Source organism: Pseudomonas sp. NFIX49 (assembly GCF_900115915.1).
Taxonomy (GTDB): domain Bacteria; phylum Pseudomonadota; class Gammaproteobacteria; order Pseudomonadales; family Pseudomonadaceae; genus Aquipseudomonas; species Aquipseudomonas pharyngis.
Map to the genome: position 1 here is coordinate 624,821 of NZ_FOYE01000002.1, position 224,523 is coordinate 849,343.

The 224,523-nt window shown below is 59.6% G+C and carries 183 protein-coding genes, 3 tRNA genes, 1 rRNA gene, 1 other RNA gene and 5 pseudogenes (1 of these 193 running past the window's edge); 75 read left to right on the plus strand and 118 right to left on the minus strand.

The window, feature by feature from the left end; translation table 11 throughout:
* A protein-coding gene (cysD, locus tag BMZ46_RS07345; protein WP_007912374.1) for a sulfate adenylyltransferase subunit CysD crosses the window boundary here: on the minus strand, positions 1 to 540 show its 5' portion. Its footprint begins 378 nt before the window's first position; the window shows 540 of its 918 coding nt (coding positions 1-540); its start codon is at positions 538 to 540; the stop codon falls past the left edge of the window.
* 135 nt (positions 541 to 675) lie between these two features.
* Positions 676 to 1,434, minus strand: a complete 759-nt coding sequence (locus tag BMZ46_RS07350) for a Nif3-like dinuclear metal center hexameric protein (protein ID WP_011332485.1) — start codon at positions 1,432 to 1,434, stop codon at positions 676 to 678.
* Between the two features lie 103 nt (positions 1,435 to 1,537).
* Between BMZ46_RS07350 and algW the strand changes: the two genes are divergently transcribed.
* Both algW and BMZ46_RS29305 read left to right on the plus strand, forming a co-directional pair.
* Complete coding sequence (algW, locus tag BMZ46_RS07355; protein WP_039769316.1) at positions 1,538 to 2,695, plus strand: Do family serine endopeptidase AlgW; 1,158 nt, start codon at positions 1,538 to 1,540, stop codon at positions 2,693 to 2,695.
* 240 nt (positions 2,696 to 2,935) lie between these two features.
* Positions 2,936 to 3,103 (plus strand): hypothetical protein, encoded by a 168-nt coding sequence (locus tag BMZ46_RS29305; RefSeq protein ID WP_160292523.1) that lies wholly within the window; start codon positions 2,936 to 2,938, stop codon positions 3,101 to 3,103.
* A gap of 356 nt (positions 3,104 to 3,459) precedes the next feature.
* On the opposite strand, the pseudogene BMZ46_RS29000 reads toward BMZ46_RS29305, so the two are convergent.
* Positions 3,460 to 3,567: pseudogene (locus BMZ46_RS29000) on the minus strand (hypothetical protein); the annotation flags it as partial.
* A gap of 149 nt (positions 3,568 to 3,716) precedes the next feature.
* Between BMZ46_RS29000 and BMZ46_RS07360 the strand changes: the two are divergent.
* Positions 3,717 to 4,097 (plus strand): hypothetical protein, encoded by a 381-nt coding sequence (locus tag BMZ46_RS07360; protein ID WP_039769315.1) that lies wholly within the window; start codon positions 3,717 to 3,719, stop codon positions 4,095 to 4,097.
* A 170-nt stretch (positions 4,098 to 4,267) separates the two neighbouring features.
* Here BMZ46_RS07360 and hisC read toward each other — a convergent pair whose 3' ends face one another.
* From hisC to BMZ46_RS07410, 10 genes are all read right to left on the minus strand, one after another.
* Positions 4,268 to 5,320: a histidinol-phosphate transaminase gene (gene hisC / locus BMZ46_RS07365; protein WP_039769312.1), complete on the minus strand. Its 1,053-nt coding sequence runs from the start codon at positions 5,318 to 5,320 to the stop codon at positions 4,268 to 4,270.
* A gap of 2 nt (positions 5,321 to 5,322) precedes the next feature.
* Positions 5,323 to 6,648: a histidinol dehydrogenase gene (gene hisD / locus BMZ46_RS07370; protein ID WP_039769310.1), complete on the minus strand. Its 1,326-nt coding sequence runs from the start codon at positions 6,646 to 6,648 to the stop codon at positions 5,323 to 5,325.
* 125 nt (positions 6,649 to 6,773) lie between these two features.
* On the minus strand, positions 6,774 to 7,409 hold the full coding sequence (gene hisG / locus BMZ46_RS07375; protein WP_007953554.1) for an ATP phosphoribosyltransferase: 636 nt from the start codon (positions 7,407 to 7,409) through the stop codon (positions 6,774 to 6,776).
* A gap of 127 nt (positions 7,410 to 7,536) precedes the next feature.
* Positions 7,537 to 8,802, minus strand: a complete 1,266-nt coding sequence (murA, locus tag BMZ46_RS07380) for a UDP-N-acetylglucosamine 1-carboxyvinyltransferase (protein ID WP_074691804.1) — start codon at positions 8,800 to 8,802, stop codon at positions 7,537 to 7,539.
* A 22-nt stretch (positions 8,803 to 8,824) separates the two neighbouring features.
* A complete protein-coding gene (locus BMZ46_RS07385; protein ID WP_074691807.1) occupies positions 8,825 to 9,064 on the minus strand; it encodes a BolA family protein in 240 nt (79 codons plus the stop codon).
* A gap of 115 nt (positions 9,065 to 9,179) precedes the next feature.
* On the minus strand, positions 9,180 to 9,485 hold the full coding sequence (locus BMZ46_RS07390; RefSeq protein WP_039769302.1) for an STAS domain-containing protein: 306 nt from the start codon (positions 9,483 to 9,485) through the stop codon (positions 9,180 to 9,182).
* Entirely contained in the window at positions 9,482 to 10,132 is a 651-nt protein-coding gene (locus BMZ46_RS07395) for an MlaC/ttg2D family ABC transporter substrate-binding protein (protein ID WP_074691810.1), read from the minus strand. Before BMZ46_RS07395 ends, BMZ46_RS07390 begins: the two co-directional genes overlap by 4 nt.
* An 11-nt stretch (positions 10,133 to 10,143) precedes the next feature.
* Entirely contained in the window at positions 10,144 to 10,611 is a 468-nt protein-coding gene (mlaD, locus tag BMZ46_RS07400) for an outer membrane lipid asymmetry maintenance protein MlaD (RefSeq protein WP_007953559.1), read from the minus strand.
* Complete coding sequence (gene mlaE, locus BMZ46_RS07405; protein WP_007953561.1) at positions 10,611 to 11,408, minus strand: lipid asymmetry maintenance ABC transporter permease subunit MlaE; 798 nt, start codon at positions 11,406 to 11,408, stop codon at positions 10,611 to 10,613. The genes mlaD and mlaE overlap by 1 nt, the downstream gene beginning before the upstream one ends.
* Positions 11,408 to 12,220 carry an ATP-binding cassette domain-containing protein gene (locus BMZ46_RS07410; protein WP_039769298.1) on the minus strand — a complete coding sequence of 271 codons (813 nt, stop codon included), beginning with the start codon at positions 12,218 to 12,220 and terminating at the stop codon, positions 11,408 to 11,410. Before BMZ46_RS07410 ends, mlaE begins: the two co-directional genes overlap by 1 nt.
* 275 nt (positions 12,221 to 12,495) lie before the next feature.
* On the opposite strand from BMZ46_RS07410, the gene BMZ46_RS07415 reads away from it, so the two are divergent.
* From BMZ46_RS07415 to BMZ46_RS07460, 10 genes are all read left to right on the plus strand, one after another.
* Positions 12,496 to 13,470, plus strand: coding sequence for a KpsF/GutQ family sugar-phosphate isomerase (locus BMZ46_RS07415; RefSeq protein WP_039769296.1), 975 nt, complete (start codon positions 12,496 to 12,498; stop codon positions 13,468 to 13,470).
* Positions 13,471 to 13,995 carry a KdsC family phosphatase gene (locus BMZ46_RS07420; protein WP_074691813.1) on the plus strand — a complete coding sequence of 175 codons (525 nt, stop codon included), beginning with the start codon at positions 13,471 to 13,473 and terminating at the stop codon, positions 13,993 to 13,995.
* Between the two features lie 8 nt (positions 13,996 to 14,003).
* Positions 14,004 to 14,576 (plus strand): LPS export ABC transporter periplasmic protein LptC, encoded by a 573-nt coding sequence (gene lptC, locus BMZ46_RS07425; RefSeq protein ID WP_007953568.1) that lies wholly within the window; start codon positions 14,004 to 14,006, stop codon positions 14,574 to 14,576.
* Positions 14,563 to 15,108 (plus strand): lipopolysaccharide transport periplasmic protein LptA, encoded by a 546-nt coding sequence (lptA, locus tag BMZ46_RS07430; RefSeq protein ID WP_074691817.1) that lies wholly within the window; start codon positions 14,563 to 14,565, stop codon positions 15,106 to 15,108. The genes lptC and lptA overlap by 14 nt, the downstream gene beginning before the upstream one ends.
* Positions 15,108 to 15,833: an LPS export ABC transporter ATP-binding protein gene (gene lptB, locus BMZ46_RS07435; protein WP_007953572.1), complete on the plus strand. Its 726-nt coding sequence runs from the start codon at positions 15,108 to 15,110 to the stop codon at positions 15,831 to 15,833. The genes lptA and lptB overlap by 1 nt, the downstream gene beginning before the upstream one ends.
* A gap of 187 nt (positions 15,834 to 16,020) precedes the next feature.
* Positions 16,021 to 17,514 carry an RNA polymerase factor sigma-54 gene (locus BMZ46_RS07440; RefSeq protein ID WP_011332472.1) on the plus strand — a complete coding sequence of 498 codons (1,494 nt, stop codon included), beginning with the start codon at positions 16,021 to 16,023 and terminating at the stop codon, positions 17,512 to 17,514.
* Positions 17,515 to 17,587: 73 nt separating this feature from the next.
* Complete coding sequence (gene hpf / locus BMZ46_RS07445; protein ID WP_011332471.1) at positions 17,588 to 17,896, plus strand: ribosome hibernation-promoting factor, HPF/YfiA family; 309 nt, start codon at positions 17,588 to 17,590, stop codon at positions 17,894 to 17,896.
* An 11-nt stretch (positions 17,897 to 17,907) separates the two neighbouring features.
* Positions 17,908 to 18,372 (plus strand): PTS IIA-like nitrogen regulatory protein PtsN, encoded by a 465-nt coding sequence (ptsN, locus tag BMZ46_RS07450; protein ID WP_007953580.1) that lies wholly within the window; start codon positions 17,908 to 17,910, stop codon positions 18,370 to 18,372.
* Positions 18,373 to 18,374: 2 nt separating this feature from the next.
* Positions 18,375 to 19,232 carry an RNase adapter RapZ gene (rapZ, locus tag BMZ46_RS07455; protein WP_039769291.1) on the plus strand — a complete coding sequence of 286 codons (858 nt, stop codon included), beginning with the start codon at positions 18,375 to 18,377 and terminating at the stop codon, positions 19,230 to 19,232.
* Between the two features lie 15 nt (positions 19,233 to 19,247).
* A complete protein-coding gene (locus BMZ46_RS07460; RefSeq protein ID WP_039769289.1) occupies positions 19,248 to 19,523 on the plus strand; it encodes an HPr family phosphocarrier protein in 276 nt (91 codons plus the stop codon).
* 37 nt (positions 19,524 to 19,560) lie between these two features.
* On the opposite strand, the gene BMZ46_RS07465 is transcribed toward BMZ46_RS07460, so the two are convergent.
* From BMZ46_RS07465 to pmbA, 6 genes are all read right to left on the minus strand, one after another.
* Positions 19,561 to 20,454 (minus strand): ZIP family metal transporter, encoded by an 894-nt coding sequence (locus BMZ46_RS07465; protein ID WP_074691820.1) that lies wholly within the window; start codon positions 20,452 to 20,454, stop codon positions 19,561 to 19,563.
* A gap of 29 nt (positions 20,455 to 20,483) precedes the next feature.
* Positions 20,484 to 21,095, minus strand: coding sequence for a superoxide dismutase (locus tag BMZ46_RS07470; protein WP_074691823.1), 612 nt, complete (start codon positions 21,093 to 21,095; stop codon positions 20,484 to 20,486).
* Position 21,096: 1 nt separating this feature from the next.
* Positions 21,097 to 21,537 carry a hypothetical protein gene (locus tag BMZ46_RS07475; RefSeq protein WP_039769283.1) on the minus strand — a complete coding sequence of 147 codons (441 nt, stop codon included), beginning with the start codon at positions 21,535 to 21,537 and terminating at the stop codon, positions 21,097 to 21,099.
* Between the two features lie 27 nt (positions 21,538 to 21,564).
* The gene (locus BMZ46_RS07480) at positions 21,565 to 22,941 is read right to left on the minus strand and encodes a class II fumarate hydratase (RefSeq protein ID WP_074691826.1); all 1,377 of its coding nucleotides are present in this window, start codon (positions 22,939 to 22,941) and stop codon (positions 21,565 to 21,567) included.
* Entirely contained in the window at positions 22,922 to 23,329 is a 408-nt protein-coding gene (locus tag BMZ46_RS07485; protein ID WP_039769279.1) for a hypothetical protein, read from the minus strand. The genes BMZ46_RS07480 and BMZ46_RS07485 overlap by 20 nt, the downstream gene beginning before the upstream one ends.
* A gap of 161 nt (positions 23,330 to 23,490) precedes the next feature.
* Positions 23,491 to 24,837 (minus strand): metalloprotease PmbA, encoded by a 1,347-nt coding sequence (gene pmbA, locus BMZ46_RS07490; protein ID WP_039769277.1) that lies wholly within the window; start codon positions 24,835 to 24,837, stop codon positions 23,491 to 23,493.
* A 108-nt stretch (positions 24,838 to 24,945) separates the two neighbouring features.
* Here pmbA and yjgA point away from each other — a divergent pair, with 108 nt between their 5' ends.
* Positions 24,946 to 25,470, plus strand: coding sequence for a ribosome biogenesis factor YjgA (gene yjgA, locus BMZ46_RS07495; RefSeq protein ID WP_007953598.1), 525 nt, complete (start codon positions 24,946 to 24,948; stop codon positions 25,468 to 25,470).
* A gap of 51 nt (positions 25,471 to 25,521) precedes the next feature.
* On the opposite strand, the gene tldD is transcribed toward yjgA, so the two are convergent.
* The 8 genes from tldD to mreB form a co-directional block, all read right to left on the minus strand.
* Entirely contained in the window at positions 25,522 to 26,964 is a 1,443-nt protein-coding gene (gene tldD / locus BMZ46_RS07500; protein ID WP_007953601.1) for a metalloprotease TldD, read from the minus strand.
* Positions 26,965 to 26,969: 5 nt separating this feature from the next.
* Positions 26,970 to 27,830, minus strand: coding sequence for a carbon-nitrogen hydrolase family protein (locus BMZ46_RS07505; RefSeq protein ID WP_074691829.1), 861 nt, complete (start codon positions 27,828 to 27,830; stop codon positions 26,970 to 26,972).
* Between the two features lie 58 nt (positions 27,831 to 27,888).
* Positions 27,889 to 31,692, minus strand: coding sequence for a YhdP family protein (locus BMZ46_RS07510; protein WP_074691832.1), 3,804 nt, complete (start codon positions 31,690 to 31,692; stop codon positions 27,889 to 27,891).
* Between the two features lie 75 nt (positions 31,693 to 31,767).
* Positions 31,768 to 33,225 carry a ribonuclease G gene (gene rng, locus BMZ46_RS07515; RefSeq protein ID WP_007953605.1) on the minus strand — a complete coding sequence of 486 codons (1,458 nt, stop codon included), beginning with the start codon at positions 33,223 to 33,225 and terminating at the stop codon, positions 31,768 to 31,770.
* Positions 33,226 to 33,282: 57 nt separating this feature from the next.
* Complete coding sequence (locus tag BMZ46_RS07520; protein WP_074691835.1) at positions 33,283 to 33,879, minus strand: Maf family protein; 597 nt, start codon at positions 33,877 to 33,879, stop codon at positions 33,283 to 33,285.
* A 63-nt stretch (positions 33,880 to 33,942) separates the two neighbouring features.
* Positions 33,943 to 34,434 (minus strand): rod shape-determining protein MreD, encoded by a 492-nt coding sequence (gene mreD / locus BMZ46_RS07525; protein WP_039769270.1) that lies wholly within the window; start codon positions 34,432 to 34,434, stop codon positions 33,943 to 33,945.
* A complete protein-coding gene (gene mreC, locus BMZ46_RS07530; protein ID WP_074691838.1) occupies positions 34,434 to 35,564 on the minus strand; it encodes a rod shape-determining protein MreC in 1,131 nt (376 codons plus the stop codon). Before mreC ends, mreD begins: the two co-directional genes overlap by 1 nt.
* Before the next feature lie 140 nt (positions 35,565 to 35,704).
* Positions 35,705 to 36,742 (minus strand): rod shape-determining protein MreB, encoded by a 1,038-nt coding sequence (gene mreB / locus BMZ46_RS07535; RefSeq protein WP_002555108.1) that lies wholly within the window; start codon positions 36,740 to 36,742, stop codon positions 35,705 to 35,707.
* Positions 36,743 to 36,953: 211 nt separating this feature from the next.
* Between mreB and gatC the strand changes: the two genes are divergently transcribed.
* The 6 genes from gatC to BMZ46_RS07565 all read left to right on the plus strand — a co-directional run bounded on the left by gatC (position 36,954) and on the right by BMZ46_RS07565 (position 42,170).
* Positions 36,954 to 37,241 carry an Asp-tRNA(Asn)/Glu-tRNA(Gln) amidotransferase subunit GatC gene (gene gatC, locus BMZ46_RS07540; protein ID WP_007953612.1) on the plus strand — a complete coding sequence of 96 codons (288 nt, stop codon included), beginning with the start codon at positions 36,954 to 36,956 and terminating at the stop codon, positions 37,239 to 37,241.
* A gap of 16 nt (positions 37,242 to 37,257) precedes the next feature.
* Positions 37,258 to 38,709 (plus strand): Asp-tRNA(Asn)/Glu-tRNA(Gln) amidotransferase subunit GatA, encoded by a 1,452-nt coding sequence (gene gatA, locus BMZ46_RS07545; RefSeq protein ID WP_039769267.1) that lies wholly within the window; start codon positions 37,258 to 37,260, stop codon positions 38,707 to 38,709.
* A 10-nt stretch (positions 38,710 to 38,719) separates the two neighbouring features.
* Positions 38,720 to 40,165 (plus strand): Asp-tRNA(Asn)/Glu-tRNA(Gln) amidotransferase subunit GatB, encoded by a 1,446-nt coding sequence (gatB, locus tag BMZ46_RS07550; RefSeq protein WP_074691841.1) that lies wholly within the window; start codon positions 38,720 to 38,722, stop codon positions 40,163 to 40,165.
* 145 nt (positions 40,166 to 40,310) lie between these two features.
* Positions 40,311 to 40,685: a septal ring lytic transglycosylase RlpA family protein gene (locus tag BMZ46_RS07555; protein WP_064593383.1), complete on the plus strand. Its 375-nt coding sequence runs from the start codon at positions 40,311 to 40,313 to the stop codon at positions 40,683 to 40,685.
* Between the two features lie 46 nt (positions 40,686 to 40,731).
* On the plus strand, positions 40,732 to 41,793 hold the full coding sequence (locus BMZ46_RS07560; RefSeq protein WP_074692037.1) for a calcium/sodium antiporter: 1,062 nt from the start codon (positions 40,732 to 40,734) through the stop codon (positions 41,791 to 41,793).
* A complete protein-coding gene (locus tag BMZ46_RS07565) occupies positions 41,790 to 42,170 on the plus strand; it encodes a carboxymuconolactone decarboxylase family protein (RefSeq protein ID WP_011332452.1) in 381 nt (126 codons plus the stop codon). The genes BMZ46_RS07560 and BMZ46_RS07565 overlap by 4 nt, the downstream gene beginning before the upstream one ends.
* Positions 42,171 to 42,179: 9 nt before the next feature.
* On the opposite strand, the gene BMZ46_RS07570 is transcribed toward BMZ46_RS07565, so the two are convergent.
* The 5 genes from BMZ46_RS07570 to kdgD form a co-directional block, all read right to left on the minus strand.
* Entirely contained in the window at positions 42,180 to 43,121 is a 942-nt protein-coding gene (locus BMZ46_RS07570) for an AEC family transporter (RefSeq protein WP_007953620.1), read from the minus strand.
* A gap of 184 nt (positions 43,122 to 43,305) precedes the next feature.
* Positions 43,306 to 44,859, minus strand: coding sequence for a galactarate dehydratase (gene garD, locus BMZ46_RS07575; RefSeq protein WP_039769258.1), 1,554 nt, complete (start codon positions 44,857 to 44,859; stop codon positions 43,306 to 43,308).
* 11 nt (positions 44,860 to 44,870) lie between these two features.
* Positions 44,871 to 46,235, minus strand: coding sequence for an MFS transporter (locus BMZ46_RS07580; RefSeq protein WP_039769701.1), 1,365 nt, complete (start codon positions 46,233 to 46,235; stop codon positions 44,871 to 44,873).
* 99 nt (positions 46,236 to 46,334) lie between these two features.
* Entirely contained in the window at positions 46,335 to 47,774 is a 1,440-nt protein-coding gene (locus BMZ46_RS07585) for an aldehyde dehydrogenase family protein (protein ID WP_074691844.1), read from the minus strand.
* Between the two features lie 61 nt (positions 47,775 to 47,835).
* On the minus strand, positions 47,836 to 48,747 hold the full coding sequence (gene kdgD, locus BMZ46_RS07590) for a 5-dehydro-4-deoxyglucarate dehydratase (RefSeq protein WP_011332448.1): 912 nt from the start codon (positions 48,745 to 48,747) through the stop codon (positions 47,836 to 47,838).
* A 235-nt stretch (positions 48,748 to 48,982) separates the two neighbouring features.
* On the opposite strand from kdgD, the gene BMZ46_RS07595 reads away from it, so the two are divergent.
* From BMZ46_RS07595 to BMZ46_RS07610, 4 genes are all read left to right on the plus strand, one after another.
* Positions 48,983 to 50,281 (plus strand): phospholipase, encoded by a 1,299-nt coding sequence (locus BMZ46_RS07595; protein WP_074691847.1) that lies wholly within the window; start codon positions 48,983 to 48,985, stop codon positions 50,279 to 50,281.
* A gap of 11 nt (positions 50,282 to 50,292) precedes the next feature.
* Complete coding sequence (locus BMZ46_RS07600) at positions 50,293 to 50,484, plus strand: hypothetical protein (RefSeq protein WP_039769250.1); 192 nt, start codon at positions 50,293 to 50,295, stop codon at positions 50,482 to 50,484.
* A 102-nt stretch (positions 50,485 to 50,586) separates the two neighbouring features.
* Positions 50,587 to 50,961, plus strand: coding sequence for a hypothetical protein (locus BMZ46_RS07605; protein WP_039769248.1), 375 nt, complete (start codon positions 50,587 to 50,589; stop codon positions 50,959 to 50,961).
* Between the two features lie 191 nt (positions 50,962 to 51,152).
* Positions 51,153 to 51,506 (plus strand): hypothetical protein, encoded by a 354-nt coding sequence (locus tag BMZ46_RS07610; RefSeq protein WP_039769246.1) that lies wholly within the window; start codon positions 51,153 to 51,155, stop codon positions 51,504 to 51,506.
* Between the two features lie 7 nt (positions 51,507 to 51,513).
* On the opposite strand, the gene BMZ46_RS07615 is transcribed toward BMZ46_RS07610, so the two are convergent.
* From BMZ46_RS07615 to BMZ46_RS07630, 4 genes are all read right to left on the minus strand, one after another.
* Positions 51,514 to 52,260 carry a FadR/GntR family transcriptional regulator gene (locus tag BMZ46_RS07615; RefSeq protein ID WP_175473381.1) on the minus strand — a complete coding sequence of 249 codons (747 nt, stop codon included), beginning with the start codon at positions 52,258 to 52,260 and terminating at the stop codon, positions 51,514 to 51,516.
* 131 nt (positions 52,261 to 52,391) lie between these two features.
* A complete protein-coding gene (locus tag BMZ46_RS07620) occupies positions 52,392 to 54,119 on the minus strand; it encodes an ABC transporter ATP-binding protein/permease (RefSeq protein WP_074691850.1) in 1,728 nt (575 codons plus the stop codon).
* Between the two features lie 96 nt (positions 54,120 to 54,215).
* Complete coding sequence (locus BMZ46_RS07625) at positions 54,216 to 54,776, minus strand: response regulator transcription factor (RefSeq protein WP_003221630.1); 561 nt, start codon at positions 54,774 to 54,776, stop codon at positions 54,216 to 54,218.
* Positions 54,769 to 56,031: an ATP-binding protein gene (locus BMZ46_RS07630; RefSeq protein WP_011332442.1), complete on the minus strand. Its 1,263-nt coding sequence runs from the start codon at positions 56,029 to 56,031 to the stop codon at positions 54,769 to 54,771. Before BMZ46_RS07630 ends, BMZ46_RS07625 begins: the two co-directional genes overlap by 8 nt.
* 278 nt (positions 56,032 to 56,309) lie before the next feature.
* Between BMZ46_RS07630 and BMZ46_RS07635 the strand changes: the two genes are divergently transcribed.
* Positions 56,310 to 57,026 (plus strand): SIMPL domain-containing protein, encoded by a 717-nt coding sequence (locus BMZ46_RS07635; protein WP_064593362.1) that lies wholly within the window; start codon positions 56,310 to 56,312, stop codon positions 57,024 to 57,026.
* A gap of 73 nt (positions 57,027 to 57,099) precedes the next feature.
* Here BMZ46_RS07635 and BMZ46_RS07640 read toward each other — a convergent pair whose 3' ends face one another.
* Entirely contained in the window at positions 57,100 to 57,459 is a 360-nt protein-coding gene (locus BMZ46_RS07640) for a DUF6124 family protein (protein ID WP_074691853.1), read from the minus strand.
* An 896-nt stretch (positions 57,460 to 58,355) separates the two neighbouring features.
* Here BMZ46_RS07640 and BMZ46_RS07645 point away from each other — a divergent pair.
* From BMZ46_RS07645 to BMZ46_RS07690, 10 genes are all read left to right on the plus strand, one after another.
* Complete coding sequence (locus tag BMZ46_RS07645) at positions 58,356 to 59,957, plus strand: ABC transporter substrate-binding protein (protein ID WP_074691856.1); 1,602 nt, start codon at positions 58,356 to 58,358, stop codon at positions 59,955 to 59,957.
* Between the two features lie 260 nt (positions 59,958 to 60,217).
* Positions 60,218 to 61,843, plus strand: coding sequence for an ABC transporter substrate-binding protein (locus tag BMZ46_RS07650; protein WP_064593358.1), 1,626 nt, complete (start codon positions 60,218 to 60,220; stop codon positions 61,841 to 61,843).
* A gap of 299 nt (positions 61,844 to 62,142) precedes the next feature.
* A complete protein-coding gene (locus BMZ46_RS07655; RefSeq protein ID WP_074691859.1) occupies positions 62,143 to 63,741 on the plus strand; it encodes an ABC transporter substrate-binding protein in 1,599 nt (532 codons plus the stop codon).
* Between the two features lie 177 nt (positions 63,742 to 63,918).
* On the plus strand, positions 63,919 to 65,355 hold the full coding sequence (locus BMZ46_RS07660) for an OprD family porin (protein WP_039769228.1): 1,437 nt from the start codon (positions 63,919 to 63,921) through the stop codon (positions 65,353 to 65,355).
* A 77-nt stretch (positions 65,356 to 65,432) separates the two neighbouring features.
* Complete coding sequence (locus BMZ46_RS07665; protein ID WP_074691862.1) at positions 65,433 to 67,028, plus strand: ABC transporter substrate-binding protein; 1,596 nt, start codon at positions 65,433 to 65,435, stop codon at positions 67,026 to 67,028.
* Between the two features lie 74 nt (positions 67,029 to 67,102).
* Positions 67,103 to 68,113 carry an ABC transporter permease subunit gene (locus BMZ46_RS07670; RefSeq protein WP_007953665.1) on the plus strand — a complete coding sequence of 337 codons (1,011 nt, stop codon included), beginning with the start codon at positions 67,103 to 67,105 and terminating at the stop codon, positions 68,111 to 68,113.
* An 11-nt stretch (positions 68,114 to 68,124) separates the two neighbouring features.
* The gene (locus tag BMZ46_RS07675) at positions 68,125 to 69,051 is read left to right on the plus strand and encodes an ABC transporter permease subunit (protein WP_039769224.1); all 927 of its coding nucleotides are present in this window, start codon (positions 68,125 to 68,127) and stop codon (positions 69,049 to 69,051) included.
* Between the two features lie 10 nt (positions 69,052 to 69,061).
* Complete coding sequence (locus BMZ46_RS07680) at positions 69,062 to 70,030, plus strand: ABC transporter ATP-binding protein (RefSeq protein ID WP_011332433.1); 969 nt, start codon at positions 69,062 to 69,064, stop codon at positions 70,028 to 70,030.
* Positions 70,030 to 71,010, plus strand: coding sequence for a peptide ABC transporter ATP-binding protein (locus BMZ46_RS07685; RefSeq protein ID WP_007953682.1), 981 nt, complete (start codon positions 70,030 to 70,032; stop codon positions 71,008 to 71,010). Before BMZ46_RS07680 ends, BMZ46_RS07685 begins: the two co-directional genes overlap by 1 nt.
* Positions 71,011 to 71,311: 301 nt before the next feature.
* The gene (locus tag BMZ46_RS07690) at positions 71,312 to 72,445 is read left to right on the plus strand and encodes an ATP synthase beta subunit C-terminal domain-containing protein (protein WP_074691865.1); all 1,134 of its coding nucleotides are present in this window, start codon (positions 71,312 to 71,314) and stop codon (positions 72,443 to 72,445) included.
* Between the two features lie 96 nt (positions 72,446 to 72,541).
* Here the strand turns inward: BMZ46_RS07690 and BMZ46_RS07695 are convergent, their stop codons facing one another.
* Together BMZ46_RS07695 and BMZ46_RS07700 are read right to left on the minus strand one after the other, a co-directional pair.
* On the minus strand, positions 72,542 to 72,802 hold the full coding sequence (locus BMZ46_RS07695) for a hypothetical protein (RefSeq protein WP_039769222.1): 261 nt from the start codon (positions 72,800 to 72,802) through the stop codon (positions 72,542 to 72,544).
* Between the two features lie 335 nt (positions 72,803 to 73,137).
* The gene (locus BMZ46_RS07700) at positions 73,138 to 74,721 is read right to left on the minus strand and encodes a peptide chain release factor 3 (protein WP_011332431.1); all 1,584 of its coding nucleotides are present in this window, start codon (positions 74,719 to 74,721) and stop codon (positions 73,138 to 73,140) included.
* A 356-nt stretch (positions 74,722 to 75,077) separates the two neighbouring features.
* Here BMZ46_RS07700 and BMZ46_RS07705 point away from each other — a divergent pair, with 356 nt between their 5' ends.
* The 5 genes from BMZ46_RS07705 (at position 75,078) to BMZ46_RS07725 (ending at position 80,521) form a co-directional block, all read left to right on the plus strand.
* Positions 75,078 to 75,767, plus strand: coding sequence for an ABC transporter permease (locus BMZ46_RS07705; protein WP_170844896.1), 690 nt, complete (start codon positions 75,078 to 75,080; stop codon positions 75,765 to 75,767).
* Between the two features lie 20 nt (positions 75,768 to 75,787).
* Positions 75,788 to 76,681: a glycine betaine ABC transporter substrate-binding protein gene (locus tag BMZ46_RS07710; RefSeq protein ID WP_064593352.1), complete on the plus strand. Its 894-nt coding sequence runs from the start codon at positions 75,788 to 75,790 to the stop codon at positions 76,679 to 76,681.
* Between the two features lie 13 nt (positions 76,682 to 76,694).
* A complete protein-coding gene (locus BMZ46_RS07715; RefSeq protein WP_007953690.1) occupies positions 76,695 to 77,348 on the plus strand; it encodes an ABC transporter permease in 654 nt (217 codons plus the stop codon).
* Entirely contained in the window at positions 77,345 to 78,499 is a 1,155-nt protein-coding gene (locus BMZ46_RS07720) for an osmoprotectant ABC transporter ATP-binding protein OsmV (RefSeq protein WP_039769215.1), read from the plus strand. The genes BMZ46_RS07715 and BMZ46_RS07720 overlap by 4 nt, the downstream gene beginning before the upstream one ends.
* Positions 78,500 to 79,357: 858 nt before the next feature.
* The gene (locus BMZ46_RS07725; RefSeq protein ID WP_007953693.1) at positions 79,358 to 80,521 is read left to right on the plus strand and encodes a type III PLP-dependent enzyme; all 1,164 of its coding nucleotides are present in this window, start codon (positions 79,358 to 79,360) and stop codon (positions 80,519 to 80,521) included.
* A gap of 60 nt (positions 80,522 to 80,581) precedes the next feature.
* Here BMZ46_RS07725 and BMZ46_RS07730 read toward each other — a convergent pair whose 3' ends face one another.
* Complete coding sequence (locus BMZ46_RS07730; protein ID WP_254778457.1) at positions 80,582 to 81,340, minus strand: tetratricopeptide repeat protein; 759 nt, start codon at positions 81,338 to 81,340, stop codon at positions 80,582 to 80,584.
* Positions 81,341 to 82,021, minus strand: a complete 681-nt coding sequence (locus tag BMZ46_RS07735) for a Fe2+-dependent dioxygenase (protein ID WP_039769208.1) — start codon at positions 82,019 to 82,021, stop codon at positions 81,341 to 81,343. It abuts the gene before it with no gap.
* Positions 82,022 to 82,228: 207 nt separating this feature from the next.
* On the opposite strand from BMZ46_RS07735, the gene BMZ46_RS07740 reads away from it, so the two are divergent.
* On the plus strand, positions 82,229 to 84,550 hold the full coding sequence (locus tag BMZ46_RS07740; protein ID WP_074691868.1) for a TonB-dependent receptor: 2,322 nt from the start codon (positions 82,229 to 82,231) through the stop codon (positions 84,548 to 84,550).
* Positions 84,551 to 84,682: 132 nt separating this feature from the next.
* A complete protein-coding gene (locus BMZ46_RS07745) occupies positions 84,683 to 87,211 on the plus strand; it encodes a PepSY domain-containing protein (protein WP_074691871.1) in 2,529 nt (842 codons plus the stop codon).
* A 54-nt stretch (positions 87,212 to 87,265) separates the two neighbouring features.
* On the opposite strand, the gene BMZ46_RS07750 is transcribed toward BMZ46_RS07745, so the two are convergent.
* Genes BMZ46_RS07750 through ptsP form a run of 4 tightly spaced genes read right to left on the minus strand, consistent with a single transcriptional unit; the run spans position 87,266 to position 94,414 of the window.
* Positions 87,266 to 88,807, minus strand: a complete 1,542-nt coding sequence (locus BMZ46_RS07750) for an alkaline phosphatase D family protein (RefSeq protein ID WP_074691874.1) — start codon at positions 88,805 to 88,807, stop codon at positions 87,266 to 87,268.
* A gap of 59 nt (positions 88,808 to 88,866) precedes the next feature.
* Positions 88,867 to 90,600 (minus strand): PTS fructose-like transporter subunit IIB, encoded by a 1,734-nt coding sequence (locus BMZ46_RS07755; RefSeq protein ID WP_074691877.1) that lies wholly within the window; start codon positions 90,598 to 90,600, stop codon positions 88,867 to 88,869.
* 11 nt (positions 90,601 to 90,611) lie between these two features.
* Positions 90,612 to 91,553 carry a 1-phosphofructokinase gene (gene pfkB, locus BMZ46_RS07760; protein ID WP_074691880.1) on the minus strand — a complete coding sequence of 314 codons (942 nt, stop codon included), beginning with the start codon at positions 91,551 to 91,553 and terminating at the stop codon, positions 90,612 to 90,614.
* A complete protein-coding gene (gene ptsP / locus BMZ46_RS07765; RefSeq protein WP_074691883.1) occupies positions 91,553 to 94,414 on the minus strand; it encodes a phosphoenolpyruvate--protein phosphotransferase in 2,862 nt (953 codons plus the stop codon). Before ptsP ends, pfkB begins: the two co-directional genes overlap by 1 nt.
* Positions 94,415 to 94,720: 306 nt before the next feature.
* On the opposite strand from ptsP, the gene cra reads away from it, so the two are divergent.
* Both cra and BMZ46_RS07775 read left to right on the plus strand, forming a co-directional pair.
* Positions 94,721 to 95,716 (plus strand): catabolite repressor/activator, encoded by a 996-nt coding sequence (gene cra / locus BMZ46_RS07770; protein WP_074691885.1) that lies wholly within the window; start codon positions 94,721 to 94,723, stop codon positions 95,714 to 95,716.
* Between the two features lie 3 nt (positions 95,717 to 95,719).
* Positions 95,720 to 96,496 carry a TatD family hydrolase gene (locus BMZ46_RS07775; RefSeq protein ID WP_074691889.1) on the plus strand — a complete coding sequence of 259 codons (777 nt, stop codon included), beginning with the start codon at positions 95,720 to 95,722 and terminating at the stop codon, positions 96,494 to 96,496.
* Here BMZ46_RS07775 and BMZ46_RS07780 read toward each other — a convergent pair whose 3' ends face one another.
* The 6 genes and pseudogenes from BMZ46_RS07780 to BMZ46_RS07800 form a co-directional block, all read right to left on the minus strand.
* A complete protein-coding gene (locus BMZ46_RS07780; RefSeq protein WP_074691892.1) occupies positions 96,497 to 96,886 on the minus strand; it encodes a hypothetical protein in 390 nt (129 codons plus the stop codon).
* Between the two features lie 154 nt (positions 96,887 to 97,040).
* Positions 97,041 to 97,754, minus strand: a complete 714-nt coding sequence (locus BMZ46_RS29760; RefSeq protein WP_371855252.1) for a methyl-accepting chemotaxis protein — start codon at positions 97,752 to 97,754, stop codon at positions 97,041 to 97,043.
* A gap of 144 nt (positions 97,755 to 97,898) precedes the next feature.
* Positions 97,899 to 99,038 (minus strand): annotated as a pseudogene (locus BMZ46_RS29765) (HAMP domain-containing protein); the annotation flags it as partial.
* Between the two features lie 190 nt (positions 99,039 to 99,228).
* Positions 99,229 to 100,062 carry a regulatory signaling modulator protein AmpE gene (gene ampE, locus BMZ46_RS07790; protein ID WP_039769185.1) on the minus strand — a complete coding sequence of 278 codons (834 nt, stop codon included), beginning with the start codon at positions 100,060 to 100,062 and terminating at the stop codon, positions 99,229 to 99,231.
* The gene (ampD, locus tag BMZ46_RS07795) at positions 100,059 to 100,619 is read right to left on the minus strand and encodes a 1,6-anhydro-N-acetylmuramyl-L-alanine amidase AmpD (RefSeq protein ID WP_074691898.1); all 561 of its coding nucleotides are present in this window, start codon (positions 100,617 to 100,619) and stop codon (positions 100,059 to 100,061) included. Before ampD ends, ampE begins: the two co-directional genes overlap by 4 nt.
* A 64-nt stretch (positions 100,620 to 100,683) precedes the next feature.
* On the minus strand, positions 100,684 to 102,873 hold the full coding sequence (locus BMZ46_RS07800; RefSeq protein ID WP_074691901.1) for a DUF1631 domain-containing protein: 2,190 nt from the start codon (positions 102,871 to 102,873) through the stop codon (positions 100,684 to 100,686).
* Positions 102,874 to 103,128: 255 nt separating this feature from the next.
* On the opposite strand from BMZ46_RS07800, the gene nadC reads away from it, so the two are divergent.
* The gene (gene nadC, locus BMZ46_RS07805; RefSeq protein WP_007953729.1) at positions 103,129 to 103,977 is read left to right on the plus strand and encodes a carboxylating nicotinate-nucleotide diphosphorylase; all 849 of its coding nucleotides are present in this window, start codon (positions 103,129 to 103,131) and stop codon (positions 103,975 to 103,977) included.
* Between the two features lie 88 nt (positions 103,978 to 104,065).
* Here nadC and BMZ46_RS07810 read toward each other — a convergent pair whose 3' ends face one another.
* The 17 genes from BMZ46_RS07810 to rlmE form a co-directional block, all read right to left on the minus strand.
* Complete coding sequence (locus BMZ46_RS07810) at positions 104,066 to 104,365, minus strand: DUF6388 family protein (protein WP_074692043.1); 300 nt, start codon at positions 104,363 to 104,365, stop codon at positions 104,066 to 104,068.
* Positions 104,366 to 104,599: 234 nt separating this feature from the next.
* Positions 104,600 to 104,675: transfer RNA gene (locus tag BMZ46_RS07815), tRNA-Thr, on the minus strand.
* Positions 104,676 to 104,804: 129 nt separating this feature from the next.
* Positions 104,805 to 106,910 carry a polyribonucleotide nucleotidyltransferase gene (pnp, locus tag BMZ46_RS07820; protein ID WP_011332410.1) on the minus strand — a complete coding sequence of 702 codons (2,106 nt, stop codon included), beginning with the start codon at positions 106,908 to 106,910 and terminating at the stop codon, positions 104,805 to 104,807.
* 194 nt (positions 106,911 to 107,104) lie between these two features.
* On the minus strand, positions 107,105 to 107,374 hold the full coding sequence (gene rpsO, locus BMZ46_RS07825; protein ID WP_011332409.1) for a 30S ribosomal protein S15: 270 nt from the start codon (positions 107,372 to 107,374) through the stop codon (positions 107,105 to 107,107).
* A 141-nt stretch (positions 107,375 to 107,515) separates the two neighbouring features.
* Positions 107,516 to 108,433 carry a tRNA pseudouridine(55) synthase TruB gene (gene truB, locus BMZ46_RS07830; RefSeq protein WP_007953739.1) on the minus strand — a complete coding sequence of 306 codons (918 nt, stop codon included), beginning with the start codon at positions 108,431 to 108,433 and terminating at the stop codon, positions 107,516 to 107,518.
* A 4-nt stretch (positions 108,434 to 108,437) separates the two neighbouring features.
* Positions 108,438 to 108,839 (minus strand): 30S ribosome-binding factor RbfA, encoded by a 402-nt coding sequence (gene rbfA, locus BMZ46_RS07835; protein ID WP_007953741.1) that lies wholly within the window; start codon positions 108,837 to 108,839, stop codon positions 108,438 to 108,440.
* Positions 108,840 to 108,998: 159 nt separating this feature from the next.
* Entirely contained in the window at positions 108,999 to 111,515 is a 2,517-nt protein-coding gene (gene infB / locus BMZ46_RS07840; RefSeq protein ID WP_074691904.1) for a translation initiation factor IF-2, read from the minus strand.
* Positions 111,516 to 111,542: 27 nt separating this feature from the next.
* Complete coding sequence (gene nusA / locus BMZ46_RS07845) at positions 111,543 to 113,024, minus strand: transcription termination factor NusA (protein ID WP_003221546.1); 1,482 nt, start codon at positions 113,022 to 113,024, stop codon at positions 111,543 to 111,545.
* 47 nt (positions 113,025 to 113,071) lie between these two features.
* A complete protein-coding gene (gene rimP, locus BMZ46_RS07850) occupies positions 113,072 to 113,530 on the minus strand; it encodes a ribosome maturation factor RimP (RefSeq protein WP_039769696.1) in 459 nt (152 codons plus the stop codon).
* A gap of 138 nt (positions 113,531 to 113,668) precedes the next feature.
* Positions 113,669 to 113,745 (minus strand) — tRNA-Met (locus BMZ46_RS07855).
* A 97-nt stretch (positions 113,746 to 113,842) separates the two neighbouring features.
* A tRNA-Leu gene (locus tag BMZ46_RS07860) sits at positions 113,843 to 113,928 on the minus strand.
* A gap of 22 nt (positions 113,929 to 113,950) precedes the next feature.
* Complete coding sequence (gene secG / locus BMZ46_RS07865) at positions 113,951 to 114,334, minus strand: preprotein translocase subunit SecG (RefSeq protein ID WP_011332406.1); 384 nt, start codon at positions 114,332 to 114,334, stop codon at positions 113,951 to 113,953.
* Between the two features lie 4 nt (positions 114,335 to 114,338).
* Positions 114,339 to 115,094 (minus strand): triose-phosphate isomerase, encoded by a 756-nt coding sequence (tpiA, locus tag BMZ46_RS07870; RefSeq protein ID WP_007953744.1) that lies wholly within the window; start codon positions 115,092 to 115,094, stop codon positions 114,339 to 114,341.
* Between the two features lie 65 nt (positions 115,095 to 115,159).
* Entirely contained in the window at positions 115,160 to 116,497 is a 1,338-nt protein-coding gene (gene glmM, locus BMZ46_RS07875; protein ID WP_039769173.1) for a phosphoglucosamine mutase, read from the minus strand.
* A 16-nt stretch (positions 116,498 to 116,513) separates the two neighbouring features.
* Entirely contained in the window at positions 116,514 to 117,365 is an 852-nt protein-coding gene (folP, locus tag BMZ46_RS07880) for a dihydropteroate synthase (RefSeq protein ID WP_074691907.1), read from the minus strand.
* 8 nt (positions 117,366 to 117,373) lie between these two features.
* Positions 117,374 to 119,281 (minus strand): ATP-dependent zinc metalloprotease FtsH, encoded by a 1,908-nt coding sequence (ftsH, locus tag BMZ46_RS07885; protein WP_011332403.1) that lies wholly within the window; start codon positions 119,279 to 119,281, stop codon positions 117,374 to 117,376.
* Positions 119,282 to 119,483: 202 nt separating this feature from the next.
* On the minus strand, positions 119,484 to 120,113 hold the full coding sequence (gene rlmE / locus BMZ46_RS07890; RefSeq protein ID WP_074691910.1) for a 23S rRNA (uridine(2552)-2'-O)-methyltransferase RlmE: 630 nt from the start codon (positions 120,111 to 120,113) through the stop codon (positions 119,484 to 119,486).
* 101 nt (positions 120,114 to 120,214) lie between these two features.
* Here rlmE and BMZ46_RS07895 point away from each other — a divergent pair, with 101 nt between their 5' ends.
* A complete protein-coding gene (locus BMZ46_RS07895) occupies positions 120,215 to 120,523 on the plus strand; it encodes a YhbY family RNA-binding protein (RefSeq protein WP_007953753.1) in 309 nt (102 codons plus the stop codon).
* Between the two features lie 9 nt (positions 120,524 to 120,532).
* Here BMZ46_RS07895 and BMZ46_RS07900 read toward each other — a convergent pair whose 3' ends face one another.
* The 8 genes from BMZ46_RS07900 to grpE form a co-directional block, all read right to left on the minus strand.
* Positions 120,533 to 120,937 (minus strand): hypothetical protein, encoded by a 405-nt coding sequence (locus BMZ46_RS07900; RefSeq protein WP_039769166.1) that lies wholly within the window; start codon positions 120,935 to 120,937, stop codon positions 120,533 to 120,535.
* Positions 120,938 to 120,965: 28 nt separating this feature from the next.
* Positions 120,966 to 121,442, minus strand: a complete 477-nt coding sequence (greA, locus tag BMZ46_RS07905; protein ID WP_039769164.1) for a transcription elongation factor GreA — start codon at positions 121,440 to 121,442, stop codon at positions 120,966 to 120,968.
* On the minus strand, positions 121,439 to 124,660 hold the full coding sequence (gene carB / locus BMZ46_RS07910) for a carbamoyl-phosphate synthase large subunit (RefSeq protein ID WP_039769162.1): 3,222 nt from the start codon (positions 124,658 to 124,660) through the stop codon (positions 121,439 to 121,441). Before carB ends, greA begins: the two co-directional genes overlap by 4 nt.
* A gap of 126 nt (positions 124,661 to 124,786) precedes the next feature.
* Positions 124,787 to 125,923, minus strand: coding sequence for a glutamine-hydrolyzing carbamoyl-phosphate synthase small subunit (carA, locus tag BMZ46_RS07915; RefSeq protein WP_064593337.1), 1,137 nt, complete (start codon positions 125,921 to 125,923; stop codon positions 124,787 to 124,789).
* 256 nt (positions 125,924 to 126,179) lie between these two features.
* On the minus strand, positions 126,180 to 126,986 hold the full coding sequence (gene dapB, locus BMZ46_RS07920; RefSeq protein WP_007953764.1) for a 4-hydroxy-tetrahydrodipicolinate reductase: 807 nt from the start codon (positions 126,984 to 126,986) through the stop codon (positions 126,180 to 126,182).
* Positions 126,987 to 126,995: 9 nt separating this feature from the next.
* A complete protein-coding gene (gene dnaJ, locus BMZ46_RS07925) occupies positions 126,996 to 128,120 on the minus strand; it encodes a molecular chaperone DnaJ (protein ID WP_039769159.1) in 1,125 nt (374 codons plus the stop codon).
* A 297-nt stretch (positions 128,121 to 128,417) separates the two neighbouring features.
* On the minus strand, positions 128,418 to 130,334 hold the full coding sequence (dnaK, locus tag BMZ46_RS07930; protein WP_074691912.1) for a molecular chaperone DnaK: 1,917 nt from the start codon (positions 130,332 to 130,334) through the stop codon (positions 128,418 to 128,420).
* A gap of 102 nt (positions 130,335 to 130,436) precedes the next feature.
* Entirely contained in the window at positions 130,437 to 131,006 is a 570-nt protein-coding gene (gene grpE / locus BMZ46_RS07935; RefSeq protein ID WP_039769154.1) for a nucleotide exchange factor GrpE, read from the minus strand.
* Positions 131,007 to 131,246: 240 nt separating this feature from the next.
* On the opposite strand from grpE, the gene recN reads away from it, so the two are divergent.
* Positions 131,247 to 132,920 (plus strand): DNA repair protein RecN, encoded by a 1,674-nt coding sequence (gene recN, locus BMZ46_RS07940; RefSeq protein ID WP_039769151.1) that lies wholly within the window; start codon positions 131,247 to 131,249, stop codon positions 132,918 to 132,920.
* Between the two features lie 75 nt (positions 132,921 to 132,995).
* Here recN and fur read toward each other — a convergent pair whose 3' ends face one another.
* Positions 132,996 to 133,400 (minus strand): ferric iron uptake transcriptional regulator, encoded by a 405-nt coding sequence (gene fur / locus BMZ46_RS07945; protein ID WP_039769149.1) that lies wholly within the window; start codon positions 133,398 to 133,400, stop codon positions 132,996 to 132,998.
* Between the two features lie 97 nt (positions 133,401 to 133,497).
* On the opposite strand from fur, the gene BMZ46_RS07950 reads away from it, so the two are divergent.
* Complete coding sequence (locus BMZ46_RS07950; protein ID WP_074691914.1) at positions 133,498 to 134,025, plus strand: outer membrane protein assembly factor BamE; 528 nt, start codon at positions 133,498 to 133,500, stop codon at positions 134,023 to 134,025.
* Between the two features lie 61 nt (positions 134,026 to 134,086).
* Here BMZ46_RS07950 and BMZ46_RS07955 read toward each other — a convergent pair whose 3' ends face one another.
* The 3 genes from BMZ46_RS07955 to BMZ46_RS07965 are packed head-to-tail and all read right to left on the minus strand — an operon-like array spanning position 134,087 to position 136,239.
* The gene (locus BMZ46_RS07955; RefSeq protein WP_074691917.1) at positions 134,087 to 134,401 is read right to left on the minus strand and encodes an RnfH family protein; all 315 of its coding nucleotides are present in this window, start codon (positions 134,399 to 134,401) and stop codon (positions 134,087 to 134,089) included.
* On the minus strand, positions 134,394 to 134,828 hold the full coding sequence (locus BMZ46_RS07960) for a type II toxin-antitoxin system RatA family toxin (RefSeq protein ID WP_003221509.1): 435 nt from the start codon (positions 134,826 to 134,828) through the stop codon (positions 134,394 to 134,396). Before BMZ46_RS07960 ends, BMZ46_RS07955 begins: the two co-directional genes overlap by 8 nt.
* Positions 134,829 to 134,835: 7 nt before the next feature.
* A complete protein-coding gene (locus tag BMZ46_RS07965) occupies positions 134,836 to 136,239 on the minus strand; it encodes a sodium-dependent transporter (protein WP_039769144.1) in 1,404 nt (467 codons plus the stop codon).
* A 119-nt stretch (positions 136,240 to 136,358) separates the two neighbouring features.
* On the opposite strand from BMZ46_RS07965, the gene smpB reads away from it, so the two are divergent.
* Positions 136,359 to 136,841: an SsrA-binding protein SmpB gene (gene smpB, locus BMZ46_RS07970; RefSeq protein WP_007953781.1), complete on the plus strand. Its 483-nt coding sequence runs from the start codon at positions 136,359 to 136,361 to the stop codon at positions 136,839 to 136,841.
* A 50-nt stretch (positions 136,842 to 136,891) separates the two neighbouring features.
* Here smpB and BMZ46_RS07975 read toward each other — a convergent pair whose 3' ends face one another.
* Positions 136,892 to 137,659, minus strand: coding sequence for an FCD domain-containing protein (locus BMZ46_RS07975; protein WP_039769141.1), 768 nt, complete (start codon positions 137,657 to 137,659; stop codon positions 136,892 to 136,894).
* Between the two features lie 262 nt (positions 137,660 to 137,921).
* Between BMZ46_RS07975 and BMZ46_RS07980 the strand changes: the two genes are divergently transcribed.
* The 9 genes and pseudogenes from BMZ46_RS07980 (at position 137,922) to BMZ46_RS08020 (ending at position 148,061) form a co-directional block, all read left to right on the plus strand.
* Positions 137,922 to 139,616, plus strand: a complete 1,695-nt coding sequence (locus BMZ46_RS07980; RefSeq protein ID WP_074691919.1) for a lactate permease LctP family transporter — start codon at positions 137,922 to 137,924, stop codon at positions 139,614 to 139,616.
* Between the two features lie 150 nt (positions 139,617 to 139,766).
* Positions 139,767 to 140,591 carry a (Fe-S)-binding protein gene (locus BMZ46_RS07985; protein ID WP_039769136.1) on the plus strand — a complete coding sequence of 275 codons (825 nt, stop codon included), beginning with the start codon at positions 139,767 to 139,769 and terminating at the stop codon, positions 140,589 to 140,591.
* Positions 140,588 to 142,042 carry a LutB/LldF family L-lactate oxidation iron-sulfur protein gene (locus tag BMZ46_RS07990; RefSeq protein ID WP_074691922.1) on the plus strand — a complete coding sequence of 485 codons (1,455 nt, stop codon included), beginning with the start codon at positions 140,588 to 140,590 and terminating at the stop codon, positions 142,040 to 142,042. The genes BMZ46_RS07985 and BMZ46_RS07990 overlap by 4 nt, the downstream gene beginning before the upstream one ends.
* Positions 142,042 to 142,713, plus strand: a complete 672-nt coding sequence (locus BMZ46_RS07995) for a LutC/YkgG family protein (RefSeq protein WP_011332385.1) — start codon at positions 142,042 to 142,044, stop codon at positions 142,711 to 142,713. Before BMZ46_RS07990 ends, BMZ46_RS07995 begins: the two co-directional genes overlap by 1 nt.
* Positions 142,710 to 145,532: an FAD-binding and (Fe-S)-binding domain-containing protein gene (locus BMZ46_RS08000; RefSeq protein ID WP_074691924.1), complete on the plus strand. Its 2,823-nt coding sequence runs from the start codon at positions 142,710 to 142,712 to the stop codon at positions 145,530 to 145,532. Before BMZ46_RS07995 ends, BMZ46_RS08000 begins: the two co-directional genes overlap by 4 nt.
* 130 nt (positions 145,533 to 145,662) lie before the next feature.
* Positions 145,663 to 145,941, plus strand: a complete 279-nt coding sequence (locus BMZ46_RS08005) for a hypothetical protein (protein WP_007953788.1) — start codon at positions 145,663 to 145,665, stop codon at positions 145,939 to 145,941.
* Positions 145,942 to 146,036: 95 nt separating this feature from the next.
* Positions 146,037 to 146,426, plus strand: a transfer-messenger RNA (tmRNA) gene (ssrA, locus tag BMZ46_RS08010).
* A gap of 182 nt (positions 146,427 to 146,608) precedes the next feature.
* Positions 146,609 to 146,947: an integrase arm-type DNA-binding domain-containing protein gene (locus BMZ46_RS08015; RefSeq protein ID WP_170844892.1), complete on the plus strand. Its 339-nt coding sequence runs from the start codon at positions 146,609 to 146,611 to the stop codon at positions 146,945 to 146,947.
* Positions 146,916 to 148,061: pseudogene (locus BMZ46_RS08020) on the plus strand (IS3 family transposase). The gene BMZ46_RS08015 and the pseudogene BMZ46_RS08020 overlap by 32 nt, the downstream one beginning before the upstream one ends.
* Before the next feature lie 38 nt (positions 148,062 to 148,099).
* Here the strand turns inward: BMZ46_RS08020 and BMZ46_RS08025 are convergent.
* Genes BMZ46_RS08025 through hsdR form a run of 5 tightly spaced genes read right to left on the minus strand, consistent with a single transcriptional unit; the run spans position 148,100 to position 156,982 of the window.
* Entirely contained in the window at positions 148,100 to 148,978 is an 879-nt protein-coding gene (locus BMZ46_RS08025; protein WP_074691927.1) for an HNH endonuclease family protein, read from the minus strand.
* Positions 148,975 to 150,726: an AAA family ATPase gene (locus BMZ46_RS08030; protein ID WP_074691930.1), complete on the minus strand. Its 1,752-nt coding sequence runs from the start codon at positions 150,724 to 150,726 to the stop codon at positions 148,975 to 148,977. Before BMZ46_RS08030 ends, BMZ46_RS08025 begins: the two co-directional genes overlap by 4 nt.
* Position 150,727: 1 nt before the next feature.
* Positions 150,728 to 152,752, minus strand: coding sequence for a restriction endonuclease subunit S (locus BMZ46_RS08035; RefSeq protein ID WP_074691933.1), 2,025 nt, complete (start codon positions 152,750 to 152,752; stop codon positions 150,728 to 150,730).
* Positions 152,752 to 154,530, minus strand: a complete 1,779-nt coding sequence (locus tag BMZ46_RS08040; protein WP_074691936.1) for a class I SAM-dependent DNA methyltransferase — start codon at positions 154,528 to 154,530, stop codon at positions 152,752 to 152,754. Before BMZ46_RS08040 ends, BMZ46_RS08035 begins: the two co-directional genes overlap by 1 nt.
* 25 nt (positions 154,531 to 154,555) lie before the next feature.
* On the minus strand, positions 154,556 to 156,982 hold the full coding sequence (gene hsdR, locus BMZ46_RS08045; protein WP_074691939.1) for an EcoAI/FtnUII family type I restriction enzme subunit R: 2,427 nt from the start codon (positions 156,980 to 156,982) through the stop codon (positions 154,556 to 154,558).
* A 641-nt stretch (positions 156,983 to 157,623) separates the two neighbouring features.
* On the opposite strand from hsdR, the gene BMZ46_RS08050 reads away from it, so the two are divergent.
* On the plus strand, positions 157,624 to 157,992 hold the full coding sequence (locus BMZ46_RS08050; RefSeq protein ID WP_074691942.1) for a DUF6124 family protein: 369 nt from the start codon (positions 157,624 to 157,626) through the stop codon (positions 157,990 to 157,992).
* Between the two features lie 95 nt (positions 157,993 to 158,087).
* Here the strand turns inward: BMZ46_RS08050 and BMZ46_RS08055 are convergent, their stop codons facing one another.
* Positions 158,088 to 158,666: a GNAT family N-acetyltransferase gene (locus tag BMZ46_RS08055; RefSeq protein WP_074691945.1), complete on the minus strand. Its 579-nt coding sequence runs from the start codon at positions 158,664 to 158,666 to the stop codon at positions 158,088 to 158,090.
* 143 nt (positions 158,667 to 158,809) lie between these two features.
* On the opposite strand from BMZ46_RS08055, the gene rimJ reads away from it, so the two are divergent.
* The gene (gene rimJ / locus BMZ46_RS08060) at positions 158,810 to 159,397 is read left to right on the plus strand and encodes a ribosomal protein S5-alanine N-acetyltransferase (protein WP_074691948.1); all 588 of its coding nucleotides are present in this window, start codon (positions 158,810 to 158,812) and stop codon (positions 159,395 to 159,397) included.
* A gap of 68 nt (positions 159,398 to 159,465) precedes the next feature.
* A complete protein-coding gene (locus BMZ46_RS08065; protein ID WP_074691951.1) occupies positions 159,466 to 160,899 on the plus strand; it encodes an ArnT family glycosyltransferase in 1,434 nt (477 codons plus the stop codon).
* A gap of 65 nt (positions 160,900 to 160,964) precedes the next feature.
* Here the strand turns inward: BMZ46_RS08065 and BMZ46_RS08070 are convergent, their stop codons facing one another.
* Both BMZ46_RS08070 and BMZ46_RS08075 read right to left on the minus strand, forming a co-directional pair.
* Complete coding sequence (locus tag BMZ46_RS08070) at positions 160,965 to 161,786, minus strand: phosphatase PAP2 family protein (RefSeq protein WP_074691954.1); 822 nt, start codon at positions 161,784 to 161,786, stop codon at positions 160,965 to 160,967.
* A complete protein-coding gene (locus tag BMZ46_RS08075) occupies positions 161,783 to 162,454 on the minus strand; it encodes a lipopolysaccharide core heptose(II)-phosphate phosphatase PmrG (RefSeq protein WP_074691958.1) in 672 nt (223 codons plus the stop codon). The genes BMZ46_RS08070 and BMZ46_RS08075 overlap by 4 nt, the downstream gene beginning before the upstream one ends.
* 244 nt (positions 162,455 to 162,698) lie before the next feature.
* Here BMZ46_RS08075 and BMZ46_RS29770 point away from each other — a divergent pair.
* The 7 genes and pseudogenes from BMZ46_RS29770 to BMZ46_RS08105 form a co-directional block, all read left to right on the plus strand.
* Positions 162,699 to 163,712, plus strand: a pseudogene (locus tag BMZ46_RS29770) (methyl-accepting chemotaxis protein); the annotation flags it as partial.
* 309 nt (positions 163,713 to 164,021) lie between these two features.
* Positions 164,022 to 164,618 (plus strand): annotated as a pseudogene (locus BMZ46_RS29775) (methyl-accepting chemotaxis protein); the annotation flags it as partial.
* A 226-nt stretch (positions 164,619 to 164,844) separates the two neighbouring features.
* Positions 164,845 to 168,165: a Tc toxin subunit A gene (locus BMZ46_RS08085; protein ID WP_074691964.1), complete on the plus strand. Its 3,321-nt coding sequence runs from the start codon at positions 164,845 to 164,847 to the stop codon at positions 168,163 to 168,165.
* A gap of 23 nt (positions 168,166 to 168,188) precedes the next feature.
* Positions 168,189 to 172,037 carry a Tc toxin subunit A-related protein gene (locus BMZ46_RS08090; protein WP_074691967.1) on the plus strand — a complete coding sequence of 1,283 codons (3,849 nt, stop codon included), beginning with the start codon at positions 168,189 to 168,191 and terminating at the stop codon, positions 172,035 to 172,037.
* Positions 172,034 to 176,563, plus strand: a complete 4,530-nt coding sequence (locus BMZ46_RS08095) for a SpvB/TcaC N-terminal domain-containing protein (protein ID WP_074691970.1) — start codon at positions 172,034 to 172,036, stop codon at positions 176,561 to 176,563. The genes BMZ46_RS08090 and BMZ46_RS08095 overlap by 4 nt, the downstream gene beginning before the upstream one ends.
* A complete protein-coding gene (locus tag BMZ46_RS08100) occupies positions 176,560 to 179,382 on the plus strand; it encodes an RHS repeat domain-containing protein (RefSeq protein ID WP_074691972.1) in 2,823 nt (940 codons plus the stop codon). Before BMZ46_RS08095 ends, BMZ46_RS08100 begins: the two co-directional genes overlap by 4 nt.
* 237 nt (positions 179,383 to 179,619) lie before the next feature.
* Positions 179,620 to 180,648, plus strand: coding sequence for an AraC family transcriptional regulator GliR (locus BMZ46_RS08105; RefSeq protein ID WP_074691975.1), 1,029 nt, complete (start codon positions 179,620 to 179,622; stop codon positions 180,646 to 180,648).
* Here the strand turns inward: BMZ46_RS08105 and BMZ46_RS08110 are convergent.
* The 7 genes from BMZ46_RS08110 to BMZ46_RS08140 all read right to left on the minus strand — a co-directional run bounded on the left by BMZ46_RS08110 (position 180,645) and on the right by BMZ46_RS08140 (position 187,624).
* Positions 180,645 to 181,013: a glyoxalase superfamily protein gene (locus BMZ46_RS08110; RefSeq protein ID WP_039769049.1), complete on the minus strand. Its 369-nt coding sequence runs from the start codon at positions 181,011 to 181,013 to the stop codon at positions 180,645 to 180,647. The genes BMZ46_RS08105 and BMZ46_RS08110 overlap by 4 nt on opposite strands.
* A 117-nt stretch (positions 181,014 to 181,130) precedes the next feature.
* A complete protein-coding gene (locus tag BMZ46_RS08115) occupies positions 181,131 to 182,588 on the minus strand; it encodes an N-acyl-D-amino-acid deacylase family protein (RefSeq protein ID WP_074691978.1) in 1,458 nt (485 codons plus the stop codon).
* Between the two features lies 1 nt (position 182,589).
* On the minus strand, positions 182,590 to 183,450 hold the full coding sequence (locus BMZ46_RS08120; RefSeq protein WP_039769047.1) for a MurR/RpiR family transcriptional regulator: 861 nt from the start codon (positions 183,448 to 183,450) through the stop codon (positions 182,590 to 182,592).
* A 15-nt stretch (positions 183,451 to 183,465) separates the two neighbouring features.
* Positions 183,466 to 184,815, minus strand: coding sequence for a GntP family permease (locus BMZ46_RS08125; protein ID WP_064384140.1), 1,350 nt, complete (start codon positions 184,813 to 184,815; stop codon positions 183,466 to 183,468).
* 249 nt (positions 184,816 to 185,064) lie between these two features.
* Entirely contained in the window at positions 185,065 to 185,958 is an 894-nt protein-coding gene (locus tag BMZ46_RS08130) for an NAD-dependent epimerase/dehydratase family protein (RefSeq protein ID WP_074691981.1), read from the minus strand.
* 103 nt (positions 185,959 to 186,061) lie between these two features.
* Positions 186,062 to 186,973, minus strand: coding sequence for a LysR family transcriptional regulator (locus BMZ46_RS08135; protein WP_074691984.1), 912 nt, complete (start codon positions 186,971 to 186,973; stop codon positions 186,062 to 186,064).
* 60 nt (positions 186,974 to 187,033) lie between these two features.
* Complete coding sequence (locus tag BMZ46_RS08140; RefSeq protein ID WP_039772912.1) at positions 187,034 to 187,624, minus strand: NADPH:quinone oxidoreductase MdaB; 591 nt, start codon at positions 187,622 to 187,624, stop codon at positions 187,034 to 187,036.
* A gap of 202 nt (positions 187,625 to 187,826) precedes the next feature.
* Between BMZ46_RS08140 and BMZ46_RS08145 the strand changes: the two genes are divergently transcribed.
* Positions 187,827 to 188,141, plus strand: coding sequence for a putative quinol monooxygenase (locus tag BMZ46_RS08145; RefSeq protein ID WP_007953825.1), 315 nt, complete (start codon positions 187,827 to 187,829; stop codon positions 188,139 to 188,141).
* Here BMZ46_RS08145 and BMZ46_RS08150 read toward each other — a convergent pair.
* The gene (locus BMZ46_RS08150; protein WP_074691987.1) at positions 188,131 to 188,895 is read right to left on the minus strand and encodes a sulfite exporter TauE/SafE family protein; all 765 of its coding nucleotides are present in this window, start codon (positions 188,893 to 188,895) and stop codon (positions 188,131 to 188,133) included. The two genes, BMZ46_RS08145 and BMZ46_RS08150, sit on opposite strands and share 11 nt — an antisense overlap.
* A 141-nt stretch (positions 188,896 to 189,036) precedes the next feature.
* On the opposite strand from BMZ46_RS08150, the gene BMZ46_RS08155 reads away from it, so the two are divergent.
* The 3 genes from BMZ46_RS08155 (at position 189,037) to BMZ46_RS08165 (ending at position 190,935) form a co-directional block, all read left to right on the plus strand.
* Positions 189,037 to 189,918, plus strand: a complete 882-nt coding sequence (locus tag BMZ46_RS08155; RefSeq protein ID WP_074691989.1) for a LysR substrate-binding domain-containing protein — start codon at positions 189,037 to 189,039, stop codon at positions 189,916 to 189,918.
* 172 nt (positions 189,919 to 190,090) lie between these two features.
* Positions 190,091 to 190,600, plus strand: a complete 510-nt coding sequence (locus BMZ46_RS08160) for a flavin reductase (protein ID WP_007953834.1) — start codon at positions 190,091 to 190,093, stop codon at positions 190,598 to 190,600.
* Positions 190,601 to 190,659: 59 nt separating this feature from the next.
* Entirely contained in the window at positions 190,660 to 190,935 is a 276-nt protein-coding gene (locus BMZ46_RS08165; RefSeq protein WP_074691992.1) for a helix-turn-helix domain-containing protein, read from the plus strand.
* Positions 190,936 to 190,988: 53 nt separating this feature from the next.
* Here BMZ46_RS08165 and BMZ46_RS08170 read toward each other — a convergent pair whose 3' ends face one another.
* The 7 genes from BMZ46_RS08170 to BMZ46_RS08200 all read right to left on the minus strand — a co-directional run bounded on the left by BMZ46_RS08170 (position 190,989) and on the right by BMZ46_RS08200 (position 200,183).
* The gene (locus BMZ46_RS08170; protein ID WP_074691995.1) at positions 190,989 to 191,546 is read right to left on the minus strand and encodes a chorismate--pyruvate lyase family protein; all 558 of its coding nucleotides are present in this window, start codon (positions 191,544 to 191,546) and stop codon (positions 190,989 to 190,991) included.
* A gap of 74 nt (positions 191,547 to 191,620) precedes the next feature.
* Complete coding sequence (locus BMZ46_RS08175) at positions 191,621 to 191,986, minus strand: ArsR/SmtB family transcription factor (protein WP_074691998.1); 366 nt, start codon at positions 191,984 to 191,986, stop codon at positions 191,621 to 191,623.
* A gap of 130 nt (positions 191,987 to 192,116) precedes the next feature.
* Entirely contained in the window at positions 192,117 to 193,568 is a 1,452-nt protein-coding gene (locus tag BMZ46_RS08180; protein ID WP_074692001.1) for an efflux transporter outer membrane subunit, read from the minus strand.
* Between the two features lie 9 nt (positions 193,569 to 193,577).
* Positions 193,578 to 196,655 carry a MexW/MexI family multidrug efflux RND transporter permease subunit gene (locus BMZ46_RS08185; RefSeq protein ID WP_011332346.1) on the minus strand — a complete coding sequence of 1,026 codons (3,078 nt, stop codon included), beginning with the start codon at positions 196,653 to 196,655 and terminating at the stop codon, positions 193,578 to 193,580.
* On the minus strand, positions 196,652 to 197,752 hold the full coding sequence (locus BMZ46_RS08190) for an efflux RND transporter periplasmic adaptor subunit (protein ID WP_039772925.1): 1,101 nt from the start codon (positions 197,750 to 197,752) through the stop codon (positions 196,652 to 196,654). Before BMZ46_RS08190 ends, BMZ46_RS08185 begins: the two co-directional genes overlap by 4 nt.
* 135 nt (positions 197,753 to 197,887) lie before the next feature.
* Positions 197,888 to 199,045 carry an acyl-CoA dehydrogenase family protein gene (locus BMZ46_RS08195; protein WP_039772926.1) on the minus strand — a complete coding sequence of 386 codons (1,158 nt, stop codon included), beginning with the start codon at positions 199,043 to 199,045 and terminating at the stop codon, positions 197,888 to 197,890.
* Between the two features lie 232 nt (positions 199,046 to 199,277).
* Positions 199,278 to 200,183 (minus strand): NAD(P)-dependent oxidoreductase, encoded by a 906-nt coding sequence (locus BMZ46_RS08200; RefSeq protein WP_256574431.1) that lies wholly within the window; start codon positions 200,181 to 200,183, stop codon positions 199,278 to 199,280.
* Between the two features lie 125 nt (positions 200,184 to 200,308).
* On the opposite strand from BMZ46_RS08200, the gene BMZ46_RS08205 reads away from it, so the two are divergent.
* Positions 200,309 to 201,445 carry an LLM class flavin-dependent oxidoreductase gene (locus BMZ46_RS08205; RefSeq protein WP_074692004.1) on the plus strand — a complete coding sequence of 379 codons (1,137 nt, stop codon included), beginning with the start codon at positions 200,309 to 200,311 and terminating at the stop codon, positions 201,443 to 201,445.
* Positions 201,446 to 201,481: 36 nt separating this feature from the next.
* Here the strand turns inward: BMZ46_RS08205 and rfbA are convergent, their stop codons facing one another.
* From rfbA to BMZ46_RS08230, 5 genes are read right to left on the minus strand one after another with little or no spacing between them, the layout of a single operon-like run.
* Entirely contained in the window at positions 201,482 to 202,405 is a 924-nt protein-coding gene (gene rfbA, locus BMZ46_RS08210) for a glucose-1-phosphate thymidylyltransferase RfbA (protein WP_011332341.1), read from the minus strand.
* Positions 202,406 to 202,447: 42 nt separating this feature from the next.
* Positions 202,448 to 203,530: a dTDP-glucose 4,6-dehydratase gene (gene rfbB, locus BMZ46_RS08215; RefSeq protein WP_074692007.1), complete on the minus strand. Its 1,083-nt coding sequence runs from the start codon at positions 203,528 to 203,530 to the stop codon at positions 202,448 to 202,450.
* A gap of 54 nt (positions 203,531 to 203,584) precedes the next feature.
* Positions 203,585 to 205,762, minus strand: coding sequence for a prenyltransferase/squalene oxidase repeat-containing protein (locus tag BMZ46_RS08220; RefSeq protein ID WP_074692010.1), 2,178 nt, complete (start codon positions 205,760 to 205,762; stop codon positions 203,585 to 203,587).
* 22 nt (positions 205,763 to 205,784) lie between these two features.
* On the minus strand, positions 205,785 to 207,035 hold the full coding sequence (locus tag BMZ46_RS08225; RefSeq protein WP_007953861.1) for a glycosyltransferase family 28 protein: 1,251 nt from the start codon (positions 207,033 to 207,035) through the stop codon (positions 205,785 to 205,787).
* Complete coding sequence (locus BMZ46_RS08230; RefSeq protein WP_254778459.1) at positions 207,032 to 207,931, minus strand: acyltransferase; 900 nt, start codon at positions 207,929 to 207,931, stop codon at positions 207,032 to 207,034. The genes BMZ46_RS08225 and BMZ46_RS08230 overlap by 4 nt, the downstream gene beginning before the upstream one ends.
* Before the next feature lie 639 nt (positions 207,932 to 208,570).
* Between BMZ46_RS08230 and BMZ46_RS08235 the strand changes: the two genes are divergently transcribed.
* A complete protein-coding gene (locus tag BMZ46_RS08235) occupies positions 208,571 to 208,915 on the plus strand; it encodes a cupin domain-containing protein (RefSeq protein WP_074692016.1) in 345 nt (114 codons plus the stop codon).
* A 94-nt stretch (positions 208,916 to 209,009) separates the two neighbouring features.
* On the opposite strand, the gene mmsB is transcribed toward BMZ46_RS08235, so the two are convergent.
* Both mmsB and BMZ46_RS08245 read right to left on the minus strand, forming a co-directional pair.
* Positions 209,010 to 209,897: a 3-hydroxyisobutyrate dehydrogenase gene (mmsB, locus tag BMZ46_RS08240; protein WP_039772935.1), complete on the minus strand. Its 888-nt coding sequence runs from the start codon at positions 209,895 to 209,897 to the stop codon at positions 209,010 to 209,012.
* A gap of 9 nt (positions 209,898 to 209,906) precedes the next feature.
* Entirely contained in the window at positions 209,907 to 211,433 is a 1,527-nt protein-coding gene (locus tag BMZ46_RS08245) for a CoA-acylating methylmalonate-semialdehyde dehydrogenase (RefSeq protein ID WP_039772936.1), read from the minus strand.
* A 149-nt stretch (positions 211,434 to 211,582) separates the two neighbouring features.
* Here BMZ46_RS08245 and BMZ46_RS08250 point away from each other — a divergent pair, with 149 nt between their 5' ends.
* Complete coding sequence (locus tag BMZ46_RS08250) at positions 211,583 to 212,530, plus strand: LysR family transcriptional regulator (RefSeq protein ID WP_039772937.1); 948 nt, start codon at positions 211,583 to 211,585, stop codon at positions 212,528 to 212,530.
* Here the strand turns inward: BMZ46_RS08250 and BMZ46_RS08255 are convergent.
* The 7 genes from BMZ46_RS08255 to rrf all read right to left on the minus strand — a co-directional run bounded on the left by BMZ46_RS08255 (position 212,527) and on the right by rrf (position 224,499).
* Positions 212,527 to 213,027 (minus strand): outer membrane lipoprotein YfiB, encoded by a 501-nt coding sequence (locus BMZ46_RS08255; protein ID WP_170844893.1) that lies wholly within the window; start codon positions 213,025 to 213,027, stop codon positions 212,527 to 212,529. The genes BMZ46_RS08250 and BMZ46_RS08255 overlap by 4 nt on opposite strands.
* On the minus strand, positions 213,027 to 214,295 hold the full coding sequence (locus tag BMZ46_RS08260; RefSeq protein WP_074692019.1) for a diguanylate cyclase DgcN/YfiN: 1,269 nt from the start codon (positions 214,293 to 214,295) through the stop codon (positions 213,027 to 213,029). The genes BMZ46_RS08255 and BMZ46_RS08260 overlap by 1 nt, the downstream gene beginning before the upstream one ends.
* Positions 214,292 to 214,867: a regulatory sequestration protein YfiR gene (locus BMZ46_RS08265; RefSeq protein ID WP_074692022.1), complete on the minus strand. Its 576-nt coding sequence runs from the start codon at positions 214,865 to 214,867 to the stop codon at positions 214,292 to 214,294. The genes BMZ46_RS08260 and BMZ46_RS08265 overlap by 4 nt, the downstream gene beginning before the upstream one ends.
* Positions 214,868 to 214,985: 118 nt before the next feature.
* Positions 214,986 to 217,094, minus strand: a complete 2,109-nt coding sequence (gene recD / locus BMZ46_RS08270; RefSeq protein ID WP_074692025.1) for an exodeoxyribonuclease V subunit alpha — start codon at positions 217,092 to 217,094, stop codon at positions 214,986 to 214,988.
* Positions 217,091 to 220,780, minus strand: coding sequence for an exodeoxyribonuclease V subunit beta (gene recB / locus BMZ46_RS08275; protein WP_074692028.1), 3,690 nt, complete (start codon positions 220,778 to 220,780; stop codon positions 217,091 to 217,093). The genes recD and recB overlap by 4 nt, the downstream gene beginning before the upstream one ends.
* Positions 220,777 to 224,229, minus strand: a complete 3,453-nt coding sequence (gene recC, locus BMZ46_RS08280) for an exodeoxyribonuclease V subunit gamma (protein WP_074692031.1) — start codon at positions 224,227 to 224,229, stop codon at positions 220,777 to 220,779. Before recC ends, recB begins: the two co-directional genes overlap by 4 nt.
* 154 nt (positions 224,230 to 224,383) lie before the next feature.
* A 5S ribosomal RNA gene (rrf, locus tag BMZ46_RS08285) occupies positions 224,384 to 224,499 on the minus strand.
* Positions 224,500 to 224,523: the final 24 nt, after the last annotated feature.

Genomic DNA, 224,523 nt, shown 5'->3' on the forward strand with positions numbered 1-224,523 from the left:
AATGGATTCGCCCTTGTTGACCTTGCCGTTGTAGACGTTCCACAGCTCGGGACGCTGGTTCTTCGGGTCCCAGCGGTGTTTGCTGTCACGGAACGAGTAGACGCGCTCCTTGGCGCGGGACTTCTCTTCATCGCGACGGGCACCGCCGAAAGCGGCGTCGAAACCATGCTTGTCGAGTGCCTGCTTCAGGCCCTCGGTCTTCATGATGTCGGTGTGCTTGGCGCTGCCGTGGGTGAACGGGTTGATGTTCTGCGCCACGCCATCGGGGTTGATGTGAGTGATGAGGTCCAGGCCAAGCTCTTCGACCATCTTGTCGCGGAACTTGTACATTTCCTGGAATTTCCAGCGGGTGTCGACGTGCATCACCGGAAACGGCAGTTTGCCCGGGAAGAACGCCTTGCGTGCCAGATGCAGCATCACGGCGGAGTCTTTACCGATGGAGTACAGCATCACCGGGTTGTCGAACTCGGCGGCCACCTCGCGGATGATGTGGATGCTTTCCGCCTCCAGCTGTTTCAGATGCGTCAGTTTGTCGACCATGGCTACTCACGAAAGCTTTCTTATGAACGGCCAGCGGGCCGTGTTCGAGCGGGGAATCCTAGCACAGCGACCCCTTCTAATCAGGACGCCAACTAGATCGAAAGGGTATATGAATATGCCTGCCTGTTCGGGCGCTCAGATCGGATTCGGGCAATCGATAAAGATGTGCTCCAGCGCAAAACGTTTCGCCAGATAATCGCCCAGCGCCTGCACGCCATAGCGTTCGGTGGCGTGGTGGCCGGCGGCGATGAAGCTGATGTCGTTTTCCCGGGCGCTGTGGAACGTCTGCTCGGAGGCTTCGCCGCTGAGGAACAGATCGACGCCGGCAGCGATGGCGTTGTCGATGTAGCCCTGACCGCCGCCGGTGCACCAGCCAACACGGCGGATCATCGCACTGCCTTCGACCAGCAGCGGCTCACGGCCCATGACTTCCTGCACTTTGCGAGCGAAGTCACGCGGAGTCATCGGCTCGCTCAGTGAACCGACCAGACCGACGATCTTCAGATTGTCCGGATCCAGCGGCCCTTCGACGGTGATGTCCAGCTGACGGGCCAGTTGCACGTTATTGCCGACGTCCGGGTGCAGATCCAGCGGCAGGTGATAACCGAGCAGACTGATGTCGTGCTTGAGCAGCGTCTTCAAACGGCGCTGCTTCATGCCGGTAATGCACGGGTTCTCGCCCTTCCAGAAATAACCGTGATGCACCAGCACCAGATCGGCTTCGGCTTCGACGGCGGCATCGAGCAACGCCTGGCTGGCGGTGACACCACTGACGATGCGCATCACCTGCGGACGGCCCTCGACCTGCAGACCATTGGGGCAATAATCGGCAATTTTCGCACTGCCAAGGTAACGGTCGGCTTCTTCGACCAGGGTGCTCAGGGCGACGGCCATGAAAGACTCCTAAATATCCCGTTCAGAGGCACGCGCGGCCTCGTATAATGCGCGACATTATGGGCGGTCTGACCCCGCCTGCAACTTTTCCAGGACGTGCTTAATGCTCAAGGCGCTGCGTTTTTTCGGCTGGCCGCTGTTGGCCGGCGTGCTTATCGCTCTGTTGATTATTCAGCGTTACCCGCAGTGGGTCGGGCTTCCGAGCCTCGACGTCAACCTGCAACAGGCCCCGCAGACCACCAGCGTGCAGCAGGGGCCGGTGTCCTATGCCGACGCGGTGAGCATCGCCGCGCCGTCGGTGGTTAACCTGTACACCACCAAAGTCATCAACAAACCAAGCCATCCGCTGTTCGAAGACCCGCAGTTCCGCCGCTTCTTCGGTGACAACTCGCCGAAGCAGAAGCGCATGGAATCGAGCCTCGGCTCCGGGGTGATCATGAGCCCGGAAGGCTACATCCTGACCAACAACCACGTCACCAGCGGTGCCGACCAGATCGTCGTGGCGCTCAAGGACGGTCGCGAAACCCTGGCCCGAGTGATCGGCAGCGACCCGGAAACCGACCTCGCAGTCCTGAAGATCGACCTGAAAACCCTGCCGTCGATCACCGTCGGCCGCTCCGACAACATCCGCATCGGCGACGTCGCACTGGCCATCGGCAACCCGTTCGGCGTCGGCCAGACCGTGACCATGGGCATCATCAGCGCCACCGGCCGTAATCAGCTGGGCCTGAACAACTACGAAGACTTCATCCAGACCGACGCGGCGATCAACCCGGGCAACTCCGGCGGCGCACTGGTCGACGCCAACGGCAACCTCACCGGCATCAACACCGCGATTTTCTCCAAGTCCGGCGGCTCCCAGGGCATCGGTTTTGCGATCCCGGTGAAACTGGCGATGGAAGTGATGAAATCGATCATCGAGCACGGCCAGGTGATTCGCGGCTGGCTCGGCATCGAAGTACAACCGCTGACTCAGGAACTGGCCGAGTCGTTTGGCCTGTCCGGGCGTCCGGGAATCGTCGTGGCGGGGATTTTCCGCGACGGCCCGGCCCAGAAGGCCGGCCTGCAACTGGGTGACGTGATCCTGAGCATCGATGGCGAGCCGGCGGGCGATGGCCGCAAGTCGATGAATCAGGTTGCACGGATCAAGCCGACCGACAAGGTCACGATTCAGGTGATGCGCAATGGCAAGGAGTTGAAGCTGACCGCCGAGATCGGTCTGCGTCCGCCGCCGGCACCGATGAAGGAAAAAGAAGAGTAAGACTCGCCCCAAATGGCTATGAAAGCGGGGGCGTTCGCGCCGCCCCCTCACCCAGACATGCAATGTGTCTGAATGTCCTTTGATTGCGTTCGCGATAACTTTCCAAACCAATGAATCTAGCTCACCTGTCAGATATGACAGGTGAGCTCGGTTCGTCTGTCTATTAATGTTGAGCTTCCGCAACTCGGCCACAGAGAGTTGAGTTTGATCCCATCAACTTCGTTTCTGAAAGGAAGAACCATGACAACTCAACAACCGTACGATTTCAAAAAACTACCAGACAGCAAGGATGAACCAAGCTTCGACATCGGAGAGGCCAACATCGAATGGCAGGGTAAAAGGCTTACGTCGAAAATTGTTTTCTTCAATAGCGGCTTGATGACCGCAAATTACATAAAAACCGGCTGACGGCTCACCCGAGGGGGGGGACAGACAATGATGTCTTTGTCGTTAGCCTGCTTGCCAAAACACAATATAACTTTCAACAGTTTTACGAACGCGGCGTCACAGACCATCATTTTGGCTGGGCTTTAAAGTACGAAAATAAACTGCACTATCCTAGAACCGGCTCGACCACCGGAACATTCTCAACTGGTTACAGAAGTATTGACGCAACCATTGAAATGATTTCCGAGAGCGGCGATGTTGCAAAAATTACATTCAAAGCCCAAAAACGTCTCGAATAAGTCTGTTCAAGAACAGAGCCATGACCGCTGATCCGCACAGTCCCCGCCGACAAAGCGGGAACTGTGCTTATTCAACAATCATAAATCGCCGAGCCCATCGATCAGCGCCTGATTCTGCTCCGGCGTGCCGATCGAGATCCTCAGGAACTGGGCAATCCGCTCCTGCCTGAAGCGCCACACGACTCCCTCTGATTGAGCGGAGAATTATCGCAAAAAGTTCTAAGAACCTGTCATTTCTGACAGTAGCTAACCGAATCACGTGAAACTAGCATCACCAATGCAACAAGTTTATTAAACGCCTCTTAAAAATAGCTTCTTACCAAGGAATGAAAATCATGGCTTCGGTTAAACAAGTCGGCCACTTTACTGTGCGAATTGACGGCAGCTCGCCCATATATTTCAACGATGTAGAGCGGCATGAATTTTCGGATGACTACGGCGGTTATTTAGCAGGAAGAAACAACGGAAAAGGTATTATCATCGGCTATGCCAAAAGCGCGAAGCCGAATACAGAGTCCACCTACCTCTACCCGATTGATTTCGAGAACAAACCCTACATCAATTGGACTTTGGACTATAACAACAAGCGTTATAGTGCAGTAACAGGACGAGTGACTGTAAAGTTCTCCCAAAATCTGAATACCTCCGGATCATTTGAATTTACCGATGGAAGTGGCAAAAAAATCGACGGGAATTTTGAAATCAACTGGAATTAGCGCAGTAATTCAGAAACAGACTTTGCATCAATCTGATTGGTACAACGCCTACTCTTCAGATCTAATCAGTACCCGCAAAGCACTGACAAAAAAAAAAGAAAATATAATTCTTAAAGAGGATTCCATGTTTATCCCTGCAACACAGAATCCTCTGCATTTTCTATAAAAATTTAGAGGTCGCCCAGACCGTCGATCAACGCCTGATTCTGCTCCGGCGTGCCGATCGAGATCCGCAGGAACTGGGCAATCCGCTCCTGCTTGAAGTGGCGCACGATCACGCCCTGCTCACGCAGCTTGGCCGCCAGCCCTGCCGCATCGTGTTGCGGATGCCGGGCGAAGATGAAGTTTGCCGCCGATGGCAGCACTTCAAAGCCCTTGGCCTGCAACTGTGCAACCACCCATTCCCGACTCTCGATGACCAGTGCGCAGGTCTTGTCGAAGTACTCGCGATCCTCGAACGCCGCCGCCGCGCCGACATTCGCCATGCGATCGATCGGGTAGGAATTGAAGCTGTTCTTGATCCGCTCCAGCGCCTCGATCAGGTCCGGATGGCCGACCGCCAGACCGACCCGCAGGCCCGCCAGCGAACGGGACTTGGACAGGGTCTGGGTCACCAGCAGGTTCGGATAACGGTCCACCAGGCTGATCGCAGTTTCTCCGCCGAAGTCGATATAGGCCTCGTCGACCACCACCACCGAATCCTGGCTGGCCTTGAGAATCTGCTCGACCGCTTCCAGCGCCAGCAGGCAACCGGTTGGTGCGTTCGGATTAGGGAAGATGATCCCGCCGTTCGGCTTGGCGTAGTCCGCCGGGTTGATCTGGAACTGCGCGTCCAGCGGCACCGAATCGAACTTGACGCCGTAAAGGCCGCAGTACACCGGATAGAAGCTGTAGCTGATGTCCGGGAACAGGATCGGCTGATCGTGTTGCAGCAGACCGTGGAAGATGTGCGCCAGCACTTCATCCGAACCGTTGCCGAGGAACACCTGATTGCTTTGTACGCCGTAGTACTTGGCGACGGCGTTTTTCAGCAGATCGCTGTTCGGGTCCGGGTACAGGCGCAGGTTGTCGTTGAGTTCGGTCTGCATCGCCGCCAGGGCTTTGGGCGACGGGCCGTACGGGTTTTCGTTGGTGTTGAGCTTGACCAGACGGGTCAGCTTCGGCTGCTCGCCCGGCACGTAAGGCACCAGATCCTTGACGAACGGGCTCCAGAATTTACTCATGCTCAGTTCCCCTTCACTTCGTCTTTGATGCGGTATTCGGCGCTGCGCGCGTGGGCGCTCAGCGATTCGCCACGGGCCAGGATCGAGGCGGTCTTGCCAAGTTCCGAAGCACCGTCTTCGGAGCAGAAGATGATCGACGAGCGTTTCTGGAAGTCATACACGCCCAGCGGCGAGGAGAAACGCGCGGTGCCGGAGGTCGGCAGCACGTGGTTCGGACCCGCGCAGTAGTCGCCCAGCGCCTCGGAGGTGTGGCGGCCCATGAAGATCGCGCCGGCGTGGCGGATCTGCGGCAGCCAGGCCTGCGGGTCGGCGACCGACAGCTCAAGGTGTTCCGGGGCGATGCGGTTGGCGACTTCGATGGCCTGGGTCATGTCACGCACGTGGATCAGGGCACCACGGCCGTTGATCGAGGTTTCGATGATGGTTGCGCGATCCATGGTCGGCAGCAGCTTGTCGATGCTCGCGGCGACCTTGTCGAGGAACTCGGCGTCCGGGCTGACCAGGATCGCCTGGGCGTCTTCGTCGTGCTCGGCCTGGGAGAACAGGTCCATGGCGATCCAGTCCGGGTCGGTCTGGCCGTCGCATACCACGAGGATTTCCGACGGGCCGGCGATCATGTCGATACCGACCTGACCGAATACGTGTCGCTTGGCCGTGGCAACATAGATGTTGCCCGGACCGACGACCTTGTCCACCTGCGGCACGCTTTCGGTGCCATAGGCCAATGCGGCAACGGCTTGCGCGCCGCCGATAGTGAACACCCGATCAACGCCGGCGATGCATGCCGCCGCCAGCACCAGCTCGTTGACTTCACCGCGCGGGGTCGGCACCACCATGACCACTTCGGTCACGCCGGCGACCTTGGCCGGAATCGCGTTCATCAACACCGAGGACGGGTACGACGCCTTGCCGCCCGGCACGTACAGACCGGCGCGATCCAGTGGCGTGACCTTCTGACCCAGCACGGTGCCGTCGGCTTCGGTGTAGCTCCAGGAGTCCTGCTTCTGTTTTTCGTGATAGCTGCGCACGCGGGCGGCGGCTTTTTCCAGCGCTTCGCGTTGCGGCACGGTGATGCGGGTCAGGGCCAGTTCCAGACGCTCGCGCGGCAGGATCAGGTCCGCCATCGAAGCGACTTCGAGGCCGTCGAATTTCTGGGTGAACTCGACCAGCGCCGCATCACCGCGCTCGCGCACAGCCTTGATGATGTCCAGCACCCGCTGATTGACCGAGTCGTCAGACACACTTTCCCAGCTCAGCAGATGATCCAGATGATGCGCGAAATCCGGGTCAGCAGCGTTGAGTCGGCGAATTGCAGTCGGTGCGGTCATAGCGAGAGCCTCATAGGAATGGCAAAAAACTCAGGCGCCCGAAATTACCATTCGATCCGCTTGGGCACCTGAGATTCTGGCTATGAGGCGGATAGACGGGCGCGACTTAACGTCGCGCAGGTACATCAGCCGCGGTGTCGAGACTCCACTGCCTTGCGCAGGGTGTCGATCAACGCCTGGATTCGGGCGTGTTGCATTTTCATCGAAGCCTTGTTCACCACCAGACGCGAGCTGATCGTGGCGATCAGTTCCTGGGGTTCCAGGCCGTTGGCACGCAGGGTGTTGCCGGTGTCGACCACGTCGATGATCTTGTCAGCCAGACCGATCAGCGGTGCCAGCTCCATCGAGCCATACAGCTTGATGATGTCGACCTGACGGCCCTGCTCGGCGTAGTAACGCTTGGCGACATTGACGAATTTGGTGGCGACGCGCAGGCGGCCCTTGGGCTCGACCGCGCCGACCTTGCCGGCGGTCATCAGCTTGCACTGGGCAATCTGCAGATCCAGCGGCTCGTACAGGCCCTGACCGGTGTATTCCATCAGCACGTCTTTACCGGCAACGCCGAGGTCGGCCGCGCCATGCTCGACATAGGTCGGCACGTCGGTGGCCCGCACGATCAACAGGCGAACGTCTTCCTGGGTCGTGGGGATGATCAGCTTGCGGCTCTTGTCCGGATTCTCGGTCGGCACGATGCCCGCTTCGGCGAGAAGCGGCAGGGTGTCGTCAAGGATGCGGCCCTTGGACAGTGCGATGGTCAACATGGGAAACGTCAGTCCTTATCAAGGTACTCATGCCCGGTCGCAATCGGCGCCGGACATACATCGAGGGCGTTGCCACCCCCGATCAAAACGAATTCAACGGACACTTCCCTGTGTCCAGATGCAGCGACTAGCCCGGAACGCGACGGATCCTGGCGCCCAGCATCTGCAGTTTTTCCTCGATGCACTCGTAACCACGGTCGATGTGGTAGATGCGGTCGATCAGGGTATCGCCTTCAGCCATCAGGGCCGAGATCACGAGGCTTGCCGAAGCCCGCAGGTCGGTAGCCATGACCGGCGCGCCCTTGAGGATTTCGGTGCCGGTGACGATGGCCGTGTTGCCTTCGACCTGGATCTTGGCGCCCATGCGGTGCAGTTCGTACACGTGCATGAAGCGGTTTTCGAAGATCGTCTCGATCACGGCACCGGTGCCTTCGGCAATGGCGTTGAGCGAAATGAACTGCGCCTGCATGTCGGTCGGGAACGCCGGGTACGGCGCAGTGCGCACGTTGACCGCTTTCGGACGCTTGCCGTGCATGTTCAGCTCGATCCAGTCTTCACCACAGGTGATTTCTGCGCCGGCTTCACGGAGTTTTTCCAGAACGGCTTCGAGGATGGTCGGATCGGTGTCCTTGACCTTCACACGGCCACCGGTAACCGCAGCGGCCACCAGGTAGGTGCCGGTTTCGATTCGGTCAGGCATGACCTTGTAGAAAGCCGACCCCAGACGCTCGACGCCGTCGATGGTGATGGTGTCGGTGCCGGCACCGGATACCTTGGCGCCCATGGCGTTGAGGAAGTTCGCCAGGTCGACCACTTCAGGTTCGCGAGCGGCGTTCTGCAACACGCTGCGGCCCTTGGCCAGAGCGGCAGCCATCATGATGTTTTCGGTACCGGTCACACTGACGGTATCGAAGAAGAAATGCGCGCCGCGCAGGCCGCCCTCAGGCGCCTTGGCCTTGATGTAGCCGCCTTCGACGTCGATGACCGCGCCCATGGCTTCCAGACCACGGATGTGCAGGTCGACCGGACGCGAACCGATGGCGCAACCGCCAGGCAGTGCAACTTCGGCTTCACCGAAGCGCGCAACCATCGGGCCAAGCACCAGGATCGACGCACGCATGGTTTTCACCAGTTCGTACGGAGCGATCAGGGTCTTGATGGTGCGCGGGTCGATTTCGACGCTGAGCTTCTCGTCGATCACAGGCTCGATGCCCATGCGACCGAACAGCTCGATCATGGTGGTGATGTCGTGCAGGTGCGGCAGGTTGCCGACGGTAACCGGGCCATCGCACAGCAGGGTGGCGGCCAGGATCGGCAGGGCGGAGTTCTTCGCCCCGGAGATGCGGATCTCGCCATCAAGACGAGCGCCACCGGTAATAATCAATTTATCCATAAGAATCTCGACGCCCTAGGGCTCAGGTGCGCTCGGCCCAGGCCGCGCTGCTGAAAAATTTCATAGTGACCGCGTGGATGCTGCCATCGGCGATCCAAGGGTTCAAATGGGCATAGATGCTTTGCTGACGCTTGACCGGGCTCAACGCCGCCAGTTCATCACTAATCACGTTCAGCTGAAAGTTGCAGCCTTCGCCTTCAACTTCCACCAGCGTTCCTGGCAGCTTTCCTTCAAGGAAGCTCTTCACTTCTATGGCCTGCATGCTCAACCTCAATCGGCGCCCTGTGCGCACGGGTCGGACATCATACAAAAAAGCCCCGCGCCTGCGAACCCCGCTGCGCAGGACTCTGACGGGGGGCTTCTCTATAGATGCGGGTTCAGGGTTGCGCCAACAGCTCGGTCAGTTCGCTGACCTGAGCAATTTCGCGCATGTCTTCAGGCATCCCGCGGATGCTGACCGCCTTGCCGGCAGCCTTTGCATCGCGAATGAAGCACAGCAGCAGCGACAGACCGACGCTGCTGGACTTCTCCACCGCCGAGCAATCGATCACCAATGCTGGCGCGGTGCACGACTTGATCAGCGCCCGGCCCTGCTCGCGCAGGTCAGGGCCGGTGCGGTAATCCAGGACGCCGCTGAGCTGCAGCTCACTGGCTTCATCCAGACGAATGGCCGACTCGGTCATTGGGCAGGCTTCTCGTTCTGCTCGGCCGACTGCTTGGCCTTGGCGACTTCACCGGCCCAGCCGTTGATGGTCTTGTCCAGATCGTTGCCATTGCGTTGCATCGCGTCGGCGAACTGGTCACGGAACAGCTTGCCGATGTTGATGCCGTTGATGATCACATTGCGCAGTTTCCACTCGCCGTTGATCTTCTCGAGGGTGTACGACACGGGATAGATCGCGCCGTTGTTGCCCTGGACGGTCATGCCGACGCTGGTGCGGTCGCCCGACTCATCCTTGGGCGCATCCACGGTGATGCCCTGGTTGTTGTACTCGAGCAAGGCGTTGCCGTAGAACTGGAACAGGCCGCGCTTGAAGTTTTCCTCGAAGGTCTTCATCTGCGCCGGGGTTGCCTTGCGCGAATACTTGACCGTCATGATGCTCTTGGAAATGCCCTCGGCATCGACCACAGGGCCGACGATGGTGTTCAGCGCCGTATAGAAATCCTGCGGATCCTGCTTGTACTTCTCTTTATTGGCCGCCAGGTCGGCGAGCATCCGGTTCGTGGTGTCCTGAACCAGATCGTGCGCCGATTGTGCCGCCACGGCGTTAGCCACCAGCGGCAGTGCCGCAAGCAACACCAACAGGCCACGTCGCAAGGTAGAGATCATTCAAAAGCTCCTCATTTGGCGTCTTTGCTAACGGTATTGAGCAGGAATTTACCGATCAGGTCTTCCAGTACCAGAGACGACTGCGTGTCGTGGATGGTTCCACCATCCTTGAGGCGGGTGTCTTCGCCGCCCACGCTGATACCGATGTACTTCTCGCCCAGCAGACCCGCTGTCAGGATAGATGCTGTGGAGTCGGTCGGCAGATTGTCGACGCTTTTGTCCACTTGCAGGGTTACCCGACCGGTGAAGCTGTCGCGGTCCAGATCGATCGCGGTGACCTTGCCGATGGTCACACCCGCCATGGTCACTTTGGCTCTGACCGTCAAACCGGCGATATTGTCGAAATACGCGTAAAGCTTGTAGGTATCGGTGGTCGAAGTCGGAGACAGGCCACTGACCCGCAGGGCCAGCAGCAACAAAGCCAGGATCCCTGCCAGCAGGAACAGGCCGACACCGATTTCCAGGGTGCGGTTTTGCATCAGAAATCTCCAAACATCAAAGCGGTCAGAATAAAGTCCAGGCCGAGTACTGCCAGCGAGGCGTAAACCACGGTCTTGGTGGTGGCACGGCTGATCCCCTCGGAAGTGGGTTCGCAGTCATAGCCTTGAAATACGGCGATCCAGGTGACGACAAAAGCGAATACTGCACTTTTGATGATGCCGTTGAGCACATCGTCACCGAAGCTCACGCTGTTCTGCATGTTCGACCAGTAGGAACCTTCGTAGACACCCAGCCAGTCAACGGCGACCCACGAACCGCCCCAGATGCCGACCACGCTAAAGATCATCGCCAGCACCGGCAGGGAAATGAAGCCGGCCCACAGACGCGGGGCAATGATGTACTTGAGCGGGTCGACCCCGATCATTTCCAGGCTGGACAGCTGTTCGGTGGATTTCATGTTGCCGATTTCCGCCGTCAGCGCCGAACCGGCACGACCGGCGAACAACAGCGCGGTCACCACCGGCCCCAGCTCACGCAACAGGGTCAGCGCCACCATCTGCCCGACAGCCTGCTCCGAACCGTAACTCGACAGAATGTTGAAGCCCTGCAGCGCCAGTACCATGCCGATGAAAATCCCGGACACCACGATGATCACCAGCGACATCACGCCGACGGAATGCAGCTGCTTGACCAGCAGGCCAAACCCGCCGCCGATGCCGCCTCGCCCGAGCAGGGCATGAAACAGGAACAGGGTCGAACGCCCGAACACTGCGACGCTGTCGATTCCGGCGAGGCCGAAACGACGCACACGCTCCATTAATGTAATTCTGCGCATCAGCGGCGCTTCCCCAGAAGATCTGCGCGGTAATCCGGCGCTGGAAAGTGATACGGCACCGGGCCGTCGGGTTCACCGGTCATGAACTGGCGGATACGCGGATCGTCCGAGCCCATCAGTTCGTCCGGCGTGCCCTGCCCCAATACCTGGCCATCACCGACCACATAGATGTAGTCAGCAATGCTCGCGGTTTCGGCGAGGTCGTGGGACACCACGATGCTGGTGATTCCCAGCGCATCGTTGAGCAGACGGATCAGGCGAACCAGCACACCCATGGCGATCGGATCCTGGCCGACGAACGGTTCGTCGTACATGAGGATCTGCGGATCGAGGGCGATGGCCCGGGCCAGGGCGACCCGGCGCTTCATGCCGCCGGACAGCTCGTCAGGCATCAGCTCGATCGCACCGCGCAACCCCACTGCCTGCAATTTGAGCAGGACGATGTCGCGGATCATCTCGTCCGGCAGGTCGGTATGAACACGCAGCGGGAAGGCGACGTTCTCGAACACATCGAGATCGGTGAACAGGGCGCCACTCTGAAACAGCACGCCCATGTGCTTGCGCGCATCGAACAGATCGCTGCGCGACAGCTTCGGCAGGTTCTGGCCGTTGACCCAGACCTCGCCCTTGGATGGCCGCAACTGGGCGCCCATCAGGCGCAACAGTGTGGTCTTGCCACACCCGGAAGGCCCCATGATGCCGGTGACCTTGCCGCGCGGGATGCGGATATCGACGTTATTGAAAATGCTCCGCGCACCGCGCTTGAAGGAGACTCCCTTCAGCTCGACCGCGTAGGCGTTATCGGCACTCATCTAAACTCCTTGCGATGCAGCCTCTCACTCGGACGCCTGGCTTTCTGAGGAAAGCCCCTACATCCCGGGCAGGCCGAACTGGCGGCGAACTATATCACTGCAAAGGGCAAGCGCCCAAGGCCTGCACCGGCCCGCATTCTGCGAGTTGAAGGGCTTGACGCCTTATTTGCAGAGATTTGGTAACGAGGAATGACAAAGCACGACGAACTTGCGTGAGGCTTTTCAACATAACCGCTATAATCGCCGCCTTTTCATCGGGCTATACGATTTCTGACATGAGCCAAACCAGCGACCTGATTCAATCGGCACAACGCACCATCCGCCTCGAAGTGGAAGCCGTACAAGGCTTGTTGCCCCATATCGACGCCGATTTCGTACGCGCTTGCGAGATGATTCTGGCCAGCAAGGGCCGTGTTGTCGTGGTCGGCATGGGCAAGTCCGGGCACATCGGCAACAAGATTGCCGCGACCCTGGCCAGCACCGGCACCCCGGCGTTTTTCGTACACCCGGCCGAGGCCAGTCACGGCGATATGGGCATGATCACCCGTGACGACGTGATCCTGGCCCTGTCGAACTCCGGCTCCACCAACGAAATCGTCACCCTGCTGCCACTGATCAAGCGCCTGGGCATCCAGCTGATCAGCGTCACCGGCAACCCACAGTCGCCGCTGGCCAAAGCGGCAGAGGTCAATCTCAACGTGCACGTCGAGCACGAAGCCTGCCCGCTGAACCTGGCGCCGACCTCCTCGACCACCGCCGCATTGGTCATGGGCGACGCCCTGGCCGTGGCACTGCTGGAAGCGCGCGGTTTCACCGCCGAAGACTTCGCCTTTTCCCACCCGGGCGGTGCATTGGGCCGACGCCTGCTGCTGAAAGTGGAAAATGTCATGCACGCCGGTCATGAGCTGCCACAGGTACAGCGCGGCACCCTGCTCAAGGACGCGCTGATGGAAATGACTCGCAAGGGTCTGGGCATGACCGTCATTCTTGAAGCGGACGGCAAACTGGCCGGGATCTTCACTGACGGCGACCTTCGTCGCACCCTGGATCGCAGCATCGATATCCACAGCGCCACCATCGACCAGGTGATGACCGTGCACGGCAAGACCGCCCGCGCCGAGATGCTCGCGGCCGAAGCCCTGAAAATCATGGAAGACCACCGAATCAACGCGCTGGTTGTCGTAGATGAAGAGGATCGCCCGATCGGCGCCTTCAACCTCTCCGATCTGCTGCGCGCAGGAGTGATGTAAATGAGCACCGATCTGCTGCAACGCGGCAAGGCCATCAAACTGGCGGTTTTCGACGTCGACGGCGTCCTCACCGACGGGCGCCTGTACTTCCTTGAAGACGGAAGTGAATTCAAGACCTTCAACACGCTCGATGGCCAGGGCATCAAGATGCTGATGAACGCCGGCGTACAGACCGCCATCATCAGCGGTCGCAAGACTCCGGTGGTCGAGCGTCGGGCGAAGAACCTGGGGATCCCGCACCTGTTTCAGGGTCGCGAAGACAAACTGGTCGTTCTCGACGGTCTTCTGGAGCAACTGGGCCTAAGCTATGAACAAGTCGCCTATCTCGGTGACGACCTGCCCGACCTGCCGGTGATCCGTCGCGTGGGGCTGGGCATGGCCGTGGCCAACGCAGCAGCCTTCGTGCGCGAACACGCTCACGGCGTCACCCACGCCCGTGGCGGCGAAGGTGCCGCCCGCGAATTCTGCGAACTGATCCTGCGCGCCCAAGGCAGCCTCGACGCCGCCAACAACGCGTACCTGTGAGTCCAACCATGTTTAGCAAAAAGTTTCGCAACATCCTGCTGTTCGGTTGCATCGCGGCGATTTTCGGTGCGGTCGGCTACTGGAACATCAGCCCGGAACGCTTCCTCGACAAACCGCCGGTTTCGGCAGAGGAAAGCCCGATCGACTGGTACGCGACCAATACGCACACGATCCAGTACCTCGAAGACGGCAAAGTGCAGTACGAAATGACGTCCGACAAGGCCGAGCACGTCAAGGCAACCGACATTACACTGGTCACCAAGCCCGATCTGAACATGTTCCGTGGCACCGACTTCCCGTGGCACGTGACCAGCGAACGCGGTGAAGTGAACTCCGGTGGCACCGAGGTCGAGCTGATCGACTCGGTACGCGTCAAGCGCACCGACGAAAAGAACCGCGACACCCTGATCACCTCCACTCGCATGACGGTGTTCCCGCAGCAGCAATATGCGCAGACCCAGCAACCCGTTAGAATCGACGGCGCTGGCGGTGTATCGACTGGCGTAGGAATGAAAGCGTATTTGAAGGAAAGCAGGATACACCTGCTATCGAACGTAAGAGGACAGTATGAGGCTCGTTAAAACCCTCCCTATTTTGCTCAGTCTGGGCGCAGCACTGGGAAGCGTGAGCGCCTGGGCTCTGCCGAACGATCAAGAGCAGCCAATCCGTATTCAGGCCGACGATGCCCAGCTGGACGACAAGAACGGCGTTGCTACCTATAAAGGTGACGTAATCATCACTCAGGGTTCGATGATCGTCAAAGGCAACACCGTGACCATCACCCGCACCCAGACCGGCGATATCGACGTCGTGACCTCGGTGGGCAACCTTGCCTACTTCGAGCAGTTGCAGACGGCGGGCGACACCAAGCCTGTACAGGGCTGGGGCGTGACCATTCAGTACCACGCCGCGCAAAACCGCGTTGTGCTGATCGACAAGGCGAAAGTCGTCGACAAGGACAACAACACCACTCAGGGCGAGAAAATCGTCTATGACACGGTGAAAAAGCTGGCCAGCGCTGGTCGTGCCACCGGCAACAAGGTCACCGAAGCGCGTCCGCGCATTGACATGGTGATCCAGCCGAAGAAGAAAACCGACGAGAAAACCCAGTAATGGCAACTCTGAAAGCTCAGCACCTGGCCAAGGCCTATAAAAGCCGCCAGGTCGTGCGCGACGTCAGCCTGTCGATCGACAGCGGTCAGATCGTCGGCCTGCTCGGCCCGAACGGCGCCGGCAAGACCACCTGCTTCTACATGATCGTCGGCCTGGTCCAGGCCGATCAGGGTCGCGTATTGATCGACGATCTGGACGTCAGCCATCAGCCGATGCACGGTCGCGCCAAGGCCGGTATCGGCTATCTGCCGCAAGAAGCGTCGATCTTCCGCAAACTGTCGGTAGCCGACAACATCATGGCCATCCTTGAGACCCGTCAGGAGCTCGACAAGGCCGGTCGTCGCAAGGAGTTGGAAAGCCTGCTGCAGGAATTCCATATCAGCCACATCCGCGACAACCTCGGCATGAGCCTGTCCGGTGGTGAGCGCCGTCGCGTGGAAATCGCCCGCGCACTGGCCACGGCACCGAAGTTCATCCTGCTCGACGAACCGTTCGCCGGTGTCGACCCGATCTCGGTCGGCGACATCAAGCAGATCATCCACCACCTCAAGGCCAAGGGTATCGGTGTATTGATCACCGACCACAACGTCCGTGAGACGCTGGATATCTGCGAAACCGCCTACATCGTCAATGACGGCCAGTTGATCGCCGAGGGCGACTCCGCGACCATCCTCGCCAACGATCTGGTGAAGGAAGTCTATCTGGGTCACGAGTTCCGCCTGTAAGCGCGACAGCATCCGACCAGCCGTCCGGGTGCTGTAACGTTGAAGCGCCTTTTTTCTACGCTTTTATTGTTACAGCGCTCTAGGCAAACACGACAGTTTCAGGCATATAATTTGCTTAAGTTTGGCGCTCCGGCGCCCTGTAGTGGATGGCGCATAGCGCCGGCGAATAAGGTGTTAAGCCCCTGCCATGAAACCATCGCTAGTCTTGAGAATGGGCCAGCAGCTGACGATGACACCGCAGCTGCAACAGGCCATCCGCCTGCTCCAATTGTCGACCCTGGATCTGCAACAGGAAATCCAGGAGGCTCTGGAATCCAATCCGATGCTCGAACGCCAGGAAGACGGCGACGACTTCGACAACTCCGATCCCATGGCCGACAACGCCGAACAGAAGCCCAACACCGAGATCCAGGAACCCTCCTATCAGGAGACCGCGCCGACAGTCGATAACCTCGAAGACGGCGAATGGAACGAGCGAATCCCCAACGAACTGCCCGTCGACACCGCCTGGGAAGACGTCTACCAGACCAGCGCCAGCAGCCTGCCGAGCAGCGACGATGACGAGTGGGACTTCACCACCCGCACCTCCGCCGGCGAGAGCCTGCAAAGCCACCTGCTGTGGCAGTTGAACCTGGCACCGATGTCCGACACCGATCGCCTAATCGCTGTCACCCTGATCGATTGCATCAACAATCAGGGCTACCTGGACGAAACCCTCGAAGAAATCCTCGACGCCTTTGATCCGGAACTCGACATCGAGCTGGACGAGATCGAAGCCGTCCTGCACCGCATCCAGCAATTCGAACCGGCCGGCATCGGCGCACGCAACCTGGGCGAATGCCTGCTGCTGCAATTGCGCCAGCTGTCGGCCAAGACCCCTTGGCTGGCCGAAGCCAAGCGCCTGGTCACCGATTACATCGACTTGCTCGGCAGCCGCGACTACAGCCAGTTGATGCGCCGCATGAAGCTCAAGGAAGACGAGCTGCGTCAGGTCATCGAACTGGTGCAGAGCCTCAACCCGCGCCCCGGTTCGCAGATCGAGTCCACCGAAGCCGAATACGTGGTGCCTGACGTCATCGTGCGCAAGGACAACGAGCGCTGGCTGGTCGAGCTCAACCAGGAGTCGGTGCCGCGCCTGCGGGTCAACGCCCAGTACGCCGGTTTCGTGCGCCGCGCCGACACCAGCGCCGACAACACCTTCATGCGCAATCAGTTGCAGGAAGCCCGCTGGTTCATCAAGAGCCTGCAAAGCCGCAACGAAACCCTGATGAAAGTGGCCACCCAGATCGTCGAGCATCAGCGCGGTTTTCTGGAGTATGGCGACGAAGCCATGAAGCCGTTGGTCCTGCATGACATCGCGGAAGCGGTAGGCATGCACGAGTCGACGATTTCCCGCGTAACCACGCAAAAATTCATGCATACCCCACGGGGCATATATGAGCTGAAATACTTTTTCTCCAGCCATGTGAGCACCTCCGAGGGCGGTGAATGCTCGTCCACGGCGATCCGCGCGATCATCAAGAAACTGGTTGCCGCGGAAAATCAGAAAAAGCCGTTGAGTGACAGCAAGATCGCTGGTTTACTGGAGGCACAAGGCATTCAGGTGGCTCGCCGCACGGTCGCCAAGTACCGCGAATCCCTCGGGATCGCGCCTTCGAGCGAACGCAAGCGGTTGATGTAAGCCACGTTACAGCGTTCCAGTGGCAGGCTCTTCGGCCTGCCGCTTTATGCACTGGCAACGAAGGAGAAGCTGTATGCAAGTCAACATCAGTGGACACCAACTGGAAGTTACCCAGCCTCTGCGCGAGTACATCGAGCTCAAGCTCAAGAAGCTCGAAGGGCATTTCGACAAGATCACCAACGTGCAAGTCACGATGTGCGTCGAAAAACTGAAGCAGAAAATCGAAGCCACGCTGCATATTCCCGGCAATGAGGTCGTCGCAAACGCGGAACATACCGATATGTACGCTGCGATCGACGCGCTGACCGACAAGCTTGATAAACAACTCAAAAAGCATAAGGAAAAGACCCAGAGCCTGCTTCAGGGCGCTACCGGTCGATAACCCCCACCCCCATGATCCGACTTGAAAGTATCCTGACCCCCGGCCGTTCCCTGGTGAACGTGCCGGGCGGCAGTAAAAAGAAAGCCCTGGAACAAATTGCCAACCTGATCGCCCGGGAAGTTCCGGATCTGGAGATGCAAGATGTATTCGAGGCATTGATTGCCCGTGAAAAACTGGGCTCCACCGGTTTTGGCAACGGCATCGCCATTCCCCACTGCCGCCTCAAGGGCTGCGAAGCGCCGATCAGTGCGCTGATGCACCTTGATGCCCCTATCGATTTCGACGCTATCGACGGCGCGCCCGTGGACCTGCTCTTCGTCCTGCTGGTGCCGGAAGCCGCCACCGATGCGCACCTGGAGCTGTTACGCCAGATCGCCAGCATGCTCGACCGCAAGGACGTGCGCGACAGACTGCGTAGCGCGCCTAGCAACGAAGCCTTGTACCAGGTTGTACTGGAAGAACAGAACAGGCCGTAACCATGCGCTTGATCATTGTCAGTGGCCGTTCCGGCTCGGGTAAAAGTACCGCCCTGGATGTCCTTGAGGACAACGGTTACTACTGCATCGATAACCTGCCGGCAGGTCTTCTGCCGGATCTGGCCGAACGTGCGCTGGTTCATACCGAAATGCTCCAGCCGCTGGTGGCCGTCTCGATCGACGCCCGCAACCTGCCGAGTCATCTGTCACGTTTTCCAGAGTTGCTCGAGGAAGTGCGCAGCCGGCATATCCAGTGCGATGTCCTGTACCTCGACGCCGATGACGAAACGTTGCTCAAACGCTTTTCGGAAACTCGTCGTCGTCACCCGCTCAGCAACGCCAACCGCTCGCTGGCCGAAGCCATCGACGACGAAACCGCCCTGCTGGGCCCGATTGCCGATCTGGCCGATCTGAAGGTCAATACCACCAATCTGAACCTCTACCAACTGCGCGACACCATCAAGCTGCGCCTGTTGAACCAGCCGGAGCCGGGTACCGCGTTTCTGGTGGAGTCCTTCGGTTTCAAACGCGGCATGCCGGTGGATGCGGATCTGGTGTTCGATGTACGCTGCCTGCCGAACCCGTACTGGAAACCGGAACTGCGCGCGCAATCCGGTCTCGATCAGCCGGTCGCCGAGTATCTGGCGGCGCAGCCGGAGGTCGAGGAGATGTACCAGGACATTTATACGTATCTGAACAAATGGTTGCCGCGCTTTGCGGCGAGCAACCGCGCTTACGTCACCATTGCCATCGGCTGCACCGGCGGGCATCACCGTTCCGTTTACCTGACCGAACGTCTTGGCCAGGCGCTGCAGAAGACCCTGAAGAACGTCCAGGTTCGCCACCGCGACCTCAGCTAAAGGATTCACAACGCGATGCCTGCTCGGGAAATAGAAATCATCAACAAGCTGGGCCTGCACGCCCGCGCATCGGCAAAATTCGTCGGAGTGGCGGGCCAGTTTCCCGATTGCACGATCAGAGTCGGCCGCACACCGGACACCACGGTTGACGGTAAAAGCATCATGGCGATGATGATGCTCGCTGCGGGCAAGGGCACCAAAATCCACCTGAGTACCGAAGGTCACCAGGAACAGGAAGCCATGGACGCGCTGGTGACACTGATCAACAACTACTTCGACGAAGGCGGTTGAAACGCCTGAGGCGAAGTAGCCCGCTCCCTCCCCCGGTTCATCCCAACGCCGTATCCATCACCATCATCAGACAGAAGCCGATCAGCAATCCCAGACTGGCCAGCTTCTCGTGACCATTGCGTCGCGACTCGGGGATGACCTCGTGAGTCACCACCAGCAGCATGGCACCAGCCGCCAGCGCCAACCCCAAGGGCAGCAACAGTTCGGCAAGACTGACCAGCCACGCACAGAGCAGCGCAAATACCGGTTCGACCAGACCTGACGCTGCGCCAATCAAAAACGCCTTGACCCGCGACATCCCGGCGCCGGCGAGCACCAGTGCAATCACCAGCCCTTCCGGCACATCCTGCAAGGCAATGCCCATCGCCAGACTTTCTGCGTCAGGCATTCCACCGCCCGCCGAGACACCGACCGCCATGCCTTCCGGGATGTTATGGGCAATGATGGCGAACACGAACAACCAGATCCGTGGCGGAATCACCGGATGTTCGACGGTGCCGATGAGCATTTCCGGCGAGGCCCCCGACACACGGCGATCAACCAGATACAGACCGAACGCCCCGAGCATGATGCCGAAGCAAATCAGGCCGCTGGCGCCCCATGGGCTCAGTCCCAGACTTTCGGCGGCGGCGATTCCCGGCACGATCAGTGAAAACGCGGTCGCCGCCAGCATTACACCGGCGCCAAAACCCAACAGCGTATCGCCCAGCGCCTGGGGCATGTTGCGGATTACCAGCACCGGAACAGCCCCCAGCGCGGTGCCGAGGGCGCAAATCGCGCCGCCCTGCAATGCCCGCGACAACCTCGGCTCCAGATTCAGCCAATCGAGTCCGTGTGCGACCAACAGGGACATGCCCGCCAACAGCAGCAGCGAACCGATTGCGTAACGAAACATACGCCCACTTCCGATCGCCAGTGTTTCAGTGCCCATAGTCAGCCTTGGATTGTTTTTATAGGGACTTAAACCATCGCGGCCTGATAGCGCGCAGCAACTTGCGGCCAGTTGATCACGTTGTAGAACGCGCTGATGTATTCCGGCCGACGGTTCTGATAACGCAGGTAGTACGCGTGTTCCCACACGTCGAGCCCGAGAATCGGCGTGTTGCCGTTCATCAGCGGGCTGTCCTGGTTGCCGCTGCTTTCCACCACCAGTTTCTTGTCGGGCATGACGCTGAGCCACGCCCAGCCACTGCCGAAACGGGTCAACGCGGCTTTGGTGAAGGCGTCCTTGAAGCTGTCGAGGCCACCCAGCTGCTCATCGATCGCCCTGGCCAGCGCACCGTCCGGTTTGCCACCGCCGTTGGGCACCATCACTTCCCAGAACAGCGAATGGTTGGCATGACCGCCGCCCTGGTTGATCACCGCCGCGCGGAGCTTTTCCGGCAGTTGCTGGACGCTGGCGACCAGCTTCTCCACCGGCCATTCCGCGAATTCGGTGCCCTCGACCGCAGCGTTCAGGTTGTTGATGTAAGTCTGATGATGCTTGGTGTAGTGGATCTCCATGGTTTGCGCATCGATGTGCGGCTCCAGTGCGTCGTAGGCGTAAGGCAAGGCTGGCAGGGTAAAAGCCATTTCAGTGGACTCCATGGTGATGTGGGGCAGGCACTCGGCGCGCGTTGCCGGTATCCGAGTGCAGCAAACGCTGGGTGCGCGGGTATTCGCCGTGTTCGCTGATGAAATTGAGCAGCTCGACGTAGGTCTTGCTGCTCTGGCGCAGCGCGGCTTCACGCAGGGCCGGACGCAGGCGCTCGTCCTGCATGGTCTGCAACAGCCGTTGATGAATCGCGCACAGGTACTCGGCGCTCTCCTCCGGCTGATTCAGGCGCAGGTGCAGATCGGCAAGGTTGTGATGGGAGATGACGCAAGCCGCCACCGCTTCGTCGGCATCGGCCCAGCGCTCGAACAACACCTGCGCCAAAGCCAATGCTTGCAGGTAGGCCTCGCGGGCATCGATCAGCTCGCCCAGGATGAAGCAGCGATTGGCCCGTTCGATCGTGCGTTTCCAGTGCTCCATGGTGAACCTCCAAAGCGGTTGCGGTGCTTACACGCCACCGGCGGTGAGTTTCTCGGGATTGAGCAACTCTTCCAGCTGGCTGCGCGACAGGTCGGTGTGTTCCAGCGCAACGTCGATCACCGCGCGACCCTGCTTGTAGGCCTGCTTGGCAATCTCGGCAGCTTTCTGGTAACCGATGATCGGGTTGAGCGCGGTCACCAGAATCGGGTTGCGCGACAGCGCTTCCTTGAGGCGCGACTCGTTGACCTTGAAGGTGGCGATGGCCTTGTCACCCAGCAAACGGCTGGAGTTGGCCAGCAACTCAATGCTGCTCAGCAGATTCTGGGCAATGATAGGCAGCATCACGTTCAGCTCGAAATTGCCTGATTGACCGGCGATGGTGATCACCGAGTCATTGCCGATCACTTGCGCAGCTACCATGGCGGTGGCTTCCGGAATCACCGGATTGACCTTGCCTGGCATGATCGATGAGCCCGGCTGCAGGCCCTCAAGCTCGATTTCACCGAGCCCGGCGAGCGGGCCGGAGTTCATCCAGCGCAGGTCGTTGGCGACTTTCATCAGGGACACGGCGGTGGCCTTGAGCTGGCCCGAGACGGCCACGGCAGTGTCCTGCGAGCCGATCAGGGCGAACAGATTCTTGCCAGGGGTGAACTGGACATTGGTCAACTGGCTGAGCTGGCGGCTGAACCGCGCAGCAAATTCCGGATGCGCATTGATCCCGGTACCGACCGCCGTGCCGCCCTGGGCCAGGGATTGCAGGCTTGGCAGCAAATCCTGCAGGTGACCGATATTGGCCTTGAGCTGCTGCGCCCAACCGTTCAACGCCTGACTCATACGCACCGGCATGGCATCCATCAAGTGGGTGCGGCCAGTCTTGACGTGGTGATGGACTTGCTCGGCCTTGCGTTCGATCACTTGCACCAGGTGCAGCAGTGCCGGCAGCAGTTGTTCGTGCAGGGCCAGCGCGGCGCTGACGTGGATAGTGGTAGGAATGATGTCGTTGCTGCTCTGCCCACAGTTGACGTGGTCGTTGGCGTTCACCGGTTCGTCGAGCAAGCGGCTGGCCAGGGTGGCAATCACTTCATTGGCGTTCATATTGGAGCTGGTGCCGGAACCGGTCTGGAAGATGTCCACCGGGAAATGCCGCATGAAGTCGCCTTCCAGCAACCCTTGGGCGGCATCGCTGATTGCCTTGCCCTGGGCGGCGCTGAGCTGGTTGAGTTCAACGTTGGCGCGCGCGGCGGCCGCTTTCGCCAGAATCAGGGCGCGGATGAACTGGGTCGGCATCGGCTTGCCGCTGATCGGGAAGTTATCCACTGCGCGCTGGGTCTGCGCGCCGTAGAGAGCGTCCACCGGCACCTGCAGTTCGCCCATGCTGTCGCGCTCAATACGTGTCTTGGTCATCTGAAAATCCTTGCACCAGTTCTATGAGAGGAATCGAGGGAAGCAACTCGCAGGTCGCCAATTGCCAGGTGTAGCTTTGCCAGCGCTTGAGCCGGCACTTGCACAGCGAGAGGCGCTCCATTTCACGCAAGGGGCGCCAGGCTTGATCGAGACACAGGCTGCGCCAGTGCCACGGCAGCGCGATATCGGTGGCCGTGTCGAGCAGCAGACGGAAGGAGGTTTCAGCGATCATCCAGGGCGAAGTCGCCGTGCAGCAGGCCAGATACCGGCCTTCGGCCAGGTAGTGTTCGATCAGTCGTGGCTCGTCGGGATCCATCGCGCAACGGATCCGGCGACTCATCCAGCGCCAGCTTTCGAGATACGGCTGCTCGTGCAAGGCAGAACTCATGATTCTGGGCCCATCCGATAATGAGATTTATTATTAGATGATAATGAGAACCAAAACAAGAGCGGCTTTTTTTGCTGCGTTCACCAACCCGACAAATTTGCGAACACAAAAAAGGCGCGCCACCCAATCGGGTGGCGCGCCTTTTGTGTACCTGTCTGGGCTTAGCTGCCCGCGACAGTCATCTTCTCGATCAACACCGAACCGGTGCGAATGTTGCTGCGCAGTTCCAGATCGTTACCCACCGCGACGATCTGCTTGAACATGTCCCGCATGTTGCCGGCGATAGTCACTTCTTGCACCGCGAACTGGATTTCACCGTTCTCGACCCAGAAACCTGCCGCACCGCGCGAGTAATCACCGGTCACCATGTTCAGACCATGGCCCATCAGTTCGGTGACCAGCAGGCCACGACCCATGCGCCGCAGCAAGGCGGCCTGGTCTTCATCGCCATGGGTGACGAACAGGTTATGCACACCGCCCGCGTTGGCGGTGCTCGGCATGCCGAGTTTGCGACCGGAATAGGTGCCAAGGATGTACGAGACCAGCTCGCCCTTCTCGACGAACGGTTTGGCATAAGTCGCCAGACCGTCACCATCGTAGGAAGCACTGCCCATGGCGCGCATCAGATGCGGACGCTCGTCGATGGTCAGCCATTCCGGGAACAGCTTCTGCCCCAAAGTGCCTTCGAGGAACGACGATTTGCGGTACAGACTGCCGCCGGAAATCGCCGACAGGAAGCTGCCGAACAACCCACCCGCCAGTTCCGCCGAAAACAATACAGGCACTTCGCAGGTCGGCACCGGGCGCGCACCCAGACGGCTAGCCGCACGCTGCGCCGCGCGCTGGCCAATGCTCACCGGATCCGCCAGCAAACTGCCCTGGCGGTTCACGTCATACCAGTAATCGCGCTGCATCTGGCCATCGGCCTCGGCGATCATCACGCAGCTCAGGCTGTGCCGGGTCGAAGCGTAACCGCCGATGAAACCATGGCTGTTGCCATACACGCGGCAGCCCTGATGAGTGCTCAACGTGGTGCCATCAGCATTCTTGATGCGCGCATCGGCGTCGAACGCGGCAGCTTCACAGAGCAACGCCTTCTCGATGGCCTGCTCCGGCGTGATGTCCCATTGGTGGAACAGGTCGAAATCCTGAATATCCCTGGCCATCAGCGCCGCATCGGCCAACCCCGAGGCTTCGTCTTCCGACGTGTGTTTGGCAATCGCCAGCGCGGCGGCGACAGTCTCGCGAATCGCATCCGGCCCGGTGGCGGAAGTGCTGGCCGAGCCCTTGCGCTGGCCGACATATAACGTGATGCCAAAACCCTGATCGCGGTTGAACTCGACCGTTTCGACTTCACGTTGACGCACCGACGTCGACAGGCCCTGCTCCAGCGACACCGCCACTTCACAGGCACTGGCACCCTGACGCTTGGCTTCGGCGATGATCTGTTCGACCTGTTCCTGCAGTGCCGGCAATGCCTGTGGGCCGACGCTTTCAACTGCACTCATGCTCATCTCCACTCAAATTCTGCTTTCGGCTGGGGCCTTCGAGCGACCGGGCCGGACAAGCGGCCCCCGACTGGTTATCATGGCGGCGTTTCTTTGCGGACTGCCACCATGGTTGATTCTTACGACGACTCCCTCGATACGGGAGAAAAAAGCAAATCCCAGGTCAAACGCGAGCTGCATGCTCTGGTTGACCTTGGCGAGCGCCTTACAACGCTCAAGCCCGACTTGCAGGCAAAACTGCCATTGACCGACGCTTTGCGCCGGGCCCTGGCCGATGCGCCCAAGCACACCGCGAACATCGCGCGTAAACGGCACTTGCAGTTCATCGGCAAACTGATGCGCGATCAGGACACTGACGCGATTCTCACCTTGCTCGATCAACTCGATGCCTCGACCCGTCAGTACAACGAGCGCTTCCACAACCTCGAACGCTGGCGTGACCGCCTGATCGCCGGTGACGATGCCGTGCTGGAGAAATTCGTCGTCGATTACCCGGACGCCGACCGCCAGCAACTGCGTTCCCTGATCCGTCAGGCCCAGCACGAGGTTGCGCAAAACAAACCTCCTGCCTCGAGCCGCAAGATCTTCAAGTACATCCGTGAGCTGGACGAGACTCAACGCGGTCTGCGCTGATATTCGCCACCGGGTGGTCGCACCGCGCGCCACCCGAAGCTCCATCCCTTCTTATGCGCCCGTGCCACCCACGGTGATCGCATCGATTTTCAGGGTCGGCTGACCCACACCCACCGGCACCGACTGCCCGTCCTTGCCACACGTGCCCACACCGCTGTCCAGCGCCAGATCGTTACCAACCATCGACACCCGGCTCATCGCTTCCGGACCGTTGCCGATCAACGTTGCGCCTTTGACCGGTGCGGTGATCTTGCCGTCCTCGATCAGATACGCCTCGCTGGTGGAGAACACGAACTTGCCGCTGGTGATGTCGACCTGACCGCCGCCGAGATTGGCGCAATAGATGCCCTTCTTCACCGAGGCGATGATTTCCGCCGGATCGCTCTGGCCGCCGAGCATGTAGGTGTTGGTCATCCGAGGCATCGGCAAGTGTGCGTAGGATTCGCGACGACCGTTGCCTGTGCGGGCCACGCCCATCAGCCGCGCATTGAGCTTGTCCTGCATGTAGCCCTTGAGTACGCCGTTTTCGATCAGCGTGGTGCACTCGGTCGGGGTGCCTTCGTCGTCGACGCTCAGGGAACCGCGACGACCGCTCAGGGTGCCGTCATCGACGATGGTGCAGAGTTTCGAGGCAACCATTTCGCCCATGCGTCCGCTGTAGGCTGAACTGCCCTTGCGGTTGAAATCGCCTTCCAGGCCGTGGCCGACCGCCTCGTGCAGCAGCACGCCGGACCAGCCCGAGCCGAGAACCACCGGCAAGGTCCCGGCCGGTGCCGGAATCGCTTCCAGGTTCACCAGCGCCTGACGCAGCGCCTCACGGGCATAGCCCATGGCGCGGTCTTCGGCGAGGAAATAACGGTAGTCGGTACGCCCGCCGCCGCCATGACCGCCGCGCTCGCGGCGGCCGTTCTGCTCGACGATCACGCTGACGTTGAAACGTACCAGCGGACGCACGTCGGCAGCCAGACCACCGTCGGTCGAGGCCACCAGAATGCGCTCCCAGACCCCGGCCATGCTCACGCTGACCTGCTGAATTCGCGGGTCAAGCGCGCGGGTCGCCACATCGATGCGCTTGAGCAGTTCGACTTTCTCAGCGCGGCTCAAGACTTCCAGCGGATTGTCCGGCGCGTACAACTGGGCGACATCCTGGGTGCTGAACGCCTGCACCGTGCCGTTCTGCCCGGCGCGGGAAATCGAACGGGCCGCACGGGCCGCCGCGCCCAGGGCCTCGAGGGTGATCGCGTTGCTGTAGGCGAAACCGGTTTTCTCACCGGACTGCGCACGTACGCCAACACCCTGGTCGAGGTTGAAACTGCCTTCCTTGACGATGCCGTCTTCCAGCGACCAGGACTCGGAAATCTGCCCCTGGAAATACAGGTCGGCCGCATCGATGCCTGGACCCGCCAGATCACCGAGCACGCCTTGCAGGCTCTCGATCGTCACGCCGCCGGGCGCCAACAGGTGATCACTGACTGAGGACAACAACTCGCTCATAGGTTTTACGCCTTAAATTCGTGTTCTGAAGCAGGTCGCTGTGCGCCCTGCGAAAAAAACCGCCGATGACCGGTCACCGGCATTCGCGCCCGGATGGACGCTTGTTCATTGCTGTCGCGCTCGGCCAGCAACACGGCTTCGCCTTGTTCCTGCTGCGCCAGCACGCGGCCCCACGGGTCGACAATCGCCCCGTGGCCAAAGGTTTCCCGCGGCCCCGGATGCGTTCCGCCCTGGGCTGCCGCCAGCACGTAGCACTGGGTTTCAATGGCCCGCGCGCGGATCAGTACATCCCAGTGCGCCGCCCCGGTCACCGCAGTGAAGGCCGACGGTGCGGTAATCAGTTCAGCCCCGGCAGCGCGCAGTTCGCTGTACATCTCCGGGAAGCGCAGGTCGTAGCACACCGTCAGGCCCAATCGCCCGACCGGCGTGTCCGCGACCACCACGCCACTGCCATAAGCATAGTCATCGGATTCGCGGTAACGGCCGCGATTGTCCGCTACGTCGACATCGAACAGGTGCAACTTGTCATAGCGTGCAACGATTTCGCCCTGATCGTTCACCAGCAGCGAGCAGGCATGGGACTTCGCCTCAGGCTGACCCGCCGGCGGCAACGGCAAGGTGCCGGCCACAATCCATAACCTGAGGTCGCGGGCGGTCTGTTTCAACCACGGCAGGATCGGGCCTTCGCCAAGCGCTTCGGCGCGGCCAATATCGGCGATGTCGCGACGGCCCATGGCCGCGAAGTTTTCCGGCAGCACCGCCAGCTTCGCGCCGGCGTTGGCTGCCTGTTCGAGCAAACGTCGGGCATCGCGCAGATTGGCCAGCACATCGCTCTGGCTGACCATTTGAATCACCGCTAAAGACATGGCGCACTCCGCAAGAGGTATGCGGCCATGCTACTCCATCGGTTCAGGGGCTGGCTGTTCAAAAAGGCTTGTCGAAGGTGATTTTCGGCTCTTTCCACGGGCCTTTCACGGTGTATTTGACGCTGGCGAACCGCGCCACGCGATCGCCGATCAGCTTGTCGATCAGGAACAACGCACCGCCGACGGCCGGCGCGCCGACAATCAGCGCGGCAATCGGCAGGTTGTTGGTCACAGGCAAAGTCACCAGCAATTTGGCATCCACCTTGTCGCCCACCAGATCCAGCGTGCCGTCCAGTTCCAGGTTGCTCGAGGGACCGGTCAACTTGATCGGCTCTTTCGTCACATACACGCCGTTGGTCGCCACCAGCAATCCCTTGACCCGGTCGTAGCTCAGGCCTTTGCCGAACAGGTCGGAGAAGTCGAGACGCAAACGCCGGCCAATCGAGTTGAAGTTGAGCAGACCGAACACGCGCAATGCCTGAGCGCCGCCCTCCACTTCAACAAACTGGCCTTTGTTGAGGGACGCATCGAGGGTGCCGGAGAAGCGCTTGGTCGCCAGCCACGCCGGCGAGCCCGGCCAGCGGCCATCGACATCCATGTGGAATTCTTCGCTGGTCACGCTCGGCGCAAAACCCCAGCCCTTGAGCACATCGGCGAGGTTCTTGCCGCCGATCCGGCCCTTGTACCAACTGGTCGTGGCACCGGGGGTTCCTTCCCAGCCGCCGCTGCCCTGCAGGAGGATGCCCTTGAGGCCCAGATCGAGGTTGTTCAGGGCGATGCCCTTGGCGGTCGGCCGAATCTTGAGTGACCAGCCACCGACCAAGTCCTGGCCCTGGAACAATTGATTGATGGTGATATCCAGCGCCGGGATCTTGCTCGGATCGACGGAAGCCAGCGGGTCCGGCGCGTTCTCGTCGGCCTGCACCGTCGGGTCCGGCGCTGGCAATCGCACGTATTGCAGGTTCACCGCAATCGGCGCGCCCTTGGCGTCAGGAATGCCCGCCGTGCCTTTGGCCTGCTGGCTGTCGAGGGCCAGCGCCCAGGCACCGGGCTTGCGATTCACCTGCACGGCTGCCTGATCCAGGGTGGTGCCGAAGGCGGTGAGTTTGCCGATCTTGAAATCTGCGCTGCTGAGCAACTGTTTGGCGTTGCCGCCTGGATCCTGGCCGGCGTATTTGTCCAGCAGATCCTGCCACGGCTTTACGTCCAGCTCCGACAACACGCCACGCACCCGCAGGCCTTTGCTGCCCGGCAACACCGCTTCGCCAGCGCCGAGGAACAGCTCACCCCGACCATCGGCAAAGTTGCCCGGTGGCGCGGCGAAGGTGAAGTTGGCCAGTTGATCGTAATTGACCCAGTAACGCCGCTCCTGCCCCTGCAACGTCATGCGGAACACCGTGTCACGCCCGACATCGGCGGCCATGCCGAACGGCGCCGGCAGATCCACCGCCACGCCCTTCAGACTGGAACTGACCATCAATTGGCTGTCGGCGCCGTCCAGATTCACTTGCAACTGATATGGGATGGTCCCGGACACCGGCAATGGCTGAGTCACGCCCAGCCAGTCGGTGAGTTTCTTGACCTCGACCTGCCCTGACGCCGCGATCCGGGTCTTGAGATTGCCGGGGGCACCGTCGGCGAAGATCTGCGCGGTCACCGGCTTGTCAAAAGCCCGGGCACTGATGTTCTGTCCGCTCAGCCCTTTTGCGCTGTCGAAGCGGAAGTCGCCCTTGAGCTGGCTCAATTCAAGCTTCGGCTCCGCCAGCTTCAAGCGCGCATTGGCGGTTTTGAAGTCGACGAGAATTTTCGGCTGATCGCCCTTGGCCAATGGCACATCGAGTTTGAGCTTGCCTTGCAGGTCACCCTCGCCTTCCCAGCCGGCAAAAGTATCGGCGGTGCCAATCGGCGCCTCCTGAAGAATCTTCAGGCCATCGCCCAGCCCGCCAGCAAAGCTGCCGTCGAGGAACATGTGGCTGTGCTCGCCGCTCGGCACATGGGGAATATTGACGAAGACGTCGCCGACCTGGGTATCGAGCAACTGGCCCTTGCTGGCGAGAATGCGCACGCCGCTGTCTTCGATGAATACGTCACCGTTGACCTTGCTCACGTGCGGCCAGCCCGGCTGGAAAGCCAGCTCGGCGTCGTGCACCTTGAAGAACAGACTGATGCTGCGATCCGCTTCCCCGGCGTTCTTGTTCAGCGAGCCTTGATACTGGAAGAACCCCTGATCCACCGCGCCCTTGAGAATCGCCGTACGCAGCCATTCGTCGAGGGCCGGGCTCAGGACTTGCGGCAGGTACTTGGCGGTGTAGCGACCGTCGCCATCCACCAGACCGACCCGTAGATCCATGTAGTCTTCCTGGCTGTGATCGAAATGCAGGCGGATCAGGAAGTCGCCGGCGATCTTGCCTTCCTCGCCGAGCACCTTCAGGTACGGCGCGATCAGGGTGAAACCTTCTTTATCGAGCTTCCAGGTCAACCGGGCGTTGGCCTGAATGTATTGCCACGGCTTGGCGAAAATCGGATCGAGGTGCAGGACGAAATCCTTGCTGTCCATGCGCAGTTCGCCCCCGCCGAGATTGCCGGTAAGACTGCCGCTGACATTCCGTGCGGCCGGCGCGCCGTGGTAGGCGTCGAAGCCGACTTGATCGAGGTTGGCGGCGAAGCTGAATTTGCTGTCGTCGGTGGCGTTCGGCCGGAAATCCAGCAGCACGTTACGCAGACCGCCGGTTACTTTCAGGCGCTCGACCACGGTGGCGACGCCTTGGGGCAACGGGCCGAGGGCATTGAGCAAAGGGGTGATCGGCGTCAGGTCGAGCCGGTCAGCCTGCAGATGCCAGAGTTCTTCGTTCTTGTCGGTGGCGGCAGTCTGTTTGATCTGGACATGGGATTCCCAGCGGGTTTCGCCGAAATTCATCGCCAGCGAATCAAGCGTGACAATGGCTCCCTCGGAACCGCGCTGGAAATAGCCATTGAGCGCCAGATTGTTGATCTGGATCGGCTTGCGTTCAGCGTAGGCGCCGGTCAGTTGCGGCGCATTGAGACGGATCGCAGCACTCTGCAACGCCCCCTCGCGCCAGTTGACCCACAGCTCGCCACCGGCCTTGATCTCGGAGAAATTCCATTGTTGGGTCAAGCGCTCGGGTAGCCATTTTGACCAGTCGCTCTGCGGCAGGCTGACATAACCTTCCACTTCGCTGCTCTGCCACTGATTCGGACGAAGTCGTGTGCGTAGGCTCAGCGCCACAGGCTGACCGTCGGGCAGGGTCAGGCGCGCATCGAGGCGTTGGCGGCTGGACCCGGTCTTCAGATTGAGGCCGACATAAGTGAGGGTCAGCGGCGCCTGCTCCAGCGGCTGCAACGTCACCTGACTGTCGAGCACCGACAGTTGCTGAATCATTTGCATGCGGTTGAACAGTTGCTCGGGATCCATGGGCTGATCCTGCTGCACCGGCAAGCCTTCCAGCGCCCACTTTCCGTCTTCGCCTTCCTTGAGGCTGATCTTCAGACCGTTGAGTTCAAGATGGGCGATGCGTACTTCCCGGGCGAGCAAACTGGCCCAAAGATCCGGCACCGCGCGCACCCGATCCAGGCGCAGGGCATTGGCGCCGCTGCCGACCATCACGTCGTGGGCCAGCAGGATCGGGGCAAACCCGCTCCAGTTGCCTTCCAGCTCGCCGATCTGCAGCGGCATGCCCAATGCGGCACTGGCCTTGTCTTCGATATCGGTGCGGTATTCGGCCACCAGTGGCGTGAGTTCCCGGCCGAGACTGACGTACAACGCCATCAATACCAGAACCAACGCGCACAGGCCCAGACCCCAGCGGGTCAGTGCGGCCAAAATGCGTGTCAGACGTTCCATGTCAGTTGGCTCCCATGGCAAAAATACTGCAAAAAGCTGAGGCCAGCCGTTTCAGGAAAAAGGTGATGCAGGGGTTCAGAGCAGCACCACGTCATATTGTTCCTGGGAATACATGGTTTCCACCTGGAAGCGTATGGTGCGCCCGATGAAACCTTCAAGTTCGGCCACGTTACCGGACTCTTCATCGAGCAGCCGGTCGACGACTTTCTGGTTCGCCAGCACCCGATAACCCTCGGCCTGATAGGCCCGGGCTTCGCGCAGGATCTCGCGGAAAATCTCGTAGCAAATGGTTTCCGGAGTTTTCAGCTTGCCCCGGCCCTGACAGCTGCTGCACGGTTCGCACAACACTTGCTCAAGGCTTTCACGGGTGCGCTTGCGCGTCATCTGCACCAGGCCCAACTCGGTAATGCCGATGATGTTGGTCTTGGCGTGATCGCGCTCCAGTTGTTTCTCCAGGGTACGCAGCACCTGACGCTGGTGCTCTTCGTCTTCCATGTCGATGAAGTCGATGATGATGATCCCGCCCAGGTTGCGCAGGCGCATCTGCCGGGCAATCGCGGTCGCGGCTTCGAGGTTGGTCTTGAAGATGGTTTCTTCGAGGTTGCGATGACCGACGAACGCCCCGGTGTTCACATCGATGGTGGTCATGGCTTCCGCCGGATCGATCACCAGATAACCACCGGACTTCAGCGGCACCTTGCGCTCCAGGGCTTTCTGGATTTCGTCTTCGACGCCGTACAGGTCGAAGATCGGCCGCTCACCCGGGTAGTGTTCCAGACGATCGGCGATTTCCGGCATCAGTTCGGCGACGAACTGCGTGGTTTTCTGAAACGTTTCCCGGGAGTCGATGCGGATCTTCTCGATCTTCGGGCTGACCAGATCGCGCAGGGTACGCAGCGCCAGGCCCAAGTCTTCGTAGATCACGCTCGGTGCGCCGATGGTCTTGATCTGCTCGTTGATCTGATCCCACAGGCGGCGCAGGTAGCGGATGTCCATCAGGATCTCATCGGCCCCGGCACCTTCGGCGGCGGTACGCAAAATGAAGCCGCCGGCCTCCTTGATGCCTTCTTTGGCCACGCAGTCGCTGACCACCTGTTTGAGGCGTTCGCGCTCGGCTTCGTCTTCGATCTTCAGGGAAATGCCGACGTGGGCGGTGCGCGGCATGTACACCAGATAGCGCGACGGGATCGACAATTGCGTTGTCAATCGCGCACCTTTGGAACCGATCGGGTCCTTGGTGACTTGCACCACCAGGCTCTGGCCTTCGTGTACAAGCGCACTGATGCTTTCCACCGCAGGACCTTCGCGCAGGGAAATTTCCGAGGCATGAATGAAGGCTGCGCGATCCAGGCCGATGTCGACGAATGCCGCCTGCATGCCCGGCAGGACCCGCACCACCTTGCCTTTATAGATGTTGCCGACGATCCCGCGTTTTTGCGTACGCTCGACGTGCACTTCTTGCAGCACACCGTTTTCGACCACCGCCACGCGCGATTCCATCGGCGTGATGTTGATCAGAATCTCTTCACTCATGGCAGGGTCTCGTTCAGGCATGTTCACGATAATGGCTGCATCTTGTCCGTTCGACGCTCATTGCGCGTTCAGGGTTTGCCAACAGGGTATGCCGAAATGGCCGAGCAGTTCTGCGCTTTCGCACACCGGCAAGCCGACGACCGCCGAGTAACTGCCGTTTAGGCCGGCGACGAACACCGCGCCAAGCCCCTGAATGCCGTAGCCACCCGCCTTGTCCCGGGGCTCGCCGCTGGCCCAGTAGGCGGCGGCTTCTTCGCGACTGATCGAGCGGAACCGCACCCGACTGCGCACCACCCGCGACTCGCAGCGCTCGCCGTCGAGCACGGCAATCGCCGTCAGCACTTCATGCTCCTTGCCGGACAACATCATCAGCATGGCGCATGCATCGGCTTCGTCCACCGGTTTGCCAAGAATTTTGCCGTCCAGCACCACGGCGGTGTCGGCGCCCAGTACGCAAAACGCTACGTCGCAGACGACGGTGCGCCGTCCGGCGTCTGCCTTGCCGCGCGCCAGGCGCTCGACGTAGGCCGATGGGGATTCATTGGCGAGAGGGGTTTCATCGATATCCGCGCTGATGGCGGTAAACGGGATGCCGATCTGAGTGAGCAATTCACGCCGACGCGGCGATCCTGAGGCGAGGTAAAGCGGCTTCATCCAAACATCTCCCTGTTGAGTGCCCTGCCTCATGGCACCGGTGGGGGCCCATGCCTGACCGAATCAGTTGATTTTGTAGCGCCGGCGCAATCCACGCAAAGCGAAGCTGACCCATGGCCAGAGCAAGGCACTGACCAGTGCCGGCAGGACCAGCGCAAGGGTCGGCTGACGGTTGCCGGTCAAGGCACTGAGCCAAAGCTGTACGAGCTGGGCGAGGCCGAAGATCACCAGAATCACCAGGCTCTGCTGCCACATCGGGAACATTCGCAGGCGTTGCTGCAATGACAGCACCAGGAACGTGATCAGTGTCAGGATCAATGCATTCTGACCGAGCAGATCGCCTTGCAGCACGTCTTCGGCCAGCCCCAGGCAGAAAGCCGTGACCATGCCGACCGTATGCGGCAGGTACAAAGCCCAGAAGGCCAGGAGCAAAGCCAGCCACAGCGGGCGCAGGATTTCCATGAAAATCGGCAATGGCGACACGCTGAGCAGTATGCCGACGATAAACGTCAGCCAGACGATCCAGCCGTTACGCGATGCGGTAGCTCCGACCATTATTCTTGCCTCCCGGTGGTCGCCGGCGCAGTGACAGGCGGTTTGGCTGCTGGTCGAGCAGCGGGCTGATTCGCCGGTGGCTTGCTGACCGCGGGTGTGGCTGCAGGCGGTTTGCTCGCAGCGGGTTTGGCCGGCGTGGTGTCGGCGGCAGGCGTAGCCGGCGCTGTCGTCGTGGCAGGGGTTGCGGCTGCGGCTGCGGCAGGCGGGGTGACGATTTTCGGCACCGTGGCCGGAACCACCGGACCGCCACCAAAGGCATCGAGGTTTTCCTGAGCCTGCGCGGCATCGTTGGCACGTTCTTCGGCGGTGCGGTTGTCACTGAATACCAGCAGAAGGTAACGGCTGCGGTTCAATGCGGCGGTCGGTACGGCGCGAACAATGGCGAATGGCTGGCCGGAATCGTGGATCACTTCCTTGACCGTCGCCACCGGATAACCGGCCGGGAAACGCTGGCCGAGACCGGAGCTGACCAACAGGTCCCCTTCCTTGATATCGGCGGTGTCGGCGACATGGCGCAACTCAAGGCGTTCCGGGTTACCGGTGCCGCTGGCGATCGCCCGCAGACCGTTACGGTTCACCTGCACAGGAATGCTGTGGGTGGAGTCGGTCAGCAGCAGCACACGGGAGGTGTACGGCATCAGTTCGACCACCTGCCCCATCAGGCCGCGAGCATCGAGCACCGGCTGACCGAGCACCACGCCATCACGCTCGCCTTTGTTGATGATGATGCGATGGGTGAAGGGGTTGGGGTCCATGCCGATCAGCTCGGCCACTTCGACCTTCTCGTTGACCAGCGCGGAGGAATTGAGCAACTCGCGCAGACGGACGTTCTGCTCGGTGAGGGCGGCAAGCTTCTGCATGCGACCCTGCAACAGCAGGTTCTCCGACTTGAGTTTTTCATTTTCGGCGACGAGCTCGGTGCGACTGCCGAACTGGCTGGCGATACCTTCCCACAACCGTCCGGGCAGGTCAGTAATCCAGTAGGCGTCCATCAGCACCAGCGAGGCCTGGCTGCGTACGGGTTTAAGCAGGCTGAAGCGCGCGTCAACGACCATCAGCGCGACCGACAGTACGGCCAGCACCAACAAGCGCACGCCCAGTGAGGGGCCCTTGGCGAAAAGCGGTTTAATAAGCCGCTCCTCCCAGGCAAATGTTCTGTTTATTCATACGGCATCAAACCGGCCTGGATGAAGACTGACAGAAGATAAACGCCAACAGGCAGCACTGCAAAGTGCTGCCTGTGCGCTCACCCACGTATTGCACCCGGCGATTATTCGCTGGAGAGCAGGTCCATGGTGTGCTTGTCCATCATTTCCAGTGCACGGCCACCGCCGCGAGCAACGCAGGTCAGCGGATCTTCGGCAACGATCACCGGCAGACCGGTTTCCTGGGCCAGCAGCTTGTCGAGGTCACGCAGCAGCGCGCCACCGCCCGTCAGCACCAGGCCACGCTCGGCGATGTCGGAAGCCAGTTCCGGCGGCGATTGCTCCAGGGCGCTTTTCACGGCCTGAACGATGGTTGCCAGGGACTCTTGCAGAGCTTCCAGCACTTCGTTGGAGTTCAGGGTGAATGCGCGTGGAACGCCTTCGGCCAGGTTGCGACCGCGAACGTCGACTTCGCGAACTTCACCGCCCGGATAGGCCGTGCCGATTTCCTGCTTGATGCGCTCGGCGGTGGATTCGCCGATCAGGCTGCCGTAGTTGCGGCGCACGTAGGTGATGATCGCTTCGTCGAAGCGGTCGCCGCCAACGCGTACGGATTCGGCATAGACCACACCGTTCAGGGAGATCAGCGCGATTTCGGTGGTACCACCACCGATATCCACGACCATCGAACCGCGAGCTTCTTCAACCGGCAGGCCGGCACCGATCGCAGCGGCCATCGGCTCTTCGATCAGGAACACTTCACGGGCACCGGCACCAAGGGCCGATTCACGGATGGCACGACGCTCAACCTGGGTGGACTTGCATGGAACGCAGATCAGCACACGAGGGCTGGGCTGCAGAAAGCTGTTTTCGTGAACCTTGTTGATAAAGTATTGCAGCATCTTTTCGCAGACGCTGAAGTCGGCGATCACGCCGTCCTTCATCGGACGAATGGCAGCAATGTTGCCCGGCGTACGGCCGAGCATGCGCTTGGCCTCGGTGCCGACAGCGACGACACTTTTCTGGTTACCGTGTGTCCGAATGGCCACAACCGATGGCTCATTCAGGACGATACCGCGCTCGCGCACGTAAATAAGGGTGTTGGCAGTGCCCAGGTCAATGGAAAGATCGCTGGAAAACATGCCACGCAGTTTCTTGAACATGGGAAAGGGACCCTAGGCAACGCGTGGGTAAAAAAGTGCGGCAAACTCTAACAACGACAGGGATTTTGGGCAAGGCGCCAATATGTTAAATTGGCCGCTTTTCTGTGCACCAAGCCCCACAATCGCGGCCTTATGACCGTAGAAGTGCGGTAGTGTTCCGACAATCTAACACACGGACGCCGTCCGTCCTGTTTTCCACTGGAGAAACCCGATGGCGCTAGAACGCTCCGACGTGGAAAAAATCGCTCATCTGGCCAGCCTTGGCCTGAATGACGCCGATCTTCCACACATCACTTCGGCCCTCAACAGCATTCTCGGGCTGGTCGACGAAATGCAGGCGGTCAATACCGACGGTATCGAGCCGCTGGCCCACCCGCTGGAAGCCAGTCAGCGCCTGCGCGCCGACGTCGTGACCGAAAGCAATAACCGCGAGGCTTATCAGTCCATCGCACCAGCGGTCGAAAACGGCCTGTACCTGGTTCCGAAAGTCATCGACTAAAGGGAAAGAGCCTGCAATGCACCAATTGACTCTGGCCGAGATCGCCCGCGGTCTCGCCGATAAAAAGTTTTCCTCCGAAGAGCTGACCAAAGTCCTGCTGGCGCGCATTACCCAGCTCGACCCGCAGCTCAACAGTTTCATCAGCCTCACCGAAGAGCTGGCCCTTGAGCAGGCGAAAGCCGCCGACGTGCGCCGGGCCAATGGTGAGAACGGCGCCCTGCTCGGCGCGCCGATCGCCCATAAAGACCTGTTCTGCACCCAGGGCATCCGCACCAGCTGCGGCTCGAAGATGCTCGACAACTTCAAGGCCCCGTACGACGCCACCGTGGTGTCGAAGCTGGCCGCCGCCGGCACCGTGACCCTGGGCAAGACCAACATGGACGAATTCGCCATGGGTTCGGCCAACGAGTCGAGCTGGTACGGCGCGGTGAAAAACCCGTGGAACCTGGAACACGTGCCGGGCGGTTCGTCCGGTGGTTCGGCTGCCGCGGTTGCCGCTCGTCTGTTGCCTGCTGCGACGGCCACCGACACCGGCGGTTCGATCCGGCAGCCAGCTGCATTCACCAACCTCACCGGCCTGAAACCGACCTACGGTCGCGTTTCGCGCTGGGGCATGATCGCTTACGCCTCCAGCCTCGATCAGGGCGGCCCTCTGGCACGCACGGCCGAAGACTGCGCAATTTTGTTGCAAGGTATGGCCGGGTTCGATCCGAACGACTCCACCAGCATCGATGAGCCAGTGCCGGACTACGCCGCTGGCCTGAATGGTTCGCTGCAAGGCCTGCGCATCGGTGTGCCGAAGGAGTACTTCGGTGCAGGTCTCGACCCGCGCATCGCCGACCTGATCCAGAACAGCATCAAAGAGCTGCAGAAGCTCGGTGCCGTGATCAAGGAAATCAGCCTGCCGAACATGCAGCACGCGATTCCTGCGTACTACGTGATCGCCCCGGCAGAAGCGTCCTCCAACCTGTCGCGTTTCGACGGCGTGCGCTTCGGCCACCGCTGCGCAGACCCGAAGAACCTGGAAGACCTGTACAAGCGCTCCCGTGGCGAAGGTTTCGGGCCTGAAGTACAGCGCCGGATCATGGTCGGTGCCTACGCGCTGTCCGCCGGTTACTACGACGCCTACTACCTGAAAGCACAGAAGATCCGTCGCCTGGTGAAGAACGACTTCATGACTGCCTTTAATGAAGTCGACATCATCCTCGGCCCGACCACGCCAAACCCGGCCTGGAAACTCGGTGCCAAGAACAGCGACCCGGTCGCTGCCTACCTGGAAGACGTCTACACCATCACCGCCAACCTCGCGGGCCTGCCGGGCCTGTCGATGCCGGCCGGTTTCGTCGACGGTCTGCCGGTCGGCGTGCAACTGCTCGCTCCGTATTTCCAGGAAGGCCGCTTGCTCAACGTTGCGCACCAGTATCAGTTGAACACTGACTGGCACACTCGCACCCCAACCGGCTTCTGAGGAGACACACATGCAATGGGAAGTCGTGATCGGGCTGGAGATTCACACCCAGCTCACCACCCGGTCGAAAATCTTTTCCGGTAGTTCCACCCAGTTCGGTTCCGAGCCGAACACCCAGGCCAGCCTGATCGACCTGGGCATGCCCGGCGTGCTGCCAGTGCTCAACCAGGAAGCGGTGCGCATGGCGGTGATGTTCGGTCTGGCGATTGACGCCGAGATCGGCCAGCACAACGTGTTCGCCCGTAAAAACTACTTCTACCCGGATCTGCCGAAGGGCTACCAGATCAGCCAGATGGAGTTGCCGATCGTCGGCAAGGGCCACCTGGACATCGCCCTGGAAGACGGCACGGTCAAACGCGTCGGTATCACCCGTGCGCACCTGGAAGAAGACGCCGGCAAGAGCCTGCACGAAGAATTCAGCGGTGCCACCGGCATCGACCTGAACCGTGCCGGCACGCCGCTGCTGGAAATCGTGTCCGAGCCTGACATGCGCAGCGCCAAGGAAGCGGTGGCCTACGTCAAGGCGATCCACGCGCTGGTGCGTTACCTGGGCATCTGCGACGGCAACATGGCCGAGGGTTCGCTGCGTTGCGACTGCAACGTGTCGGTACGTCCGAAAGGCCAGGTCGAGTTCGGCACCCGCTGCGAGATCAAGAACGTCAACTCGTTCCGCTTCATCGAGAAAGCGATCAACTCCGAGATCCAGCGTCAGATCGACCTGATCGAAGACGGCGGCAAAGTGATCCAGCAGACCCGTCTGTACGATCCGAACAAGGACGAAACCCGTCCGATGCGCAGCAAAGAGGAAGCCAACGACTACCGTTACTTCCCCGATCCGGACCTGCTGCCGGTGGTCATCGAGGACTCGTTCCTCAACGACGTGCGCGCCACTCTGCCGGAGCTGCCACCGCAGAAACGCGAGCGCTTCCAGAGTGCCTTTGGTCTGTCGGCCTACGACGCCAACGTGCTGGCCACCAGCCGTGAGCAGGCGGACTACTTCGAGAAAGTCGCGAGCATCGGCGGCGACGCCAAACTGGCGGCGAACTGGGTGATGGTCGAGTTGGGCAGCCTGCTCAACAAGCAGAACCTGGACATCGAGGATTCGCCGGTTTCCGCCGAGCAACTGGGCGGCATGCTGCAGCGCATCAAGGACAACACCATCTCCGGCAAGATCGCCAAAGTGGTGTTCGAAGCGATGGCCAACGGCGAAGGCAGCGCAGACGAGATCATCGAAAAGCGCGGCCTGAAGCAGGTTACCGACACCGGCGCGATCTCGGCGGTGCTGGACGAAATGCTCGCGGGCAACGCCGAGCAGGTCGAACAATACCGCGCGGCAGACGAAGCCAAGCGCGGCAAGATGTTCGGCTTCTTCGTCGGTCAGGCCATGAAAGCCTCCAAGGGCAAGGCCAACCCGCAGCAAGTGAACGAACTGCTGAAAAGCAAGCTCGAAGGCTGACGATGGCCCCGCGCCTGAGGATCGTTCCCACGCTCTGCGTGGGAATGCCGCCTCGGACGCTCCGCGTCCATTGCGGTGTGACGCAGAGCGTCACGGGGTGCATTCCCACGCCGGAGCGTGGGAACGATCACTTGGGAGCTTATGAATGAAACGTCTGCTCGGCGCCTGCGCCCTGCTTTCTTTGCTGGCCGGTTGCGCCAGCACCGACATCATCGACCCGCACGGTTACGACCAGACCGGCGTCGCCTCCTATTACGGAGCCAAACACCACGGTAAACGTACCGCCAGCGGCGAAGCGTTCAACCAGAATTCCCTGACCGCCGCTCACCGCCAATTGCCCTTCGGCACTCGGGTGAAGGTCACCAACCTGAAAAACGATGAATCCGTCGTGGTCCGCATCAACGACCGTGGCCCGCACACCCGTGGCCGCCTGATCGATGTTTCACGTGCGGCGGCCGAACAGCTCGGTATGCTGCGCAGTGGAACCGCCCGGGTTCGGGTGCAGGCCCTCGACGACTGATGGAGCGTCCACCATTTTCGGACTGACCGACTTGCCGCTGATCAGCGTGATCGAATTGCTCAGCGGGCTGTTCCTGCTGATCGCCGGCGCCGAGCTGATGGTGCGCGCCGCCGTGCGCCTGGCCGCGCGCCTGCATGTACGACCGCTGATCATCGGCCTGACCATCGTCGCCCTCGGCAGCAGCGCCCCGCAAATGGCGGTCAGCCTGCAAGCCGTGCAGGCGCACACGCCGGACATCGCGGTCAGCAGCGTGATCGGCAGCAGCATTTTCAACATTCTCGTCACCCTCGGCCTGTCGGCGCTGATCATTCCGCTGCGGGTGTCGCGGCAATTGGTGCGCCTCGACATCCCGTTGATGATCGGCGCCAGCCTGCTGGTATTCGTGCTGGCGTGGAATGAAGAACTCGGGCGCCTCGACGGCATTCTGTTGCTCGGCGCCCTGGCGCTTTATCTCGGATTACTGCTGCGCCAATCACGGCATTCGACCCGACCGCATTCCGATCAACCCCACGATCCGCAAGCCCCGTGGTTCACCAGCCTGCTGATGATTGTCGGCGGCCTGGGCATGCTGGTGTTCGCCGGACACTTGCTGCTGGGGGCGGCCGTGGTGGTGGCCACCGATCTGGGTTTCTCCGAACGGGTCATCGGCCTGACCGTGGTCGCGGTCGGCACCTCGCTGCCGGAACTCGCCACCTCGCTGATCGCTGCGTTGCGCGGTCAGCGGGACATCGCCGTGGGCAACGTGATTGGTGCCAACCTGTTCAACCTGCTTGGGGTGCTGGGCCTCACCGCTTTGATCGCGCCGACACCGCTGTCGGTCTCGCCCAATGCGCTGGATTTCGACCTGCCGGTAATGCTCGGCGTCGCGTTGCTATGCCTGCCGGTGTTCTATTCCGGCTACCGCGTGACCCGCGCCGAAGGTCTGCTGCTGCTGGGTTTGTATCTGGCGTACGGGCTGCACGTGGTGTCGTTCACCACCGGCATGCCACTGGCCGGCAAGCTCGAGCGATTGATGCTGTTTTATGTGCTGCCGACGCTGCTGGCGTTTCTGTTTTTCACGTCCGTGCGCGCCTGGCGCCGCCAACACCACAAGAGGGATGTGCCATGACCGAATCGAAGAAATCCGGGGTTGAAGTCCGCCGCCAGGTAATGGGCGACGCGTTTGTCGATCGCGCATTGGGCAACGCTACCGAGTTCACTCAACCGCTGCAGGATTTCGTCAACGAACACGCCTGGGGCGGCGTGTGGAATCGCGAAGGTCTGCCGCTGAAAACCCGCAGCCTGATCACCCTCGCCGCGCTGACCGCATTGAAATGTCCGCAAGAGTTGAAAGGTCACGTGCGCGGCGCGTTGAACAACGGCTGCACGGTCGATGAGATCCGCGAAGCCCTGTTGCATTGCGCGGTGTACGCCGGCGTGCCGGCGGCGATCGATGCGTTCCGCGCGGCGCAGGAAGTGATCGACAGTTACCAGAAGCCCGAGTAAACGCCGGCCTCAGATCCACCCGCCCCACTGCAAGAAGAAGATCCCGATGTTGGTGGTGATCGCCGCCATCAACGTGGTCAGCACGATGATCGCCGCCGCCAGTTCATGATTGCCCTGGGCCGCACGGGCCATGACAAAACTGGCGGCGGCGGTCGGGCTGCCGAAGTACAGAAACAGAATCCCCAGTTCCGCCCCGCGAAAGCCCCACAGCCATGCACCCAGCGTGGCGATCACCGGCAGGCCGACCATCTTCACCAGACTCGAACTGAGCGCCATGTTGCCGCTCTTGCGCAGCGCCGCCAGCGACAGCGTGCCGCCAATGCAGATCAGTGCCAGCGGCAGCGTGGTCTGTGCCAGGTACTGACCGGAGGTTTCCAGCCACCCCGGCAGACCGATCTTGAAATAAGCGAACGGCGCCGCCGCGATCACGCTGATGATCAACGGATTGCTGACCACGCTTTTGCAGATGCTCCACGGGTCCGACTTGATCACCGGGCTGTAGACCGCCAGCACGATGGTCGACAGGGTGTTGTAGAACAGGATCACCAGCGCCGCGAGAATCGCGCCGAGGGAAATTCCGTAGTCGCCATACATGCTCGCCGCCAGCGCCAGGCCGATCACCCCGTTGTTGCCGCGAAACGCGCCTTGGGTGTAGATGCCACGATCTTCACGCGGACAACGGAAAATCGCCCAGCCCCAGGCCACGGCAAAACTGACCAGCGTGGCGAGGGCGAAATAGATCAGCAGCGCCGGTTGCAGCGCGGCGTGCAGGTCGGCGTGCAGGATGCCGAGAAACAGCAGCGCCGGCATGGTGACGTTGAACACCAGCGACGAAGCGGTGTGGATAAAGTTGTCGTTGATCCAGTCGATGCGCTTGAGCAGCACACCGAGAAACAGCATGGCAAACACCGGCGCGGTGATGTTCAGGGTTTCGAGGAAGATAGCCAGCATGCCGGGGAGCCTTGGAGGTGAGCGTCGTTAGGGGGCTAATGATAAGCCACTTTCACCCTGATCGTTCCCACGCTCTGCGTGGTAACGTCTCCTGTGACGCTCCGCGTCACGCTGTTGGGACGCGGAGCGTCCCGGGCTGCATTCCCACGCGGAGCGTGGGAACGATCCATACCCCTCAAGCAGATCAAGTAATCGGCGCCGGATTGAACAACGTAATGTCGTTATGCAGCTTGTGCTTCTCCGCCCACGTCTGTTGCTTGCCGCTCGCCACATCCAGGTAGTAGTGGAACAACTCCCAACCCAACTCCTCGATGGACGCGCGTCCGGTAGCAATCCGCCCGGCATCGATATCGATCAGATCCGGCCAACGCTGCGCCAGCTCCGTACGGGTCGAAACCTTCACCACCGGCGCCATGGCCAGACCATAAGGCGTGCCACGCCCGGTAGTGAACACATGCAGGTTCATCCCCGCCGCCAGTTGCAACGTACCGCAGACAAAATCACTGGCCGGCGTCGCACAGAAAATCAAACCCTTCTGCTTGAACCGCTCCCCCGGGCCGAGCACACCGCTGATCGCACTGCTGCCGGACTTCACGATCGAGCCCAGCGACTTCTCGACAATGTTCGACAACCCGCCCTTCTTGTTGCCCGGCGTGGTGTTGGCGCTGCGATCCGCTTCACCCTTGGCCAGGTAACGGTCGTACCAGTCCATTTCGCGCACCAGTTCCTCGGCAACGGTTTTGCTCTGCGCCCGTGAGGTCAGCAGGTAGATCGCATCGCGCACTTCGGTGACTTCGGAAAACATCACCGTCGCGCCCGCCCGCAGCAGCAAGTCCGAGGCGTAACCCAGCGCGGGGTTGGCGGTAATGCCGGAAAACGCATCACTGCCGCCGCACTGCATGCCGAGAATCAACTCAGACGCCGGCACGGTTTCCCGGCGGCGCTGGTCGAGCTTCTTCAAGCGGACTTCGGCCAGTTCCATGATCTGCTCGATCATCTCGGTGAAGCCGTGACTGGAGTCCTGCAAGCGATACAACCATGGCTCGCTCAGATCTACAGAAGCATCGTCCTCGTGCATCACCTGCCCGGCCTGCAATTTCTCGCATCCCAGGCTGATCACCAACGCCTCGCCACCGAGATTCGGGTTGCGCGCCAGATTGCGCACAGTGCGGATCGGGATGTAGGCGTCGGTGGCCGTGATGGCCACGCCGCAACCATAACTGTGGGTCAGCGCCACCACGTCATCAACGTGCGGGTACTTGGGCAACAGTTCGTCCTTGATGCGTTTTACCGCGTGATCCAGCACCCCGGTGACGCATTGCACGGTGGTGGTGATCCCGAGAATGTTGCGCGTGCCGACGGTACCGTCGGCGTTGCGATAACCCTCGAACGTGAAGCCTTCCAGCGGTGCCTGGGCGGCCGGCACATCGGTGGACAGCGGCAGGCTGTCCAGCGGTGGCGCGGTCGGCATGCGCAGTTGATCTTCCTTGACCCAACTGCCACGGGGAATCGGCTGCAACGCGTAGCCAATGATCTGGCCGTAGCGAATCACCGTGCCCCCCTCGGGGATATCCACGAGGCTGACCTTGTGACTCTGCGGCACGAAATCCACCGTCACCAGGCCATCGGCAAATGCGGTGCCGGCCGGCACGCCCTGGTCGTTCACCACTACCACTACGTTGTCCCGCTCGTGCAGGCGGATGTAGCGCGGCGAGTCGGAATGTTCAATCAACTGCATGACGCCGCTCCTCAGGAATGCGCTTGAGACAATTTGCCGGTGGCTTCGGAACCGCCTTGGGTTGGCGGCTCTTTAAGGACCACACGTTTGATCGGGCCGACGATCACCAGGTAGCTGAACACCGCCACGAGTGCGTTGGCACCGACGAACACCAGCGCCCATTTGAACGAACCGGTGGAGCTGATGATGTAACCGATGACGATCGGGGTGGTGATCGAGGCGATGTTGCCGAAGGTGTTGAACAGGCCACCGCTCAGACCGGCGATCTGTTTCGGCGAAGTGTCGGACACCACTGCCCAGCCCAGAGCCCCCACGCCTTTGCCGAAGAATGCCAGGGCCATGAAGCCGACCACCATCCATTCAACGTCCACATAGTTGCACGCCACGATGCTGCTCGAAACCAGCAGGCCGGCAATGATCGGCGCCTTGCGGGCGAAGGTCAGCGAATGGCCCTTGCGCAGCAGGTAATCGGAAATCACCCCGCCGAGCACGCCGCCGATAAACCCGCAGATCGCCGGCAACGAAGCAATGAAACCGGCCTTGAGGATGGTCATGCCGCGCTCCTGCACCAGGTACACCGGGAACCAGGTCAGGAAGAAATAGGTGATGCCGTTGATGCAGTACTGGCCCAGGTACACGCCGAGCATCATGCGGTTGGTCAGCAGCTGGCGGATGTAATCCCATTTCGGGCCGTCTGCCTTTTTGCCTTGTTTCTGGTCCATGTCGACCATGCCGCCGTTGTCGGCGATGAACTTCACTTCCGCTTCGTTGGCCATCGGGTGTTGGCGCGGGCTGTGGATAACCTTGAGCCAGACCAGCGAGAACACGATGCCGAGCAGGCCCATGACGATGAACACGTGCTCCCAGCCAAAGGAGAACACGATCCAGCCCATCAGCGGCGCGAACAACACGGTGGCAAAGTATTGCGCCGAGTTGAAGATCGCCGAAGCGGTGCCGCGTTCGGCAGTCGGGAACCAGGCCGCCACAATGCGTGCGTTGCCGGGGAACGATGGCGCCTCGGCCAGACCCACGAGGAAGCGCAACATGAACAGCGCGACGATGGCCGTGGACATGCCGAACTCACCGACGAAGCCTTGCAGCACGGTGAACAGCGACCAGGTGAAAATGCTCAGGGCATAGACTTTTTTCGAGCCGAAGCGATCGAGCAGCCAGCCGCCGGGAATTTGCCCGGCCACGTAGGCCCAACCGAAAGCAGAGAAGATGTAGCCGAGGGTGACCGCGTCGATGCCGAGGTCTTTTTGCAAACTGGAACCGGCGATCGCGATGGTGGCGCGGTCGGCGTAGTTGATCGTGGTCACCAGAAACAGCATGAGCAGGATCAAATAGCGGACGTGAGTCGGCTTGGACGATTGCATGTAGATGTACTCCCACTGATTATTTTTATGCGGGTAAAACATTCTTTGGTCTTGTGCCGCGCAGGGCCTCAGGCGAAGGCCCGGCGCGGGTGCAGCGATTTACGAACCGATGTAGCTGGTCTTCACGACCGTGTAGAACTCTTGCGCATAGCGGCCTTGCTCACGTGAGCCATAGGATGAACCCTTACGGCCACCGAACGGAACGTGGTAATCGACACCGGCGGTCGGCAGGTTGACCATCACCATCCCGGCCTGGGAATGACGCTTGAAGTGGTTGGCGTACTTCAGCGACGTGGTGGCGATACCCGCCGACAGACCGAATTCGGTGTCGTTGGCCATGGCCAGTGCAGCCTCGTAATCGGCCACGCGAACGATGTTGGCCACCGGGCCGAAGATTTCTTCGCGGCTGATGCGCATCGACGCTTCGCTGTCGGCAAACAGGGTCGGCGCAAGGAAGTAACCCTCGGTGTCGCAGGTCACCAGAGCACCGCCGCTGACCAGACGCGCACCTTCGGACTGACCGATGTCGATGTACTTCATGTCCTGTTCAAGCTGCGCTTGCGAAACCACCGGACCGATATCGGTGCCAGCCTTCAGCGCGTGGCCGACCTTGATCGACTTCATGCGCTCGGCCATGGCTTCGACGAACTTGTCATGAATCCCGGCAGTGACGATCAGTCGGCTCGAAGCCGTGCAACGCTGGCCGGTGGAGTAGAACGCGCTCTGCACCGACAACTCGACCGCCTGCTTGAGGTCGGCGTCGTCGAGAATGATCTGCGGGTTCTTGCCGCCCATCTCCAACTGAACCTTGGCTTGACGCGACACGCAGTTGACGGCGATCTGACGGCCCACACCGACGGAGCCGGTGAAGCTGATGCCGTCGACTTTCGGGCTATTGACCAACGCTTCACCGACCACACGACCGCTGCCCATCACCAGGTTGAACACGCCGGCCGGGAAGCCTGCGCGGGAGATGATTTCAGCCAGGGCCCAGGCGCAACCCGGCACCAGATCCGCCGGTTTCAACACCACGCAGTTGCCATAGGCCAGGGCCGGGGCGATTTTCCACGACGGGATGGCAATCGGGAAGTTCCACGGGGTGATCAGGCCGACCACGCCGAGGGCTTCGCGGGTGACTTCAACGTTGACGCCCGGGCGCACCGACGGCACGTAGTCGCCGGACAGGCGCAGGCACTCGCCAGCGAAGAACTTGAAGATGTTGCCGGCGCGGGTCACTTCGCCGATGGCTTCGGGCAGGGTCTTGCCCTCTTCCCGGGCCAGCAGGGTGCCGAGCTCTTCGCGGCGGGCGAGGATTTCAGTACCGACTTTGTCCAGCGAATCGTGACGGGCCTGAATGCCCGAGGTCGACCACGCCGGGAACGCGGCGCGCGCGGCGTCGATGGCGGCGTTGACCTGAGCCAGGTCAGCCTTGGCGTAATCGCCGATGGTGTCGCTCAGTTCGGACGGGTTGATGTTCGCCGAGTAATCGTTAGCGGCGACCCATTCACCGTTGATGTAGTTGTCATAGCGCTTGGTCACGAATCATTCTCCTGACGCAAAAGGCCGCTGATTGCTCAGCGGCCTTGTTTATAGAGGTGTGTTACTGCGCACCTTGCTTGTCGATCAGCGCAGCGAGCATTTCGTACTCTTCGCCGGTCAGGTCGGTCAGCGGCGCCCGCACCGGGCCTGCGTCATAGCCGGCGATCTTGGCGCCTGCCTTGACGATGCTCACGGCGTAACCGGCTTTGCGGTTGCGGATGTCCAGGTACGGCAGGAAGAAGTCGTCGATGATCTTGCCGACGGTGGCGTGATCTTCACGGGCAATCGCGTGGTAGAAGTCCATCGCGGTTTTCGGGATGAAGTTGAACACCGCAGACGAGTAGACCGGCACGCCCAGGGCCTTGTAGGCCGCGGCGTAGACTTCGGCGGTCGGCAGACCACCGAGGTAGCTGAAGCGATCACCGAGGCGACGACGGATCGACACCATCAGTTCGATATCGCCCAGACCGTCCTTGTAACCGATCAGGTTCGGGCAGCGCTCGGCCAGACGCTCCAGCAGCGGCGCGGTCAGGCGGCAGACGTTACGGTTGTAGACCACCACGCCGATGTTGACCGATTTGCACACCGCTTCAACGTGGGCGGCAACGCCGTCCTGGCTGGCTTCGGTCAGGTAGTGCGGCAGCAGCAACAAACCTTTGGCGCCCAGGCGCTCGGCTTCCTGAGCGTATTCGATGGCCTGGCGGGTCGAACCACCGACACCGGCGAGGATCGGCACGCTGCTGGCGCAGGTGTCGACGGCAGTCTTGATGATTTCCGAGTATTCGCTGGCAGCCAGGGAGAAGAATTCACCGGTACCACCGGCGGCGAACAGGGCTGAAGCACCGTACGGGGCCAGCCATTCCAGGCGTTTGATGTAGCCAGCGCGGTTGAAATCGCCCTGAGCATTGAAATCGGTCACCGGGAACGAGAGCAGGCCGGCGGAGAGGATGGACTTCAGTTCTTGTGGATTCATTATTCGAACACCCTGGTAGCAACGTTTTTTTGTGAGTGGACCGTTCAGCCTTCGCCGAAGTTGTAGGTCATCGTACAACTTAAAATATAACCGTCAACTGCATTTCATCGTTGCAGGGCATTTTTTGTCGGACAAGATTTCTTTTTGACGTAGGAAATTTCTCGACTAGGCTGATTTTAACTGTATATACGTACAGTCAAATACAACCTGCCGACGACATATCAAGGAGAAAGAAATGTCCGGTCTACAAACAAAATGCCTCGAAAAACCTGCACCGGTCATCGCCCGTTTTGATGACTTGTTTACCCCCGGCGGCATCGCCTTCAATGCCGAGAACCCGCACTTGCTGTTGCACATCGCCGACTCGCACAGCGATGTCGAACCCGCGATCGCCCTGCCCGCTCAAGCCTTGAAAGGCAAGCCGCAACTGCGCTTCGAAGGTGCGGAACACACGGCTATCGGCGATAACACCCGACTGCGCTTCGTTGAAAATGCCGAGCCGCTACTCGCGCAAAACGTGCCCCTGCATCTGCCGAACGGATTGGCGCTGACCTACGGCCAGGTGCTGGCGCTGGGCGGTGATTTCTACGGAATCGTCGACCGCCCGATCAATGAAGGATCGACCCCGGCTGATCGCCTTCAGCGCTTCACGGCAGCCTTCGACAGCCTCGCAGCGCTGCCCGCTTCTAAAGTTGAAGCGACGCAAATTCTCGCAATCATGCAAAAGGAGATCGACGCGGTTAAACAGGCCATCAAGGATGGCAAGCAACCTCATGAGGCCTACGACGCGTTAGGAGATACGTTGTCGGAAGAGTGGAACAAAATCACCGGCGGCGGGAGTTTTGTCTCGGCCCTGTTCCCGCTCGGTCGCTATCTGAAACTGGCAGCGAACAACGCCGACCACTTCGGCGAATGGGCTCGCCAGGCCTACATCGCCGGGCACACCGCCGCCCTGCAAACCGCCGCTGCCGCCCACGCCAGTCAGGACGAACTGCAACTGGAACGGGCCTACGCGATGAACGCATTCGCCGACCACTACCTCACCGATCTGTTCTCTTCCGGGCATTTGCGAGTGCCGCGCAAAGCCATGGCCGCAGCGGTGACACCGAGCGATCTGGGCTCGCTCATCACACGTTTCATGCACGACGAAGACAGCAAGTTCGGCCTCAAGGTACGCAACGGACATGGCGAGCAATGGCGGGCATTCGGTGACAAGCGCTACTTCGACGCCACGGACGCTGACAACCGCAATCAGGTGAATCGGGCGGTACAGGATTCGGCGGACGAGGTGTACGCCGCGTATTCAAGCGGCAACGTGCCGACCACCTTCAACGCGCTGCAACGGTTGCCGGATCTGACGGCCGTGCTGGACCCGGCCAACAACTTCTCGCCACTGTTCCGCGTCGAGGGCAACAAAGTCCTGCGGCGCAAGGACGTCAACAACCTCAACGACACCGCCACCGTCGACGACTGGTGGGGCTGGAGCACTTACCTGCTGCTCAAGGACTATCACCCAACGGGCAACACGAATTAAGGAGCGATTCGATGACCATCAAATTGAAACTCGAACTGGCCTCGGGCCAATCGATGGAAGGTGCGCCGCTGCAATTGCTGCGCGATGGCGTGGCCATCGCCCGGGCGTCGGTGGATGCTCATGGCCAGGCGACGTTCGACGTCCGGCCCGGCCCCGGCAAACTCGCAGTCAGGGTGGATCGTTCGACTCTGCCCCAGAGCTGAAATGCCCGGACAAGATTGCCCCGGCGCGCCTCACCGATTCGCCGGGTAAAGTGCGACGACTGCCGCGAAGGATCGCGGCAGATCTTTTAAGGAGAGCGAAACATGACGTTTGCCGCTGCACACCTTCCGCAATTCCCCGACCACGCCAGCGACTCGATCATCCTGCGGTTATCAACTCTGGATGATGACTTGATCGTCCGTGTGCCCGACGGGCAGAACACACCGCCGAACTGGGATGTGTACCCGATCCTCGGTGATGATCCGGAGGAGCCTGAATGGCAGGGTTTGGCGGAGCCGACCGGCGTCTGGGATGACACACTGGATGACATGGTCGGCCTGACCGGAATCGAACTGAGCATCCCGAGATTCGAGCTGGAAAAGTACCTGAACAGCACCGTTGAACTGCGCTACAAGTTCGCTGATGAGGCCGGTCTCGAGCCTTGTTCGGAGCCGCTGAAACTGTACATCGAGTCCTGATCCTGCTCTTTCGAGTCCTTCCAAGACCGAGCCCACTACTACCGTTCATCGCAACTGTCATTTCTGACAGGTGCGAACGCTTGGCAGGTTCGGGCTTACTGACTTGGGAGTTAACGAACCGGCTCCATCGACGCAACACCATGGTTTGCGTTCTTACAACGGTTCAAATGGATGTGAAAAGGAGTTTGATCATGACTGCACAAGTCAAAACCTTGGTGGCACCTATTCTCAAGGAAGCCGAGAACGGTGTGCTCTTCCTTAGCAAACTCAAAGGAGACGCTCACGGTGATGTACCGCCTTACCAGCAGGCCGTCGCTGGCGACGTGATTACCATGAAAGTAGAGACCTCGACCGGTAACAAATGGGAAGCAAGACATACCCTGACCGCAGCCGAGGTGGGAAAGTCAGTGATCTTCGCCATCCCCAAAGATGTCTTTGAGAAAAAACTTGTTCCCGGTGCGAGGGCCGAACTGCATTACACCGTCACCATAAACAACGGTAATGCTTCGTCATCCCCATTGCTGACAGTTCAACTCGAACGATAAGCAACAATCACCCCTGCGCCTGTGCCTCTTCATGAGCCTGGCGCAGTCTTTCCCGGCTGTTGGTCAAATGGAGGCGCATGGCCGCACGGGCGGCATCGGAATCCTGACGGGCGATGGCGTCGTAGATTTCCTCGTGTTCGCGACTCAGGCGATTCATGTAGTGCTGCTGATCGTCATGGGCCAGGCGCGCCGAATTCAGCCGCGTGCGCGGAATGATGCTGGTGCCCAGGTGGGTCATGATGTCGGTGAAATAGCGGTTGCCGGTGGACAGGGCAATTTGCAGATGGAACTGGAAATCCGAGGCCACTGCATCGCTGGCGTGGGCCACGCTGTCATTCAGCGCATCAAGGGCCGCGCGCATCGCAGCAAGTTGCTCGGTGCTGCGGCGCTGCGCGGCAAGGCCGGCGGATTCGACTTCGAGGCTGATACGCAATTCGAGAATGGCCAACACGTCACGCAGGGTGACCACGGTGGCCGGGTCGATCCGGAAACCGCTTGGGCTCGGGGTGTCGAGCACGAAGGTGCCGATGCCATGACGGGTTTCCACCTGCCCCGCCGCCTGCAAACGGGAAATCGCCTCGCGCACCACGGTGCGGCTGACGCCATGGGCCTCCATGATCGCCGACTCGGTCGGCAACTTGTCGCCGCGCTTGAGCAGACCGTCGCGGATCTGCTCGGTCAGCACCGTCACCAGTTCCTGAGCCAGGCTGCGGCGCTTGCGAGGGAGTCGCGGGGTGTCGATCAGGTTTTCCATGGTCTGCATCTTGTCTCGAAAATTCGGCTTGTGGGCATCATAGCTCAAGCGGGTTGTACGATCACTTTCCGTTTCCACACAAACCCTGTGGGAGGCGGCAAGCCAGCCCTCACAGGGTTTGTGTGGACATATCAGGCGGTCACGTTCTGCTCAACCAGGTGACCACTGTCGATCCGCACATGCCGTGGATGGAAGCGCTTGAGGCTGCTGCGATGGCCGACGCTGACGATGCTCAGGCCGGGCAACTGATCGATCAGCGCCTGATACAGCGTGGCTTCATCCTCTTCATCCATTGCCGACGTTGCTTCGTCCATGTACAGCCATTGCGGCGCATAGAGCAGCGCGCGGGCGAAGGCCAGACGTTGCTGTTCACCCGGCGAGAGCATGCGCTGCCAGTGATTGGCCTCGTCCAGTCGAGCCACCAGATGCGGCAAACGGCAGATTTCCAGCACTTGTGCATAACGCTCGGGCGCGTAGGTGTCGCCCGGTTGTGGATAACTCAAGGCGTCGCGCAGGGTGCCGATCGGCAGATACGGTTTCTGTGGCAGGAACAGATAACGCGAAGCCGGCAATCGAATACTGCCGTGCCCGGCCGGCCACAAATGGCCCATCGCCCGCAGCAGCGTGGATTTACCGCTGCCGGAACGACCGCTGAGCATCACCCGATCGCCCTGCTCCACGGTCATGTCGGCGCTGGTCAGTAGATGACGACCGTCGGCCAGATCGAGGCCGAGGTTATGAACCTTCAGCTCATCACCCTGATTCTGCACGTCGATGGCTGGCGCACGTTCTTCGTTGTCGGCCATGGCCTGGCGGAAGCTCAGCAGACGATCACAGGTGGCGCGCCACGCGGCGAGATCCGCATAGGCATTGATGAACCAACTGAAGTTCTCCTGCACGTTGCCGAACGCCGAGTTGATCTGCATCAGCTCACCCAGTTCGATCTTGCCGGTCAGGTAACGCGGGGCCGCGACGATGAACGGGAAGATGATTGCGATCTGGCCGTAACCCGAGGTGAAGAACGTCAGGCGCTTGGACACCCGCATGATGTCCCAGAAGTTGTGCCAGACCAGACCGAAGCGATTGCTCAGACGGCGATTCTCGTTCGGCTCACCGTTGTACAGCGCAATGCTCTCGGCGTTCTCACGTACGCGGACCATGGAGAAACGCAGGTCAGCTTCGAAGCGTTGTTGTTGATTGTTCAGGCCGATCAGGCGTCGACCGATCAGGTGCGTCAGCCAACTGCCGACCGCTGCGTACAGCAGCGCACACCAGAACATGTAGCCGGGAATCTCGATACCAAACACTTCGATGCTGCCGGAGACGCCCCACAGAATGATCGAAAACGACACCAGGCTGACCACCGTGCGGATCAGGCCCAACGCGAGATTCAAGGTGTTGGTGGTGAAGGTATTGAGGTCTTCGGAAATCCGCTGGTCAGGGTTGTCGGTGTAACCGCCCTGCTCCAGCTGGTAATAGTTCTTGTGCCCGAGCCAGCGTTTGAAATGGTTCTCGGTGAGCCATGCCCGCCAACGGATGGTCAGCATCTGCGTCAGGTACAGGCGATACACCGCGCCAAGAATCGCCACCGCCGCAATGCCGCAGAAATACAGGATCAACTGCCAGAACGCCGCCTCATCCTTCTTCTGCAGGGCGTTATAGAAATCCTTGTACCAACTGTTGATCCACACCGAGATCGCCACGCTGAACAACGTCAGCGCAATCACGGCGATCAGCAACGTCCAGGCCTTGCCCTTCTCTTCGCTGCGCCAGTAAGGCGTGGTCATGGCCCACACCTTGCGAAAAAACTGCCCGCGCACAGTATCGTTGACCGCGGAATATTCAGCGTTCTGATTCATGGAAAAGGCTCGATAAAGAAAAGAACAGACACGCACCGATCATAGATGATCGGCGCGCTTTATCGCGAGGGCTGGCGATGGTCGTTCAGCGCAGGTTCAGCGACGAACCGGGCGCTTCTGCAGCTTGCGCTGCAGGGTGCGGCGGTGCATGCCCAGGGCGCGGGCAGTGGCGGAAATGTTGCCTTCGTGCTCGGTCAGCACGCGCTGGATGTGCTCCCACTGCAGGCGATCCACCGACATCGGGTTTTCCGGCACCAGGCTGTCGAGGTCGGCATGCTCGGAAAGCAGCGCTGCCAGCACGTCGTCGGCATCCGCCGGTTTGCACAGGTAATTGCAGGCGCCGCGCTTGATCGCTTCAACCGCCGTGGCGATGCTCGAATAACCGGTGAGGATTACTACGCGCATTTCCGGGTCCAGCTCCAGCAGCTTCGGCAGCAAGACCAGACCGGAGTCGCCGTCCATTTTCAGGTCCAGCGCGGCGTAGTCCGGCAGATCGGCCTGAGCGATGGTCAGGCCTTCTTCGGCAGAACCGGCGGTGCTGACGCGGAAACCGCGGCGGGCCATGGCACGGGCCATCACTCGGGTGAAGGTCGCGTCGTCATCGACCAGCAGCAAATGCGGCAGTTCTTCGCCTTCGACTTGGATTTCGTCACTCATGTTGCTCTCCTCGTGCGCCGTGGGGCAGGCGCAGCTCGGTGAGCGTGCCGCCTTCCTCATGACTATAGAGTTTCACTGAGCCGCCGGCGCGTGTCACGCTGGCCTTGCTCAAAAACAGGCCCAGGCCGAAACCTTTGCCCTTGGTGGTAAAAAACGGTTTGCCGATCTGCTCGGCGATGGCCAGCGGCACACCGGCACCATGATCGCGGATGCTGATGGTCAGGTCTTCGGCGGTCCAGTCCAGGGTCACCTGAAGGTTTTCCGGGCAGGCGTCGGCGGCGTTGTTCAACAGATTCAACAGTGCCTGGGTCAGATCCGGCGGCGGTGCCACACGCGGCAACGGGCCCTGGCCCAGACGCTGGAAGCGATAACTGGCCTCGGGACGCATCAGGTGCCAGCGATTGAGCGCTTCGTCGAGCCACTCGGTAACGTCCTGCATCTCCACCGCCATCCGGCGATTGGCCTCGGCGGCGCGCACCAGTTGCTGCAGGGTCTCCTTGCAGAGTTTCACCTGATCCTTCAGCACCTTCAGATCTTCCTGAAGCATCGGGTCATGATGATCCTGCTGCATTTCGTTGAGCAGCACGCTCATGGTTGCCAGCGGGGTGCCCAGTTCATGGGCGGCACCGGCGGCCTGAGTCGCGACGGCCAGCAATTGCTGATCGCGCAGGCCTTCTTCACGGCGGATCGCCCGTAACTCTTCCTGCCGGCGCAGCTCTTCAGCCATGCGCGCGGCGAAAAACGTAATCACCGCTGCCGCCAGGGCGAAACTCAGCCACATGCCGTAGATCTGCAGGTTCTCCCGGGCGACCGGCAGGGTCTCCAGCGGATAGAAGTGCGTCAGCATCAATGTGTACAAGGCCAGCGCAATACCGGACAGCACCACCGAATAACGCCATGGCAGCGTCACCGCAGCGATGGTCAGCGGCACCAGATAATACGAAACGAACGGGTTGGTCGAACCACCGGAGAAATACAGCAAGGCACTGTGGATAACCAGATCGCAGGCCAGTTGCAGCGCGTACTCGAGCTCGGTCACCGGCCACGAGGTACGCAGGCGCACAGCGGTGAACACACACAGCAGGATCGAACAGCCGAGGGTCATCACCAGTTGCACCCACGGCAACGGCAACAGATCCAGCCAGTAGGCCAGGCCCACGGAACCGGCCTGCGCGGCGAGCACCAGGGTGCGGATGAAAGTCAGCCGCCAGAGATTCTGGCGAGTGGCGGAAGTCAGTTGTACGGGGGCGAGCATGAGCTCTCCTGATGAGCGCTCCAGGCGGATCGCACGGAGTATAACCAAGGCGCGGGCTTGAGAGGCGAAAGTGCGGCAAACGACCACACCCAAAAGCAGTTGCAAGTTGCGAGCTTCAAGCTACGAGCAAAAGCTTGCGGCTTGCAGCTTGAATCTCGTCGCTGGCCTTGTCATCTGTATAGAAGTTGTAACTGGGCGAACCGGATCATAAAAGCTAGAGTCTGATGGTTTCACGCAGGCCCCCGAACCATCACCTGCGCCCTCATCAAGGAGCTTTCATGCACACATTTCGCCGCAGCGCCGCCCTTCTCGCCCTGACCGTCGGCAGCATCGCCAGCCTTCCGGCCCTGGCCGCCGATGAGCTGCACTACAACCAGATTTCCCTGCGCGCCGAAGTCAGCCAGGAAGTGGCCCGCGACCTGATGATCGTGACCCTCTACACCGAAGAACAGAACACCGACCCGGCCAAACTCGCCGCCGACGTCAGCACCACCATGAACAAGGCCCTCGCCCAGGCGAAGCAGGTCAAAGACATCACCCTGCGCCAGGGCAGCCGCAACAGCTACCCGATCTACGACACCAAGGGCCAGAAAATCACCGGCTGGCGCGAACGCGCCGAACTGCGCCTGGAAAGCGCCGACTTCGCCGCCCTGTCCAAACTCACCGGCGAGTTGCTGACCGACCTGAAAATGGGCGGCATGGACTTCGCCATCGCCGACCCGACCCGCAAGGCCAGCGAAGACAAACTGCTGAAAGAAGCCGTCACCGCCTTCAAGGCCCGCGCCCAACTGGCCACCGACGCCCTGGGCGGCAAGGGCTACAAAATCGTCAACCTGAACCTCAACAGCAACGGCTTCCCGCAACCGTACATGCGCGCCCCGATGATGATGAAAGCCGCGGGCATGGATTCAGCGCCCGTCACGCCTGAAGTCGAAGCCGGCACCAGCCAGGTCAGCCTGACCGCTGATGGCTCGATTGAAGTGTTGATGCAGTGATTGAATGACGACTGAATGAAAAACCGGCGATCAGTGATGATCGCCGGTTTTTTTATACCTGGGATTTGTGTTGTCAGGTTTGCGGATCAACCCGGTCCAGCGCGCGGTTCACTGCGAGCTCGGCCAGCATGATGATCTGCTGAATACCCAGCGCCGTACTGCGCTGCGGGCCCGAAAGCTCATTGGCGAAATTGCTGGCGATGGTATTGGCCGAGGCCAGGGATTCGCAGGCATTGGCCAGCAGGCTTTCGGTGTCGACGTTGGGCGTGACCATGTACATCGTGCTCGGGCGCGGTTTGGTGGGGTTGGGGCACAGGTAATAGTCGAGGGCGCGTTTGATGGCTTCGCGGTTGCGGGCGAGGTCTTCGGCGCGCATGGCTTCTTCGAGGGGTGTGGGTGTTTCGAGGGGTGGGTCGGGTACGGGCTTGTTCATGGAGCATTTCCTTATGAATTTGCGCCACTCATTTCCGATCTCACTCGAGAAATGAGGTGGCAACTATGTACGGAGTGAGATTACCGGTAAGGAAACCAACCCGGCCGGACCGAAGTCCGCCCGTACATAGCCGCCATAAAGAACTGCCGACAGCATGAACTGGCGGCGATTATGGGGCGGCTTGCTCTGGTTTCCAAATTCAGTAACCGGGAATCTCACCTCCCGATCGCAGAGTCTTCTGCGACAACCAAAGACTAGGGATCGTGGTTCCGACGGACAACCTGAAAAGCTTGTGGGAAGGTTCGGTGAATCCCACACATCTTTAAACATCCGAAAATGGAACGCGGAGCGTCCCGGGCTGCATTCCCACGCGGAGCGTGGGAACGATCAAGCAGTCCGCAGTTGCATTCAGCTTTCCGCTTTCCGCTTTCTGATTTCGGCTTCCCGCTTCTCGCTTCCCACCACTCAACACGATGAGCGTTAGCTCGAGTAAAGCTCTTGATCTTTTGGCGACGTCGGAAGGCTGAGTGGAGGGATTTATCCGGGGGTGGGAGCGTAGCGACCGTTTGGCGAAGCCAAACACATCGAGAGGAGGTGCAGCGAAGCAAACCGTAGGCGATGCCCCCGGATGAATCCCGTAACGAAGGAACCCCGAGCCCCAGCGAGGGGCCGAACGCAGGAGCAAAGCGTTTTTGGTTACTTTTTAGGCGTTTGTAAAAAGTGACCCGCCGTAAGGGCGGAACCATAAGAAGCCGTTACCGCAGCATCGGATATGCACACAATCACCCCAGATATACCGAGATAGACACCTCACCTAGAAAAACGATATTTCCGCGCCCACCGAAACCCCGGCTACCCTCCTCCCCACAACTACCTCCAATGCACCCGGGGACTCCATGGATCGATTCACCCTCAAACCACTTCTAATAACCCTGGCCCTGACCGCCATAACCCCACTCGCCAACGCAGCAACAACCCTCGTCTACTGCTCCGAAGCCAGCCCCGCCGGCTTCGACCCCAGCCAATACACCAGCGGCACCGACTTCGACGCCTCCGCCGAAACCGTCTTCAACCGCCTAACCCAATTCAAACGCGGCGGCACCGAAGTCGAACCCGGTCTGGCGACCAAATGGGACGTAAGCCCGGACGGCCTCCAGTACACCTTCCACCTGCGCCAAAACGTAAAATTCCACACCACCGACTACTTCACCCCAACCCGAACCTTCAACGCCGACGACGTCCTCTTCACCTTCCAGCGCCTGCTCGACCCGGACAACGCCTTTCGCAAGGCCTACCCCGCCGAGTCCCCGTACTTCACCGACATGGGCCTGAACACCACGATCAAATCCGTGGAAAAACTCGACGACAACACCGTGCGCTTCAACCTGAACAACGTCGACGCCGCGTTCGTGCAAAACCTCGCCATGAGCTTCGCCTCGGTGCAATCGGCCGAATACGCCGCCCAATTGCTGAAGGAAGGCAAAGCAGCAGACCTCAACCAGAAACCGGTCGGCACCGGCCCGTTCGTGTTCAAGCGCTATCAGAAGGACGCGCAGATCCGCTACGCAGCGAACAAGGACTACTGGAAACCCGAGGACGTGAAGCTCGACAACCTGGTGTTCTCGATCACCCCGGACGCCGCCGTACGCCTGCAAAAGCTCAAGACCGGCGAATGCCAGGTCAGCGGTTACCCGCGCCCCGCCGACATCGAAGTGATGGAAAAAGACCCGAACCTGCGGGTGTTGAAGCAGCCCGGTTTCAACCTCGGCTTCCTCGCCTACAACACCACCCATCCGCCGCTGGATCAGCTCAAAGTGCGCCAGGCGCTGGACATGGCCATCGACAAACCGGCAATCATCAAAGCGGTTTATCAGAGTGCCGGACAGCTGGCGCAAAACGCCTTGCCGCCAGCGCAATGGTCGTTCGATCCGAACATAAAAGACGCGCCGCACGACCCTGTGAAAGCCAAAGCGCTACTCAAGGAAGCCGGGGTTGCACCGGGTACAACCATCAACCTCTGGGCCATGACCGTGCAGCGCGCCTCGAACCCGAATGCGCGGATGTCGGCACAGATGATCCAGCAGGATTGGGAGAAGATCGGTATCAAGGCCAACATCGTCAGCTATGAATGGGGCGAGTACATCAAGCGCGCCAAGAATGGCGAACATGACGCGATGATCTACGGCTGGACCGGTGACAACGGCGACCCGGACAACTGGCTGGGCGTGCTTTACAGCTGCGCGGCGGTGAACGGCAGCAACTACGCCAAATGGTGCGATCCGGCCTACGACAAGCTGGTGCAGCAGGCCAAGGTGTTCACCGATAAATCGCAACGGGTAAAACTGTATCAACAGGCGCAACTCATCCTTAAACAGCAGGTGCCGATCACGCCGATCGCCAACTCCACGGTGTTCCAGCCGCTGCGCAAGGAAGTCACCGATTTCAAGATCAGCCCGTTCGGTCTAACCCCCTTCTATGGCGTGGGTATAAATAAGTAACACCCGGCCCCAATCCGGCGCGCACAGCGTGACCAATGCACCGTTTTGGGGCTCCATTTGCACCGTAAAAACCGGTCGCAAACGGTCAAATGCGTCAGAAGTTATACGGATGCGACATTAAGGTACGTTCGTGCCACGCTTTGAGGCCGCCGAGCGCTCTGGATCTTGCATTGGGTATGGGCCCTGCATAAGTATCCGCAGGCACGACTCACGAGGTCGTACCTCACTACTAAAAAATGACAACAAATCATGAGGCCAACATGCTTAAACACGCGGTCATTCCGTTTTTAGTCGGCGCAGGCTTGTTAGCCTCCGCACCTTTCGCCACCGCTGCGACTAACCTGGTGTTCTGCTCCGAAGGCAGCCCGGCCGGTTTCGATCCAGGCCAATACACCACCGGAACCGACTTCGACGCCTCAGCCGAAACCATGTTCAACCGTCTGACCCAGTTCGAGCGTGGCGGTACCGCCGTGATTCCTGGTCTGGCGACCAAGTGGGACATTTCGGATGACGGCCTGACTTACACCTTCCACCTGCGCGAAGGCGTCAAGTTCCACACCACCCCGTATTTCAAGCCGACTCGTGAGTTCAACGCCGACGACGTGCTGTTCACCTTCAATCGCATGATTAACAAGGATGACCCGTTCCGTAAGGCGTACCCGACCGAATTCCCGTACTTCACCGACATGGGGATGGACACCAACATCACCAAGATCGATAAAGTCGACGACCACACCGTCAAGTTCACCCTGAAAGAAGTCGACGCTGCGTTCATCCAGAACATGGCCATGAGCTTCGCGTCGATCCAGTCCGCCGAGTACGCAGCCCAGCTGCTGAAAGAAGGCAAGGCTGCCGACATCAACCAGAAGCCGATCGGCACTGGTCCTTTCGTGTTCAAGAGCTACCAGAAAGACTCCAACATCCGCTATACCGGCAACAAGGAATACTGGAAGCCTGAAGACGTGAAGATCGACAACCTGATCTTCGCCATCACCACCGACCCGTCGGTACGTATCCAGAAGCTGAAGAAGAACGAGTGTCAGGTCACCCTGTTCCCGCGTCCGGCCGACCTCGCGGCACTGAAAGCCGATCCTGCGCTGAAGATGCCTGACCAGGCTGGCTTCAACCTGGGCTACATCGCCTACAACGTGATGGACAAGGTCAAGGGCAGCAACGAGCCTAATCCGCTGGCCGACCTGCGCGTTCGCCAGGCGCTGGACATGTCGGTCAACAAGCCACAGATCATCGACTCGGTATACCAGGGCGCGGGCCAACTGGCCGTCAACGCCATGCCGCCGACCCAGTGGTCCTACGACACCACCATCAAGGACGCCAAGTACGATCCTGAGAAAGCCAAACAGCTGCTCAAGGAAGCCGGCGTCAAGGAAGGTACCGAGATCGTTCTGTGGGCGATGCCGGTTCAGCGTCCGTACAACCCGAACGCCAAACTGATGGCCGAAATGCTCCAGTCCGACTGGAAGAAAATCGGTCTGAACGTGAAGATTCAGAGCTACGAGTGGGGCGAGTACATCAAGCGTTCCAAGGGTGGCGAGAACCAGGGCATGCTGATTGGCTGGAGCGGTGACAATGGTGATCCGGACAACTGGCTCAACGTGTTGTTTGGTTGCGACTCCCTGAGTGGCAACAACTTCTCCAAATGGTGCGACAAGAAATTCGACGGCCTCGTGAAAGAAGCCAAGCGCACCACTGACCAGGCCAAGCGCACCGAACTCTACAAAGAGGCGCAGCACGTCCTCAAAGATGCAGTCCCTATGACACCTATCGCTCACTCGACGGTGTATCAACCCATGCGCGCCAACGTGCAGGACTTCAAGATCAGCCCGTTCGGCTTGAACTCCTTCTACGGCGTCAGCGTCAGCAAATAAAAGAGGCAGCGGCGACGTTTTCAGCGTCGCCGCTGTTTTTTTGCCGAGAAGTTAGGAATTTGCCTACAACTTTTTCCACCCCGTCTTACCGGGATGGTTTAGGACGTGTCGCCTTTTCCTACGAGTCTTTAGGACTCAGCGCATTTACTGCCAGACCCACGGCCCCTACCGTCGGGTTCTGACCAGTGACTGCGTGGGCTTTCGGTTTTGCTGTTCGTTTCGGTTGGAGCTCAATGCAGCCACAACGTCCCTGGACGGGATCGCGGCGCATTGAAAAACACTAAAAAAGAGGGAGCGTCATGCGCCATACCTTGGTTTTTTCCGCATTGCTGGGCGCCGGCCTGTTGGCCGCCACGTCCGCCAGTTTCGCCGCCAGCGACAGTCTGGTGTTCTGCTCCGAAGGCAGCCCGGCCGGTTTCGATACCGCGCAGTACACGACGGCGACCGATAACGACGCCGCCGAACCGCTGTACAACCGCCTGGCCGAGTTCGAAAAAGGTGCGACCGGTGTAGTACCGGGCCTCGCAACCAGCTGGGATATTTCCGAGGACGGCCTCAAGTACACCTTTCACCTGCGTGAAGGTGTGAAATTTCATACAACGCCGTACTTCAAACCTACACGCGATTTCAACGCCGACGACGTGCTGTTCACGTTTAACCGCATGCTCGATCCGCAACAGCCTTTCCGTAAGGCTTATCCGACCGAGTTCCCGTATTTCAACGGGATGAGCCTCAACAAGAACATCGCCAAGGTCGAGAAGACCGGGCCGCTGACCGTGCAGTTCACGCTCAACAGCGTCGACGCCGCGTTCATCCAGAACATTGCCATGAGCTTCGCCGCCATTCTGTCCGCCGAGTACGCCGACAAGCTGCTGGCCGAAGGCAAGCCGAGCGACATCAACCAGAAGCCGATCGGCACTGGCCCGTTCGTGTTCAAGAGCTACCAGAAAGACTCGAACATTCGCTACACCGGCAACCCGCACTACTGGGATCCGAGCCGGGTGAAGCTGAAGAACCTGATTTTCGCGATCAATACCGACGCCTCGGTACGTGTGCAGAAGCTCAAGGCCGGTGAATGTCAGGTCACCCTGCACCCGCGTCCGGCCGATGTGCCGGCACTGAAGAACGACCCGAAACTGCAATTGATCGAGAAACCGGGCTTCAACCTCGGCTACATCGCCTACAACGTCCGTCACAAGCCGTTCGACCAGCTCGAAGTGCGTCAGGCGCTGGACATGGCGGTGAATAAACAGGGAATTCTCAACGCTGTTTATCAAGGCGCCGGTCAACTGGCCGTCAACGCCATGCCGCCGACCCAATGGTCCTACGACGACACGATCAAGGACGCCGCCTATAACCCGGAGAAAGCCAAAGAGCTGCTCAAGGCTGCCGGCGTCAAGGAAGGCACCGAGATCACCCTGTGGGCGATGCCGGTACAACGTCCGTACAACCCGAACGCCAAACTGATGGCCGAAATGCTCCAGGCCGACTGGGCCAAGATCGGTCTGAAAGTGAAGATCGTCAGCTACGAATGGGGCGAGTACATCAAACGCACCAAGAATGGCGAGCACGACGTCAGCCTGATCGGCTGGACCGGTGACAACGGGGATCCGGACAACTGGCTCGGCACGCTATACAGCTGCGACGCCATCGGCGGCAACAACTACTCCATGTGGTGCGATCCGGCTTACGACAAGCTGATCAAGCAGGCCAAGGTCGTCACCGACCGCGACCAGCGCACCGTGCTCTACAAACAGGCCCAGCAACTGCTCAAGCAGCAAGTGCCGATCACGCCTGTCGCCCACTCGACGGTCAACCAGCCGCTGAGCGCCAAAGTCGAAGGGTTCAAGGTGAGCCCGTTCGGTCGCAACGTGTTTTCGGGTGTCAGCATCGATTAAACAAAAAACCGATTAGCCGCAATGCTGAGGGGGCCGTCTACCCCCTCACGCAAGCGCTTTGCCGAAATTCGCCAATCAGGCCTTTTGCAAACGTTTGCGATGTGTGAATGAGTTCTAAACCAATAACCGGCCAACCCAAAAAAGCCGGCATAAAAAGAAAGTAAAGGAGCTTCACCCATGAAACTGAGCAATACCGCGATACTGGCCCTGGCCATCAGCAGCATCACCGCCACGGCTTACGCGGAAACCCAAAGCCAGGCGTTCACCCCGGTGACCGTCAACACCAAGAGCGCCCAGGCAGAAGCCACCGGTTTCGTCGAAGGTCAGTCGATCACCGGCACTACCCGCAACTGGTACGCCAACGAACAACTGAAGCGCGGCGGCAAGTTTGCCTATAAGAAAGATGGTGCAATCGCCGAGACCGACCGTCGTATCAACTGGGTGCAAGGCACCATCGTCAAGTACAACTCGGGCTTCACCGAAGGCACTGTAGGGATCAGCACCGAAGTTGCGGCGTACAACGCCATCGCGCTGGAGCGTGATCGTGAGAATCTGGCCTCCGGCAACGGTGGTGCACCGAAGACCGGCTCCTTCTCCGGTAACAACCGTACCCTGACTCACAAGAACAACGGTGAAGCGGTCGATCAGTGGAGCAAAATCGGGCTGGCCAACATCAAGGCCCGTATTTCCAACACCACGCTGACCGCAGGTCGCATGAACTTCAGCAGCCCGCAAGTCGACGTGATCGGCAACCGTGCACTGCCTTCGAGCTTCGAAGGTATTTCCCTGCACAGTGAAGAGCTGAACAACCTGTCCTTCGACCTGGCCACGTTCGACCGCGTGTCGCCACGTTCGGAACAGAGCCTGCAGAAATTCCGCGCCGAATACGCCAACGGCCGTGTCGAATCCGATCACGTGCACACTGCCGGTATCAGCTACCAGCCACTTGAAAGCCTGAAAACCAGTGTTTGGGGCACTCAGGTCGAAGACCTGTGGAACCAGTACTACTTCGGCGCCACCCATGAACTGGGTGACAGCAATGTCCTCGCCCTGACTACCGGTCTTAACTACTACAAGACCGTTGATGAAGGCAAAAAACTGCTGGGCGATATCGACAACGACACCTACTCTCTGTCTTTCGGCCTGACCCACCAGGCCCACAGCCTGACGTTCTCGTACCAGCAAGTGAACGGTAACGAGTACTTCGACTACCTGCATGAAACCAACGGCATCTACCTGGCCAACTCCCTGCTGTCGGACTTCAACGGCCCGAACGAGAAATCCTTCCAGGTTTCCTACGGCATCAACATGGCCGAATACGGCGTGCCAGGCCTGAAGTTCAACATCTATCAGGCACGCGGCTGGGGCATCGACGGTACCCACTACAACGGCAACAAAGGCGTTGCCGGCAAGGGTTACGACGGTATCCAGGAACAAGATGGCGAGCACCATTATGAATACGGTATCGGTGCCACCTACGCAGTACAGAGCGGCCCTCTTAAAGCGACCACCATTCGCGGCACCTACACCGCGCACCGTGCGAGCGAATTCCAGTCGGACGGCAGCATCAACGAGTTCCGTCTCGTGACCACCATCCCGTTCAACATCCTGTAAAACCGCACGCCGACGGCTGACTCAGTGACGAGTCGGCCGTTCGGCTTTTGTCTTCAACCGATTGCAGAGGGTTCTTGATGAAAATGCTTCCCCTACGTGCGGCCATCGCGGCTGCGTTGCTGAGTGTCGCTGTCGGCGTCTCGGCCAAACCCTTGGTGGTCTGCACCGAAGCCAGTCCGGAAGGCTTCGATATGGTCCAGTACACGACTGCAGTCACTGCCGACGCGGTGGCCGAAACCATCTTCAACCGTCTGGCGGACTTCAAGCCCGGTACTACCGAAGTGATTCCGGCGCTGGCCGAGTCGTGGGACATCAGCGAAGACGGCCTGACCTACACGTTCCACCTGCGCAAAGGCGTCAAGTTTCACACCACCGAATATTTCAAGCCGACCCGCGACATGAACGCCGACGACGTGGTCTGGAGTTTCCAGCGTCAGCTGGACCCGAATCACCCGTGGCACAAGCTGTCGAGCGTGGGCTTCCCGTACTTTGAAAGCATGGGCTTCAAGGAACTGCTCAAAAGCGTCGAGAAAGTCGACGACAGCACCGTCAAGTTCACCCTGACCCGTCGCGAAGCGCCATTCCTGGCCGACATCGCCATGGCGTTCTCCTCGATCTACTCGGCCGAGTACGCCGACCAGTTGCTCAAGGCCAACAAGACCGGCGACCTGAACAACAAACCGGTCGGCACCGGGCCGTTCATCTTCCAGCGCTACAACAAGGACGCCCAGGTTCGCTTCAAGGCCAACCCGGACTATTTCCGTGGCAAGCCGCCGGCTGACGCGCTGATCCTGGCGATCGCCACCGACAACAACGTGCGCTTGCAGAAACTCAAGGCCAACGAGTGCCAGATCGCGCTGTACCCGAAACCGGATGACATCCCGAGCATCAAGAAAGACAGCAACCTGAAAGTCGACGAACTGGATGCGATGACCGTCTCGTACGTCGCCATGAACACCCAGCACAAGTACATCAGCGACGTGCGGGTGCGCAAAGCGATCGACATCGCCTTCGACAAGGAAGCCTACGTCAACGCCCTGTTCGGCAAAGGCAACGCCAGCGTGGCGGTCAACCCGTACCCGCCGACCCTGCTGGGCTACAACCACGAACTGAAGAACCCGCCACGTGACCTCGATGCTGCCCGCAAGCTGCTCAAGGAAGCCGGCGTACCGGAAGGCACCACGTTCACCCTGTTCACCCGCAACGGCGGCGGCCCGACCAACCCGAACCCGATGCTCGGCGCGCAGATGATGCAGGCCGACCTGGCGAAAGTCGGGATCAAGATCGACATCCGCGTGATGGAATGGGGCGAGATGCTCAAACGCGCCAAGGCCGGCGAGCACGACATGGTCTCGGCCGGATGGGCGGGCGACAACGGCGACCCGGATAACTTCCTGACGCCTATGCTCAGTTGCGAAGCCGCCAAGAACGGCGAAAACTACGCGCGCTGGTGCAACGAAAAATTCCAGGCCCTGCTCGACGAAGCACGGGCTAAAGTAGATCCGGCCGAACGCGCCAGGCTGTATGAGCAGGCTCAAGTGCTGTTCAATCAGGATCAGCCGTGGATCAGCATGGCCCACACCCGCATGTTCACCGCAATGCGCAACAACGTAGAGGGTTATCACATCAGCCCTCTGACAACCAATAACTTCGCCACCACCCAGGTGAAGTAGATAAGAAAACTCCCGGTTTCCCTGACCCCAGGGAAACCGGGCACGCCTAACCGGCTGATGAGGTACCACACACGATGTTTAGTTTTATTGCCCGCCGACTGGGGTTATTGATCCCCACGTTTTTCGGCATCACCTTGCTGACTTTCGCGTTGATTCGCATGATTCCCGGCGACCCCGTGGAAGTGATGATGGGCGAACGTCGGGTCGACCCCGAAATGCACGCTCAGGCAATGGAACGCCTCGGTCTGAACAAACCGCTGTACGCCCAGTACCTGGACTACATCGGCAAACTGGCCCACGGCGATCTCGGCGAATCCCTGCGCACCCGTGAGAGCGTATGGACCGAGTTCACCTCCCTCTTCCCGGCGACCCTGGAACTGTCCATGGCCGCCCTGCTGTTCGCCGGCATCCTGGGCCTCTTGGCCGGGGTGATCGCGGCCCTCAAGCGAGGATCCCTGTTCGACCACGGGGTGATGGGCATCTCCCTCGCGGGTTACTCGATGCCGATCTTCTGGTGGGGCCTGATCCTCATCATGTTCTTCTCGGTGAGCCTGGGCTGGACCCCGGTGTCCGGGCGGATCGACCTGCTTTACGACATCGAGCCGCGCACCGGCTTCATGCTGATCGACACTCTGCTGGCCGATGACATGGGCGCGTTCCTCGATGCCCTGCACCACCTGATCCTGCCGGCCATCGTTTTGGGCACCATTCCGCTGGCGGTGATCGCGCGGATGACCCGTTCGTCGATGCTCGAAGTGCTGCGTGAGGACTACATCCGTACCGCCAAGGCCAAAGGCCTGTCGCCGTCGCGCGTGGTGTTCGTGCACGGCCTGCGCAACGCCCTGATTCCGGTACTGACCGTAGTCGGCCTGCAAGTCGGCACCCTGCTGGCCGGCGCGGTCCTGACCGAAACCATCTTCTCCTGGCCCGGCATCGGTAAATGGCTGATCGAAGCCATCGGCGCCCGGGACTACCCGGTTGTACAAAACGGCATCCTGTTAATCGCCTGCCTGGTGATTCTGGTCAACTTCGTGGTGGACATCCTCTACGGCTTTGCCAACCCACGCATCCGTCATCAGCGCTGAGGTCAATACCCATGAGCACTCCAACTTCCTCAGTAGTCACCGCCGCCACCGCCGTGGATCAAAGTCTGCTGTATCCGTCACCGTACAAAGAGTTCTGGCAGGCCTTTGCCAAGAACAAGGGCGCCGTCGCCGGCCTGCTGTTCATGCTGCTGGTGATTTTCTGCGCGATCTTCGCGCCGTGGGTCGCCCCGCATAACCCGAGCGAGCAATACCGCGACTTCCTGCTGACGCCGCCGGCGTGGCTCGAAGGCGGGCAGATGCAATTCCTGCTCGGCACCGATGAACTGGGTCGCGACCTGCTGTCGCGTCTGATCCAGGGTTCGCGCCTGTCGCTGCTGATCGGTCTGTCGTCGGTGGTGATGTCGCTGATCCCGGGGATCCTGCTGGGCCTGTTCGCCGGTTTCTTCCCGAAAGTGGTCGGCCCGACCATCATGCGTCTGATGGACATCATGCTGGCCCTGCCGTCGCTGCTACTGGCCGTGGCGATCGTCGCCATCCTCGGCCCTGGCCTGATCAACACCGTGATCGCGATTGCCGTGGTGTCCTTGCCGTCCTACGTGCGTCTGACCCGTGCCGCCGTGATGGGCGAGCTGAACCGCGACTACGTGACCGCCGCGCGCCTGGCCGGTGCCGGTCTGCCACGCCTGATGTTCATCACCGTGCTGCCGAACTGCATGGCACCGCTGATCGTCCAGGCGACGTTGAGCTTCTCCTCGGCGATCCTCGATGCCGCCGCCCTGGGCTTCCTCGGCCTCGGCGTCCAGCCGCCAACCCCTGAGTGGGGCACCATGCTGGCTTCGGCCCGCGACTACATCGAACGCGCCTGGTGGGTGGTGAGTCTGCCTGGTTTGACCATTTTGCTCAGCGTGCTGGCAATCAACTTGATGGGCGACGGCCTGCGCGATGCGCTGGACCCGAAACTCAAGAACGCCGCCTGAGGAGATTCCCATGTCACTGTTAGAAATCAAGAATCTCAACGTTCGCTTCGGCGACAAGAACGCCACCCCGGTCGTCGACGGCCTCGACCTGAAAGTCGACAAGGGCGAAGTCCTGGCGATCGTGGGCGAGTCGGGTTCCGGCAAGTCCGTGACCATGATGGCGCTGATGGGCCTGATCGAGCACCCGGGGATCGTCACCGCCGATTCGCTGAGCTTCGACGGCAAGAACATGCTCAAGCTGAACAACCGCCAGCGTCGGCAGATTGTCGGCAAAGACCTGGCGATGGTGTTCCAGGACCCGATGACCGCGCTGAACCCGAGCTACACCGTCGGTTTCCAGATCGAAGAAGTGCTGCGCCTGCACCTGAAAATGTCCGGCAAGCAAGCGCGCAAACGCGCGATCGAACTGCTGGAAAAAGTCGAAATCCCGGGCGCCGCCAGCCGTATGGATGCCTACCCGCATCAACTGTCCGGCGGCATGAGCCAGCGTGTGGCAATTGCCATGGCGATTGCCGGCGAGCCGAAACTGCTGATCGCCGACGAACCGACCACTGCACTCGACGTGACCATTCAGGCGCAAATCATGGATCTGCTGCTGGCGTTGCAGAAAGAGCAGAACATGGGCCTGGTGCTGATCACCCACGACCTCGCCGTGGTGGCCGAAACCGCCCAGCGCGTTTGCGTGATGTACGCAGGTCAAGCCGTTGAAGTCGGTCAGGTGCCGCAACTGTTCGACATCCCGGCCCACCCGTACAGCGAAGCGCTGCTCAAGGCGATTCCGGAACACAGCCAGGGTGCCGAGCGTCTGGCCACGCTGCCGGGCATCGTTCCCGGCCGTTACGACCGCCCGCAAGGCTGCCTGCTGTCGCCGCGCTGCCCGTACGTGCAGGACAGCTGCCGCGCGCAGCGTCCGACCCTTGACCCGAAAAGCCACAGCCTCGCCCGCTGCTTCTATCCGCTGAACCAGGAGGTGGCGTAATGGCCGTCGTACTTACCGCCCGCGACCTGACCCGTCACTACGAAGTCTCCCGTGGCCTGTTCAAGGGCCATGCCACCGTGCGCGCCCTCAACGGCGTGTCGTTCGAGCTGGAAGCCGGCAAGACCCTCGCCGTCGTCGGTGAATCGGGCTGCGGCAAATCCACCCTCGCCCGCGCCCTGACCCTGATCGAGGAGCCGTCATCCGGCTCCCTGAAAATCGCCGGGCAAGAAGTGGCCGGCGCCGACAAGGCCCAGCGCAAGCAACTGCGCAAAGACGTGCAGATGGTGTTCCAGAGCCCGTACGCGTCGTTGAACCCACGGCAGAAAATCGGTGATCAACTGGCCGAGCCGCTGTTGATCAACACCAACCTGTCGGCCGCCGAACGTCGCGAGAAAGTCCAGGCGATGATGAAGCAGGTCGGCTTGCGTCCCGAGCACTACCAGCGTTATCCGCACATGTTCTCCGGCGGTCAGCGTCAGCGTATCGCGCTGGCCCGCGCCATGATGCTGCAACCGAAAGTGCTGGTGGCGGACGAACCGACCTCGGCGCTGGACGTGTCGATCCAGGCGCAGGTGCTGAACCTGTTCATGGACATGCAGCAGGAGTTCAACACCGGTTACGTGTTCATCTCGCACAACCTGGCGGTGGTGCAGCACGTGGCCGACGACGTGATGGTGATGTACCTCGGTCGCCCGGTGGAAATCGGTCCGAAGCACGACATCTATGCCCGCCCTCTGCACCCGTACACCCAGGCGCTGTTGTCGGCGACCCCGACCATCCACCCGGATCCGGACAAGCCGAAAATCAAGATCGTCGGCGAGTTGCCCAACCCGCTGAACCCGCCACCTGGCTGCGCGTTCCACAAGCGCTGCCCGTACGCCACCGCGCGTTGCAGCAGCGAAGAGCCGGCCCTGCGCCAGCTCGACACGCGTCAGGTCGCGTGCCACTACGCCGAGCAGTTCCTCGACGGCGCGGCATGAAAAAACCCGCCCCGTTTCCCGGGGCGGGTTGTTGATGAGTTGACCAAACCCCTTCTGCCCCGATTGCGCATCAGTCGAGAAAGAAGGGGTTTTCTTTTGCCCGGCGTTTACATCCGGCTGACCCGGCGTCGTTGGATATTCGGTGGGGTGACCAAAAAATCCCGGGCTATCGCGCAACGGTCTAAACAACTGTCAGTTATGACAGGTGCTCGATAGAGCGAGGCAGGCTTATGGTTTCACGTACTCAATACGCGTGACGCTGCACTCAATCCCTCTATTGTTGGATCTGGAGTATCGGGAAATGAACGATGAACACATCGCTACACCGCACCCTCGTGCGCTGCTGGGTCGGGTAGTTGACTTTAATCTCCAACCGCGGGACGGCAAGGGGGAGCTCACTGCCAGGGCTAGCAAAGACTACCCCATAGACATCACGTCAGAGCCAACGGATTCCCACACGCTGAAAACCGGGATCAAGACGATCGATCTGCTGTGCCCCGTTCTGAAGGGCAGCAAAATCGGTGTGTTCGGGGGAGCAGGGGTTGGCAAGACGGTATTGATACAGGAACTGATAAATAACATCGCAAAATCTCAGCAATCGTTTTTTGTTGTTTCTATAGAAAACGGGCTTGGGTCGAGCTACCCGAACTCCATAAGTAAGGACGCAAGTGATGACAAACGATTGAGATTGATCGGCTCGGAACATGACTCACAGGACGACTATCTAAGGGCGGTAAAAGTCGGATTGGCCGTGGCCGAGCATTTCCGTGACGAAGGTCGTAACGTTCTGGTGACAATCGATTCCTCCCCCCGATTCACCCAGGCCGGTAGCGAAGTCTCCGCACTGCTCGGTCGAATACCTTCGGAAGTCGCTTACCAGCCGACCCTCGCGACAGAGATAGGCGCCCCGCGAGAGCCGAGGGGATCGATAACTTCTGTACAAGCCATCTACACACCTGCGGAGGACCTGACCGACCCGGCGCCGTCGACCACTTTCGCCGACCTGGACGCCTCCTTCGTTCTGTCTACAAAACTGGCCGCCGACAATATCTATCCAGCGGTAGATCCACTGAGCTCGACTTCGCGCCTGCTGAACCCGGACGTGGTCAGTGAAGAACACTACAAAACAGCTAATAGCGTTCTGAACTTGCTGGAGAAATACGAACCACTGAAAGACATCATTGCAACACTGGGTATGGACGAACTGTCGGACGAGGACAAGCTGACGGTTAGCCGTGCTCGTAAGATCCAGTACTTCTTGTCGCAGCCTCGCTCCAAGGCTGGAACTCCGGGTGGATACTTTTTCCTGGAAAACACCATTGCTGTTTGCAAAGGGATTGTCAGCGGTATCTACGACCACATGAAAGATGAGTGGTACAGCACTTACGAAGTCCCAATCCTCAATTTCGGAAAGGCTCCAATCCAGCCACGCTAAGCACGCAGAGAAAACAAAAAGGCGAAGCTCCACGCTTCGCCTTTTCTCAACCCGTCCATCTGAAACCCGAATGCGTAGAAATGTGCCCTCCGCACACTAAGTTTGGCTGTCGCCTTCATCCGGATCATCGGAGTCCGGCTCGTCGGTGGTCGAGTCGTCATCGTCGGCGCTGCCACCCTGGCCCTTATCGCCCGGCTCGGACTCGGACTTGGCCAGCATCAGCGTGCTGTGCCCCACCTGCCCGCTGGACGCCTGGGTATCGTGATCCTCGCACTCGGCCCAGGCCGTCGCGGTGCCGAGGGACAGCATCACCATCACTTTCAACAGCAGCAAAATCCGTAGCAACCTGCTTTTCATAGCCGAGTCCATCCTGTTCCAAGTGAGAAATTCATGCTGACCTGACGCTGATTGAAATCTAGTTCCAATCCGCCGGGTTCACCAGATAGGACGTTGTGGAGCGGCTGGAAATGCCGTGACTGTAGAGACTGGTTGGAAATAACGCCTATACCCAATCCATCTAATGTGGAAGGTCTCCTAGGGGAGCGAGCCTGCTCGCGATGGCGATTGATGAGCCCGTCCAACTTCGGCTGACCATCCGCTATCGCGAGCTGGCTCGCTCCCCACAGGTATTTTCCGGCAATAAAAAACCCCGCAGCTTTCGCGACGGGGTTTTGGGTGCAGCCAATCAGCGCTTAGTGATGCTCACGCGTCGCACGGAATTTCACGTCCGGCCAGCGCTCTTCCATCAGGGCCAGGTTGACCCGGGTCGGCGCGAGGTAGGTCAGGTGACCGCCGCCGTCCAGTGCCAGGTTTTCCACGGCCTTGTTGGAGAATTCCTCGAGCTTCTTCTTGTCGCTGCATTCGATCCAGCGCGCGGAGTACACGGTGATCGGCTCGTAGGAGCACTCGACCTTGTATTCCTCTTTCAGGCGGCTGGCGACCACATCGAACTGCAGCACACCGACGGCGCCGAGGATGATGTCGTTGCTGCGCTCCGGGAAGAACACTTGGGTCGCGCCTTCTTCGGCGAGCTGTTGCAGGCCCTGGCGCAGTTGCTTGGATTTCAGCGGGTCGCGCAGGCGTACGCGGCGGAACAGTTCCGGGGCGAAGTGCGGGATACCGGTGAAGCCCAGGGTTTCGCCTTCGCTGAAGGTGTCGCCAATCTGGATCGTGCCGTGGTTGTGCAGACCGATGATGTCGCCGGCGTACGCTTCTTCCAGCTGTTCACGCTCGGAGGAGAAGAACGTCAGGGCGTCGCCGATGCGCACGTCCTTGCCGGTACGCACATGACGCATCTTCATGCCTTTCTCGTACTTGCCGGAGCAGATACGCATGAAGGCGATACGGTCGCGGTGTTTCGGGTCCATGTTCGCCTGGATCTTGAAGATGAAGCCCGAGAACTTCTCTTCCACCGGCTCCACGGTGCGCTCGTTGGCTACGCGCGGCAGCGGGCGCGGGGCCCAGTCGACTACAGCGTCGAGCACGTGGTCGACACCAAAGTTGCCCAGTGCGGTACCGAAGAACACCGGGGTCAGTTGACCGTCGAGGAACTCCTGCTGGTTGAACTCGTGGCAGGCGCCCTGCACCAGTTCCAGCTGTTCGAGGAAACGCTCGTACTCATCGCCCAGGTGTGCGCGGGCTTCGTCGGAGTCGAGCTTCTCGATGATCTTGGTTTCGGTGCGTTCGTGACCGTGACCGGCGGTGTAGACAATGATGTAGTCGTCCGCCAGGTGGTACACGCCCTTGAAGTCGCGGTAGCAACCGATCGGCCAGGTGATCGGCGCAGCCTTGATCTTCAGGACGGCTTCGATCTCGTCGAGCAGTTCGATCGGGTCGCGGATGTCACGGTCGAGTTTGTTGATGAAGCTGACGATAGGCGTGTCACGCAGACGGCAGACGTCCATCAGGGCGATGGTCCGTGGCTCTACACCTTTACCGCCGTCGAGAACCATCAAGGCCGAGTCCACCGCAGTCAGGGTGCGGTAGGTGTCTTCGGAGAAGTCTTCGTGGCCCGGGGTGTCGAGCAGGTTGATCATGTGTTCGCGATACGGGAACTGCATGACCGACGTGGTGATCGAGATGCCCCGCTGCTTTTCCATCTCCATCCAGTCGGATGTCGCGTGGCGGTCGGATTTACGGGATTTCACCGTACCGGCCACGGCAATCGCCTTGCCCATCAGCAAGAGCTTTTCGGTGATGGTGGTTTTACCGGCATCGGGGTGGGAAATAATGGCGAAAGTGCGGCGTTTCGCGACTTCGGCGGCCTGTCTGGTCATGGGAAATCGCCTGGCGGTGATTCAAAAAAGGGCGGCGATTATAGCCCAACTCGATTCAATAACCGAACCGTTGAGCACATTAAGGGTGGCCAAATGCTGCCTCAGATGGGAACCTTTTAAAGCACGGAGACGTCCATCCCCTGTTACGACAATTCGTCAGGGGCTGAAAAATCAGCAAGTTAGCCTGACGAGGCTGCGCTCATGGCTCGCTTTCAGACCGCTTTTGCCGGACTGAAAAAAAGCTGCTTCTCGCGAACGACTCTCCCGGCAGCCAAGGCTTGGCATGCCACACGGGACTGCGTTCGCCGACTAAAAAAAGGAGTCCGCCTGTGGCTATCCGCTATGGCAAAGGGCTGATGGGAGGTGCGGTGGTGATCGCGCTCCTGGCCCTGCTGGTCCACTGGATCGGCATCAACACGATCGAACACTACCGCGACGATTTGTTGTTTTACCTGCAAGCTCATCTGATTCTCGTCCTCGCCTCAATGCTGGCCGCCCTGATCGTGGGCCTCCCCGCCGGCATCTTCCTGAGCCGCCCGACCATGGTCGGCCGCGCTGAACGCTTCATGCAGATCTTCAACATCGGCAACACCGTGCCGCCGCTGGCCGTGCTGGCGATTGCCCTGGGGATTCTCGGCATCGGCAGCGGTCCGGCGATCTTCGCTTTGTTCCTCGCCTCGCTGTTGCCGATTGTGCGCAACACCTATGAAGGCCTGAAAAACGTTCAGGGTTCACTGAAAGAGGCCGCCGTCGGCATCGGCATGACCCCGCGTCAGGTGCTGTGGAAAGTCGAATTGCCCAACGCCGTGCCGATCATCGTCGGCGGTGTGCGGGTGGCGCTGGCGATCAACGTCGGTACGGCGCCGCTGGCCTTCCTGATCGGCGCCAACAGCCTCGGCAGCCTGATCTTCCCCGGCATCGCCCTGAACAATCAGCCGCAACTGCTGCTCGGCGCCGCGTGCACCGCGCTGCTGGCCCTGCTGCTCGATGGCGTGGTCACCCTCGCCAGCCGTCTCTGGCTGGAACGCGGTTTGCGCCCGTCTTGAGGCTTTGCGAAGGAATATTTATGAAAAGACTTAGTTTGATTCTGGGCTGCGTGCTGCTCTTCGCAGGCATCGCCCAAGCCGCTGACAAACCAGTGATCCGCCTTGGCGCCCGGGTATTCACCGAGCAGACCCTGCTCGCGGAAATCACCGCGCAATACCTGCGCAGCAAAGGCTACGACGCGCAGATCACCGGTGGTCTGGGCAGTAACCTGGCCCGCAGCGCCCACGAAACCGGGCAACTGGACATGCTCTGGGAATACACCGGTGTGTCGCTGGTGGCCTACAACCACGTCACCGAAAAACTCGACAGTGCACAGTCCTACGCCCGGGTCAAAGAACTCGATGCGAAGAAAGGCCTGGTCTGGCTCACGCCGTCGAAATTCAGCAACACCTACGCCCTCGCCCTGCCGAAGACCGTGGCCGAGGAATATCCGCAGATCCACACCATCAGCCAGTTGAACGAAGTGCTGCGCGCTGAAGCCAAAACCAATCATCTGGTGGCGCTGGACACCGAGTTCGCCAACCGCTCCGACGGTCTGGACGGCATGGTCAAGCTCTACGACATGAACCTGACCCGCAAGAACATCCGGCAGATGGACGCGGGCCTGGTCTACACCGCACTGCGCAACGGTCAGGTGTTTGCCGGTCTGGTCTACACCACCGACGGTCGTCTCAACGCCTTCGGCCTGAAGTTGCTGGAAGACGACAAGCACTACTTCCCGGACTACACCGCTGCGCCAGTGGTGCGTCAGGCCTACCTCGACGCGCACCCGCAACTGGCGGAGCAACTCAAGCCGCTGGCCGAACTGTTCGACGATGAAACCATGCGCCAGCTCAACGCGCGGGTCGATGTCGATCACGAGAGCCCGTCGAAAGTCGCTGCCGATTTCCTGCGCCAGCACCCACTGAATTAAAGGAGGAAAAGTCATGGAATTTTTGAACGCCTTTTCCCACCTCGACTGGCAGCAGGTGATGCACCTGACCTGGCAGCACATCACCCTGGTCGGCATCGCCGTCAGCCTGGCGATTCTTATCGGCGTGCCGCTGGGCATTTTGATGACGCGCTTCCCGAGCCTCGCCGGTCCCTTGCAGGCCAGCGCCACGGTTTTGCTGACCGTGCCGTCGATTGCGTTGTTCGGCCTGCTGCTGCCGTTCTATTCGAAATTCGGCCAGGGCCTCGGCCCGATGCCGGCGATCACCGCCGTGTTCCTGTATTCACTGCTGCCGATCATGCGCAACACCTACCTCGCCCTGACCGGCGTCGAACCGGGTATTCGCGAGGCCGCACGCGGCATCGGCATGACCTTCGGCCAGCGCCTGCGCATGGTCGAGTTGCCGATCGCAGTGCCGGTGATCCTCGCCGGAGTGCGCACCGCCGTGGTGATGAACATCGGCGTGATGACCATCGCCGCGACCATCGGCGCCGGCGGTCTCGGTGTGCTGATCCTCGCCTCCATCAGCCGCAGCGACATGTCGATGCTCATTGTCGGCGCGCTGCTGGTCAGTCTTCTGGCGATCTTCGCCGACCTCATTTTGCAGTGGCTGCAACGTTCGCTGACTCCAAAAGGACTCCTCAAATGATCGAACTTCAAAACCTCAGCAAGACCTTCCAAAGCAACGGCAAAGATGTGAAAGCCGTGGACTCGGTAAGCCTGACCGTCAATGAAGGCGAAATCTGTGTGTTCCTCGGGCCATCGGGCTGCGGCAAAAGCACCACGCTGAAAATGATCAACCGCCTGATCAAGCCGACCTCGGGCAAGATCCTGATCAACGGCGAAGACACCACCGACCTCGACGAAGTGACCTTGCGCCGCAACATCGGCTACGTGATCCAGCAGATCGGTCTGTTCCCGAACATGACCATCGAAGAGAACATTGTCGTGGTGCCGAAACTGCTCGGCTGGGACAAACAGAAATGCCACGACCGCGCCCGCGAACTGATGAGCATGATCAAGCTTGAACCCAAGCAGTATCTGCATCGCTACCCGCGCGAACTGTCCGGTGGCCAGCAGCAACGGATCGGCGTGATCCGTGCGCTGGCGGCGGATGCACCGCTGCTGCTGATGGACGAACCGTTCGGCGCGGTCGACCCGATCAACCGCGAGATGATCCAGAACGAATTCTTCGAGATGCAGCGGGCGCTGAACAAGACCGTGATCATGGTCAGCCACGACATCGACGAAGCGATCAAGCTCGGCGACAAGATCGCGATCTTCCGCGCCGGCAAGTTGCTGCAGATCGATCATCCGGACACCCTGCTCGCTCATCCGGCGGACGACTTTGTCAGCAACTTCGTCGGTCAGGACAGCACCCTCAAACGTCTGCTGCTGGTCAAAGCCGAAGACGCCGCGGACAACGCGCCGTCGGTGAGCCCGGAAACCCCGGTGGCCGATGCGCTGGAGTTGATGGACGAGCATGACCGTCGTTATGTCGTCGTCACTGACGCGGAGAACAAGGCTCTGGGTTATGTGCGCCGTCGCGACCTGCACCGTCAGACCGGCACCTGTGCGCAATTCCTCCGCGAGTTCAACGCCACCGCTGCCTACGACGAGCATTTGCGCATTCTGTTGTCGCGCATGTACGAGTTCAATCGCTCATGGCTGCCAGTGATGGATGCCGAGCGTGTGTTCCTTGGCGAGGTCACCCAGGAGTCGATTGCGGCTTACCTGAGTTCGGGCCGTTCGCGCGGAATGAAGACCAATATCGTGTCACCGGCCGAAGCGGTGGCCTGATCAAATGCAAAAGGGCTGTTCGACAGCCCTTTTTTTCGACCGCCGGAATCTGAAAGCCGTGATTAATTTGCCGACTATGAGCCGGCAAGAAATATCAACACGTCAGAAGGTTGAACCCGCCCGAAGATCTCTGCCTCAACCAGCAACTTCCCTCGCACCTCCCCTTCTCGCCGCCAACGTCGCCGATGTTGAAGTGAACGCACTTATCTGAGACTTGGCACACATCAGCGTCGAACGTGCAGGTATTTTTAACACCTGAAAATTATTGCGGAACATCTGGCCGTCATCTCGGTCGGGTACAAAGAGTGATATCCGCGACGTACGTCAGAAGCGTGCAAAAACGCGACATTTTTAGTTGATCTCAGGCCCCTCACGCCCTAAAGTTCGCGCCGAACGTCCATGCTGGAAACGATCCATCCGGCTCAAGTACTGACGACGAGACAGCAAGGCCAAGGGAAAGAAAGCTTCATTTCCCATGGCCTTTTTGCTTTCGGCGACATGCCTTGGGAAGTAGGCGAACCAAAGTGGGGATACGGAGGACGTTCAGGAGGGTGTGTCATCAATGAATTCACGAGTGCGCCGGGCATGCTTTTGCGCAGGGCAAGGCGCGAGGCCCGCAGTTTGGTTGTTCCAAATAAGGGACGAGCAACGCAGCCCTGCGCAAAAGCAGGCCCGGCCCTTCGGGTTGTGCCTGAGCGCGCGCCATGCTGCGTTGCAGGCCTTGCGAAGGGAGCAACCATTAGCTGCGGCCTGCGCCTTGCCTGGCACGCGCTCAGGCACAACGCACTCGCGAATTCATTGATGACACACCCTCGCACCCATTGATTAACTTTGTTTGCCAGTAGGAGAGTTCCCAGCATGTCGATCCAGGTCGAAGACTATTTCGCGCGCGAAACCTTTCAGAAAATGAAGGCGTTCGCCGACAAACAGGAAACCCCGTTCGTAGTGATCGACACCGCGATGATCGCCCAGGCCTACGATGACCTGCGCGCCGGTTTCGAATTCGCCAAGGTCTACTACGCGGTCAAGGCCAACCCGGCCGTCGAGATCATCGATCTGCTCAAAGAGAAAGGTTCGAGCTTCGACATCGCCTCGATCTATGAGCTGGACAAAGTGCTGAGCCGTGGCGTCAGCGCGGACCAGATCAGCTACGGCAACACCATCAAGAAGTCCAAGGACATTCGCTACTTCTACGAGAAGGGCGTGCGCCTGTTCGCCACCGACTCGGAAGCCGACCTGCGCAACATCGCCAAGGCTGCACCGGGCGCCAAAGTCTATGTGCGCATCCTGACTGAAGGCTCGACCACGGCCGACTGGCCACTGTCGCGCAAATTCGGCTGCCAGACCGACATGGCCATGGACCTGCTGATCCTTGCTCGTGACCTGGGCCTGGTGCCTTACGGCATCTCGTTCCACGTCGGTTCGCAACAGCGTGACATCAGCGTCTGGGACGCGGCGATCGCCAAGGTCAAAGTGATCTTCGAGCGCCTGAAAGAAGAAGACGGCATCCACCTGAAGCTGATCAACATGGGCGGTGGCTTCCCGGCCAACTACATCACTCGCACCAACAGCCTGGAAACCTATGCCGAAGAAATCATCCGCTTCCTCAAGGAAGACTTCGGTGATGACCTGCCGGAAATCATTCTGGAGCCGGGCCGTTCGCTGATCGCCAACGCTGGCATCCTGGTCAGCGAAGTGGTGCTGGTTGCGCGTAAATCCCGCACCGCCGTCGAGCGTTGGGTTTACACCGATGTGGGCAAGTTCTCCGGCCTGATCGAAACCATGGACGAAGCGATCAAGTTCCCGATCTGGACCGAGAAGAAAGGCGAGATGGAAGAAGTCGTGATCGCCGGCCCGACCTGCGACAGCGCCGACATCATGTACGAAAACTACAAGTACGGCCTGCCGCTGAACCTGGCGATCGGTGATCGCCTGTACTGGCTGTCGACCGGTGCGTACACCACCAGCTACAGCGCCGTAGAGTTCAACGGCTTCCCGCCGCTGAAATCGTTCTACGTGTAAGCGATGCTGGCGTAATGCAAAAAGCCCATGACGTGTCATGGGCTTTTTTGTAGCTGCGGTTCAGGTGTTCTGTAACTCGGTGCAACGGTGAGCGTAGGCCTGCGCCAGCGCCTGTATTCGCGGATCGGTTGCGCTCGCCAGCGTCTGGCTGGCCACGCGCAGAAAATTCAGGTTGCCGCCGGCCAGCGCTTTCTCCAGCCAGACCAACGCCTCATCAACGCGCCCCTCAGCCGCCAGCACCGCCGCATAACTGAACTGCCCACGAAAGTCTCCGCCTTCGGCCGAACGTCGATACCAGTCACGGGCCGCTGCCGGATTCGCCGGGCACACTTGCCCCTCTTCCAGATAACGCCCGAGCAGGTTCATCGACTTGGCATGCCCGGACTCTGCCGCGCGTTGATACAGCGCCATGGCCTGAAGATGATCGACCGCAACACCGCGCCCGGTTGCCAGCAGGTTGGCCAGGTTATACATCGCCCAATCCAGCCCGGCATCCGCTGCAACGCGATATTGCTGGGCGGCAATCGCTGCGTCGGCCACACAACCCCATCCGTGCTCATGGCAGCGACCGAGCATGTTACGCGCCATCAGATGACCTTGCCCTGCGGCGATTTCAAACCAGCGCAAGGCCAGCGGCTGATCCTGAGCAATCCCGTGACCATCGAGCAGGATCTGCCCAAGCAGCGCCTGCGCTTCCAGCACGCCCTCACCCGCCGCGATCAGAATCGCCTGAGCCGCGCGGGCAGGGCTTTCTTCGAGCATGGCCGTGAGGCGTTCGCCGTCGAGGACTTCCTCGCGGCGCAAACGAAAGTCCGCCACTTACACCTCGACCCAGCGACGCAGCAGGTTGTGATAGGTGCCGGTGAGGCGGATCAGCGAAGGGTGATCGGGCATGTCCTGGGTAAGCTGCTGGATCGCACCGTCCATCTCGAACAGCAACGCGCGTTGGCTGTCCTCGCGCACCAGGCTTTGAGTCCAGAAGAACGAGGCATAGCGCGCACCGCGAGTGACCGCGTTGACCTTGTGCAGGCTGGTGCCGGGGTACAGCACCATATCGCCGGCGGGCAGTTTTACCCGCTGGGTGCCGAAGGTGTCCTGGATTTCCAGCTCGCCGCCGTCGTAGTCCTCAGGTTCGCTGAAGAACAGCGTGGCCGACAGATCAGTGCGTACCCGTTCGATGCTGCCCTTGGGCTGGCGTACGGCATTGTCGATGTGAAAATCGAAACTGCCGCCCGCCGTGTAGCAGTTGAGTAACGGCGGGAACACTTTGTGCGGCAGCGCGGCCGACATGAACAGCGGGTTTTTCCACAGGCGTTCGAGCATCGCCGCGCCGATTTCCTTGGCCAGCGGATGGCCTTCGGGCAGTTGCAGATTGTGCTTGGCCTTGGCCGATTGATAGCCGGCGGTGATCTTGCCATCGGCCCAGTCCGCTTGTTCCAGCGCCTCGCGAATGCGCTGCACTTCGTCTTTCTCGAACAGCGCGGGGATGTGCAGGAGCATGGCGACGTCACCAGATGGCAAAAGGATGCCAATGGTATTGATTCTTATTGACTGTGTAAAACCCGCTAGACGAATGAACTGGTAAAAACCGTAAGGTTAAATTGTAAAGAATGTAAATTTGTCGCGAATAGTAATGTTTCGCAATTGATACGAATACCTGTTTACCCTATATTCCGCCGCCTCAAATCCTTGGGGAGGGGAATAAAAATGGCACGTCAACCAGCACAAGTACCGGTCAGTTCACCACGTCTGCTCGCTTCCGCCATCGGCGTGGCGATCACCGCCGGCTCCGCAGGCCACATGGTGTTCGCCGCCGAAAAAACCGACAGTAAAGCCACCGGCAATGCCATCGCCCTGGACGCCACCGCCATCACCGGCGAAGCCCAGGACTCGACCTCCTACCAGGTCGAGAAAGCCTCCTCGCCCAAGTACACCGCGCCGCTGGTCGACACGCCACGCTCGGTCACCGTTATCCCGCAGCAAGTGCTGAAAGACACCGGCGCCCTGAACATGCAGGACGCGCTGCGCACCGTGCCGGGCATCACTTTCGGTGCCGGTGAAGGCGGCAACCCGCAGGGCGACCGTCCGTTCATCCGTGGTTTCGACGCCCAGGGCGACACCTACCTCGACGGCGTGCGCGACACCGGCTCCCAGAGCCGCGAAATCTTCGCCGTGGAAAACATCGAAGTCAGCAAGGGCCCGAACTCCGCCATCGGCGGTCGCGGCGCAGCCGGCGGCAGCATCAACCTGGTGAGCAAGAAAGCCCACTTGGGCAACTCGTTCGACGGTGGCTTCACCTGGGGCTCCGACCAGACCCAGCGCTACACCATGGATGGCAACTACCAGTTCAGCGACACCGCTGCCGGCCGTCTGAACCTGATGAGCCACGAGAGCAACGTCGCCGGTCGCGACAAGGTCGACTACGACCGCTGGGGCATCGCGCCATCCCTGGCCTTCGGCCTGGGCACCGACACTCGCGTCAACCTCGATTACTACCATCTCGAAAGCAACGACACCCCGGATTCGGGCATCCCTTACACCATCCCGGCCGGTGGCTCGGCGGCGCGCACCAAGTCCAACCCGGACAAACCGTACGCCGGCGGCGATCACAGCAATTTCTACGGTCTGGACCGCGACTTCCGCAAGGGACGCACCGACACCGCGACCTTCGCCATCGAGCATGACCTGAGCGACTCGCTGACGATCAAGAACACCCTGCGTCACGGCACCAGCATGCAGGATTACATCCTGACCCAGCCGGACGACAGCAAGGGCAACGTGAACAACGGCAGCGTCTGGCGTCGTGCGAACACTCGCGTGAGCAACACCGAGACCACCACCAACCAGACCGATCTGTTCGGCAACTTCTACGTTGCCGGCTTCAAGAACAGCTTCTCCACCGGTGTCGAGTACACCCGTGAGGAAAGCAGCAAATCCTCGTACAACGTCAACACCGATACCACGCCGCGCACCTCGGCCGTGACCACCAACTGCAACCCGGGTCTGATCGGCGCCGCCAGCGGCTACAACTGCACCTCGCTGTCGAACCCGACGCCGAACGATCCGTGGAACGGCGCCATTTCGCGCAACTACGCCGGCACCGACACCCAGTCCGATACCTACGCACTGTATGCGTTCGACACCCTCGAGCTGTCCGAGCAATGGCTGGTGAACACGGGCCTGCGTTACGACCACTTCGAAACCGGCTACAAGACTTACACCAACGCTGGCCGCACCACCTCCAAGGGTTCGGACACCAGCGAGTTCGTCACCGGTCAGTTCGGCATCGTCTACAAACCGGCAGAGAACGGCAGCATCTATGCGTCCTACGCCACCTCCGCCACTCCGCCGGGCAACACCCTGGGTGAAGGTCAGGAAGGCAACCCGCTGGGCGGCACGCCGGATCGCAATGGCAACCTGCTCAAGAGCGACATGGAGCCGGAAACCACCAAGAACTACGAAGTCGGTACCAAGTGGGATCTGCTGAACGATCGCCTGTCGCTGACCGCCGACATCTTCCGCACCGAGAAAGAAAACGCGCGTGTCCAGGTCGATACCACCTCGTACGAAAACGCCGGCAAGACTCGTGTACAAGGTATCGAGTTGTCCGCCAGCGGCAAGATCACCGACAAGTGGCAAGTGTTCGCCGGCTACGCCTACATGGACAGCGAACAGGTGGACGGTGGTGACCTGCCAGCCAACAAGGCCAACAACGGTAACGAACTGCCCAACACGCCGAAGAACAGCGCCAGCCTGTGGACCACTTACCAGGTCACGCCGAAGCTGACCATCGGTGGCGGTGCGTTCTATGTGGATGACGTATTCGGCAACGTGGCCAACACCACCATGGTCGATTCCTACGTTCGCTACGACGCGATGGCGGCGTACAAGCTGAGCAAGAACGTCGACCTGCAACTGAACGTGCAGAACCTGACCAACGAGACCTACTACGACAAGGCCTTCTCGACCCACTTCGCCAATCAGGCGGCGGGCCGTACGGCATTGCTGAGCACCAACTTCCACTTCTGATCGAAGCGGGAAGTACCGAGCCCCGTTCATTCATTTGAGCGGGGCTTTTGTGCGTAATAAAGAACGTTTCTCGATAGGCCACGGCATAATGCACGCCGTGAACACAACCTCCGAACGGACAAGGCAAGCAACGTGTTGAAGAAAACCCTGTTCCAGTTGCACTGGTTTTTTGGCATCACTGCCGGGCTGGTGCTGGCCCTGATGGGCATCACCGGCGCTGCCTATTCGTTTCAGGACGAAATTCTCAAAGCCCTCAACCCTTCGGTGTTGCAGGTAGAGAAGCAGGTCGCCGGCGTGCTGCCCCCCGCCGATCTGGTGGCGCACATCGAAGCGGCCTCGGGCAAGAAAGTCTCGATGCTCTCGGTCGAGACCGAAAGCGGCAGCGCCGGACGTGTCTGGTTCACCCCGCCCAAAGGCGAACGCCGGGGCGAGATGCGCTACTTCGATCCCTACACCGCCGAGTTCAAGGGCGATGCCACGGGCCAGGACTTCTTTGGCCTGATGCTGCAACTGCACCGGTTCCTCGCCATGGGCGATACCGGTCGCAACATCACCGGCGCCTGCACCCTGATGCTGCTGTTCTTCTGCCTGTCCGGCCTGTACCTGCGCTGGCCGCGCCAGTGGCACAGCTGGCGCGTGTGGCTGACTCTCGACTGGAAGAAAAAGGGCCGCAGCTTCAACTGGGATCTGCACTCGGTGTTCGGCACCTGGTGCATGCTGGTGTATCTGCTGCTGGCACTGACCGGACTGTCCTGGTCCTACGAGTGGTACAACAAGGGCCTGACCCGACTGCTTTCCGATGCACCGCAAAACGAGCGCGTGCGCGGCGGTCGTGGCCCGGCCCCTGAAGGTCCGGCGCCGACTGCCGATTACGCCGCCATGTGGCTCAGCATCTACAGCACCGCCGGCCCGGGCCTCGCCGCCTACAACATCCGCATGCCGCCAGTCGCCGGTCAACCGGCGACCGTGTTCTACCTGCTCGACAGCTCGCCCCATGACCGCGCGCTGAACCAGATCACCCTCGACCCGGCCACCGGCGTGGTCAAGCGCGTCGACCGCTACGCCGACAAAAGCTTCAAGGCGCAATTGCTGACCAGCATTTACGCGCTGCACGTCGGCAGTTATTTCGGACTGGTCGGGCGGATCATCGTCACCGTCGCGGCCGTCTTGATGCCGCTGTTCTTCATCACCGGCTGGCTGTTGTACCTGGATCGCCGGCGCAAGAAAAAGCAGATCAAGGATGCCCGCAAAGGCCTCGACCAACCGGCCGGCGATACACCGGCGTGGCTGATCGGTTTCGCCAGCCAGAGCGGTTTTGCCGAGCAACTGGCGTGGCAGACCGCCGGGCAATTGCAGGCCGCCGGATTGCCGGTGAAGGTGCAGCCGCTGGCGAATGTCAGCGAGCAGGATCTGCGCGAATCGAACAACGCGCTGTTCGTGGTCAGTACCTTCGGCGACGGCGAAGCGCCGGACAGCGCGCGCGGTTTCGAACGCAAAGTGCTGAACAACGCCTCGACCCTCGACAGCCTCAACTACGCCGTACTCGGCCTTGGCGATCGGCAGTATCAACACTTCTGCGGTTTCGCCCGACGCCTGCATCAATGGCTGGGCGAACACGGTGGCAAGACCCTGTTCGCCCCGGTCGAAGTCGACAGCGGCGACCCTTACGCCCTGCGTCACTGGCAGACCCAGCTCGGCCTGCTCACCGGGCAAGCACCGGTCGACACCTGGCAGGCACCGAGCTACGAGAACTGGACACTGGTGCGCCGCGAGCTGATGAACCCGGACAGCGCCGGCGCCCCGGTTTTCCTGCTCGGCCTGACCGCGCCGACTTCTCGCAGCTGGCTGGCCGGTGACCTGGTGGAAGTGCTGCCGCGCAACTGCCCGTGGGCCATCGAGCATTTCCTCGACGGCCTCGGCATCCGTGGCGAAACCAGCGTCAAGGTCAACGGCCTGCAAGAGCCGCTGGAAGTGGCCCTCGCCAGCCGCCAATTGCCCGAGCACCGCGCCCATCTGGTGGGCCTGCACGCCCAGGCGCTGGTCGATGCGATGGTGCCGTTGGCAATGCGCGAATACTCGATCGCCTCGATTGCCGCCGACGGCGTGCTGGAGCTGATCGTGCGTCAGGAACAACACGCCGACGGCAGCCTCGGCATCGGTTCCGGCTGGCTGACCGAGCATGCTCCGGTCGGCGGCAGCATCAGCCTGCGGGTCCGCCGCAACAGCGGTTTCCACCTGCCGAACGCTCCGGTGCCGATGATCCTGCTGGGCAACGGCACCGGCCTTGCCGGGCTGCGCAGCTTGCTCAAGGCACGGATCGCCGACAATCAACAACGTCATTGGCTGCTGTTTGGCGAGCGCAATCGCGAGCACGATTTCCTCTGTCGTGCGGAGCTGGAAGAGTGGTTGATCAACGGCGATCTGGAACGCCTCGATCTGGCGTTCTCGCGGGATCAGGCCGAGAAGATTTACGTGCAGGATCGCCTGCGCGAATCGGCCGGCGAGTTGAAGAAATGGCTGGCGGACGGTGCAGTTATCTACATCTGCGGCAGCCTTCAAGGGATGGCGTCGGGGGTGGATCAGGTGCTCAATGAAGTGCTGGGCGCTGCCGAAGTCGAACGCCTGATCGAACAGGGTCGTTATCGCCGCGACGTTTACTGATTCACCTTGGATAACTGTGGGAGCAAGCTTGCTCCCACAGCTTCAGCGCTGCATTCAGACCGGCTGCAGCTTCTGCTCAAACACCGCCACCCCCTCCAGATCCCGCAACACCACGCTCATCTCCCCGCTCTGCCCCTCAATGTTCACCTCGCCGAAAAACTGAAAACCGGCAAACGGTGAAGCGTTTTGCGTCGGTGGCGCTTTCTGAAACACCACTTGCGGGCCGAAGGTCTTGTCCAGCGGATTGGGGCCGAAACTGCCGGCGTTCAACGGCCCTGCGACAAACTCCCAGAACGGTTCGAAATCCTGGAACGCCGCGCGATCAGGGTGATAGTGATGCGCCGCGCAGTAATGCACGTCCGCCGTCAGGAACACGAAATTGCGCACCTGATGTGCCCGCAGGAACCCGAGCAATTCGGCCACTTCCAGTTCGCGCCCCTGCGCCGGGCCGGGATCGCCGTTGGCCACCGCTTCCCAGCGCGCAACACCAGGACTGACTTCGCCGTCGGGCACGCCGAGACCGATCGGCATGTCGGCGGCAATCACTTTCCACTGGGCTTTCGAGGCCTTCAATCCACGCTTGAGCCAGTTCAGTTGCTCGCGTCCGAGGAACGGTTTTTCCGCCCCGAGATTGTCGTCGTTGGCGCCGCGATAACTGCGCATGTCGAGCACAAACACATCGAGCATCGGCCCGTAACTGAGCTTGCGATAAATCCGCCCGCCGCCATCGGCCGCCTGCAAACGCATCGGCGCATATTCGAGCCAGGCCTGACGCGCACGGCCGACCAGGGTGTGGATATTTTTTTCCTGATAACGCTCGTCGAGCTGCTTGCCCGGCGACCAGTTGTTGACCACTTCATGGTCGTCCCACTGCCAGATCTGCGGCACTTCGGCGTTGAAACGACGGACGTTTTCGTCCATCAGGTTGTAGCGGTAATTGCCGCGATAATCGTCGAGGGTTTGCGCGACCTTGCTCTTGGCTTCGGTGGTGAGGTTGCGCCAGATCCGGCCACCTTCGGTGGTCAGTTGCGCCGGCACCGGGCCGTCGGCGTAGATGGTGTCGCCGCTGTGGATAAAGAAGTCCGGCAGGCGCATGCGCATGGCTTCATAGATGCGCATGCCGCCGATATCGGGGTTGATGCCGAAGCCCTGGCCGACGGTGTCGCCGCTCCAGACAAAACGGAGATTGCGCCGCGCGGTCGGTGCGCTGCGCAAATGGCCAAGCCACGGTTCACTGGCGACGCCGGTGCGGGCGTCCTTGAAATACACGCGGTAGAAAATCGCCTGATCGGCGGGCAACCCGGTGAGCTCGACGCAGGCGGTGAAATCGCTGCGGGCATCGGCCAGCGCCGAGACCACGCGGCGCGGATGGCGGAACTGACTGCGAGTGTCCCACTCCACCACCATCTGCGCCGGGCGGTCGGCGCGGCTCCAGATCATCGCCCGGTCGCCCTGCAAGTCGCCAGATTGCACGCCGTCAGTCAGTTGCGGTCGATCCTTGACCGAGGCGATGACGGCCGGCGCCAGCCCCGGCATCAGCAGTCCGGCGCCGACGGCTTGCATCACGCGCCGGCGACCGGGATTGAAATCGCTCATGGTGTTCTCCCTGAAAAAAGGAAAACTTAAGCACCGCTAGATGAAAGGGGTGTGACACCTCACGCCTTCGCGGGCTCCAGCGCCAGTTCCACGGCTTCCGGCCGCTTGACCAGCGCATACACCACCGCCGTCAGCAGACTGCCCGCGACAATCGCCAGCAGGTACAACAGCGCATGGTTGATCGCATTCGGAATCGCCAGCACGAACAGGCCACCGTGGGGCGCCATCAGTTTGCAGCCGAAGTACATCGACAGCGCACCGGTCAGCGCACCGCCGGCAATGCTCGCCGGGATCACCCGCAAAGGGTCTTTCGCGGCAAACGGAATCGCCCCTTCGGAGATGAAGCACAACCCGAGCACCAGCGCCGCTTTACCGGCCTCGCGTTCGGTCTGGGCAAACTTGCGTCGGGCGATGAAGGTGGCGATACCCAGACCGATCGGCGGCACCATGCCGGCGGCCATGGTCGCGGCCATCGGTGCATAACTCTGCGAGGCGAGCAGCCCCACCGAGAACGCATACGCGGCCTTGTTGATCGGCCCGCCGAGGTCGACGCACATCATGCCGCCCAGCAGCACACCGAGCAGGATCGCGTTGGTGGTGCCCATGCTGTCGAGGAAATGCGTCAGCGCCGCAAGCATCCCGGCCACCGGTTTGCCGACCACGTAAATCATCACCAGTCCGGTGAACAGACTGGCGAACAACGGGATGATCAGAATCGGTTTCAGCGCTTCGAGACTTTGCGGCAGCGCCACATAGCGACTGATTGCTTTGGCGGCATAGCCTGCGATAAACCCGGCAACGATCCCACCGATGAATCCGGCGCCCAGGGTGCTCGCCAGCAAACCGCCGATCATCCCCGGTGCGAGTCCGGGACGGTCGGCAATCGACCAGGCGATGTAACCGGCCAGCAGCGGCACCATCAATTTGAACGCGGTCTCGCCACCGATCTGCATCAGCGCCGCCGCCAGCGTGCCCTCTTCCTTGAACGCGGTGATGCCGAACACGAACGACAAGGCGATCATCAGACCGCCCGCTACCACCATCGGCAGCATGAACGACACACCGGTCAGCAGGTGTTTGTAGACGCCGCTTTTCTCTTGTTTGGCCGGGGCCTTGCCGTCGCCGGCAGCGTTTTCAACGACACCTTCGGCCAGGGCTTTTTTCAGCGTGGCTTCGGATTGCTTCAACGCAATGCCGGTGCTGCAGCGGTAGATTTTCTTGCCGGCGAAACGCTCGGTGGCGACTTCAATGTCAGCCGCCAGCAGCACTACGTCAGCCTCGGCAATCGCGGTTGCGCTCAGCGGATTTCGCGCGCCGACCGAGCCCTGGGTTTCGACTTGCAGGTCGTAGCCCAGACGCTTGGCGGCTTGCTGCAAGGCTTCGGCGGCCATGAAGGTGTGGGCGACGCCGGTCGGGCATGCAGTGACCGCGACCAGACGCGGCGCTTGCGCGCTGGCAACCACGGGCGGCGTTTCGTCAGCGACGTAAACCTGCGCCTCGACGGCGCCACGCCGCAACACGTCTTCAACATCCTGCAGGGCTTGCGCCGGCGCAATCCGAAAGACTTTCTTGCCGATGAACCGGGTCATGTCCACCGGTCCCGTGGTCACCAGCAACACCCACTCGGCGGCTTCGATGGTGGCCGCTGACAACTCGCGTTCCGGGTGCGCCGCATCCACCACTTCGACGCTGGTGCTCCAGCCCTGACGCTGGGCCGCGGCATCCAGCAGCCGGGCGCACAGCACACTGGTGACCATGCCGTTCGGGCAGGCCGTGACAATGGCTAACTTCATGACAAACCCTCTTATTGTTCTGTCAGGGGGCGCACGCGCACACCCTGTTCGAGCTGCGTCAGTTGCGCAGCATCGTGAATACCGAATCCGATCTGGGTCACCGCCTGCGCCGCAATTGCGGTGGCCGTGCGCAGGGTTTGTTCCGGCGTGTCGGCGCTGAGCAGGCCGTGGAGCATGCCGGCCAGCAACGAATCGCCGGCACCGACCGTGCTTGCCACGCTGACCTTCGGCGGCGTCGCATGCAGCGCCGAGCCGACGCTGTACCAGTTCACACCCTCGGCGCCATGGGAAATCACCACATGCTCGATGCCTTGGGCGTGCAGCCGATTGGCCGCTTCAGCCTGAGACGCGTGGGACACCACCTCACAGCCCAGCGCATCGGCCAGCTCTTCGGTATTCGGCTTGATCAGCCACGGGCCGGCCTTGAGCGCTGCACGCAAGGCATCGCCGCTGGTGTCCAGGGCGACTTTCAGGCCCAACGTTTTCAAACGTTCGACCAGTTCGCGCAACCACTGTGCAGTGACTCCGCGCGGCAAGCTGCCCGCAACTACAACCGCGTCCTGCCCCGGCGCGATCTGCACCAGTCGATCCAGCAACGCCTGTTGCGCCACTACGCCGACCACCGGCCCAGGGCCGTTGATGTCGGTAATGCGGCCATCCTGTTCCGCGACCTTGATGTTGCTGCGGGTCTCGCCGGGCACCCGGATAAACGCATCGGTGAAACCGCGTTTGGCGAACAGGGTTTCGAACGCTTGCAGATTGTCTTCGCCGAGAAAGCCGCTGACCGTCAGTTGATGACCGAGGTCGGCCAGCACTTGCGCAACGTTGACGCCCTTGCCGGCGGCGTGGGTGTGCATCTCGTCGCTGCGGTTGACCTGACCGACCTCAAGACGAGGCAACTGCACCGTGAGGTCCAGTGCCGGGTTGAGGGTCAGGGTGAGAATCTTGGCCATTACAGGGCCTCCACTAATGCACGCACGTCGTTGGCGCTGCCCACGGCCAGGGCTTGTTGAGCAAGGGTTTGCGTTTGCGTCAGGCTGAGTTCGCGGATGCGCGCCTTGACCTCGGCGATGCTGCGCCCGGAGACGCTCAATTCATCCACACCGAGGCCGACCAGCACCGGCACCGCCAGCGGATCCGCCGCCAGTTCGCCGCACACGCCGACCCATTTGCCATGGGCATGGGCCGCGCGCACGGTGATGTCGATCAGTTGCAGCACCGCCGGGTGCAGGCCGTCAGCCTGGGCGGACAGGGTCGGATGACCACGGTCGATCGCCAGCGTGTACTGAGTCAGGTCGTTGGTGCCGACGCTGAAGAAGTCCACCTCTTTGGCCAGCACCGGCGCCAGCAGTGCGGCGGACGGCACTTCGATCATGATCCCCAGTTGCAGGTCGGCGACCGGGATTTCCAGGCGCAGACGCTCGGTCATGTCACGAGCTTGACGCCACTCTTCGACGCTGCCGACCATCGGGAACATGATCCGCAATGGACGGTTGTCCGCCGAACGCAGCAAGGCGCGCAACTGCGCTTCCATGATCTGCGGACGCTGCAAGGTCAGGCGAATCCCGCGTACGCCGAGGAACGGGTTTTCTTCCTTGGCGATCGGCCAATACGGCAGCGGTTTGTCGCCGCCGACATCGAGGGTGCGCACCACCAGTGGCCGACCGGCGAGACCGTCGAGGACGCGGCGGTATTCGGCTTCCTGAGTCGCCTCGTCCGGCGCCTGTGGATGAGCCATGAAAATCAACTCGGTGCGCAGCAGGCCGATGCCTTCGGCGCCCTGCTCCACCGCGCTGATCACACCGGCGCTTTCACCGATGTTGGCGAACACTTCCACGGCGTGGCCGTCGGTGGTGTGCGCCGGTTGATGGCGTTGTTCGGCGGCGGCTTTCAAGCGTTGTTCGCGGGTGTCGCGTTCTTCGCTGGCACGTTGCAGGGTCGCGGCATCCGCGTCCACATGCAGGCGACCGCGCTGACCATCGAGCAGCAACGGCGTGCCCGGCTTCAGCAGCAACACCGCAGCGCCCGCACCGACCAGCGCCGGAATCCCCAGCGCGCGAGCCACGATGGCGCTGTGAGCGGTGGCGCCGCCACGGGCGGTAAGAATCCCCGCGACCCGCGCCGGATCCAGCCGCGCCACGTCGGACGGGCCGACCTCATCCATCACCAGAATGTACGGTTGCTCGGGCTCGGCGGGCGTCTGCACACCACACAGTTGCGCCAGCACCCGGCGACCGATGTCGCGCAGGTCGGCAGCGCGTTCGGCGAGCAACGCGTCCTGCAACGATTCCTGTTGTTTTGCGGCGGCCTCGATCACGGCCATCCACGCCGCTTCGGCGCTTTCGCCCTGCTTGAGGCGGGTGTCGACTTCGTCGGTGAGTTCCGGGTCGTCGAGCATTTCCTGGTGGGTGATGAAAATCTCGCGGATCGCCTTGGCCTTGCTGCGCTCAATTAGGCCCTGAATGTCCTGACGCACGTCGGTCAGCGCTTGCTTGAGACGCTCGCGCTCGATGGCGGCGGACTCGCCGCGCAACGGGTAATCGATGGCTTGCAGGACCTGAATATGCGCCGGGCCGATGGCGATGCCGGGGGCGGCGGGAATCGCTTGCAGCAGGCTGCCGGAAGCCGGGGCGGTCAGCACTTCTGCAATGTCCGTAATCACTTCGCGCTGTTGACTGACTGCGGGCAACGGTTCGACTTCTTCGCCGAGGCCTTCTTCGATAGCGGCGAGCAAGGCCGGCAAGGCATCGGCGGCAATGCTCGGCTCGGCGATGATTTCCAGCACCTGGCCGCGACGGGCGCCGAGGCTCAGCAGTTTGCTCAGGCTTTTCACCGATACGGCGCTGTCCTGACTGTCGACGATGCGCACACGAATCTCGCCGTCAAAACTTTTCGCCAGTTGCGCGAGGATCTTCGCCGGCCGCGCGTGCAGACCATGGGCGTTGGCCAGTGCGATACGTGCGCTCGGCCAGTCGGCCGGCAACTCACCGCCAAGCACTTCGAGAACCTTGCGGCTGCTGGTGGCGCGGCCCAGTTCATGGCCGCGACCTTCGATCAGCAACGCGCACAAACGCTCGAGCAACGCCTGATGCGCTTCACCGAGGCTGGCCAGACAGAACAGACCGCTGAGCGGCTGGCCGAGGTAACGCATCGGTTTGTCCGGGGTGACGAACGCCAGGCCCGGACGCTTCACGGTCTGCTCGCTGTGCAGCCACCACAGGCCATCGCCCAGCGGCAGCGCTTCGACTTGCTGCAGCACGCCGGCGAAACCGTTGCTCACGCAATCGGCCTGGCGCAGCAGACGCGCACCACGCCAGACCAGTTCTTCGAAATCGTCGGCGGAGACCCCGAGGCCAATCATCTGCGCATCCAGCGCCAGTTCCTGCGGCGCGCCTTGCAGCAGTTTCAGCAATGCTTCGGGCGAACTTGAGCGGCGCAGGGCCTGGCCCAGATCGGTCTCGCCGAGGGCACGGGTCAGCAGCTGCAGCAGGCGCAGGTGTTCGTCGGATTTGGCGGCGATGCCGATGGCCAGATAGACGATCTGGCCATCGCCCCAGTCCACGCCGTCGGGGAACTGCATCAGGCGCACGCCGGTGGCGAACACCTGATCACGGGTTTCAGGGGTGCCGTGGGGAATCGCAATGCCTTGGCCGAGGAAGGTCGAGCCCTGAGCCTCCCGGGCCTGCAGGCCGGCGAGGTAGCCGTCGGCGACAAGTCCATCGGCGACCAGATGACTGGCCAGCAATTGCAAGGCGGCGGGTTTATCCACAGCCGACTGGCCCATGGATATCTGCTCTACAGTGAGCTCGAGCATGCGATCTCCTTTTTGGCGTCGTTTGACGCCAGGTATTGTTTTGAATGGTTGCAGCTTAGGCGCTGTAGGCCATCCTTTTCAGGAGGCAGTTTTGGCGGTTTCACGGCAGAACCGGCCAAAGGCGTCTAAAACGTAGAAAATACGCTTGCTGAAACGTTTAATCTAGATTGATCGGCACGTTACTCGATAATGTCCCATCCTTGAAGTCCAACTTGTCGGATGCGCTGAGACAATGGTCGCCTGCCTGAATCGGGTAGGATTGGCGAAAATGTCGCGGCAAGCTCGAAAAAACAAGGAAATCCCGGGTTGAAACTCAGTGATATCGCGCGGTTGGCCGGAGTGTCCGTGACCACCGCCAGCTACGTCATCAACGGCAAGGCCGAACAGCAGCGCATCAGCACCGCCACCGTCGAGCGGGTGCGAGCGGTGGTCGATCTGCACGGCTTTACCCCCAATCCACAGGCGGCCGGGCTGCGCAGTCGGCACACCCGAACCCTGGGTTTTATCCTGCCGGATCTGGAAAACCCCAGTTACGCGCGGATCGCCAAACTGCTGGAGCAAGGCGCCCGGGCGCGGGGTTATCAGCTGCTGATCGCCAGCTCCGACGACGCGCCGGACAGCGAGCGACAACTGCTGCAACTGTTCCGCGCCCGGCGCTGCGATGCGTTGATCGTCGCCAGTTGTCTCCCGGCCGGTGACGACAGTTATCGCCAGTTGCAGGCCAAGGGCTTGCCGATCATCGCCATCGACCGGGTGATGGATGCCGAGCATTTCTGCTCGGTGGTCAGCGATGACCGCGAAGCCAGCCTGCACCTGACCGAAAGCCTGCTCGACCCGCAGCCGAAGCAGATCGTGCTGCTGGGCGCCCGCCCGGAACTGAGCATCAGCCAGGAACGTGCGGCCGGATTCAAGCAAGCCCTCGCCGGATTCAAGGGCGAAGTGCTGATCGAACACGCCGAATCCTTCAGCCGCGAGTGCGGCAAGCAGTTGATGGAAGAACTCCTGCAACGCCTCGGGCATTTGCCGGATGCGCTGGTGACCACGTCCTACGTGCTGCTGCAGGGTGTGTTCGACGCGCTGCATGACTTCCCGCTTAAAAACCGCCCGCTGCGCCTCGGCACATTCGGCGACACCCAACTGCTCGACTTCCTGCCGCTGCCGGTCAACGCCATGGCCCAGCAGCACCAGTTGATCGCCGACAAGGCGCTGGAACTGGCACTCGCAGCCGTCGAGCAATCGGACTACCAGCCCGGCGTGCAGGCCATCGCCCGTACCTTCAAGCAGCGTATTCACCGGGACTGAGCCGTGGAGCTGATCGACAGCCACACCCATCTGGACTTCCCTGACTTCGACGCCGACCGCGCGGCGCTGCTCACCGAAAGCCGCGCCCTCGGGGTGCGGCGAATGGTGGTACTCGGGGTCTACGAGGGTAACTGGCAACGGGTGTGGGATCTGGTGCAAAGCGATGCCGATCTGTACGCGGCGTTCGGTTTGCACCCGGTCTATCTCGATCAGCATCGGCCTGAAGACCTGAATGCACTGGGCGATTGGCTGACACGGCTAAAAGGTCATCGGCAACTGTGTGCGGTCGGCGAAATCGGCCTGGATTACTTCATCGAAACCCTCGACCGCGAACGCCAGCAGGCGCTGTTCGAAGCGCAGCTGCAACTGGCGGCGGATTTCGAATTACCGGCGCTGATCCATGTACGACGCAGCCATGCGGCGGTGATTGCCACGCTCAAGCGCTTCAAGCTAAAGCGCGCCGGGATCATCCACGCGTTCGCCGGCAGCCGTGAAGAAGCGCGGGAATACATCAGGCTCGGTTTCAAACTCGGCCTCGGTGGTGCACCGACCTGGCCGCAGGCGTTGCGCATGCATCGGGTGCTGGCCGACTTGCCGCTGGACGCGGTGGTGCTGGAAACCGACTCACCGGACATGGCGCCCGCCATGTTTCCCGGCGTGCGCAATACGCCGGCGCATTTGCCGGCGATCTGCGACTCACTGGCCACTTTGATGAACATCAGTGCGCAACAGCTCGCTGCCGCCAGTACCGCCAACAGTTGCGAGGTGTTCGGCTGGTAGTCAGTCGGCGTGGGCCTTGGCCGCGTCGAGAATCAGCGTCAGGTGCTGGCGCTGCCGGGCATAACGAATCACCGCGAAGTACACGAAAATCGCGATCAGCGATCCGTTCAGCTGCTCGGTGACGCTGAGCAGACCCACCCATTCCATCACCAGGGCCACCAGCAGCGCGGTGCACACCGTCACCAGCGCACTGGCGCGCAGCAGGCCAAGTGAATCGAGCGAACGGAAACGTTTGATCTGCTTGGGGCAACGCAATTCCAGGCTTTTCTGGCAATTCGCGCAGGTGAACGCTTCGTGGATCGAAATGGCATTCAGTTGCCAGGGCTTGAGCACCAGCGTGGTCTGGCAGTGGGCGCAGCGGCCCTGGACGCCCAGGGTTGCGACGGACATGTGCGATCTCCTCCAAGTGGTCAATGAATTGATCTTGGTTCATTGAAGCCGAAAAACCAGCGCCTGGAGGAAAACAGGATTGGGCTTACAGATGTAGGCAAAAAAGTACTACAAGCCATTCCGAAAAAACCTGCCTCACAGGAGGCAGGTAGCTTCAAACCCGGAACGCGCTGATCAGCTGCTTCAACTCGACCACCTGCGCCGACAACGCACGGCTGGCGTCTTCGGTCTGATGCGCACCTTCTGCGGTGCGCTCGCCGGCACGGTTGATCTCGACGATGTTCTGGTCGATATCGTGGGCGACGGCGGTCTGCTGCTCGACAGCGGCGGCGATCTGCTGGTTCTGATCGACGATCATGCCGACAGCGCCGAGGATGTTTTCCAGCGCCTGCTGGACTTTCTCCGACTGCCCCACCGTGCCGTTGGCCATCTGATGGCTGACGCCCATGGCCTTCACTGCCGCGCCGACGCCGCCATGGAGCTTGGCGATCATCTGCTCGATTTCTTCGGTCGATTGCTGAGTGCGTTTGGCCAGCGTGCGGACTTCGTCAGCGACCACGGCAAAACCGCGCCCCTGCTCACCGGCCCGCGCAGCCTCGATCGCGGCGTTGAGCGCCAGCAGATTGGTCTGTTCGGCGATGCTCTTGATCACTTCCAGAACGCGACTGATCGACTGACTGTCGCTGGCCAACTGGTTGATCACCAGCACCGATTGATCGATTTCGCTCGCCAGTGCCGCGATGCTGCCCTGCTGCGATTCCACCAGTCCGCGCCCATTGATGGTTTCATCGTTCACGCTGTGGGCGCTGCTGACCGCTGCCGCCGCACTGCGTGCCACCTCCAGCGACGTTGCCGACATCTGGTTCATCGCCGTCGCCACTTGTTCGATCTGTGTGCGTTGCCCGGCGACCGCCTGATTGCTTCGCGCCGAGACGTTTTCCACCTGCCCCGCCTGTCGCTCGACCTCGCCAACGGTGTGGCCGACCCGTTCGATCAGGTCATGGATTTTCCTCACCGTACCGTTGAACACTTCGCCCAACTCGCCGAGTTCATCGCGGCTGTTGGCGTGGAAATTCACCGTCATGTCGCCCGCCGCGACTTTATCCATCATGGCGCCGAGGTTTTTCAGGGTGGCGCGGGTCGAGGCATAGAAGCCACCGTAGAGATAGAAAATCAGCACGAACACCAGCGACAGCGCCGCGGCTTGCAGCACCATGTGCGTGCGGTTTTGTCCCAAACGCTGCTGCAATTGGGTGTCGAGAAATTTCAGGGTGGCGTCGTTGAGCTGATAGGTCTGGTCCATCAGCCCGGTGAGCTGGTCATAAAAACCCTGCCATGGGGCGTCGAGAGTTTCGGCCATCACCACTTGTTCTTCGATCAGGGTGCCGGCCTGTTTCAGCGACGCCTTGCTGGCATCCGCCGGGGCACTCAGGGAGTCACGGGCGGCTTTGCTCGAACCCAGCGCGTCCTGCAATTTCAGGCCATATTCGGCCTGAAGCTTTTCGATCTGCACCAGCAACTCGTCGAAACGGGTACTCGACGAACTGTTGAGAAAGCCCTGGCCCAATGAATACGAGCCCATCGCCCGACCTTCGCCCAACGCCTGGGTGACGGCCGGCGTGATCGCGGTGATCAGCTCGCTGAGCTGGCGTATGTCGCTCTGGTTGTCGCGACTCAATCCGGCCTGACTGGCCACGATCTGGCTGAAAATCTGCGCATTGCCGAGCAATTTGCCAATCAGCGCACTTTTGCTTTGCAGAGAGTTTTCCGCCTGCTGGGCCTTGAAAGCGGCGATCATTTCATCGCGCTTGGCCTCGAAGAATTTGATCTGCTCCGGATCCTCGGTCATGGGCGTCAGCCCTTGCAGGCGCGCCAGAACGTTTTGCTCAAGACTGGTGATCTGCGCCTCAACATTGCCGGCCTTTCCGGACTGGCCGAGGGTGACATCGATCTGCACCAGATTGTTGAGGGTTTCCAGATCCCGGCGCAGGGTCAGGCTGCTGCCCAGCAGATCGAGGCTCTGCAGCTCGACCCGGGTGCCCTGGAATTCGCGGTAGGAATCGCGCACCAGATAGAAATTGGTCACCAGCATCGGCACCAGGAACAGCACGCTGATCAGGCTGAACTTCATGCCGAAGCTCAAGCGGTTCATCAGCGAGACGGCGGGATAGAGCAAGCTCTTCACTGGAAGGCTCCCTTGGTTTTTTCTTGTTTTTATTGGCAGGCGCGGGGCGACAGCAGATAGCCACTATCGGGCGCTATCTCTGTATAGCTCAAATCGAAGGGAGGTTTTGTAACTTAAGGTTAACGAGGGGGATTGCCCCCCTCATCACTCGAACGGCCTACGCCAGCACTGTCCACAGGGCAAATCCGGCATACCACAGCACCGCCGCCCGCAGCAGCAACTCCCACAGGCAGTCGAGGGTGTTGATGCCTTCGGGGCCGACAGCGGCCGGCGGGATTTCCCCGGCCGCGAGCCCGACCCTGTTGATCAGTTGCGCGGCGCTGATGTTCCAGTTCAGCAGCTCGTGCAGCATCACCCGACTGACCGCGACGAAATTGCCGACCAGGGCGAGGCTCGCCGCCAGCAGGCGCACCGGCACCCAGTCGAAGGCGTGACGCAGTTGCCCGGCCCGTTCGGCCACCGCCGGGTTCTGGGCGTTTTCCTCCGCCAGCGCCAGCAAGCGGTAACTCAGTGCCGCCACCGGACCGAGCAGGAAGTACCAGAAAATCACCGCAAAAAAGCTCTGGTAGGCCTGCCACAACAGATGCCGCTGCACTTGCTCCAGCAATTGTTCGCCGCTTTCGGCGCAGATGTTCAGATCACGCTTGGCCACATGGGCGGCGGCCTGCAGGTCCTCGCGGCGCCAGGCGTCGCGAAACGGCCCGAGCTCGCCGAGCAAGTCACCCCGCCCCAGGCTGTAAATCACCACCAGCAAATGCACCGGCAATGCCAGCAGACCATAGGCCACCGGCTCCAATACCAGCAGCAGCAAGCCCAGCAATGCCACCGGCAGCAGCACCAGAACAATCAGCACCAGCCACGGCTGTTTCGCCAGCCCACCAGTTTCAAGCTTGTGCAGTTCGCGGATCCATCCGCCATCGCGTTGCACCCGTTGGCGCAGAGCCGAGAACTTCTCGATCCATACCGCCAGCAGTAACACCAGAAAACTCATTGTCCTTCCTCTTGTGCCAGGGCGGCGCGGTAGCGTGCCCAGTCGAATGCGGGTCCGGGGTCGGTCTTGCGTCCGGGGGCGATGTCACTGTGCCCGCAGATGCGCTCGACGGTGATTGCCGGGAACGCCGCCTGTATCTGCCGGGTCAGCGCGGTCAGCGCCCGGTACTGCGCATCGGTGAACGGCAGATCATCGGTGCCTTCCAGCTCGATGCCTACGGAAAAATCGTTACAGGTTTCCCGTCCCTCGAACATCGAAACACCGGCATGCCAGGCCCGTTCAAGACAGGAGACAAACTGGGTGACCTTGCCGTCACGTTCGATCAGAAAATGTGCAGACACGCGCAGGTCGGCGATCCCCGCAAAGTAGGGATGTTCCGTGACATCCAGACGATTCTGGAAAAATTCCTGGACCTTGCCGGTGGCGAACTGCGCCGGTGGCAGGCTGATGTTGTGGATGACCAACAGGGAGACTTCGCCCGCCGGGCGTTCATTGAAGTTGGGCGAAGGGCAGACCTGCACCCCGTGACACCACCCGCTTGCGGGATCCAACTGCATACCGATTCCTTCAACGCCGACTGTGTTGGCGACCAGTATGCCGTGATCGGCCCCCGGCGCGCGATCACTTGCCGCGATTGAGCCGCCGCAGATTGCCGAGCACCGACTCGAGCGCCCGGTCGAACAGCAAGGTGTCGTCCAGCGCCCGCACCGCGCCGCGACGAAACGCCAGGGCCAGTTCCGTGCGGTCGCGCTCCAGCACTTTCATGCCGGTGCGGTCGACGAACACGTACTTGCCGGTCGCCTCGATGATCGCCGCCAGTTTGCAGCGCAGAGTGTGTTCTTCGTCCTCCTCGAACGCCACCCAGCTGCCCAGACGCAACTGTTCGACCTGCCGCAGACCGACATCGTCGGCTGGCAAACGCGCTGGCGTGCGTGGCTTGAGACCGTCGTCGGCCATCTGCAGGACAATCGTCTGCGACACTTCGATCATTTCCGGCAGCACGGACTGATCCGGTGCGCCGGACGGTTCGAGCAGCCGCACATGCAGCGCTTCCAGCTCACTGAAAAAGCCGCTGGTGGCAAACGGATCGAAGGCCGAAGTGCTCAGGCCGTCGCGCAATGACTTGAGCAACCCCGGCACCAGCGCCAGCAGACGCAGGCCGGCTTCGGCATCGTCGTGACGCTGCACGCTCCAGATCAATTGCTCCATGGTCTGCACGTCGGCCTGCCATTCGGCGGACTGATCGCCGTGCTTGAGGCAGGTCAGCAGCAACACCTTGCTCCAGGCGTCCTGCACGAACGTCACCACCGACGGTGGCAGGACCTTGCCCAGCAACGCCTGATTGAGCGCCTGCTCGACCCGCTGGCGAGCCAGTTCGGTTTTCGCCCGGCCCTCTTCGGCATCGCGCAAACGCTGTTCAAGCAATTCGCTGCGACGGCGCTCGTCACTGGTGAAGGCGAGGAAGTCCGCCAGCAACTCGGAAAAAATCGCCGGGTCATCGACGAAATCCGTCAGCAGGCGCTGCACCACTTGCTCGATGCGCAGGTACAGGCTGTCGCGCGCATTACCGTCGCACTCGCCCCAGCCCATCGCCGCCTCGGCGATTTCGTTGAGCAGGCGGCGCGCCGGGTGGCTGCTGCGGCTGAAGAAGCTCTTGTCGATCACCGCGACCTTCAACATCGGGATCTGCAACCGGGCAATCAGCGCCTTGAGGGAATCCGGCAGGTTGCGATCATCGAGGATGCAGTCGAAGACCATGGCCACCAGATTGATCACGTCCTCGTCAGCCCCGCCGACAATTCGCGATTTGCCGCTGCGTACGCTGACCCGCGTCAGCAGTTGTTCAAGCTGATGGCGCAGATCGAAGTCGTCCTGCACTGCCAGCGCCGGCACGTATTGCTGCAGGTGCGAGAGCAGGCGCAGCAGGTCGCGGGTGGAAATCGGCTGCGCCGGAGCGCTGGGTTCAAGGGTCGGCGCGACGGTGCCGCGCACGTGCAGCAGCAACTCCTGCAACGCGGCGAAGACCTCCTGCACGCCGGCATCGGTCTGGGGTTTGTCGACGCCCTCGAATTCGCTCTGCACGCTGGCCACGGCCTGATCGATGGCACGACGGGCCGGTGCCGGCTTGAGTTCGGGCAACACACCCGTGGCGATCAGCAGTTGGTTGGCTTCGGCGTAGAGTTGATCGGTATCGGCCAGCACATAGCGCTCGAACAATTTGAGCAGGATCAGCTTGACCTTGATCTCCACCCCCAGATTGCGCCCGGCCTGCAGGAAGTACTCGCAAAGCATCGCCGGGCCCAGCGGGTTGTAATGATCGCCCAGCGTCTTGCCCAACAACGCATTGAACCGCGCGGTCAGTTGGTCGAGGGCGAAGCCGTCGCGATTGAGCACGCGGCCGACCATGGTTTCGACCGCAACGCTGCGCTCCATGTCATCGGTGCGCGCTGTCGTGTCCCCGTATTGCAAGGCGTGCGAGAGGACGCCGGGAACGGGATCGAATTGAGTGAGGCCGACAAAGGCTTCGAAAAACTGCTCGAGAAAACCACGCTCGATGTTCTTGCGCTTGAGGCGCAGGTCGCGCATGGCTTCGAAAAAGATGTTCTGTTCGACGTCGTTACGTGCCCGGTCGGCCATTTCGAACAGGGTGTCGTCGGCGTTATCGAACAGCTCCTGCAAACCGTTGCGCAGGCGCTGGGCAGCCTTGTCGCGGACCTGAAGCAGAATCACAGGCAGGCGGGCGAGCGGCGAGTGAGGCGCCTGATCGGTAGTGGCCTTGTGCAGAGGCACTACATTCCCGTCGTTGTGCATCCAAGCCTCCTGAAACGGTGATTTGCCGACGTCAAAGCTATGGCGTCAAATGCAAGGCGGATTATCTTGCAAAAGATGTCTCCGGCGCCAGAGCCGTCAGGGTTTCCCCTATGCGCCGACACCTTGAAGTGACCACGACAGAATCGGGTTTGCTCAAAGAAAATCGACCGGATGCAGGGCTGCGTGGCTGTTCTCGCCTTGGGTTGGCCGACGCCATGCCCCTATAATCGGACCACTTAGTTTGTGGAGCCCGTTATGCCGAATCTACGTCTCGCCGATTTGACCGCCGAAATCGAAGCCAACGTGCGCCGTGCGTTGCTCGAAGACATCGGCAGCGGCGACATCACCGCGCAACTGATCCCGGCCGAACGCCTGGCCAAAGCCACCATCATCACCCGTGACGCCGCCGTCATCAGTGGCACGGCCTGGGTCGATGCGGTGTTCCGCCAGCTCGATCCGCGGGTGGCGGTGCATTGGCAGGTGCGCGATGGCGAACGGGTTTCGCCGAATCAGCCGTTGTTTCATCTGGAAGGCCCTGCCCGCTCACTACTGACCGGCGAGCGCAGCGCCCTGAACTTCCTGCAATTGCTGTCGGGCGTGGCGACCCGCGCGCAGTACCTGGCGGACTTCGTCGCCGAGACCTCGGTAAAACTGCTCGACACCCGCAAGACCCTGCCGGGCCTGCGTCTGGCGCAGAAATACGCGGTCACCTGCGGCGGTTGCCATAACCATCGCATCGGTCTCTACGACGCGTTCCTGATCAAGGAAAACCACATCGCTGCCAGCGGCGGCATCCCGCAGGCCATTGCCGCTGCGCACAAGATCGCCCCGGGCAAGCCGGTGGAAATCGAAGTGGAAAGTCTGGAAGAGCTGAAGGAGGCGCTGGCCGCCGGTGCCGACATCATCATGCTCGATGAGCTGAGCCTCGACGACATGCGCGAAGCCGTGCGCCTGAATGGCGGCAAGGCAAAACTGGAAGCCAGTGGCGGCATCAACGAAAGCACGCTGCTGCCGATCGCACAGACCGGGGTGGATTACATCTCGATCGGCGCGATGACCAAGGACGTGAAGGCCGTGGATCTGTCGATGCGACTGAGCATTTAAGGGCAGCGGCAAGATGCGAGCTACAAGCTGCAAGCCAAAGCGGTTGTGCTTTTACTTGTAGCTTGCGGCTTGTAGCTGGCAGCTCTCGTCAAACGACGAGATTGTTCATCTCGCAGTACTCTTCCCACTCGACGCCCAACACCTCGGCCGCTTCCTTGTGCAGCTCCAGGCGCTTGGCCTCGAACTCCTCAGGTGTGCTGGTGTACTTGAGGGTCAATTCCCACGGCTGCAGGCCCTGGGCTTCGGCTTCATCTTCGAACGCCCACTGGATCTGGTCTTTCTGATCACCGGGACTCAGGTCCTTGATCTCTTCCTTCAGATCCGGAACATCCAGGATGTATTTTCTAAGCGCTTCTTCGTGACGTTGCTCTTGAGTTAATTCGGTCATGGCGTTCTCGCTGATCATAGGAATGGAGGATGGATCTGGATCATCAAGGATCTCTCTGACGCGGACTGTCCGGCCTTCGGAACCATTCGGGATCATCTGAAAACTGCTGGGCGATGCTCATGCAGGCACCGAATATAGGACGTTTGCATGGCGAATTACACGGCTCTTTACATCTCTCCCACAAAAAGTTGACCTGTGGAACATAAATGCCGGTTCAAAAGGATTAGGGAGAGGTGGTGCCCGAGACAGGAATCGAACCTGCGACCTTCGCGTTACGAGTGCGCTGCTCTACCGGCTGAGCTACACGGGCGGTGGGCTAAACCTAGCACTGGTCTTGCAGGTCGGCAACTTCGCCGAATGACTCGATATTTCATGGACAAAAAAATGCCCCGCCGTTTTCACGGCGGGGCATTTTCATTGCGCTAGGACTGCGGGGTGATTAAACGCCCGAAGCCTTGGCAGCTGCCACGTCTTTGATGGACAGCTTGATACGGCCGCGGTTGTCCACGTCCAGTACCAGTACTTCCACTTCCTGGCCTTCTTTCAGGATGTCGGTCACTTTCTCTACGCGAGCGTCGCTCAGCATCGAGATGTGAACCAGACCGTCCTTGCCCGGCAGGATGTTGACGAATGCGCCGAAGTCGACGATGCGCTCAACCTTGCCGACGTAGATCTTGCCGATCTCGGCCTCTGCGGTGATACCCAGAACGCGCTGACGAGCTGCTTCAGCCGCTTCCTTGGTTTCGCCGAAGATCTTGATCGAGCCGTCGTCTTCGATGTCGATCGAAGCCTTGGTCTCTTCGCAGATCGCACGGATGGTCGCGCCACCCTTACCGATAACGTCACGGATCTTGTCGGTGTCGATCTTCATAGCGATCATGGTCGGAGCGTTGGCCGACAGTTCGGTACGCGACTGGCCGATGATCTGGTTCATCTGGCCGAGGATGTTCAGGCGCGCTTCCAGGGCTTGGCCCAGAGCGATTTCCATGATCTCTTCGGTGATGCCCTTGATCTTGATGTCCATCTGCAGCGCGGTCACACCTTTGGCGGTACCGGCTACTTTGAAGTCCATGTCGCCCAGGTGGTCTTCGTCACCCAGGATGTCGGTCAGGACGGCGAACTTCTCGCCTTCTTTAACCAGACCCATGGCGATACCGGCAACCGGTGCCTTCATCGGGACACCAGCGTCCATCAGGGCCAGGGAAGCGCCGCAAACGGAAGCCATCGAGCTCGAACCGTTGGATTCGGTGATTTCCGATACCACACGGATGGTGTACGGGAACACGTCAGCGGCAGGCAGCATGGCCGAAACCGAGCGACGGGCCAGACGGCCGTGACCGATTTCGCGACGACCGGCGCCACCCATGCGACCACACTCGCCCACCGAGAACGGAGGGAAGTTGTAGTGCAGCATGAACGGGTCTTTTTTCTCGCCTTCCAGGGTGTCCAGCAGTTGCGCGTCACGGGCAGTGCCCAGCGTCGCGACGACCAGAGCCTGGGTTTCGCCACGGGTGAACAGTGCCGAACCGTGAGTCTTCGGCAGAACGCCGACTTCGATGTTCAGCGGACGTACGGTGCGGGTGTCGCGACCGTCGATACGTGGCTTGCCGTTAACGATGTTTTCGCGAACGGTGCGGTATTCGATTTCACCAAAAGCGGCTTTGACGTCGGCAGCCGAAGGCTGGCCTTCTTCACCGGACAGCTTGGCCACAACCTGGTCACGCAGCTCGCCCAGACGCGCGTAACGGTCGGCCTTGATGGTGATGGTGTAAGCCTGGGAGATCGCTTCGCCGAACTCGGAACGGATAGCGGCCAGCAGCTCGGTGGCTTCTGGAGCAGGTGCCCAGGTCCAGGTTGGCTTGGCGGCTTCGGCAGCCAGTTCCTTAACGGCGTTGATCACGACCTGGAACTCGTCGTGAGCAAACAGTACCGCGCCCAGCATCTGGTCTTCGGTCAGCTCTTTGGCTTCCGATTCAACCATCAGTACGGCGTCCGAAGTACCGGCAACGACCATGTCCAGGCTCGAGGCAGCCTGCTGCTCGTAGGTCGGGTTCAGCAGGTAGCCGGTGCTTTCGTGGAAAGCAACGCGAGCGGCGCCGATCGGGCCGTCGAACGGAATGCCGGAGATCGCCAGGGCAGCCGAGGTACCGATCATCGCAGCGATGTCCGGATCGGTCTTCTTGCTGGTGGAAACGACGGTGCAGACAACCTGCACTTCGTTCATGAAACCTTCAGGGAACAGTGGACGGATCGGACGGTCGATCAGTCGGGAAGTCAGGGTTTCTTTCTCGGAAGGACGGCCTTCACGCTTGAAGAAACCGCCAGGGATCTTACCGGCAGCGTAAGTCTTTTCCTGGTAGTGAACGGACAGAGGGAAGAAGCCCTTGCCCGGATCGGCTTGCTTGGCACCGACTACGGTCACCAATACGCTGACGTCGTCGTCAACGGTGACCAATACTGCGCCGGAGGCCTGACGGGCGATACGGCCAGTCTCGAGGGTAACGGTCGACTGACCGAACTGGAATTTTTTGATTACCGGGTTCACGGTGTCCTACCTTCTTTGTGGCTCTTGGGGGAACTGGTTTCTTGCGAAATTCTTGGGCAATGCCGGGAATCGGCCCGACGCCTGTCCAGGGTAAAACGTGTATCCAGATAAAACTTGAGGCTGGGAGCCTGCCGGACGCCGGCGGAAACCCGCTGACGTCTGACAGACAACCAACCTCATAGCGCAATCGCTGATTAGCGACGCAGACCCAGGCGAGCGATCAGAGCGCTGTAACGGCTCACGTCCTTGCCTTTCAGGTAGTCCAGCAGCTTGCGACGCTGGTTAACCATGCGGATCAGACCACGACGGGAGTGGTGGTCTTTACCGTTGGCCTTGAAGTGACCTTGCAGTTTGTTGATGTTGGCGGTCAGCAGTGCAACTTGCACTTCTGGCGAACCAGTGTCACCAACAGCTTGCTGGTAGTCGGCAACGATTTGAGCTTTTTCTTGAACGTCGAGAGCCATGAGGCAATCCTTTTATCAGGAAACCGTTTCAAAAACGGTTTCAACAGGCCAGGGACAAATCCCTGTATCTATAAATGAGTAGTGACCGTGCCTGTTGACAGCCACACTCGCCGGCCTGCTGTTACACAGACCGGTTTCCGGTCATTCTGACCGAATCAGTCGACGCGGCGCGATGCGCCCGTCTTCGCTCACTTCACCGATACCGATGAAGCGACCATTGTGATCCTGTACCCGCACCATGCCGAACTTCGGAGCATCCGGGGCACGTACCGGCTGGCCGTTGAGCCAGTAGAACGCGCTCGCTTCCGAGAACTGCAGCAACGGCCAATCCTGCAGGCCGCTGTCCGATGGCATCAGGAAGCGGTCGACCGCTTCGTTGCCGCCTTCGGCATGTACCGCTTCCAGCTCTTCGAGGGTCACGGTCTGCGCCAGGGTGAAAGGCCCGGCCTGGGTACGGCGCAATTCAGCGACGTACGCACCACAACCGAGTTGCTCACCGATATCCTCCACCAGGGTGCGAATATAGGTGCCCTTGCTGCAATCCACCGCGAGTCGCGCAGTATCGCCTTCGAAGGCCAGCAATTCCAAGCGCGCAATAGTAACAGAACGCGGTTCGCGCTCCACTACTTCGCCTGCACGGGCCAACTTGTACAGCGGCTGGCCATCACGCTTGAGAGCGGAGTACATCGGCGGTATCTGACTGATTTGCCCGCGAAATTTCGGCAGAACCGCTTCAATGTCGGCCTGACCAACGGTCACCGGACGCTCCTGCAAAACCTCGCCTTCGGCGTCTGCCGTGGTGGTGGTCTTGCCCAGTTGCGCCAGGGTTTCGTAACCCTTGTCGGAATCGAGCAGGTACTGCGAGAACTTGGTCGCCTCGCCAAAGCACAGCGGCAGAACGCCGGTGGCCAGGGGATCGAGACTGCCGGTATGACCGGCCTTCTCGGCGTTGAGCAACCAGCGAACCTTCTGCAACGCGGCGTTGGAGGTGAACCCCAGCGGCTTGTCGAGCAGGATGATGCCGCTGACGTTACGACGGATACGTTTGACCTGAGCCACCGAGTTACTCCTTGGTGTCTTCGGGTTCTGCCGCAGCCACGTGCTGATTGTCCTCAGCCACGGCGCGCTCGATCAGGGCCGACAGGTGCGCACCCCGCACGACGCTTTCGTCGTAGTGGAAGTGCAATTGCGGCACGCTGCGCAGCTTCATTTCGCGGGCCAGCTGCATGCGCAGGAAACCGGCGGCAGCGTTGAGCACCTTGATGCTTTGCGCGATGTCTTCGGCGTTGTCCTGCCCCATCACGGTGATGAAGATCTTCGCGTGACCGACGTCACGGCTGACTTCCACAGCGGTAATGGTGACCAGGCCGACGCGCGGGTCTTTGACTTCACGACGGATCAGCTGGGCCAGCTCACGCTGCATCTGATCGCCGATACGTTGGGTACGGCTGTATTCTTTTGCCATGATTTGTTACCTGTTACTGCCCTGCGGTGAAACCCGCAAGGTCTGAAAGCGGCAAACGCCCGGCCTGACAAAAGCCAGACCGGGCGTTGCGTTTAGAGTCCTGACGCCGTGCCGCGCACTTGCATGCGGCGGCCCGACGTGGCCCTTGAAGTGCGCGAGTCAGAGGCTGCGAGCAACCTGAACCTTCTCGAAGACTTCGATCTTGTCGCCGACTTTGACGTCGTTGTAGCTCTTCACGCCGATACCGCATTCCATGCCGGCACGTACTTCGGAAGCGTCATCCTTGAAGCGGCGCAGGGATTCCAGCTCGCCTTCGAAGATCACGATGTCTTCACGCAGTACACGGATCGGACGGTTACGGTGCACAACACCTTCGATCACCATGCAACCAGCGATCGCGCCAAACTTCGGCGAACGGAACACGTCACGGACTTCGGCCACACCGAGGATGTTCTCGCGAACGTCGCTGCCAAGCATACCGGTCAGGGCTTTCTTGACGTCTTCGATGATGTCGTAGATCACGTTGTAGTAACGCATGTCCAGACCTTCCTGCTCGACGATCTTCCGGGCGCCGGCATCGGCACGCACGTTGAAGCCGAACAGTACAGCGTTGGAAGCCAGTGCCAGGTTGGCGTCGGATTCGGTGATACCACCGACACCGCCACCGACCACGCGCACTTGCACTTCGTCGTTGCCCAGGCCGTTCAGAGCGCCCTGCAAGGCTTCCAGCGAACCACGGACGTCGGATTTGAGGACGATGTTGAGCGTCTTCTTCTCTTCCTGGCCCATGCTTTCGAAGATGTTTTCCAGCTTGCCGGCGTGAGCGCGAGCCAGTTTGACTTCGCGGAACTTGCCTTGACGGAACAGAGCCACTTCACGGGCTTTCTTCTCGTCGGCAACCACGCTCATTTCGTCGCCGGCGTCAGGCGTACCGTCCAGGCCGAGGATCTCGACCGGAATGGCCGGACCCGCTTCCTTGATCGGCTTGCCGTTCTCGTCGAGCATGGCGCGCACGCGGCCATAGTTCGAGCCGACCAGCACCATATCGCCTTGACGCAGCGTACCGTCCTGAACCAGAACAGTCGCTACCGGGCCACGGCCCTTGTCGAGACGCGATTCAACCACGACACCGCGGCCAGGAGCCGAAGGAGTGGCGGTCAGCTCGAGAACTTCAGCCTGCAGCAATACAGCTTCAAGCAGCTCGTCGACGCCGGTACCCATCTTCGCGGAGACCGGAACGAATGGAGTGTCACCACCCCAGTCTTCAGAGGTCACGCCGTGAGCCGACAGTTCGCTGCGGATGCGATCGAGATCAGCACCCGGCTTGTCGATCTTGTTCACCGCAACCACCAGCGGAACGCCGGCAGCAACAGCGTGCTGAACGGCTTCGATGGTTTGTGGCATCACGCCGTCGTCCGCCGCAACCACCAGGATCACGATGTCGGTCGCCTTGGCACCACGGGCACGCATGGCGGTAAACGCGGCGTGACCAGGGGTGTCGAGGAAGGTGACCATGCCGCGTTCGGTTTCAACGTGGTATGCACCGATGTGCTGGGTGATACCGCCGGCTTCGCCAGCAGCTACCTTGGCACGACGGATGTAGTCGAGCAGCGAGGTCTTACCGTGGTCAACGTGACCCATTACGGTCACGACCGGCGCACGAGGAACCGCTTCACCTTCGAACTTCAGGGACTCGGCCAGGGAATCTTCCAAGGCGGTGTCGCTGACCAGGGTCACTTTGTGGCCCAGTTCTTCTGCGACCAGCTGGGCAGTTTCCTGATCCAGTACCTGGTTGATGGTGGCCGGGGTGCCCAGCTTGAACATGAATTTGATGATTTCGGCAGCCTTGACCGACATCTGCTGGGCGAGATCGCCAACAGTGATGGTTTCGCCGATCTTCACTTCACGCACGACAGGGCCGGTCGGGCTCTGGAAACCGTGGGCGTTGCGTTTCTTCAGCTTGGCCTTGCCGCGACCGCCGCGACGGAAGCCATCGCTTTCTTCGTCGGTAGTGCGTGGCGCCACACGTGGAGCCGGAGCCTTTTCCTTGACCGATGCGCGATGCGGAGCGTTTTTGCGCTCGCCATCACCACCGCCACGACGGTTGTTGTCGTCAGCACGTGGTTTGTCCGGACGGCGCTGCTCGTCACGCTTGCGAGTGTCGGAAGCTGGCGCAGCAGCCACAACCGGCGCAGCTTCGCGCACTGGTTCGGCCACTGGCGCAGGGGCAGCGACGGCTTCGGCAGGAGCGGACGGCGCAGCAGGCTGGCGACGCGCTTCTTCTTCGGCGCGAACGCGGGCTTCTTCTTCAGCCTTCTGACGGGCAGCATTTTCTACTGCGCGACGTTCATCCAGTTCACGCTTGCGCTCGGCTTCGATTTCTTCCGGGCTACGCTGTACGAAAACTTTCTTCTTGCGGACTTCAACGCTGATGCTTTTGCTGCCAGCCACACGCAGGGTGCTGGTGGTTTTACGCTGCAGCGTGATCTTGCGTGGTTCTTCCACTTTCGCCTTGTGGCTGCTTTTCAAGTGGGTCAGCAGGGATTGCTTCTCACTGTCAGTCACATTTTCTTCGGCGGCGGTGTGCGGCAGACCTGCCTCACGCATCTGCTGCAACAGGCGCTCTACCGGTGTTTTGACCTCATCGGCCAGTTGTTTCACCGTGACTTGCGTCATGCACTTCTCTCCTCAGGCCGCGCCTAATTACTCGAACCAGTGGGCTCGGGCGGCCATGATCAACTTGCCGGCACGATCATCGTCAATGCCGTCGATGTCGAGCAGATCGTCAATAGACTGCTCGGCCAGGTCTTCGCGGGTAATTACGCCGCGCACCGCCAGTTCCATCGCCAAATCCTTGTCCATACCCTCAAGCGAGAGCAGGTCTTCGGCCGGATGGGCGTCTGCCAGCTTTTCCTCAGTAGCGATGGCTTTGGTCAACAAGCGATCCTTGGCACGAGCGCGAAGCTCGTTGACGATGTCTTCGTCAAAGCCGTCGATGTTGAGCATTTCTTCCAACGGTACGTAGGCAATCTCTTCCAGGCTGGTGAAGCCTTCGTCTACCAGCACCTGAGCCAGTTCTTCGTCGACTTCCAGCTCGTCGATGAAGTTGCGCAGGATGTCGCCGGTTTCCGCTTGTTGCTTAGCCTGGATGTCCGATTCGGTCATCACGTTCAGGGTCCAGCCAGTCAGCTGGCTCGCCAGACGCACGTTCTGACCACCACGACCGATGGCCTGAGCCAGATTGTCTGCGCCAACGGCGATGTCCATGGCATGGGCATCTTCGTCAACGATGATGGCCGCCACTTCTGCCGGCGACATGGCATTGATCACGAACTGTGCCGGGTTGTCGTCCCACAGGACGATATCGACACGCTCGCCACCCAACTCGCCCGACACGGCCTGGACGCGCGAACCGCGCATACCGATGCACGCGCCTTGCGGGTCGATGCGTTTGTCCTTGGAGCGGACAGCGATCTTGGCGCGCGAACCCGGATCACGGGAAGCGGCCATGACTTCGATCAGACCTTCAGCGATTTCCGGCACTTCGATACGGAACAGCTCGATCAGCATTTCCGGCGCGGTACGCGACAGGATCAGCTGAGGGCCGCGGTTCTCGGTGCGGATTTCCTTGAGCAGCGCACGCAGACGCACGCCAACACGGAAGGTTTCGCGAGAAATGATGTCTTCACGGGCCAGCAACGCTTCAGCGTTATTACCCAGGTCGACGATCACGTTGTCGCGGGTCACTTTCTTCACGGTGCCGGAGATGATTTCTCCCAGGCGCTCGCGATAAGCGTCAACCACTTGAGCGCGCTCGGCTTCGCGCACTTTCTGCACGATGACCTGCTTGGCGGTCTGCGCAGCGATGCGGCCGAACTCGATGGACTCGATCTTTTCTTCAACGACGTCGCCAACCTTGGCGCCAGGATGCGTTTCAGCAACCTTGCTAGGCCAGGTTTCGATAGCCGGATCATCGAGATCATTCTCTTCGACGACCGTCCAGCGACGGAAAGTTTCGTAAGAACCGGTGTGGCGATTGATTTCCACACGCAGATCAACTTCGTCTTCAAAACGCTTTTTGGTAGCAGTGGCCAGAGCCAGCTCCAGCGCTTCAAAAATCACGCTTGCCGGTACACCCTTTTCATTGGATACCGACTCAACAACCAGCAGTACTTCTTTGCTCATCGTACGCCTCGCCTTTCGCAAGCCATTGGATCCGCGGGATCCGCGTCTCAGTCAAAACTGGGAATAATGTTGGCCTTGTCGATCATATCGATCGGCAACAGGAACTCATGGTCATCTACCTGCACCACGACGTCCTGCTCTTCTACACCGCGCAGAAGGCCCTGAAAGTTGCGTCGACCTTCAAAAGGCGAGCGCAGCTTGATCTTCACTTGTTCACCGACATATTTGGCAAACTGCTCAAGAGTGAACAGTGGGCGTTCCATGCCTGGCGAGGAAACTTCAAGGGTGTATTCAACGGAGATCGGATCTTCAACATCCAGCACACCGCTGATCTGACGGCTGACGATGGCACAATCGTCCACCAGTACGCCGCCTTCCTTATCGATATAAACGCGCAACATTGAGTGGCGACCTTGAGCCGAAAACTCAATACCCCAGCATTCATAGCCTAGGGCCACGACCACCGGGGCCAGCAAGGCCTGCAACTCTTCTAGCTTGCTCGACACCTGAACCCCCTCGTGCATGTATGTGCATGCTATGCAAAATAAAAAAATGGGCGAAACGCCCATCCTTGAAACGCCGTCGAACAGCGGCGTTGAAAGTGTCCAGCTAACAAAAAGCCCCTTAAAAGGGGCTCCTTAAACTGGTTGCGGGGGCCGGATTTGAACCGACGACCTTCGGGTTATGAGCCCGACGAGCTACCAGACTGCTCCACCCCGCGACAAAGCTGGGGCGGAAGTATACGACCGATCCCTTTTAGGGTCAATGTAACCTTCCACCTGCAAGAAAGCCCGCAACAGCGGGCTCTCCTGACTAATTGGTACCGAGAAGGGGACTCGAACCCCTACACCCTATGGGCACAACCACCTCAAGGTTGCGTGTCTACCAATTCCACCACCTCGGCAATACTACGTTTGAAACCCTTCTTACTTCTGCTCTTGAGCTGGAGGTACGTCAGTCGCTGGAGTAGCCGACTTTTGCTCTTGAAGCACCGGGACATCATCAGAAGCCGGCTGTTGCTTTGGAACTTCCAACACTGCCGGGTTTGGCAAACCTGCTTGAGTCAGCTGATGAGCCTTCTCTTTAGCAAAGTATCCTAACCCCAAGCTGGTTATGAAGAAACCGGCGGCAAGTATAGCAGTAAACTTACTAAGAAAGGTAGAGGAACCTTGGCTTCCGAACACAGTATTTGAAGCACCTGCTCCGAAAGACGCGCCAGCGTCCGCACCTTTACCCTGCTGCAGCAAAACCAGAGCAACTACGCCCAATGCACCCAGCAGATGAAAAACGACTACGACTGTTTCCAGCATTTTTTCAGTTTCCCGCGGCGCGACAAATCGCACCGAACTCATCTGCATTCAGGGAAGCTCCACCAATGAGCCCCCCATCGATATCCGGCATGCCGAACAGTTCGACCGCATTGGCCGCCTTCACGCTGCCGCCGTATAGAAGCCGCACACCTCGTGCCACTTCAGAATTCTCTGCCGCCAACTGCTCGCGAATGGCTTTATGCACATCCTGAGCCTGTTGCGGCGTTGCAGTCAGCCCGGTACCAATCGCCCAGACCGGCTCGTAAGCGATCACTGCGTTGGCAAAAGCACCGACACCCAGCTCCTCGATGATACTGCCTAGCTGACGCCCGACAACCTCAAGAGTCTTTCCGGCTTCGCGCTGCTCCAGGGTCTCCCCTACACACAACACCGGAATCAAGCCACATGCCTGTGCCGCTGCGAACTTGCGATTCAGCATTCCGTCTCGCTCGCCCATGATCTGGCGGCGTTCGGAGTGCCCGACAAGCACCAGGGAACAACCTGCATCCACCAACTGACTCGGCGCAATCTCGCCCGTCAATGCACCTTGCATGGACTCCACCGCAGAATTCTGCGCACCGACCGAAATCGATTTGCCTTTCAAGCCATCAATCACTTGATTGATATACAAGCAAGGCGGGAATACCGCGACATCAACACCGCTTGGCAAGGCCAGATGACGAAGGCCGTTGATCAGCTCAGCGACGCTGGCGCGGGTACCGTGCATCTTCCAGTTACCAGCTACCATAGGGCGACGCATGCTGTACCTCGTCGGTCAAAGTGGGCGCAGATGTTACCCAACACAATCATGGCTGGCAAGCCGAATCAGGCAGAAACTTCAGTTACCAGTTTTGCCAGTTCTTCGGCATAGCCACGAACCTGGATTTCGTCCTCGCCTTCGACCATCACACGTACCAGAGGCTCTGTCCCGGACTTGCGCAAAAGCACACGCCCGCGCCCCGCCATAGCCTGGGTTACGCGTGCGCTCGCCTCCTTGACAGCCGGGTGCTCCAGCGGGCTGTCGCCACCGCCGAAGCGCACGTTGATCAGCACTTGAGGACACTTACGCAGGGCCTGACGAGTTTGCGCCAGACCTTCGTTGCGTGTTTTCAACGCCATCAGCACCTGCAACGCCGCAATGATCGCATCGCCAGTCGTCGTGTGATTGAAGCAAACGACATGTCCGGAGTTCTCGCCCCCGACCAGCCAATCGCGCTCCAGCAACTCGGCAATCACATAGCGGTCGCCGACATTTGCACGCACAAAAGGAATACCCAGATCCGCCAGAGCCAACTCCAGGCCCAGATTGCTCATCAGCGTACCGACCACACCGCCCTGCAATTTGCCTCGCTCATGCAGATCGCGCGCGATGATGAAAATCAGCTCGTCACCATCGACTATCGCCCCGGTGTGGTCGACCATCAGCACCCGATCACCATCACCGTCGAAGGCGATACCCAGATCCGCATGCTCGGACAACACCGCCGCCTGCAATTGCCCCATGTGCGTGGAGCCACAGTTGTCGTTGATATTCAGACCATTGGGCTGCGCGGACAGAACCACAACTTCGGCACCCAGCTCACGGAATACGCTCGGCGCGACCTTGTAGGTAGCTCCGTGCGCGCAGTCGATGACAATCTTCAGTCCGGAAAAACTGGTGCCGGTCGGCACAGAGCTCTTGCAAAACTCGATATAGCGACCGGACGCATCATTGATTCGCGACACCTTGCCAATCTTGCTCGACTCTACAACAGTCATTGGCGTATCTAGCAATTCCTCGATCATCAGTTCCAGCTCATCGGGCAGCTTGGTGCCTTTGCCGGAGAAAAACTTGATGCCGTTATCGTCATGCGGATTGTGCGATGCACTGATCACGATTCCGGCCTCAGCCTGGAATGTACGCGACAGGTAGGCGATGGCCGGAGTCGGCATCGGACCGAGCAGCATTACATCGGCGCCCGCAGATGTCAGACCAGCCTCAAGGGCCGATTCAAACATGTAGCCGGAAATTCGCGTGTCCTTGCCGACCAGTACCTTGCAGGCCCCCATCTTGCGAAAGGCCATACCGGCAGCCCAGCCGAGCTTGAGCATGAAGTCCGGAGTGATCGGGTATTCCCCGACGCGACCACGAATCCCGTCGGTACCAAAATATTTCTTGCTCATAAGTGCTCCATCATTCTTATTCGGCTGATTCCACGGCTGCGAGCATTCGCACCACGTCCACCGTTTCTGCCACATCATGGACGCGCAATATACGCGCACCTTTCACCGATGCCAGTGCAGCCAGTGCCAAACCGCCATACAGACGCTCACCCACAGGGCGATTCAATGCATGGCCGATCATGCTTTTGCGCGAAACGCCCACCAATAGCGGCCGCCCCAACGCATGCAGGGCTTCCATATGCTTGAACAAGCTTAGATTGTGCTGCAGGGTTTTGGCGAAGCCGAAGCCCGGATCAAGAATGATCCGCTCGGCCGGAATGCCTGCCTCCTCGCACTGGGCCATGCGTTCGGCAAGAAACTCACCCACTTCCCGGGTGACATCCTGATAACGCGGATCATCCTGCATGTCGCCAGGCTCGCCGAGCATGTGCATCAGGCACACGGGCAATCCCGTGGCCGCCGCCGCATCAAGCGCGCCATCCCGCCGTAGCGAACGAACGTCGTTGATCAAGCCAGCACCCAAACGCGCCGTTTCGCGCATGACCGCCGGAGTGGACGTATCGACCGATATGACCACATCCAGTTCGCGATTTATAAGCTCGACGACGGGAGCTACGCGCTCCAGCTCCTCCAACGGAGAAACCGCCCGCGCGCCCGGGCGGGTCGACTCGCCGCCCACATCGATCAGCGTTGCACCCGCCGCAACCATGGCTTCGGCATGACGCAAGGCCGCGTCGAGCTGGCTGTATCGGCCACCGTCGGAAAAAGAATCAGGAGTGACATTGAGAATGCCCATGACATGCGTCCGGGCCAAATCAAGAACCCGGTTGCCGCAAGGCAACCGGGTCAGGGACTGTACAGAAGTCATTTCAAACCTTAAACGTCGGCAGCCGGACCGCCAATCGGTGTTTCCGGACGCTCGCCCTGAATGACAGGTGGCGTGCCAGTACCGGTGCCACCCGACCAATCGCGAGGCTCGCGAGGTGTACGACCGGCCATGATGTCGTCGATCTGCTCGGCATCGATCGTCTCGTACTTCATCAGCGCATCCGCCATGGCATCGAGCTTGTCGCGGTTGTCCGTGAGGATCTGCTTGGCCGTGCCGTAGCACTGATCAATGATGCTGCGCACTTCGGAGTCGATCAGCTTGGCTGTCTCACCGGAGAAGCTGGCATTCTGACCGCCACCGCCGCGACCGAGGAATACTTCACCCTCTTCTTCTGCGTACATCAACGGACCGAGTTTTTCCGACAGCCCCCACTTGGTCACCATATTCCGCGCAATCTGACTCGCACGCATGATGTCGTTGGAGGCACCCGTGGTTACACCGTCAAAGCCCAAAGTCATCTCTTCGGCAATACGGCCGCCGTACAGCGAGCAGATCTGACTGATCAGCGCACGCTTGGACAGGCTGTAGCGATCTTCTTCCGGCAGGAACATGGTCACACCGAGTGCACGACCGCGCGGAATGATCGACACCTTGTAGACCGGATCATGCTCGGGCACGACACGACCAACAATGGCGTGGCCTGCTTCGTGATAAGCGGTGTTCTGTTTTTCCTTCTCCGACATGACCATGGATTTGCGCTCGGCGCCCATCATGATCTTGTCTTTGGCCAGTTCGAATTCTTTCATTTCGACGATGCGCTTGCCGGCACGGGCAGCAAACAGCGAAGCCTCGTTGACCAGGTTTGCCAGGTCGGCGCCGGAGAAACCCGGAGTACCACGTGCGATAACAGCCGGAGCAACGTCATCACCCATCGGCACTTTACGCATGTGAACCTTGAGGATCTGCTCGCGACCACGGATGTCCGGCAAGCCGACCACCACCTGACGGTCGAAACGACCCGGACGCAGCAAAGCAGGGTCCAGCACGTCAGGACGGTTGGTCGCGGCGATGACGATGATGCCGTCATTCATTTCGAAACCGTCCATCTCCACCAGCAACTGGTTGAGAGTCTGTTCGCGCTCGTCGTGACCGCCGCCCATACCGGCGCCACGATGGCGACCAACGGCGTCAATCTCGTCGATGAAGATAATGCATGGAGCGTGCTTCTTGGCCTGTTCGAACATGTCACGAACACGGCTCGCACCAACACCGACGAACATTTCGACGAAGTCAGAACCGGAAATGGTGAAGAACGGGACCTTGGCTTCGCCGGCAATCGCCTTGGCCAGCAAGGTCTTACCGGTGCCCGGAGGACCAACCATCAGCACGCCGCGAGGAATGCGGCCGCCCAGGCGCTGGAACTTGCCCGGATCACGGAGGAATTCGACCAGCTCGCCAACCTCTTCCTTGGCTTCGTCGCAACCGGCAACGTCAGCCAAAGTGGTTTTCACCTGATCCTCGGACAGCAGACGCGCCTTGCTCTTGCCGAAGCTCATCGGCCCGCCCTTGCCGCCCGCGCCGCCCTGCATCTGGCGCATGAAGAACATGAACACCGCGATGATCACCAGGATCGGGAAGCTGGCCACCAGAAGCTGGGTCCAGATACTTTGCTGCTCAGGCTGCTTGCCTTCGACCACGACGTGGTTGTCGACCAGGTCGCCGATCAGGCCATTGTCCTGAATTGCCGGACGAATGGTCTTGAAGCTGTCGCCGTCGTTGCGCTTGCCGGTAATCACGTAGCCGTCGACGGCCACGCGCTCGACCTTGCCATCCTTGACCTGCTGGATGAAGTCGGAATAGTTGAGGGTCTGCGGCTCGTTAGGGCTGGAGAAGTTGTTCATCACCGTCACCAGGACTGCCGCGATGATCAACCACAGGATCAGATTCTTTGCCATATCGTTCAATTAACTACCCTCTGAAGCAAGCTCCGCTACTGGCGCGCGCTTCGCATGATATTCACCGGCCTAACTTACTACATTACCTACAGCTCTGGCAGGCGCCGTCTGTAACCCTTTGTGAAACACTTTCTACACAATATTCGCTTATGCGCGCGGGGCGAAATACGAAAAACCTATCACCCCGCCAAAAAACCTCGTTTTACTCGCTACGACCGCGGTAGCCCCAAGCCAGCATGTACTGCTCGCGAGAGCTGCCACGAGAGGAGTCCGGCTTGATCATCTGGATCTTGTCGAACTTCTTGCGAGCATCCTTCAGGTAAACATCGAACCCTTCGCCCTGAAAAATCTTGATCACGAAATTGCCACCCGGCTTGAGGATCCGTTCCGCCAGATCAAGCGCCAGCTCGCAAAGAAACATGGCTTTTGGCATATCCACTTCAGGCGTACCACTCATATTGGGGGCCATATCGGAAATCACAAGGTCCACCTGCGAATTACCCACAGCCTCAAGGATCTGAGCGAGCACTGCATCCTCGGTGAAGTCACCCTGGATGAAAGTCACGTCCGGAATGCTGTCCATTTCCAGGATGTCCGAGGCGATCAGTCGCCCCTGACCACCGATCAGGCGGCTGGTGACCTGCGACCAGCCGCCAGGCGTCGCGCCGAGGTCGACGACGTTCATGCCCGGACGGATCAGTTTGTATTTCTCCTGGATCTCCAGAAGCTTGTAACTCGCACGCGAGCGGTAGCCATCCTTCTGCGCTTGCTTCACATAGGGATCATTGACATGTCTTTTCAGCCAACCAAGGCTTGTCTTGGAACGCGCCATTGGGCACCTCGTTGATTAGGGTCGTGATTAATTGGGCGGATCCACGAGCCCTCGGGTAAAATGGCCGCCATTTTACAGAATCCAGACGAAAGGGTCAGATTATGCCGCTCACTCCAGAGCAGAAGAAACAGTACAAATCCATTGGCCACCACCTGAAACCAGTTCTGACTGTGGCTGACAACGGTTTGACTGAGGGTGTTTTAGCCGAACTCGAACGCGCATTGGCAGATCACGAGCTGATCAAGATCAAGCTCAACATCCTCGATCGCGAGGCGCGCCTGGCGTCCGTTGCAGAGCTGTGCAAGACCGGCAAGGCCGATCTGGTTCAAGTCATCGGCAAGATGGCACTGATTTACCGCAAGAACTTCAGCGTCAACAAGCAGCTGTCGAACGTCCATCGCTTCAAGTGATGGCAAGGGTCAAGGGTGTGCTTCGCGCACCCTGCCACTCCATCCCGGCACCGGCTGCAATACCAGCACCAATCCGGAAAAACCCAATACTAGAAAGCTGAACACCTGCCAGCGCTGCGCATCTGGCCAGCCGACACGCACTGCGACAAACATCGCACACGCATACAACGCCATCAGCAACACCTGCCCGCGAAAATCCCGCCATAGACTGGCAAGGCCCTCGGTCTGTATCAGCACCAAAGCCTGAAATATCACGCACGCGACGGCAAAACCCACCACCGCCACTTCAAACGTACTTGCAACCTCATCGATCAGCAGCGGAGCCAGGCCAATTTGACCCAGCACCGGCCGCAGACCGAGATGTACCAACCACAGGCCACCGACCCACAACATCTGGGCCAGTTGCCAGAGCATCGCGCCCGCATGCAGCGGGCGCCCACCCTCAGATGTGAAGGACTTTGACAATCTCGTACTCGATATCGCCACCTGGCGTTTTCACGACGACCGTATCGCCCTCTTCCTTGGCAATCAAGGCGCGAGCGATCGGCGAGCCGACCGAAATCTTGCCGAGTTTGATGTCCGCCTCATCCTCACCCACGATCTGGTAAGTCACGCTTTCATCAGTCTCGACGTTGGCGATTTCGACGGTAGTGCCGAAAATCACTTTGCCGGTGTGCGGAATGGTCGTCACGTCAATGATCACCGCGTTCTGCAGGCGACCTTCGATGTCACGGATCCGCGCCTCGACCATGCCTTGCTGTTCGCGCGCAGCATGGTATTCAGCGTTTTCTTTCAAATCACCCAACTCGCGGGCCGTACCGATGTCCTGGCTGAGCTTCGGACGAACGACCTTGGTCAGGTGAGCATGCTCTTCTTCCAGGGCCTTGGAGCCCTGGACGGTCATTGGGTATTTATTCATGCCTTCAATCCTGCGTGTAGATCCTGCAAGCGGCGTACGGTCTTCTCGGGACCGAACTTCAGCGCTTCGCAGATAGCTTCGCCAGCAGCAATGGTGGTTGTGCAGTAAATCTTGTGCTGCAAGGCGTTACGGCGAATGGAATAGGAATCGGCGATCGACTGACGACCTTCGGTGGTGTTGATGATCAGGGTGACTTCGTCATTCTTGATCATGTCGACCACGTGCGGACGACCCTCGGTCACCTTGTTCACGCGACGCACTTTCAGACCTGCGGCTTCGATCAGCTTGGCAGTGCCGGCAGTGGCGACGACTTCGAAGCCCAAGTTGATCAGATCACGGGCCACGCCTGCAACCAGTGGCTTGTCATCGTCGCGCACGCTGATGAATGCGGTACCGCCGGTCGGCAGCACTTCGCTGGCGCCCATCTGGGCTTTGGCAAAGGCTTCGCCGAAGGTGTCGCCGACGCCCATCACTTCACCGGTGGACTTCATCTCTGGGCCGAGGATCGGGTCAACGCCAGGGAACTTGGCGAACGGGAATACCGCCTCTTTCACGCTGTAGAAGTTCGGGATGATTTCCTTGGTGAAGCCGATTTCCTTCAGGGTTTTACCGGCCATCACGCGAGCCGCGACCATTGCCAGGGAAATACCGATGCACTTCGACACGAACGGTACGGTACGGGAAGCACGCGGGTTGACTTCGATGACGTAGATGTCCTCGCCTTGCAGCGCCAACTGAACGTTCATCAGGCCGACCACGCCCAGCTCCAGGGCCATTTTCTTGACCTGTTCGCGCATCTCGTCCTGGATGTGCGCCGGCAGCGAGTACGGCGGCAGCGAGCACGCGGAGTCACCGGAGTGAACGCCCGCCTGTTCGATGTGCTGCATGATCGCGCCGATCACCACGTCCTTGCCGTCGCAGACCGCATCCACGTCCATCTCGATGGCGCAGTTGAGGAAGTGGTCGAGCAGCACCGGGCTGTCGTTCGACACTTGAACCGCGTCACGCAGGTAACGCTTGAGTTCTTCTTCCTTGTAGACGATTTCCATCGCCCGGCCGCCCAGTACGTAGGACGGACGCACCACCAGCGGGTAACCGATCTTCGCGGCAGCGCGAACGGCTTCGTCTTCGCTGCGCACGGTGGCATTTGGCGGCTGACGCAGGTTCAGGCGCTCAACCATTTGCTGGAAGCGCTCACGGTCTTCGGCACGGTCGATGGCGTCAGGGCTGGTGCCGATGATCGGCACGCCGGCCGCTTCCAGAGCACGAGCCAGCTTCAGAGGCGTCTGGCCGCCGTACTGGACAATCACGCCTTTCGGCTTCTCGACGCGGCAGATTTCCAGCACGTCTTCCAGGGTCACTGGTTCGAAGTACAGACGATCGGAAGTGTCGTAGTCAGTGGAAACGGTTTCGGGGTTGCAGTTGACCATGATGGTCTCGTAACCGTCATCGCGCAGCGCCAGTGCCGCGTGTACGCAGCAGTAGTCGAACTCGATGCCCTGACCGATACGGTTCGGGCCACCGCCGAGGATGATGATCTTGTCACGACCGGACGGCGCGGCTTCGCACTCTTCCTCGTAGGTCGAGTACAGGTAGGCGGTGTCGGTGGCGAACTCGGCCGCGCAGGTGTCGACGCGCTTGTAAACCGGGAACACTTCCAGCTTGTGGCGGTGAGTACGCAGGTTCTTCTCGGTGACGCCCAGCAGCTTGGCCAGACGCTGGTCGGAGAAACCCTTGCGCTTGAGCTTGTACATCAGATCGCGGTCGATAGCGGACAGACCGAGGGTCTTGACCTTCTCTTCGTCCTTGATCAGATCTTCGATCTGCACCAGGAACCACGGATCGATCATGTTCATGCCGAAGATTTCTTCGACGGTCATGCCGGCGCGGAAGGCGTCCGCCACGTACCAGATACGCTCGGCGCCCGGCACGGTCAGTTCGCGCTTGAGCACACTCATGCTTTCCGGGTTGCTCAGGTCGACTTTCTCGTCCAGACCGCAAACACCCACTTCCAGACCGCGCAGGGCTTTCTGCAGGGATTCCTGGAAGGTACGGCCGATGGCCATGACTTCACCGACCGACTTCATCTGAGTGGTCAGGCGCGCGTCAGCGTTGGCGAACTTCTCGAACGCGAAGCGCGGCAGCTTGGTCACGACATAGTCGATGGACGGCTCGAAGGACGCCGGGGTACGGCCGCCGGTGATGTCGTTCTGCAGTTCGTCGAGGGTGTAACCGACGGCCAGCTTGGCCGCGATCTTGGCGATCGGGAAACCGGTGGCTTTCGAGGCCAGAGCCGACGAGCGGGATACACGCGGGTTCATCTCGATCACGACCATGCGGCCGGTGTCCGGGCAGATACCGAACTGAACGTTGGAACCACCGGTCTCGACGCCGATCTCGCGCAGTACCGCCAGCGAGGCGTTACGCAGGATCTGGTATTCCTTGTCGGTCAGGGTCTGAGCCGGGGCAACAGTGATCGAGTCACCGGTGTGCACGCCCATCGGGTCGAAGTTTTCGATCGAGCAGACGATGATGCAGTTGTCCTTTTTGTCGCGGACAACTTCCATTTCATATTCTTTCCAGCCGATCAGCGATTCGTCGATCAGCAGTTCCTTGGTTGGCGACAGGTCCAGACCACGGGCGCAGATTTCTTCGAACTCTTCACGGTTGTAAGCGATACCGCCACCGGTGCCGCCCATGGTGAAGGACGGACGGATGATGCACGGGAAGCCCAGGCGCTCGAGCACCGCGTTGGCTTCTTCCATGCTGTGGGCGATACCGGAACGCGGGCATTCCAGGCCGATGGCCTTCATCGCCTTGTCGAAACGCGAACGGTCTTCAGCCTTGTCGATGGTGTCGGCGTTGGCACCGATCATCTCTACGCCGAACTTCTCCAGAACGCCTTCGCGCTCCAGGTCCAGGGCGCAGTTCAGAGCAGTCTGGCCGCCCATGGTTGGCAGCACGGCATCCGGACGCTCTTTTTCGATGATCTTGGCAACGGTCTGCCACTTGATCGGCTCGATGTAGGTGGCGTCGGCCATGTCCGGGTCGGTCATGATGGTGGCCGGGTTGGAGTTCACCAGGATGACGCGGTAACCCTCTTCGCGCAGGGCTTTGCAAGCCTGGGCGCCGGAGTAGTCGAATTCGCAGGCCTGGCCGATAACGATCGGGCCAGCGCCGAGAATCAGGATGCTTTTAATGTCTGTACGTTTTGGCATGGGTTTGTCACTCAAATCCGCAGGTCAGTCGGCAAGCCGTCTTGATCGATTTCTGAAGTCCCGAGGGGGCCGCCGGTTCCGGGGCCGCCCTCGAGGGGCTTCTCGCTACAGTCTCAAGGCGAGCGCTTAGCGTCGCTTGGCCATCTCGTTGATGAAGCGGTCAAACAGGGGGGCCACATCGTTCGGGCCCGGGCTCGCTTCAGGGTGACCCTGGAAGCTGAACGCGCTCTTGTCGGTACGCTCGATGCCTTGCAGGGTGCCGTCGAACAGCGATTTATGGATCGCGCGGACGTTGGCTGGCAGGGTCGCTTCGTCAACCGCGAAACCGTGGTTCTGGCTGGTGATCATCACGACGCCAGTGTCCAGATCCTGAACCGGGTGGTTGGCACCGTGGTGGCCGTGGCCCATTTTCAGGGTCTTGGCGCCGGAGGCCAGAGCCAGCAGTTGGTGACCGAGGCAGATGCCGAAGACCGGAATTTCGGTTTCCAGCACTTCCTTGATGGCCTTGATTGCGTAGTCGCAAGGCTCCGGGTCACCAGGGCCGTTGGACAGGAACACGCCGTCCGGCTTCAGAGCCAGCACGTCGGCAGCCGGGGTTTGCGCCGGAACCACGGTCACGCGGCAACCGCGCTCGACCAGCATGCGCAGGATGTTGACCTTGACGCCGTAGTCGTAGGCAACCACGTGGTATGGCAGCTCGGAGGCTTCGATGGTCGCGTGGCTGTCGGTTTTCAGATCCCAGACAGTGGAGCGCCATTCGTATTGGGTCTTGGTGCTGACGACTTTCGCCAGATCCATGCCCTTCAGGCCCGGGAAGCCTTGCGCAGCGGCGATGGCCGCCTCTTCGGAGATGTTGTCGCCGGCCATGATGCAGCCGTTCTGTGCGCCTTTTTCACGCAGGATGCGGGTCAGGCGGCGGGTGTCGATACCGGCGATTGCCACAACATTGTTGGCTTTCAGGTAATCGGACAGGGACATCGTGTTACGCCAGTTGCTCGCTACCAGCGGCAGGTCACGGATGACCAGACCAGCGGACCAGACGCGGTCGGACTCGGCGTCTTCCGGCGTCGTGCCGGTGTTGCCGATGTGCGGGTAAGTCAGGGTAACGATCTGTTGGGCGTAGGAAGGATCGGTAAGGATTTCCTGATAGCCGGTCATTGCGGTGTTGAACACCACCTCACCAACGGTCTGACCGTCGGCTCCAATGGCTTCGCCGCGAAAAATGCTGCCATCAGCAAGGGCGAGTATGGCTGGCTTAGTCAAGAAGACCTCCCGTAAATAACGCATGAAAGGGCAATCGCAGGTTGTAAAAAAGCGGAGTGACGTATGGACACGTCACCCCGCTTCTTCACTGAATTATTCTGCGCGCTTTTAGTGGACACACTAAAGCTGTAGCTTACAGAAAAAGGGATTTTTGGTCTACCGCCAATGAGCCTGAAAGGCCGGAGAATGCGACAGGGCGTCGCTCAGCGGATTGAAACCGGCACAAACAGGGCGTTTGCGCCGGATTCAGAACATCTCAATGCAGGTCGAGCACGTCCTGCATGTCGTACAAACCAGGCTCGCGAGCATCCAGCCACAACGCCGCACGCACCGCGCCCTTGGCAAACGTCATGCGGCTCGAAGCCTTGTGTGTGATCTCCAGGCGCTCACCTTCGCAAGCAAACAGCACCGTGTGATCACCCACCACATCACCACCGCGAACAGTGGCGAAACCGATGGTTTCACGCTCACGGGCACCGGTGTGACCTTCACGACCATAGACCGCGACTTTCTGCAGATCACGATCCAGCGCATTGGCGATCACTTCACCCATGCGCAGGGCCGTACCCGACGGCGCATCGATCTTGTGGCGGTGATGAGCTTCGATGATTTCGATGTCCGCATCTTCCGCCAACACCCGTGCCGCCATGTCGAGCAGCTTCAGCGACAGGTTGACGCCGACACTGAAGTTGGCGGCGAACACGATCGGAATATCCTTGCCCGCCTCGGCCAGCAACTGCTTCTGCGCAGCATCCAGACCAGTCGTGCCGATCACCATCGCCTTGCCGGCCTTGCGGCAGAAGGCCAGGTTTTTCAGCATGACTTCCGGCAGGGTGAAGTCGATCAACACATCGAACTCTTCCGCCACCGATTCCAGATTGCCGGACAACGGCACGCCGATTCGACCGAGCGAAGCCAGCTCACCGGCATCCACGCCGATCAGCGTACTGCCAGGACGGACAATCGCAGCCGTCAAACCGGTCAGCGGCGCGCGCTGCTGCACCGCCTCGACCAGAATCTTGCCCATGCGCCCGGCAGCGCCCATCACAGCTATACGTCGCATGCCGACTCCTTACAGATCGCCGAAGAAGCGTTTTACACCGTCGAACCAACCGGTAGTTTTCGGGGAATGGCTGTTGTCGTCCGCCAGGGAGCTGCGGAACTCTTCCAGCAATTCACGCTGACGGCGGTTCAGGTTGACCGGCGTCTCGACGGCCACACGGCACATCAGGTCGCCCGCACCACCGCCACGCACCGGCGCAACGCCCTTGCCGCGTACGCGGAACTGCTTGCCGGTCTGAGTCCCTTCCGGAATCTTCAGTTTGACGCGACCATCGAGGGTCGGAATTTCCAGCTCGCCACCTAGGGCCGCGTCGACAAAGCTGATCGGCACTTCGCAGAAGAGGTGCTTGCCGTCACGCTGGAAGATGTCGTGTTCGCGGACGTTGATCACCACGTACAGGTCCCCGGTCGGACCACCCTGAGTGCCCGCCTCGCCTTCGCCGGACAGACGAATGCGGTCACCGGTGTCGACACCGGCCGGCACTTTGACAGAGAGGGTTTTGTACTCTTCGACGCGACCGTCGCCGTGGCAGGAATCGCACGGATCGGAAATGATCTTGCCCTGGCCATGGCAGCGCGGGCAGGTCTGCTGCACCGAGAAGAAGCCTTGCTGCATACGCACCTGACCGATGCCGCCGCAAGTCGGGCAAGTCGATGGCGACGAGCCTTTCTTGGCGCCCGAACCGTCGCATGGTTTGCAATTGACCAGCGTCGGAACGCGGATATTCACGGTCGTACCGCGTACCGCTTCTTCCAGGTTCAGCTCCAGGGTGTAACGCAAATCGCTGCCGCGCTGAGCGCCGCCACGGGAGCCGCCGCGACCGCCACCGAAGAAGTCACTGAAGACATCACCGAAGATGTCGGAGAAGTTCTGACCGCCGAAGCCTGCACCGCCGCCACCCATGCTCGGGTCGACGCCGGCATGACCGTACTGATCGTACGCTGCACGCTTGCTGGAATCGGACAGCACTTCGTAGGCTTCGTTGGCCTCCTTGAACAGATCTTCCGACGCCTTGTCACCGGGATTACGGTCCGGGTGGTGCTTCATCGCCAGACGGCGATAGGCCTTTTTCAGGTCTGCTTCGCTTGAGCCGCGCTCAACACCCAACACTTCGTAATAGTCACGCTTAGCCATAAGTTCTTCATACTCTTGAGGACGTTCGGCAAACCCCTCCTGAGCTTCGCCAAACTCGTTGAGCCCCAATACAGGCCCGGACCCAACTCACGTCAATTCAACGATCCTGGTCTTTGGTTCATGCGGTATTTACGGCGCGAAAAGCAGGAGCATTCCCGGCCATACCGCCAACACACGAAGCTTGTCGCATGCTGTAAAAATTCGCGTATTCCAGATACGCCAACGCGGGAGCAAGCTCCCGCGCGGCGACATCCTACCAGTCACCGCCGCAAGGCAGTCAACCGGGCGACCAACAACTTACTTGTGGTCTTTGACTTCTTCGAACTCGGCATCGACAACATCGTCAGCCTTCTCAGCCGATTCGCCTTGCGGTGCCGCGCCTTCAGCAGGCTGAGCCTGTTCGGCGTACATCTTCTGGGCAACCGGCGCAGAGACTTTCGACAGCTCTTCAACCTTGGCGTCGATGGCAGCCTTGTCGTCGCCTTTGACGGCGGCTTCCAGGGCAACCACAGCCGCTTCGATTGCAGTCTTCTCTTCTGCAGTCACTTTGTCGCCAGCGTCAGCGATCATCTTGCGAGTCGAGTGAACCAGTGCGTCACCCTGGTTACGGGCAGCGGCCAGCTCTTCGAACTTGCGGTCTTCCTCGGCGTTCAGCTCGGCGTCGCGCACCATTTTCTGGATTTCTTCATCCGACAGACCAGAGTTGGCCTTGATGGTGATCTTCTGCTCTTTGCCGGTCGCCTTGTCCTTCGCACCTACGTGCAGGATGCCGTTGGCGTCGATGTCGAAGGTCACTTCGATCTGCGGAACGCCACGTGGAGCTGGTGGAATGTCGGCCAGATCGAACTTGCCCAGGGACTTGTTCTGTGCGGCTTGCTTGCGCTCGCCTTGCAGGACGTGAATGGTCACGGCGCCCTGGTTGTCGTCGGCGGTCGAGAACACTTGCGATTTCTTGGTAGGAATCGTGGTGTTTTTCTCGATCAGCGCGGTCATCACGCCACCCATGGTTTCGATACCCAGGGTCAGCGGGCTGACGTCAAGCAGCAGAACGTCTTTCACGTCACCGGCCAGAACGGCGCCCTGGATCGCAGCACCCATGGCAACAGCTTCGTCCGGGTTCACGTCTTTACGTGCTTCTTTACCGAAGAAATCGGTAACTGCCTTCTGCACCAGAGGCATACGAGTCTGACCACCAACCAGAATCACGTCGTTAATTTTGCTGACGTCGATACCGGCGTCCTTCAGAGCAATACGGCATGGCTCGATGGTACGGTTCACCAGATCTTCGACCAGCGACTCGAGCTTGGCACGAGAGATCTTCACGTTCAGGTGCTTAGGACCAGTCGCGTCTGCTGTGATGTACGGCAGGTTGACGTCGGTCGATTGCGAAGAAGACAGCTCGATCTTGGCTTTCTCAGCGGCTTCTTTCAGACGCTGCAAGGCCAGAGGATCGTTCTTCAGGTCCATGCCGGACTCTTTCTTGAACTCGTCGACGAGGTAGTCGATCAGGCGCATGTCGAAGTCTTCACCACCCAGGAAGGTGTCACCGTTGGTGGCCAGCACTTCGAACTGGTGCTCGCCGTCAACTTCAGCGATTTCGATCACGGAAACGTCGAAAGTACCACCACCCAGGTCGTAAACGATCACGGTGTGATCGCCCTTGGCCTTGTCCATGCCATAAGCCAGAGCGGCTGCGGTTGGTTCGTTGATGATACGTTTTACGTCCAGACCGGCGATGCGACCAGCATCTTTAGTCGCCTGACGCTGACTGTCGTTGAAGTAGGCCGGAACGGTGATCACCGCTTCGGTCACTGCTTCGCCGAGGTAGTCTTCGGCGGTCTTCTTCATCTTTTTCAGGACTTCGGCGCTGATTTGCGGCGGAGCCATCTGCTTGCCGGAAGCCTCGACCCAGGCGTCACCGTTGTTGGCCTTGACGATCTTGTAAGGCACCAGCTTGATGTCTTTCTGTACAACTTCTTCGTCGAAGCGGCGGCCAATCAGGCGCTTCACTGCGAACAGTGTGTTGTGCGGGTTGGTCACAGCCTGACGCTTGGCCGACTGACCGACCAGGATTTCGCCATCGTTGGCATAAGCGATGATCGACGGCGTAGTACGCGCGCCTTCAGCGTTTTCAATAACTTTGGCTTTGCCGTTTTCCAGCACGGAGACGCAGGAGTTGGTAGTCCCCAGGTCGATACCGATAATTTTGCCCATGTTCACTCTCCCGAAACTTTGGATTTTTTTGCCGCAGCAGTGGTGGCTGACTGCGGTAATACTTAAACGCTTGACTTGTAAATGGGGGCCTTGCGGCTAATTTCAAGCCTTCTCGTCAATCGAAGGCGAAACTGGCGCCGGCGCCTTGCTGACCACAACCATCGCCGGACGCAGCAGGCGACCGTTGAGCTGGTAGCCCTTCTGGAACACCTTCAGAATGCTGTTCGGCTCCAGGACATCACTTTCCTGCATGGCCATTGCCTGGTGCTCCACGGCGTTGAACGGTTCGCCTTCCTGCGGGCTTACAGCGACAAGCTGGTAGCGCGTGAGGGTGTCGTGAAACATTTTCAGGGTCAGCTCGATGCCTTCGCGCATCGGACGGATGCTTTCGTCATCCGGGCTCGACAGCTCGAGGCCGCGCTCCAGGCTGTCGACGATCGGCAGCAGGTCGCCGGCGAATTTTTCCAGCGCAAACTTGTGCGCCTTTTCGACATCCTGCTCGGCACGGCGGCGGACGTTCTGCAGATCGGCAGCTACGCGCAGCGATTGATCCTGCGCGGCGGCCAATTGCTCTTCGAGCACTTGTACACGGGTCGCCAGGTCATCACCCGAAGTCTCGGGCGCCTGATTGGCTTCTGGGTTTTGCGTATCTACTGTCTGTTCGTCAGCCATGGAATTCTCCTTTCAATATCGTCCGCGAGTTCGATTCGCGCTTCTGCCCCGGTATATGGGGCCGCAAAATCAGGCTTCAAGGGCTGACAACGATTAACCCTACAAAAAAGTGCTGCATTGGCATTCCTGCGTGCGACAAGCATTTGATCGGATCATCCCCATTGAGCCGAGCGAGGGCATTGTCAGCTCGAAACAAAACACTGTATAAATAACCAGACCTAAAGTTTGGGAGCGGCCTTTATGCTGGTGCACCTGTCCGTACACAACTACGCCATCGTTGAACATCTCGATCTCGAGCTCGATCGCGGCATGAGCGTGATTACCGGGGAAACCGGCGCCGGCAAATCGATCATGCTCGACGCCCTGGGCCTGACGCTCGGTGATCGCGCCGACAGCGGCGTGGTGCGACCGGGCGCCGACAAGGCCGATATCCTGGCGACCTTCGATCTGGCCGATATTCCCGAGGCCAGTACCTGGCTGGCGGAACGCGACCTGGAAACCGACGGTCCGTGCATCCTGCGTCGGGTCATCACTTCCGAAGGTCGCTCACGCGGCTATATAAATGGCACCCCCTGCCCGCTCGGCGATCTCAAGGCGCTCGGCGAGCTGCTGATCGACATCCACAGCCAGCACGAACACCAATCCCTGCTCAAGACCGATACCCACCGGCGCCTGCTCGACGAGTACGCCGGGGCGACCGATCTGGCGCGCCAGGTACATCTGGCAGCCCAGCGCTGGCGCCAGACTCGCCAGGAGCTGGAGCGCCTTTCCAACTCCGGCGACGAACAGCGCGCGCGCCATCAGTTGCTCAGCTACCAGCTCGAAGAACTGGAAAACCTCGGCCTCGGAGAAAACGAGCTGGAAGAACTGGAGCAGGAACACAAGAACCTGACCAACGCCGAAACCCTGCTCGGCATCTGCCGACAAGTGGTCGAGCAATGCAGCGAAAGCGATTCCGGCAACGTTTTGAATGCCCTGACGGCCAGCCTCAATAGACTGTCGAGCGTGAACAACTCGGTCGGCGCGCTGGGTGAAGCGAGCAGCCTGCTGACCAGTGCGCAGATCCAGGTCGAAGAAGCCGTCGGCGAACTCAATCGCTTTCTCGACAACTTCGATGCCGACCCGGCGCGCCTGCAATATCTGGAAGAACGTCTGGACTCCATCTACACGCTGGCACGCAAACACCGCATTCAGCCAACTGAAGTGGCGGAGATGCAGCAGAAGCTGCTCGACGAGATCGAAGCGCTGGACGCCAACGATGAATCCATCGAACGCCTCGCCGAGGAACTCGCATCCTATGCCCGCCATTATCAGGAAAAGGCCCGGGAGCTGAGCGAGCTGCGTCATCAGGCAGCCGGCAGTCTGGCAAGCGCGGTGGAGCAGGAGATTCAACGTCTGGGCATGCCCGGCGGGCGCTTCACCATCGAATTGCGCGCCAACAACAGCAGTGAGCTGCAACCCAATGGTCTGGAACAAGTCGAGCTGCTGGTCAGCGCCAACCCGGGCCAACCCTTGAAGGCCTTGGCCAAAGTGGCGTCCGGCGGTGAATTGTCACGGATCAGCCTGGCCATCCAGGTGATTACCGCCCAGACCTCTCGCGTACCGACATTGGTATTCGACGAAGTGGACGTGGGGATTGGCGGTCCAACGGCTGAAATCGTCGGTCAACTGTTGCGCCGCCTCGGAGATCGCGGACAGGTACTGACGGTCACGCACTTGCCGCAAGTCGCGGCTCAGGGGCATCAGCATCTGTTCGTGCATAAAGTACGCGGCGAGCAGGCGACTCATACGGCCGTTTCGAAGCTGAGCAAGAATGACCGCATAGAAGAAGTCGCACGCATGCTTGGCGGCATCGATCTGACCAAAGAGTCTTTGGCGCACGCGAAAAAGATGGTCGTCACCGCAAAGGTTTAAGCACGCCAGAAAGCACGAAGGCGACCCTTGGGTCGCCTTCGCTCGTTTCGCGAACCTGAAATTCGCGCGACATGCTTACTTTTTGTTGCGTACGTACAGTACGAGATTGTGATCAACCATCTCGTAACCGTGCTTCTCGACGATCGCCTTCTGAAGTTTTTCGATTTCTTCGTCGAAGAATTCGATGACTTCGCCCGACTCCACGTTAACCATATGGTCGTGGTGGCCACCGTCGGCCAATTCGAATACCGCGTGGCCGCCGTCGAAGTTGTGACGGACCACGAGGCCAGCCGCTTCGAACTGGGTCAGAACACGGTAGACCGTGGCCAGACCGACGTCCTCGCCAGCTTCCATCAACGCCTTGTAGACGTCCTCGGCACTCATGTGACGCTGCTCTGTAGAGTCGAGCATTTGCAGGATCTTGACCCGTGGCAGGGTCACTTTGAGGCCGGCTTTGCGTAGTTCGCTATTTTCAACCATGGTCAGCTTTCTCGCGATGCTGCTTCGCAGCTTCTCTTAATGCGGGTATGATCGGCGTTTACGTTGTCCCAGCCAAGATAGTGGAAGTCGCCCACCGATGCAAAACACCAAGCTCTTGCTAACCAGTTTCACCTTTGTGGGACTGCTCGCACTCGCCGGTTGTTCATTCCCCGGGGTTTACAAAATCGACATCCAGCAGGGCAATGTCGTCACGCAGGACATGATAGACCAGTTACGCCCGGGAATGACCCGGCCGCAAGTACGGTTTATCATGGGCAACCCTCTGCTTGCCGACACGTTCCACGCCAACCGCTGGGATTATCTGTACAGCCTGCAACCTGGTGGCGGTGAGCGCCAACAGGAACGCATGAGTGTCATTTTCGACTCGAATGACCGCCTCGTCAGCCTGTCCGGCGACTTCATGCCGGGCGTCAGCCGTGATGAAGCGATTCTCGGCAAGGACAGCGGCACCAGCGTGACCGCTCCTGCTGAAAACGCCGAGCAGCCGAAACCGGAAAAACCGGCCAAGCCTGGCTCCTTGCTGGATCAGATCCAGAAGGACGTCGATGGTGTGGAAACCGTTCCGGTTCCAACGCCAGAACCGCTGGACACCTCGCCGCAATAAATTGCGACGCAATAAAAAACCCGGAAATTCCGGGTTTTTTATTACCTGCCGCTTGGCCAGCCTACTGATTTCGCGCCTTGGCTTCGGCAGCCTTGGCGGCACGAAGACGACGCACCTCTTTCGGATCTGCCAACAGTGGCCGATAGATCTCGATGCGATCGCCCTCCTGAACCCGTCGAGCATCCGGATCAGCAATCACTTTGCCGAAGATCCCCAAAGGACAGCTCTTCAGATCCAGCTCCGAAAATTCAGCATCAATCCCGGACGCCATCAGCGCCGCACGCACCGTCGTACCCTCAGCAACACTGATTACACGCAAAACCTGACGATCAACCGCCGCATACACCACTTCGACTTCGATCACCGGCTCAACCATGCATCTGCTTGGCGCGCTGGCAGAACGCGTCCACCAATGTATTGGCTGCCTGATTGAACAAAGGACCGAGCGTCGCGCGGACCAGCGGCCCGGCGTAGTCGAAGGACAGATCCAGACTGATCTTGCAGGCCTTCTCGTTCAGCGCCTTGAACACCCAGACGCCGTGCAGCTGATTGAACGGTCCCTCCTCCAGGTTCATCTCGATCGACTGCCCCGGCACCAGCGTATTGCGTGTCACGAAGTGCTGACTGAGGCCGCCCTTGGCCACGCCGACACTGGCGCGCATGTGCTCAGGCGAGCTTTCCAGGACTTCAGCAGACGAGCACCACGGCAGAAATTCCGGGTAACGTGCCACGTCATTGACGAGGTCGTAGAGAAATTGCGCCGGATAAGGCAGCAGCGCCGATCGTTGAATATGTGTCGTCATGTAAGCGTCACTTCCAGAGCTGGGCGGCAAACACTACAAGAATGCCGATGGGCGCCACATAGCGCATCAAAAACAGAGACAGGGCGAACAGCGCCGGGCTGCGAATCGACAATTCATCACGTACCGCCTCACGCCCCATCACCCAACCGGCAAACAGCACAAAGCACAGCCCACCGAGCGGCAACATGATGCGCGAGGTGAAGAAGTCGATCACGCCAAAGAAGTCCAGGCCACCTGCCGCACCCCACTGGTAGAGATGGAACACCCCACCATCGTTCACGAAAAATTTGGCTTCCTTCCAGATATTGAAGGAAAACACCGTGCCCAGGCCAACGAACCAGCAGGTGAACGCCAACCAGAATGTCACCCAGGCACGGCTGATTTTAGTCCGCTCGACCAGATAGGCGACCATTGGCTCCAGCAGGGAAATCGCCGAGCTCCAGGCCGCAATGGCCACCAGAACGAAGAACACCACGCCCATCAACTGGCCGAACAGCACGTTACCGAAAGCAAATGGCAGGCTGACAAACATCAGCCCCGGGCCTTCGCTCGGGTTCAAACCACCGGCGAACACAATCGGAAACAAGGCCAGACCAGCCACCAGCGAAACAAAGGTATCGAGCAGCGCCACACCGACGACCGTGCCCGACAGCGAGGCTTCCTTGGTCATGTAGGCGCCATAGATCATGATCGAGCCCACGCCCACGCTCAGGGAGAAGAACGCGTGCCCCATGGCCGGCAGCAAGCCGTCGAGGACTTTTTCCGGGTGGAAGTCGAACATGAAATGCACGCCTTCCATGAAATGCCCGGTGGTCATGCTGTAACCCAGCAGCACCAGCACCATCACGAACAGCAGCGGCATCATGATCCGCAGGCTGCGCTCGAGCCCGGCAACCACGCCCTTGGCGATCACCACCGCCGACAACAGCATGAAAACCGTGTGCCACAGCGTGATACGCCACGGGTCGGCGATGACATTCCCGAAGTACGCCCCGACCTGATCAGCCGTCGCGCCCTGGAAGTCTCCGCGCCCCATATCAATGATGTAATCCAGCGACCAGCCGCCGACCACACTGTAGAAAGACAGGATCAGCAGCGCCGTGATCATCCCGGCGAACGCGCCCCACGACCACTTGCCCGAGTGCCCGGCTTCACGCGCCAGCACCTTCAGGGCATTCGCCGGACTCTGGCGGGCACGGCGGCCGATCAGGGTTTCGGCGAGCATTACCGGGATGCCGATCAGCGCGATACATGCCAGAAACATCAGCACGAAGGCACCGCCACCGTAGACCCCGACCATGTAGGGGAATTTCCAGATGCTGCCCAATCCCACGGCCGAACCGGTCGCGGCGAATATGAAAACCCAGCGGCTAGCCCAACTGCCGTGGACAGAAACCTTGTCTGTCGACATCGTTTATCACGCCCAAGCGTTAGAAAAAGAGGCCGCATTGTCCGGGATTCACTCAACCTGCTCAAGCACGCAGCATCACCGTAGCCGACAGCCGTTTATCTCCATATAATGCCGCCCCTATGGCTAAACAGAAGAAACACCCAACAGGGACCATCGCGCAAAACAAAAAGGCGCGACACGATTACTTCATCGAGCACAAGTTCGAGGCTGGTCTGGTCCTGGCCGGCTGGGAAGTAAAAAGTCTGCGGGCAAGCAAGCTGCAACTGGTCGACAGTTACGTGCTGCTCAAGGATGGCGAAGCCTGGCTGCTTGGCAGCCATATCACGCCTCTGATGACCGCCAGCACCCATGTCATCGCTGACCCGGTGCGCACCCGCAAGCTGCTGCTCAACCGCCGCGAGCTGGACAAGCTCGCCGCCGCCGTGCAGCAGAAGGGTTACGCCTGCGTGTGCCTGTCCTGGTACTGGAGCAAGCACATGGTCAAGTGCGAGATCGCTCTCGGTAAGGGCAAGAAGGAATACGACAAGCGCGATACCGAACGCGAACGCGACGCCGGTCGCGAGTTGCAGCGTGCGGTGCGCAACAAGGGCAAGGAAGACTGATTCTTCTGCCTGAATGACCGTTCCCGCGCCTGGCACGGGAGCGGTCTTTTTTACATCCCTTTGCGTCGCTCGGCGCGAGCCATGCGCTGCACTTCCTGCCGCACTTCTTCCAGCACTTCCTGCACATACAGAATGTGTCGGCTGGAGACCTCACGCGCCTGTTCCGCGCGCCCCTCGATAATCGCCAGATACAATTCCCGATGCTGTGTGATCAGCATGTCGCGGGTTTCCGTGCGCTGCTTGTACATGCCACCGATGTTGGTCACCACGTTGCGCTTGAGCAGATCGAACAGCCCGCGAATGGTGTGCAGCAACACCGCGTTATGACTGGCTTCGGCAATCGCCAGGTGGAATTTCGCATCCGCCGCGCCCTCTTCCGCCCGGCTCACTTCATCGTGACGCGAATAGCAGTCCTGTAACTCTTCAAACGCCGCCGTCAGCCGTTCGCGGTCCACATCCGTGGCGCGCAATGCCGCGTAATAGGCGCACGATGCCTCCAGCGTGTGGCGAAATTCCAGCAGATCACGTTGCGCCTCAGGATTGCTTTCCAGCAGTTGCAGCAGCGGATCGCTGAACGTCGAACCGAGGCTTTCCACGACATAGTTGCCGCCGCCCTGCTTGCTGACCAGCAACCCCTTGGCCGCAAGCTTCTGAATCGCCTCGCGCAAAGAGGGCCGAGAAACGCCGAACTGTTCCGCCAGAGTCCGCTCGGCCGGCAGACGCTCGCCGGACTTCAGCGTGCCCTCGAGAATCATCCCTTCCAGTCGCTCGACAATGTCGTCAGACAAACGGCGCTGACGTATCTGATCAAACCCCATCACTCAACTCTCCACCATCCCGACCGCTCGCCGGGCTCTCTATTCTGGCCTATCGGCGCTGCGCCGACACCTGCCAGATGACGCCAATTCAACCGGTGCAATCCGACTCGCCGTCCGGTTGTTCGACAAAAGTTTTAGGGCGGCAAATTGACACACCGACATCAAGGCTTTTACCCTAGCCGACAGCACTTGTAAATTGGTCTTACCAATTAACCAAGTAAGCTGACAGTGCCTGACCAACAACAATTAGGGGCCACCCCATATGCAAACCTGGCAACAGCTCTACAGCCCGCTCGGCAGTCTCGGCGTGTCCGCACTCGCGGCCGTCATCCCCATCGTTTTCTTCTTCCTCGCCCTGGCGGTGTTCCGCCTCAAAGGTCATGTGGCCGGCAGCATCACGCTCGCCCTGGCCATCGCCGTGGCGATCTTTGCGTTCCAGATGCCGGTCGACATGGCGTTCGCCGCTGCCGGATATGGCTTCGCCTATGGTCTGTGGCCGATTGCCTGGATCATTGTGGCGGCGGTGTTCCTGTACAAACTGACGGTCAAGAGCGGTCAGTTCGAGGTCATCCGCAGCTCGGTGCTGTCGATCACTGACGACCAACGCCTGCAGGTGCTGTTGATCGGTTTCTGCTTCGGTGCATTCCTCGAAGGTGCCGCCGGTTTCGGCGCGCCGGTGGCGATTACCGCTGCGCTGCTGGTGGGACTGGGCTTCAACCCGCTGTACGCCGCCGGCATGTGCCTGATTGCCAACACCGCACCGGTAGCGTTCGGCGCGCTGGGGATTCCGATCATCGTGGCCGGGCAAGTCACCGGCATCGACGCGTTCAAGATTGGCGCCATGACCGGTCGCCAGTTGCCGCTGCTGTCGCTGTTCGTGCCGTTCTGGCTGGTGTTCATGATGGACGGCCTGCGCGGTGTGCGTGAAACCTGGCCAGCCGCACTGGTTGCCGGCCTGAGCTTCGCTGTCACCCAATACTTCACTTCGAATTTCATCGGCCCGGAGCTGCCGGACATCACGTCGGCCCTGGCCAGTCTGATTTCGCTGACCCTGTTCCTGAAGGTCTGGCAACCGAAACGTGCCGCCGGCCAGCACATCGTCGGCGCCGTATCCGCTTCGGTGGTCACCGCCAGCGTCGGCGGTTTCGGCCAGAAGCGCACCACCGTCGCTTCGCCTTACAGCCTTGGGGAAATTGTCAAGGCGTGGTCGCCGTTCCTGATCCTCACCGTGCTGGTGACCATCTGGACCCTCAAGCCTTTCAAAGCCATGTTCGCCGCCGGCGGCTCGATGTACGCCTGGGTGTTCAACTTCGCGATTCCGCACCTTGATCAACTGGTCATCAAGACTGCACCGATCGTTGCCGCCCCGACCGCGATCCCAGCCGTGTTCAAACTCGACCCGATTTCCGCGACCGGCACGGCGATTTTCTTCTCCGCGCTGATCTCGATGCTGGTGCTGAAGATCAACTTCAAAACTGGTCTGACCACTTTGAAAGAGACTTTCTACGAACTGCGCTGGCCGATCCTGTCGATCGGCATGGTGCTGGCGTTTGCCTTCGTCACCAACTATTCCGGCATGTCCTCGACCATGGCCTTGGTGTTGGCGGCAACCGGCGCGGCATTCCCGTTCTTCTCGCCATTCCTCGGCTGGCTCGGCGTGTTCCTCACCGGTTCCGATACTTCGTCCAACGCCCTGTTCAGTTCGCTGCAAGCGACCACCGCGCACCAGATCGGGGTCAACGACACCCTGCTGGTGGCCGCCAATACCAGCGGCGGCGTGACCGGCAAGATGATCTCGCCACAATCGATCGCCGTGGCCTGCGCAGCAACCGGCCTGGTGGGCAAGGAATCCGATCTGTTCCGCTTCACCCTCAAGCACAGCCTATTCTTTGCAACGATTGTCGGCCTCATCACTTTGGCTCAGGCCTACTGGTTCACCGGCATGCTGGTGCATTAAGACTACAAGCGACATGGAAATAACCGACGCCGGTCCGTGATTCCGGCGTCAGCAACTCACAACCCGGTCTGTAAGGCTGCTGAAAGCAATGCGCTCTATATTCGGCAGCCTCAACAGACGGATAACCGGGCCCACCCGGAGACACGCCTGATGAGCGAGCTTTTTTACAACGCTGTGCCCAACGCCACTCGCGTCGCACCGCCACTGCCCGAACCCCGGCAATACCCGAGCGAGAAACCGTCGCGGGTCTACCTGTTCGGTACGTGCGTGGTCGACCTGTTCTACCCGGAAGCCGGGATGGACGCGATCCACTTGCTGGAGCGCGAAGGCATCCGGGTCGACTACCCGCAAGGGCAGAGCTGCTGCGGACAACCGGCCTACACCTCGGGTTACACCGAGCAGGCACGGACGGTGGCGCGCTCGCAACTGGCGCTGTTTGCCGGGGACTATCCGGTGGTGGTGCCGTCGGGTTCGTGCGCCGGAATGATCCGCGAGCATTACGCCGACTTGTTCAAGGACGAGCCGGAAACGCTGAAACAGGTTCAGGCCCTCGCGGCCCGTACCTATGAGCTGGCCGAGTTTCTGCTGTTCGTCTGCAAGGTGCAGCTCAAGGACAGCGGCGAGCCGGTGAAAGTGGCGCTGCACACCTCGTGTTCGGCGCGACGGGAAATGAACACCCACCTGCATGGCCGCGAGTTGTTGGCGCAGTTGAGCAACGTGGAACGGGTCAACCACGATCACGAAAGCGAATGCTGTGGCTTCGGTGGGACATTCAGCGTCCGTATGCCAGACATTTCCGGCGCGATGGTGGCTGACAAGACCCGGGCGTTGAAGGAATCCGGCGCACATCAGGTACTCAGTGCCGACTGCGGCTGCCTGATGAACATCAACGGCTCGCTGGAAAAACAGCAGGAAGCGCTGCGCGGGCAACACCTGGCGAGCTTCCTCTGGCAACGAACCGGAGGTGCGCGATGAGCACTTCCACGATTATTCCTACGGTTGCCGTAGAAGAAGACTTCCGCACCCGGGCACACAACGCCTTGGGCGATTCGCAGTTACGGAACAACTTCCGCACTGCGATGGATTCACTGATGACCAAACGGGCAGCGGCTTTCAGCGATGCCCACGAAAGAGAACACTTGCGCGCCCTGGGCAACTCGATCAGGGCGCGTGCGCTCTCCAAGTTGCCCGACCTGCTCGAGCAACTGGAACAGAACCTGACCCGCAACGGTGTGACAGTGCACTGGGCGGAAACGGTGGACGAGGCCAATGGCATCGTCCTTTCGATCATCCGCGCTCACGAGGCGCGGCAAGTGATCAAGGGCAAATCGATGGTCAGCGAAGAGATGGAGATGAACCATTTCCTCGAGGCTCGGGACATTGAATGTCTGGAGTCCGACATGGGGGAGTACATCGTCCAGCTCGACCACGAGAAGCCTTCACACATAATCATGCCGGCAATCCACAAGAATGCCGGTCAGGTCGCGTCCTTGTTCCACGACAAACTTGGCGTGGAATACACCAAGGACGTTGACCAACTCATTCAGATCGGTCGCAGGGTCCTGCGGCAGAAATTCTTCGAAGCGGACATCGGCGTCTCCGGCGTCAACTTCGCCGTGGCCGAAACCGGCACCCTGCTGCTGGTGGAAAACGAAGGCAACGGCCGCATGACCACCACCGTGCCACCGGTGCACATCGCCGTCACCGGCATCGAAAAAGTCGTGGAAAACCTGCGCGACGTGGTGCCGCTGCTGTCATTGCTGACCCGCTCGGCGCTGGGCATTCCGATCACCACCTACGTCAACATGATCTCCGGCCCGCGCAAGGAACATGAACTCGACGGCCCGCAGGAAGTGCATCTGGTGCTGCTCGACAACGGTCGCAGCCAGGCCTTCGCCGACAGCGAACTGCGCCAGACCCTGAACTGCATCCGCTGCGGCGCTTGCATGAATCATTGCCCGGTCTACACCCGCGTCGGCGGCCATACCTACGGCGAGGTTTACCCCGGCCCGATCGGCAAAATCATCACCCCGCACATGGTCGGCCTGGCGAAAGTCCCGGATCACCCGAGCGCCTCTTCGTTGTGTGGCGCCTGCGGTGAAGTGTGTCCGGTAAAAATTCCGATCCCCGCACTGCTGCGCCGCCTACGCGAAGAAAACGTCAAAGCCCCCGACAGTCCTAATCAAGTAATGCGCGGTCAGGGCAGCAAATATTCGCGCAAGGAACGCTTCATCTGGAATGCCTGGGCGAAGCTCAACAGCTCGCCGACCCTGTATCGACTGTTTGCGTTTTTCGCCACACGCCTGCGCGCCATGGCGCCGAACAATGTCGGGCCGTGGACGCAGAACCACAGCGCACCGAAACCCGCCGCCCGCTCACTGCATGACATGGCTCGCGAACACCTGGCAAAACGAGGAGACCGTTGATGAGCGCCAAACAAAACATCCTCGGCAAGTTACGGAAGAGTCTGACCGGCACCACACCGATTGCCGACAACTTTGACGTCGATCTGGTGACCCAGCCCTACACCTACAGTGCCGAACAACGGATCCCGCAACTGCGCAAACTGATGGAAGCGGTGCACACCGAAATCCACCTGACATCCGCTGATGGCTGGCCGGCGCTGCTGGCGCAATTGCTGCGCGACCGTCAGTTGCCGAGCCTGCTGATCGCACCGACTACGCCTCACGGGCAGCGCATCACACAACACTGGGCGAACAATCCTGATCTGCCGGCGCTGAAATCCTACGACCGGCCGATGGAGGAATGGAAAGCCGAGTTGTTCAACGACACCCCGGCCAGCCTCACCGGCACCCTCGGCGCCATCGCCGCCACCGGCAGCCTCATTCTCTGGCCGACCCGCGAAGAACCGCGGCTGATGAGCCTGGTACCGCCAGTGCATTTCGCCCTGCTCAAGGCCAGCCAGATCCGCGACAACTTCTATCAGGTGCAGCAGGAATTCGAGTGGGCCCAAGGCATGCCGACCAACGCGCTGCTGGTGTCCGGCCCCTCGAAAACCGCCGACATCGAACAAGTCCTGGCTTACGGCGCCCACGGCCCGAAAGATCTGGTGGTGTTGATCCTGGAGGACCAATGACCTTACCGGCGACTTTCCTGCGCGATGCGCAGCAGCTGATTCCGGCTGAACGGCGTTTCGACGATCCGCTGTCGACCCTGGCTTTCGGCACCGATGCCAGCTTCTACCGGTTGATTCCGCAACTGGTGATCCGCGTCGAATCCGAAGATGAAGTGGTAGCGCTGCTGAAACTGGCCCAGCGCGATCAGGTCCCGGTGACCTTCCGCGCCGCCGGCACCAGCCTGTCCGGACAGGCGATCAGCGATTCGGTGCTGATCGTGCTTGGAGATAACTGGAACGCTCGCGAAATCCGAGGCCAGGGCACACAAATCCGCCTGCAACCGGGGGTGATCGGTGCCCAGGCCAACGCGTGGCTCGCTCCATTCGGTCGCAAGATTGGTCCGGATCCGGCGTCCATCAACGCCTGCAAGATCGGCGGCATCGTCGCCAACAACGCCAGCGGCATGTGCTGCGGCACCGCGCAAAACACCTATCACACGCTGGCCGGGATTCGTCTGGTGCTGGCCGACGGCACGCGACTCGACACCGAAGATGCCGCCAGCGTCGAGGCGTTTCGAGTCAGCCACGGTGACTTGCTGGAACGTCTGGCGAGCTTGGGCCGCGAAACCCGCGCCAATGCCGAACTCGCCGCGCGAATCCGCCACAAATACCGTCTGAAAAATACCACCGGCCTGTCGCTCAACGCCCTGGTGGATTTCGATGAGCCTGTGGATATCTTGAGCCACTTGCTGGTCGGTTCCGAAGGCACCCTCGGTTTCATCAGCGCCGTGACTTACGACACGGTGATCGACCATCCGAACAAGGCCTCGGCGCTGATCGTATTCCCGGATGTGGAAACCTGCTGCAACGCCGTCACCGTACTGAAAAGCCAACCGGTGTCGGCCGTGGAACTGCTCGACCGCCGCAGCCTGCGCTCGGTGCAGGACAAACCCGGGATGCCGGCTTTCGTACAGCAGCTGTCGAACAATGCCTGCGCGCTGTTGATCGAATCCCGCGCAGCTTCTTCCACTTTGCTGCAGGAACAACTGGCGCAGATCATGGCGTCGCTCAATGGCTTCCCGGTGGAAAAGCAGGTCGATTTCACCGAAGACCCGGTCGAAAACGCCCGCCTCTGGGCGATCCGCAAGGACACCTTCCCTGCCGTTGGCGCGGTGCGCAAAACCGGCACCACGGTGATCATCGAAGACGTGACCTTCCCGGTGGAACAACTGGCGATCGGCGTGAACCGTCTGATCGAGCTGTTCGACAAACATTCCTACGACGAAGCGATCCTTTTCGGACACGCGCTGGAAGGCAATCTGCACTTTGTCTTCACCCAAGGCTTCAACAGCCCGGAAGAAGTCGCACGCTATCAGGCGTTCATGGACGACGTGGCGCAACTGGTGGCCGTGGAGTTCGGTGGTTCGCTGAAGGCCGAGCACGGCACCGGGCGCAACATGGCGCCCTTCGTCGAACTGGAATGGGGCAGTGACGCCTATCAATTGATGTGGCAGCTCAAACGCCTGCTCGACCCCAACGGCATTCTCAATCCGGACGTGGTGCTGAGCGAAGATCCGCAGATCCACCTCAAGCATCTGAAACCGCTGCCGGCGGCTGACGAGATTGTGGATAAATGCATCGAGTGCGGTTTCTGCGAGCCGGTCTGCCCTTCCAAGGGCCTGACCCTGAGTCCGCGCCAGCGCATCGTGATCTGGCGCGATATCCAGGCGCGAAAGCGCGCCGGAATCGACACCACCGAACTGGAAAAAGCCTACGAGTACCAAGGCATCGATACCTGCGCCGCGACCGGTTTGTGTGCGCAACGTTGCCCCGTAGGTATTAACACCGGCGAGCTGGTGAAAAAGCTGCGCGGCCGTCACGCCACACATACGAAAACCGCCAACTTGATCGAAGGAAATTTCGCCACCACCCTGCAGGGTGCGCGTTTCACCCTGCACGTGGCCAACGGTGCGCGGATATTGTTGGGTGCACCGCGCCTGGCGAAGCTTTCGGCCACCCTGACGCGACTGTCCAAAGGTCAGGTGCCGCTGTGGACCAGCGCGATGCCGCAGCCGGAAAAAGCCATTCGCTTCAGCCCGGCCGTGTCGGACGAACGCCCGCGCGTTGTGTATCTGCCAGCCTGCGTCTCGCGGGTGATGGGGCCGGCGGCGGGCGACAAGGAGCAGATGTCGCTGTACGACAAAACCCGTGGTCTGCTGGAAAAGGCCGGGTATCAAGTGGTGTTCCCGGACAATCTGGACAACCTCTGCTGCGGCCAACCCTTCGCGTCCAAAGGCTATGCCGAACAGGCCGAACACAAGCGTCAGGAGCTGATCGGCGCGCTGCTCCAGGCCAGTCGCGGCGGGCTCGATCCGATCTATTGCGACACCAGCCCCTGCACGCTGCGGCTGGTGCAGGATGTGGGAAATGTTCGCCTGGATCTGTATGACCCTGTGCGCTTCATCCGTACGCATCTGATGGATCGTCTCGACTTCACCCCGCAGGAAGCACCGATTGCCGTTCACGTGACCTGCAGCACTCAGCACCTTGGGGAAAGCCAGGCGTTGATCGAACTGGCGCGCCAATGCAGCAAGACGGTAGTGATCCCGGAAGGCATTCACTGCTGCGGTTTCGCCGGCGACAAGGGTTTCACCACGCCGGAGCTCAACAGCCACTCACTGAGAACGCTCAAGGATGCGGTGCAACAGTGCAGCGAGGGGATTTCCACCAGCCGCACCTGTGAGATCGGTCTGACGCAACACGGTGGAATCGACTACCACGGTCTGGTGTATCTGGTGGACCGGGTGACCCAAGCCAAAGCCCCCGCAACCGCCCTCTGAAGAAAAATAGAACCCTTGTGAGCGACCGCAGTCCACAGAACAGGCCCCGAACAATCGGGGCTTGTCCTCCATTCGGTTGCCCGTCCTGACGGCCAGCGAAGTCTGGATCCCTCAGTTCAAGGAGATTCATATGAAACGTTCTGTACTGTTAGGTCTGTTCGTTACTGCCTCGATGATGGCGTCGGCTTCGTTCGCTGCCGACAAGCCCGCTGACCTGTGTGATGCCAATCTGCAAACCATCAACAACGCCAAGGCGCAGGCAATGGCCTCACCCGACCTGAATCAACGGGTAGAAGCCAGTGTGCAGAAGGCCCAGGCACTCAAGGCTCAGGGCAAGATCGACGAATGCGTGGCTGAAACCCAGCAAACCATTCTGGAAATCCGCAAAACCAGCGGAACCAACAACTGATCGAAGCTCAGGCCAACCTTCGGGTTGGCCTTGTGAGCCGTTTGGCGTACACTGCGCAGGCTTGTTGCTCATAAGCCACACAGAGCGCCAGGCTCGGGGCCGTTTAGGATTCGACGCCGGTTGCGAAACTCTAGGTGCATGCCGACTTGGTAACAGAAGTCGTAAATCCACTGTTGCAACTACTTATAGTTGCCAATGACGACCAATACGGTGCTGCTCTCGCTGCTTAATTGCAGCTGACATGCACTCCTGGTACCTTCGGGTCCAGCAATCATCAGGGGATGTCTGTAAACCCAAAATGATTGTCATATAGAACAGAATCGCCGTGCAGTACGTTGTGGACGAAGCGGCTAAAACTTACACAACTCGCCCAAAGCACCCTGCCCGTCGGGTCGCTGAGGGTTAACTTAATAGACACGGCTACGCATGTAGTACCGACAGCGGAGTACTGGCGGACGGGGGTTCAAATCCCCCCGGCTCCACCAAATAGACAAAAAAGACGTCCTTGGACGTCTTTTTTTGTGCCTGAAATCCAGTGATGACACGGGTTTAAGGTCCAACGGGGTCCGATGGTATCTGAGCTCATCCTACATTTCATGTATTCCACGTGTTATTCCAAGCCCACGATTGGTAATTTGTTGGAATACACACTCCATCGGGGTTCACCATGGGTGCCCAAGCCACGCGACTTTCAGACGTCAAAGTTAAAGCAGCGAAACTGAAGGAAAAAGACTACATCCTCAATGATGGCAACGGCCTTCAGATGAGGGTGCGGGCCAACGGCACAAAGCTGTGGAATTTCAACTACATTCACCCAGTAACCAAAAACGATCAACATGGGGCTTGGCACCTTTCCAGAGGTGAGCATGGCTCAAGCTCGAAAACGGACAGTAGAAGCCAGAGACCAAGTTGTAGCGGTCTAATGAAACCGGACACCCATTTAGGCGAGAATGCTCGCCAGATAGAAATGTCAGATGACCAAACAACGCCGCTCCTTTACTCCTGAATTCAAGCGCGAGGCTGCCGACCTTGTGCTCAGACAAAACTACAGCTACGTCGAAGCTAGCCGTTCACTCGGCATTGGTGAATCGGCATTGCGCCGCTGGGTTGACCAGATTCAGAAAGAACATAACGGTGTCACCCCGCAGAGCAAGGCGCTGCCCCCGGAACAGCAAAGATTCAGGAGCTGGAAGCCCGGATTGATCGGCTTCAGCAAGAGAAATCAATACTAAAAAAGGCTACCGCGCTCTTGATGTCGGAAGATCACGAGCGTTCGCGCTGATTGACCAGTTGAGCGCCCACGAGCCGGTTGATTGGCTGTGCAAGGGTGTTTGCCGTCACCCGCTCGTGTTACTACGCCCAGCGCCTGCGACGCCGCACGCCCGATGTAGAACGACTTCGATGCGTAGCAGCGTCAGTGAACTGTTCTCGCTAAGCCCAAGCGCTGCGTGCAGTCGCAACATCTTGTCGTTGATGCGTGAAGACGGTGAGCACCTTGGTCGATTCAAAGTGCGCAGCTTGATGCGCGAGCTTGATTTAGTTGCAAATAACCCGGCTCTCACACCTACAAACGAGCAACAGTAGAAAGACTCGATATCCCCGAGCACATTGAACCGCGAGTTCGATGTACCAGCGCCCAATCAAGTCTGGTGCGGCGATAGCACCTACATTGGGGCGCAAGGAAAGTGGCATTACCTGGCTGTCGTCTTGGATCTTTGCACGCGTCGAATCGTGGGTTAGGCGCTGTTGGAAAAGCCAGACGTTGAGCTGGTGATCATAGCGTTGGATATGGCCTACTAGCAGCGCGGCAGGCCTTCGGATCTGCTATTCCACTCGGACCAGGAATCGCAATATGCAAGCCGACTCTTTCGCCAGCGGTTGTGGCGATACCGCCTGCGCCAGAGCATGAGTCGACGAGGAAACAGCTGGAATAACGCACCGATGGAGCGCGTATTTCGCAGCTTGAAAACAGCGGCTATCGAACTGCGCAGGAAGCACAGCGCGATATCAGCCACTTTTTGATGCATCGCTACAACTGGATTCGGCCTCTCCAATCCAACGAGGGGTTGGCACCAGCGCGGGCCGAGGAAAAGCTTAACGTCGTGTTCGGGATTAGTTGACCACTGTATATCAACATCCAACTAGAGCCGGCGCATATCTAACTCAATAGCTTAGTAAGAAGCGGTTCGTTTCGAAAAAGTACGCACCAGCGAGCGACGGCCGATAATTCAGCAGTGCGGCTGGTCATTTCTCGAATCCTAGCGCGCACTTCTGATAGCTTTGCTTTGGCAGCTGGATTATTGCCACCACAGCGTGCTTTGGCGACTCTGAAATCTTCAATTAGCGCATCCACTCTCTGCCAAATTTTTCTACGCTCCTCAGCCAAAGGCACGTGTTCATTAAGCTTTAGACGACTAACGGTTTCTTGAACACGCTTTTGATCCCACTCGGATGAACCAGGCATAGGGATAACTTTTCCCTCTTCATCGAAAGCGATCAGATCCACATCGTCGTCATCAATAGGATCGAGGAGATAGCGTGTTTCCGACTCCTCACATGGATCAGCGAACGATGAACAAAGGGATCCATCCCTTAGCGGAAACCAGCCACCCTTTTTGCGGTTCCCCACATTACCGCAGGCACGGAAGTTCATGTAGTCGAATGCCAGCCACCAATAGCCATCACGCACGGTGGTATCTAGCGCCTTAGCCTCCTTTTTAGGGCGAAAGTGCTCGACGTCATAGTGCGAATACAATTCACGGACTTCCGAGAACCAGCATTTACCAGCTGACAAAGCCAACAGCCAGTCTTTCAATGCCCCCCAGTGAGCACTATTGGCATCTATCAGAGCATTTCTGGCCTCGCGGTTACCTACCGAATGTAGAGCCTCTAATTCAGCAACCAATTGATCGGACTTGGCTAACCATGCGCTCCACCTAGCCTGTGTCCAGGGAACCCACTGCTGAGTTGTCGCGGTTGGGTCCCAATTGGGTATGCTGGCAGTAGGCAATTTACTCCTGAGGTCGATCCAAATCATTGGGCGGCCTCCTCACGCAAAATCTCGTCAATGATCGAATCTGCAATCACGTCTTGCTCAGCTTGCTCTTCCGGAGTCAGCACCGGTTTCCGGAAGCGACGGTGCTGCGCCATCTTCCGAACGAACAGCGCGTAATCCGGATCACGGAAATCAGCCGTTGAAAAGCCCAAGTCGGCCAGTTCGGCGGACAACCGACTCAACTCAGCCTCTTCATCAGAGGTCCGTGGCAACTTCACGAACAACTCATTACGCCGGAATAGGCGGCGCTCGGTTTCGATGTCCAACGTGGACGACAAACCAAATAGTTCGCTTTTGAGCAGCCCGGTCACACCCATGCCCTGTGGGTGTTCATCAGGGATATCCACCACCGTGCGATTGCCATTGCGGCGTAGGATGTGAACCTGCTCGCGTTTGAGACTGCCGACCATCATCGGGTCGTGGGTGGTGATGAGGATTTGCGATTGACCCTGCGCAAACAATTCATCATCTGATGTCAGCACACCCTCAATGTCGTCAAAGTAGCGAAGCTTCCAGATTGGGTTCAAGTGAGTATCTGGTTCGTCCAGTAGGAACAGGCAGTGATTTTCCCGGGTGATGCGCATCAACCCTAGTACAGTGAGCATCTGCAGCTCGCCTTCGGAAAGCTGAGTGAAGCTCACCTTTCCACCGTGCTCGTCGCGCTTTTTGACGGTGATGCGCACTTCATCGATCAAATCGCCGATGTAAGCGCCTTCGGCATAACGGAAGAAGCTGTCAGTACCGCCCACCAACTCACCCAGTTGTTTGAGCTTGTGCTGACTCGGCACGAACAAATAAAGCTGCTTCTGTTTCTCGTTGCGGCCACGGAAGTCGATCTGCTTGGTGGCCTCCTGCTCGATCGGCGCCCAAGCTACTTGCCAAAGCTTATCGAGAAACTCACTCACCACATTGCCACGGGCATACCAGAAACGCGGATCGCCCTCGTTCAGTTCCTGCTCGTCGAACTTGCCGCCACGGCGTTTCTCACGCAGGCGGTGTGGTTCTTTCAACACAAACAATGCAGATTCCAGTGATTCGATGTGAAGATTCTTCAGCACTTTCTGAAACACCGGGTCGTCCGACAACAAACACGCTAGCAATACCAACTGGCTGTGCCCACCACGGCAATAGAACAGGCGTCGCAGGCGGTCGTCGCCCGCTTGCTTCAGCCTCGAATCGCGTCGGCGCTTGGCCTCTTCTACGGCACGAATATCAGACTCGGAGCCAGTGAAGTTATCGAGCAACTGCTCCGAAAGCACTTCATCAGTGGTGATTTCCTGACGCTGATTGAATCGGCGCTGGTGCTCCTGAAACAAAGTCTCGATGCGCTCGTTTCGGCCCGAGTAGTAGGCAAAGATATGCGCGGGCAATAGCTCGCGATTTTTCAGCAAATAGCCCTGCGTTTCAGCTTTGTCGTCCACCCATACAAAGGGGCGCCGCTGTTTAGCTATGTCAGCCTCAATGCGCACCGCGTAGCCGCGGATGCTGTATTCCAACGTGTAATCGAAAGCCGCTTCGCGGTCCAGATCGACGTCTCGAAAGATCGTGATCAGTGATTCGATCAGGTTAGACTTGCCGGTGCCGTTCTGACCGATCAGCGCATGACTACGAATTGGCTTGGGTGGTGCACCCGCAGGCTCGTCCGCAGCAAGCGGCAAGTGCACATCGAAGACGATGTCGAGATCGCGTAGGTTGCGGAAAGCAGGAATGCGGATGCGCTGCAGTTGCATATCAGGCACTCACCATGTCGGGCTGCTTTTCGCGCATTTCTGCTACAGCAGGTTCCAAAATCCAACCGTGCTCCACTTCGCTTTTTAATTGAGCGTAAAATGCGTCGATTTCACCCCCGAAGCGCTGCCATAAGTCCTTGGCGCTCATCTCTCCATTATGACGGGCTAGAATAGTGGCCAATGGTGCTTGGGCTTTGATGCCTGGCGCTGTGCCCAAACGTAGTGAAGCAATTAGTTCAGTATGTGGGACTTTCATGGATTGCTCTTCTTGTTCGATGGCAATGCCGGTGAGATCGGCAACCGCACTGGATGCAAGATTCGTCGCGGTACGCTGCTTATTAGACAGCTGCCCCTCAAATCGATCGCACACATGAAAAAGTGCGTCAATGATGGCGACCACACGATCTTGTTCAGGTTTCGGTGGGACTGGCACAACCAAATCTTCAACGCCACCGACGCGAAGGTGTTTTACCGTCATGCCAATCGCTGCTTCAACCATTCGGCTCTGAAAGCTTGGGCTTTGGATGACGTAAAGTAGATAGCGATTACTGAGCAATTCTGGAAACAGACGTATCAACATCGAGCGCTGTCCGAGGCATACCTTTTCGCCTTCGGGAACGATGGCAGCTTCGCCCATAGGCGCTTCTCGAGTGAAAAAAATATCTCCAGATTTAGGCGGCATACGTCTCGCCCAGTAGGCATAAGTTTCCTCTGAAATCTTTCGCGTATTGGCAAGATCCATTCGACCGTTGCGAATATCAGTGGTGCGAATCAGATGAATACCGTGGCTGACGTATGGTGCTGTTTTGTTGTGACAATCAACCACTGCTTGTGAAACTTGCAATAACGAAGCCCAGATCCAGTGTTCGGGTAAAGGAGCTTCGGGAACGTTCACTTGCTGAGTGCGAAGCTTCTTCAGCATCGCCAATGCTTCTTTTTGCTCTTGACCTACGCATTCCTTTGACCAAGCAATACGACGCGCTGCAATCGCATCGATTAGTTCAGCACCTGTCGAAGCGTGACGTTGCTCAATATCCGATAAGTGACCTGATACAGCCAAATCCAGAATAAGACCTTTAAATGCCTCTACATCTGCTGGCACATGAAACAGCCACCCAAAGCTGTCAGCCAGGCGACTCCACGTAGTTTTTAGTTCGTGCGGGCTGGTGGCGCCGGCAACTGCTTCCAACGTTGATTGGCGCAGGTTGTTTTGCAGTTTGCGGCGGACTTTCTGCCGCTCTTCCAACTTGTCGCACAAGGCCATCAGCTCATCGACTTTATCGACGATGCGGGATTGTTCTTCGATTGGAGGAAGTGGAATGGGGAGCGCCCGCGCAGTACTCGTATTCAATTCCACCTGCTGTGTGGTACCTGACACCAGTGAATCAGAATGTGACGGTTCAATACGTGATTGCACCCAAGGCGAAGCGATCACGCACCACAGGTAACGTGGGGAGCAGTTGGCTAGGCGAACAACTGTAATGTGTGAATCCGCTACAGCCGTGATGTTCTCTTCAGGCTGGTAAATTGCTACACGACCAGCGGTACCTGTACCCGTCGAATTCCACAACAAATCACCTGTGCAAAGAAATCGCTCTTTGCCATAAGAATTCAATGATTCGTCGGCCACAAAGCGCGCGGAAGACAAATCAAAGCCAGACCATTGCACACATTTTTGTGAGATTACGTGAGTCGAACTATTGTCCGCGTACTTAGGGCCCTTGCCTCGTTGAATGTAGAGACAGATTTGTTCGAGGCGCGTCCATTGCCAATGACCTGGCACCGAAAATGGCCGTAAACGCAATGGCGGTTGCATTCGGGTTGCTCGCAGGCCAAGGTCAGCTTCATACGTTCTACGTAGATCTGCGGCTGCTTCAATTGCTTGTGAAACAGGTGCTTCCGATTCAATACGCTCTACAAGTCGGCCTGAAATGGCCAATTGGATGACCAGTTCGCGTAGCTTACCAATCCCGCCAAGAGCATTCGAAATATATCCAAACTCCGCCAAAAATTGCTGCGCTTCCATCAGACTTCCTCGTCGACAAAGTGATGTGCTAGCGCGGCAGCGAGTTCGCTCTTGAGCTGGTTTTCAGTTTCTTCAATTTCGCCAAGTAGCTTTTTATATTTTTCAAGCAGCAGGTCGGGGTCGTGGGTTTCTTCTTCCGGCGCGTTGGGGTTCTTGATATCGAGATTAAAGATCGGCCAATAGATGCGGTCACCCGCCGTCTGCGCATCACGCGCTTGCAGACGCAGCAGCTCGGCCTTGGCACGCAGCTCGGTAATTTGGACGTCGATTTTTTCGCGGTAGAATACATCCGTAGTACCGACCAGGCTCTTGCGTAGGTCGCTAGCTTCGCCTTCCAGAGCTGCAACCTGGTTGTTCAATTCTTCTGCGCGTTGCCAGTGTGGTTCTGCTGCGGCCTCGGCCTGCTCGCGTTTGGTTTTGAAATCCACCTTCCAGGCAAATTCGTTTTCCACCCGATCGGCAAAGTCGTTGGCTTCTGTGCCCCACCATTCCTGCTCAGGTTTGAATTCTTCGAGGCGGATCGGCTTGGTTTTGGAATAGCTCTTATAGCCCGCTGGGTAGGGGTGCTCGTAGAACCAAATGGTGTCGGTGTGGAAGTGTTCGGTGCCATCGTCAACAATGGCGCCCTTGGTGAAGAAAAGCAGGTTGGTTTTGATGGTCGTGTAGGGTGCAAAAACGCCTTTGGGCAGGCGAATAATCGTATGCAGTTTGCAGTCGCGCAGCAGCAGTTTTTTCAGCGTGCCTTTGATGCCATCACCAAACAGAAGTCCATCGGGTAACACCACTGCGGCACGGCCGTTTTCTTTCAGCAGCTTCTTGATTATCAGCGCCATGAACATATCTGCCGTTTCGCGGGTGCGCAGGTCGGCCGGGTAGTCGCTGCCAACACCGTCATCCTCATAACCACCGAATGGAGGGTTGGTGATGATGCAATCAAGCTTGTCGTTGGCGTTCCATTCGTTCCAGCCAATCCCCAGCGTGTTTCGGTGCTCGATCTGGCTTGGTACATCGATACCGTGCAGCAGCATGTTAGTGGTGCATAACAGGTGGGGTAATTGCTTTTTCTCGATACCGTGGATCAACTCTTCAATTGCACGTTTGTCTTCGGGGCTGGATTTTGTGGTGAGCTGCTTGCGGAAGTGGTCGATGGCGGCGGTCAAGAAGCCGCCGGTGCCGCAGGCCGGATCCATAATCGTTTCGCGCTTGTCCAGACGCGGGTTGACGCGATCGACCATGAACGCGGTGATAGCGCGCGGGGTGTAGAACTCGCCCGCGTTGCCTGCCCCGCGTAGATCATTGAGCATTTGTTCATAGACATCGCCCAAATTGGCACGAGTTTTGAAATCGTGGAAGTTGATGGCGTCTTCGAGCTTCTCGATAACGGCCAACATCTGCGGGCCGGATTTCATGTAATTGTTAGCGTCTTCAAATACCTGCTTGATGACTTTATGCTGCGGACTTTTGCCCGCGTCGATTTGGTCTTTGAGGGCTGGAAACAATTCGTTGTTAACGAATGCGATTAGCTCACTGCCCGCAATTTGCGGTTTTTTCTTTCCATCAGCATCAGGCAGGTATTTGGCCCAATTGCGCCAGCGGAAACGCTCGGGAATAGGAGATAGGTATTGGCCGTTATCGTCCTCCCACTCTTCTTCGCGCTGATCGAAGACTTTAAGAAATAGCATCCATGTAATCTGACCCAAGCGCTGGGCGTCGCCGTCAACGCCGTCGTCCTTACGCATGATGTCCTGGATAGACTTGATGGTACTGCTGAGATTCATGAGTTGACCTGTTGGTGACTAGTCATCAAGCACTTTTATCTTCGTAAAGTGCTTTTTCGAGTTCTTGTATTGCTTGAGTATATTGCTCGACACTGCCGAAGATGCCGCGTCGGATTTGGGTTTTACTGCCAAACTGATCAAACGGCGGCAACTCCAGCACCTTGGAATCTTCGATGTCTTGCACACCGAGATCGGCAAATTTTTCGAGCAGTGCTTCGAGCACGGCGCGGGCTTGATTTCCGTATTTGCCGAATACATCGCGCTTCTTGACATTGTTGGCACGTTCGCGGCGGGTAAGTGGCTTTTGGTCAAAGGCAACGTGGGCAACCAGATCAAAAACATCCAGTTCACTGCCATTGGTAACTGCCTGCTGTAATATTGAGAATGGCACGCCGTGTTCGGCCAGCTTGTCCAGCACAGCCTGTTTTCGCTCCGCACTGTTCCAACGACGCAGGAAATGAGTCATCGTGCCGAATTCAGCTTGCAGCGCCTTTCTAATGTCGTCCTTGAGGAGAACGCGGTAATCCTCGGTGATGAGTTTGCCATCGGAATTGAGGTATTGCGAGCGTTCTACTGCCACGCATACGTTCACGTCATCGATTACGTACTTGGTGCGGCCTTCGCCGCCACCGTGGCCCGTATTACCGCCGGGCGGTGTGTCGTCACCGCCAACAGGGCCGGGGCCATAAGGTGGTGGCTCGGGCTCACCCACACCCGGCGGGGTTGTGTCTTCTGGTGGCACTACAGAATCGTCAGGCTTGGGCTCGTAAATCACGACCGGCTCACCATCAAAATCCGGGTCAGCGAACAAGCGCGTAGCACCCTTGAAGTCCATGATGGTGAAGTAGAGTTTCTGGTAGTCCTCGCGCAGGCGGGTACCTCGGCCGATGATCTGCTTGAACTCAGTCATCGAATTGATGTTCTGGTCGAGTACGATAAGCTTGCAGGTCTTGGCGTCTACACCGGTGGTGAGCAGCTTGGAGGTAGTGGCGATGACAGGGAACGGCTCGTCGTTATCGATAAAGTAGGACAGCTGAGCCTTGCCTTCGTTGTCATCGCCGGTGATCCGCATCACGTAACGGCGGTTACTGGCGGCGGCCGGAATCAGCTTTACCAACTCTTGCCGCATGCGCTCTGCGTGATCCTGGTCGTCGCAGAAAACGATGGTTTTAGCCATAGGGTCAGTGGCTTTGAGGTATTCCCACACCTTTTCTGCAACAAGCTTGGTGCGTTTTTCCAGCACCAGGGTGCGGTCAAAATCCTTGGTATTGTATTGGCGCTGCTCAACCGCCTGCCCAAGCTTGTCGACCTTACCTTTTTCTGGTGTGTAACCCACCGCATCTACATCGGTGGCGATGCGGATCACCTTGTACGGAGCGAGAAAGCCATCTTCGATGCCTTGCTTGAGCGAGTAGATATAAATGGGGTCGCCAAAGTAGTTGATATTGCTGACTTCCTTGGTTTCTTTGGGCGTGGCGGTCAGGCCTAAGTGGGTTGCGCTGCTGAAGTAATCAAGCACATCACGCCAAGCAGAGTCTTCGGCTGCACTGCCACGATGGCATTCGTCGATGACGATCAAATCAAAGAAGTCTGCCGGGAACTGGCGGTAGATCTGCTTCCACTCTTCCTTGCCTGTTACGGCCTGATACAAGGCCAGATAGATCTCGTAATTCCTTTTGATTTCACGGTTGGTGACCTTGTGCATTACCTCGCCAAAGGGAGCGAAGTCTTGCTGCATAGTCTGGTCAACCAGGATATTGCGGTCAGCCAAAAACAAAATGCGTTTCTTGGATTTAGCTTTCCAAAGCCGCCAGATAATCTGGAAGGCGGTGTAGGTTTTTCCTGTCCCAGTGGCCATGACCAACAGCACGCGCTGTTGCCCTTTGGCAATGGCTTCAACAGCGCGGTTAATGGCCACGCGCTGGTAGTAGCGCGGCTCGCGTCCGCTGCCATCGGTGTAAAATGGTTGCTCAATCAATTTGACCACTTCGGGGGTCGCTAGACCTTTCCACTGTTGGTACAGCGGCCAAATATCTTCCAGTGAAGGGAACTCGCTGAGCGGAAGCTCGCGTTCAATAGGCTGCGTTAGGCCGGTGCGGTCGTGGACCAGGAAGCCGTCGCCATTACTACTGATGGCAAAAGGAGCGTCCAGCATCTCAGCGTAGACCAATGCCTGCTGCATACCGTGGCCAACAGAGAATTTCGCCTGCTTAGCCTCAATAATGGCAATCGCAACGTTAGGGCGAGCGTAGAGTACAAAATCGGCGCGCTTCGGGCCCCCCTTCGCTTCGGGATTCTTGATGCGGGACGCCAGCTTGCCGCGCACCATCACGCGGCCATCAGTGAGATAAACTTCTTCACGGACCTGATGATGTTGCCAACCTGCCTGTTGGATAGCTGGAGTGATAAATTTTGTGCAAATATCCCGCTCAGACAGCTGCTTCTTGTCCATGAGGCACATCCAGAGTACGGACCGATTAAAATCCGAAACTATCGTGCAACCGGTCTCAAATGGCAATTAGAAACACCAGCTTGATAATCGCACACGCAAATGGCAACTGGGGGACAGCGAACTCAAGAACCAACATCCCCTTGTAAATACTGGCCATTATGAAAACATAACCCCGGCCACAAGCCGGGCTAACCTAACGCCGGATGGATAGGGCAGGAGGGATGGGCCGCCCCCCCCCCCAACATTAAAGGGATGTGATGAAGTCCTCCGGATTAGGAGGAACAACATCTGTTCCGCCTATGATGCCTCAGAGCATTGCAACAGAGCTCAGTATTCCAAAAAGCAATCCAAGTAAAAAAGTTAAAACCTTTGAAATTCAATTACTTATATAGCCAATTCGGATTAGCCCGGCCCACCCACTCTCAACTACAAGGCCCACCCCATGCGGCCCTTGGCGCATCTACAGTTCCGCATCCGAACAATACCCCCAGCGATCATCCTAGGAAATTTCCCGCAACCCGCGTCGACTTCCATGAACTGGTTCAAGATGCTTCCAAACGCTAGTCTTCGCGCTCCGCTGCAACCCGGCAGATGGTTTACCAAAGGGATTCGCCGGGAGCCTGAAACCATGGAGCCTCGTCATGAAAAAAGACACCCCAAGCCTGCCTGATCAAACACCGCCTCACGAGACCGAATCGAAAGAACCGGCTGTGCTTGCCCAGCCTCAGGAATACGTGAGAAAGCCGCGTCGCACCCTGCCGTTCAACGAGATTTTCTCCGTGCGCACCGATGTGGATACGGCCACTCTGCTGACTCATGCCTGTGAAACTCTGGCGGCGCTCAACATGATGACGGCGAACATCGCCGATGATTTCACAGGCTCTCAGCGCAGCCGGTTGCTGGCGATCCGGCAGCTGTCGATCATGACCGAAATGCTGGTCAATCGGGCCGTGGAGAACCTTGATCCGGTGAATCTGGTGCCTCGTACGACGGCGCCTGTCGTGCACTGAAAAACGACCGCTCGTCGGTGACGCAAGTCGTTCATCGACATGAACTTTTCTTCACCCCGGCGGCGGTGATGGCCGTGTACATTGGCCTCGCTCATTCAAGAAACTACGGTTCGCCCGCGCTCCTGCGGGCTTTTTTTCGCCTGCGCTTTGCCTGGCAGGCGATAGACGCAGGTGTCTTGCTCGCCGTGCCGTTCCGATTGCCGGGCCCCTGGATGGATCCTGATCAACACAAACCCGACAGCCTCGGCCAGACGCCGGCTTCGCGCATTGGCAGAGGACGCTGTCAGGTAAAAGGTGAATTCAGGAAGGTTGTTGAGCAGGTGCGTTAGGGCGGCGCGCATGTAGCCCTTGCCCGATTGCTCGGTGTTGGCCCAATAACCCACGACGTAGCGGTTGCGCGAGCGGGGCTTGAGTCCGATGCAACCGATCAGCGCTTGCCCGTCCTCGGTCACGATCAGCCATCGTCGCTCGCCGGTTTCACTGTTGAACTCTTTTCGGGCCTTCAGCAGGAACTCGAGCGCCTGCTCCGCGTTGGTGTACTCACGCGGCCAGGGCAGAAATTCCGAATGAGCGAGGTAGCTGGCGTTCAGCGCCTGCTGAAACAACGAATAAAACGCCGGATCCGCCGGTATCAGTCGCAGCGACTGCTCCCCCGCCTTGAATGCCCATTCCATCATGTCCTCCCTGAACAACGAATCTCATAACCGGATGTGGAGTGAATCAGGGAAATTTATAGTGCTCTGCGTTCGGCGATCCAGTTGTGTTTTCCGCCCGGCCGGACAATTCTGTCTATCACTTCATGCCTCCGGAGCACCCGATGCCGCTGCTGACCCTGCCCTGTCAACGCCTGACGCTCGCGGTACTCGACCCGGATCAGGCGCCGCTGGAAAGCGCGTTCTACCAGCGCAATCAACGCCACCTCGCGCCGTGGTCGCCGATTCGTACCACCGATTATTTTTCCACTGAACAGATCCGCCGGCGCCTTGAAATACAGGCCAGCGCCTTCGAAGCCGGACTGGCGGTGCATATGGCGCTGCTGACTCCGGACGGCGAGCAGATGATTGGCGCCTGCAATTTCAGCGGGATCATTCGCGGTGCGTTTCAGGCATGTTATCTGGGTTATCACATCGACGAGGCGCATCAGGGCAAGGGGTTGATGCAGGAAGCGCTGGAGGCGGCCATCGCCTATATGTTCGAGACCCAGAACCTGCACCGGATCATGGCCAACTACATTCCCGGCAATGAGCGCAGCGCCCGGTTGCTGGAGCGCCTCGGGTTTGAACGTGAAGGTTATGCCAAGGCCTATCTGAATATCGCCGGGCGCTGGCAGGATCATGTGCTGACGGCGCGGGTCAATCCGCGTTTCGAAACGTCGGAGCAACGCTGGTCGCGGCCGCTGTCCTGACGTTCACAAATTATTAAGGATTGGCCGCGTAAGCTCGGGTTTCCGCTCACTTCCGGTTGCCTGAACCCATGTCGCGTGCCGCCTCTTCCCTGCTTCTGCTTGCCGCCCTGCTGTTCTTTTTCGCCCTCGGCAGCCATCAACTGCAAGGCTCCACCGAGGCCCGGGTTGCGGGCATTGCGATGGAGATGCACCTGGATAACGACTGGGTGACGCCGCGCCTGTTCGGCGAGCCCTTTCTGGAAAAACCGCCCCTGAGCCTGTGGCTGGACGCCGGCGCCTTGCGGGTTTTCGGTGTCTCGCCCTGGGCGGTGCGACTGGCGTCGGCGGTGGCCGGGTTGCTCAGCGTGATGCTGCTGTACGCCATGTTGCGCCGCTTCGAACGCCCGAAGGCCATCGCCTGGACGGCGGGGATTCTGCTGGCGACCATGGCCAGTTACTGGAGCAACGTGCGTGGGGTCGGCGAGGATGCTTTGCTTGCCCTCGGCGTGACCATGGCGTTGCTGGCCTTTTTTCAGGCGCAGCGAGCATCGACCCCAGGCAACTCGTTGCTGTTTGTAGTCGGGATTGCGATCGCTACGTTGAGCAAAGGCGTGCTCGGGCTGGCGATGCCGGGCGTGGTGATTTTCGCTTTTCTGCTGGCCGACAACCTGATGGACAAGCGCTTCAAGCTGACGGACTGGCTGCGTCCGGGTTTGCTGACCCTTGTCGGCCTGATCCCGCTGATGATATGGCTCGCCGTGCTCTATCAGCGTGGTGGCATCCAGGCAGTCAGCGAAGTGTTGCTGACCAACAGCGTAGGACGTTTCAGCGGATCGTTCGTCGAAGCCGGGCACTACGAGCCGTTCTACTACTACATCGCCAAGCTGCCGCAGGCGTTCCTGCCGTGGAACATTCTGGTGTACCTGGGTCTGTGGCATTTTCGCAAGGAGCTGAAGGCCAACCGTTACCTCCTGTTTTTCAGCCTGTGGATCATTGCGCAGTTCATCCTGCTGACCCTGGCCTCAAGCAAACGCACGGTGTACCTGATGTCGATGACACCCGCAGCGGCAGTGATCGCGGCGGAATATGCGGGCGTACTGTTCGACAGATTGAAGGAGCACAGGAATGGTTTTGTCGGACGCATCGCCCGGCATCGTCAGACAGTGGCGGCGGGCATATTGGCGGTGGTCATCGCCAGCTACCTTGGCGCCGCGCAATGGGCATTGCCAAATGCCGATAAACACCTGTCGTTCCTGCCGCTGACCGAACACATTCAGGCCCTGCAGGCGAGCGGCAATAAGGTCGCGCTGTTTCAAGCCAACGAACGGGTCGGCGGCGCCAGCGTGTTCTACACCCAAAGCGTCCTGAAGGGCCTGGACACCGATGCACAGCTACGGGAATTTCTCAGTGCATCGCCCTCGCACATCGCCGTGATGTCGGGAGACAGCGAACCCGCCGCCCCGCTGAAAGTCCACAAGACCATGATGGTCGGGCGCCAGGCGTATTATTTCGTGGGCTATTGATGCCACGACAGTACAAACGAAAAACCCGCCGGTGATGGCGGGTTTCCCATTTCAGCGGCGAGGCCTCAGAGAGAAACCTCAGGCTGTGCGCCGAACACCTTCCGCTCTCGCTTGCTCAACACCGGTAATTCCAGACGAGCCCGTCCGTAGAACGCCAGCGCCGTCAGCAAACACGCCAGCCACACGAAGATCCCGGCCCAGAACGTGTGGGACATGTAGTGCCAGCCCTGTAGGACTCGCGTAGTACCGTAGACAAAACCGAGCAGCAGCGAGCCCCACAACAACGCGCCGGAGAAACGCCACTGATAACGACGCGCCACGAAATACAGCGCCAGCATGGTGAAACCACCGGAAGCATGACCGCCCGGCCAGCAACGCCCTTCACCCGCTTCGTGGAACAGCTGGAAATTGTTGTACCACTCGATGTGCGGCATCTTCCCGCCGTACAACGTGGTCTCGATCGGGCAGTAGACGCTGGTGTGCGCCTTGAGGAAATGGATCACCCCGGTGCAGACCGCGAAAGCCACCACCACAAACAGAAAATCCCTACGGTGATCGGCGGCAAATCGCAGCACCGGCGCGACTTTGCAGCGCTCGAGAAAACCGCCCAGTCGCGGATGCTTTTGCGGTTTCAGCAGCGGCCAGACAAACGACAACATCGCGCCGATCAAGGCAATTTCCGCCGTCCAGTTCGGAATGATCCGCGCCCACTTGTGGGTCAGTTTTTCGAAGAAGTGGACCTTGTCCAGCGGAAAGGTGTGGGTCAGTGGATCGAACAGTAGATTGCTGAACGCGATGTCGATACGGGTCATGTCGAACATCATAAAAACCACGGCTGCGCAGAGCAGCGGGATGCCGAAGTTGTAAGCGTAAAAGCGGGATTTCATCGGGTGTTCACCGTGCGCCAGTCGGAGGCTTCAATGAAGCCGAGCATCTGTGGGGCCGCCGGGCTGGCGGCGGAAACAAACAGCGATGCGCCGTACCCAAGAGTCGAGGCCGGCACCTTGAGGTCTTTTTCCAGCTGCGCCATGCATTCGCTGTGGGTCACCAGAATCAGGTTGCGTCCCGGGACTTTGTGCGCGAGCGCGTCCTGCAGTATCCGGCCCTTGCAACTGATCAGCCAGTCTTCGCCGGTCGCGGCCTTGTTGAACATGTAGCCGGCGGTCTGCACGGTGCGCATCATCGGGCTGTTGTAGACGTCAGCCTTGTCCAGACCCAACTGCTCGAACTGCGCGCCGACGCTCACCGCGACACTGCGCGAACGGTCGGTGATGCCATCGTGGCCGCTCAGGCAAGCGGCTTTCGAGTGGTCGCAGCGCTCGACGTGCCGCACCAGCACGATGATGTCGCCTTTGTTCCAGCCCTCCTTCAGCGCCTGCGCCCCGGCCACATTGCCATGGGCAAGGTCAGGCACCGCCGCCGGTGCCAGCAGCCAGAGGGTCAAAGGGATCACCAGCACCGAGGCCGCCAAGACCACCCAGGTGTTTCGAAAACGGGCCAGACCGCTCAGATCAATCGAGCGCTTGACGCCGAACAGACTCAGTCGCAATTCCACAAAAAGCCGCCATCACTTGTCATTCGATGCGGCGAGGTTAGAGAGCACGGCGTGGGCAGGCAGTGAAACCCATGTGAAAAAAGTCTTGTGAGTGCCTGTTACAAATTCCGTAGGACAAAATCCTTTCAGCTCTCGGATTTGCGGCCGATACAGTCCTGCTTACACCCTTGCTGGCGCAAAAAAACAACAATCTTCCAGCCTGACCGACGATCAAGACGCACAACGTTTTTCTGGAGGATTTTTGATGAATAGCTGGTTCGGCAACATCAGCGTGAACCTGAAACTGGGCCTCGGATTCGGCCTCGTCCTGGCCCTGACCTGCATCCTGGCGCTCACTGGCTGGACCAGCCTGGGCGGCCTGATTGACCGCAGCAACTGGATGAGCGACATCACCCAGCTCAACGCTGGCCTGACCAAACTGCGCGTGGTGCGCCTGCAATACATGCTGACCAACGGCGATGAAACCGCCGCGCAGAACGTGCAGACCACCCTCGACGGTTTTGCCGCCCAACAGCAGAAGCTGATCAGCAGCTTCAAGAGCCCGGAAAACGTCAAGCTGCTCAAGGAGCAGGCGGCGACCATCGCCGAGTACCAGACTTCGCTGAACAAGATGCGTAATGCCTATCGCACTGGCAACACCGCGCGCGACTCGATGGCCACCAGTGCCGCGACGGCCTACGGCCTGATCGAAGCGCTGAGCAACCGCGTCCAGCAAATGCCGTTGAGCGATGAGCGTTTCGAGCAGTTCCAGGCTGTCACCGCCGCCAAGGAAGCGTTCATCCTGGCGCGCTACGAAGTGCGTGGCTACACCGCCACCGCCAACGCCGAAACCGAGCAGAAAGCCGTCGGCCAACTGGACGTGGCCATCGCCAGCCTCAAGCCACTGAACATGCATTTCGCCAGCACCCAACAGGACGCCCTGCGTCAGCTGGAAACCGCATTGACCAACTACCGCAGCGCCTTGCAGGCCTTCAAGAACGCCAACACCGATGCGGTGCAGGCGCGCAAGGAAATGACCGATCAGGGCAACCTGATCGTATCGCTGAGCGAGCAGCTGTATCAGATCCAGCTCGATCGCCGTGACGCGGAAAGCGCCCAGGCCCGCACACTGCAACTGATCAGCACCCTGCTGGCGTTGCTGGTCGGCATCATCGCTGCCTTCATCATCACCCGTCAGATCACCCGTCCGCTGCAGGAAACCATGGCCGTGGTCGACCGCATCGCCAGCGGCGACCTGAGCCAGAACGTGATCGTCACCCGCCGCGACGAACTCGGCGTGCTGCAACAAGGCATCGCGCGCATGGGCGTGACACTGCGCGACCTGATCAGCGGCATCCGCGACGGCGTGACCCAGATCGCCAGCGCCGCCGAAGAACTGTCGGCCGTGACCGAACAGACCAGCGCCGGCGTGAACAGCCAGAAGGTCGAGACCGATCAGGTCGCCACCGCCATGCACGAGATGACTGCCACCGTGCAGGAAGTCGCGCGCAATGCCGAAGAAGCCTCGCAAGCCGCAGCCGCCGCTGACGGCGAAGCCCGTGAAGGCGACAAGGTAGTGAACGAAGCCATCGCCCAGATCGAGCGTCTGGCCAGCGAAGTGGTGCGCTCCACCGAAGCCATGAGCGTGCTGCAACAGGAAAGCGACAAGATCGGCAGCGTCATGGACGTGATCAAGGCTGTGGCCGAACAGACCAACCTGCTGGCCCTCAACGCTGCCATCGAAGCGGCCCGTGCCGGTGAGGCCGGTCGCGGTTTTGCCGTGGTCGCCGATGAAGTCCGTGGCCTGGCCCAGCGCACTCAGAAATCCACCGAGGAAATCGAAGGCCTGGTGGCCGGTCTGCAGAACGGCACGCAGCAAGTGGCCGCCGTGATGAACAACAGCCGCGCCCTGACCGACAGCAGCGTGGCCCTGACCCGCAAGGCTGGCGACTCGCTGGAAAACATCACCCGCACGGTGTCGAACATCCAGTCGATGAACCAGCAGATCGCCGCAGCCGCCGAACAGCAGAGCGCCGTGGCCGAGGAAATCAGCCGCAGCATCATCAACGTCCGCGACGTGTCGGAACAGACCGCGGCGGCGAGTGATGAGACCGCCAAATCCAGCGTTGAACTGGCGCGGTTGGGTGGGCAGTTGCAGCAGATGGTGAGTCATTTCCGCGTCTGATCACCCCTTTTACCCCGCTGGCAACGGCGGGGTTTCGGGTATCAAATGGCAAAGCCCAAGCCGCAAAGTCGCACTCAGCCACGGGGCGATCGGAATCCTACAGGTCTGCGGACTCTTTCACCTTTCCGAGAGCGACGCATCCATCTCCATGTGGCGGTCTGGCTGACAGCTTTCCACTTCGGGCACGCAGTAACGTCGATAGCTCCAACTCAAGGAGCTCCTCGGCATGAACGACAATTCGTTACTCAAGACTCTGATCAAAGAATACAGTCTCAACAACACGGTTGAGTCCCTAGCGCTGTTTAAAAAACTGGGGATCACCTCGGTATTTGATATCAGCGGATTGACCGAAGCCGACTTCAAGGATCGCGTAAGTAATGCGATCAAAAAACCCGACGATGCGCCAGAGGATGCGCTAAAGGAGGATTTTTCCAAAGTCCGACTCGGGCAGCTCTACGACAATGCCAAATGCCTGGCCGCCCAGATCAGCCAACTCTATCGGGAGAAACAGAGTTCAGGCGGCACGATTCAGGATCATTGGCATCTCCATGGCATTCGGGGTTTGAAGGGACATGGCCCGACCTACACCAATCTGTTCAAAGAAAACTGGAATGACGCCTGCAAAGTCGATTCGATCTCCGCCATCGACTCACCAGTAGCCTACCTCAGAGCGTTGTACCGATATGCCCATCAATTGGAGTCCTCTATCTCCACTGACGTCGGGGACAAAGCCAGCCGGATCCTGTTGAAAGATCGCCGGCCAGACCTGGCAATGCTGTCGATCGATCAGCAAAGTACCTTCACTGCTCAACCCATGCTCAAAATTGTCAATGACATCCTGGACACGAATATTCAGGAAGCGTTGAAAACCACCTCCGACAAACGCAAGACGACGTATGAGGTACTTGCTCAACATCGTTATCCCCTCACCCTTCCCTATGAGTTTTTCCATCACCAATGCATGTTGGGCCTGGCAGGGAAAAAGCCCGCGCTGGGGGAATTGAACTACCTCATCAGCAATGACCTTCCCATTACGGCAAGCGTGAACAGCCCGTATGGCAAGGTACTGGAATCCACCGCTGATGCAGCCCGACTCCTGATGTCCGGAATGGGTCCTAAACAGCAAGAGCTGCTGACAGAAGTGCCGCGGAACGAGGAACAGCCACATTTTCCGCCCGCGCAACATCAACAGGATAATGACTACTGGATAAACAACGTTGGCATTGCGTCATTCCTCGACCTGAAGGACGTGAACACGTTGCTGAAACGCACCGGACTGCACGCAGAACAGCTGGAGGCATTGATCGCTCAAGGGAAATACACACCCCGCCAATCATCACACTACCGGTTACCCAATCCTTTCACTACGCCCTTTGGAGCCCGCTATGTTAACGGCACCGCACCGAATGCCTCGATGAATTTGTCCCGGATCGGGAAAAATCAAAAGATCAACGAAGCAAACGAGTATCGAATCGATCGCCTGCATCGAATGATTCGTTTGCAACGCTGGCTCGGCATCCCCTTCGGCGCATTGGACACATTGATCTGCAGCATTTTTGAATCACAACACCCCCGTAATACTTCGATGCAACCCGACAGACACACCGTGCGATCCCTCGGGGTTTATCGCTATCTGAACCGTCTGTACTCGGTTACGGCTGAAGAGTTTGCAGCGCTGCTGCATCGGGTCTCACCCTCCGCCAACGGTAGCGACACTTCCCAGCTTGATCGGATCTTCAATCAGAGCCGGTTGTTCGAGAAACCGTTGCTGCTTGACGGTCGACAATTTCGGGCCGACCTGTCGGATCCTGAGTCGCACAGCGTACTTCAGCATTTGAGTGCAAATCTTGGCCTGCCTCAGACGGAAGACTCACTCCTGCTTGCCATCAACAACACGCAAAAATACCTAGGCTCACTGAAGTGTGACCTGCCGACCCTGTCTTCGATTTACCGACAGGCACGAATTGCCCGAATGTTCGACATTTCAATCACTGACACCATGACACTGGCCAATTGGCTTGGAGGAGAAAGCGTTCGTCGATGCCTGGTAAAAGGAAAAGATCTGGATACCAGCACCCTGCGCATCAAGGTCTCTCACGGTAAGCAGCACTGTGAACTGGTCGCCATAATCCAGTTACCGGAAGACGCCGATTCGTCAGCGTCTCTTCGACTTCTATCGGGATCAAGCCTGACTAACCATTCAACATGGTTTCCAGAGGGTAAGGCACCTTACGGACTCAAACTTGCCGCTAACGGGGACAACGCCCATCTCTTTATCAGCGGGATCCCGACAATTGCCGAGAGACAAACACACTCTCTGGAGGGACTTGTCATTAATGTAACTGCCCCTTCTCTATACCGCCTGTTACACCGAAAGCAACTTGTTGCTGAAATCACTTCAACCAAATCGAACGGGCTCGACGATGATGACATTCAATTCAATGCAACGCTCACCCATGACGAGCCTTCCATCAACCTGATGGATGTGCTGATGCAGATGGACTGGATGACTCGCTGGCTCAATGAATCTGCCTTGGACATCCCCATGCTGCGCCGTTTCCTCGTACCCACGAACAGCGATGATCATTCGTATCAGGACTTGCTGCCGCATCTGGACAAGCTGCACGAGGATACAAAGCGATGCGCAGTCACTCCCCAGGAGCTGGCAAAGTTGTATCTGCCGGAAAACATTGACTGGCGCGCAAAGCTTTCCGAGACATTGCTTGATGACAAAGGCCTGGTAAAGGATTTCGCCCCGTCACCCGACGACGATATACCTGGCAAGTTCGACGCGGCGCTGGCCATCGTCGTAGATGCGCTGACTCTGGATACAAATCCCGACAAAGACCTGAAGCTCAAGGTGGACTGCAAAAAGAAACTCAAGGCGCTGCTGCTATCGGCCCATGACCGACAGCTGCACCTGATGGAAAAATTCCTGCAAGAAACGTCTTCACTGCCCATGAATCGTGGCAAAGGTGTCGTGATCTGGAGTGGATCGTCGGTTTACCGGATTCTGAGCGCGGCCATACAGGATCAATACTCCCTCTCTCTTCCCCAGGTTATGCATCCGATTCTGCGCCATGCCGAAGCAAGCGTTCAATTGCGCCTGAGTAACAAGACCCTGTGCTTGTTCCTGAAGCACCCCGAGTGGCTGAGAAAGACAACCTCGCCCTTGAGGATGACGATTGACAGCCTGTACTTTCTGGATCGTTTCAATCATTGCATCGACACAAATTACGTCTCTGAAGAAAGCGTACTGAGCTATCTGGAACTCGCCAACGACTCTGCTAGCGCAACGACACTCAACAGTCTTCTGGCCCGGCTGCTGAACTGGACAACGGCAGAAGTCACCGAGCTGAGTGCAAAGCTGGAATCCGGAAAGGCCCAAACGCTGCAAGCCATTGATTGGATCATGCGCTGCCAGAATACCTGTAAATCCACGGGACTCAGCGCTCAAGCCTTGCTCAAGGCTACGGCCTTGAGTAACGAAAGCCCGGAAAACGCCTGGAAAACTGTCGGAGAAGCCGTGATGGCTGCCAGTCTCTGATCCCACATGCTCAAGGAATGAACATGTCTACTGCGATTGAAAAACAACTTAACGAAAGCTTGCGTGACGCGCAGCTCGGGTTCTACCTGTCGGCAATTGCCCCGAAAGACAAAACACTGGTGCGCCTCGGTATCGACAAGAATATCCAGACTGCCAATGACCTTTATCACTACTGGCTGCTGGATGTGCTGGTCAGCCAGGATGTACCGACCACTCCGGTGGCCTGTGCCATTGCCAGCCTTCAGCAATACATCAGCAGTATCCTGGCCGACATGGAGCCCGGGTACCACACCGCGCATTTTCCGGCGGACCACATCGAAATCTGGCACACCGTGATGCATCACTATCCTGCCTGGGCAACGCATCAGCGTTTGCACTACTTCCCCGCACTCTATCTTGATCCGACACTGCGCAAGACCAGGACCGCAAACTTTGAGCAACTGGAAAACGACCTCAACCAGAACCAGCTCACGGCCGAGTCCGTTGATACGGCAGTGCTGGCCTACCTGAGCAGGCTTGAAGAGGTGGCCAACCTGCAAATGATCAACGGTTATATCGACGGAGTCGATTTAGCCCACAGTACCTATTACTTCATTGCCAGGTCCCGGACTGCCAACACGTGGTACTGGCGTTCTCTGGACATGAAATGCCGCCCCTCACTATCTGGCCCACTGGCACAAAAATACGATGCACCGGAGCCGCAAGCGTGGTCCGATTGGAAACGCGTCGACCTGCCGGTTTCCGAAAGCACTATCGAACGTACCATTCGCCCGGTTGTGTTCAACAATCGTTTGTTTGTGATCTGGGCTGAGTGCATCCAGCAAGACGAGGCGGCTAAAAAAGATCAATCGAAGAAAGCAGCCGCCAATCCCCTGTTCCGTTTAAACATGTGCCACAAAAAATACGACGGCAACTGGAGCACGCCACGTACCTGCCTGCAAAGCTACTTTCCCCACGACGTCACCTCGCTGAAAGACAGAACGCATACCGTTGCAATGGTTGATAAATCGGGGCCTACAGAACGACTGTTGATTGGCCTGTATGTTGAAAAGCCAACTGGCGAGCCAACATCGGTTATCACTTTCGTTTTCGGGATGTCGGTTCACATAGACAAGGACTCTGTAAGCACGTCATCGGTCCTACTCGAGGAACTTAAAGTCAGTGAAGATAGTTATACACATCTGCAGCAGCTGGATGTTCGATCGCAGCCTCTCAAACGAAAACTCCTGTTCCCTTTATTGGCGCCTCACGCCACAGAAAGCAAGCAGACGCCACCCTGCCTTACCTCCCGTCAGGACACTGCACTGGGTACGATAGAACTCATCGACTTCTCAGGCTCATCAATCAAACAGAGCGACAGTTCACCAGAACAGCTTCGCAGCGACATCCGACTGAACATCACCTTCGCCAGACACCTGATCGAACGCGCAGAAAACGGTATGGACACACTGCTCGCCTGGAGCACCCAGTGTCTTGAAGAACCTGGCTTGAAGACCGGGGAGCAGGGGGAGAAGCTGGATTTCTATGGTGCCTACGGGCGCTACTTTGTCGAGCTGTTCCTGTACCTTCCCTGGCTGGTGGCCCACCGTTATAACCAAGAGGGTCAATACGGGAACGCCAAATCCTGGTTGCACTACCTGTTCAATCCCGGTCGGAAAAAGGTCGAAGGCGCCAACCCCGATTACTGGAACGCGGTGCCATTGATCACCGCCACCCCCACCCCGAGCCAGCCCAGCTTTGCCATTCAGAATCCACTGGATCCGCATCAGATTGCCATGAGCCATCCCGTGCACTTTCGCAAAGCCTTGTACATGCTCTATATCGATATTCTGTTCAACTGCGGCGACACGGCCTACCGCCAGTTAACGCCCGAGAGCCTGACGGATGCCAAGTTCTGGTACATACGCGCACTGGATTTACTGGGTCCACGGCTGGATATCAGGCAAACCGATTTGTGGGAGACGGTCTCATTGAAGGAGCTCAGTGAGAACAAGAATCAAGAGTTGCGTGATTTTGAGCAAAGTCTGATCGATGAGAGCAAACACATACCCAGTGACGCCAACCCCAGACAGCCCCCCCAAGTCTGCATACGCCCCTATGCTCCCCCACTCTCTGTACATACGATCGACACACCGCATTTGCGATTGCCCTTTAACCCCGTATTGATTTCACGGTGGGAGAAACTCGAAAGCCGTCTACACAACCTGAGACACAATCTCGATATCGTCGGCCGCCCGTTGAGGCTCCCGCTCTTTGCGCCCTCATCATTCTCTTCCGATATTCTTGCTTCCAGTTCCCCGCGTGCAGCGGAACCCGAAATGGCCCAATACCTGGGTTCAGAGATACCGCCTTACCGTTTCACTATCTGGCATGCCCATGCCATGGGCGCGGTAGACACGGTCATTCAACTCGGCAATTCCCTGATGTCGTTCATCGAACGCAGCGAGCAGTCCAGCTATCAGGAACTGCAACAGCACCACGTCTGGGATATTGCCAATATGGCAGTCGACCTTCAGACCCAGGCGCTGCAAGTCGACCAGAAAACCAGACAAGCGCTGCTCGCCAGTAAAGCCATTGTCGAGAACCGGCTGGACTACTACAGCCAACTGGTCCATGAAGTCGTCAATACTGACGAGGTGGCGGCCAGCGCGTCACACTTGAAGGGACGTATCGCTGAAAAAGTCGTCTATGCGGCACAGGCCGTTGGCGAGGGCCTGAAAGTCATGCCAAATATTTTTGGTCTGGCAGATGGCGGTTTTCGCCTTGAAGGCGTGCCCATGTCCATGGCAACGACCGCTCAAGGGGTGGCAGTCGCCGCCCATGGCATTGGCGACGCCCTCGATCGTGTCGCGCAGTATCGCCGCCGCCATCAGGACTGGAAGCTCGCCCGTGACCAGGCACGGCTCGAAATCGCGCAGATCGAGGCACAGCTGGAGCAGGAAACTGAAAAGGAAACCGCCTCGCGCCTGCTGTTGCAACAGACCCAGACCTCCCTGGCACATGCCCGTAGCTCCTACGAATTTCTCAGCAAACGCTTTACCAATTCGCAGCTTTACCAATGGTTCACCAATCAAATGGCCAGTTTCTACAGCCAGGTGTATGACTCGGCCCTTTCCATGTGCCGGCTCACCGAATTGAGCTGGCGCTACGAAACGATGGTCGACAACTCCACGCAGCCGTTCTTCCAGCATCAGACCTGGAACAGCACCTATCAGGGACTGGGCCCTGGCGAGCGAATGAAGATGAGTTTGCTGAAGATGAAAAACGCCTACCTGCTGGGCAACGAGCGCGAGCTGGAAATCAGTAAAACCGTGTCGTTGCGTCAGCTCAAGGCGAAAGACAACAACAAGAACGACAATAAGATATCGATCAATAAGAACTGGGAGGACTCGCCGCTCCAGGCAGGCGGCACGGAGAAGGTTGACGGGATCAAGTCCGACCTTGTGAAAACCGGCTCGTGCGCGTTCGAACTGACCCAGTCCCTTTTTGAAAATGACTACCCGGGGCACTGTCTGCGCCGAATCAAAAGCATCAGTATCTCTCTGCCCGCCATCCTCGGCCCATACGAAGACATCCGCGCCACGCTGACCCAGACCGACAGCGAAGTCGTCATGCCCGGTGATGGCAAGAGCGTCATGAAAAGTCTGCGCAGCAATCAGCAAATAGCCCTCTCCACCGGCGTCAACGATCACGGTCTGTTCACGCTGAACTTCCAGGACGAGCGCTACCTGCCGTTTGAATACACCGGCGCAGTATCAAAGTGGATACTGTCGTTTCCCAATCATGACGCGCAGAAGGCAATGCTCGAATCGCTCACCGATATCATCGTTCATGTACGGTACACCGCCAGGGTAAATGGAGGTGTGCAATGAGTGAACAATCCCTGGCGACCTACCTTCCAGCTCTGCCCAAGGGCGGTGGTGCGATCAAAAGTATCGGAAACGCAATAGGCTCTGTCGGAGTCACCGGTTCGGCCTCCTGCGAAATTCCACTCCCCGTGTCACCCGGGCGCGGGTATGCCCCGCCCCTTGCACTGCAATACAGCAGTGATCAAGGCAACGGGATTTTCGGTCTCGGCTGGAGGTTGTCCCTGCCCGCCGTTGCAAGACGAACCAGACTTGGTGTCCCAAAGTACGCCGACGATGATTTGTACATTGGCCCCGATGGAGAGGTCTGGATGCCTGAGCGCAATAGAACGACGGGGACCATCCAATCCAGCCAAAAGATGTGCAGCGACGGTAAACAGCAACTGAAGCATACTGTCGTGCGTTACCGACCTCGGGTCGAAACCCGCTTCGATCTGCTCGAACACTGGTCCAGCACAACGGACAAAGCCGGCTTCTGGCTGATGCATAGCGCCGATGGCAGCAAGCATCTTTTCGGAAAAACCCTCTCGGCACGTCGCGCAGACCCCGACACGCCGTTACGCGTCGGAGAGTGGTTGCTCGAAGAAAGCATGAACGCTCACGGGGAACATATTCTCTACGAGTACAAATCCGACACGTCCCCACCCGCGAGGGCTTCTGCCGACTATCGTGCCCAGCGCTACCTGAGCCACGTGCGCTATGGCAACTTCAACGCCGATTCACAGTTGTACCACTGCAGGACTGATGGACTCACGGCTGTGAAATGGCATTTCGAAATGGTCTTCGACTACGGCGAACGAGAGGTATCGCTCAGGGTTCAACCAGCCTATCGGGCGGAGCACCCGTGGCCGATACGCAGCGATCCATTCTCCGACTTCGCCTACGGCTTTGAATTGGGCACTCAGCATTTGTGCCGACAGGTTCTGATGTTTCATTACTTCCCCGAAGAACCATCGATGGGGAGTAAACAGGTACTGGTTCAGCGTCTCTTGCTCCAGTATCAGACCACCTCTTTGACCTACAACCTGCTGACCGCAGCATTGACCCAGGGCTTCGGCGAAAGTACCAGCCAATACCATCCACCCATTGAACTCACCTATACCGACTTTACCCTGGAGCCCGACCCTCGGCGTTACAAACCGTTCGAGGCCCTTTCCCGGCTCAACCACCAACAGCAATTTCAGTTTGTCGATCTGTTCGGAGAGGGACTGCCAGGCATCCTGAACCGAACAGACAAGAACTGGCGCTATAGCCAGCCCCTGCGGGATGAAAAGGGAGGGGACAGGGTCACGTACTCGCAATGGCGCGAGCTTCCACTTATTCCTTTGGCGGACAGCCGCGCACCCACTCGCCAGTTTCTCCACGGTATCGACGACAGCGGGCTCCCCGCCTGGCTGGTCGCGCAAGCTGGACTGAACGGTTTTTTCACCCTGGACCCAAAAGGCGAATGGTCGAATTTCACCCCTCTTGGCGCGGTGCCGACAGAGTTCTTTCACCCTCAAGGGCGACTGGCCAACCTGGCGGGCTCCGGGCTTCCAGACCTGGCCATGATTGGACCGCGCAGTGTGCGCCTCTATGCCAGACAACCTAACGGAGACTTCGCCCCCGCAACCGAGGTACCTCGGCCGATCGATGAAGACGATTTCCCTAAGCCTGGAAACTCGCCCGGCGAATTGGTGGCTTTCAGTGATGTACTGGGAAGTGGTCAACAACACTTGATCCGTATCCGCCACAATGAAGTGAAGTGCTGGCCCAACCTCGGCCATGGACACTTCGGCAAAGGCCGGGTGATCGCAACGCTGGATTTCTCCCATGAGACATTCGATGCCTCAAACATCTTGCTGGCCGATCTGGACGGATCGGGGGCTGTCGATCTTGTTTATCTGCAATCCACCTGCGCGCGTATTTTCATGAACCGGTGCGGGAATGGACTGAGTGATGCAATCGATTTGCCATGGCCCGACGGCCTGCACTATGACCGTTTCTGCCAGGTCAGTGCTTCGGATCTGCAAGGGACCGGCTGCTCCAGCCTGGTTTTCTGCCAGCCCGGTGAATTACGTCGCTATTGGCGCTACGACTTCGTTGACATCAAGCCGTACCTGCTCACGGCGACCAACAACAATATGGGAGCGAGCGGCAGTATCCACTACCGTAGTTCTGCGCAAGAGTGGCTGGACGAAAAGAGACAGTTGCTCAAAAACCAAAAAGACCCTGTTTCACGTTTGCCATTTCCAGTGTTTCTGGTCAAGAAACAGGTCCAGTGCGATGAAATCACCGGCAACAAGCTGACTCAGAGTTTCAAGTATCGACGCGGTTTCTACGATAGCGCCGAACGAAAGTTCCGTGGGTTCGGCCTTTTACTGACAACCGATAGCCCCAGCAACCGGAACAGCATCCGAACGGGTCCCGAAAGCTCTCCAACGTTGACCAAAAGCTGGTTCCATACCGGAAATACGATAGACCCGGTCAACGTCGATTACGACCGCAGCGATACGGCAGCCATCGCCCTCGGAACGACAATTCAGAACTACGGTGAGAGCTGGAGCCCACGCACACCCATTCATGCCCCGCACAGGACTTTTGTCGAAGCTCGCCGGCGCGAGCTTGCTCGGGCACTCAGTGGTCACATCTTGCGGGTGGAAACATTTGGCCTGGACAACGACACGAAAGCAAAACTTCCGTACTCGGTACTACAACATCGATACCTGGTACGTGAACTCAAAGGGATGGGTGAAAACAGCCCTTACTCGATCATGCAGCCCTTGCTCGTGGAGTCCATTCACTATCATTACGAGCGCACTCACGATGACCCTCGCTGCGACCACACAGTCAATCTGCAATGGGACCCATACGGTTATCTCACCCATAGCCTGAAGATCAGTTATGCACGCCGCAAAACAGCCACTGATAAGCCTCCGTTCACGGACACCTGGCAAGCCAAGTGGTGGAAAGATGCCCATGATGAGGATCAGCAGTATTACTACGTGAACGAAACACGATCTGAATTCATCCATGTACGCACGCAACAAGCCAGACACCTGGGCCTGCGTTACCTGCAACGCAGCAATGCTCTGAAGTTGCCGAAAGCTCCGTTGGACGCCGGCCTGGAGCTGCGCTCCATCAGCTATGAAAATCTGCTCAAACTTTGCGATTCAGCAGCCTGGAAGGCCAGGCGGGCCATGACAGGCCTGTCTTTACAGCGTTACCGCAAACCGGATGCAAGTGGCACCTTTAAAGATGGCCAGGCCAGCAACGAAGCCCTGGCTGATCATCTGGAAACTGCCGAACTCAATGATCTGGCACTCAGTGCCTACAACAAACTCAACCATCAGCCGGGCAATACGCCCATTGAAATGACAACGAAGCTGCAGAACGGCGGTTACCGGAAAATGCCCCTCGCATTACCCCCCGACAGCGAGGGGGACAAGCAAGGCAGACTTTGGTCGGTCAGGCGCAACTTCACCACTTACGCAAAACCGGATGGCTTTTTCAGGATTCAGAGTTTCCGTGAAAGCCAGCAGCACGATCCGACCACAATCACCCACGACTCTTATTGCTGCCTGATCAGCGCCGTCAAGCTGCCGGACAACTGCACCACCACGGTCTCTGGTATTGACTACCGGACACTCCAGCCCAAACAGATCACCGACCCCAACGGCAATGTCCAGGAAGCACTGTACGATGCCTTCGGACAAGTGCAGGCCACCACTTATCATAAAAGCAATGCTGACGGGGTAACCGGCTTCAAACCGATTGCCAGCTATATCCGGCGTTACGATGGTCGACCCGACATTGCCATCGAGCAACCGGCAAGAGGAATACAGGATGTCGCCAGCGCCTGCTTCTACGATACGCTCAGCTGGATGGGTCGTATTGCAGCCACGACCCCGGCCGAAATGGAATGGCGCAACCAGGCCGTCGAGCTTGGCGATCTGTTGCCTGGCGGCCATGTCCGCGCCAGTGCCCGGATTCGTCTGAGCAGCCTCGGTACCAAGACATCCTACGAGCAAGAACTCCAGAAGCGGATTGAAAACACTCAACGCGAGCCGGTTCACTGCGCGACGATCCAAGCGGACCGGTATTCCACCGACGTCGATAGTCAGTTCCGAATCACGATCGCTTGCTGGGACGGTTTCGGTCGACCATTGCAACGAAAACAGAAGGTCGACCCGGGGACAGCGTGGGTCGTCGACACGGATGGCGCGTTAAGGCAAGTCGGGAACAAACCGCAATCGCACGAAACCAGCCATCGCTGGCGCGTCAGCGAAAGGACTGAATACGACAGCAAAGGCTTGGTGATTCGCGCCTACCGCCCCTACTTCAGTGATCGTCATCGGTACATCAACGATGAGTCCCTGCGTCAATCAGGACTGTGCGATCAGCATTTCCACGACCCGCTGGGCCGCTCTGTCCGCGTCATCAATGCCAAAGGTGACGAGCGTCGGTACACCTATCACCCCTGGTACTCCATCACAGAAGACGAAAATGACACCCAGCCTGAGCAAGCCTCTCAGACAGGAGTCAAGCAATGAGCGCGAACACTCACCGCAACACTCCGACCCTGAGCGTCATCGACGGCCGTGGCCTGCAGGTCCGTGAGGTCACGTACCTGCTCAATGACTCCCTCAAAGAACCACAACCCCGTATCACTCGCTCCCGACATGACATCCAGGGTCAGGACATTGCGCACTATTCGCACCAGATGGAAACAGCTGACCTGCGGCAAGTCTGCAGCCTGTCGGGTGTGGCGTTACTGACCGAAAGCAATGATGCCGGCTGGCGCCTGGAATTCTTCGCCGGGGCGGGAAAAGCACTGGAGAAATGGGACTCTCGCGGTACTCACTGGCAGACCCGTTATGACAGTCAGTTACGCCCAGTGGCGGTTTACGAAAAGCCCAAGAATGAACCGCGCAGGGCAATCGAGCGTTTTACTTATGCAGACAGCTCGGACGGCTACGCCAACACGAATCGGTGCGGTCAATTGATTCGCCATGACGATCCAGCGGGAAAACGCCTTTTTTCCGGGTACGACCTGAAGGGAAAGTTGCTCAGCGAAACCCGACATTTGTTGAAAAACCAACAAACGCCTGACTGGCCGGAGGATCTCGACGAGCGCGACAAACAACTCGAAACAGGTGCCGGCTACACCACCACCTGGTGGTACGCGCCAACCGGAGAAACCCTCAGACAGAAAGATGCCAGAGGGAATACGCAACACTTCTGGTTCGATGTAGCCGGGCAGCTCAAGAAAGTTGCTTTGCAGCTCCATGGCAGAACCGAACAGCGGCTGATTCTCGACCGGACCCGATACAACGCTCAGGGTCAGATCGAGTCGCAGGTCCTGGGTGAAAAGATCAACCACACTGCCGAATACGCCTCTGAAAACGGGCGAATGAAAAAAATGAAAATTTCGCTCACAGACGGAGGTGTACTTCAGGAAATGCATTATGCCTATGACGCCGTCGGCAACGTCTTGAACGTCGAGGACCATTCAAAGCCTGTGCAGCACAACAACAATCAACAGATCAGACCGATCAATACCTATGTCTACGACAGCCTTTATCAGTTGGTTCAGGCTTCTGGTCGTGAGGAACAGGGATCCTGCATTCAAAGATCGCTGCCAGAGTGGTCCTCGCGCTCCGGTGATAGGAGCAGGTTGCTCAACTTCGTTCAGAAATATACCTATGATGCACGCGGAAATCTGATTCGATTGCAACACCAACGGGAGGGAAACAACTACACCCGTGAAATGCGCACCGCCCTTGCAAGCAATCGCGCGCTGGCCTGGAAGACCGGCGATCCCTCACCCGACTTTGCAGAGGGTTTCGACGCCAACGGCAATCTGCAGTTGCTGCAAGCCGGGATTCCCCTGGAGTGGGATGCACGTAACCAGCTACAACGCGTGACTCTGGTCGAACGCGCACAGCAAGAGGGGGATACGGAAAGTTACGTCTACGATGGCAATGGTCAACGTATACGCAAGCAACGCGCCACCCAGTCTCGTGCACTCACCCACATCGACGCCGTCATCTATCTACCAGGCCTGGAAATCCGTGAGAAAAACGGTAAACGACTGGACGTCATCACCGTGCAGGCAGGAGGTTGCAACGTGCGTTGCCTGCACTGGCGCGATGAAACCACGCCCGCAAAGATCACGAATGACGCCTTGCGCTACACCTTCAATGATCACCTGGGCGCCAACACGATCGAATTGAACGCTGAGGGGAATCTGCTCAGCGAAGAAGGCTATTACCCCTTTGGTGGCACAGCGTGGAGAGCGGCCCCTAACCACGTGGAAGCAAATTACAGAACCATCCGCTACTCGGGCAAAGAGTGCGATGCCAGTGGGCTGTACTATTACGGATCGAGGTATTACGCGCCCTGGCTGCAACGCTGGATCAGTGCGGATCCGGCGGGATTTGTCGACGGGTTGAATCTGTACCGCTTCGTTTCCAACAACCCTCAAAGATACAAGGATCATGCGGGACTCACAAAGTATGAGATCGGCGCCTACAGCTCCCATCCCGGCGTCCCGGCCCCGGCGTCGACTCGTGCGGCCGTACAGCATGACTCTTCCAGCGCTTTTCTGGACGCAAACGATCTGGAGCACTACAGGCTGGCTTATGACACGATCTGGACCACTCGCTCACTGCTTCACACAGGCGCCGGCAACCAGATCGGCAGCATTGTAAACAGCACTGGCTGGGCACCGGCACTTGTCGGTCGTCTTCGCTTCAATATCGGATCGCCCGCAACCACACCATCCCGGGCACAACACGCTGTTGCTGCAGGCACTGGCTACTGCGACGAATACGCGGCCGTCAGTTCAAGCCTGCTTTCATCGTCCGCCCGCAATTCTGCAATACACCCTGTAAACATCGCCGTGATCCCCGGTCATACATTCACGGTGCTGGGCGATCCGAATCAGGATCCACTGGTCATAGATCCATGGGTGACTTATCCATTGCCACATCTGCTCTCGGAAAGCCGATACCCCGCAACGCCCTTCTACTACAACGTAACCCCGCGCATGCCTCAGGATCCCACTTATGAAATCCGCACAGCCGATGTCAATGCGCTTTTACCTGTGTATATGCAAACGGTACTACCGAATACACCATTGATTATCGACATGCTGAATGATGCCCTTACGACTGGCGCCCCAAGCACGTGGGTGTGGAGTCAAATGACGTCCAGCCAACAGTCTGCCGATGTCAACTTCGTGGAAAATGGGCAGTTCTTCAACTTCGCCCATGTCCCACAAGGTCACTATCTTCAGATTGCCAATGAAACCCAATTTACCGAGGATTTCAGAAATCTGTTCCCGACTGGCTATTTCAGGCGGTTCTGAAAGAAGGGCAGCTTTTTGGCTGCCCTTCTTTTTGGCTGGGTGTCCCGTCCTGAATAAGGTTTACACCTATTTCAGGACTAGACAGACTTAAGGCTTGTCTCGCTCAAATTCTCCAAGGGCTGATCACCTCACCCCCCAACGTCGCGCAAGCGTCAGCCATTTACTTTATTCGCGGATTCAAATTACCTTTCAGAGCGCTCATCCGCCCACGGCGGCCTCGATCAAGAGGATTCGGTCATGCAATCGCTCGGCTTCACCTCCGTCCCACCACTGCTCAAGTACCTGCGCCATGCCGAACATCTGGGCATGGCCATCGAGCCTGCATTGGCGGCGGCGGGGTTGCAGGCGCAGCAGTTGAGCGACAACAGCCTGCGCCTGCCGGGTGAAACCCATGAGCGGTTGCTCGATTACTTTTGCGAACACTCGGGCGATCCGCTGTTCGGCCTCAACGCGGCGAATTTCGTCCTGCCCAACTCGTGGAGCGTGCTGGGTTACATCACCATGAATTGCGCGACATTGGGCGATGCCATGAGCCGCATCATGCCGTTCGAAAAACTGGTGGGCGACATGGGTGTCAGCCGCGCCGAGGTACACGACAGCCACGTACACCTGATCTGGAGCTGTCGCTTTGAGCGCCCGCGGATTCGCCGGCATCTGGTGGAAAACGTGCTTGGCTCCTGGCTGCAATACGCACGCTGGATCGCCGATACCCGACTGTCGCCCGCCGCAGTGTGGCTGGAACACTCACTCCCGGCGGGCACGACGCTGGCGCAGTACGAACAGTTTTTTGAATGCCCGGTACTGTTCGATCAGGCGTATTCAGCGCTGATCGTGCCGTTGCCGTATTTGCAGTTGCCGTTGCGCCAGGCCGATGCACATTTGCTGCGCACCCTGGAAGAGCACGCGCAGAGTTTGATGGCGACCCTGGAGGATGCGTCGCTGGAGCAGCGGGTCAAAAGCATCCTGCGCCAGTTGCTCAAGGAAGGCCTGCCGCGCAAGGAACAAGTGGCCGAACATCTCACCGTGTCGGTACGCACGCTGCAACGTCAGTTGCATCAGGCCGGCACCTCGTATCAGCAGATTCTCGATGAACTGCGCCAGGAACTGGCCGAGCATTACCTGCTCAACAGCACCCTGCCGATTCAGGACATCGCCCAGTATCTGGGCTTCAGCGAATCACGCTCCTTTCACCGCGCCTTCAAGAGCCGACGCGGGATGCCGCCCGGTGAGTTTCGGCAGATTCACCGGGTGTCGAACGACGGCTAGATGCTGATCGCGTTGGTGAACACCAGACGATTGCCGAACGGATCGGCGATGGTCATGTCCTGGCTGCCCCAGGGCATGGCCTGAATCTGTGGATGCGAAAACTTGTATTCCTTGGCCAGCAACTGCTGCTGAAACGCCTCCAGCTCATCGGTCTCGATCCGCAGGGCCGAACCCGGTGTTGCATCGCCGTGGTGTTCGGACAAATGCAGCACGCACTCGCCGCGCGAGACTTGCAGGTACAACGGGAAACCGGGTTCGAAACGGTGCTGCCAGTCGATCTTGAAGCCGAGGAAGTCGACGTAGAACTCCACGGCTTTGGCTTCATCGAAAATCCGCAGGATCGGGGTGGTTTTGCCGAAGCTCATGGGTTGCTCCCTGACTGATTGGCCCCAGAGTGTAGCCGGGGTGGATGTCAGCAATTCGGCTTGGTGATGGCTTTCTTTAATTGCAATGTGCCATCACCGTGACGCAGTCAGCAAAATTCAACGAAAGCCGTCGCGCAGATCGCCCTGGCGCGCCAGGAACCGCCCTGCTGTTTGCCCGTTGGCCCGGCCGTCGCGATAACTCAACACACCATTGATCCACACCCCGTCGATGCCTTGCGCGGCACGTTGCGGGTCGTTGAAGTCCGCCACGTCACGCACGGTCGCCGGGTCGAACAACACCAGATCTGCCCAGTGTCCTTCACGAATCTCGCCCCTTTCCTTCAGGCCGAATCGCGCGGCCGACAGACCGGTCATCTTGTGCACGGCGGTGTGCAGCGGAAACAGGCCGACATCACGACTGAAATGTCCGAGCACCCTTGGGAAAGCACCCCACAAACGCGGGTGCGGGAACGGGTCTTCCGGCAGACCATCGGAGCCGACCATCGACAGCGGATGAGCGAGGATCCGGCGCACGTCGTTCTCGTCCATGCCGTAATACACCGCGCCCGCCGGTTGCAGGCGTTTGGCGGCGTCGAGCAACGACAGGTTCCATTCGGCAGCGATGTCCATCAGGTCGCGACCGCCCATTTCCGGATGCGGCGTCGACCAGGTGATGGTGATGCGGTGGGCGTCGGTGACCTGCTTCAGATCCAGGGTCGAAGAACTCGCCGCATACGGGTAGCAATCGCAGCCGACCGGGTGAGTTTTCGCCGCGGCTTCCAGCGAGGCGAGCAACTGCGGACTGCGGCCCCAGTTACCGGCGCCGGCACATTTGAGGTGGGAAATGATCACCGGCGATCGGGCGTGGCGGCCGATGCGGAAGGCCTCGTCCATCGCCTCCAGCACCGGTTCGAATTCACTGCGCAGGTGGGTGGTGTACACCGCGCCGAACGCATTCAATTCTTCGGTCAATTGCATGACTTCATCGGTGGATGCCGAGAACGCACTCGCATACGCCAGCCCTGTGGATAACCCAAGGGCGCCCGCCTCCAGACTTTCACGCAACTGCTCGCGCATGGCGCTGATTTCATCGTCGGTCGCGGTGCGAAACAGATCATCCAGATGATTGCTGCGCAGCGCCGTATGCCCGACCAGCGCCGCCACGTTCAACGTGGGATTGGCCGCTTCCACCGCTGCGCGGTAGTCGCTGAAACGTGGATAGACGAACGCTGCCGCCGAGCCGAGCAGGTTCATCGGATCCGGCGGATCGCCGCGCAAGCTGACCGGCGCCGCACTGATCCCGCAGTTGCCGACAATCACCGTGGTCACACCCTGGCTGAGCTTGGGCAACATCTGCGGCTGACGGATCACCACGGTATCGTCGTGGGTGTGCACGTCGATGAAACCCGGCGCCAGCACACGGCCAGCGGCGTCGATTTCATCGGTGGCGTTGGCGTCGCGCAAGTCGCCAATGCGCGCGATGCGGCCATCGAGGATCGCCACGTCGGCGGCGTAACCGGGGCTGTTGCTGCCGTCGATGACCAGGGCGTTGCGAATCAGGGTGTCGTACAGCATGTCAGTCTCCCAGCGGCAGGTGATCATCGCCGCCACGGTATTCGTCGAGGGCGAGTTTGATCCGCCGCAGACGTTCTTGATTGTCTTCAGGATTGGCCAGCGCAAGCTCGGTGGCCAGCACGTCGATGGCGAGCAGCATGCCGTAGCGTGCCGCCGTCGGTTTGTAGATGAACGAGGTCTCGGCGCCTTGCAGCGGCAGGACGATGTCGGCCAGTTCCGCCAGCGGCGAGTCGGCGCGGGTGATGGCGAGAATCCGTGCGCCGTAGTTGCGCGCCAGCGCCACGGTCTCCAGCAATTCCGGGGTGATGCCGGTCAGCGAACAGACGATCACCACCTGCTCGGCGCTGAGGCTGGCGGCGGTGACGCGCATCATCACCGCGTCGTGGCACACCGCAATCGGGTAGCCGAGGCGCACCAGTCGCACTTGCAACTCATCGCTGCACAGGGTCGAGCAACCGCCGATGCCGAAGGCGTGGATCATCCGCGCCTGGCCCAGCAGTTTCACCGCATCGGCGAAGCGCGATTCATCGAACGCCGCCAGATGCTGACGCAGGGTGGTTTCGATATCGCCGACGATCTGCCCGTAAAACGCCGACTGCTCGGGCGTGCCCGCCGGGTCGAGGAAACGGCTGCCGACGCCGCTGGCCTGGGCCAGTTGCAGGCGCAGATCGCGCAGGTCGCGGCAACCGACGGTGCGGGCGAAGCGCGACAGCGTGGCGGTGCTGACTTCGGCCCGCTGCGCCAGGTCTTCGAGGCTGGCGGAGGCGGCAAATCCTACGTCGTCGAGCATCAGACGGGCGATGCGTCCTTCACCGGCGCTGAAGGAATCCTGACGGGCGCGGATCTGATAAAGGATGTCCATGGCGGATAACTCCGACTACAGCAGGTAAGAAAGACCGACGGTCAGGGCGAAAGCGACAATCGAGATCAGGGTTTCCAGCACCGTCCAGGTCTTGAACGTCTGGGCCACGGTCATGTTGAAGTATTCCTTGATCAACCAGAAGCCGCCGTCGTTGACGTGGGAAAAGATAACCGAGCCCGCGCCGGTCGCCAGCACCAGCAGTTCCGGGTGGGGATAACCCAGACCGATGGCCACTGGCGCCACCACACCGGACGCCGTGGTCATGGCGACGGTGGCCGAACCGGTGGCGATGCGCATCAACGCGGCGAACAGCCAGCCCATGATCAGCGGCGACAGGTGAAATTCGTGAGCGAGGCCGACGATCTGATCGGTGACGCCGGCGTCCACCAGAATCCGGTTCAGACCGCCACCAGCGCCCACCAGCAAGGTGATGCTGGCGGTCGGTGCCAGGCATTCGTTGGTGAATTTGAGGATTGATTCGCGGTTGAAACCCTGGGCAATGCCGAGCGTCCAGAAGCTCAACAGCGTCGCCAGCAACAGCGCGATCACCGAGTTGCCGATGAACAACAGGAATTGATTGAAGCCGCTGCCGGGCGTGGAAATCAGGTTGGCCCAGCCGCCGATCAGCATCAGTACCACCGGCAGCAGAATGGTCGCCATGGTGATGCCGAAACCCGGCAGGCTGTCGCGGGGTTCGCGTTCGAGAAATTGTTTTTCCAGCGGGTTATCCGCCGGCAACTGAATGCGCGGCACGATGAATCTGGCGTACAGGGGGCCGGCAATGATCGCCGTCGGAATGCCGATGGCAATCGCGTACAGCAAGGTCTGCCCGACCGACGCCTGATACGCCTGCACCGCAAGCATCGCCGCCGGGTGCGGCGGCACCAGCGCATGCACCACCGACAGCCCGGCGACCATCGGCAAACCGACCATCAGAATCGACACGCCAACCCGCCGCGCCACCGTAAATGCAATCGGCACCAGCAACACGAAACCGACTTCGAAAAACAGCGGCAGCCCCACCAGAAACGCAATGCACACCATCGCCCAGTGAGCGTTCTTCTCGCCAAAGCGCTCGATCAACGTGCGCGCCATCTGCTCGGCCCCGCCGGACTCGGCCATCATCTTGCCGAGCATCGTCCCCAGCGCCACCACCAGCGCAATGTGCCCCAGCGTCTTGCCCACCCCGGCCTCATACGCCCCCACCACCCCGGACGGCGGCATCCCCGCCACCAACGCCAGGCCGATGGAAATCAGGGTGATGACAATGAACGGATTGAGCCGGTAACGGGCGATCAGAACGATCAGGGCGATGATGGCAACGGCGGCGTACACCAGCAGCCAATAGCCGAAGGACGGTGTCATGCGGTACTCCTCGAAAGGGTCACGTTCGAATGGGTTGTGAAACTCATAAATCATTTCGAGATCGAGTTTTCAAACCAAGTGAAAGTAATTTTCGTGGAGGGATAAGGGTTGTCGTTTTTGGATATGTCTTGTCGCGAATAATGAAAATCGCGGGGTGGGATTTTCATAATCCTCGGGCACAAAAAAACCGGTGAAAACAAGCAAGCTTGCTTCCACCGGTCTCGGGAACGTCACCTTTTCAGCGTGGACTCACACCATTTCGTTACGAATCCATTCAACCACCGACGTGCGCTTCGGCGTCCAGCCGAGCAGTTCGCGGGCGTGTTTGCCGCGTACGCGGCTGTTGGAGCCGAGGCCGTAGTTGGCCATTTCGTAGCCCCACTCGGCTTCGGCATCTTTCAGTGGCCAGTCTTGTGGCTGGCCGAGGTTCAGGGCCTGGGCCATGGCGGTGGTCATGTCGATGAACGACGCTTCGCCGCTTTCGACGAAGTAGAAGGTGCCCGGGACGTTTTTGGTCAGGGCCAGCAGGTACAGCGCCACCACGTCTTCGATGTGCACGTTGGACCAGATGTTCTGGCCGGTGCCGACGTGACGCACCACGCCGCTTTTGCGCGCCTGTTTCAGCAGGCGCGGCAGTTGCACGCTGTCGCGATTGACGCCCAGGCTGTGGCCGTAAATCAGGGTATTGCAGATGACGGCCGAGTTCACGCCGTCCTGCGCTGCGGCGAGGATCAGGTTGTCGATGGCCACCCGTGCGGCCTTGTCGACGGTCGGCTCCGGCAGGTTGTCTTCGAAGTAGATGACGTCGCTGGATTTGCCGCCGGACGCATCGCCGACGATGCTCGAACCGCTGGTGTGCAGGAATACTTTGTTCGAGCCGCGCAGGGCATCGAGCAAGGCTTCGACCGCGCCGCGATGGTCGCTGCTGGCGGCGTTGATCACGGCATCGGCGGCGCGGGCTTGTTCGGCCAGTAGCGCGTTGTCGTCGAGGGTGCCGATCACCGGGGTGATGCCCAGTGCTTTCAGCTCATTGGCCTGTTCGGCGCTGCGCACCAGACCGGTGACGGTGTGGCCGGCCTGGATCAGACCGGTGGCGATGGAACCGCCGATAAAACCGGCAGCGCCGGTGACGAATACGTTCATGGAGAAACTCCCTGCGTGAGTAAGTGATGGAGCGAGTATCGACCGGCGAGTCCTGTGGAAAAACCCGCCCAAAACCAAATCACTGTTGCGCAGGGATCACGAATCAGCCCTTGAAATCAGCGCTGGCGTAAGCCGCCAGTTTGCTCTGGATGAAGTCCAGGAAGCACTGGATGCGCAGCGCCAACTGCGAGTTACGGTAGTACACCGCGTTGATCGGCTGGCGATAACCGCTGTTGAATTCCGCCAGCAACACCTTGAGGCGCCCGGCACGAATGTCGTCGATGGTCATGAAATGCGAGAGGCAGGCAATGCCCTGCCCCTCCAGCGCCAGATGGCGAACCGTCTCGCCGCTGGAGGCGCTGATCGCCGGAGTGATCGGCCAGCGGTCGCCGTGCACGTAACGCAGCGGCCACTGGTTGAGGCCTTCGTTTTGGGTGAAGCCAAGCAAGGTGTGCTCGCTCAGATCGGCCACTTCCAGCGGCGCACCGTGTTTTTCCACATACGCTGGACTGGCGACGATCAGCAGCGGACTGCAACCCAGCGAACGAGCATGCAACGTCGAATCGGCGAGGGTGCCGATGCGGATGGCAACGTCGGTGCTTTGTTCCAGCAGGTCAATGATCAGGTCATTGCTGTTGAGTTCGAGCTGGATGTCCGGGTACAGCCGGCGGAATTCGTCGATGTACGGCACGACGGCGTGGAGCATGAACGGCGACGCGGCGTTGATCCGCAGTCGTCCTGATGGCGTCTGCTGGCGCGAAGACAGGCGCTCTTCGAGCTGGTCCATCTGGTCGAGGATCAGCTTGGCCTGTTCGAAGAAGTACTTGCCCTCCTCGGTCAGGTCCATGCGCCGTGTGGTGCGGTTGATCAGCGTGGTATCGAGCTTGGCTTCCAGCCGCGACAGCGTGCGGCTGACGGCCGACGGCGTCTGTCCGACCTGCTCGGCGGCGGCGGAGATCGAACCGCATTCGATCACGCAGACGAAAATCTGCAACTCATCGGATCTGGCTTTCACGGGTGTCCTCGAATCGAAAGGCCTGCTGCGCAAGCTCAGGCCTTCGATAGTAGCCGAGCGTCAGGCCTTGAGGCCAAACACCTCGCTCAGATGCTGCTCGTAACGCGCCACATCCGCTTCGATGTTCGGGCGTTTCATCACGTCCACGCAGAGGAAGGTCGGCAGGCCGGTCATGCCGAGGAACTGGTTGGCTTTGTGGAACGGGAAGTACACCGCGTCCACGCCTTTGGCTTCGAAGAAGTCGGTCGGGTCATCGAACGCCTGCTGCGGTGCGTTCCAGGTCAGCGACAGCATGTATTGCTTGCCGTGGATCAGACCGCCGCTGCCGTACTTCTGCGAAGAATCCGAACGGGTGCGACCGTCGCTGGCGTAGAGGCTGCCGTGGCCTTCGGTGAAGACTTCGTCGATGTACTTTTTCACGGTCCACGGTGCGCCCATCCACCAACCCGGCATCTGATAAATGATCACGTCGGCCCAGAGGAATTTGGCCACTTCTTCGGCGACGTCGTAACCCTCGTCGATGAAGGTGGTCTTGACGTCGAGACCGCCGCGATCCAGCACGCTCAACGCCGCTTCGTGCAGGGTGGTGTTGTAGCGACCGTCGGAGTGGGCGAATTTTTTACCGCCATTGAGCAACAGCACTTTTTTCATGGGAGAGCCTCGATCGGATTCCGATGCGCAGCGCAGAGCGCTGGATGGAGAAGTGGAAAAATGGAATGGCGGGCAGATTAGCGATCCGCCTCGCGCGGAATAAGCACCGACGGCGCAAAAATCATTTGAGTAAAACGCACGAATCGATTGCCGATTGTTGCCGTAGGATTGGCCGCCATCTGAATCTGAGGAGTTTTTTGCGATGAGCGAACGCCAGGGTTTCATCCTGCACGCCAAGACCCGCCCGGAAAAAGCCGAAGCCTTCGAAGCGTTTTTCCGCGCCTACGTCGAACCGAGCCGCGCCGAACCCGGCTGCATCGAGTACCACATGCTGCGCGACAAGGAAGACCCGAGCCTGTTCATCTTCTACGAGATCTGGGAAAGCCAGGCGCATCTGGACGTGCACTCGAACCTGCCGCACATGCAGCAGTTCCTGGCCCAGCGCATGGAATACCTGGAGCGGGATTTCGATATCCGCCCGATTGAAATGCTCAGCGATTCGTCCGCTAACCGCTGATCAGCAGATGGGCGCCGAGCGCACCCAGACCGATAAAAAACACCCGCTTGAACAGCACAGCGCTGATGCGCTGACGCAGCCATTGGCCGAGCAGCATGCCGAGGACAGCGGGGATCAGCGCCAGCAACGAGGCGCTCAATTCTGCGCCGCCGAGCGACCCGCGCCAGAGCAATCCGCCGGCCAATGCCAGGGTCGATACGGTGAAGGACAGGCCCAGCGCCTGGACCAGTTCATCGCGGCTCAAGCCAAGGGCCTGCATGTACGGGACGGCGGGAATCACGAACACACCCGTGGCCGAAGTGATGACGCCGGTGATCACGCCACACAGCGGGCCGAGCCATGGTTCATGGCGGCGACTGACACTCAGCGTCGGCAGGAACAATCCGCTCAACGCATAGAGCAGCAGCGCCGCGCCGAGCCCGCGCACCACCCAATGCCCGCCGGCCATGCCGATCCACAAGGTGCCTACGGCCGTACCGAGGAAGATCGCCAGCAGCATCGGCCACAGCCGTTTCACCAGCCCCTGCAAATGTCCGCCGAACGCCAGTTGCCAGACGTTGGTGAGGGTTGCCGGAATGATCAGCAACGCCGCAGCCTGCGACGGTGCCATAGCCAGACCGAGCAGCCCCATGGCGACGGTGGGCAGGCCTAGACCGATCACGCCCTTGATCAGGCCGGCGACGATGAAGGTCGCGATTATCAGCAATGACAGGGCCAGACCGAGGTTTTGATAGAAATCTGCGAGTGCGTTCATGGCGATACTGTGCGCCTGCGCGGGTGAACTGAAAATCTGTCATACACTGAGGCAGCCTCTCGCTCTGCCTGAGGCTAGTAGATTTTTTGCGGCCACTGGCCTCTTCGTCGGAACCGACACCACTGATATTGAGGCTGCCCCATGCACTTCGACCTCACCGACCTGCGCCTTTTCCTGCACATTCTCGACAGCGGCAACATCACCGCCGGCGCCGCGCGCAGTCATCTGTCGCTGGCGGCGGCCAGTGCGCGGATCCGGGCGATGGAAGCTTCGCTGGGCACCGAGTTCCTTGAGCGCGGGCGCCGTGGGGTCACGCCGACGCCGGCCGGCAAGGCCCTGGCGCAACATGCGCGGGTGATGCTGCAACAGGCCGAACGTCTGCAACAGGATCTGGCCGAGTACGCCCGCGGCGTCAGAGGCCAGGTGCGTCTGCTGTGCAACACCACGGCGCTCAGCGAATACCTGCCGGAGGTGCTGGCGGATTTCCTGCGGGAGCACCCCAACCTCGACATCGATCTGCAGGAACTGCCCAGCGCTCGCATCACCCATGCCTTGCGTCAGGGCGCGGCGGATCTGGGCATTGTGTCCGATGCGATCGACACCGCCGACTTGCAGACCCGCGCCTTTCGCGATGATCCGCTGGTGCTGATTCTGCCTTTGGAACATTCACTGTCTGACGCAACTGAAGTCAGTTTCAGCGACGCTCTGCGCCAGGACTTTGTCGGGCTGCAGGCCGACAGCGCTTTGGCGATTTACCTGGAAGAGCAGGCGCTGCACAGCGGCTCGCGGATGCAGATCCGCATCCGTGCCGATGGCTTTGACGGGGTAATGCGCATGGTGGCCCGAGGTGCCGGCCTGGGCATCGTGCCGCTGGCGGCGGTTCAGCGCGCCGCGCCGCAAGCCTTCAAGACCCTGCCGATGAATGAAGGCTGGGCCAGGCGCAAACTGTTGCTGTGTGCCCGCGACATCGCCGCGTTGCCGCCCTATGCCACAGCCTTGTTGCAAGCCTTGGTACTCCCGTAAACATGTTTTTTTCTTCGGCAAATTAAGCACAAGGAATAGCTTGCAAGGTACGTATACATACGTACTATATCGCCAGAGCGAACGTGTTGCCCGATACCCGTTTTCGCACAACGACAACGGACAAGGAAGAACGGATCGGCTCCATTAAACCTACATGGAATGAGGTGACGCGATGGTTGATTCAACGGAGTTTCGTAATGCAATGGCGATGCTGGGGAGTGCCGTCACCATCGTCACGACCGATGGCCCTGCGGGGCGTTTCGGCTTTACCGCCTCGGCGGTGTGCAGCGTGACGGATTCACCGCCCACGCTGCTGGTGTGCGTCAATCGCTCGTCGTCCAATCACGAGCATTTCAAGACCAATGGCGTGCTGTGCGTGAACGTCCTGACCGGCGATCACCAGTCTACCTCCGGTGCGTTTGCCAATCGGCAGTTGAGCATGCAGGAACGTTTTTCCAGCGTGAATTGCCAGACCCTCAAGACCGGTTCGCCGGTGATCGAAGAGGCGCTGGTCAGCCTCGATTGCCGGGTCAGCAAGGTCGACGAGGTCGGCACTCACAGCATCTTCTACTGTGAAATCCTCGAACTGCAGCAACACAGCGAGGCCACGGAAGGCCTGGTCTATTTCAACCGCAGTTACTACCGTCTGAACGACGAACTGCGCCTGGCACCCGAGCAGTGAACCAGACACCCGCCGGCCTCGGCTGACGCCGGCCGGCGGGTCATGACAGGGATGTAACCATGCTATTCAATGAAGACAACTTCGCGGATATCGACCTGAACCTGATCATCATTTTCCTGGTGCTGTTCCGCGAACGCAGCGTGTCCCGCACGGCCGAGCGCCTACGCGTCAAACAACCCGCCATCAGCGGATCGCTGGCACGGCTGCGCAAGCGGTTCGACGATCCGTTGTTTCTGCGCTCGTCGCGAACCATGCGCCCGACCTCGAAGGCCGAGGAACTGGCGCAGGCACTGACACCGGCCATCAAGCAGATCGAAGCGGTGATCCGGCTCTGAAAAACCGGCGAAAAAAAACCTGCGGAAGTTCACTTCCCGCAGGTTTCATTTTTTCAGGCCGACTTGAGCGCCTGAGCGTACTCGACCCGGGCCCAGAACGCTGGCAGAAAGCACTCGCTGACCAGCAGCGCCGAGCCATTGCGGGTGAAGCGCGAACGCCGTGCCAGCAGACGTTTGGCCTGTGGCGCGAAGCGATAGGACAGCGCGGCCAACGGCGCACCGGGCGGCAGCAAGGCACATTGGAAGGGTTCGCGCAGGGTCTGCTCCGAGGTGTAGAGAATCTCGGCCAGCGGTCGACGGCCGTAGCCGTTCAGCTCCGCCCAGTCGCCATTCAGCGCCGACACGCTGGTCAGGCTGCGCGCGGTGACACATGCCTCGCCATCGAGTTTCATCACCACCTCACGCACCCAGCCAATGGTGTTTGGCGGCACGTTCAGCGCTTGCGCTTCTTCAGGATTGACCGGGCCATGGGACTGCTCGACGACTTCGATTGAATAATCGCCCATGGCTTTCAGACGTGGGGTCAGTGCCCCGGGCAAAAACAGCCAGTGATGCTCGGAGCCGGTCAATTCCGACAGCGGTCGCGATGACCAGTAATGACTTGTATCCATACCCGCTCACACCTTCCTGGTGATGGTGAATTGTTGGTTGCCGTGGAAGGCCAACCCTTCACCGGCGGTGTCTGTCACTCGGCTCCGTTTTCTTCGGTCACTTCGTGTTTGCTGATGACGCTGATGGTCTGTTCATCGGTCTTGACCGCCGACAGCAGCGAGTCGAGCAGGCCCGGAAAACGCACGTCCATGTCTTCACGACGCAGGGACAGCAGGTTTTCCCGACCGTAAGGGCGCTGCCAAATCAGACCGCTGTCACGCAGAACCCGCCAGTGGTGGGTCATGGTCGACTTCGATGCACCCTTGAGGATCCGGCCGCACGGATGTTCCTGGCCATCGGCCAATACTTTCAACACGGTCAGGCGCAGCGGGCTTCCCAATGCGGACAGCACATTTTCCAGAAGGATCTGATCCTGATTGGGATGATTCGGGACGTTCATAGGTAGGTACCCTTGATGATATAGGCGGGAAAAATCCGTCTTGTATTCGTCTATACGAGAACAGTAAGACTATACACAAGATGTTTTTCCCCCGCGACAGCCGCCCCGGAGGCGGCGTCCCGCAAAACAACTACAAATTGCTGCTCTGCGCGGTCTCCAGCGCAGGCGCCTGGAACCCGCCGCCCAGCGCTGCCATCAACGAAACCGAGCTGTCGATGTGCTTGCTGTTGAGGAAGGCCAGACGCATTTCGTCCTGAATCAATTGTTGCTCGATGTTAAGCGCATCGAGGAACGTGTCCTCCCCGGCCTTGTAGCGCGACTGCGACAGATCGTAAGACGACTGGGCAATCGCACAGGCATCGCGCTGCACGACGATCTGCTGCTCGAACGAACGCAACTGCGTCACCGAAATCGCCACCTCGTGCAGCGCCGAACTCAACACCCGGTTGTACTGCGCGATGGAGCTGTCGAGTTCGGCATTACCGGCCTTGAGATCCGAGCGCAGGCGCCCGGCATCGAAGATCGGCAGTGACACCGTCGGCGCCACGTTCCAGAATTTGCTGACCCCGGCGAACAGCGCATCACCGGTCAATGCATGGGACCCCGCCGCTGCCACCAGATTGATGTTCGGGTAGAACGTGGTCTTCACCGCCTCGACGTTTTTAGTCTCGGCCTCCACGCGCCAGCGTGCGGCGACGATGTCCGGACGACGGCCCAACAACTGGGCTGGCAACTGCGCCGGCAAGGCCACCACACTGGCTTGCAGATTCGATGGCCGATCAAGCGTGTGCGCACGGTCAACGCCCTTGCCGATCAGCGCCGACAGTTGAAGACGAGCAATTTCGATATCTTCGTTAGCGCCGATCAGCGTCGATTCCGAACGCGCCTTGAGGCTCTGCACCTGCTTGAGTTGCGACAGGTTGTCGAGGCCCGAGCCGTAACGTGAATCCGTCAGCTCCACCAGTTTGCTCAGGCGTTCGAGATCCCGTTGATTGAGCTCCGAGACCTGCCACGCATACGCCAACTGGTTGTAAGCCTTGACCACGTTGACCGCGAGAATCAGCCGCGACGATTGCAGATCGACTTCCGCCGCTCGTGCGCTGTTGAGCGCCGATTCCCAGGCGGCACGCTGGCCGCCCCAGAGGTCGAAGGTATAGCCGAAATTGACCGCCAGATTGCGTGCGGTGAAGTACTGGTGGCCCTCGCCGCTGTAGTCCTCGAAGCGCGACAGCCGACCGCGCGTGACACCCGCCGACGCGTCCATTTCCGGATAACGCTCGGCGTCGCGCAGGTCGAGAAATGCGTTGGCCTTGGCCACCCGCGCAGCGACTTCCTGCAAGTCCGGGTTGCTGGCGTAAGCCTCTTCGATCAGAGCACCCAGACGTGGATCGCCCAGCGATGTCCACCAGTCCGCACGCGGCCATTGGGCCGGCGGCAGTTTGTCTTTCAGGCTGTCGGACGGCGCATCGCCGACCGCCAGCAATTTGCCCTGATGATCGATCCCGGCGTAGTTCACACAACCCGCCGCCAACAGGATGGACGCCGCCAGCGGCGCCAGCATCAAACGTGTAATCGAATGCATGTCACGTCCTCACAGGATGGGTTGCGGCACACCGGCCGGTTCGGCTTCGGGTGCGTGGCTCGGTTGCTTGATCGAACTGAGCAGCGTGTACACCGACGGCAGAATGAACAGGGTGAACAAGGTGCCGATCAGCATCCCCACCACAATCACCAGGCCCAGGCCGAAGCGGCTGTTGGCGCCGGCACCGCTGGCGAACAACAGCGGCGCGAGGCCGACCACCATGGCAGCCGTGGTCATCAGGATCGGCCGCAGACGCACCTGCGCGGCGTGCTGAATGGCTTGCACGCGGTCCATACCTTGCTGGCGCTGCAACTCGTTGGCGAACGCGACCATCAGGATCCCGTGCTTACTGATCAGACCGATCAGCGTGATCAGGCCGATCTGGGTGTAGATGTTCATCGACGTCATGCCCAGCGCCAGCGGCACCAGGGCCCCGCAGATCGACAGCGGCACGCTGATCAGAATGATGAACGGGTCGCGGAAGCTCTCGTACTGCACGCTCAGAACCAGATAGATGATCACAAGGGCCAGGCCGAAGGTGAACGCCAGGCTGTTGCCTTCCTGCACGTATTGGCGGGCGTCGGACTGCCAGTCGAAACTGAAGCCGGCCGGGAAGCCTTCCGATTGTTTTTGCAGGAAGCCCACTGCATCACCCAACGTCACGCCCGGCGCCGGAATGGCCTGGAACGTGGCGGAGTTCTGCTGGTTGAACTGGGTCAGGCGATTCGGCTCGACCTTGACGCTGAGAGTGGCCAGCGTCGACAGCGGCACCGGATTGCCCTTCTGATCCTTCACGTAATACAGCTTCAGGGTTTCCGGGGTCAGGCGATCCGCCGACACCGATTGCGGAATCACGTCATAGGAACGACCGTGGAACGAGAACCGGTTGACGTATTTCTCGCCGATCAGGCTGTTCAGCGTTTCGCCGATGTCCTGCATGCGGATGCCCAGGGCGTTGGCCTTGGCCCGGTCAACCTGGATTTCCACCACCGGGTTGTTGAAGTCCAGATCACTGTCGACCACCGCGAACAGACCGCTGGCCTGCGCCGCCTGCTTGAGCTGATCCATCACGTTGTACAGCGCCAGGTATTCCTGATCGCTGCGGATCACCATCTGCACCGGCAGACCACCGGTAGAGCCCGGCAACGGCGGCATCTGGAACACGAAAATGCTCGTGCCTTCGATCTGGTTCACCCGCGCCTGCAAGTCAGGCTGGATGGTGTTGGCATCGCGGCCGCGCTTTTCCCAGTCCACCAGGTTGATCCCGCCGACGCTGTTGGACAGACCGTCGGAACCGTTCGCCACCCAGTTGCTGTAACCCTCGGGGATTTCGTTGAAGGTCTTGTACAACTCGTGGGCGTAGGCCTCGAGGTAATTCAGGTTGGCGTGCTGCGGCGCCTTGATCGCGGTCAGCAGGATGTTCTGGTCTTCCAGCGGCGCCAGTTCGGTCTGCGCCGAGCGATAGAGGAACGGCAAGCTGAAGAAGATCACCAGCGCCACGCTCAGACTGATCCAGCGCCGCGCCAGCGAACCGCCGAGCAGCGCGCCATAACGACGGGACAGGTACTGGAAGAATCGATCTGCCTTGACCGCCATGAAACCTTCGCTGGTTTTCGCGTCCAGCAGACGGGTACTCATGATCGGCGACAGGGTCAGCGCGACGATGCCGGAAATCACCACGGCGCCGGCCAGGGTCAGCGCGAACTCCTTGAACAGCGTGCCGGTGAGGCCGCCCATCAGACCGATCGGCGCATACACCGCCGCCAGGGTGAAGGTCATCGCCACCACCGGACCCGCCACTTCGCGCGCGCCGATCAGCGCCGCTTCGAACGGGCTCTTGCCCTCTTCGATGTGACGGTGGACGTTCTCCACCACGACGATGGCGTCGTCAACCACCAGCCCGATGGCGAGCACCATGGCGAGCAGGGTCAGCAGGTTGAGGCTGAAGCCGAACATCTGCATCAGCATCGCCGCGCCGAGCATCGACAGCGGGATGGTCACCAGCGGAATCAGCACGGTGCGGAACGTGCCCAGGCACAGGTAAATCACCAGCACCACGATCACCAGCGCTTCGAGCAGGGTGTAGCTCACCTCGTCGATCGACGACTGAATGAAATGCGCCACTTCGAACGGGATCTGCACGGTCACGCCCGGTGGCAGGGTTTCCTGGATCTGCGGCAGCAATTCACGCACGCGTTTGACGATCACCAGCGGGTTGCCGGTCGGCGCCGCGTCCAGGCCGAGGAACAGCGCCGGCACATCGCTCATCGCGCCACTGGTGTCGGTGGAGGCGGCGTTCAGCTCCACGGTGCCGACGTCACGCACACGGATGATGTGGCCGTTGTCGTTGCGCAGCACCATGTCGCGGAAGTCTTCGACGCTGTTTAGGTCGGTGTTGACCCGCAGGTTGCTGACCACGTACAGGCCTTTGACCTGACCCGGCGCCGCCTGGAAGTTGTTGCCCTCGATCGCCGCCGACACGTCCTGCCCGGTCATGCCGTAACCGGCCAGACGCTGCGGGTCGAGCCACAGGCGCATGGACAATTTCTGCTCGCCCATGATGTTGATCTTGGCCACGCCTTCGATGCCGGCGAACATCGGCTCGACGACGCGGGAGATGTAATCCGACATCTCCGGAATGGTCAGGTTGGAACTGGCAAACGCGACGTAGGCCACGCTGGTGAAACCGCCGGAAGTGCGCTCCACCACCGGGTCGTAGGCGTCCTTCGGCAGGCGGTATTTGATCTGGTTGACCTTGGCCATGACCTCGGTCAGCGCCGCGATGGAGTCACTGTTGAGTGCCATGCGGATCGTCACCTGGCTGCGGCCCTGGGTCGAGGCTGACGACAGATAGTCGATGCCCTCGACCGAGGCCACGGCCTGGCTGATCGGTTGCGTGACGAAGCCTTGCATCAGTTCCGAAGAGGCGCCGGGATATTGGGTCGTGACCGTGATGGTCGACGTTTCCAGCATCGGGTACTGGCGGATCGGCAGGTTCATCAGCGCGCGCACCCCGAACAGCAGGATCAGCGTGCTGACCACCACGGCCAGCACCGGGCGGCGAAGAAAGAGGTCGGTGAAATTCATTTTTCCAGCCCACTGAGTTTAAGAGCAATCGTGTCCGGGACACCTTCCACCGCCACGCCGTCGTGGAGTTTGAGCTGGCCGGACGTCACCACCTGCACGCCTTCGGTCAGGCCCTTGTCGACCACCGCCCAGCCATCGCGGCGCTCGCCGACCTTGATGCTTTCACGCTTGACCTTCTGCACCCCGGCCTCGTCGGTGTAGACCGAGAACACGCTCTCGCCGTAGGCGTTGTAGGTGATCGCGGTTTCCGGAATCAGCAGCTCGGCGGTCTGCGGCAGGGTCACCGAGACCCGTGCGTACATGCCGGGACGCAGGCGTTTTTGCGTGTCGGTGATGACCGCTTGAACGTTGATGGTGTGGGACTGATTGATCTGCGGATCGACCGCGACGATCTTGCCGGCGAAGGTCACATCACCCCAGGCATCGACCTTGGCCTGCACGGTCTGGCCCAGTTGCACTTGCGAGCCATCGCGCTCGGCGAGGGTGAAGTTGACGCGCAGCACGCCCGGATCGGTCAGGGTTGCCACCGCGCTGCCGGCCTGAAGGTATTGGCCCAGGTGCGCCTGGCGAATGCCTAGGGTGCCGGCGAACGGCGCGCGGATATGCCGTTGAGCGATCTGCGCCTGCATGCGCTCCATGTCGCCTTTCGCCGCGTCGTATTGAGCGCGGGCACTGTCGAAGGCGCGACGGCTTTCGGCGCCCGTCTTGGCCAGTTCCTGAACCCGTGCGAACTGGGCCTTGGCCGATTCGTACTCGCCTTTCAGGCGCACCAGTTCACCTTGCTCCGGCGCGTCGTTGAGCTTGAGCAGCACTTGCCCCGCCTTCACTTCATCGCCGGACTCGAAATCGATGTCCACCACTTTGCCGCTGACTTCAGCCGACACCAGCACCTGGCGCTGGGCTTCGAGTTTGCCGATGGCCTCGAGGTAGTAGGTGTAAGGCTGCTTTTTGACCACGGCCAGACCGACCCGGGTGCTGGGGATCCGTTGCTCGGCCGCCGCCGGTGGCGGCGACCAGAAACGCCAGCCCAGTGCAGCGGATAACACCACCACAAGAACAATAAAGATCAGCGACTTGATAATGTTTCGAGCAAGCATGTGGCACTCCCTTGACTCTTTGCTGCGAGCACAAAAGTTTGAGTTTTAAGAAAATAAAGGTGCAACTAAAGACGGGCGCGTTATCGATCCCTGTGAACTTTCACTTGTAAACGCGCCCGCTTTATTTATCCGCTGTTACGCCGCGGCCAGTACGTTGGTTTTATCCAGGTAATACTTGCCGATACCGTGCAAGTTCAAAGGCGACAACGTGAAGTGCTTCGAACCGGTGTGGATATCGCGGAAGCAACGCTCCAGGAAGTGCGACTTGTAGACGGCTTTGGAACCGGCCATCGAGTAGATCTGGTTGACCGCATTGACCGAGTTCTCGGTCAGCACCGAGGCGGCCAGGCCGACGCGGGCGCTGACCGGTTCGCCGATGGTTTCACCCCGGTTGATCACCTGATGGATCGCATCTTCCAGCAGCAGTTGTGCGGTATGCACCGAGGATATGGCGCGACCGGTCTTCTCGAAGATCACCCCTTCCAGGCCCGGATCGGTGTTCACGGCGCGGTCATTGCGGAAGTGATCGACCGCAGCCCGGGCCACGCCCAGCACGGTGGACATCGCCGCCAGGGTGCCGAACTCGTAGTAACCGGTGGCGTAGGCCCGTGAGGTGCGCGCTTCGGGGGATTGCTTGAGGGTTTCGACATCCAGCGAGAAAGACTTGTGGACGATCACGTTGGAGCACTGGAAGTGATGGCTGCCGGTGCCGCGCATGCCCAGGGTGTCCCAGGTCGGCAGGATGGTGCATTGGCTGGCGGGCACGAAGAACATCCGCACTTCCGGATTAGTGTTGTTTTCGGTGCCTTTGACGGTGGCGGTGCAGACCAGCCAGTCGGCGTGGGCCGAGCCGCTGGCGAACGCCCATTTGCCGCTCAGCAGATACTCGTCGCCCATCGGCAGCGCTTCGCCACCGGAGTGGATGGCGCCGATCACGAAACCGTCGCAGTGGTTGTAGATCGCTTCGGAAGTGGCTTCCGGCAGGTAGTCCGACAGGCGCCCCATAGCCACTTGCACCGCCAGCTGCCAGGACAGCGAGGCGTCAAACCGGGCGAATTCCAGCAGCAGGGCCGAGGTGGTCTGGATATCGACCTGGGACCCGCCGAACGCCTTGGATACCGAGGTGCGGCCAAAACCTTCCTTGAAGAATCGGGACATCACATCCTTGTGCGTCGCATTGGTCTGCTCGCTGTAATCGCGGTGCTGAATAATCAGCGGATTCAGTGCACGCACCTTCTCGAGCCATTCATTGGATTCGGAGGGAAGGCTGTTCCATTGCATTAGATTTTTCATAACGGCTCCTAGCTATTATTTATTTACGATCAGCAGACGAAAAAAACAGACAGAACTTTTTATTGTTGTTAAACCCCGATAAAAATGTACGTCTACAGTCGTACATTTTACAAGCACTATTATCAGACTTCTTTCATTTCCCAATAAAAGAGCAATCACTGTCCGACAATAACGCAAGGCGCAAAAGGCCAACGTAACTTGCGCACAAGTTACGTTGCTTGAAACTTTTGGATTACTTCACGCCGGCGCGCCGGTCACTGACTTTCGCCAGTGAAGCCCAGTCCTGATCGGCCTGACCATGGGCCATGCCGTCCAGCAGGTTGTCCTTCAACACGCTGGCAAACGGCAGCGGTACCTGCGCCGCTTCACCGGCTTCCAGCGCCAGGCGCACGTCCTTGAGACCGAGCGACAATTTGAAACCCGCCGGCTCGAATGTTTCATCGACCATCAGCTTGCCGTAGCCCTGATAGACCGGCACGGCAAACAGGGTCGAGGTGATCATCTCGATGAACGCCTCGCGACTGATGCCATAGCCGCCGGCCAGGGTCGAGGCTTCGGCCATGGATTCGATTGCCGAGGCGATCATCAGGTTGGCCGACAGTTTGGCAGCGCAGGCCACCTCGGCCGTGTCGCCGAGCGTCCAGGTCTTGCGCCCCAGCACATCGAACAACGGCTGTACCCGAGCCAGTGCTTCGACGGGCCCGGAGGCGAGAATGTTCAGATTGCCGGCAGCCGCCACATCGACTCGCCCCAGCACCGGTGCCGACACGTAACCGACGCTGCGTGCTTCATGCACGGCCGCCAGTTCCCTGGCCAGCGCCACGGACACCGTGGACATGTTGACGTGAACGCTGCCGGCCTGCAGACCGTCCAGCGCCTTGGCATCGAAGAACACCGAGCGGATCGCCGTGTCATCACCGAGCATCGAAATCAGCACCTCGGCCTGCGCTGCCAGTGCCGGTGTCTCGACAGCTTCGGCGCCGGCCGCAGCCAGTGCTTCCAGCGGTGCCGTCGAACGATTCCACACGCGGACCCGATGCCCGGCTTTCAGCAGGTTCAGCACCATCGGTGCGCCCATCGTGCCCAGACCGATAAATCCCAGTTCCATGTCGCGCTCCTCTCTCGATGAGGTGTTCAAAGCCGTTCAGACGATGATGCAGAATTGCGATTGTACGTGTACAGGCGTACATTTCAAGTGCCGCGACGATTCATTCTTCGCGGCAAGGGTTTCAAACACACCTTTACCCAAGGCAAGGAGGCTTTATGCAATTCGGGATCTACACCGTTGGCGACGTCACACAAGACCCTACCAACGCCCGTACCCCCAGCGAATCCGAGCGCATCCAGGCCACCCTGCAAATTGCGCAGAAGGCCGAAGACATCGGACTGGACGTGTTCGCCACCGGCGAGCACCACAATCCTCCGTTCATCACCTCCTCTCCCACCACACTGCTGGCCTACATCGCCGCCAAGACCCATCGCATCATTCTCTCGACCTCCACCACCCTGATCAGCACCAACGATCCAGTGCGTCTGGCCGAAGAATATTCGCTGCTGCAAAACCTCTGCGGCGGGCGCATGGACCTGATGCTCGGCCGGGGCAACACCGCGCCGGTCTATCCCTGGTTCGGCAAGAGCATCGCCGACGGTCTGCCTCTGGCGATGGAAAACTATCGCCTGCTGCACCGTCTCTGGCGCGAAGAAGACCTCAACTGGAGCGGACGCTTTCGTACACCGCTGAAAAACTTCACCTCGATCCCCAGGCCCCTCGATGACCTGCCGCCCTTCGTCTGGCACGGCTCGATCCGTACCCCGGAAATCGCCGAGCAGGCCGCTTATTACGGCGACGGTTTTTTTGCCAGCCACATCCTCTGGCCCCGTGAGCATTTCATGGCGCTGGTCGAGTTCTACCGCGCACGGTTTGCCCATTACGGTCACGGCACGCCGGAGCAGGCGATCGTCGGTCTCGGCGGGCATATTTTCATGCGTCGCAACTCGCAGGATGCACGCCGTGAATTCCGTCCCTACTTCGACAACGCCCCGGTGTATGGCCACGGCCCATCCCTGGAAGAGTTCATGGAAATGACCCCGCTGGCCGTCGGCAGCCCTCAGGAAATCATCGACAAGACCCTGACCTTCCGCGAGTACTTCGGCGACTATCAGCGCCAGCTGTTCCTGTTCGACCATGGCGGCATTCCGCTGAAAACCGTGCTGGAACAACTCGACATGTTCGGCAAGGAAGTGTTGCCGGTGCTGCGTGAAGAAACCCGCAAACGCCGCTCGCCGCTGGCGGCCGAAGCGCCGACGCATGCCAATCGACTGGCCCGTTTGCAAACTCCGTCGGCCGATCCACGCGCCACGGTCAAAGCTGCCCAACTCGACAGCGTGACCGGCCACTGAACCTGTGGAAGCGAGCAAGCTCGCTCCCACACTGGATCAGGCAGCGCCTTTCAACGGGCGCTGCGCATCCATCGCCACCACCACGTCATCGTGGATCAAACGGGCCAGATACTGACCGTAACCGGTCTTGCTCATGCTGCCCGCATGCACCAGCAACTGCGCGTCGTCGATCCAGCCCTTGTGGTAGGCGATTTCTTCGAGGCAGGCGATTTTCAGGCCTTGGCGTTTCTCGATGGCCTGGACGAAATTGCCCGCTTCCATCAACGCGTCGTGGGTGCCGGTGTCGAGCCAGGCCATGCCACGGCCCATCACTGACACGTTCAATTTGCCGCGTTGCAGATAGACGTTGTTGACGTCAGTGATCTCCAGCTCGCCGCGCGGCGACGGCTTGATGTCAGCGGCAATCTGCAGCACTTCGTTGTCGTAGAAATACAGGCCGGTGACGGCGTAGTTGGACTTTGGATCGCTCGGTTTTTCGCAGATGCTCAGGGCCTTGCCGGCAGCATCGAATTCCACCACGCCAAAGCGCTCGGGATCGGCCACGTAGTAGCCGAACACCGTCGCGCCTTCATCACGCGCCGCCGCTTGCAGCAGGGTTTCACCGAAACCGGCGCCGTAGAAAATATTGTCGCCGAGCACCAGGCAGACGTTGTCTTCACCGACGAATTCGCGACCGATGATGAACGCTTGAGCGAGACCGTCCGGGCTCGGTTGCACCGCGTAGCTCAGGCTCAGGCCCAACTGGCTGCCGTCGCCGAGCATGCGCTGAAAGCCCGGCAGATCTTCCGGGGTGGAGATGATCAGGATCTCGCGGATTTCCGCCAGCATCAGCACCGACAGCGGGTAGTAGATCATCGGTTTGTCATACACCGGCAGCGACTGTTTCGAGACGCCCAGGGTGATCGGATGCAGACGCGAACCGGCGCCGCCCGCCAGCAGTATTCCTTTGTACTTGGCCATGCTTTTTTCCTTTCAAGCAGTGAGATTTGAATGACTGAATGTTCAGGCCACGAGGGCTTCGTCGCGTTGCTCGCCGAGGCGCTCCAGTGCGTAGGCACCGGACATCACCCGCACCCACCAGGCGCGGTTGTCCAGATACCAGTCGACGGTTTTCTGCATGCCGCTTTCGAAGGTTTCCTGTGGCGTCCAGCCGAGCGTCGCGTGGATTTTTCCGGCATCGACGGCGTAGCGTTTGTCGTGGCCCGGACGATCCTTGACGAAGGTGATCAGGTCGCGGAAGTGCGCGACACCCGGCGGTTTTTCCGCACCGCGCGCTTCAAGCAGATCGCACAAGGTGTGCACCACTTCCAGGTTGGTCTTCTCGTTGTGGCCGCCGATGTTGTAGGTCTGCCCGACCTCACCGCGCGTGACCACCGCATACAGGGCGCGGGCGTGATCCTCGACGAACAGCCAGTCGCGGATCTGCGCGCCATCGCCGTACACCGGCAACGGCTTGCCTTGCAGCGCATTGAGAATGACGTGGGGAATCAGTTTTTCCGGGAAGTGATACGGCCCGTAATTGTTCGAGCAGTTGCTCATCACCACCGGCAGACCGAACGTGCGATGCCAGGCGCGGACCAGATGATCGGAACCGGCCTTGGTTGCCGAGTACGGCGAACTCGGCGCATACGGCGTGCGCTCGGTGAACGCCGGATCTTCGGGTTCCAGGTCGCCGTACACTTCATCGGTGGAAATATGATGGAAACGGAACGCCGCCTGACGCGACGCGTCCAGTCGGTTCCAGTAACCGCGCGCGGCTTCGAGCATCGTGTAGGTGCCAACGATGTTGGTTTCGATGAAGGCTTGCGGGCCATCAATCGAGCGGTCCACGTGGGACTCGGCGGCCAGATGCATCACCGCATCCGGTTGCAGGCGTGCGAACAGTTCGTCCAGCGCCGGCTTGTCGCAGATGTCGACCTGGCAGAAACGGTAACGCGGCGAATCGGATACATCGGCCAGCGATTCCAGGTTGCCGGCGTAGGTCAGTTTGTCGACGTTGATCACTTCACATTCGGTCTCTTCAATCAGAAACCGCACCACGGCCGAGCCAATGAAGCCCGCGCCCCCTGTCACTAAAATTTTCATCAGCGCCTCCCCTGGCAAAATGATGACTTAACGTCCTTCGATGCTGTGTGCGGGTCAGTTCAACAACGCGACCCAGTATGGCGACAGTCCTTGTTCGAGAATCAGCAGTGTCTGGATGCAGACGAAGCTTTCGTCAGTGGTTGCCGAGGTTGCGTTGAGCGGGCCGAAACCACCGTCCTGCTTCTGATGGGCAGCGATCCAGTCTTTCGATTCCTGCAGATACGTCGGCTGCGCGTCGAGCAAATACATTGCTGCGATGGCCATGTAAGTACCCACCAGGCTGACCGCTTTGCCCGGCCGGTAATGGAACGAGCCGTTGGCCAGTTGCAGCTTTTGCAGCCAGGCGACGGTCTGTTCGGCATCGACGATGCGTCGGTTGAGAATGAACAGCGTCGACACCACGCGGTACACCGAAAACGCGTCCGGCGGATAACCCGGCTTGTTTGCGAACCCGCCATCGACCGAGCGGCAGCGCAAGGCAAACGCCATCACGCCCTGCTCGTCCGGCGCCTTGGCTTCAAGGGCGTGCAGCGACAGCACCGCCAGGTTGGTGTGCCAGATGTCCGAGCCGAAACCCGGTACATCGCCGAACCCGCCATCGGGGTTCTGGCACGCTTGCAGGTAACGCACGCAACCACCGATATCGTTCGGCAACGCGCCCAGCACTCGCAGCGACAACACTGCGCAGTAGGTGGCGAACACATCACTCAGGTGACCCGGTTGCTCGGCAAATCCACCGTCGGTGTTTTGCGAAGCCCTGATGCAATCGATCAGGCTGGCCTTGTTTTCGATTTGCAGGCCCAGGGCGTGCAAGTCCGAAATCACATGCAGCCCGGAAAACACTTGCCAGGTCTTGTCGGCACGGAAACCCAGCGGCGTGGTTTCGGCGGTCAGCCCGTAAGGCGTTTCGTTCGACGCCCGAGCCTTGGCCAGCCACGCCAGATAACGCTGCAGATCGACATTGATGGTCGGCACGCCCTTCGGGTGAATGCGCTGCACATCACCACCGCCATCGATCACTTGCAGCTCCCGGTTTACCAGCGCCGCATCGTCATGATGAGTGACGGCAGCGACCGGCTCGATGGACTGCAAAGCGTGGGCAGCGGCGAGCTGGGTTTTCAGGCTTTTCAGGTGCAGCGGCAGGTACGTCAGGTTGCCGATGCTGAAGATCCCCGGCTGACGCGGCGGCGCCCAGAACTGGCGAATGAACGGCACGGTCGGGTCATCCGGGGTCGACCAGAAGTAGCCCTTGCCCATGAACAGACCGCCATTGCGCGCGTCATGAAACTCCAGCAACGCCGCCGTCACCGAAGCCCGATCCGCTTCGCTCGCGCCGGACGGCAAGGCCTGAATCGCCTGCAACAGCAACGCCACGTCATAGGCGGTCTTGATCGGGAATGGCGACTCGTGATTTTTGTACGAGGTGTGCCAGTCGCAACGCACTTTGCCGTTGATCCCGACCCGATCCCAATACCCGCCGTACGCCGGATCGCGGAACAGCGCCAGGGTTTGCAGCAGGAACGAACGGGCCAGATTCGACAACGCATTGTCGTCGCGCGCATCAGCCAGTTGCGCCAGCACCAGGCTGACCTGCGCACGCACACCGCAACGGGTCAGCGCCACATCGACACAGGATTGGCTGTCGCTGCCGGCCACCCAGCCGATCAGGTTCTCTGCATGAATCTGCAAGTGCCCGACCAACCCCAGCCCCAACGGCTGATTGTCGATACGCGCCAGCAACGCCGTGGCGCTGATGTCGAGATCGATCGAAGTCGCCAGCTCCAGCGGCGTCGACCAGTCGCTGCTATACAGGCCGGCGACGGTGGAACGGGCGTAGAGCGCTTCGACCTTTTCCAGCAGACCGTGGATCGCGGCATTGTTCGCCGCGTCCTGCGGCACCCGGCGCTGATAGGCAATCAATGCCGCCAGCGCGTCCAGTTGCAACGCCAGCGTGCGGCAGCGCCCGGAGCCGTGCGGCGTCCAGTAGCGGTCGGCCAGTTCGTGGAAACCGCCATTCGCCGCATCATGCAAACGCATCAGCCCGTCATGGGCAAAACGCAGTTCGACATCGTCGCCGTGCTCGGCCTGATAGAACGTCGCGGCGACCTGATCCTGCAACTGCTTGTCGCTGGAAATCGCCACCTCGCCACTGGCATCGGTCACGGCGAAAAAGCCGCCGTGCTCGATGTCCTTGAGGCCTTGATCAAATAGAAACTGCGGATGCAGTGACATGGTGAATCCCTCTTCCTTGAGGTTAAGCGGCTTTGCTTTCGGTCAGCGACACAACGCTGCCCTGGCACAACTCGATGATGCGCGTCGCGGCGCGGGCGGCACCTTCGCCATCCGGTGCGGCCACTTGCTGATGCGGTGCGTAATAGGTCGAAGCGTCGGTGTCTTTTTCCAGTTCGCCCTGGATCAGTTCGACGATCGCATCGCGGTCGTGGCCCAGATGCGTTGGGAAACCCAGCAGCTCCAGACGGCGCAGCGCCTCGAGTTCGTGGTACTCGGATTTGGACGGCAGCACGAACAGTGTCGGAATCTGCAGTGCGGCGATTTCCGTCACGGTGATCCAGCCCGGCGCCGAAATCAGCAGGCTGGCTTCACGCAGCAGGCCCATCCAGTCCGGGTAGTACGGCACGCAGACGACGCCGTCCTGAGCCTGGATATCCTGACGGCCCAGCAGCACCAGTTTCAGTTCCGGATTGCGCTCGCGCAGGATCTTGAAGCTGTCCAGATACGCAGCGAGCAGCGCGTCCTTGTTTTGCGCAAACATCGTAGTGCCGCTGATCGAAGCCACAATGAACGGCGAGTCGCCGAGGTTCAGTTGCTCGCGCACATTCAATCCGGTCTGCACATTGATGTCGCGGATCATCGGGCCGACAAAATGCGCCTTGCCGCTTACCAGTGCTTCGGCCACCGGCGTGCCCTGATCGAGGGAAGCCACGTACGGTTTGTCGGTCAGCACCAGTTGGCTCTGATTGATCATCCAGTTGAACTGGCTGTGCAGCGCGGTGCGGGCCCGGGCCATTTCCAGCGCGTTGACTTCGAATCCGCCGTCGGCCAGGTCATGGTCTTCGAGCTGGCACAGAGTGAAGTCGTAGCGCTCGGTGACGAACACCAGCGGCGTACCGCTGAAAATCGCGGCCAGGCAGGCGGCCATGTTGTAGTCCGACACCAGAGCGGTCGGCTTGTATTCGGCGATCAGGGCCAGGTAAGACAGAATCCGCTCGCCGGACAAGAAAGTATTGGCGATATAACCGCCAATGTAATTATTCCAGTCGAGTTCTTTCGACAAGTTGCTCTTCTTCGAGTAATCGACCAAACGACCGGCAATATCCACAACTTCTACGCCAGACTTTTCGAACATCGGCGTGAAGGTCGGCTGCAAGGAAGCCAGTGCCACGGTCAATGGCATGTCCGGACGCTGTTTCTTGATCGCCTGAGCGATGGAAAGCGCGCGCATGTTGTGACCGGAACCGGTTGGATTGGGGGCAAATAAAATCATTCTTGAATCTCCATTAGTTGAACAACGCCATGAACCACAGTGTTTTCCAATACATCCCTTATAACCACCGAGTACGGTTTGATAACGGCACCGTCACCAATATTCAGTGGACCTACCAAGATGGCGCCCTCGCCAATAACGCAACGACTTCCAATGCGCACCGGTGCCTCCTCCCAAGGCAGTGAGCGGAATGAATGATCATGGGTGGAGGCCACGATCGTGACCCCCTCGGACAACTCGCTGAAGGCACCGACGGATACGCCGCCGGCTGCTTCGATAACCACACCGGTCGCCAGTCGCACGCCGGTGCCCAATTCGATACCGCCCAATTGCGACATGCCGCCCTGGCGGCTGCTGCGCCCGATCAGGATGCAGTCCCGGGCGATTTCCACCGACGCTCCGCCGCGCAATTCGGCATCGATCAAGGCGTCGTCGCTGATGTCCCAGGTCAGGGTGTCAAGGTTCAGCGACTTGAGCCGTGCGACCGACTGCGTGGACCGATCGAGCATCGACGGCAAGCCCTGACGCGCCCGGTCCCGGACTTTGGCCAGCACCGGTTCCGGGCTCGGCCGGCCGTCCTCGACCACAGTGCGCTGGGCAATGACCCGCGCCGGGCGACCGACGACGATTGCGTCCGGCGGCACATCGGCGGTCACCAACGCGCCAGCCGCCACCACGGCCCCGGCACCGATGGAAACACCGGCAGTCACGGTGGCCTTAGCGCCCACCCAGACGTTTTCGGCAATCCGAACCGGCGACTGCGCCGTCCCCAGGCACTGCGCACCGGTGGCGAACATGCCGGACTTGCCGACCAACGCGTGCTGCAAATCGCATCTGAAACCGATGAAGCAGTCATCGCCGATCTGCACGTTTGTCAGGCGACTGCCGGCACGCACCCAGACGTGCCGGCCAAGTTCACTTGAACTATCAACAGTCGTCGAAACTTCAATTACGTTTATGTCGTCCACAATAAAGCCTCATTCCATTGATGCCGGGCACATAAAATTCCGATAGGCGTGCGTATCCCGCAGATATAAATCCGCCAGTGCACAAATAATTAATTAACTGTTCATTTAAGGCTTCAACTCAAAGCACGCGAGACATTGCGTCCGCGCCACTTATTAACTGTCCGGTTCATTCAACTGTCATTATTCATTAACAACAGATAGAAGTTCACACTTGAGCCAAAGGCCAAGTCAGTTGTCGAGATGAGAAAAAGCCGATTCAAGTCTGTCCGTGACTCAGATAAAGCTCCGTTTTGAGGAATAGTTCTTTAGTACGAATGTTATAGTACAGACGATTTTGTTTTGCAATAGGTGTCAGAATGGTTATCTCGTTTTAGTCTAAAAATTGATTGAACTTTTATGGTGCACGCTTGTACCAAAACCGTCTTATATGCACAGCGTTGGTGCAAATTCGGTAGATGCGCAGATTTCCTCAGCGCTTACAGGCATCTGGAGGTCGACCCCAGACATTCCGACAGTACCCGCGAAAGCTACGGTGACGGCTCTAACTCCCTTTGGCCTGGAGCCGTCATGCCCGCACCTATCACCGTTCTGCGCGACACCCATCCCCTGCCCGTACTCGACGCCTGCAAATGGGAAAAGCTCGAGGGCGACCCGCACACCGTCAACCTCAACGCCTACACCAGCGAAGACGGCAGCAAGATCATGGGCACCTGGATCTGCACCCCGGGCAAGTGGCGGGTGGAATATGTGAAGTGGGAGTACTGCCATTTCCAGGAAGGCTACTGTGTGATTACCCCGGACGGCATGGAGCCGATCCACCTGCGCGCCGGCGACATCTTCGTGGTCGAGCCAGGCATGAAGGGCACCTGGGAAGTGGTCGAGACCGTGCGCAAATATTTCGTGTTCGCCTGATACAAAAAAGCCGGGAAACCACCCGACGTGATTTCCCGGCAACACCTACTGCATCTGAATTGCAGACCTGTGACGAGCACAGGCCTGACGACGATTACTGCGGCTTGCGATAGCTGTTGATGATCGCCGAGAAGTCCTTGCCCCCTTCCCCGCGCTGACTCATCGCCTGATACAACTGCTGCGCCACCGCGCCCAGCACCACTGGCTGATGGGCCTGACGCGCCGCTTCGGTAGCCAGCCCCAGATCCTTGAGCATCAGCTCGGCGCCGAAGCCACCCGTGTAGCCGCGTGAGGCCGGCGCCGTTTCGACGATGCCTGGCCATGGGTTGTACATTTCCGAACTCCAGCAACGACCGGTCGAGCTGTTGATGATCCCGGCGAGCACCGTGGTGTCGATCCCCAGCGCATCACCCAGCGCCATCGCCTCGCTGACGCCAACCATCGAAATGGCGAGCAACAGGTTGTTGCAGATCTTGGCGATCTGGCCGGTGCCGACCTCACCGCAATGCACGATGTTGCGGCCCATCTGCGCCAGCACCGGTTGCAGAGTGGCGAACAGTTCCGGGGTGGCGCCGACCATGAAGGTCAGCGTCCCGGCCGTGGCGCCGCCAGTGCCGCCGGACACCGGCGCATCGGCCATGGCCACGCCTTGTTTGGCAGCCGCCGCCGCCACATCGCGCGCCGTCTGCGGATCGATGGTGCTGCAATCCACTGCCGGCACGCCTTTGCCGATCCCGGCCAGCACGCCGTCTTCACCGAGCCAGACGCTGCGTACATGCACCGCAGCCGGCAACATGGTGATCACCAGTTCAGCATCTTCAGCAGCTTCGCGAGCCGAAGCGCGGATGGTGCCGCCCAGTTGCTCAAGTTCCGCCAGCACGGTCTTGTTCAGGTCCACCAGGTTCAGCGAATGCCCGGCCTTGATCAGGTTGCGCGCCATCGGCGCGCCCATGTTGCCCAGCCCGATAAATGCGATTTTCATGGCCGTTCCTCAGCGCAGGTTGATGGTGGTGTTCACGCCGTCGTTGACGCTGTCGTCGTCGAACCAGCGCGCCGTGACCGTTTTGGTCTGGGTGTAGAACTGCACCACTTGCTTGCCGTACGGGCCGAGGTCGCCGAGTTTCGAACCGCGCGAACCGGTGAAGCTGAAGAACGGCACCGGCACCGGAATCGGGATGTTGATGCCGACCTGGCCGACGTCGATTTCAGTCTGGAATTTACGCGCCGCCGCACCGCTCTGGGTGAACAGACCCGTGCCGTTGCCGAACGGGTTGGCGTTGACCAGCGCGATGGCCTGATCAAGGGTGTCGACTTCCAGCGCCACCAGCACCGGGCCGAAGATTTCCTGGGTGTAGATCTGCATGTCAGTGGTGACCCCGGAGAACAGGGTCGGGCCGACGAAGTTGCCGTTCTCGTAGCCCGGCACGCTGATGTCGCGACCGTCCAGCTCAAGTTTGGCGCCTTCCTTGATGCCGCTTTCGATCAGATCGAGAATCCGCGCCTTGGCCTTTTTCGAAATGACCGGGCCGACATCGGTGCCCGGCTCGTTGCCGGCGTTGACCTTGAGTTTCTGCGCCAGCGCTTTCAGATCCGGCAGCCACTGTTTGGCCGCGCCCACCAGCACCACCACCGAAGTGGCCATGCAACGTTGACCCGCCGCACCGAAACCGGCACCGACCAGCGCATTGAGCGCCTGCTCGCGATTGGCGTCTGGCAGCACTACGGCGTGGTTCTTCGCGCCCATCATCGATTGCACGCGCTTGCCGTGTTTACCGGCCAGGTCATAAACGTGAGTGCCGACGGCGGTCGAACCGACGAACGAAACCGCCTTGATGTCCTTGTGGGTGCACAGTCCATCGACCACATCCTTGCCACCATGGACGACGTTAAGCACGCCAGCCGGGATGCCGGCTTCGATGGCCAGCTCCACCAGCAACATGGTCGACAGCGGATCCTGCTCCGATGGCTTGAGGACGAAGGTGTTGCCGCAGGCAATGGCCATCGGGAACATCCACAGCGGAATCATCGCCGGGAAGTTGAACGGGGTGATGCCGGCACAGACGCCGATCGGCTGGCGCAGGGTGTAAGTGTCGACGCCGCCGGCCACGTTCTCGGCGAACTCGCCCATTTGCAGGCTGCCGATGGAGCAGGCGTGCTCGACCACTTCCAGGCCACGGAAAATATCGCCCTCGGCATCGGCAATGGTCTTGCCCTGCTCGGCGCTCAGTACCACGGCGATGCGTTTGGAATGTTCGCGGATCAACGCCTGCAGCTTGAGCATGATGCGCATGCGCGCGCCAATCGGGGTCAGCTTCCAGGTCTGGAAGGCGCGCTGGGCGGCGCTGACAGCAGCGTCGACTTCAGCGGCGGTGGCGAACGGGACTTTGGCCAGCACTTGCTGGGTCGCCGGGTTGACGATGTCGTGCCACTCGGTGGTCTGCGACTCGACCCACTCGCCGTCGATCAGCAGCTTGACCTTCTGGATCGTGGTTTCGTTGGGCGTAAGCGATGCGTTCATGCTGGTCTCCAGAACTTGTTTTTATCGTAGGAGCCAAGGCGAAAGGTTCGCCTTGAGATGAGGCGTGTGTCACGAATTGGTTGTCGGACTGTTTTTGGAGTATAGATGTGCAAACTTCTAATAAGAACGCACATATAAGCCCGTCCATCATGCAAAAAAACATCACCTCTCTAGGCTCGCTGAATTGGGACGATCTGAAGTTTTTCCTCGAAGTCGCCCGTACCCGCAAGGCCAGCACGGCGGCCAAACGCCTGGCGGTGGACTACACCACCGTTTCGCGGCGGATCAGTTCGCTGGAAGCGGCGCTCGGTACCTTGCTGTTCGAAAAGTCGCGCACCAGCGGTTTTGTGCTGACTGCCGAAGGCCAACGCCTGCTGAGTTATGCCGAGTCGATCGAAAGCACGCTGCACATGGCCTGCGAGCAAGTTTCGGGCTCCGGCGTCGCACTGTCCGGGCACGTGCGGATGGGTTGCACCGAAGGTTTCGGCAGCTTCTTCATCACCCCGCAACTGAGCCACTTCGTCGACGCCTACCCGGCGATCTCGGTGGACATCCTGCCGCTGCCACACTTCATCAGCCTGTCCAAACGCGAGGCCGACATCGTCATCGCCCTCGAGCGCCCGGAACACGGGCCGTACGTGTGCTGCAAACTCTGCGACTACCGCTTGCAGCTGTACGCGACCCAGGAATACCTGGACAAACATCCGCCGATCCGCCGCCCCGCCGACCTGGGCAAGCATCAATTCATCAGTTACGTGGATGACCTGGCGTTCAGCTCGGAGCTGCTGTATCTGGCGAACGTGTTGCCCGGTGCCAGCGCCAATTTACGCAGCACCAGCGTGATTGCGCAGTTCGTGGCGGCGCAGCAGGGGCGCTCATTGGCGATTCTGCCGTGCTTTCTCGCGGCTCAGGATCCGCGCCTGTTGCCGGTGCTGCCGGAGGAAATCGATATCACCCGGCAGTTCTGGATGTACTGCCGGGAGGATTTGCGCAAGTTGAAGCGGATCACGTTGCTGTGGGATTACATCCGTGAGGTGACAGAGCGCAATCAGGCGCTGTTGATGGGTGAGACCCGCGAAATGCAGTTCGCCGATTAATCGGCGCTGACCACAATCGACACCCGGCGGTTTTCGGTGCGGCCGGCAGCGGTATCGTTGGAGGCGACCGGTTCGCGGCTGCCAAGGCCTTGCAGCTGGATGTTCTCTTCTTTCATGCCGACCGAGGTCAGCACTTTGCCGACGCTTTTCGCGCGACGCAGTGACAGCTGCTGGTTATAGGTTTCCTTGCCCGAAGCGTCGGTGTGGCCATCCACTCGTACCCGTTCGATACCGACACCCAGCAAGGCTTTACCGATACGCTCGACGATTTCGGTACTTTGCTGGTTCAGGCTTTCGACATCGCTGCCAAACAATACCTTGCCCGACAGACCAAACTCCCAGCCGTCATCGGTCAGCTCGAAGCCTTGCTGCTTGAGAACCGCGACCTGGGCCGGCGTCAGGCCTTTTTGCGGGGCGGTCTGGCAACCGGTCAGGGCCAGCATGGCCGTCAGCAACAGAGTGGAAAACAGGCGAAAGGAAAGTGAGAACACGGGCATCAGCTCCTGGTTTGAACGGAATCGACCGGGTACTCCGTCCCGGCCGTGAATTGGGCGCCGCGCGACAAACGCTTGGCTTGATACATCGCGGCATCGGCCGCGTCGAGCAAGGTGCCGGGCGTGACGCCATGATCGGGGTAAACCGCGATGCCGATACTGAGCGACGTCACGACACTGCTGTCGCCCGGCAGCGCAATCGGGGTGTCCATGCTGGCGAGGATCTTGTCGGCAATGCGTTCGGCGTCTTCGGTCTTGTGCAAGGGCGTGAGCAGAACGGCGAACTCGTCACCGCCCAGACGCGCCACCAGATCCTCTTCACGCAACTGCGCCCGCACCCGATTCGCCACCGCCACCAGCACCGCGTCGCCGGCGGCATGACCGAAGTTGTCGTTGATGTCCTTGAATCGGTCGCTGTCGAGAAACAGCACCGCCACTTGCTCATTCAACTTGTGGGCACTGCGCAGAGCACGGATCAGGCGGCCTTCGAAAAAGGCCCGGTTCGGCAACCCGGTGAGGCTGTCGTGGCTGGCCTGATGGGCGAGGGTTTCGTTCTCGCTCTGCAAGTGGGTTTGCCAGGATTCGAGTTCATCGAGCAGGGCATTGAAGTCAGTGCCGAGGTTGTCCAGTTCGGCAATTTTTGCCCGTGGCACCCGTCGATCCAGTGCCCGCTCGCTGCGGGCCGCATGCGCCACCGCCGCCAGGCTGTGCAACGGGCCGATGATCCTGCGCAACTGACGCTGCGCCAGGTACAGCGCGACCCAGGCGCTGATCGCCGTGCAGAGAATGATCCCCGCCAGACCGCTCAACAGAAAACGCATCAGGCTGCCACCGTGGCCGATCAGCAAGATCCGCCCTATCTCCCGATCCTGATGCTGGATCGGCAGGTTGATGGGTTTTTCCAGAATGACTCGCGCGACCTGCATCTCCAGCTCGGAAATCAGGCCGTTCTCCGGACGCTGCCAGCGTGCGAGCAATTGGCCCTGAGTGTCCAGCACCTGGGCATCGGCCACTTCTTCGGTCGAGGCGATCAACGCCAGCGCTTCGGTCGCGGCGGCCTTGTCGTTGAACACCACGGCGGCTTCCACGGTGTAACTGATCGAGCGGGCGATCAAGTGCAGGTTGTGATCGGCATAGACCCGCAGCGCCAGCACCCCGAGCAGCGTCAACGACACGCTGGCCATTGCCACGGCGACCAGCGCCACAATCAGGTTGCCACGGCCGATGACCGAGCCGAGGGTCGGGCGCCCTGTGGATTTGTCGCGTCTCATGGCACCGCCGGTTTGCGGCGCGACAACTGCAGCACGCTGGGGTGAATACGCACACCGCTGCGGGCGACGGAGTCGAGATTGATCTCGAACGACACTTGTTCATCACCAACTCGCAGGCAGAACAGACTGCCGACCGTGCATTGATCGCCGCCTTCGCTGATGCTCAGCACCGGATGGCCGATCAGGGACGCGAACAGCCGGCTGCGTTCGTCTGTGGTGAGCTTGCCGATATAGACTGCGTCGCACTCGCTGACGATGGCTGGATTGTCGGCCAAGAGTCGGCGCACGATGACCGGACGGCCCGTGGCCTGGGTCGTGCCCTTGACCAGGTCATCGGTGTATTCGGTCGGACCGACGATGCACAGGCGCAACTGCGCCGGCTCTACCGGCCAGCGCGCATAACTGAGGATACCGAGGACCACCTGAGTGACGGATTTGGCCCGCTGTTCGGCCATACCCGCAGGGGCTGGAGACTGGGCAGTGGCCGCACCCGTGAGCAAACAGAGTACAACGGCAAGCAATGCCTGCTTGCAGACAACTACGCGCTCTGTCGCCCAGACAGCCACCTTCATGCAGGGATTCTCTTGGATCGTTACGAAATGATGCCGCAACGATAGCACAGCGTTGGAACACCAGCGATACAGCGACCTCTGACCGGTCGGTCAATAAGCGCCGGTCATCCAGGCACCTTCATCCTCGAGGCGCCGTTCCTTCTTCCAGTTCCAGCATCAGTCCGCTCAAGCGCTTCACCTTGCGTTGTACTGCCTCTTCAAATACGCCACTGCGGGGTTCGATCAAAGTGAACCAGTCCTTGGCCCGGGTAATTCCGGTGTAGATCAGTTCCTTGGTCAACACGGGGTTCAGGGCGTCCGGCAGGATCAGCGCGGTATGGGCAAACTCCGAACCCTGTGACTTGTGCACGGTCATGGCGTACACGGTCTCGACATCATTGAGCCGGCTCGGCAGCACGAAACGCACCCCACCGCGCCCGTCGTTACGCGGGAACGCCACGCGCAACACCGACTTACCGGCATCCGGGCCATCGCGCTCGGGCAACTTCAGGGCGATACCGATGTCACCGTTCATCAACCCGAGGCCATAGTCGTTTCGAGTCATCAACACCGGCCGGCCTTCGTACCATTGCTGGTCGCTCTCGATCAGCCGCGCCTTGAGCAATGCATCGGTGATGCGCTGATTAAGCCCCTCAACACCCCACGGCCCTTTGCGCACTGCGCACAACAATTGGAAGGTATCGAAGGCCCGCAGGACGTCACGCGCCCAATCGACCCAGCCCGGGTTCTCGAGCGGCGTTCCGCTCACCGGACGTCGATCGCGCAAAATGCTCAGATAGTGTCGATAACCGTGGGGGCCTTCGCCATGTCCGTCGAGCACCAGGTGCTCAAGTTTCCGGTCGTGCTCGTTCTGAAGTGGCAACGAAAACACATCGCCATGGGTTTTGGCATCCAGCAACTGGCGAGCCTCGTCCGAGAGTTGCTGATTCACCCGTCGCGCCAGTTGACCGATGCCGCTGCCCTCGCCGAAACGCCGTGAGTGACGCAACATCACCACTTGCTGGGCCAGCGGGTGCGAGCTGTCACTGCCTTCTTGCAAACCGCCGTCTTGCAGGGATTCGCCGCTCACCGCTTCCAGCCACTGGCGAGTCTGCGGACTGTACCAACCCGCTTCGGCATCACGGCACAAATCGCCCAGCACCGCGCCAGCCTCCACCGAGGCCAGTTGATCCTTATCGCCCAGCAACACCAGTCGAGCATGAGGCGGCAAGGCATCGAGCAGATTGGCCATCATTTCCAGGTCGATCATGGATGCTTCATCGACCACCAATACATCCAGTGGCAGGCGGTTACCGGCATGGTGGCGAAAATGCCGCGTGCCAGGTCGGCTGCCGAGCAGGCGATGCACCGTGGTCACCTCGGTCGGAATTTTTTCCCGGACGCCTTCAGCGACCTTCAGCGACTGCACCTGCTGACTGATGGACTCGGTCAGCCGCGCCGCCGCTTTACCGGTAGGCGCCGCGAGTCGAATGCGCAGTGGTTGATGCGCCTCGACCGCAGGTGCCTGGAGCAACGCCAGCAGACGTACCACCGTTGTCGTTTTGCCAGTGCCCGGGCCGCCCGTGATGATGCTGAAGGCACTTCGGGTGGCCAGGGCGCAGGCCAGTTTCTGCCAGTCGATGACATCCGCGCGCTGCGCTGGATCGAACAGCTCGTCCAGCCGCCGTGCAAGATCGGACGGTGTCGCTTCCTGCTCCGCGAGCCGCTGGCGCAATGCGCTGTCGATACGCCGCTCGTAGGCCCAATAGCGTCGCAAGTACAAACGCTTGCCGGACAACACCAGCGGGCGCTCCTGCGCCGACGCACCTTCGTCGGCGGCCAGTGCCACCAGCGAACTGCCGGCCAGTACATTGCACCAGTGCGCCCCGTCGAGTGTTTCAAGCAGCTGCGATGGCAGCAGCAATGCACCGGGTTGCATGTCCCCTTCCGGAGGCAAAGACAGGGCGAAATCCGGCGCCTTGAGGGTTTCAAACAGATCCAGGCACACATGTCCATGGCCGAGCTGGTGACTGGTCAATGCGGCGGCGAGCAACACCAGCGGATCGACATCGGGTGCCAATTCATGAAGAAAAGCCACGAATGCCTTGTCCAGTGCCCGCAGCCATCCGCGCTCGACCCAGCGGGTGAGCAATAGCAGCAGATCATCGGCACAGGTGAGAGGTGTCAGCTGCGCGAGGCTGTCGGCGGTCAGCGGCGTGGGCAGCAGGTCGGCGAACGTCCGATTCATAGCAATTCTCCCTGCACCCACGCGGGCTCGGCCCTGGGTTGCGGTTTACCCTGGAACATGATGTCCAGACGCTCGATCAGCTCCCGTGGTGGGCGTGCGAAGTAAACGCCACCACCAGGCGCCCGAGTTCCACGCAGAAACAGATACAACGCGCCGCCGATATGCCGGTCGTAGTCGTAATCGGCGAGCCGCGCCTTGAGCTGACGATGCAGTGCTAACAGGTACAGCACGTATTGCAGGTCGTAACGGTTGTCGAGAATTGACTGCTCCATGGCCCGTTCGGTGTACGCGGCGTCATCGACGCCCAGCCAGTTGGATTTGTAATCGGCCACGTAGTACCGGCCCTCGTGCTCGAACGTCAGGTCGATAAAGCCTTTGAACATACCATTGAGTTGCACCGCTTCGGCGCCGACCCGGGCCACACCGTTGTGAGTGAACTGACGCACCTGTTCGTCGAGCTTGAGCACGTCGACCTTGTGGCTGGCGAACCAGAACTCCATCTCGACCCGATATTGCTTCAATTGCTCAAGCACCACTGGCGGTTGGTCGAGGCCCGCAGGCAGTGGCAGTTTGAGCAAGTGTTGCAACCAGTCGCCGAGGGTGGTGATCCAGCCCTCCCAGCCCCGTCGATTGCAACGCCGGGCGATCGCATCGTCGAGCGACTCGCGGGTGACCGCGAAGCCCTCCTCACCCGCCCACTCGAGCAAACCGTGAAGAAACGTTCCCGGATTCGGTCCACGAGGGAAACGGTGAATATCAGCTCCGCCGGCGATGATCTCGCGCGGTGCTTCAGGATCGAGGCGTTCGTCGTCGAACAGCTTTTGCGCTTGCGGACTGTCGGGGGCTTCGTCGTTGCCAGCGCTCAGCACGTCACTGATGCGCAAGGCACTGTACGAAGCGATCCACCAGTTCTCGCTGGCCCTGCGGCTCGGTAAAAGGGTGGCACGCAGCGTGGCTTCGTTACGCGGAGGCTGGTAAACCTCGCTGGTGGCTTGTGGCATTTCAACAACGCTCAGCGCCGAACAATCCTGTTGCAGATCGTCCAGCCAGCGGGCCAATCCGCTGGATTCATTCAACGTTACGCCGCCGCCCAACAGATAGCCCAGCGCAGAAAGATGCAGCACCGAGCTACTGTGGTTGCCGCGCTTGAGATCCGTCACCCCAAGCCAGCAAGCGTGTTGTGCGCGGGTCAGCGCGACGTAGAGCAAACGCAGATCCTCTGCCAGGCGTTCGGTGTCCGCCACAGCGATCAGTTCCGCGTCGGGCTTCAGGCTGATGCGAGCCTTGCCGGATTCATCGTGGTAGTGCAGCGGCAATCGACTGCCATCTACCGGTTTAGCCGAGCAGATGAAAGGCAGGAACACCAACGGGTACTCGAGCCCCTTGGATTTGTGAATGGTCACGACCTTGACCAGTTGTTCGTCGCTTTCAAGACGCAGGATCTGCTCTTCACCTGCCTGCCCAGACAGCGACAGATGCTCGGCCAGATGGCGGATCAGTGCCTGCTCACCATCGAGTTCCGACGCGGCCTGTTGCAACAACTCCGACAGGTGCAACAGGTTGGTCAGCACCCGCTCACCATCACTGCGGGCAATGAGCATCTGCGGCAGTTGAAAGTCGTGCAGCAGGCGCCGCAGCATCGGCAGCACCCCTTGCTTGCGCCACAGCTCACGATAACCGCGGAACTGCATGACCCGGGTTTCCCAGACCAGTTCGTCCTGATTCAGACGCTCCAGCTCAGCCAGTGGCAGATTCAGCGTGATGCACGCCAACGCCGCTTTCAGGGAACGCTCGACATCCGGCTCGGCGCACGCCTTGAGCCACGAAAGCAGATCATGGGCTTCCTGAGCGGCAAAGACCGAGTCCTTGTCAGAAAGATAAACGCTGCGGACTCCCCGCGTTGCGAGTTCACCGCGTATCGCCTGCGCCTCTTTACCGTCGCGCACCAGGATCGCAATGTCCGCTGGCCGCAGTCCACGCCAATCCTTGCCCTCCTGCGCAAACCCGACGCGACCAGTCTGCCCGCCATTGAGCAGGGCTGTGATCTCACTGGCGCAGGCTGCCGCCAACTGCTGGCGATAAACTGCCCCGGACAGTGGCTTGTCGGTAGATAGATGCCAGATGTTCAGCGCCGGTACGTCCAGCCCGGCTACCTGCAAATGTTCTTTGCGTCCCTGCGCCTCCACAGGCTGGAACGGCACCGGGTTATCGCCGTTTTTCTCTCGGAACAGAAACGCCCCGCGCCCTTGCTCACGGGCCTCGGCACGCTCGAACACATGGTTGACCGCACGGACCATCCCGTGACTGGAACGGAAGTTGGTGCCCAGGGTATGCAGACGCCCGAACGTGGCCTGCCGGGCTCGCAGATAGGTGTAGATATCCGCGCCCCGGAAGGCATAGATCGCCTGCTTCGGATCCCCGATCAGAAACAACCCGGTCTCGGGGTTATCCTCTTCAATGCGATAGATGCTTTCGAAGATCCGGTACTGCAACGGATCCGTGTCCTGGAATTCATCGATCAAAGCTACGGGGAACTGCTCGCGAATGAGCGTGGCGAGACGCTCCCCGCCGTCGGACTGCAAGGCCGCATCCAGACGCAGCAGCATGTCGTCGAAACCCATTTCGGCTCGACGGCGCTTCTCATCTTCAAAGCGAGCACCAACCCATTTGGCAGCATGCTGCAGCACGGCCGCATCGGGCGTCGGCAAATTGTCGAGACTAGACTTGAGCACAGGCATGGCATCCAGGCCCGGGTGACTCGGCGGCTCGCCTTTCCAGGCTTCAGCCATGCCCTCCGGTGTGAGCCGGGCGAACCCGGTGCCGATATCCAATTGTTCGAGCGTCTCGTCCTCAGCCCAGGCCTTAAGCTTTTCAAACCAGGGTTCGAAATAGCGGGCCTGCATCTTGCGCCCATCCACCGTTTTGTTGGCGATACCCTGATGGCAGATAGCGAGCAACTCATCGGACCACTGCCGCCATGGTCCCTTCAACTCCACCAATGCCGCACGGCGTTCCTGCAGGCATTCTTCGATCAGTTCGGATGGCGTCTGGTCTGAGTTCCCTTCGCGCTCGGTGCCAAACAGCCCACGCACACGCGGCAACAAGGCCGCCGGACCTCCCCAGTGACTGCGAACCCAGCTCAATGCATCGCCCTGCATCGGATAGCAGAACAGCCGCCAATAATCGCGCAGCACTTCGCCGAGCAAGTCGCTGTGATCAGTTTCCAGGGTCTGGGTGAACAGACTGCCGCTGTCGAACGCATGCTCGCGCAGCATTCGCTGACACCAACTGTGGATAGTCGAAACCGCGGCTTCGTCCATCCATTGCGCAGCGATGTCCAGGCGGTTGGCGCAACCGGGCCATTGTTGCGGATCGAACTCTTCACGCAGTTCATCGATCAGCGCATCAGGGGCAGGCGTCTCGTCACGAAAGAAACGGGCGGCCTCGGCCAGACGTGTGCGTATGCGCTCGCGCAGCTCTTTGGTCGCCGCGTCGGTAAAGGTCACCACTAGAATCTGCGGGGGCAACAGCTCACGACCGAAACCGTTTACCTCGCCTCCGTGACCGAGGATCAACCGCAGATACAACGCTGAAATGGTAAATGTCTTGCCAGTGCCCGCGCTGGCTTCGATCAGTTGGCTGCCCTTTAACGGGAATGCCAGGGCGAGTGGTGGCTGGTTACTCATGCGCCTGCCTCCTCGTGGGCCCATGAGCGCCAAGGTGCCTCGAGCAACGGGCGATAAAGCGCATCACACCAACCGGAGAAGGTTTCATCCGCCTGCAGTGCATCGTAGTCGGGGAACTGTCGGGCAAGAGCCGGGCTTTCGCGACGCTCGCCTTCGTTGTTCTGACCATCACCCTCATAGGTCTTACGGGCAGCCGCTTCAGCCTTGACCGGATCGGTCTGGGCCAGCCATGCAAAAGCCGTTTTTACCGCGACAGGAAGTGGCTGGCGCATTCCCGTCTGCCAGGCGAGCAGCAGATCCTCGAGAATTCGCCCCGCTCGAGTCTGTTCCAGAGGTTCAAGAAGGAGCGTGTCATCACTGGCCACCAGTGCGGTCGTCAGGGAGAGTCCACTGGCACAGGCGACAAGGTGACTGACCCAGGGCTTGGTCAGGCGATGCCATTTGCGGCTCTTGATCGAGCCTATGCTGTTGGGGATTGTCGTGACCGACAGTACGCCGCCATCGGCGCGCCTGTGCAAACCGCCCAGCCATCCTTCAAGGCGCAGTTCCTGCCATTCAAAATTGATCGGTAGCGCGTTGGTTAGCGGTGTTGGCCATAACGCCAACAGCTGTTGATATCGTTGCAACAAGTCTGGCAAAGGCTCGATCAGCTCTCGTTGAAGGCATTCACCGAACCCGGCCATGGGCAGCAGTCCGCTGTTCTGCAGGCGTCGGGCTTGAGACTCGAGCGCCTGATCAACATTGTCCGGGTGTCTCAAGGCTGCCCCGAGCAAGCTGTCGCTGAGCATGTATCGCTGCAACGCATCCAGTACAAAGGGTTCCTCGTCAGCCTGAGGTACCTGCGCCGCTTCGAAGTAAACCTTGAGTCGCTGAGTGAAAAAGTGTCGGACCGGACTGCGCAGGAAGTCCTGCAGCAGTTCCAGACTCAACGGTTCTTCCTGGACATGGGGGGCAAGCATTGTGGCGACGTCGTTCTGTTCGTGAGGTTGATGCAGCACCTGCCATTCGCTGGCGTAGCTGAAAAGCTTGTCTTCCTCATGGAAGTAGCGCGAACTGAATGGCTGCAACGGATGCTCCTGAGTCATGGCAATCAGGAGGTCCTCGTTGTCGTCGGCCGATCGCCACCCATTGGCGAGATGATCGCGTAACTGGCCGATCAACACAGAGGCTGGCCGCTCACTGTTATCGCGAATGCTGCGACCGACCCAACTGATGTAGAGCTGATGACGAGCGGACAAGAGTGCCTCTAGCAGAAGATAACGATCATCCTCACGACGGGAACGATCTCCCGGCCGGTAGTCGCTTCCCATGAGATCGAAGTCCAACGGTGGTTGAGCGCGTGGATAATCGCCATCGTTCATGCCCAACAGACAAACCAGTCTGAACGGAATCGCGCGCATCGGCATCAGCGTGCAAAAGTTAACGGCTCCGGCCAGAAAGCGCTGCGACAGACGCCCCTGATCCAGCCCTGCCAGCCAGGCCTCACGGACGACGGTCAGTGGCAGCTCGTCCAGCAGATCGACGGCTTCGCAGGTTTCCAGCCAGGTTTCGCGCAACTCCTCGAGTTGAGCCAGCAGGTAGTCGTCATGCTCGTCTTCGGGTTTGAAAAAAAGCTGCATCAACGCCTGAAGCCGATACCCCCATTCCTGTGGCTGCGCGGGCTTCATCAGTTGCTGATGCGAGAGTTCCAGTGCATCCAGCAATGCTACCAACGGGCCGATCAGCGCGGCATCGAGACCACCGATTTCATCGTACGGCTCGATATCCCCACAGGCGCCGGAACTGCCGACGGCATAACCGAGCAGCATCCGGCGCAAGCCAAAGCGCCAACTGTTTTGCTCCAGCTCGTCGGGCAATCCCAGCTCGGCACGTTGCCCGGCATCGATGCCCCAACGCACCCCAGCCCCCTCAATCCAGCGATGCAGGGTCGGCAAGTCTCGCTCCTGCACACCAAACCTGGCGCGTAACGCAGGAACGTCGAGCAAGTCGAGGATCTCACTGACGGGAAAACGGCTATCCGGCAGCTTGAGCAGATGCTCGACAGCGATCAGCAATGGATCTCGTCCGCGTTGCCCCTGATCGGCCATGGTGAAGGGAATGAAGCGTGGGTCATGACGATCCAGCTGACCAAAGACGGCGCGGATATGCGGCGCATAACTATCGATGTCAGGCACCATCACGATCACATCGCGAGGGCGTAATTGAGGGTTGGCACTGAAACGGGCGAGGAGCTGGTCGTGGAGAATCTCCACTTCGCGCTGGGCGCTATGGGCAATATGAAAGCGGATCGAATCGTCTTGAGTCAGATCGACTGCCGGCCAGCGCGCTCGAGTCTCGCTGAGCGGCCGCAGTTCCAGAATGTCGTCCTGTAACTGGTTGAGCATGTTCTTCGACTGGTTTTCGCTGAACAGATCGATACGCCCGTTACGAAATGCTGCGCGATAGCTGTCAGGCTCGTCGTAGCTGTCGAGAAGGTTGATGTAATCACGACCTTGCTTACCCCATGCAGCGAGGAGCGGGTGAGCATGTTGGTGGAGTGATTCCGAGTCCAGCACCACAGGCATGCCGTTTTTACGGGCTTGTCGCTTGTACTGATGACGTAGTAGATCCTTGTCGGCAACGATATCGGCCCAGTGATAACGACAGGGGTTATGGACGCACAACAAAACCTGGCTGAAACGGGAAAGCCCGGCCAACGCTTCCAGTACTTGTGCGGGCAACGAGGAAATTCCAAAAACGATCACTCGCTGGGGAAGTCCGGACGGTGCGCTTTCAAGACTGTTGATGCGCTCCATGAATCGCTGGTGCACGCCTGCCCGACTTTGGGCCATGCCTTGCTCGCCCACATCGTCCAGCAGGGCGCGCCACAACTCTGCCTGCCAGCAACTGGTCGGAGGAAGCGGCTTCGCTTCACCCCTCACATTGCGTAGCTGATGATGCCCCTCTGCCCAATCCTCAAGCCAATCAGCGCGGTAAACCTGATATTGGTCGAAGAGGTCAGCCAAGCGTTCGGACAACTGGTAACGCTTGCGCAGATCGGTGTCATGGGTGAGAAAGCGTTGAAGCGGTTCGAAATGCGGCCGGTTGATGACCTGTGGCAACAGGCGCATCAGACGCCAAGTCAACGGTGCCTTGTCGAGCAGCGACTTTGCCGGAATTTCCTCTCGGCCCAGCACCATCCGGTAAAGCTGCCACATGAAACTGCCCGGCAGTTGCACATCAATTGCGGCGGCGATACCACAGCCGCCCAAGTCGTCTGCTTCAGGATCCTCAGCCAGTGCCAGCTTGAGCCATTGAGCGATGCCGTTGCTCTGTACGAGTGCAATTTCGTTCTCCAAGGGAGCCAGTGGATAACGCCGCATGATGCTGATCACAAGGCTGCGCAGTTCATCCAGGCTATTGCTCTGAACGACCATGAATGCAGCGTTGAGGGACTGGGTGTCCGGCATGAAGGCTTCCTTGGAAAAGTACAAAAGCTAGGGCTGAACCTTAGCATTGTCGGCCGGCGAGGACAGCCGCAAGGCGTCCGACAATGCTGTACGAACTTTCCTGCAGGCAAAACAAAACCCCAACTGCTTTCGCAATTGGGGTTTCGGAATTTAATCTTGACGATGACCTACTCTCACATGGGGAAACCCCACACTACCATCGGCGATGCATCGTTTCACTTCTGAGTTCGGGATGGGATCAGGTGGTTCCAACGCTCTATGGTCGTCAAGAAATTCGGGTACTGACTCGTGACC

Coding starts and splice junctions, on each gene's coding strand:
- BMZ46_RS07350 (WP_011332485.1), bottom strand. CDS start 1,434: ATGGCCGTCGCCCTGAGCACCCTGGTCGAAGAAGCCGACCGTTACCTT.
- algW (WP_039769316.1), top strand. CDS start 1,538: ATGCTCAAGGCGCTGCGTTTTTTCGGCTGGCCGCTGTTGGCCGGCGTG.
- BMZ46_RS29305 (WP_160292523.1), top strand. CDS start 2,936: ATGACAACTCAACAACCGTACGATTTCAAAAAACTACCAGACAGCAAG.
- BMZ46_RS07360 (WP_039769315.1), top strand. CDS start 3,717: ATGGCTTCGGTTAAACAAGTCGGCCACTTTACTGTGCGAATTGACGGC.
- hisC (WP_039769312.1), bottom strand. CDS start 5,320: ATGAGTAAATTCTGGAGCCCGTTCGTCAAGGATCTGGTGCCTTACGTG.
- hisD (WP_039769310.1), bottom strand. CDS start 6,648: ATGACCGCACCGACTGCAATTCGCCGACTCAACGCTGCTGACCCGGAT.
- hisG (WP_007953554.1), bottom strand. CDS start 7,409: ATGTTGACCATCGCACTGTCCAAGGGCCGCATCCTTGACGACACCCTG.
- murA (WP_074691804.1), bottom strand. CDS start 8,802: ATGGATAAATTGATTATTACCGGTGGCGCTCGTCTTGATGGCGAGATC.
- BMZ46_RS07385 (WP_074691807.1), bottom strand. CDS start 9,064: ATGCAGGCCATAGAAGTGAAGAGCTTCCTTGAAGGAAAGCTGCCAGGA.
- BMZ46_RS07390 (WP_039769302.1), bottom strand. CDS start 9,485: ATGACCGAGTCGGCCATTCGTCTGGATGAAGCCAGTGAGCTGCAGCTC.
- BMZ46_RS07395 (WP_074691810.1), bottom strand. CDS start 10,132: ATGATCTCTACCTTGCGACGTGGCCTGTTGGTGTTGCTTGCGGCACTG.
- mlaD (WP_007953559.1), bottom strand. CDS start 10,611: ATGCAAAACCGCACCCTGGAAATCGGTGTCGGCCTGTTCCTGCTGGCA.
- mlaE (WP_007953561.1), bottom strand. CDS start 11,408: ATGCGCAGAATTACATTAATGGAGCGTGTGCGTCGTTTCGGCCTCGCC.
- BMZ46_RS07410 (WP_039769298.1), bottom strand. CDS start 12,220: ATGAGTGCCGATAACGCCTACGCGGTCGAGCTGAAGGGAGTCTCCTTC.
- BMZ46_RS07415 (WP_039769296.1), top strand. CDS start 12,496: ATGAGCCAAACCAGCGACCTGATTCAATCGGCACAACGCACCATCCGC.
- BMZ46_RS07420 (WP_074691813.1), top strand. CDS start 13,471: ATGAGCACCGATCTGCTGCAACGCGGCAAGGCCATCAAACTGGCGGTT.
- lptC (WP_007953568.1), top strand. CDS start 14,004: ATGTTTAGCAAAAAGTTTCGCAACATCCTGCTGTTCGGTTGCATCGCG.
- lptA (WP_074691817.1), top strand. CDS start 14,563: ATGAGGCTCGTTAAAACCCTCCCTATTTTGCTCAGTCTGGGCGCAGCA.
- lptB (WP_007953572.1), top strand. CDS start 15,108: ATGGCAACTCTGAAAGCTCAGCACCTGGCCAAGGCCTATAAAAGCCGC.
- BMZ46_RS07440 (WP_011332472.1), top strand. CDS start 16,021: ATGAAACCATCGCTAGTCTTGAGAATGGGCCAGCAGCTGACGATGACA.
- hpf (WP_011332471.1), top strand. CDS start 17,588: ATGCAAGTCAACATCAGTGGACACCAACTGGAAGTTACCCAGCCTCTG.
- ptsN (WP_007953580.1), top strand. CDS start 17,908: ATGATCCGACTTGAAAGTATCCTGACCCCCGGCCGTTCCCTGGTGAAC.
- rapZ (WP_039769291.1), top strand. CDS start 18,375: ATGCGCTTGATCATTGTCAGTGGCCGTTCCGGCTCGGGTAAAAGTACC.
- BMZ46_RS07460 (WP_039769289.1), top strand. CDS start 19,248: ATGCCTGCTCGGGAAATAGAAATCATCAACAAGCTGGGCCTGCACGCC.
- BMZ46_RS07465 (WP_074691820.1), bottom strand. CDS start 20,454: ATGGGCACTGAAACACTGGCGATCGGAAGTGGGCGTATGTTTCGTTAC.
- BMZ46_RS07470 (WP_074691823.1), bottom strand. CDS start 21,095: ATGGCTTTTACCCTGCCAGCCTTGCCTTACGCCTACGACGCACTGGAG.
- BMZ46_RS07475 (WP_039769283.1), bottom strand. CDS start 21,537: ATGGAGCACTGGAAACGCACGATCGAACGGGCCAATCGCTGCTTCATC.
- BMZ46_RS07480 (WP_074691826.1), bottom strand. CDS start 22,941: ATGACCAAGACACGTATTGAGCGCGACAGCATGGGCGAACTGCAGGTG.
- BMZ46_RS07485 (WP_039769279.1), bottom strand. CDS start 23,329: ATGAGTTCTGCCTTGCACGAGCAGCCGTATCTCGAAAGCTGGCGCTGG.
- pmbA (WP_039769277.1), bottom strand. CDS start 24,837: ATGAGTGCAGTTGAAAGCGTCGGCCCACAGGCATTGCCGGCACTGCAG.
- yjgA (WP_007953598.1), top strand. CDS start 24,946: ATGGTTGATTCTTACGACGACTCCCTCGATACGGGAGAAAAAAGCAAA.
- tldD (WP_007953601.1), bottom strand. CDS start 26,964: ATGAGCGAGTTGTTGTCCTCAGTCAGTGATCACCTGTTGGCGCCCGGC.
- BMZ46_RS07505 (WP_074691829.1), bottom strand. CDS start 27,830: ATGTCTTTAGCGGTGATTCAAATGGTCAGCCAGAGCGATGTGCTGGCC.
- BMZ46_RS07510 (WP_074691832.1), bottom strand. CDS start 31,692: ATGGAACGTCTGACACGCATTTTGGCCGCACTGACCCGCTGGGGTCTG.
- rng (WP_007953605.1), bottom strand. CDS start 33,225: ATGAGTGAAGAGATTCTGATCAACATCACGCCGATGGAATCGCGCGTG.
- BMZ46_RS07520 (WP_074691835.1), bottom strand. CDS start 33,879: ATGAAGCCGCTTTACCTCGCCTCAGGATCGCCGCGTCGGCGTGAATTG.
- mreD (WP_039769270.1), bottom strand. CDS start 34,434: ATGGTCGGAGCTACCGCATCGCGTAACGGCTGGATCGTCTGGCTGACG.
- mreB (WP_002555108.1), bottom strand. CDS start 36,742: ATGTTCAAGAAACTGCGTGGCATGTTTTCCAGCGATCTTTCCATTGAC.
- gatC (WP_007953612.1), top strand. CDS start 36,954: ATGGCGCTAGAACGCTCCGACGTGGAAAAAATCGCTCATCTGGCCAGC.
- gatA (WP_039769267.1), top strand. CDS start 37,258: ATGCACCAATTGACTCTGGCCGAGATCGCCCGCGGTCTCGCCGATAAA.
- gatB (WP_074691841.1), top strand. CDS start 38,720: ATGCAATGGGAAGTCGTGATCGGGCTGGAGATTCACACCCAGCTCACC.
- BMZ46_RS07555 (WP_064593383.1), top strand. CDS start 40,311: ATGAAACGTCTGCTCGGCGCCTGCGCCCTGCTTTCTTTGCTGGCCGGT.
- BMZ46_RS07565 (WP_011332452.1), top strand. CDS start 41,790: ATGACCGAATCGAAGAAATCCGGGGTTGAAGTCCGCCGCCAGGTAATG.
- BMZ46_RS07570 (WP_007953620.1), bottom strand. CDS start 43,121: ATGCTGGCTATCTTCCTCGAAACCCTGAACATCACCGCGCCGGTGTTT.
- garD (WP_039769258.1), bottom strand. CDS start 44,859: ATGCAGTTGATTGAACATTCCGACTCGCCGCGCTACATCCGCCTGCAC.
- BMZ46_RS07580 (WP_039769701.1), bottom strand. CDS start 46,235: ATGCAATCGTCCAAGCCGACTCACGTCCGCTATTTGATCCTGCTCATG.
- kdgD (WP_011332448.1), bottom strand. CDS start 48,747: ATGAATCCACAAGAACTGAAGTCCATCCTCTCCGCCGGCCTGCTCTCG.
- BMZ46_RS07595 (WP_074691847.1), top strand. CDS start 48,983: ATGTCCGGTCTACAAACAAAATGCCTCGAAAAACCTGCACCGGTCATC.
- BMZ46_RS07600 (WP_039769250.1), top strand. CDS start 50,293: ATGACCATCAAATTGAAACTCGAACTGGCCTCGGGCCAATCGATGGAA.
- BMZ46_RS07605 (WP_039769248.1), top strand. CDS start 50,587: ATGACGTTTGCCGCTGCACACCTTCCGCAATTCCCCGACCACGCCAGC.
- BMZ46_RS07610 (WP_039769246.1), top strand. CDS start 51,153: ATGACTGCACAAGTCAAAACCTTGGTGGCACCTATTCTCAAGGAAGCC.
- BMZ46_RS07615 (WP_175473381.1), bottom strand. CDS start 52,260: ATGGAAAACCTGATCGACACCCCGCGACTCCCTCGCAAGCGCCGCAGC.
- BMZ46_RS07620 (WP_074691850.1), bottom strand. CDS start 54,119: ATGAATCAGAACGCTGAATATTCCGCGGTCAACGATACTGTGCGCGGG.
- BMZ46_RS07625 (WP_003221630.1), bottom strand. CDS start 54,776: ATGAGTGACGAAATCCAAGTCGAAGGCGAAGAACTGCCGCATTTGCTG.
- BMZ46_RS07630 (WP_011332442.1), bottom strand. CDS start 56,031: ATGCTCGCCCCCGTACAACTGACTTCCGCCACTCGCCAGAATCTCTGG.
- BMZ46_RS07635 (WP_064593362.1), top strand. CDS start 56,310: ATGCACACATTTCGCCGCAGCGCCGCCCTTCTCGCCCTGACCGTCGGC.
- BMZ46_RS07640 (WP_074691853.1), bottom strand. CDS start 57,459: ATGAACAAGCCCGTACCCGACCCACCCCTCGAAACACCCACACCCCTC.
- BMZ46_RS07645 (WP_074691856.1), top strand. CDS start 58,356: ATGGATCGATTCACCCTCAAACCACTTCTAATAACCCTGGCCCTGACC.
- BMZ46_RS07650 (WP_064593358.1), top strand. CDS start 60,218: ATGCTTAAACACGCGGTCATTCCGTTTTTAGTCGGCGCAGGCTTGTTA.
- BMZ46_RS07655 (WP_074691859.1), top strand. CDS start 62,143: ATGCGCCATACCTTGGTTTTTTCCGCATTGCTGGGCGCCGGCCTGTTG.
- BMZ46_RS07660 (WP_039769228.1), top strand. CDS start 63,919: ATGAAACTGAGCAATACCGCGATACTGGCCCTGGCCATCAGCAGCATC.
- BMZ46_RS07665 (WP_074691862.1), top strand. CDS start 65,433: ATGAAAATGCTTCCCCTACGTGCGGCCATCGCGGCTGCGTTGCTGAGT.
- BMZ46_RS07670 (WP_007953665.1), top strand. CDS start 67,103: ATGTTTAGTTTTATTGCCCGCCGACTGGGGTTATTGATCCCCACGTTT.
- BMZ46_RS07675 (WP_039769224.1), top strand. CDS start 68,125: ATGAGCACTCCAACTTCCTCAGTAGTCACCGCCGCCACCGCCGTGGAT.
- BMZ46_RS07680 (WP_011332433.1), top strand. CDS start 69,062: ATGTCACTGTTAGAAATCAAGAATCTCAACGTTCGCTTCGGCGACAAG.
- BMZ46_RS07685 (WP_007953682.1), top strand. CDS start 70,030: ATGGCCGTCGTACTTACCGCCCGCGACCTGACCCGTCACTACGAAGTC.
- BMZ46_RS07690 (WP_074691865.1), top strand. CDS start 71,312: ATGAACGATGAACACATCGCTACACCGCACCCTCGTGCGCTGCTGGGT.
- BMZ46_RS07695 (WP_039769222.1), bottom strand. CDS start 72,802: ATGAAAAGCAGGTTGCTACGGATTTTGCTGCTGTTGAAAGTGATGGTG.
- BMZ46_RS07700 (WP_011332431.1), bottom strand. CDS start 74,721: ATGACCAGACAGGCCGCCGAAGTCGCGAAACGCCGCACTTTCGCCATT.
- BMZ46_RS07705 (WP_170844896.1), top strand. CDS start 75,078: ATGGGAGGTGCGGTGGTGATCGCGCTCCTGGCCCTGCTGGTCCACTGG.
- BMZ46_RS07710 (WP_064593352.1), top strand. CDS start 75,788: ATGAAAAGACTTAGTTTGATTCTGGGCTGCGTGCTGCTCTTCGCAGGC.
- BMZ46_RS07715 (WP_007953690.1), top strand. CDS start 76,695: ATGGAATTTTTGAACGCCTTTTCCCACCTCGACTGGCAGCAGGTGATG.
- BMZ46_RS07720 (WP_039769215.1), top strand. CDS start 77,345: ATGATCGAACTTCAAAACCTCAGCAAGACCTTCCAAAGCAACGGCAAA.
- BMZ46_RS07725 (WP_007953693.1), top strand. CDS start 79,358: ATGTCGATCCAGGTCGAAGACTATTTCGCGCGCGAAACCTTTCAGAAA.
- BMZ46_RS07735 (WP_039769208.1), bottom strand. CDS start 82,021: ATGCTCCTGCACATCCCCGCGCTGTTCGAGAAAGACGAAGTGCAGCGC.
- BMZ46_RS07740 (WP_074691868.1), top strand. CDS start 82,229: ATGGCACGTCAACCAGCACAAGTACCGGTCAGTTCACCACGTCTGCTC.
- BMZ46_RS07750 (WP_074691874.1), bottom strand. CDS start 88,807: ATGAGCGATTTCAATCCCGGTCGCCGGCGCGTGATGCAAGCCGTCGGC.
- BMZ46_RS07755 (WP_074691877.1), bottom strand. CDS start 90,600: ATGAAGTTAGCCATTGTCACGGCCTGCCCGAACGGCATGGTCACCAGT.
- pfkB (WP_074691880.1), bottom strand. CDS start 91,553: ATGGCCAAGATTCTCACCCTGACCCTCAACCCGGCACTGGACCTCACG.
- ptsP (WP_074691883.1), bottom strand. CDS start 94,414: ATGCTCGAGCTCACTGTAGAGCAGATATCCATGGGCCAGTCGGCTGTG.
- BMZ46_RS07780 (WP_074691892.1), bottom strand. CDS start 96,886: ATGTCCGTCGCAACCCTGGGCGTCCAGGGCCGCTGCGCCCACTGCCAG.
- BMZ46_RS29760 (WP_371855252.1), bottom strand. CDS start 97,754: ATGAACCAGATGTCGGCAACGTCGCTGGAGGTGGCACGCAGTGCGGCG.
- ampE (WP_039769185.1), bottom strand. CDS start 100,062: ATGAGTTTTCTGGTGTTACTGCTGGCGGTATGGATCGAGAAGTTCTCG.
- ampD (WP_074691898.1), bottom strand. CDS start 100,619: ATGCAGTTGGATCCCGCAAGCGGGTGGTGTCACGGGGTGCAGGTCTGC.
- BMZ46_RS07800 (WP_074691901.1), bottom strand. CDS start 102,873: ATGCACAACGACGGGAATGTAGTGCCTCTGCACAAGGCCACTACCGAT.
- nadC (WP_007953729.1), top strand. CDS start 103,129: ATGCCGAATCTACGTCTCGCCGATTTGACCGCCGAAATCGAAGCCAAC.
- BMZ46_RS07810 (WP_074692043.1), bottom strand. CDS start 104,365: ATGACCGAATTAACTCAAGAGCAACGTCACGAAGAAGCGCTTAGAAAA.
- rpsO (WP_011332409.1), bottom strand. CDS start 107,374: ATGGCTCTCGACGTTCAAGAAAAAGCTCAAATCGTTGCCGACTACCAG.
- rbfA (WP_007953741.1), bottom strand. CDS start 108,839: ATGGCAAAAGAATACAGCCGTACCCAACGTATCGGCGATCAGATGCAG.
- infB (WP_074691904.1), bottom strand. CDS start 111,515: ATGACGCAAGTCACGGTGAAACAACTGGCCGATGAGGTCAAAACACCG.
- nusA (WP_003221546.1), bottom strand. CDS start 113,024: ATGAGCAAAGAAGTACTGCTGGTTGTTGAGTCGGTATCCAATGAAAAG.
- secG (WP_011332406.1), bottom strand. CDS start 114,334: ATGCTGGAAACAGTCGTAGTCGTTTTTCATCTGCTGGGTGCATTGGGC.
- tpiA (WP_007953744.1), bottom strand. CDS start 115,094: ATGCGTCGCCCTATGGTAGCTGGTAACTGGAAGATGCACGGTACCCGC.
- glmM (WP_039769173.1), bottom strand. CDS start 116,497: ATGAGCAAGAAATATTTTGGTACCGACGGGATTCGTGGTCGCGTCGGG.
- folP (WP_074691907.1), bottom strand. CDS start 117,365: ATGACTTCTGTACAGTCCCTGACCCGGTTGCCTTGCGGCAACCGGGTT.
- ftsH (WP_011332403.1), bottom strand. CDS start 119,281: ATGGCAAAGAATCTGATCCTGTGGTTGATCATCGCGGCAGTCCTGGTG.
- rlmE (WP_074691910.1), bottom strand. CDS start 120,113: ATGGCGCGTTCCAAGACAAGCCTTGGTTGGCTGAAAAGACATGTCAAT.
- BMZ46_RS07895 (WP_007953753.1), top strand. CDS start 120,215: ATGCCGCTCACTCCAGAGCAGAAGAAACAGTACAAATCCATTGGCCAC.
- BMZ46_RS07900 (WP_039769166.1), bottom strand. CDS start 120,937: ATGCTCTGGCAACTGGCCCAGATGTTGTGGGTCGGTGGCCTGTGGTTG.
- greA (WP_039769164.1), bottom strand. CDS start 121,442: ATGAATAAATACCCAATGACCGTCCAGGGCTCCAAGGCCCTGGAAGAA.
- carB (WP_039769162.1), bottom strand. CDS start 124,660: ATGCCAAAACGTACAGACATTAAAAGCATCCTGATTCTCGGCGCTGGC.
- dapB (WP_007953764.1), bottom strand. CDS start 126,986: ATGCGACGTATAGCTGTGATGGGCGCTGCCGGGCGCATGGGCAAGATT.
- dnaJ (WP_039769159.1), bottom strand. CDS start 128,120: ATGGCTAAGCGTGACTATTACGAAGTGTTGGGTGTTGAGCGCGGCTCA.
- dnaK (WP_074691912.1), bottom strand. CDS start 130,334: ATGGGCAAAATTATCGGTATCGACCTGGGGACTACCAACTCCTGCGTC.
- grpE (WP_039769154.1), bottom strand. CDS start 131,006: ATGGCTGACGAACAGACAGTAGATACGCAAAACCCAGAAGCCAATCAG.
- recN (WP_039769151.1), top strand. CDS start 131,247: ATGCTGGTGCACCTGTCCGTACACAACTACGCCATCGTTGAACATCTC.
- fur (WP_039769149.1), bottom strand. CDS start 133,400: ATGGTTGAAAATAGCGAACTACGCAAAGCCGGCCTCAAAGTGACCCTG.
- BMZ46_RS07950 (WP_074691914.1), top strand. CDS start 133,498: ATGCAAAACACCAAGCTCTTGCTAACCAGTTTCACCTTTGTGGGACTG.
- BMZ46_RS07955 (WP_074691917.1), bottom strand. CDS start 134,401: ATGGTTGAGCCGGTGATCGAAGTCGAAGTGGTGTATGCGGCGGTTGAT.
- BMZ46_RS07960 (WP_003221509.1), bottom strand. CDS start 134,828: ATGACGACACATATTCAACGATCGGCGCTGCTGCCTTATCCGGCGCAA.
- BMZ46_RS07965 (WP_039769144.1), bottom strand. CDS start 136,239: ATGTCGACAGACAAGGTTTCTGTCCACGGCAGTTGGGCTAGCCGCTGG.
- smpB (WP_007953781.1), top strand. CDS start 136,359: ATGGCTAAACAGAAGAAACACCCAACAGGGACCATCGCGCAAAACAAA.
- BMZ46_RS07975 (WP_039769141.1), bottom strand. CDS start 137,659: ATGGGGTTTGATCAGATACGTCAGCGCCGTTTGTCTGACGACATTGTC.
- BMZ46_RS07980 (WP_074691919.1), top strand. CDS start 137,922: ATGCAAACCTGGCAACAGCTCTACAGCCCGCTCGGCAGTCTCGGCGTG.
- BMZ46_RS07985 (WP_039769136.1), top strand. CDS start 139,767: ATGAGCGAGCTTTTTTACAACGCTGTGCCCAACGCCACTCGCGTCGCA.
- BMZ46_RS07990 (WP_074691922.1), top strand. CDS start 140,588: ATGAGCACTTCCACGATTATTCCTACGGTTGCCGTAGAAGAAGACTTC.
- BMZ46_RS07995 (WP_011332385.1), top strand. CDS start 142,042: ATGAGCGCCAAACAAAACATCCTCGGCAAGTTACGGAAGAGTCTGACC.
- BMZ46_RS08000 (WP_074691924.1), top strand. CDS start 142,710: ATGACCTTACCGGCGACTTTCCTGCGCGATGCGCAGCAGCTGATTCCG.
- BMZ46_RS08005 (WP_007953788.1), top strand. CDS start 145,663: ATGAAACGTTCTGTACTGTTAGGTCTGTTCGTTACTGCCTCGATGATG.
- BMZ46_RS08015 (WP_170844892.1), top strand. CDS start 146,609: ATGGGTGCCCAAGCCACGCGACTTTCAGACGTCAAAGTTAAAGCAGCG.
- BMZ46_RS08025 (WP_074691927.1), bottom strand. CDS start 148,978: ATGATTTGGATCGACCTCAGGAGTAAATTGCCTACTGCCAGCATACCC.
- BMZ46_RS08030 (WP_074691930.1), bottom strand. CDS start 150,726: ATGCAACTGCAGCGCATCCGCATTCCTGCTTTCCGCAACCTACGCGAT.
- BMZ46_RS08035 (WP_074691933.1), bottom strand. CDS start 152,752: ATGGAAGCGCAGCAATTTTTGGCGGAGTTTGGATATATTTCGAATGCT.
- BMZ46_RS08040 (WP_074691936.1), bottom strand. CDS start 154,530: ATGAATCTCAGCAGTACCATCAAGTCTATCCAGGACATCATGCGTAAG.
- hsdR (WP_074691939.1), bottom strand. CDS start 156,982: ATGGACAAGAAGCAGCTGTCTGAGCGGGATATTTGCACAAAATTTATC.
- BMZ46_RS08050 (WP_074691942.1), top strand. CDS start 157,624: ATGAAAAAAGACACCCCAAGCCTGCCTGATCAAACACCGCCTCACGAG.
- BMZ46_RS08055 (WP_074691945.1), bottom strand. CDS start 158,666: ATGGAATGGGCATTCAAGGCGGGGGAGCAGTCGCTGCGACTGATACCG.
- rimJ (WP_074691948.1), top strand. CDS start 158,810: ATGCCGCTGCTGACCCTGCCCTGTCAACGCCTGACGCTCGCGGTACTC.
- BMZ46_RS08065 (WP_074691951.1), top strand. CDS start 159,466: ATGTCGCGTGCCGCCTCTTCCCTGCTTCTGCTTGCCGCCCTGCTGTTC.
- BMZ46_RS08070 (WP_074691954.1), bottom strand. CDS start 161,786: ATGAAATCCCGCTTTTACGCTTACAACTTCGGCATCCCGCTGCTCTGC.
- BMZ46_RS08085 (WP_074691964.1), top strand. CDS start 164,845: ATGAACGACAATTCGTTACTCAAGACTCTGATCAAAGAATACAGTCTC.
- BMZ46_RS08090 (WP_074691967.1), top strand. CDS start 168,189: ATGTCTACTGCGATTGAAAAACAACTTAACGAAAGCTTGCGTGACGCG.
- BMZ46_RS08095 (WP_074691970.1), top strand. CDS start 172,034: ATGAGTGAACAATCCCTGGCGACCTACCTTCCAGCTCTGCCCAAGGGC.
- BMZ46_RS08100 (WP_074691972.1), top strand. CDS start 176,560: ATGAGCGCGAACACTCACCGCAACACTCCGACCCTGAGCGTCATCGAC.
- BMZ46_RS08105 (WP_074691975.1), top strand. CDS start 179,620: ATGCAATCGCTCGGCTTCACCTCCGTCCCACCACTGCTCAAGTACCTG.
- BMZ46_RS08110 (WP_039769049.1), bottom strand. CDS start 181,013: ATGAGCTTCGGCAAAACCACCCCGATCCTGCGGATTTTCGATGAAGCC.
- BMZ46_RS08115 (WP_074691978.1), bottom strand. CDS start 182,588: ATGCTGTACGACACCCTGATTCGCAACGCCCTGGTCATCGACGGCAGC.
- BMZ46_RS08120 (WP_039769047.1), bottom strand. CDS start 183,450: ATGGACATCCTTTATCAGATCCGCGCCCGTCAGGATTCCTTCAGCGCC.
- BMZ46_RS08125 (WP_064384140.1), bottom strand. CDS start 184,815: ATGACACCGTCCTTCGGCTATTGGCTGCTGGTGTACGCCGCCGTTGCC.
- BMZ46_RS08130 (WP_074691981.1), bottom strand. CDS start 185,958: ATGAACGTATTCGTCACCGGCGCTGCCGGTTTTATCGGCGGTTCCATC.
- BMZ46_RS08140 (WP_039772912.1), bottom strand. CDS start 187,624: ATGAAAAAAGTGCTGTTGCTCAATGGCGGTAAAAAATTCGCCCACTCC.
- BMZ46_RS08145 (WP_007953825.1), top strand. CDS start 187,827: ATGAGCGAACGCCAGGGTTTCATCCTGCACGCCAAGACCCGCCCGGAA.
- BMZ46_RS08150 (WP_074691987.1), bottom strand. CDS start 188,895: ATGAACGCACTCGCAGATTTCTATCAAAACCTCGGTCTGGCCCTGTCA.
- BMZ46_RS08155 (WP_074691989.1), top strand. CDS start 189,037: ATGCACTTCGACCTCACCGACCTGCGCCTTTTCCTGCACATTCTCGAC.
- BMZ46_RS08160 (WP_007953834.1), top strand. CDS start 190,091: ATGGTTGATTCAACGGAGTTTCGTAATGCAATGGCGATGCTGGGGAGT.
- BMZ46_RS08165 (WP_074691992.1), top strand. CDS start 190,660: ATGCTATTCAATGAAGACAACTTCGCGGATATCGACCTGAACCTGATC.
- BMZ46_RS08170 (WP_074691995.1), bottom strand. CDS start 191,546: ATGGATACAAGTCATTACTGGTCATCGCGACCGCTGTCGGAATTGACC.
- BMZ46_RS08175 (WP_074691998.1), bottom strand. CDS start 191,986: ATGAACGTCCCGAATCATCCCAATCAGGATCAGATCCTTCTGGAAAAT.
- BMZ46_RS08180 (WP_074692001.1), bottom strand. CDS start 193,568: ATGCATTCGATTACACGTTTGATGCTGGCGCCGCTGGCGGCGTCCATC.
- BMZ46_RS08185 (WP_011332346.1), bottom strand. CDS start 196,655: ATGAATTTCACCGACCTCTTTCTTCGCCGCCCGGTGCTGGCCGTGGTG.
- BMZ46_RS08190 (WP_039772925.1), bottom strand. CDS start 197,752: ATGCTTGCTCGAAACATTATCAAGTCGCTGATCTTTATTGTTCTTGTG.
- BMZ46_RS08195 (WP_039772926.1), bottom strand. CDS start 199,045: ATGAAAAATCTAATGCAATGGAACAGCCTTCCCTCCGAATCCAATGAA.
- BMZ46_RS08205 (WP_074692004.1), top strand. CDS start 200,309: ATGCAATTCGGGATCTACACCGTTGGCGACGTCACACAAGACCCTACC.
- rfbA (WP_011332341.1), bottom strand. CDS start 202,405: ATGGCCAAGTACAAAGGAATACTGCTGGCGGGCGGCGCCGGTTCGCGT.
- rfbB (WP_074692007.1), bottom strand. CDS start 203,530: ATGAAAATTTTAGTGACAGGGGGCGCGGGCTTCATTGGCTCGGCCGTG.
- BMZ46_RS08220 (WP_074692010.1), bottom strand. CDS start 205,762: ATGTCACTGCATCCGCAGTTTCTATTTGATCAAGGCCTCAAGGACATC.
- BMZ46_RS08225 (WP_007953861.1), bottom strand. CDS start 207,035: ATGATTTTATTTGCCCCCAATCCAACCGGTTCCGGTCACAACATGCGC.
- BMZ46_RS08235 (WP_074692016.1), top strand. CDS start 208,571: ATGCCCGCACCTATCACCGTTCTGCGCGACACCCATCCCCTGCCCGTA.
- mmsB (WP_039772935.1), bottom strand. CDS start 209,897: ATGAAAATCGCATTTATCGGGCTGGGCAACATGGGCGCGCCGATGGCG.
- BMZ46_RS08245 (WP_039772936.1), bottom strand. CDS start 211,433: ATGAACGCATCGCTTACGCCCAACGAAACCACGATCCAGAAGGTCAAG.
- BMZ46_RS08250 (WP_039772937.1), top strand. CDS start 211,583: ATGCAAAAAAACATCACCTCTCTAGGCTCGCTGAATTGGGACGATCTG.
- BMZ46_RS08255 (WP_170844893.1), bottom strand. CDS start 213,027: ATGCCCGTGTTCTCACTTTCCTTTCGCCTGTTTTCCACTCTGTTGCTG.
- BMZ46_RS08260 (WP_074692019.1), bottom strand. CDS start 214,295: ATGAGACGCGACAAATCCACAGGGCGCCCGACCCTCGGCTCGGTCATC.
- BMZ46_RS08265 (WP_074692022.1), bottom strand. CDS start 214,867: ATGAAGGTGGCTGTCTGGGCGACAGAGCGCGTAGTTGTCTGCAAGCAG.
- recD (WP_074692025.1), bottom strand. CDS start 217,094: ATGAATCGGACGTTCGCCGACCTGCTGCCCACGCCGCTGACCGCCGAC.
- recB (WP_074692028.1), bottom strand. CDS start 220,780: ATGAGTAACCAGCCACCACTCGCCCTGGCATTCCCGTTAAAGGGCAGC.
- recC (WP_074692031.1), bottom strand. CDS start 224,229: ATGCCGGACACCCAGTCCCTCAACGCTGCATTCATGGTCGTTCAGAGC.